The sequence below is a fragment of the Arthrobacter sp. CJL-S3 genome (assembly GCF_056711635.1).
In genome coordinates, this window is record NZ_CM160046.1 from 283,634 (window position 1) to 509,273 (window position 225,640).

Annotated in this window: 205 protein-coding genes, 4 tRNA genes and 2 pseudogenes (1 of these 211 only partly in view); 114 read left to right on the forward strand and 97 right to left on the reverse strand. The window is 68.4% G+C overall.

What is annotated here, in order from left to right; all coding sequences use genetic code 11:
* Window positions 1-129: 129 nt before the first annotated feature.
* The 6 genes from AC06G6_RS01355 to AC06G6_RS01380 form a co-directional block, all read right to left on the reverse strand.
* Window positions 130-765, reverse strand: coding sequence for a class I SAM-dependent methyltransferase (locus tag AC06G6_RS01355; protein ID WP_479825638.1), 636 nt, complete (start codon window positions 763-765; stop codon window positions 130-132).
* A 16-nt stretch (window positions 766-781) separates the two neighbouring features.
* Complete coding sequence (locus AC06G6_RS01360) at window positions 782-2,908, reverse strand: heavy metal translocating P-type ATPase (protein ID WP_479825640.1); 2,127 nt, start codon at window positions 2,906-2,908, stop codon at window positions 782-784.
* Window positions 2,909-2,998: 90 nt separating this feature from the next.
* Window positions 2,999-4,495 (reverse strand): multicopper oxidase family protein, encoded by a 1,497-nt coding sequence (locus AC06G6_RS01365; protein WP_479825642.1) that lies wholly within the window; start codon window positions 4,493-4,495, stop codon window positions 2,999-3,001.
* Window positions 4,495-4,803, reverse strand: a complete 309-nt coding sequence (locus tag AC06G6_RS01370; RefSeq protein WP_479825644.1) for an SHOCT domain-containing protein — start codon at window positions 4,801-4,803, stop codon at window positions 4,495-4,497. Before AC06G6_RS01370 ends, AC06G6_RS01365 begins: the two co-directional genes overlap by 1 nt.
* Window positions 4,804-5,230: 427 nt before the next feature.
* Window positions 5,231-6,379 carry a Gfo/Idh/MocA family protein gene (locus AC06G6_RS01375; RefSeq protein ID WP_479825646.1) on the reverse strand — a complete coding sequence of 383 codons (1,149 nt, stop codon included), beginning with the start codon at window positions 6,377-6,379 and terminating at the stop codon, window positions 5,231-5,233.
* A 91-nt stretch (window positions 6,380-6,470) separates the two neighbouring features.
* The gene (locus AC06G6_RS01380) at window positions 6,471-7,514 is read right to left on the reverse strand and encodes a substrate-binding domain-containing protein (protein WP_479825648.1); all 1,044 of its coding nucleotides are present in this window, start codon (window positions 7,512-7,514) and stop codon (window positions 6,471-6,473) included.
* A 154-nt stretch (window positions 7,515-7,668) separates the two neighbouring features.
* On the opposite strand from AC06G6_RS01380, the gene AC06G6_RS01385 reads away from it, so the two are divergent.
* From AC06G6_RS01385 to AC06G6_RS01400, 4 genes are all read left to right on the forward strand, one after another.
* Window positions 7,669-9,189 carry a sugar ABC transporter ATP-binding protein gene (locus AC06G6_RS01385; protein WP_479825650.1) on the forward strand — a complete coding sequence of 507 codons (1,521 nt, stop codon included), beginning with the start codon at window positions 7,669-7,671 and terminating at the stop codon, window positions 9,187-9,189.
* Complete coding sequence (locus tag AC06G6_RS01390; protein WP_479825652.1) at window positions 9,186-10,238, forward strand: ABC transporter permease; 1,053 nt, start codon at window positions 9,186-9,188, stop codon at window positions 10,236-10,238. Before AC06G6_RS01385 ends, AC06G6_RS01390 begins: the two co-directional genes overlap by 4 nt.
* A gap of 73 nt (window positions 10,239-10,311) precedes the next feature.
* Window positions 10,312-11,394, forward strand: coding sequence for a polyprenyl synthetase family protein (locus AC06G6_RS01395; protein ID WP_479825654.1), 1,083 nt, complete (start codon window positions 10,312-10,314; stop codon window positions 11,392-11,394).
* Window positions 11,395-11,596: 202 nt separating this feature from the next.
* Window positions 11,597-12,868, forward strand: coding sequence for an ROK family transcriptional regulator (locus tag AC06G6_RS01400; RefSeq protein ID WP_479825656.1), 1,272 nt, complete (start codon window positions 11,597-11,599; stop codon window positions 12,866-12,868).
* 124 nt (window positions 12,869-12,992) lie between these two features.
* Here AC06G6_RS01400 and AC06G6_RS01405 read toward each other — a convergent pair whose 3' ends face one another.
* The 7 genes from AC06G6_RS01405 to AC06G6_RS01435 all read right to left on the reverse strand — a co-directional run bounded on the left by AC06G6_RS01405 (window position 12,993) and on the right by AC06G6_RS01435 (window position 22,562).
* A complete protein-coding gene (locus AC06G6_RS01405; protein WP_479825658.1) occupies window positions 12,993-15,113 on the reverse strand; it encodes a PQQ-dependent sugar dehydrogenase in 2,121 nt (706 codons plus the stop codon).
* 367 nt (window positions 15,114-15,480) lie between these two features.
* Window positions 15,481-16,881 (reverse strand): alkaline phosphatase family protein, encoded by a 1,401-nt coding sequence (locus AC06G6_RS01410; RefSeq protein WP_479825659.1) that lies wholly within the window; start codon window positions 16,879-16,881, stop codon window positions 15,481-15,483.
* A 38-nt stretch (window positions 16,882-16,919) separates the two neighbouring features.
* Window positions 16,920-18,053 carry a metabolite traffic protein EboE gene (eboE, locus tag AC06G6_RS01415; protein ID WP_479825661.1) on the reverse strand — a complete coding sequence of 378 codons (1,134 nt, stop codon included), beginning with the start codon at window positions 18,051-18,053 and terminating at the stop codon, window positions 16,920-16,922.
* Window positions 18,053-18,931: a TatD family hydrolase gene (locus tag AC06G6_RS01420; RefSeq protein ID WP_479825663.1), complete on the reverse strand. Its 879-nt coding sequence runs from the start codon at window positions 18,929-18,931 to the stop codon at window positions 18,053-18,055. The genes eboE and AC06G6_RS01420 overlap by 1 nt, the downstream gene beginning before the upstream one ends.
* A 51-nt stretch (window positions 18,932-18,982) precedes the next feature.
* A complete protein-coding gene (locus AC06G6_RS01425; RefSeq protein ID WP_479825665.1) occupies window positions 18,983-20,476 on the reverse strand; it encodes an EboA domain-containing protein in 1,494 nt (497 codons plus the stop codon).
* Window positions 20,473-21,339: an SCO3242 family prenyltransferase gene (locus AC06G6_RS01430; protein ID WP_479828812.1), complete on the reverse strand. Its 867-nt coding sequence runs from the start codon at window positions 21,337-21,339 to the stop codon at window positions 20,473-20,475. The genes AC06G6_RS01425 and AC06G6_RS01430 overlap by 4 nt, the downstream gene beginning before the upstream one ends.
* 5 nt (window positions 21,340-21,344) lie before the next feature.
* Window positions 21,345-22,562: an inositol-3-phosphate synthase gene (locus AC06G6_RS01435; RefSeq protein WP_479825667.1), complete on the reverse strand. Its 1,218-nt coding sequence runs from the start codon at window positions 22,560-22,562 to the stop codon at window positions 21,345-21,347.
* A gap of 721 nt (window positions 22,563-23,283) precedes the next feature.
* On the opposite strand from AC06G6_RS01435, the gene AC06G6_RS01440 reads away from it, so the two are divergent.
* The 4 genes from AC06G6_RS01440 (at window position 23,284) to AC06G6_RS01455 (ending at window position 27,975) form a co-directional block, all read left to right on the forward strand.
* Window positions 23,284-24,492 (forward strand): ROK family transcriptional regulator, encoded by a 1,209-nt coding sequence (locus tag AC06G6_RS01440; protein ID WP_479825669.1) that lies wholly within the window; start codon window positions 23,284-23,286, stop codon window positions 24,490-24,492.
* Window positions 24,493-24,948: 456 nt separating this feature from the next.
* Window positions 24,949-25,914 carry a sugar phosphate isomerase/epimerase family protein gene (locus AC06G6_RS01445; RefSeq protein WP_479825671.1) on the forward strand — a complete coding sequence of 322 codons (966 nt, stop codon included), beginning with the start codon at window positions 24,949-24,951 and terminating at the stop codon, window positions 25,912-25,914.
* A 448-nt stretch (window positions 25,915-26,362) separates the two neighbouring features.
* The gene (idi, locus tag AC06G6_RS01450; RefSeq protein WP_479825673.1) at window positions 26,363-26,887 is read left to right on the forward strand and encodes an isopentenyl-diphosphate Delta-isomerase; all 525 of its coding nucleotides are present in this window, start codon (window positions 26,363-26,365) and stop codon (window positions 26,885-26,887) included.
* An 86-nt stretch (window positions 26,888-26,973) separates the two neighbouring features.
* Window positions 26,974-27,975, forward strand: a complete 1,002-nt coding sequence (locus AC06G6_RS01455) for a sugar phosphate isomerase/epimerase family protein (protein WP_479825675.1) — start codon at window positions 26,974-26,976, stop codon at window positions 27,973-27,975.
* Window positions 27,976-28,078: 103 nt separating this feature from the next.
* On the opposite strand, the gene radA is transcribed toward AC06G6_RS01455, so the two are convergent.
* The gene (gene radA, locus AC06G6_RS01460) at window positions 28,079-29,452 is read right to left on the reverse strand and encodes a DNA repair protein RadA (RefSeq protein WP_307457884.1); all 1,374 of its coding nucleotides are present in this window, start codon (window positions 29,450-29,452) and stop codon (window positions 28,079-28,081) included.
* Window positions 29,453-29,515: 63 nt separating this feature from the next.
* Complete coding sequence (locus AC06G6_RS01465) at window positions 29,516-30,643, reverse strand: FUSC family protein (RefSeq protein ID WP_479825678.1); 1,128 nt, start codon at window positions 30,641-30,643, stop codon at window positions 29,516-29,518.
* Window positions 30,644-30,897: 254 nt separating this feature from the next.
* On the opposite strand from AC06G6_RS01465, the gene pstS reads away from it, so the two are divergent.
* The 4 genes from pstS (at window position 30,898) to pstB (ending at window position 35,036) form a co-directional block, all read left to right on the forward strand.
* The gene (gene pstS, locus AC06G6_RS01470; protein ID WP_479825680.1) at window positions 30,898-32,016 is read left to right on the forward strand and encodes a phosphate ABC transporter substrate-binding protein PstS; all 1,119 of its coding nucleotides are present in this window, start codon (window positions 30,898-30,900) and stop codon (window positions 32,014-32,016) included.
* Between the two features lie 142 nt (window positions 32,017-32,158).
* Window positions 32,159-33,091 carry a phosphate ABC transporter permease subunit PstC gene (pstC, locus tag AC06G6_RS01475; RefSeq protein WP_479825682.1) on the forward strand — a complete coding sequence of 311 codons (933 nt, stop codon included), beginning with the start codon at window positions 32,159-32,161 and terminating at the stop codon, window positions 33,089-33,091.
* The gene (gene pstA, locus AC06G6_RS01480) at window positions 33,092-34,201 is read left to right on the forward strand and encodes a phosphate ABC transporter permease PstA (protein WP_479825684.1); all 1,110 of its coding nucleotides are present in this window, start codon (window positions 33,092-33,094) and stop codon (window positions 34,199-34,201) included. It begins immediately after the preceding gene.
* A gap of 55 nt (window positions 34,202-34,256) precedes the next feature.
* The gene (gene pstB / locus AC06G6_RS01485) at window positions 34,257-35,036 is read left to right on the forward strand and encodes a phosphate ABC transporter ATP-binding protein PstB (RefSeq protein ID WP_307457891.1); all 780 of its coding nucleotides are present in this window, start codon (window positions 34,257-34,259) and stop codon (window positions 35,034-35,036) included.
* 71 nt (window positions 35,037-35,107) lie between these two features.
* Here the strand turns inward: pstB and AC06G6_RS01490 are convergent, their stop codons facing one another.
* The 3 genes from AC06G6_RS01490 to AC06G6_RS01500 all read right to left on the reverse strand — a co-directional run bounded on the left by AC06G6_RS01490 (window position 35,108) and on the right by AC06G6_RS01500 (window position 37,586).
* The gene (locus AC06G6_RS01490) at window positions 35,108-36,124 is read right to left on the reverse strand and encodes an inorganic phosphate transporter (protein ID WP_479825686.1); all 1,017 of its coding nucleotides are present in this window, start codon (window positions 36,122-36,124) and stop codon (window positions 35,108-35,110) included.
* Between the two features lies 1 nt (window position 36,125).
* Complete coding sequence (locus tag AC06G6_RS01495) at window positions 36,126-36,743, reverse strand: DUF47 domain-containing protein (RefSeq protein WP_479825688.1); 618 nt, start codon at window positions 36,741-36,743, stop codon at window positions 36,126-36,128.
* Between the two features lie 99 nt (window positions 36,744-36,842).
* Entirely contained in the window at window positions 36,843-37,586 is a 744-nt protein-coding gene (locus AC06G6_RS01500) for an aquaporin (protein WP_479825690.1), read from the reverse strand.
* A gap of 45 nt (window positions 37,587-37,631) precedes the next feature.
* Between AC06G6_RS01500 and AC06G6_RS01505 the strand changes: the two genes are divergently transcribed.
* Genes AC06G6_RS01505 through AC06G6_RS01520 form a run of 4 tightly spaced genes read left to right on the forward strand, consistent with a single transcriptional unit; the run spans window position 37,632 to window position 39,885 of the window.
* Window positions 37,632-38,306 (forward strand): arsenate reductase/protein-tyrosine-phosphatase family protein, encoded by a 675-nt coding sequence (locus tag AC06G6_RS01505; RefSeq protein ID WP_479825692.1) that lies wholly within the window; start codon window positions 37,632-37,634, stop codon window positions 38,304-38,306.
* Window positions 38,307-38,360: 54 nt separating this feature from the next.
* Complete coding sequence (locus AC06G6_RS01510; RefSeq protein WP_479825694.1) at window positions 38,361-38,777, forward strand: arsenate reductase ArsC; 417 nt, start codon at window positions 38,361-38,363, stop codon at window positions 38,775-38,777.
* On the forward strand, window positions 38,777-39,466 hold the full coding sequence (locus tag AC06G6_RS01515) for an arsenate reductase ArsC (protein WP_479825696.1): 690 nt from the start codon (window positions 38,777-38,779) through the stop codon (window positions 39,464-39,466). Before AC06G6_RS01510 ends, AC06G6_RS01515 begins: the two co-directional genes overlap by 1 nt.
* Window positions 39,463-39,885 (forward strand): arsenate-mycothiol transferase ArsC, encoded by a 423-nt coding sequence (locus tag AC06G6_RS01520; protein ID WP_479825698.1) that lies wholly within the window; start codon window positions 39,463-39,465, stop codon window positions 39,883-39,885. Before AC06G6_RS01515 ends, AC06G6_RS01520 begins: the two co-directional genes overlap by 4 nt.
* Window positions 39,886-40,076: 191 nt before the next feature.
* On the opposite strand, the gene AC06G6_RS01525 is transcribed toward AC06G6_RS01520, so the two are convergent.
* Window positions 40,077-40,733 carry a hypothetical protein gene (locus tag AC06G6_RS01525; protein WP_307457915.1) on the reverse strand — a complete coding sequence of 219 codons (657 nt, stop codon included), beginning with the start codon at window positions 40,731-40,733 and terminating at the stop codon, window positions 40,077-40,079.
* 214 nt (window positions 40,734-40,947) lie between these two features.
* Here AC06G6_RS01525 and AC06G6_RS01530 point away from each other — a divergent pair.
* Window positions 40,948-41,020 (forward strand) — tRNA-Lys (locus AC06G6_RS01530).
* Window positions 41,021-41,092: 72 nt separating this feature from the next.
* Here the strand turns inward: AC06G6_RS01530 and AC06G6_RS01535 are convergent.
* The 3 genes from AC06G6_RS01535 to AC06G6_RS01545 are packed head-to-tail and all read right to left on the reverse strand — an operon-like array spanning window position 41,093 to window position 45,316.
* Window positions 41,093-42,622 (reverse strand): carboxyl transferase domain-containing protein, encoded by a 1,530-nt coding sequence (locus tag AC06G6_RS01535; RefSeq protein ID WP_479828813.1) that lies wholly within the window; start codon window positions 42,620-42,622, stop codon window positions 41,093-41,095.
* Between the two features lie 2 nt (window positions 42,623-42,624).
* The gene (locus AC06G6_RS01540) at window positions 42,625-43,857 is read right to left on the reverse strand and encodes a CaiB/BaiF CoA transferase family protein (protein ID WP_479825701.1); all 1,233 of its coding nucleotides are present in this window, start codon (window positions 43,855-43,857) and stop codon (window positions 42,625-42,627) included.
* 46 nt (window positions 43,858-43,903) lie between these two features.
* Entirely contained in the window at window positions 43,904-45,316 is a 1,413-nt protein-coding gene (locus AC06G6_RS01545; RefSeq protein ID WP_479825703.1) for an SLC13 family permease, read from the reverse strand.
* Between the two features lie 123 nt (window positions 45,317-45,439).
* Between AC06G6_RS01545 and AC06G6_RS01550 the strand changes: the two genes are divergently transcribed.
* Window positions 45,440-46,147, forward strand: a complete 708-nt coding sequence (locus tag AC06G6_RS01550; protein WP_479825705.1) for a FadR/GntR family transcriptional regulator — start codon at window positions 45,440-45,442, stop codon at window positions 46,145-46,147.
* Window positions 46,148-46,195: 48 nt separating this feature from the next.
* Here AC06G6_RS01550 and AC06G6_RS01555 read toward each other — a convergent pair whose 3' ends face one another.
* Window positions 46,196-47,608, reverse strand: a complete 1,413-nt coding sequence (locus tag AC06G6_RS01555) for an MFS transporter (protein ID WP_479825707.1) — start codon at window positions 47,606-47,608, stop codon at window positions 46,196-46,198.
* Between the two features lie 150 nt (window positions 47,609-47,758).
* Between AC06G6_RS01555 and AC06G6_RS01560 the strand changes: the two genes are divergently transcribed.
* The gene (locus tag AC06G6_RS01560) at window positions 47,759-48,268 is read left to right on the forward strand and encodes a MarR family winged helix-turn-helix transcriptional regulator (RefSeq protein ID WP_479825711.1); all 510 of its coding nucleotides are present in this window, start codon (window positions 47,759-47,761) and stop codon (window positions 48,266-48,268) included.
* A gap of 57 nt (window positions 48,269-48,325) precedes the next feature.
* Window positions 48,326-48,577 carry a hypothetical protein gene (locus AC06G6_RS01565; RefSeq protein ID WP_479825713.1) on the forward strand — a complete coding sequence of 84 codons (252 nt, stop codon included), beginning with the start codon at window positions 48,326-48,328 and terminating at the stop codon, window positions 48,575-48,577.
* A 24-nt stretch (window positions 48,578-48,601) separates the two neighbouring features.
* Here AC06G6_RS01565 and AC06G6_RS01570 read toward each other — a convergent pair whose 3' ends face one another.
* Window positions 48,602-49,429 (reverse strand): GGDEF domain-containing protein, encoded by an 828-nt coding sequence (locus tag AC06G6_RS01570; protein ID WP_479825715.1) that lies wholly within the window; start codon window positions 49,427-49,429, stop codon window positions 48,602-48,604.
* Window positions 49,393-49,773, reverse strand: coding sequence for a hypothetical protein (locus tag AC06G6_RS01575; RefSeq protein ID WP_479825717.1), 381 nt, complete (start codon window positions 49,771-49,773; stop codon window positions 49,393-49,395). The genes AC06G6_RS01570 and AC06G6_RS01575 overlap by 37 nt, the downstream gene beginning before the upstream one ends.
* Before the next feature lie 180 nt (window positions 49,774-49,953).
* Between AC06G6_RS01575 and AC06G6_RS01580 the strand changes: the two genes are divergently transcribed.
* Window positions 49,954-50,973, forward strand: coding sequence for a PHP domain-containing protein (locus tag AC06G6_RS01580; RefSeq protein WP_479825719.1), 1,020 nt, complete (start codon window positions 49,954-49,956; stop codon window positions 50,971-50,973).
* 287 nt (window positions 50,974-51,260) lie between these two features.
* Here the strand turns inward: AC06G6_RS01580 and AC06G6_RS01585 are convergent, their stop codons facing one another.
* Together AC06G6_RS01585 and AC06G6_RS01590 are read right to left on the reverse strand one after the other, a co-directional pair.
* Window positions 51,261-54,278: an alpha-amylase family glycosyl hydrolase gene (locus tag AC06G6_RS01585; protein WP_479828815.1), complete on the reverse strand. Its 3,018-nt coding sequence runs from the start codon at window positions 54,276-54,278 to the stop codon at window positions 51,261-51,263.
* Between the two features lie 394 nt (window positions 54,279-54,672).
* On the reverse strand, window positions 54,673-55,779 hold the full coding sequence (locus AC06G6_RS01590; protein ID WP_479825721.1) for a lactonase family protein: 1,107 nt from the start codon (window positions 55,777-55,779) through the stop codon (window positions 54,673-54,675).
* Window positions 55,780-55,838: 59 nt separating this feature from the next.
* Between AC06G6_RS01590 and AC06G6_RS01595 the strand changes: the two genes are divergently transcribed.
* Window positions 55,839-56,672: a putative protein N(5)-glutamine methyltransferase gene (locus AC06G6_RS01595; RefSeq protein ID WP_479825723.1), complete on the forward strand. Its 834-nt coding sequence runs from the start codon at window positions 55,839-55,841 to the stop codon at window positions 56,670-56,672.
* On the opposite strand, the gene AC06G6_RS01600 is transcribed toward AC06G6_RS01595, so the two are convergent.
* From AC06G6_RS01600 to AC06G6_RS01620, 5 genes are all read right to left on the reverse strand, one after another.
* Complete coding sequence (locus AC06G6_RS01600) at window positions 56,673-57,206, reverse strand: hypothetical protein (RefSeq protein WP_479825725.1); 534 nt, start codon at window positions 57,204-57,206, stop codon at window positions 56,673-56,675.
* 93 nt (window positions 57,207-57,299) lie between these two features.
* The gene (locus tag AC06G6_RS01605) at window positions 57,300-57,563 is read right to left on the reverse strand and encodes a GlsB/YeaQ/YmgE family stress response membrane protein (protein ID WP_307457956.1); all 264 of its coding nucleotides are present in this window, start codon (window positions 57,561-57,563) and stop codon (window positions 57,300-57,302) included.
* A gap of 188 nt (window positions 57,564-57,751) precedes the next feature.
* A complete protein-coding gene (locus AC06G6_RS01610) occupies window positions 57,752-58,723 on the reverse strand; it encodes an aldo/keto reductase (RefSeq protein ID WP_479825727.1) in 972 nt (323 codons plus the stop codon).
* A gap of 18 nt (window positions 58,724-58,741) precedes the next feature.
* Window positions 58,742-58,951, reverse strand: a complete 210-nt coding sequence (locus AC06G6_RS01615) for a dodecin (RefSeq protein WP_479825729.1) — start codon at window positions 58,949-58,951, stop codon at window positions 58,742-58,744.
* Window positions 58,952-59,047: 96 nt separating this feature from the next.
* A complete protein-coding gene (locus AC06G6_RS01620) occupies window positions 59,048-59,791 on the reverse strand; it encodes an SGNH/GDSL hydrolase family protein (protein ID WP_479828816.1) in 744 nt (247 codons plus the stop codon).
* Window positions 59,792-60,072: 281 nt separating this feature from the next.
* Here AC06G6_RS01620 and AC06G6_RS01625 point away from each other — a divergent pair, with 281 nt between their 5' ends.
* Complete coding sequence (locus AC06G6_RS01625; protein ID WP_018774886.1) at window positions 60,073-60,330, forward strand: metal-sensitive transcriptional regulator; 258 nt, start codon at window positions 60,073-60,075, stop codon at window positions 60,328-60,330.
* 114 nt (window positions 60,331-60,444) lie between these two features.
* Here the strand turns inward: AC06G6_RS01625 and AC06G6_RS01630 are convergent, their stop codons facing one another.
* A complete protein-coding gene (locus AC06G6_RS01630; RefSeq protein WP_479825732.1) occupies window positions 60,445-61,155 on the reverse strand; it encodes a FadR/GntR family transcriptional regulator in 711 nt (236 codons plus the stop codon).
* Window positions 61,156-61,301: 146 nt separating this feature from the next.
* On the opposite strand from AC06G6_RS01630, the gene AC06G6_RS01635 reads away from it, so the two are divergent.
* The 8 genes from AC06G6_RS01635 to AC06G6_RS01670 all read left to right on the forward strand — a co-directional run bounded on the left by AC06G6_RS01635 (window position 61,302) and on the right by AC06G6_RS01670 (window position 69,589).
* Complete coding sequence (locus tag AC06G6_RS01635) at window positions 61,302-62,825, forward strand: four-carbon acid sugar kinase family protein (RefSeq protein WP_479825734.1); 1,524 nt, start codon at window positions 61,302-61,304, stop codon at window positions 62,823-62,825.
* Window positions 62,826-62,844: 19 nt separating this feature from the next.
* Window positions 62,845-63,750, forward strand: a complete 906-nt coding sequence (locus AC06G6_RS01640; RefSeq protein WP_479825736.1) for an NAD(P)-dependent oxidoreductase — start codon at window positions 62,845-62,847, stop codon at window positions 63,748-63,750.
* A 116-nt stretch (window positions 63,751-63,866) separates the two neighbouring features.
* The gene (locus AC06G6_RS01645) at window positions 63,867-65,282 is read left to right on the forward strand and encodes a GntP family transporter (protein WP_479825738.1); all 1,416 of its coding nucleotides are present in this window, start codon (window positions 63,867-63,869) and stop codon (window positions 65,280-65,282) included.
* Window positions 65,282-66,175 carry a class II fructose-bisphosphate aldolase gene (locus AC06G6_RS01650; RefSeq protein WP_479825740.1) on the forward strand — a complete coding sequence of 298 codons (894 nt, stop codon included), beginning with the start codon at window positions 65,282-65,284 and terminating at the stop codon, window positions 66,173-66,175. The genes AC06G6_RS01645 and AC06G6_RS01650 overlap by 1 nt, the downstream gene beginning before the upstream one ends.
* A 159-nt stretch (window positions 66,176-66,334) precedes the next feature.
* Entirely contained in the window at window positions 66,335-67,672 is a 1,338-nt protein-coding gene (locus AC06G6_RS01655; RefSeq protein WP_479825742.1) for an acyltransferase family protein, read from the forward strand.
* Complete coding sequence (locus AC06G6_RS01660; RefSeq protein ID WP_307457982.1) at window positions 67,669-68,013, forward strand: GNAT family N-acetyltransferase; 345 nt, start codon at window positions 67,669-67,671, stop codon at window positions 68,011-68,013. The genes AC06G6_RS01655 and AC06G6_RS01660 overlap by 4 nt, the downstream gene beginning before the upstream one ends.
* 116 nt (window positions 68,014-68,129) lie before the next feature.
* Window positions 68,130-68,777: a hypothetical protein gene (locus AC06G6_RS01665; RefSeq protein WP_479825744.1), complete on the forward strand. Its 648-nt coding sequence runs from the start codon at window positions 68,130-68,132 to the stop codon at window positions 68,775-68,777.
* A 29-nt stretch (window positions 68,778-68,806) separates the two neighbouring features.
* Window positions 68,807-69,589: an SDR family NAD(P)-dependent oxidoreductase gene (locus AC06G6_RS01670; protein ID WP_479825746.1), complete on the forward strand. Its 783-nt coding sequence runs from the start codon at window positions 68,807-68,809 to the stop codon at window positions 69,587-69,589.
* Between the two features lie 10 nt (window positions 69,590-69,599).
* On the opposite strand, the gene AC06G6_RS01675 is transcribed toward AC06G6_RS01670, so the two are convergent.
* A complete protein-coding gene (locus tag AC06G6_RS01675; RefSeq protein ID WP_479825748.1) occupies window positions 69,600-71,090 on the reverse strand; it encodes a helix-turn-helix domain-containing protein in 1,491 nt (496 codons plus the stop codon).
* A gap of 121 nt (window positions 71,091-71,211) precedes the next feature.
* On the opposite strand from AC06G6_RS01675, the gene pxpA reads away from it, so the two are divergent.
* The 6 genes from pxpA to AC06G6_RS01705 all read left to right on the forward strand — a co-directional run bounded on the left by pxpA (window position 71,212) and on the right by AC06G6_RS01705 (window position 76,888).
* Window positions 71,212-71,967 (forward strand): 5-oxoprolinase subunit PxpA, encoded by a 756-nt coding sequence (gene pxpA / locus AC06G6_RS01680; RefSeq protein WP_479825750.1) that lies wholly within the window; start codon window positions 71,212-71,214, stop codon window positions 71,965-71,967.
* A 43-nt stretch (window positions 71,968-72,010) separates the two neighbouring features.
* A complete protein-coding gene (locus AC06G6_RS01685; protein WP_307457994.1) occupies window positions 72,011-72,256 on the forward strand; it encodes an acetyl-CoA carboxylase in 246 nt (81 codons plus the stop codon).
* Window positions 72,253-73,608 (forward strand): acetyl-CoA carboxylase biotin carboxylase subunit, encoded by a 1,356-nt coding sequence (locus tag AC06G6_RS01690; RefSeq protein ID WP_479825753.1) that lies wholly within the window; start codon window positions 72,253-72,255, stop codon window positions 73,606-73,608. Before AC06G6_RS01685 ends, AC06G6_RS01690 begins: the two co-directional genes overlap by 4 nt.
* Window positions 73,605-74,516: a 5-oxoprolinase subunit B family protein gene (locus AC06G6_RS01695; RefSeq protein ID WP_479825755.1), complete on the forward strand. Its 912-nt coding sequence runs from the start codon at window positions 73,605-73,607 to the stop codon at window positions 74,514-74,516. The genes AC06G6_RS01690 and AC06G6_RS01695 overlap by 4 nt, the downstream gene beginning before the upstream one ends.
* Window positions 74,506-75,465: a 5-oxoprolinase subunit C family protein gene (locus AC06G6_RS01700; RefSeq protein WP_479825757.1), complete on the forward strand. Its 960-nt coding sequence runs from the start codon at window positions 74,506-74,508 to the stop codon at window positions 75,463-75,465. The genes AC06G6_RS01695 and AC06G6_RS01700 overlap by 11 nt, the downstream gene beginning before the upstream one ends.
* A 91-nt stretch (window positions 75,466-75,556) precedes the next feature.
* Window positions 75,557-76,888 carry a purine-cytosine permease family protein gene (locus tag AC06G6_RS01705; protein WP_479825759.1) on the forward strand — a complete coding sequence of 444 codons (1,332 nt, stop codon included), beginning with the start codon at window positions 75,557-75,559 and terminating at the stop codon, window positions 76,886-76,888.
* A gap of 159 nt (window positions 76,889-77,047) precedes the next feature.
* Here the strand turns inward: AC06G6_RS01705 and AC06G6_RS01710 are convergent, their stop codons facing one another.
* On the reverse strand, window positions 77,048-78,661 hold the full coding sequence (locus AC06G6_RS01710; protein ID WP_479825761.1) for an MFS transporter: 1,614 nt from the start codon (window positions 78,659-78,661) through the stop codon (window positions 77,048-77,050).
* A 400-nt stretch (window positions 78,662-79,061) separates the two neighbouring features.
* Between AC06G6_RS01710 and AC06G6_RS01715 the strand changes: the two genes are divergently transcribed.
* Window positions 79,062-79,289, forward strand: coding sequence for a hypothetical protein (locus AC06G6_RS01715; RefSeq protein WP_479825763.1), 228 nt, complete (start codon window positions 79,062-79,064; stop codon window positions 79,287-79,289).
* Between the two features lie 109 nt (window positions 79,290-79,398).
* Window positions 79,399-79,656, forward strand: a complete 258-nt coding sequence (locus tag AC06G6_RS01720) for a hypothetical protein (protein WP_479825765.1) — start codon at window positions 79,399-79,401, stop codon at window positions 79,654-79,656.
* A 76-nt stretch (window positions 79,657-79,732) separates the two neighbouring features.
* On the opposite strand, the gene AC06G6_RS01725 is transcribed toward AC06G6_RS01720, so the two are convergent.
* Window positions 79,733-82,234 (reverse strand): ATP-dependent DNA ligase, encoded by a 2,502-nt coding sequence (locus tag AC06G6_RS01725; RefSeq protein ID WP_479828818.1) that lies wholly within the window; start codon window positions 82,232-82,234, stop codon window positions 79,733-79,735.
* Between the two features lie 124 nt (window positions 82,235-82,358).
* Between AC06G6_RS01725 and ku the strand changes: the two genes are divergently transcribed.
* The gene (gene ku / locus AC06G6_RS01730; protein ID WP_479825767.1) at window positions 82,359-83,375 is read left to right on the forward strand and encodes a non-homologous end joining protein Ku; all 1,017 of its coding nucleotides are present in this window, start codon (window positions 82,359-82,361) and stop codon (window positions 83,373-83,375) included.
* A 32-nt stretch (window positions 83,376-83,407) separates the two neighbouring features.
* Here the strand turns inward: ku and AC06G6_RS01735 are convergent, their stop codons facing one another.
* The 6 genes from AC06G6_RS01735 to AC06G6_RS01760 form a co-directional block, all read right to left on the reverse strand.
* Window positions 83,408-83,695: a DUF7218 family protein gene (locus AC06G6_RS01735; protein WP_479825769.1), complete on the reverse strand. Its 288-nt coding sequence runs from the start codon at window positions 83,693-83,695 to the stop codon at window positions 83,408-83,410.
* A 217-nt stretch (window positions 83,696-83,912) separates the two neighbouring features.
* Window positions 83,913-84,191 carry an HPr family phosphocarrier protein gene (locus AC06G6_RS01740; RefSeq protein WP_056428072.1) on the reverse strand — a complete coding sequence of 93 codons (279 nt, stop codon included), beginning with the start codon at window positions 84,189-84,191 and terminating at the stop codon, window positions 83,913-83,915.
* Window positions 84,192-84,248: 57 nt separating this feature from the next.
* Window positions 84,249-86,318, reverse strand: a complete 2,070-nt coding sequence (locus tag AC06G6_RS01745; RefSeq protein WP_479825771.1) for a PTS fructose transporter subunit IIABC — start codon at window positions 86,316-86,318, stop codon at window positions 84,249-84,251.
* A gap of 2 nt (window positions 86,319-86,320) precedes the next feature.
* Entirely contained in the window at window positions 86,321-87,307 is a 987-nt protein-coding gene (locus tag AC06G6_RS01750; protein ID WP_479825773.1) for a 1-phosphofructokinase family hexose kinase, read from the reverse strand.
* Window positions 87,304-88,107 carry a DeoR/GlpR family DNA-binding transcription regulator gene (locus AC06G6_RS01755; RefSeq protein WP_307458058.1) on the reverse strand — a complete coding sequence of 268 codons (804 nt, stop codon included), beginning with the start codon at window positions 88,105-88,107 and terminating at the stop codon, window positions 87,304-87,306. Before AC06G6_RS01755 ends, AC06G6_RS01750 begins: the two co-directional genes overlap by 4 nt.
* A gap of 569 nt (window positions 88,108-88,676) precedes the next feature.
* Window positions 88,677-88,940 (reverse strand): DUF6458 family protein, encoded by a 264-nt coding sequence (locus tag AC06G6_RS01760; RefSeq protein WP_024366023.1) that lies wholly within the window; start codon window positions 88,938-88,940, stop codon window positions 88,677-88,679.
* Between the two features lie 389 nt (window positions 88,941-89,329).
* On the opposite strand from AC06G6_RS01760, the gene AC06G6_RS01765 reads away from it, so the two are divergent.
* The 5 genes from AC06G6_RS01765 to AC06G6_RS01785 all read left to right on the forward strand — a co-directional run bounded on the left by AC06G6_RS01765 (window position 89,330) and on the right by AC06G6_RS01785 (window position 95,691).
* Complete coding sequence (locus AC06G6_RS01765) at window positions 89,330-90,550, forward strand: beta-ketoacyl-[acyl-carrier-protein] synthase family protein (protein WP_307458064.1); 1,221 nt, start codon at window positions 89,330-89,332, stop codon at window positions 90,548-90,550.
* A gap of 9 nt (window positions 90,551-90,559) precedes the next feature.
* Entirely contained in the window at window positions 90,560-91,204 is a 645-nt protein-coding gene (locus AC06G6_RS01770) for an alpha/beta hydrolase (protein ID WP_479825775.1), read from the forward strand.
* Between the two features lie 139 nt (window positions 91,205-91,343).
* Complete coding sequence (locus AC06G6_RS01775; protein WP_479825777.1) at window positions 91,344-92,378, forward strand: LacI family DNA-binding transcriptional regulator; 1,035 nt, start codon at window positions 91,344-91,346, stop codon at window positions 92,376-92,378.
* A gap of 134 nt (window positions 92,379-92,512) precedes the next feature.
* Entirely contained in the window at window positions 92,513-93,250 is a 738-nt protein-coding gene (locus AC06G6_RS01780; protein ID WP_479825779.1) for an HAD family hydrolase, read from the forward strand.
* 110 nt (window positions 93,251-93,360) lie between these two features.
* Window positions 93,361-95,691 carry a glycoside hydrolase family 65 protein gene (locus AC06G6_RS01785; protein ID WP_479825781.1) on the forward strand — a complete coding sequence of 777 codons (2,331 nt, stop codon included), beginning with the start codon at window positions 93,361-93,363 and terminating at the stop codon, window positions 95,689-95,691.
* Here AC06G6_RS01785 and AC06G6_RS01790 read toward each other — a convergent pair.
* The gene (locus AC06G6_RS01790) at window positions 95,662-97,056 is read right to left on the reverse strand and encodes an MFS transporter (protein ID WP_479825783.1); all 1,395 of its coding nucleotides are present in this window, start codon (window positions 97,054-97,056) and stop codon (window positions 95,662-95,664) included. The genes AC06G6_RS01785 and AC06G6_RS01790 overlap by 30 nt on opposite strands.
* Window positions 97,057-97,159: 103 nt before the next feature.
* Between AC06G6_RS01790 and AC06G6_RS01795 the strand changes: the two genes are divergently transcribed.
* The 8 genes from AC06G6_RS01795 to AC06G6_RS01830 all read left to right on the forward strand — a co-directional run bounded on the left by AC06G6_RS01795 (window position 97,160) and on the right by AC06G6_RS01830 (window position 107,726).
* On the forward strand, window positions 97,160-97,759 hold the full coding sequence (locus tag AC06G6_RS01795; RefSeq protein WP_479825785.1) for a hypothetical protein: 600 nt from the start codon (window positions 97,160-97,162) through the stop codon (window positions 97,757-97,759).
* 113 nt (window positions 97,760-97,872) lie between these two features.
* The gene (locus tag AC06G6_RS01800; protein ID WP_479825787.1) at window positions 97,873-98,706 is read left to right on the forward strand and encodes a hypothetical protein; all 834 of its coding nucleotides are present in this window, start codon (window positions 97,873-97,875) and stop codon (window positions 98,704-98,706) included.
* Window positions 98,697-99,446: a LamB/YcsF family protein gene (locus AC06G6_RS01805; RefSeq protein ID WP_479825789.1), complete on the forward strand. Its 750-nt coding sequence runs from the start codon at window positions 98,697-98,699 to the stop codon at window positions 99,444-99,446. The genes AC06G6_RS01800 and AC06G6_RS01805 overlap by 10 nt, the downstream gene beginning before the upstream one ends.
* Before the next feature lie 100 nt (window positions 99,447-99,546).
* On the forward strand, window positions 99,547-103,257 hold the full coding sequence (locus tag AC06G6_RS01810; protein ID WP_479825791.1) for a nitrate reductase subunit alpha: 3,711 nt from the start codon (window positions 99,547-99,549) through the stop codon (window positions 103,255-103,257).
* Window positions 103,257-105,002: a nitrate reductase subunit beta gene (gene narH / locus AC06G6_RS01815; protein ID WP_479825793.1), complete on the forward strand. Its 1,746-nt coding sequence runs from the start codon at window positions 103,257-103,259 to the stop codon at window positions 105,000-105,002. The genes AC06G6_RS01810 and narH overlap by 1 nt, the downstream gene beginning before the upstream one ends.
* Window positions 104,999-105,619 carry a nitrate reductase molybdenum cofactor assembly chaperone gene (gene narJ / locus AC06G6_RS01820; protein WP_479825795.1) on the forward strand — a complete coding sequence of 207 codons (621 nt, stop codon included), beginning with the start codon at window positions 104,999-105,001 and terminating at the stop codon, window positions 105,617-105,619. The genes narH and narJ overlap by 4 nt, the downstream gene beginning before the upstream one ends.
* Window positions 105,620-105,621: 2 nt before the next feature.
* Window positions 105,622-106,455, forward strand: coding sequence for a respiratory nitrate reductase subunit gamma (gene narI / locus AC06G6_RS01825; RefSeq protein ID WP_479825797.1), 834 nt, complete (start codon window positions 105,622-105,624; stop codon window positions 106,453-106,455).
* 50 nt (window positions 106,456-106,505) lie between these two features.
* Window positions 106,506-107,726, forward strand: coding sequence for an MFS transporter (locus AC06G6_RS01830; RefSeq protein WP_479825799.1), 1,221 nt, complete (start codon window positions 106,506-106,508; stop codon window positions 107,724-107,726).
* A 17-nt stretch (window positions 107,727-107,743) separates the two neighbouring features.
* On the opposite strand, the gene AC06G6_RS01835 is transcribed toward AC06G6_RS01830, so the two are convergent.
* The gene (locus AC06G6_RS01835; protein WP_479825801.1) at window positions 107,744-109,081 is read right to left on the reverse strand and encodes a DUF445 domain-containing protein; all 1,338 of its coding nucleotides are present in this window, start codon (window positions 109,079-109,081) and stop codon (window positions 107,744-107,746) included.
* Between the two features lie 50 nt (window positions 109,082-109,131).
* Here AC06G6_RS01835 and AC06G6_RS01840 point away from each other — a divergent pair, with 50 nt between their 5' ends.
* From AC06G6_RS01840 to AC06G6_RS01865, 6 genes are all read left to right on the forward strand, one after another.
* Window positions 109,132-110,031, forward strand: coding sequence for a glycerophosphodiester phosphodiesterase (locus AC06G6_RS01840; RefSeq protein ID WP_479825803.1), 900 nt, complete (start codon window positions 109,132-109,134; stop codon window positions 110,029-110,031).
* A 65-nt stretch (window positions 110,032-110,096) separates the two neighbouring features.
* On the forward strand, window positions 110,097-110,540 hold the full coding sequence (locus AC06G6_RS01845) for a DoxX family protein (RefSeq protein ID WP_479825805.1): 444 nt from the start codon (window positions 110,097-110,099) through the stop codon (window positions 110,538-110,540).
* Complete coding sequence (locus tag AC06G6_RS01850; protein WP_479825807.1) at window positions 110,537-111,283, forward strand: AzlC family ABC transporter permease; 747 nt, start codon at window positions 110,537-110,539, stop codon at window positions 111,281-111,283. Before AC06G6_RS01845 ends, AC06G6_RS01850 begins: the two co-directional genes overlap by 4 nt.
* A complete protein-coding gene (locus AC06G6_RS01855; protein ID WP_479825809.1) occupies window positions 111,280-111,591 on the forward strand; it encodes an AzlD domain-containing protein in 312 nt (103 codons plus the stop codon). The genes AC06G6_RS01850 and AC06G6_RS01855 overlap by 4 nt, the downstream gene beginning before the upstream one ends.
* 83 nt (window positions 111,592-111,674) lie before the next feature.
* Window positions 111,675-111,866, forward strand: coding sequence for a hypothetical protein (locus AC06G6_RS01860; RefSeq protein ID WP_479825811.1), 192 nt, complete (start codon window positions 111,675-111,677; stop codon window positions 111,864-111,866).
* Window positions 111,866-112,591 (forward strand): ANTAR domain-containing protein, encoded by a 726-nt coding sequence (locus tag AC06G6_RS01865; protein ID WP_479825813.1) that lies wholly within the window; start codon window positions 111,866-111,868, stop codon window positions 112,589-112,591. Before AC06G6_RS01860 ends, AC06G6_RS01865 begins: the two co-directional genes overlap by 1 nt.
* On the opposite strand, the gene AC06G6_RS01870 is transcribed toward AC06G6_RS01865, so the two are convergent.
* Both AC06G6_RS01870 and AC06G6_RS01875 read right to left on the reverse strand, forming a co-directional pair.
* Window positions 112,588-113,013 (reverse strand): YkvA family protein, encoded by a 426-nt coding sequence (locus tag AC06G6_RS01870; RefSeq protein WP_479825817.1) that lies wholly within the window; start codon window positions 113,011-113,013, stop codon window positions 112,588-112,590. The two genes, AC06G6_RS01865 and AC06G6_RS01870, sit on opposite strands and share 4 nt — an antisense overlap.
* A gap of 5 nt (window positions 113,014-113,018) precedes the next feature.
* A complete protein-coding gene (locus tag AC06G6_RS01875; RefSeq protein ID WP_307458143.1) occupies window positions 113,019-113,651 on the reverse strand; it encodes a TetR/AcrR family transcriptional regulator in 633 nt (210 codons plus the stop codon).
* A 167-nt stretch (window positions 113,652-113,818) separates the two neighbouring features.
* Between AC06G6_RS01875 and AC06G6_RS01880 the strand changes: the two genes are divergently transcribed.
* From AC06G6_RS01880 to AC06G6_RS01900, 5 genes are all read left to right on the forward strand, one after another.
* Window positions 113,819-114,166: a thiamine-binding protein gene (locus tag AC06G6_RS01880; protein ID WP_479825819.1), complete on the forward strand. Its 348-nt coding sequence runs from the start codon at window positions 113,819-113,821 to the stop codon at window positions 114,164-114,166.
* A 94-nt stretch (window positions 114,167-114,260) separates the two neighbouring features.
* The gene (locus tag AC06G6_RS01885; RefSeq protein ID WP_479825821.1) at window positions 114,261-114,938 is read left to right on the forward strand and encodes an O-methyltransferase; all 678 of its coding nucleotides are present in this window, start codon (window positions 114,261-114,263) and stop codon (window positions 114,936-114,938) included.
* Between the two features lie 164 nt (window positions 114,939-115,102).
* A complete protein-coding gene (locus AC06G6_RS01890) occupies window positions 115,103-116,209 on the forward strand; it encodes an acyl-CoA dehydrogenase family protein (RefSeq protein WP_479825823.1) in 1,107 nt (368 codons plus the stop codon).
* Window positions 116,203-117,624 (forward strand): PIG-L family deacetylase, encoded by a 1,422-nt coding sequence (locus tag AC06G6_RS01895; protein WP_479825825.1) that lies wholly within the window; start codon window positions 116,203-116,205, stop codon window positions 117,622-117,624. Before AC06G6_RS01890 ends, AC06G6_RS01895 begins: the two co-directional genes overlap by 7 nt.
* A gap of 5 nt (window positions 117,625-117,629) precedes the next feature.
* Window positions 117,630-118,445 (forward strand): glycosyltransferase family 2 protein, encoded by an 816-nt coding sequence (locus tag AC06G6_RS01900; RefSeq protein ID WP_479825827.1) that lies wholly within the window; start codon window positions 117,630-117,632, stop codon window positions 118,443-118,445.
* Window positions 118,446-118,562: 117 nt separating this feature from the next.
* Here the strand turns inward: AC06G6_RS01900 and AC06G6_RS01905 are convergent, their stop codons facing one another.
* Both AC06G6_RS01905 and AC06G6_RS01910 read right to left on the reverse strand, forming a co-directional pair.
* On the reverse strand, window positions 118,563-118,718 hold the full coding sequence (locus tag AC06G6_RS01905) for a hypothetical protein (protein ID WP_156135027.1): 156 nt from the start codon (window positions 118,716-118,718) through the stop codon (window positions 118,563-118,565).
* Window position 118,719: 1 nt separating this feature from the next.
* The gene (locus AC06G6_RS01910) at window positions 118,720-119,199 is read right to left on the reverse strand and encodes a DUF6325 family protein (protein WP_479825829.1); all 480 of its coding nucleotides are present in this window, start codon (window positions 119,197-119,199) and stop codon (window positions 118,720-118,722) included.
* A 190-nt stretch (window positions 119,200-119,389) separates the two neighbouring features.
* Here AC06G6_RS01910 and AC06G6_RS01915 point away from each other — a divergent pair, with 190 nt between their 5' ends.
* From AC06G6_RS01915 to ppsA, 3 genes are all read left to right on the forward strand, one after another.
* Entirely contained in the window at window positions 119,390-119,791 is a 402-nt protein-coding gene (locus AC06G6_RS01915; RefSeq protein ID WP_479825831.1) for a VOC family protein, read from the forward strand.
* Between the two features lie 224 nt (window positions 119,792-120,015).
* A complete protein-coding gene (locus AC06G6_RS01920) occupies window positions 120,016-122,646 on the forward strand; it encodes a cation-translocating P-type ATPase (protein ID WP_479825833.1) in 2,631 nt (876 codons plus the stop codon).
* Window positions 122,647-122,678: 32 nt separating this feature from the next.
* Window positions 122,679-125,069 carry a phosphoenolpyruvate synthase gene (ppsA, locus tag AC06G6_RS01925; RefSeq protein ID WP_479825835.1) on the forward strand — a complete coding sequence of 797 codons (2,391 nt, stop codon included), beginning with the start codon at window positions 122,679-122,681 and terminating at the stop codon, window positions 125,067-125,069.
* Here ppsA and AC06G6_RS01930 read toward each other — a convergent pair.
* Window positions 125,017-126,955, reverse strand: a pseudogene (locus AC06G6_RS01930) (heavy metal translocating P-type ATPase). The gene ppsA and the pseudogene AC06G6_RS01930 overlap by 53 nt on opposite strands.
* A 231-nt stretch (window positions 126,956-127,186) precedes the next feature.
* Between AC06G6_RS01930 and AC06G6_RS01935 the strand changes: the two are divergent.
* From AC06G6_RS01935 to AC06G6_RS01945, 3 genes are read left to right on the forward strand one after another with little or no spacing between them, the layout of a single operon-like run.
* The gene (locus AC06G6_RS01935) at window positions 127,187-128,302 is read left to right on the forward strand and encodes an SDR family oxidoreductase (protein WP_479825837.1); all 1,116 of its coding nucleotides are present in this window, start codon (window positions 127,187-127,189) and stop codon (window positions 128,300-128,302) included.
* A gap of 32 nt (window positions 128,303-128,334) precedes the next feature.
* Window positions 128,335-129,324 (forward strand): polysaccharide deacetylase family protein, encoded by a 990-nt coding sequence (locus AC06G6_RS01940; protein ID WP_479825839.1) that lies wholly within the window; start codon window positions 128,335-128,337, stop codon window positions 129,322-129,324.
* Complete coding sequence (locus AC06G6_RS01945; RefSeq protein ID WP_479825842.1) at window positions 129,321-132,503, forward strand: HAD family hydrolase; 3,183 nt, start codon at window positions 129,321-129,323, stop codon at window positions 132,501-132,503. The genes AC06G6_RS01940 and AC06G6_RS01945 overlap by 4 nt, the downstream gene beginning before the upstream one ends.
* A gap of 40 nt (window positions 132,504-132,543) precedes the next feature.
* On the opposite strand, the gene AC06G6_RS01950 is transcribed toward AC06G6_RS01945, so the two are convergent.
* From AC06G6_RS01950 to AC06G6_RS01975, 6 genes are all read right to left on the reverse strand, one after another.
* A complete protein-coding gene (locus AC06G6_RS01950; RefSeq protein WP_479825845.1) occupies window positions 132,544-133,518 on the reverse strand; it encodes a zinc-dependent alcohol dehydrogenase family protein in 975 nt (324 codons plus the stop codon).
* A gap of 96 nt (window positions 133,519-133,614) precedes the next feature.
* Window positions 133,615-134,595: a universal stress protein gene (locus AC06G6_RS01955; RefSeq protein WP_479825847.1), complete on the reverse strand. Its 981-nt coding sequence runs from the start codon at window positions 134,593-134,595 to the stop codon at window positions 133,615-133,617.
* A 74-nt stretch (window positions 134,596-134,669) separates the two neighbouring features.
* A complete protein-coding gene (locus tag AC06G6_RS01960; protein WP_479825849.1) occupies window positions 134,670-135,836 on the reverse strand; it encodes a YihY/virulence factor BrkB family protein in 1,167 nt (388 codons plus the stop codon).
* 84 nt (window positions 135,837-135,920) lie between these two features.
* Window positions 135,921-136,529, reverse strand: a complete 609-nt coding sequence (locus tag AC06G6_RS01965; RefSeq protein ID WP_479825853.1) for a DUF3618 domain-containing protein — start codon at window positions 136,527-136,529, stop codon at window positions 135,921-135,923.
* 18 nt (window positions 136,530-136,547) lie between these two features.
* Window positions 136,548-136,961, reverse strand: a complete 414-nt coding sequence (locus tag AC06G6_RS01970; protein WP_479825855.1) for a phage holin family protein — start codon at window positions 136,959-136,961, stop codon at window positions 136,548-136,550.
* Window positions 136,958-137,827 (reverse strand): hypothetical protein, encoded by an 870-nt coding sequence (locus AC06G6_RS01975; RefSeq protein ID WP_479825857.1) that lies wholly within the window; start codon window positions 137,825-137,827, stop codon window positions 136,958-136,960. The genes AC06G6_RS01970 and AC06G6_RS01975 overlap by 4 nt, the downstream gene beginning before the upstream one ends.
* 206 nt (window positions 137,828-138,033) lie before the next feature.
* On the opposite strand from AC06G6_RS01975, the gene AC06G6_RS01980 reads away from it, so the two are divergent.
* Complete coding sequence (locus AC06G6_RS01980; protein WP_479825859.1) at window positions 138,034-138,954, forward strand: spermidine synthase; 921 nt, start codon at window positions 138,034-138,036, stop codon at window positions 138,952-138,954.
* A 28-nt stretch (window positions 138,955-138,982) separates the two neighbouring features.
* Here the strand turns inward: AC06G6_RS01980 and AC06G6_RS01985 are convergent, their stop codons facing one another.
* Window positions 138,983-139,900 carry a LysR family transcriptional regulator gene (locus tag AC06G6_RS01985; protein ID WP_479825861.1) on the reverse strand — a complete coding sequence of 306 codons (918 nt, stop codon included), beginning with the start codon at window positions 139,898-139,900 and terminating at the stop codon, window positions 138,983-138,985.
* 142 nt (window positions 139,901-140,042) lie between these two features.
* Here AC06G6_RS01985 and AC06G6_RS01990 point away from each other — a divergent pair, with 142 nt between their 5' ends.
* A complete protein-coding gene (locus tag AC06G6_RS01990) occupies window positions 140,043-140,792 on the forward strand; it encodes a 3-hydroxybutyrate dehydrogenase (RefSeq protein WP_479825863.1) in 750 nt (249 codons plus the stop codon).
* Window positions 140,793-140,848: 56 nt separating this feature from the next.
* Here the strand turns inward: AC06G6_RS01990 and AC06G6_RS01995 are convergent, their stop codons facing one another.
* From AC06G6_RS01995 to AC06G6_RS02005, 3 genes are all read right to left on the reverse strand, one after another.
* Window positions 140,849-141,109 carry a helix-turn-helix domain-containing protein gene (locus tag AC06G6_RS01995; RefSeq protein WP_479825865.1) on the reverse strand — a complete coding sequence of 87 codons (261 nt, stop codon included), beginning with the start codon at window positions 141,107-141,109 and terminating at the stop codon, window positions 140,849-140,851.
* Between the two features lie 17 nt (window positions 141,110-141,126).
* Window positions 141,127-141,273 (reverse strand): hypothetical protein, encoded by a 147-nt coding sequence (locus AC06G6_RS02000; protein WP_479825867.1) that lies wholly within the window; start codon window positions 141,271-141,273, stop codon window positions 141,127-141,129.
* 322 nt (window positions 141,274-141,595) lie between these two features.
* Window positions 141,596-142,249, reverse strand: a complete 654-nt coding sequence (locus AC06G6_RS02005) for a LysE family translocator (protein WP_479825869.1) — start codon at window positions 142,247-142,249, stop codon at window positions 141,596-141,598.
* A gap of 194 nt (window positions 142,250-142,443) precedes the next feature.
* Between AC06G6_RS02005 and AC06G6_RS02010 the strand changes: the two genes are divergently transcribed.
* Complete coding sequence (locus tag AC06G6_RS02010; RefSeq protein WP_479825871.1) at window positions 142,444-143,412, forward strand: NAD(P)-dependent alcohol dehydrogenase; 969 nt, start codon at window positions 142,444-142,446, stop codon at window positions 143,410-143,412.
* Between the two features lie 11 nt (window positions 143,413-143,423).
* Here the strand turns inward: AC06G6_RS02010 and AC06G6_RS02015 are convergent, their stop codons facing one another.
* Window positions 143,424-143,759, reverse strand: coding sequence for a hypothetical protein (locus tag AC06G6_RS02015; protein ID WP_479825873.1), 336 nt, complete (start codon window positions 143,757-143,759; stop codon window positions 143,424-143,426).
* 228 nt (window positions 143,760-143,987) lie between these two features.
* Here AC06G6_RS02015 and AC06G6_RS02020 point away from each other — a divergent pair, with 228 nt between their 5' ends.
* The 5 genes from AC06G6_RS02020 to AC06G6_RS02040 all read left to right on the forward strand — a co-directional run bounded on the left by AC06G6_RS02020 (window position 143,988) and on the right by AC06G6_RS02040 (window position 150,289).
* Window positions 143,988-144,830 (forward strand): IclR family transcriptional regulator, encoded by an 843-nt coding sequence (locus AC06G6_RS02020; protein ID WP_479825875.1) that lies wholly within the window; start codon window positions 143,988-143,990, stop codon window positions 144,828-144,830.
* 255 nt (window positions 144,831-145,085) lie between these two features.
* Window positions 145,086-146,786 carry a urocanate hydratase gene (locus AC06G6_RS02025; RefSeq protein ID WP_479825877.1) on the forward strand — a complete coding sequence of 567 codons (1,701 nt, stop codon included), beginning with the start codon at window positions 145,086-145,088 and terminating at the stop codon, window positions 146,784-146,786.
* A gap of 107 nt (window positions 146,787-146,893) precedes the next feature.
* The gene (gene hutH, locus AC06G6_RS02030; protein ID WP_479825879.1) at window positions 146,894-148,486 is read left to right on the forward strand and encodes a histidine ammonia-lyase; all 1,593 of its coding nucleotides are present in this window, start codon (window positions 146,894-146,896) and stop codon (window positions 148,484-148,486) included.
* A gap of 150 nt (window positions 148,487-148,636) precedes the next feature.
* Complete coding sequence (locus tag AC06G6_RS02035; RefSeq protein ID WP_479825881.1) at window positions 148,637-148,873, forward strand: hypothetical protein; 237 nt, start codon at window positions 148,637-148,639, stop codon at window positions 148,871-148,873.
* Window positions 148,874-148,984: 111 nt separating this feature from the next.
* Complete coding sequence (locus tag AC06G6_RS02040; protein WP_479825883.1) at window positions 148,985-150,289, forward strand: cation:proton antiporter; 1,305 nt, start codon at window positions 148,985-148,987, stop codon at window positions 150,287-150,289.
* On the opposite strand, the gene hutG is transcribed toward AC06G6_RS02040, so the two are convergent.
* Window positions 150,204-151,274, reverse strand: a complete 1,071-nt coding sequence (hutG, locus tag AC06G6_RS02045; RefSeq protein WP_479825885.1) for a formimidoylglutamase — start codon at window positions 151,272-151,274, stop codon at window positions 150,204-150,206. The genes AC06G6_RS02040 and hutG overlap by 86 nt on opposite strands.
* Before the next feature lie 188 nt (window positions 151,275-151,462).
* Window positions 151,463-152,905 carry an NCS2 family permease gene (locus AC06G6_RS02050; protein ID WP_479828819.1) on the reverse strand — a complete coding sequence of 481 codons (1,443 nt, stop codon included), beginning with the start codon at window positions 152,903-152,905 and terminating at the stop codon, window positions 151,463-151,465.
* 119 nt (window positions 152,906-153,024) lie between these two features.
* Between AC06G6_RS02050 and AC06G6_RS02055 the strand changes: the two genes are divergently transcribed.
* Window positions 153,025-153,618: a copper resistance CopC family protein gene (locus AC06G6_RS02055; protein WP_479825887.1), complete on the forward strand. Its 594-nt coding sequence runs from the start codon at window positions 153,025-153,027 to the stop codon at window positions 153,616-153,618.
* A gap of 64 nt (window positions 153,619-153,682) precedes the next feature.
* On the opposite strand, the gene AC06G6_RS02060 is transcribed toward AC06G6_RS02055, so the two are convergent.
* Window positions 153,683-154,309, reverse strand: coding sequence for an FAD-binding protein (locus tag AC06G6_RS02060; protein WP_479828821.1), 627 nt, complete (start codon window positions 154,307-154,309; stop codon window positions 153,683-153,685).
* 481 nt (window positions 154,310-154,790) lie between these two features.
* On the opposite strand from AC06G6_RS02060, the gene AC06G6_RS02065 reads away from it, so the two are divergent.
* The 5 genes and pseudogenes from AC06G6_RS02065 to AC06G6_RS02085 all read left to right on the forward strand — a co-directional run bounded on the left by AC06G6_RS02065 (window position 154,791) and on the right by AC06G6_RS02085 (window position 161,739).
* Entirely contained in the window at window positions 154,791-155,828 is a 1,038-nt protein-coding gene (locus tag AC06G6_RS02065; RefSeq protein ID WP_479825889.1) for a universal stress protein, read from the forward strand.
* An 87-nt stretch (window positions 155,829-155,915) separates the two neighbouring features.
* Window positions 155,916-158,673 (forward strand): annotated as a pseudogene (locus AC06G6_RS02070) (PEP/pyruvate-binding domain-containing protein).
* A gap of 25 nt (window positions 158,674-158,698) precedes the next feature.
* Window positions 158,699-159,865: a LolA family protein gene (locus AC06G6_RS02075; RefSeq protein ID WP_479825891.1), complete on the forward strand. Its 1,167-nt coding sequence runs from the start codon at window positions 158,699-158,701 to the stop codon at window positions 159,863-159,865.
* Between the two features lie 43 nt (window positions 159,866-159,908).
* Entirely contained in the window at window positions 159,909-160,898 is a 990-nt protein-coding gene (locus AC06G6_RS02080; protein WP_479825893.1) for an ABC transporter ATP-binding protein, read from the forward strand.
* 13 nt (window positions 160,899-160,911) lie between these two features.
* Window positions 160,912-161,739 carry an ABC transporter permease gene (locus tag AC06G6_RS02085; RefSeq protein ID WP_479825895.1) on the forward strand — a complete coding sequence of 276 codons (828 nt, stop codon included), beginning with the start codon at window positions 160,912-160,914 and terminating at the stop codon, window positions 161,737-161,739.
* A 34-nt stretch (window positions 161,740-161,773) separates the two neighbouring features.
* Here AC06G6_RS02085 and AC06G6_RS02090 read toward each other — a convergent pair whose 3' ends face one another.
* The 4 genes from AC06G6_RS02090 to AC06G6_RS02105 all read right to left on the reverse strand — a co-directional run bounded on the left by AC06G6_RS02090 (window position 161,774) and on the right by AC06G6_RS02105 (window position 165,180).
* Window positions 161,774-162,694 carry a cation diffusion facilitator family transporter gene (locus AC06G6_RS02090; RefSeq protein ID WP_479825897.1) on the reverse strand — a complete coding sequence of 307 codons (921 nt, stop codon included), beginning with the start codon at window positions 162,692-162,694 and terminating at the stop codon, window positions 161,774-161,776.
* A 10-nt stretch (window positions 162,695-162,704) separates the two neighbouring features.
* Complete coding sequence (locus tag AC06G6_RS02095) at window positions 162,705-163,064, reverse strand: metallopeptidase family protein (RefSeq protein ID WP_479828822.1); 360 nt, start codon at window positions 163,062-163,064, stop codon at window positions 162,705-162,707.
* Between the two features lie 144 nt (window positions 163,065-163,208).
* Entirely contained in the window at window positions 163,209-164,201 is a 993-nt protein-coding gene (locus AC06G6_RS02100; protein ID WP_479825899.1) for a DMT family transporter, read from the reverse strand.
* Between the two features lie 97 nt (window positions 164,202-164,298).
* On the reverse strand, window positions 164,299-165,180 hold the full coding sequence (locus AC06G6_RS02105) for an ArgP/LysG family DNA-binding transcriptional regulator (RefSeq protein ID WP_479825902.1): 882 nt from the start codon (window positions 165,178-165,180) through the stop codon (window positions 164,299-164,301).
* A gap of 69 nt (window positions 165,181-165,249) precedes the next feature.
* Between AC06G6_RS02105 and AC06G6_RS02110 the strand changes: the two genes are divergently transcribed.
* The 6 genes from AC06G6_RS02110 (at window position 165,250) to AC06G6_RS02135 (ending at window position 169,312) form a co-directional block, all read left to right on the forward strand.
* The gene (locus AC06G6_RS02110) at window positions 165,250-165,852 is read left to right on the forward strand and encodes a LysE/ArgO family amino acid transporter (RefSeq protein ID WP_479825904.1); all 603 of its coding nucleotides are present in this window, start codon (window positions 165,250-165,252) and stop codon (window positions 165,850-165,852) included.
* 52 nt (window positions 165,853-165,904) lie between these two features.
* On the forward strand, window positions 165,905-166,543 hold the full coding sequence (locus AC06G6_RS02115; RefSeq protein WP_479825907.1) for an FMN-binding negative transcriptional regulator: 639 nt from the start codon (window positions 165,905-165,907) through the stop codon (window positions 166,541-166,543).
* Window positions 166,544-166,700: 157 nt separating this feature from the next.
* Window positions 166,701-166,773: transfer RNA gene (locus AC06G6_RS02120), tRNA-Glu, on the forward strand.
* A 96-nt stretch (window positions 166,774-166,869) separates the two neighbouring features.
* A tRNA-Asp gene (locus AC06G6_RS02125) sits at window positions 166,870-166,943 on the forward strand.
* 48 nt (window positions 166,944-166,991) lie between these two features.
* A tRNA-Phe gene (locus AC06G6_RS02130) sits at window positions 166,992-167,067 on the forward strand.
* Between the two features lie 790 nt (window positions 167,068-167,857).
* Window positions 167,858-169,312: an FG-GAP-like repeat-containing protein gene (locus tag AC06G6_RS02135; RefSeq protein ID WP_479825910.1), complete on the forward strand. Its 1,455-nt coding sequence runs from the start codon at window positions 167,858-167,860 to the stop codon at window positions 169,310-169,312.
* A gap of 363 nt (window positions 169,313-169,675) precedes the next feature.
* Here the strand turns inward: AC06G6_RS02135 and AC06G6_RS02140 are convergent, their stop codons facing one another.
* Both AC06G6_RS02140 and AC06G6_RS02145 read right to left on the reverse strand, forming a co-directional pair.
* Complete coding sequence (locus tag AC06G6_RS02140; RefSeq protein ID WP_479825912.1) at window positions 169,676-170,353, reverse strand: hypothetical protein; 678 nt, start codon at window positions 170,351-170,353, stop codon at window positions 169,676-169,678.
* A 107-nt stretch (window positions 170,354-170,460) separates the two neighbouring features.
* Window positions 170,461-170,892, reverse strand: a complete 432-nt coding sequence (locus AC06G6_RS02145; RefSeq protein ID WP_479825913.1) for a hypothetical protein — start codon at window positions 170,890-170,892, stop codon at window positions 170,461-170,463.
* 809 nt (window positions 170,893-171,701) lie between these two features.
* On the opposite strand from AC06G6_RS02145, the gene AC06G6_RS02150 reads away from it, so the two are divergent.
* The 10 genes from AC06G6_RS02150 to AC06G6_RS02195 all read left to right on the forward strand — a co-directional run bounded on the left by AC06G6_RS02150 (window position 171,702) and on the right by AC06G6_RS02195 (window position 178,988).
* Window positions 171,702-172,166: an Asp23/Gls24 family envelope stress response protein gene (locus AC06G6_RS02150; RefSeq protein ID WP_479825915.1), complete on the forward strand. Its 465-nt coding sequence runs from the start codon at window positions 171,702-171,704 to the stop codon at window positions 172,164-172,166.
* On the forward strand, window positions 172,163-172,354 hold the full coding sequence (locus tag AC06G6_RS02155; protein WP_479825917.1) for a hypothetical protein: 192 nt from the start codon (window positions 172,163-172,165) through the stop codon (window positions 172,352-172,354). The genes AC06G6_RS02150 and AC06G6_RS02155 overlap by 4 nt, the downstream gene beginning before the upstream one ends.
* Window positions 172,351-172,731, forward strand: a complete 381-nt coding sequence (locus tag AC06G6_RS02160) for a hypothetical protein (protein ID WP_479825919.1) — start codon at window positions 172,351-172,353, stop codon at window positions 172,729-172,731. Before AC06G6_RS02155 ends, AC06G6_RS02160 begins: the two co-directional genes overlap by 4 nt.
* Window positions 172,732-172,838: 107 nt before the next feature.
* Window positions 172,839-173,402 carry a hypothetical protein gene (locus AC06G6_RS02165; protein WP_479828824.1) on the forward strand — a complete coding sequence of 188 codons (564 nt, stop codon included), beginning with the start codon at window positions 172,839-172,841 and terminating at the stop codon, window positions 173,400-173,402.
* Window positions 173,399-174,010 carry a hypothetical protein gene (locus AC06G6_RS02170; protein WP_479825921.1) on the forward strand — a complete coding sequence of 204 codons (612 nt, stop codon included), beginning with the start codon at window positions 173,399-173,401 and terminating at the stop codon, window positions 174,008-174,010. The genes AC06G6_RS02165 and AC06G6_RS02170 overlap by 4 nt, the downstream gene beginning before the upstream one ends.
* A gap of 232 nt (window positions 174,011-174,242) precedes the next feature.
* On the forward strand, window positions 174,243-175,526 hold the full coding sequence (locus tag AC06G6_RS02175) for an ABC transporter substrate-binding protein (protein WP_479825923.1): 1,284 nt from the start codon (window positions 174,243-174,245) through the stop codon (window positions 175,524-175,526).
* Between the two features lie 6 nt (window positions 175,527-175,532).
* Complete coding sequence (locus AC06G6_RS02180; protein ID WP_479825925.1) at window positions 175,533-176,570, forward strand: carbohydrate ABC transporter permease; 1,038 nt, start codon at window positions 175,533-175,535, stop codon at window positions 176,568-176,570.
* Window positions 176,567-177,454: a carbohydrate ABC transporter permease gene (locus AC06G6_RS02185; RefSeq protein ID WP_479825927.1), complete on the forward strand. Its 888-nt coding sequence runs from the start codon at window positions 176,567-176,569 to the stop codon at window positions 177,452-177,454. The genes AC06G6_RS02180 and AC06G6_RS02185 overlap by 4 nt, the downstream gene beginning before the upstream one ends.
* Before the next feature lie 10 nt (window positions 177,455-177,464).
* On the forward strand, window positions 177,465-177,719 hold the full coding sequence (locus AC06G6_RS02190; RefSeq protein WP_479825929.1) for a hypothetical protein: 255 nt from the start codon (window positions 177,465-177,467) through the stop codon (window positions 177,717-177,719).
* Window positions 177,720-177,875: 156 nt separating this feature from the next.
* Window positions 177,876-178,988, forward strand: coding sequence for a LacI family DNA-binding transcriptional regulator (locus AC06G6_RS02195; protein WP_479825931.1), 1,113 nt, complete (start codon window positions 177,876-177,878; stop codon window positions 178,986-178,988).
* A 51-nt stretch (window positions 178,989-179,039) separates the two neighbouring features.
* Here the strand turns inward: AC06G6_RS02195 and AC06G6_RS02200 are convergent, their stop codons facing one another.
* A complete protein-coding gene (locus AC06G6_RS02200; protein ID WP_479825933.1) occupies window positions 179,040-179,993 on the reverse strand; it encodes a DUF8083 family protein in 954 nt (317 codons plus the stop codon).
* Window positions 179,994-180,024: 31 nt separating this feature from the next.
* Window positions 180,025-180,831: an exodeoxyribonuclease III gene (locus AC06G6_RS02205; protein WP_479825935.1), complete on the reverse strand. Its 807-nt coding sequence runs from the start codon at window positions 180,829-180,831 to the stop codon at window positions 180,025-180,027.
* A 164-nt stretch (window positions 180,832-180,995) separates the two neighbouring features.
* On the opposite strand from AC06G6_RS02205, the gene AC06G6_RS02210 reads away from it, so the two are divergent.
* The 4 genes from AC06G6_RS02210 to AC06G6_RS02225 all read left to right on the forward strand — a co-directional run bounded on the left by AC06G6_RS02210 (window position 180,996) and on the right by AC06G6_RS02225 (window position 185,392).
* The gene (locus AC06G6_RS02210) at window positions 180,996-182,495 is read left to right on the forward strand and encodes a CoA-acylating methylmalonate-semialdehyde dehydrogenase (RefSeq protein ID WP_479825937.1); all 1,500 of its coding nucleotides are present in this window, start codon (window positions 180,996-180,998) and stop codon (window positions 182,493-182,495) included.
* The gene (locus AC06G6_RS02215) at window positions 182,495-183,568 is read left to right on the forward strand and encodes an enoyl-CoA hydratase/isomerase family protein (protein WP_479825939.1); all 1,074 of its coding nucleotides are present in this window, start codon (window positions 182,495-182,497) and stop codon (window positions 183,566-183,568) included. The genes AC06G6_RS02210 and AC06G6_RS02215 overlap by 1 nt, the downstream gene beginning before the upstream one ends.
* 85 nt (window positions 183,569-183,653) lie before the next feature.
* A complete protein-coding gene (gene mmsB / locus AC06G6_RS02220) occupies window positions 183,654-184,553 on the forward strand; it encodes a 3-hydroxyisobutyrate dehydrogenase (protein WP_479828826.1) in 900 nt (299 codons plus the stop codon).
* 59 nt (window positions 184,554-184,612) lie between these two features.
* Window positions 184,613-185,392 (forward strand): enoyl-CoA hydratase, encoded by a 780-nt coding sequence (locus tag AC06G6_RS02225; RefSeq protein ID WP_479825941.1) that lies wholly within the window; start codon window positions 184,613-184,615, stop codon window positions 185,390-185,392.
* 158 nt (window positions 185,393-185,550) lie between these two features.
* Here the strand turns inward: AC06G6_RS02225 and AC06G6_RS02230 are convergent, their stop codons facing one another.
* Window positions 185,551-185,979 carry a DUF1761 domain-containing protein gene (locus AC06G6_RS02230; RefSeq protein WP_479825943.1) on the reverse strand — a complete coding sequence of 143 codons (429 nt, stop codon included), beginning with the start codon at window positions 185,977-185,979 and terminating at the stop codon, window positions 185,551-185,553.
* A 173-nt stretch (window positions 185,980-186,152) separates the two neighbouring features.
* On the opposite strand from AC06G6_RS02230, the gene AC06G6_RS02235 reads away from it, so the two are divergent.
* Window positions 186,153-187,550, forward strand: a complete 1,398-nt coding sequence (locus AC06G6_RS02235) for an MFS transporter (protein WP_479825945.1) — start codon at window positions 186,153-186,155, stop codon at window positions 187,548-187,550.
* A 120-nt stretch (window positions 187,551-187,670) separates the two neighbouring features.
* Here AC06G6_RS02235 and AC06G6_RS02240 read toward each other — a convergent pair whose 3' ends face one another.
* From AC06G6_RS02240 to AC06G6_RS02250, 3 genes are all read right to left on the reverse strand, one after another.
* Complete coding sequence (locus tag AC06G6_RS02240) at window positions 187,671-188,525, reverse strand: helix-turn-helix transcriptional regulator (protein WP_479825947.1); 855 nt, start codon at window positions 188,523-188,525, stop codon at window positions 187,671-187,673.
* Between the two features lie 78 nt (window positions 188,526-188,603).
* A complete protein-coding gene (locus AC06G6_RS02245) occupies window positions 188,604-189,110 on the reverse strand; it encodes a MarR family winged helix-turn-helix transcriptional regulator (protein WP_354349404.1) in 507 nt (168 codons plus the stop codon).
* Between the two features lie 36 nt (window positions 189,111-189,146).
* Window positions 189,147-190,886, reverse strand: a complete 1,740-nt coding sequence (locus AC06G6_RS02250; protein ID WP_479825949.1) for an AMP-binding protein — start codon at window positions 190,884-190,886, stop codon at window positions 189,147-189,149.
* A gap of 262 nt (window positions 190,887-191,148) precedes the next feature.
* Between AC06G6_RS02250 and AC06G6_RS02255 the strand changes: the two genes are divergently transcribed.
* Window positions 191,149-192,315, forward strand: coding sequence for an acyl-CoA dehydrogenase family protein (locus AC06G6_RS02255; protein WP_479828827.1), 1,167 nt, complete (start codon window positions 191,149-191,151; stop codon window positions 192,313-192,315).
* A gap of 34 nt (window positions 192,316-192,349) precedes the next feature.
* Here the strand turns inward: AC06G6_RS02255 and AC06G6_RS02260 are convergent, their stop codons facing one another.
* Together AC06G6_RS02260 and AC06G6_RS02265 are read right to left on the reverse strand one after the other, a co-directional pair.
* On the reverse strand, window positions 192,350-193,024 hold the full coding sequence (locus AC06G6_RS02260) for a response regulator (RefSeq protein WP_479825951.1): 675 nt from the start codon (window positions 193,022-193,024) through the stop codon (window positions 192,350-192,352).
* Entirely contained in the window at window positions 193,021-195,723 is a 2,703-nt protein-coding gene (locus AC06G6_RS02265) for a DUF4118 domain-containing protein (RefSeq protein ID WP_479825953.1), read from the reverse strand. The genes AC06G6_RS02260 and AC06G6_RS02265 overlap by 4 nt, the downstream gene beginning before the upstream one ends.
* 165 nt (window positions 195,724-195,888) lie before the next feature.
* Here AC06G6_RS02265 and AC06G6_RS02270 point away from each other — a divergent pair, with 165 nt between their 5' ends.
* Window positions 195,889-197,865 (forward strand): APC family permease, encoded by a 1,977-nt coding sequence (locus AC06G6_RS02270; RefSeq protein WP_479825955.1) that lies wholly within the window; start codon window positions 195,889-195,891, stop codon window positions 197,863-197,865.
* A gap of 112 nt (window positions 197,866-197,977) precedes the next feature.
* Here AC06G6_RS02270 and AC06G6_RS02275 read toward each other — a convergent pair whose 3' ends face one another.
* Window positions 197,978-198,181 (reverse strand): cold-shock protein, encoded by a 204-nt coding sequence (locus AC06G6_RS02275; protein WP_013599688.1) that lies wholly within the window; start codon window positions 198,179-198,181, stop codon window positions 197,978-197,980.
* Window positions 198,182-198,339: 158 nt separating this feature from the next.
* On the opposite strand from AC06G6_RS02275, the gene AC06G6_RS02280 reads away from it, so the two are divergent.
* Entirely contained in the window at window positions 198,340-199,083 is a 744-nt protein-coding gene (locus AC06G6_RS02280) for a glycosyltransferase family 2 protein (protein ID WP_479825957.1), read from the forward strand.
* Window positions 199,084-199,092: 9 nt separating this feature from the next.
* Here the strand turns inward: AC06G6_RS02280 and AC06G6_RS02285 are convergent, their stop codons facing one another.
* The 6 genes from AC06G6_RS02285 to AC06G6_RS02310 all read right to left on the reverse strand — a co-directional run bounded on the left by AC06G6_RS02285 (window position 199,093) and on the right by AC06G6_RS02310 (window position 205,738).
* Entirely contained in the window at window positions 199,093-199,260 is a 168-nt protein-coding gene (locus AC06G6_RS02285; protein ID WP_479825959.1) for a hypothetical protein, read from the reverse strand.
* 92 nt (window positions 199,261-199,352) lie between these two features.
* Window positions 199,353-200,291 (reverse strand): alpha/beta fold hydrolase, encoded by a 939-nt coding sequence (locus AC06G6_RS02290; RefSeq protein WP_479825961.1) that lies wholly within the window; start codon window positions 200,289-200,291, stop codon window positions 199,353-199,355.
* Between the two features lie 60 nt (window positions 200,292-200,351).
* On the reverse strand, window positions 200,352-201,494 hold the full coding sequence (locus AC06G6_RS02295) for an alpha/beta hydrolase (protein ID WP_479825963.1): 1,143 nt from the start codon (window positions 201,492-201,494) through the stop codon (window positions 200,352-200,354).
* Between the two features lie 55 nt (window positions 201,495-201,549).
* Window positions 201,550-204,255: a PEP/pyruvate-binding domain-containing protein gene (locus AC06G6_RS02300; RefSeq protein ID WP_479825966.1), complete on the reverse strand. Its 2,706-nt coding sequence runs from the start codon at window positions 204,253-204,255 to the stop codon at window positions 201,550-201,552.
* Between the two features lie 9 nt (window positions 204,256-204,264).
* Complete coding sequence (locus tag AC06G6_RS02305; protein ID WP_479825968.1) at window positions 204,265-204,582, reverse strand: hypothetical protein; 318 nt, start codon at window positions 204,580-204,582, stop codon at window positions 204,265-204,267.
* Window positions 204,583-204,682: 100 nt separating this feature from the next.
* The gene (locus tag AC06G6_RS02310; protein WP_479825971.1) at window positions 204,683-205,738 is read right to left on the reverse strand and encodes a zinc-dependent alcohol dehydrogenase family protein; all 1,056 of its coding nucleotides are present in this window, start codon (window positions 205,736-205,738) and stop codon (window positions 204,683-204,685) included.
* A 163-nt stretch (window positions 205,739-205,901) separates the two neighbouring features.
* Here AC06G6_RS02310 and AC06G6_RS02315 point away from each other — a divergent pair, with 163 nt between their 5' ends.
* Window positions 205,902-206,762 (forward strand): 3-hydroxyacyl-CoA dehydrogenase family protein, encoded by an 861-nt coding sequence (locus AC06G6_RS02315; RefSeq protein ID WP_479825974.1) that lies wholly within the window; start codon window positions 205,902-205,904, stop codon window positions 206,760-206,762.
* A 47-nt stretch (window positions 206,763-206,809) separates the two neighbouring features.
* Here the strand turns inward: AC06G6_RS02315 and AC06G6_RS02320 are convergent, their stop codons facing one another.
* The 7 genes from AC06G6_RS02320 to AC06G6_RS02350 all read right to left on the reverse strand — a co-directional run bounded on the left by AC06G6_RS02320 (window position 206,810) and on the right by AC06G6_RS02350 (window position 214,562).
* A complete protein-coding gene (locus AC06G6_RS02320; RefSeq protein WP_479825976.1) occupies window positions 206,810-207,613 on the reverse strand; it encodes an SDR family NAD(P)-dependent oxidoreductase in 804 nt (267 codons plus the stop codon).
* A gap of 10 nt (window positions 207,614-207,623) precedes the next feature.
* Window positions 207,624-209,186, reverse strand: a complete 1,563-nt coding sequence (locus AC06G6_RS02325) for a class I adenylate-forming enzyme family protein (RefSeq protein WP_479825978.1) — start codon at window positions 209,184-209,186, stop codon at window positions 207,624-207,626.
* The gene (locus AC06G6_RS02330) at window positions 209,183-210,484 is read right to left on the reverse strand and encodes an MFS transporter (protein ID WP_479825981.1); all 1,302 of its coding nucleotides are present in this window, start codon (window positions 210,482-210,484) and stop codon (window positions 209,183-209,185) included. Before AC06G6_RS02330 ends, AC06G6_RS02325 begins: the two co-directional genes overlap by 4 nt.
* 168 nt (window positions 210,485-210,652) lie before the next feature.
* Window positions 210,653-211,798, reverse strand: coding sequence for a PucR family transcriptional regulator (locus AC06G6_RS02335; protein ID WP_479825982.1), 1,146 nt, complete (start codon window positions 211,796-211,798; stop codon window positions 210,653-210,655).
* Between the two features lie 89 nt (window positions 211,799-211,887).
* A complete protein-coding gene (locus AC06G6_RS02340) occupies window positions 211,888-213,072 on the reverse strand; it encodes an acetyl-CoA acetyltransferase (protein ID WP_479825984.1) in 1,185 nt (394 codons plus the stop codon).
* A complete protein-coding gene (locus AC06G6_RS02345) occupies window positions 213,069-213,782 on the reverse strand; it encodes a CoA transferase subunit B (RefSeq protein ID WP_479825986.1) in 714 nt (237 codons plus the stop codon). The genes AC06G6_RS02340 and AC06G6_RS02345 overlap by 4 nt, the downstream gene beginning before the upstream one ends.
* A 33-nt stretch (window positions 213,783-213,815) precedes the next feature.
* Window positions 213,816-214,562 carry a CoA transferase subunit A gene (locus AC06G6_RS02350; protein ID WP_479825988.1) on the reverse strand — a complete coding sequence of 249 codons (747 nt, stop codon included), beginning with the start codon at window positions 214,560-214,562 and terminating at the stop codon, window positions 213,816-213,818.
* Window positions 214,563-214,762: 200 nt separating this feature from the next.
* On the opposite strand from AC06G6_RS02350, the gene AC06G6_RS02355 reads away from it, so the two are divergent.
* The gene (locus AC06G6_RS02355) at window positions 214,763-215,566 is read left to right on the forward strand and encodes an IclR family transcriptional regulator (RefSeq protein ID WP_479828828.1); all 804 of its coding nucleotides are present in this window, start codon (window positions 214,763-214,765) and stop codon (window positions 215,564-215,566) included.
* Window positions 215,567-215,580: 14 nt separating this feature from the next.
* Here AC06G6_RS02355 and nadE read toward each other — a convergent pair whose 3' ends face one another.
* A complete protein-coding gene (gene nadE / locus AC06G6_RS02360) occupies window positions 215,581-216,402 on the reverse strand; it encodes an ammonia-dependent NAD(+) synthetase (RefSeq protein WP_479825990.1) in 822 nt (273 codons plus the stop codon).
* Window positions 216,403-216,579: 177 nt separating this feature from the next.
* Here nadE and AC06G6_RS02365 point away from each other — a divergent pair, with 177 nt between their 5' ends.
* Together AC06G6_RS02365 and AC06G6_RS02370 are read left to right on the forward strand one after the other, a co-directional pair.
* The gene (locus AC06G6_RS02365; protein WP_479825992.1) at window positions 216,580-217,734 is read left to right on the forward strand and encodes an FAD-dependent oxidoreductase; all 1,155 of its coding nucleotides are present in this window, start codon (window positions 216,580-216,582) and stop codon (window positions 217,732-217,734) included.
* Window positions 217,735-217,839: 105 nt separating this feature from the next.
* On the forward strand, window positions 217,840-218,427 hold the full coding sequence (locus AC06G6_RS02370; RefSeq protein WP_479825994.1) for a dihydrofolate reductase family protein: 588 nt from the start codon (window positions 217,840-217,842) through the stop codon (window positions 218,425-218,427).
* Window positions 218,428-218,448: 21 nt separating this feature from the next.
* On the opposite strand, the gene AC06G6_RS02375 is transcribed toward AC06G6_RS02370, so the two are convergent.
* From AC06G6_RS02375 to acsA, 5 genes are read right to left on the reverse strand one after another with little or no spacing between them, the layout of a single operon-like run.
* On the reverse strand, window positions 218,449-218,691 hold the full coding sequence (locus AC06G6_RS02375) for an acyl carrier protein (protein WP_479825996.1): 243 nt from the start codon (window positions 218,689-218,691) through the stop codon (window positions 218,449-218,451).
* 13 nt (window positions 218,692-218,704) lie between these two features.
* A complete protein-coding gene (locus AC06G6_RS02380) occupies window positions 218,705-220,168 on the reverse strand; it encodes a dihydrolipoamide acetyltransferase family protein (protein WP_479825998.1) in 1,464 nt (487 codons plus the stop codon).
* Window positions 220,161-221,141, reverse strand: a complete 981-nt coding sequence (locus tag AC06G6_RS02385; protein ID WP_479826000.1) for an alpha-ketoacid dehydrogenase subunit beta — start codon at window positions 221,139-221,141, stop codon at window positions 220,161-220,163. Before AC06G6_RS02385 ends, AC06G6_RS02380 begins: the two co-directional genes overlap by 8 nt.
* Window positions 221,138-222,178 carry a pyruvate dehydrogenase (acetyl-transferring) E1 component subunit alpha gene (gene pdhA, locus AC06G6_RS02390; protein WP_479826002.1) on the reverse strand — a complete coding sequence of 347 codons (1,041 nt, stop codon included), beginning with the start codon at window positions 222,176-222,178 and terminating at the stop codon, window positions 221,138-221,140. The genes AC06G6_RS02385 and pdhA overlap by 4 nt, the downstream gene beginning before the upstream one ends.
* Window positions 222,175-224,052, reverse strand: a complete 1,878-nt coding sequence (gene acsA, locus AC06G6_RS02395) for an acetate--CoA ligase (RefSeq protein WP_479826004.1) — start codon at window positions 224,050-224,052, stop codon at window positions 222,175-222,177. Before acsA ends, pdhA begins: the two co-directional genes overlap by 4 nt.
* Window positions 224,053-224,193: 141 nt before the next feature.
* Here acsA and pyrE point away from each other — a divergent pair, with 141 nt between their 5' ends.
* Window positions 224,194-224,778, forward strand: coding sequence for an orotate phosphoribosyltransferase (gene pyrE / locus AC06G6_RS02400; protein ID WP_307461824.1), 585 nt, complete (start codon window positions 224,194-224,196; stop codon window positions 224,776-224,778).
* Window positions 224,779-224,870: 92 nt separating this feature from the next.
* Window positions 224,871-225,640, forward strand: the 5' portion of a protein-coding gene (locus AC06G6_RS02405; protein ID WP_479826007.1) for a GAF and ANTAR domain-containing protein. It continues 4 nt past the right edge of the window; only the first 770 of its 774 coding nucleotides appear in the window; its start codon is at window positions 224,871-224,873; its stop codon lies off the right edge, out of view.

Below are 225,640 nucleotides of genomic sequence, written 5' to 3' on the forward strand. Positions count from 1 at the left end.
ACGAACGTCGGCGGCCCCGGCGGCGGCTCCTAGCCACCGCCATCACGGGACCGGCGGTCCCGATCGCTCTTTTTCAGAGCTTCAATGCAGCGGGGCCTGCGGCGAATACACGGAAGGCGTCACGGGCACTCAGGGTTTGCAGGCCACACCCAGCACGTGGGCCAGCCGCGGGTTGCCGGGGAGGACCGAGAAGCCGAAGCGCTCCACACCCCGCACCGTCAGGCCGGCGCCGGCGATCGAGGCGGCGGTGTCCCGGTTCGGATGACACCCGCCCGCCACCCGGCTCCACAGCGGCGTGACCAAGTCTTCGGCGGCCGCCAGTAGGCGGTGCTCCGAACGGACATGCTCATAGAACAGCAGCAGGCCGCCCGGCCGCAGGACCCGCACCACCTCCGCCAGGGCAACGGACTGGTCCGCCACGCTGCACAGCACCAGGCTGGAGACCACGACGTCGACCGAGGCGTCCGCCGCCGGCAGCGACTCCGCCACCCCGTCCACCACGGTGACCGGCACCGGTGCACGGGCCGCGGCGGCCCGGGCCAGCTCCCGGAGTGTGGGGTCCGGTTCGAGCGCCAGCACGCCCGTCACCTCGGCAGGGTAGAACGGGAAGGTGGCCCCGTAACCTGCCCCGATTTCGACGACGGCGCCGTGCGCGGCCTCCACCAGGCGGCGGCGGTGGTCCGCGGCCCCGCGGGCGTCCATCCGCGGCCCCGCGCGGGCGAAGGATCGCCCGAAGGGCGGATAGCGGGGGTTGGTCTCCGGCATGGGGGCCACTGTCCGGTTAGCCGACTTTGGCCGGATTGAGTTTCAGCCGCCGAAGCAGCTGGGCGTTGAGGGCCACCACAATCGTGGACGCGGACATCAGCACCGCGCCGGCGGCCGGCGAGAGGACCACCCCGGCGAAGGCCAGGACGCCGGCGGCCAGCGGCACCGCAATGATGTTGTAGCCCGTGGCCCAGACGAGGTTCTGCCACATCTTCCGGTAGCTGGCCCGGGACAGGTCCACCATGGACAGCACCGCCCGGGGGTCGTTCCCGGCCAGCACCACACCGGCGGACTCCACCGCGACGTCGGTCCCGCCGCCGATCGCGATTCCCACCTCGGCCCGGGCCAGGGCGGGGGAGTCGTTCACGCCGTCGCCCACCATGGCCACCCTGAGGCCGCGGGACTGGAGTTCGGCGACTTTCTTGTCCTTGTCGGCCGGGAGGACCTCGGCGAAGACCTCGTCGATGTTCAGCTCGGCGGCCACGGCCTGGGCCACCTGTCGGGCGTCGCCGGTGATCATGGCGACCTTGATTCCGCGGTGTTGCAGGGCCGCGACCGCCTGGCGGGATTCCGGGCGAACAGCGTCCTCAAGGCTCACGGCGCCCAGGACGGTGTTGCCGTCCACCACGTGGAGCACCGCCGCGCCCCGGTCCCGCCAGGCAGCGGTGGTGGCGGCCAGCGCAGGGGGTTCCTCCGCGCCCACTTCCCGGAGCAGGGCCGGGCCGCCCACCAGGACCGTCCTGCCGTCAACCGTCGCGCGGACGCCGCGGCCGGTCAGGGAAGTGAAACCGCCCGCCTGCGGGACCGGGAGCCCGCGCTCGCGGGTGGCCGCCACGATCGCGCGGGCCAGGGGGTGTTCGCTGTCGGACTCCGCCGCGGCGGCCAGTGTGAGCACGGCGTCCCGGTCGCTCCCGTCGGCGGCGGCAATGTCCTTGAGCTCCGGCTCGCCCTTGGTCAGGGTCCCCGTTTTGTCGAACAGCACGACGTCGACCGTCCGCATCCGCTCGAGGGCCATCCGGTTCTTGATCAGCACCCCGGCCCGGGCGGCCCGTTCCGTGGAGATCGCGATGACCAGCGGGATGGCGAGGCCCAGGGCATGCGGGCAGGCGATCACCAGCACCGTCACGGTGCGTTCCACGGCGTCGGGCATGCTGCCCAGCAGGGTCCAGGCGATAAAGGTGATGACGCCCGCCCCGGCGGCGAAGTAGAACAGGAAGGCGGCGGCGCGGTCGGCGAGGGCCTGGGCCCGCGAGGAGGAGGCCTGGGCCTCGGCCACGAGCCGCTGGATGCCGGCGAGGGCCGTGTCGTCGCCGATGGCTGTCACCCGGACGCGCAGGCTGTTGTCGGTGGCGATGGTTCCCGCGACCACGGGGTCGCCGGGGGAACGGAGGACGGTCTTGGACTCGCCGGTGATCATCGATTCGTCGAATTCGGCCTGCCCCTCGATCACGGTTCCGTCCGCCGGCATCCGGGCGCCGGAACGGACCAGGATGGTGTCGCCGCTCCGGAGTTCGGACACCCTGACGGTTTCGGTCCCGGACTCGGTGAGGCGTTCCGCCTCGTCCGGCAGCAGCGCCGCGAGGGCATCCAGGGCGCCCTGGGCCGAGCCGAGGGCGCGCATTTCGATCCAGTGCCCCAGCAGCATGATGTCCACAAGCAGGGCCAGTTCCCACCAGAAGTCGAGGTCGAAGCCGCCGATCCCCAGGGTGGTGACCCACGAGGCCGTGAAGGCGACGGTGATGGCCATGGCGATCAGCAGCATCATCCCCGGTTTGCGTCTTTTCAGCTCATTCAGGCCGCCCTTGAGGAACGGCTGGCCGCCGTAGAAGAAGATGACAGTTCCCAGCACCGGCGGAATCCAGGCGGAGCCGGGGAACACAGGCGCCTGGTAGCCGAGCAGATGCCCGAACATGGGGCTGAAAAAGACCACGGGCACAGCCAGGGCCAGGGTCACCCAGAACCTGTTCTTGAACATCGCCACGCTGTGCCCGGCATGTTGGCCGTGGCTGTGGACCATGTGCTCGTCGTCCTGCCGGGGGCCGTTCTGGGACATTGCCCCGTGGGGCTGGTGGGTGCTGTGTCCCGCCTGCGGGTGGCTGACTTGCCGGCCGCCGACGGCCTGGCTGCTGTGCCGGTGTTCCATGATGCGCGCTCCTAGGGGAGGTTCCTCGCGAATTCGAATTCAGCTAAACCATACCCCTGGGGGGTATGCGTGACAAGAGGTTTTCCCGGCTCAGCGGACTTCGATCACGCCCATCATGCCCAGGTCCTCGTGGTCCAGGATGTGGCAGTGGTACACCGAGCGGCCGCTGAAGTCGCGGAACGCGATCCTGACAGTGGCGCGGCCGTTTGCGCGCACGTTGACCACGTCCCGCATCACCACGGGACCGGCCGCCCGGCCGTTGTCGTTGATGAGCTGCATCGGCCACACGTGCAGATGGAAGGGGTGGTCCATTGGGCTTGTGTTGACCAGCGTCCATTCCTCCACGGTTCCGGCCGCGACAGTCGTGTCCGTGCGGGCGTCGCTGTATTCACGGCCGTTGATGGTGAAACGCATCATGCCGGCCATCCCGCCGCCCCGCATTCCCTGTCCCGCGCCCATCGACAGAACCACCTGCCGGCGCGCGGCGACGGCGGCAGTCCTCAGGTCCTCCTGGGCAGGCCGGGACGTGACGGTGCCGGGCGGGCTTGCGGAGGCGCCGCTGACCCGGAAGGTCGCCAAGGCGCCCGCCCCGCTGACCGGGAACGGCCCCTGCCCCATCATCCCGGGCATGGCACCGCGGTCATAGGGGAGGGCCTGCAACACGGCTTCGCCGGCGGTGGCGGTCACCAGCAGGTCTGCCCGGTTGCCCGGTGCCAGTAGGAGTTCGTCGACGGTTTCGGGTTCGGGGGACCGGCCCGAGTCCATGCCGAGCAGCTGCAGCTGCTGGCCGTCGAGCCGGAACCGGAGATAGCGGGCCACGCAGGTGTTGATGATCCGCCACCGCTCCCGGGCGCCCGGCTGGGCCGTGAGCAGCGGGTTGCTCTGCCCGTTGAGCAGGAGCAGCTCACCCTCCCGTCCCGCCATGCGCTCCATCGGGGACACGGCCGCGATGTTCCCGGCGCTGTCCAGGGTGGTGTCCGAGACCAGCAGCACCCGCTCCGTGCTCACCGGGATGGCCTCGGGGTCTTCGACGATGATCGCCCCGAAGAGCCCGGCGAAGATCTGGTCTGCGACCATGCCGTGGTGATGCGGGTGGTACCAGTACACACCCGGCGGGTGGTCCGGCGGCAGCCGGTAGCGGTAGTCAAAGCCCTGTCCGGGCAGGACCGCCCTGAACACATTGTCCCCGTCTGCCTGCGGGGACACATGGAGGCCGTGGACGTGCAGGTTCGTCGGTTCATTGAAGCCGTTCTCCAGCCTGACCTTGAGCTCATCACCCGGCCTCAGACGCAGCGTGGGGCCCGGGACGGTGCCGTTGTAGCAGAGGGCACGGGCCTGGCGGCCGCCGAGTTCCACCCGTCCGGGGGCGGCGCCGAGCGTGAGCTCCAGCCGGCCGTCCGTGCTGCGGAGTTCGGCCGGACCGCGCAGCTCGGCACCCTGCACGGGGGCTGCGCCGCCGCCGACACCGCCGCCGGGCGGCTCCTGCGCGGAAGTCAGGGACCACCAGAGTCCGGCGGCGCCCGCCACGGTGGCCGCCGTGCCCAGCCCGCCCACAATCAGGGCGTCGCGGCGGCTGATCGGCCGCATTACGGCTCCTCGCCGAGTACTTTCAGATTCTCGCGGTACTGTTCCGCGGTGAGCTCGCCCCGTGCGAAGCGTTCATCGAGGATCAGGCGCGCCTGGCTCTTGCCGCCCGGGAAGCCGGGGCCGCCCGGGGGACCCCCCGGCTGGCCGTAGGGCGGGGCGCCGTATGGTCCGTAGTGTGCCGGACCGCTGCGGCTGGTTCCGCCGGTGAAGAGGCGGACGGCGAGCAGCACCAGCACCGCGATCCCGACCAGCAACAGCAGACCCCAGAGCCACATCCAGCCGAAGCCGTTGCCGTAGTAACCCATCATGGCCTGATCCCTTCGCCCGTGACCGTTCCTGCCCCGCTGCCCCCATTTTCCGCCGGGCACCGGGGGCGGGCTAGGGTCCTAGGGCATGTCTCCCAATTGCCGGCGGCCCACGTCGAGGCTCGCACCGACCGCCGTGAAGCTTGCTGACTGCCTCTGACTACTGAAACGACAAGCCCGCGGGTCAAAAAGTGGCGAGAGCGCTATAAAACGCGCGCAGCACAGCCGCTGGCTGTCCGGAGGCTTCGGGGAGTTGGACGCAGGGCTGAGGGGCCACCGCTTTGCGCGGACGCGGGATCCAGCCTTCCGGCCAGTACCTCCTCCAGCTCGGCCTCGAAGGCCTCGAAGGCCTCGCGGACTGTATAGAGCTGTGCTGAGAAGGTGGGGTGGGCATGCCTAATCCTTCGCTGGCGCAGGCCCGGGGCCTGCCTTAGATGGTCTTAGTCCAGATGCTGTCGGCTTGCGCACTGCGTTCCACACCCTGAAGTACCTTTTGCACCTGCAGTCCGTCGGCGAAGGACGGCTCCGGGCGACGGCCCTCGGCGATGGCTTCGACGAAGTCCTTAACCTGGTGGGCGAAGGCGTGCTCGTAGCCCAATGCGTGTCCCGCAGGCCACCAGGCGGACAAGTAGGGGTGAGCGGGTTCGGTGACCATGATGTTGGTGAATCCCTGGCGTGTGTCGGGTGCCGTGGCATCGTAAAAGCCCAGGGAGTTCATGTTCTCCAGGTCGAAGGAGATGGCGCCGGCGGAGCCGGCCACTTCAATACGCAGCGCGTTTTTGCGGCCGGTGGACATCCGGGTGGCTTCGAACGAACCAACCGCGCCGCCGTCGAAACGGCCGCTGAACAGGGCGAGATCATCCACGCTGACGTTGCCGCGCTCTGATGCGCGGCCGGGCAGCGGGCGTTCGTGGACGAATGTGTTCAGGATGCCGCTGACGCCGGTGATCTTCTGGCCTGTGATGAACTGGGAGAGATCGACCGCGTGTGCGCCGAGGTCTCCGAGTGCCCCGGAACCGGCCTGGTCTTTCTGCAGGCGCCACGTCAGCGGGGCCTCAGCGTCGACCAGCCAGTCCTGCAGGTACGCGGCACGCACCTGGCGAACTTCGCCGATCGCACCGGACTGGACCAGGTCCCTCGCGAAGGCTGCAGCGGGAACGCGGCGGTAGGTGAAGCCGACCATGGCGAAGACGTCCTTGCCGGCGCGGTCCGCGGCGGCATTCATTGCTTCAGCTTCTTCAAGGGTGTTTGCGAGGGGCTTCTCGCACAGTACGTGCTTGCCCGCCTCAAGCGCAGCGATTGCGATCTCGGCATGAGAGCCGCCGGGAGTCACAATGTCTATCACGTCAATGTCGTCACGGGCGATGGCGGCCCGCCAGTCGGTCTCGGTCTGTTCCCAACCCCATTTCCTCGCCGCTGCCTCCACACCGCGTGCATTGCGTCCCACAAGCAGTGTCATTTCCGGCTGGGCTGGCAGGTCATAGAATCGCGGCGCAACCCGCCATCCCTGCGAATGGGCGGCCCCCATAAATCCGTGGCCAATCAGGGCAACCCTCAGGGGTGGTACGGCGTTCAGCATGTGTCCTCTTTATCCGGCGGCGGTGATTGCAAAAGCAGTTGGATCGAGGCGGGGCGCCCTGCCGGCGGCAGGGCGCCCCGCTCTAACGGTCCTACGATTCGAAGCCCGTCGGCAGGTACTTCTCAACGTTCTTGCCGTCGACAACCGGCGCATTCAGAACGACGCGCTTCGGGACTTCCACTTCCACGAGATCGCTCATGGCCTTGTTCTGGGCGATCAAGCGAGCCAGACGGATGCCGTCTGCAGCCTGGGTGGAAGGGTAGATGACCGTGGCTTTCAGGACGCCCTCGCCGGACTGGATCGCCCGCATTGCGTTGGCCGAGCCGGCGCCTCCAACCATGAAGAACTCTTTGCGGCTTGCGTTGTCGATCGCAGCCAGGACCCCGATGCCCTGATCGTCATCGTGGTTCCAGAGGGCGTCGATCTTCGGGGCTGCTGACAACAGCTGGGATGTCGCCGCTTCGCCGCCCTGGACGGTGAAGTCGGCCGCCACGCGGTTGTCCACGTTAAGGCCGCAGGATTCCAGCGCGTCCGCGAAGCCCCGGCTGCGTTCCTGGGTCAGGGGCAAGGAGTCGATGCCGGCGATCTCGGCGACGACTGCATCTTTGTTGTTGGCGAGCTCCCCGCAGACGTAGGTGCCGGCGCTGACGCCCATTCCGTAGTTATCGCCCAAGATTGTGGTGCGAGCCGCAAAGGGACTCGAGAATTCCCGGTCGACGTTGATGACGGGGATGCCGGCTTCCATCGCCTGGATGGCAACCGGGGTAAGGGCGGCGCCGTCGGTCGGCAACAGCACGATGGCATCTACGCGGTCGTTGATGAACTGCTCTACCTGGCTGATCTGAAGGTTCGCGTCGTTGGTCCCCTCAGCCACCCGCAGGTCAATGTCCCCGTACTTCTTCGCCTCGGCAACAGCTGCGGAGTTGATCGCGCCCAGCCAGCCGTGGTCTGCCGCGGGGCCGGAGAAGCCGATGACGACGGTGTCGCCGCTGGCCTGGTTCCCTTCAACGGATGCGTTGGTCGGCTGGGTGTTGGTCTGGCCCGTCCCTGCCGTGCACCCGGTAACAAGGGCGCCGACAGCAAGAAGGGCGCCGGTGGTGACGAGCATCTTCCGGCCCGTGCGAACTGCAAGCATGTGTATCTCCTCAGTGAGTTATATGCGTCTTCGCCTGGTGCAGCATGCTCTTTTCATGCCCGCTACTTTGCGTGACTGCTATCACAGTAACAGAAGGTTAAAGGAAATCGACGACTTTATATTCATCGTCGACATAATGTGTTAGGTTCGTCGCATGTTCGAAGAAGATCAGACACGGCCGTTGCTCGAAGTCCGGGGACTAACCAAGCATTTTGCTGGCGTTCAGGCGCTAAAAGGCGTCGATCTGCAGGTCCTTCCGGGAGAAGTTCACTGCGTTATGGGTCAGAACGGAGCCGGCAAATCCACCCTTATCAAGACACTCTCGGGCGTCCATCAGCCTGATAGCGGAGAAATCCACTGGGAGGGGAAGCAGATCACGCTCCCCGGTCCCACGGCAGCGCTCGACCTCGGTATCGCCACCATGTATCAGGAGCTCGACGTCGTCGACGGCCTATCCGTCGCCGAGAACATCTTCCTTGGGCATGAAAAGGCGAGCGGAGGGGTGCTGCACGTCAAAAAGGCCAATGCCATTGCGCGTACCCTCCTGAAGCGGCTCGGACACGGCAGCCTTTCGCCGTCCACGGAAGTAGGCACGCTCTCAGCCGCCAACAAGCAGATCGTGAGCATGGCGCGAGCCCTCTCCCGGGATACCAAGCTGATCATCATGGATGAACCGAGTGCCATCCTCGACTCCGGAGAGGTCGCCAACCTGTTCCGCGTGGTTCGCGAACTCACCGCCCAGGGAATCGCCGTGGTCTACATCTCCCACCGCCTCGAGGAAATCCGGCAGATCGGCGACCGCATCTCGGTGATCAAGGACGGCCGCAGCACGGCGAACGGCCTCAGCGTCACGGATACACCGAAGGCGGAACTGATCCGGCTCATGACAGGCAGGGATGTTGACAACGTCTTCCCCGCCAGGCGTCCCATTCCTGCTGACGCCCCGGTAGTACTTAACGTGGAAGGCCTGGAGCTTTTCGGGCACTTCGACAAGGTCAGCCTCACCGTGCGGGCCGGGGAGATCCTCGGTTTCGCCGGGTTGGTGGGATCGAAGCGCTCCGAGATCCTCGAGACCATTTACGGCGCGCGCAAGGCATCGGCGGGCAGCGTTTCAGTGAACGGCAAGACCCTCCGGCCGGGATCGGTCACCTCGGCCGTCAACGCCGGAATCGGTCTTTCGCCAGAGGAACGGAAAAGCCAGGGGCTAATCCTGGACGAGCCGCTGTTCAAGAACATCACCCTCTCGACCTTCGAACGCTTCGCCCGAGCGGGATTCTTGAACGAGCGCGCCGAGCGGGATGCAGCTCGTGAGCAGATCGCCGCGTTGGAGTTGCGCCCGGCTGATCCGGACCGGCCAGCACGGACGCTGTCCGGCGGAAACCAGCAGAAAATTCTTCTTGCCCGCTGGCTGGTGCACGGAACTCCGGTGCTGCTGCTGGACGAACCCACCCGCGGCGTTGACGTCGGCGCCCGTGCCGAGATCTACACGCTCATTCATAAACTCGCCGCCGCCGGGACGGCGATCATCGTCGTTTCGAGCGAAATCGAGGAAGTTCTGGGCCTCGCCGACACCGTCCTCGTCATCGACGACGGCAAGGTCCTCACCCATACCAAAGCAAGCGACATAGACGAGCACGGAGTGCTCGACCTCGTCATGAAGGGAAGTGCCGCGTGAGCGAGCAGAACACCAAGGTGGCCGAACCGCGTATCATCGCGCCGGACGGCCACAGCACCCCCCAGGCCAACCCTCTGCAGAACTTCCTGAGGGGCCCCGCGGGCCGCAGCCTGGGGCTGGTCATCGCTCTCGCGCTGCTTTTCGTGGTCGGTGCCGCCACCAGCGGTGACCGGTTCCTCAACCTCGAAAACATCCTGACCATCCTGCGGTACGCGTCCATTATTGGTGTGATCAGCATCGGCGTCACGTTTGTCATCACCGCGGGCGGCATCGACCTCTCCGTTGGTTCGGTCATGGGCCTGACCACGGTTGTTGCGAGTCTGGCCAGCGTGCAGCTGGCCGCAACGCAGTCCTCGTGGCTCCTCATTGTTCTCGTGTCGCTGGCCGTCGGCGTCGGCGCGGGCCTGATCAACGGACTCGTGATCGCCTACGGCAACGTGGTGGCCTTCATTGCCACCCTGGCCGTGCTGGTCGGCGCGCGCGGTCTGGCCGAACTCATTTCGGGCCGCCGCACCCAGATTGTAACCAACCGTGACTTCCTGCAAGTCATGCGCGCTGAGGTGCTCGGCATCCCCATCCTGATCTGGATTTTCGTCATTGTGGCCGTGGCCGGCTGGTTCCTCCTCAACCGCACCACGTTCGGTCGCCGGACGATCGCCATCGGCGGAAACCTCGAAGCATCCCGGCTGGCCGGGATCAAGGTGAAGCGCCACCTCGTCTACCTGTACATCCTCGCCGGGCTCGCGGCAGGTATCGCCGGCGTGATGATGCTCGGCCGCACCACCGCAGGAACCTCGACCCACGGCCTGCTCTATGAGCTGGATGCAATCGCCGCCGTCGTTGTCGGCGGGACGCTGCTCATCGGTGGGCGCGGCACGATCATGGGCACCGTCCTGGGGGTGCTGATCTTCAGCACCCTGACCAACGTCTTTACCCAAAACAACCTGGACACTTCCGTGCAGGCACTCGCCAAGGGCCTGATCATCGTCGTTGCGGTTCTTCTGCAGCAGCGCTTCGCCGCACGCGGTCCGCGCAGAGGGAAAAGCTAGCTGCGCCGGAGGACGGCGTAAGGGGCTCCCGGGCCATACCGGGAACCAGGACGAGGAACCGGAGGGCAGGGCAGTGAACTTACTGAAAATGGACTCCGCGGTGCACGGCAAAGGTGACCTCGAATTGGTCGAGGATGCGCTCCAGCGATTCTTCGTGGACGCAAAGCTGCGCGCCGTTTCCGTCAATGCGGCTTATCTCAGCCTCTGGGAAGCACTTGAAAGAGCAACCGCGGGCGGGAAGCGCTCCCGCCCGCGGTTGGTCATGCTGGCCTACCGCGAGCTTGGCGGCACCGATTTCTCCAGCGCCGCGGAGCTCGCCGCCTCGTACGAGCTCCTGCATAGCGGGCTCATCATCCACGACGACGTCATTGACCGCGATTTCGTCCGGCGCGGCATCCCCAATGTCTCCGGTCACTACCGAAGCCGGGCCCTGGGCGCCGGGTTGACCCCCGCAGCGGCTGACCACGCCGGAGTCTCGACAGGGCTTCTTGCCGGGGATCTGGCTCTGTCCAGCGCCTACCGCCTGCTGAGGGCCATTGAGGCGCCGGAAGCCGTGCGGCAGCGGCTGCACGGCATTCTCGATGACGCCATCTTCTCCTCCGTCGGCGGCGAGATCCTCGACATCGAGTTCAGCCGGACCCCGGTGATGCCCTCACTCGAAGACATCACCAAGACGGCACACCAAAAAACTTCGGTCTACTCGTTCGAGGCGCCGCTCCAGGCAGGCGCTGTGCTGGCGACGGCACCAGAACCGGTCGTGGCCGCGTTGACCGCCTTCGGACGTTACGCCGGAATCGCGTATCAGATCGCCGACGACGTGCTGGGCGTCTTCGGCAAGGAAAGCCGAACCGGGAAAACCAGTTGGGGGGACCTCAGGGAAGGCAAGCGGACGGCCCTGCTCTCCTACGCAGCCACACGGCCGGAATGGAGCAAGATCGCGTCACTCATCGGGTCCCAGGACATGACTGCCGCGGACGCCGAGCACGTTCGGTCTGTGCTGGTGAGCTGCGGTGCAAAGGACTATGCCATCAGGCTGGCCACCGAAAATGCCAACCTCGCAGTGATGCACCTGCAGTCCGACGGAGTGCCCGGTGCCGTGCACAAAAGCCTTGAACGCATGCTGTTTTCCGTCATTTCCGGCGTGAGCCCGCAGTAGCCGCACCCTGGCCGTTCCCACCTCGCAGGTACCGCAGTTGTGCCGTTATCATGAAAGGACAAATCCGGCGCCGAGGCGATCTGTCAGGAAGGACCTGAACCGGGGTGGAAGGGAAGACGTCGGTGCTGATCGTTGTGCTCTCCCTCCGCCGTGCAGCACCAGGTCGGTCTGCCGGAGGCGCAGCCGGACAAGTTGCTGCGAGATGACAACCGCATCGCACGATGAACGCATCCGGCGCACGGTCGCCGGCACCAACCTTGGCAACAACCGCGATTCCACCCGGCAGCACAACCTTTCCACCGTGCTGGGCCTGGTGCACTCCATGGACGGCGTCTCCCGCGCACAGCTCACCCGTGCCACCGGACTTAACCGATCAACGATCGCCGCGCTCGTGGGGGAACTCGTCCAGCTCGGCCTCGTCCTGGAGAGCGACCTCGACCAGGCACAGCAGCACGGTCGCCCCAGCATCATGATTGAGCCGAGTCCCGCCGCGCTGGCCCTGTCGGTCAACCCGGATATCGACGTCGTCAGCGTCGCGCTTGTCTCTCTGGGCGGGCACATTGTGAACCCTGTCCGCTTCCACACCGTCCGTGCGCCGTCGGTAGCCGAAGTCGTGAACATAGTGACGGCGATCTACACGGGGATGCGCACCTCGTTACCCGCCCGGCACCGGATCATCGGCGTGGGCCTCGCCATACCGGGGCTGGTGGATCCCGTGGACGGCACCGTGATCGAAGCGCCGCATCTTGGCTGGCGCGACCAGCCGCTCGCCACGCTCCTCGGCGATGCCCTGAACCTTCCGGTGATCGCAGCAAACGACGCCGTTGCGGGCGCGCGTGCGCAGGCGACATTCGGTGCGGGCCGCGACGTTTCGGACCTGGTCTACCTCTACGGGGGAGCGAGCGGCATCGGCGGAGGAGTCATCAGCGGAGGCCGCCTCATACGCGGTGCCACCGGATTCGCCGGGCAGCTGGGGCACACCCACGTGCGCTCGGGCGGCGCGGAATGCACATGCGGATCCTTCGGCTGCCTCGAAGCCGAGATCACTCGGGAAGAGCTGATCGCTGCGGTCGGACTCCCGGCCGGTCAAACGGACAACCTCGAAGAAGCCGTCCTGGAGATGCTGCAGGACGAGTCAGGGTCCCAGGAGTTGCGGGCGGTCGTCGACCGGCAGGTCCAGCTGCTGGCGATCGGGCTGAAGAGTGTGGTCAACCTGCTAAATCCGTCGCTGATTGTGTTGGGCGGCTTCCTGCGCATCCTCGTCCGGGCCGCACCGGGCGTCCTCAGCGAGGCGCTGCGCACTCCCGGAATGCGCGGTCCCCGGCAGAGCGTAGCCATTGAACTGGCCCCCCTCGGCGAAGATCCCATCCTGGTCGGTGCCGCGGAACTCGCGTTCGAACCCCTCATCCGGGATCCGGCCGGTTTCCTGCGCCCGCATGACGACCCCACCGGCCCGCCGTTTCCGGCCGGGTAACTTTTCCCCGGCCAACTTTCAACCAACAGAGAAGCGGACCCCGCCCCAGCCTTGGCTGGGACAGGGTCCGCTTCTTTGTCATGGCCGGTGGCCTTCAGAGTGAATCACCGGTACTCGGGGAGCGTCAGTTGGTCGCCATAAGAACTACCTCAGCGGTTCCGGTCAGCGGCGCCGAGGAGGCGTCGCCGGCGTCGGTGTAGCTTGCGCTGAAGACCGCCGAGAGGTCATCGACGGCGGGGTCGTGGCCTTCGGGGACGGTAGTGGTGATGGTGCCGGAACAGCCCGAGGCGGTGGTCTGCGGGTGTCCGTGCGTGTGGTGGCCGAGGACGTAGGTCACCTCAACCAACGAACAGTCAACCGGCTGGTCATCGGTGACCCGGACTTCGTAGCTGACGGTGTCGCCGAAGCTGAATTCCTGGCCTGAATCGGGGCTGATGAACTCAATGACCGGTGCCTGGTTACCCACCTCGATAGCCACCTCGGCGGAGGAGTGGCGTCCGCGGTGCTTGCCGCCCAGATCCGTGACCTTCAGGCTCGCCGTGTAGGTTCCGTTTTCCTCGTAGGTCCAGGTGCTGTTTGCTTCCTCGGAGTCCACGACGCCGTCGGCGTTGAAGTCCCACTCGTAGCGGAGCTTGTCGCCGTCGGCGTCGGAGGTGCCTTCGCTGGAGAACTGCACGGTCAGCGGTGATGCGCCCGCGGTCGGCGTACCGGAGGCTACAGCCACGGGGCTGTGGTTGCCGTTTGCGCCGATGTAGTCGATCCGGGACAGCTGCGCGTCAGGATTTTCCCCGAAGTAGCCGTCGCCGTATTCAAGAACGTAGAGAGCGCCGTTGGGACCGAACTCCATGTCAATGGGGTTATCGACCACGAGGGAGTCCACGACGTTCTCGATCGAGGCGAGTTCGCCGTTCTCCAGGGACATGCCCTTGATGTAGTCGCGGGTCCACTCGTAGAAGAAGGACATGCCGTCGTAGTGGGACGGCCAGGCAACAGGGGCCTGGCCCTTGGTTGCCCGCTCGTCGAACTCATAGGCAGGGCCGGCCATGGGGCCGATTCCGCCGGTTTCCAGCTCCGGGAACTCGGCCGATGCGCCGTAGGAGTACCAGACCTCCGGCTGGGCTACCGGGGGCAGCTCGCGGAGACCGGTGTTGTTCGGCGAATCGTTCACGGGAGCAGCGCAGTTGAATGCTTCACCGGAGATCCCGGTGGCGAAGTCATAGTCCACGTACGGCAGCTCTGCGGTGGCGCAATAGGGCCAGCCGTAGTTGGAAGGCTCGTTGACTACTGCCCACTTGCCGGTGCCCGCAGGGCCGCGGAGGGGGTTGGCGGCACGCGCGTCGGGCGAGTAGTCGGCGATATAGAGATCGCCGGTGCGCTGGCTGAGTTCGATGCGGAAGGGGTTGCGCAAGCCCATCACGTAGATCTCAGGCCGGGTCTGGGGAGTGCCGGGCTGGAACAGGTTGCCTGCGGGGACGGTGTAACCGCCGCCGGCGCTGGGCGTGATGCGCAGGACCTTGCCGCGGAGGTCGTTGGTGTTTGCAGAGGTCCGCTGCGCATCGAGCGCGGGATTGCTGGTGGGGCGCTCATCCAGCGGGGTGAAGCCGCCGGACTGGAACGGGTTGGTGTCGTCACCGGTGGAGAGGTACAAATCGCCCTCAGCGTCGAAGAGGATGTCGCCGCCGACGTGGCAGCAGATCCCGCGGTCCACAGGTACTTCGATGATCTCCTGCTCGCTGGCGAGGTCGATGGTCTGACCGTCGAACTGGAAACGCGACAGCACGAGGGATCCCTTGAACGCCTCGAAGTCGGCAGCCGTGCCGCTGTAGGGCGCGTCGCCCTCGTTGACGCCGGTGGTTGCGGGATCATCCACGGGGGTGTTCTGCGGCGGTGAATAGTAGAGGTAGACCCAGTTGTTGCCCTTGGTCCCGAACTTCGGGTCAAGCGCAATGCTCTGAAGGCCCTCCTCGTCGTGCTGGTAGACGTCCAGTGTTGCGGCCAAGGTGTTGAGGCCGGTCTTTGCGTCATTCCGCCAGACTTCGCCGCCGCGGGTGGTGTGCAGAACATCATTGTTGGGGAGTACTGCCAGGTCCACGGGCTCGCCCGGGCCGTCGTTGAGGGTCACTTTCTGGAAGTTGGCATCGGACGGCGCTGCTTCGGGAGTGGCGCCGCCGCCCGGCTGGGCCTGAGCCGGTGCGATGGCGAAGGAGGTTGCCATCAGGGCTGCCATCGCCAGGCCGGCACCCACTTGAGATGATCGCCTTTTGAAAAGGCCGGCGGCATCGGTTGGATGCCCGGAAGCTTTCGCTATCCCGTGTCGATTGAATGTCATCGTTCACTTTCTTCTCGTCATTGAGGACCCCCGGACCAGCCGGACCTGGGTCCCTTGAACGCTAGTAGACGGGTTCCGAATTAGCTAGTGGTTTCAGAAAACAAAGTCCGCTTATTTTTCCTGATTAGTGACACAGTTATTGTGCAAACCGAAAAACAAGGGAAATTCTCTCCACTCTAGTTTGTTGTTTTAGGCGCAAAAGTGAACAGAGAAACGCGAGCCGTTCCCAGTAGTTGGGATCTGCGGCGGACCTCAGGGGCCGATTTAACCGACGGAAACCGCCCTAGCCGCTGATCCCCTGGGTCTGCAGCACAAGTTCCTTCACCGCAGCGGCCGGCACCTGTCGGCCGCTGTTCAGGAGGGCCTCCACCGAGGAGGGGATCCGGTCCTCCGAACCAATAATCAGCGGCGTGCCGTTCGGCGAATCAGGAAGCCGTCCATGGGTGCCGCGCACATGCGTCGGGTCGAGGGGCACGGTGCTCATGGCGTACCGCAAGCCCACCTTCTTTTTGACCAGGTTGAGTCCTGCTTTTGCTTTCGCGAGCTTGTCTGCCGGGTTGAAGAAGAGCTCCGCGGGGTCATAGCCCGGTTTTCGATGGATGTCCACGCCGCGGGCGTACTCAGGTGCCCGGTCGTCGTCGAGCCAGAAGTAGTAAGTGAACCAGGCGCCCGGCTCCGCTACAACAACGAGCTCCCCGGATCTTTGGTGATCGAGCCCGTAGCGTCCCTGCGCTTCCCGGGCGAAGACCTCGTCCACTCCGTCGGTCTCGCGAAGGATCGCGGCAACCCGCTCCACGTCCGACGGGTCGGAGACGTACACATGGGCAACCTGGTGGTCAGCTACGGCAAATGCCCGGGAGGTCCACGGATCGAGTTGCTCCCTGCCGTCCTGCACGTAGACCTCCAACAGGCCCTCCCTCCGCAGGACGCGGTTGATATCCACCGGTTTGCGGGCTTCTTCGATCCCGTACTCGGCCACCGCAATGACCGCGTAACCCAGCGTCTCGGCCTCATCCAGCAGCGGCCCCAGCGCGCGGTCGAGGTCGGCAGCCGCTCGGGCGGCCTGCGGCGAGTCGGGTCCAAACCGCTGGAGGTCGTAGTCCAGGTGCGGGAGGTAGGCCATCAGCAGATTCGGCGCCTGGTTTCGCATGACATGCCTGGTGGAGTTGACGATCCATTCGCTCGACCGGATGGCCGCCGTCGGACCCCAGTATTGGAAGAGCGGGAAGTCACCGTACTGGCCCACCAGTTCATCGTGCAGTTCCGCCGGTCGAATGTAGGCATCGGGCGACTTGCGGCCGTCCGCGTGGTAGACCGGCCGGGGCGTCACCGTCAGGTCAGTGGACATCCCCATGGCGTACCACCAACAGATGTTTCCTGCGCGGTACCCGGGATGCTGACGGCGCGCGGTCTCCCAGATGTTCTCGCCGCTGACCAGCCCGTTGTGCTGGCGCCACAGGAAAACTTCGCCGAGTTCCCGGAAGTACCAGCCGTTCCCCACGATTCCGTGCTGCGCCGGCGCCAGGCCCGTCAGCATCGTCGACTGAACAGTGCAGGTCACCGCCGGCAGTACCGTCGCTAGTTCCGAGGACCATCCCTGCGCGGCAAGCCGCGTCAGGCGAGGCATCTGGCTCAGGGCCTTGGCGGTCAGACCAACGACATTCAGGAGCAGTACTGGTTTCACGGTTCTTCCTTGCTTAGGGTTGTCAGTGGCGCGCGGCGTTACGGGTTCTGGGAAGCGGATGCGGCGGCGAGCAGGTTCGACTCCGCCCACCCGATCTCCGCGGCTATCCCCTCGGTGATTCCCACGGACGCGCCGGGCAGCACGCTCCAGGTATAGGTCTCGATGTCGAGGTGGACCTCAGACGCGTACGGCAGCCGGCCAACTTCGGCGACGGTCCGCTGCAGCACGTCCACGGTGGTCTCCAGCGGGGCCGCGGGCACGTGATGGAGCGGGATGTGGAAATGGACCCGCCAGGGCCCTTCGCGCGGCAGGTCACTGAGGGCTTCGGCGAGATCGTCGGCTGGAACAATATCGTCCGGTTGCGACTCCCGTACCTGGTGCAGATATCGCGGTTCAACAAACCCCGCCAGGGCCTCCCGGGCTTCCGGGTCGGACGGGTCCGTTACATGCAGGGCCGCTGACGCCTGTACCTTCACTATCCGCAGGCCTGCTGCGTCAATCTCTTTGACAGCGGCGGCCGGGTCCGCGAACGAGACAGCGAGGTGGCAGGTGTCCACGCACAAGCCCACGAACTCTGGATCGACACCGCGTTCAATGCGAGCTCCCAGCCAGCCGACGACATCGGCGACCGTATCGAGCACGCATCCCGGTTCTGGTTCGACGGCGACGCGGACGGTCTTTCCCGTACGCTCCCGAAGGTCCCGCAGGCGGAAGCTCAGCTCGGCAAACGCGGAGGTGGCGTCGTCATCGTCGTCCTGTGTCCATGGCTCCCGCCAGGCCAGGGGGAGGGTCGAGATCGAGCCGGCTGTGCCCTCGGGGAGAAAGGCCGCCAGCACCTCCGCACAGTCCAGCGTGTACTCCAGTCGCTCACGCTCGGCCCACGTCGGCTTGTAGACGTCGAGCTTAACGACCTCGTTGTGGAAGCCGCCGTAGGGAAAGGCGTTGATGGTGTGCAGCTGCAGCCCTTCAGCGTCGAGGACCTCGCGGAGGAGGGCGCGGTCCTCCGCACTGCCGGCCAGTTGACGGGCCAGTCCGGCGGGGAGCCACAGCCCGACGCCGAGGATGTCCCGGCCCGCCGTGCGGCGGATCGGGCCGGCGTAGTCGCGGAGCTGCCGGATCACGCCGTCGAAATCCTCAGCCGGGTGGACGTTGGTGCAATAGGAAAGAAGCATCAGACCCGGGCCCCCCGCAGGACTGAGTTGCCCTCGAACCCCGCTGCCGCGTCCGGCGGTTCAGCCGCATCGAACCCGGGGATCGGATCGAGGATCAGCTGGCCGCTCTGGCCGTAGAACTCCACCGGATTGCGCCAGAGCACCTTGTCGACGTCGTCGGTGGTGAAGCCGGCCGCGAGCATTGCGTTGGCGGTGCTGAGGGTTTTAAGCGGGTCCGACCTACCCCAGTCCGCCGCGGAGTTGACCAGCACCCGTTCGGTTCCGTAGCTGCGGAGGATAGCGACCATGCGCTGCTCGTCCATTTTGGTGTCCGGGTAGATGGAGAAGCCCATCCATGCTCCGGCGTCCTTCACCATCTCGACATTCGTCTCATTGAGGTGGTCAACAACGACCATGCCGGGTGCGACACCGGACTCGCGGACGACATCGAGCGTCCTCCGGGTGCCGGTGAGCTTCTCCCGGTGCGGGGTGTGCACCATCGCCGGCAGTGAATACTCGCGCGCGAGTTCCAGCTGGCGGCTGAACGCCTCGTCCTCGGCGGGGGTTATCGAGTCGTACCCGATCTCGCCGATGGCCACCACCCCCTCCTTAACCAGGTATCGGGGGATCTCATCCAGAACGGGAACGCACCGGGGGTCGTTCGCCTCCTTGGGGTTGAGGGCGATCGTGGCATGATGCCTGATGCCGAATTGGGCGGCGCGGAACCGCTCCCAGCCCAGCAGGGAGTCGAAGTAGTCGATGAAGGAGCCAACGTTGGTGCGGGGCTGGCCCGACCAGAACGCGGGTTCCACGAGGGCGCGGACTCCGCTGGCGTAAAGGGCCTCGTAGTCATTGGTAGTGCGGCTTGTCATGTGGATGTGGGGATCGAAAATGCGCATGGCTGGGTTCCTTCTAAGACGGGGAGGAATAGCTGTTTAAGACGGGGTGGATTAGCTGGATGAGGACCGCAGGAGCAGGTGGACATCATCCGGGATCGAGCGCCCTGCGGCGCTGCGTTCCGCGGCGAAATCGCCTGCCATCCTGGCGAGCTCGTCGTCCGCCCTTTCCCGGAGATCGGTGACGGCGCTGACGCTGATGCCCATGAAAACCAGCTTCAGCACGGCATGGCGCCAGTTGTGCTGGTCGAGATAGGCGGCCGCGAAGGGACCGACGGCGGCCGCAACAATGCCGCTCTCGCTGGTTCTCAGGGCCTCCGTTGTCAGGCGCAGTCCTGCGGTGACGACGGCGACCGCAAGATTCGGTGAGCTTGTGGCCAACGCTCCTAGTCCCTTCAGCACGCCCCGGCGTTCCGCTGAGTCACCGCCGTTGTAGAGGGTCAGCAGGGCTTCAGCCAGGTCATCCGGTGGGAGAAGCTCCCCAAGCCGGCCGATCAGCTGGCCCCGGGCATTGTCGCTGGCGGTCCCGAACAGAACACCGGTGGGATCGGCGTCCGGACGAAGAGGGCTGCGTCCCACACGGCGGCCCGCGGTGGCGAAGATTTTGTTAAGGGTGCCGGGGTCGGCAACGACCGCCGCCGTGCCCTCCCGCAGCCAGCGTTCAGATTCCCTCATAGTTCCTGATTCCTCCCAGCCAGCGCGGAGCGCATCAATACTGCGCGCCGCCAGCCCCGGAGCGTCATGGGAGTGCCGCGGCAGCTCTACGGCGGCGACACCGCGGTATCCCAGTTCGGCCAGGGTCGCGAGTGCGAGGGGCAGATCGACGGTGCCTTCGCCGAACGGCAGGTGCTCGTGGAGATGTGGGCGCATGTCGTCCAGCTGGACGTTGGCCAGCAGCGGACCTGCCTGCAGGAGGGCCCCCCGCACACCGGCCGGCTCGACCACTACACAGTGGCCGATATCCACGGTTACCCGCAGATTGGCCGGATCGCCCAGTTCTGCGCGGAGTCGCAGCACATCGGAGACCGTCTCCACCAGCATGCCCGGTTCAGGTTCGATGGCAACAAGGACGTTCTTGCCGCGGGCATACTCAACGATGTCCGCGACCCGGGAGGTAAGCCGCTGCCATCCCGTTTCGGGCGTGGTGTCCGCCGGAAGCACGCCGGAGAAGAATGAGACGCATTCTGCCTGCAAGGTCGCTGCGATGTCGACGGCCCGGCGCAGGAAGGTGACCCGGGCAGCGGCCTCTTCGTCCACCAGCGCCGGTCGGTGCTTGTGACGCGGGTCGAGCAGGAACCGGGTGCCCGTTTCTATGACGACGCGAAGCCCCAGCTCATCGAGCCGGCTTCGCAGTGACTGCAGTTGCGCGTCGAGGTCCTCAGCAAAGGGATCCAGGTGCGGATGGCCCAGGGTCAGTGCCACAGCGTCGTACCCCTGCTCAGCAAGAAGTTCGAGCACGACGGGAAGGGGATGGTCGGCGAAACCGTTGGTGCCGTATCCCAGGCTGAACGGCATCAGGGATGCTGATGCGGATGTGGTGACTGTCATGACTCGCTTATCCTCAATGTCCGGGACCGCAGGATCTTGCCGAGGAGATCCACCGACGCAAGCACTCCGGCGGCGGCCACGTTTCCCTGGCGGAGTGTGAGTGCTGCCTGCAGGGGGACCATCGCTCGGATGCCGGCCTTGGTGGCCTCAAGTGCGTTCCTCGCCACAGGGCTGCGGGCGGCGCGCACCTGGGCCGGGGCGCACCGGGCCGTATAGGCGACGGTCGCGGCGAGCACAGCAAGGCCCTGGTTGCGGGATCCCGCAGAACCGGCCAGCACGGCACCGGCAAGCAGGCCGGTGCAGGCGGCGACGCCGGATGCGGTCGCCGTCGTCGTCCCTTCGACTTCACCGCGGGAAAGCAGGGTGACAGCCGCCGTGTGAACGCCCATGATGCCCGCAGCGCCGAGCGCGGGGCGTAGGTGCCCGGAGCCGGCGCCCATGAGGACGTCGAGGGCCCGGCAGGTACCCATGGTGAGCGCGCCGGACACCGCCTGGTGTTTGGCCAGCAGGTCATAGGTCCAGATTGCGGCGGCGAGCGGGAGTCCCACTGCGAACGCCCGCCGGCCTCCACCGGCGGCGCTGAGGCCGAGCCCCGCCACGGTGAGGGCTGCTGCCGCGGTGAGGGCGTTGTCGGCGCTGATCCTCCCCGACGGGATCGGCCGTTCCGGGCGATCGCGTGAATCGGTCCCGCGGTCGGCGTAGTCATTCAGAGCCATGCCGCCGGCGTAGAGGCAGGCACTCGCAAGCGGGAGAACGATCCGGCGGCCGCTGAGTGTGTGCCCGGCGGCGGACCCGCCCGCGAGCGTATCGCCGAGGACGGTAAGGACGGCAGGCGCGCGGACCAGTTCGAGGTAGTCGTTCATGCGGCTCACTGCTGATCGAGGCTCCCGGCAGTAGTCGCCAGTCTGGCGCTTGCCGCCTGTGCCCATTCCACGAGGTTGTGGGTCTGGTTGGCGAAGGAGTGTTCATCGCTGCCCCAGGGATCCTTGAAGAAGAATCCGAGTGCGGCGACATGTCCTTCTTCTCCGGCGGCGTGGGCCAGGGCCATCAGCCGCGAGAGGTCAAGCACCATGGGGGCGGCCAGCATGGAGTCGTAGGCGCTCCAGGTGGTCTGCAGAGTGAGGCGGGAGCCGAGGAAGCCTTCAACGTTAATGTGGTCCCAGGCCACCTTCGTTTCGCCGAGGTCCTGGACGTTGTCAATGTGCAGCGGCGTGACCGCACCTTTAGTCAGCTCCTGAAGCCCGCGGTTCTTGGACTGCAGCTTCCCCGAAACGGCCCGCGGGTCAGCAAGTGTGGCCCCGTCACCGCCGCCGAGAAGGTTTGTTCCGGCCCAGGACAGGACACGGAGCCCGCGTGCGGCAAAGGCCGGGGCCAGCACGGACCGCAGCCAGGTCTGGCCCGTCTTGCCGTCCTGACCGGCGGTTGGAACATGGTGCCGGGCGGCCAATTCGCCCAGTGCAGGCACGTTCAGAGCGGTGGAGGGTGTGAAACACACGTACGGAGAACCGGCCAGGACGGCGGCGTAGGCGCTGACGGAGCTGGGCGGCAGCACCGAGCGTGCTGGGTCCTCCAGTGCGGCCAGCAGCAGGTCCGCGTCCGTGAACTCAGGAATCGTGTCAACCGGCGGTTCGGTGGAAGCGACATCGAGAACAATGACGCGGGTCAGGCCGTTGGAGTGCTTGAAATCCGAGATGTCCTGGGCGAGCCGGCGCGCCACCTCCGCCTGCGACTCCGATTTCTGCGCGGTATCGTAGCCGGGCCGCACGCGGCGGTCGGTGGCCACCAGCTGGGGGCGGACTGATTCCAACAGGTGTGGCGGAAGCATCCCCGATTCAACGAGTGCCTCGGCACGCTTCGACATGCAGACGTCGCTGATGTCATGGCCGCCCACGACAAGGTCCGCGAAGTCGGGAAGCCCGACCTCGCCGAAGGGCTCCTGCTCCGTGACGCATCCGGTGGGGTTCGCAAGGCCGGCGGAGATGGCGGCCAGGCCCACCGCGGCTGTAGTGGCCACGGACCCGCGCGCGCCGATGAGCCAGATGCCCGTCTTGCCGTAGGCGTGGGGGTTCGGTTCTGCGTTCGTCACGCCCGGTGTCCCTTCAGCTGATGTAACCAATGTGATGTCCTTTCGCGGTGCGGTGGTGCAAGCCTGTCCGGGCGGGCTCCGTGGAGCCGATCGGAGAGCTCACGCGTCAGTAGGAGTGGAGGACGGCGTCGGGCTCATCCCGCGCGGCAGGCGCCGGGGCTGCCTGACTCATCCGTCCGGTTCCGGTAGCTGGGCAGCCGCGGACCTTGCTGGCTGGAAGGCTTTCGCCTGGGCAATTGGATGCCGCGTGGCGCTGGCGGAGGCGGGAGCCGCGGCAGGCGGACCGGCCAGTGAGGCAACTGCCGCAGTTCTGCGCGCAGCCACCCGCTATGCGGGGGCGCTGCCTGGGCTGGATGTGCCTGATCAAATCTTCCTCCTTGAAGTGATGCTGCATCTGACCGAGCCGGTCCGTCACGCCCCGGGAAGCGGGGGTGTGGGATGAGGCGCCGATCACAAAGAACCTAACATGACTAATGACGACAAACAATGAATGTGCTGTCTCTGTCGATATATAAGCGCCGGATTGATGCATAGTTAGGGCGAAATTGTGCGAGGTTATATGGATTCTTGCGCGGCTCTGGTGCGCGGTCTCCGCGCCCCCTGCGTCTCTCGTTCCGCACCACAAGCCACCACCATTCCCGCGAAAGCCCGCGCCCGTCGGGGGAGGGCGGTGCAGCTTTTCGGGCGCCCGTTTTGTCGAAAGGTGTGGTGTAATTAGTCGATGAGTGACATAAGTAGCTTCAACGGCTTAGCTGCGTCCGGAGCGAGCGAGCTGTTTCAGATCCTGAGGGACGGACGGCCGCGTACGCGGACCGAGTTGGCGGAGCAGATGGGCCTGGCCCGTTCCACCATCACGCTACGTATCGAGGCGCTCATGGAACTGGGGCTGGTCGGCTTCGTGGACGATGCCGTCTCGACCGGCGGGCGCCCGTCCTCGCGCATTGCGTTAAAGGCCGGCAGCAAAGTTGTCCTCGGTGTGGATATCGGGGCATCGCACCTGCGGGTGGCCGTAACTGACCTCACCGGTCACCGCCTGCGCGAGGCTGAGCGCACCATCGAAGTGACCCAGGGTCCCGACGTCGTACTCCAGGCCGTGGTTGAACTGGGTACCGAACTGCTCCAAGACTCCGGGCGGGCAATGACGGACCTCCTGGCCGTCGGCGTTGGCCTGCCGGGGCCGGTGGAGCACAGGACCGGCAGGCCCATCAATCCCCCGATCATGCCTGGCTGGAACGGTTTCGACGTTCCTGGCCACCTGCAGGTCCACTTCCACGTTCCGGTCCTCGTGGACAACGACGTGAACATCATGGCGCTGGGGGAGCGGAATGTTGCCTGGCCCAACGTAGACAATCTGATTTTCGTGAAAGTCGCCACCGGCATTGGCTCGGGCATTGTCTCCAGCGGAATGCTGCAGCGGGGCGCGGACGGGGTTGCCGGGGATATCGGACACATCAGGGTGCACAGCGGGGCGGGCGTTCCCTGCCACTGCGGGAACAAGGACTGCCTCGAAGCCGTCGCGTCGGGGCCGGCCGTCGCGTCAAAATTGCGCGCGCTCGGCCTGGAGGCCAACACCAGTGAAGACGTCGTGCGGCTGGTCAGCGCCGGCAGCACGGAAGCCGTCCACGCGGTGCGGCAGGCCGGCAGGGACGTCGGCGAGGTTCTCTCTGCCTGCGTGAGTCTGATCAACCCGTCCGTCATCGTCATTGGCGGCTCCATGGCCATGACGGGCGAGCATTTCATCGCAGGCATCCGCGAGGTGGTTTACTCGCGCACCATTCCGCTGGCGACCCAGCATCTCCAGATCGTCCAATCCAGTTCGGGCATCGACGCCGGCGTCCTCGGCGCCAGCATGCTGGCCATCCACCATGCCATGTCGCCCCAGCGCATTGACGCCATGGTTTTGGGCCTCTCCGGCTCCACGGCCGGATAGGCAAGCGAACTTCTCCTAACTTTCCGCCGACTTTTGCTTGACAGGCAACAAAACCCCGGACTAGTCTCAAACCACAAAGTCCGGTCGACGGCGGCGCTACTCCGAGTACGAGGCGCCGACGACCGGTCAGGCTGAAAGCCACACTTTCTGCCTGGATTTCAGGCGCGGATAAAGCGCGTGAAGTCGGGGAGTTCATGCCTGCGAACGCCTGCACCACGTCTGCACCCATGATTTCCTGCCCCCATTGCGTCTGTTACTGACCGACGGCAACGGCGGAGCGCTAAGCACACGGCGAGGACGCCGTGCGTGAGGCGACCAACCGTGGGCGGCGTTGCCGCCCGGCTGCGGTCCGTGTCTGGCGCGAGCCCCCTCAACAACCCGCTGCGCTGCAGCTTCGCATGCTTCCCTTCGCCAACGCCGGTGGAGGAACGCATTTACTGCCAGGAAAGGCAACACATGTGCTTCGGATTCAATGCCCCCGGCGCCCTTCGTCGTTCGTTGGAAGAGAAGGGGGTCGATCGGCGCAACTTCCTGAGGGGAGCGGCAGCGGCCGGCGTGAGCGTCGGGCTCGCGGGTGTCGGCCTCGCCAGTTTCGGCGGGACCGCTGCGGTGGCGGCTCCGGCTGCCCAGGCCGCCCGGGCTGCAGGACGGGCGGTTCCGCCCGGACTCATCAGCATCCAGCTGTACACGCTGCGTTCGATCATGCGCGGCGACGGCGTGGACGCCACGCTGGCGAGCCTGGCCGGAAAGGGCTACACCAAAGTTGAGCTCGCCGGCCTGTACGGCCGCACCGCAGAAGCGATGCGCTCGACCCTTGATTCACTCGGCATTACCCCCTCCTCGAGCCACGACGGCATCAGTGCCACTCCGGCCGCGCTGGAGACGAAGATCGCCAACGCTGTAACTCTCGGCCAGACCCACATCAACGTGCCGTACCTGGTTTCCGCATCCGGAGATGACTGGCGCCGCTGGGCTGACCAGATGAACGCGGAGGCCGCTGTTGCCCGCCAGGCCGGCCTGAAGTACGGCTACCACAACCACGCGCACGAGTTCACCACCGACCTCGGCGGCGGGCTGACCCCGTGGGACATCTTCACCAGTCGCCTCGATCCGAAACTGGTCCACCTCGAAGTGGACCTCTACTGGGCGGTGACCGCCGGCGTGGGGGTAGGAGCGGAAGACCCTATCCAGTTCGCGATCGACACCATCCAGCAGGCTCCGCAAAAGACCCTGCAGTACCACGTGAAGGACCGCGACGCCGCGGGTGATTTCGCAGACCTCGGAACCGGAGCCATCGACTTCGCACGCATCTTCCAGGCGCACACCCCGAAGGAATACATCGTCGAGAACGACCGGCCTGACGTCACGCCGCTGCAGACGGCCGACGTGGGCTACGACTACCTGCGGGCGCTCCGCTTCTAGCACGACGCGCTCGCATGTGAGGTGAAAGCCGGGTCCGCCCCCCACCGGGGAGCCGGCCCGGCTTTCGCCACTCAGGCCGGTACCTGACCAGCGTCGCAGCTCGCAGCCTGAAAGGAAGTGCCCCGTGAATAGTACAGACCCTGTTTGCGCCGAAGGGAAAAGTCTTGGGCTGCTGGACGAACGTCCCGTCCGGCCGGGCCCCAATGTGAATGAAACCTGGTCCAACCTCATAGGCAGGACCATCGAACTCCGGATCAATGGGGTGCTCATACGGCGGGGTGAAGTGGAAGACGCTACAGCCGATTCATCGGTGGTATGGCTCCGCCTTGAGGGCAACGACCGTCGACAAATGGTGAGCAGAACCGACCCCTACGAAATCACGGTGTCGGATGTCTAAACTAGTCGGGGGAAGTCAGAAAGCGTGGGGCGAATGCCGCGTCCGGTGGGCATGACAGATCAGGAGCTGGTGGTACTCCTGGATGCAAACGGCCGGCCCTGCGGGACGGCACCGAAGCAGGATATCCATGATCACGAGACCCCGCTTCATCTGGCGTTTTCCTGCTACGTCTTCGATCGGATGGGCAGGACGCTCGTTACCCGGCGCGCTCTCGCAAAAACTGCCTGGCCCGGAGTGTGGACGAATTCCTTCTGCGGACACCCCGCTCCGGGCGAAAATATGATGGATGCGATCCGTCGAAGGGGCCAATGGGAACTCGGACTCGAACTCTTCGAGGTGGAGGAGCGCCTGCCCGACTTTAGGTACAGGGCCGTTGATTCGAATGGCATTGTCGAGAATGAGTTATGCCCTGTCTTTACAGCCCTAACGAACGATCCCATAAAACCGAGACAGTCAGAGGTGTGCGAGTACCAGTGGGTATCCATCTCCAGCCTGGTCGCGGCAACCGAGTCGGCGCCGTGGGCCTTCAGCCCGTGGCTCGTCCTGCAACTCAAGGAGCTGAGCCCCAGTCTCTAAGGGGCTTCTGAATTCCACCATTCCAGATTCCACTATTCATGGGGTGGGCACCGTGCCCGCCCCCGCCGCTTTCGAAGGAGCCTGACATGGCCCGCCCGTACACCCTGTTCACCGGCCAGTGGGCCGACCTGCCCTTCGAGGAAGTCGCACGCCTGGCCTCCGGCTGGGGCTACGACGGCCTGGAAATCGCCGTCTCCGGGGACCACCTGGACGCCTGGCGCTGGGATGAACCCGGCTACGTCGAGGCCAAACTCGCCGTCCTGGAAAAGTACAACCTCAAGGTCTGGGCCATTTCCAACCACCTCAAGGGCCAGGCCGTGTGCGATGACCCGATCGACTTCCGCCACGAGGCCATCGTCGGGGCCAGGGTCTGGGGCGACGGCGACCCCGAAGGCGTCCGCACCCGCGCCGCCGAGGAAATGCAGCACACCGCCCGGCTCGCCCGCGCCCTCGGCGTCGACACCGTCGTCGGGTTCACCGGCTCCTCCATCTGGCAGTACGTCGCGATGTTCCCGCCCGTCCCCGAGAAAGTCATCGAGGCCGGCTACCAGGACTTCGCCGACCGCTGGAACCCCATCCTGGACGTCTTCGACGAATGCGGCGTCCGCTTCGCCCACGAAGTCCACCCCTCCGAGATCGCCTACGACTACTGGACCACCGTCCGCACCCTCGAAGCGATCGGCCACCGGACGGCCTTCGGACTGAACTGGGACCCCTCCCACTTCATGTGGCAGGGCATCGACCCCGTCTCGTTCATCTGGGACTTCAAGGACCGGATCTACCACGTGGACTGCAAGGACACGAAGCTGCGCCCCACCGGCCGGAACACCGTCATGGGCTCCCACCTGCCCTGGGGCGACCCGCGCCGGGGCTGGGACTTCGTCTCCGCCGGCCGCGGCGACGTGCCCTGGGAATCATCCTTCCGCGCCCTCGCCGCGATCGGCTACACCGGCCCCATCTCCGTCGAATGGGAGGACGCCGGCATGGACCGCCTCCACGGCGCCCCCGAAGCCCTCGCGGCGCTGAAGAAGTACGACTTCCCGCCGTCGAACACCTCCTTCGACGCCGCCTTCAGCACCAGGAGCTGACCCTTCCCACCGGGAGTTTGCGGCACAAATTCGGTTCGGAAGTCCGCGCTGCCCGGCCGCCCGCAGCCGGGCAGCGCACCGGACTCAGGGGCAGCGGGCAGCCTCAGCTGATGAGCAGGCTCAGCGCTTCGGTCAGGTGCCCGACTTCCCGCACGGAGAAGCCGGCCGGCACCGGGCCCGGGCCGTTCGGGCTCGCGGGCACCACGGCGTGGGTGAACCCCAGCCGGTGGGCTTCGTGGATCCGCTGGTTGATCCCGGGCACGGGACGGACCTCGCCGGCCAGACCCACTTCGCCAAAGGCGATCAGCCGCTCCGGCAGGGGTTTCCTGGCCTTCGCCGAGGCCACGGCCAGGGCGACGGCCAGGTCCGTGGCGGGCTCGCTGAGCTTCACGCCGCCCACGGTCGCCACGTAGGAATCGTCCTTGTTCAGCAGGCAGCCGGCCCGCTGCTGGAGCACCGCCAGCAGCATCGCCACCCGGGAACTGTCCAGCCCGCTCGTGGCACGGCGCGGCTGTGAGCTGGAACTTTCGGCCAGCAGGGACTGCACCTCGGCCAGCAGCGGGCGGCGCCCCTCCAGTGTCACGGTGATGCAGGTGCCGGAGACCGGTTCCTTGGTCCGGGAGACAAACAGCCCGCTCGGATCGGCCAGGCCCACAATCCCGTCCTCGTTCAGGTCGAAGCAGCCGACATCGTCGGTGGGGCCGTAGCGGTTCTTGACCGCCCGCAGCAGCCGCAGCCGGGAGTGGCGCTCGCCTTCGAACTGGCACACCACATCCACCAGGTGCTCGAGCAGCCGGGGGCCGGCGATGGAGCCGTCCTTGGTCACGTGCCCCACCAGCAGGGTGGTCATGTTGCGGCGTTTGGCCGCGGCGATCAGGGAGGCGGCGACCTCCCGGACCTGCGAGACGCCGCCGGCGCTGCCTTCGACGTCGGCGCTGCTCAGCGTCTGCACGGAGTCCACGATCAGCAGGCGCGGTTCGAGCTTTTCCACCTGGCCCAGGGCCTGGCCGAGGTCCGTTTCGGCGGAGAGGTACAGGGATTCGGCGACGGCGTCGATCCGGTCCGCGCGGAGTTTGACCTGCGCGGCGGATTCCTCGCCCGTGATGTACAGGACGTCCTGCGCGGTGCGGGCAAATTTGGCCGCGACGTCCAGCAGCAGGGTGGACTTGCCGACCCCGGGTTCGCCCGCCAGCAGGATCACGGCGCCCGGGACCAGCCCGCCGCCGAGCACACGGTCCAGTTCGTCCACGCCCGTGGGCAGGAACGCCGCGGTGGTGGCGTCGACCTCGGCGATCCGGCGGGCCGGCTCCAGCACGGTGGTGGCCGCCGTCGTGCGCGCCACGGCACCGCCGGTTTCCTCCACGCTGCCCCAGGCCTGGCACTCGCCGCAGCGGCCCACCCACTTTGCCGTGGTCCAGCCGCATTCGGCGCATTTGTAGCCCGGCGCCTTGGTAGCCCGGGAAGTCTTGGTAGCCATCGCTCCACCCTATCCGCGCCTGGCGACAAGAACAGCGACAAGAACGCTCCCGCGCCGCGGCAGCTACAGCGGCGGCAGGATGTCCCGGGCTTCCCGGGAGTCGACGCCGGCCGCTTCCAGCAGGTCCACCATCAGCGGGCGGAACAGCATGACCACCGTTTCGCCCTCCAGCCGCTGCACGTCCAGCAGCCGCGGGTGCAGCCGGCCGGCGATTTCGCGCAGCTCCGTCCGGGCCGTCCGCAGGTGCGCGCGGCGGACGCCGTCGTGCACTTCCGCCAGGCCCAGGGAGAGTTCGTCGACGGCGTCGGCCGTGTCCTGCAGGACATCGGCGATGTTCTGGGTGGCCTCGTCGGACAGCGCCGCATGGTTGATCGCGCTGGTCAGGCGGCGGGCAAAGACGCGGCTATTCCGCAGGGCAAGGTCGATGTAGTCCAGCGACTGCTCCATCCGGTCCAGCTCGTCCCGGTGCCGGCGGTAGGCCGGCGCCAGCGTGGCCACCTCGCCGGAGGCGCGCAGTGACTGGCGCATCGCATCGATGAGGGGCTGGCAGTTCCGTCCGCGGATCAGCGCGTGCCAGGCCTGGGTGGAGTCGCTGTAGCTCAGCGCGGAGGCGCATTCGCGCAGGACCTCGGCGAGCTCGTGCAGGAGCTTCTTGACGTCGTTGCGGGGTTCCCGCCGCGGGTCCTTCGGGATCAGGACCGTCACCAGCAGGGCGAACACGCCGCCCACGATGGCGTCGATACTGCGCGTGAACGGGCCCCCGGCCGGCGCCGGCAGCAGCACCACCAGCAGGGACTGCAGCCCCAGCTGCGTGGTGAAAATGGTGCCGCTGTCCAGGAACCGGGCCAGCAGGATCGAGAACAGCAGCACGACGGCGGCCTGCCACATCCCGGCGCCCAGCCAGTGCAGCAGCAGGTCCCCGACCACAATGCCGATGGTGCAGCCCAGGCCGACCTCGATCACGCGGCGCAGCCGGGGGTCCCGGGAAAAACCCAGGGAGATGAGGGAGGACGTGGCGGCAAAAAGCGGGCCGCTGTGGCCGAGCACGTACTCGGCAAACGCGTAGGCCCCGACGGCGCAGCCGGTCATCTGGATGGCCGGCACCAGGGAATTCCGGCTGCGGACCAGGCCCGTGCGGACGCGGCCGCGCAGGAAGCGGGCGCTTGCGGAAAGTCCAATAGCAGGGGCCATGCGCTCCAGTCTATGGGCCGCCGGGCCGGCGGACCCGATAGCGCGAACCCCTATGGCTGTGACGTACCTGACGCAACGGCGCCCGGCCGATGTAAGCCAATGTCCCGGCGTCGTTAACCCTTCGTTCATCTTGGTCAGACATTGTCTTCATCTGGGGCACCTAGATTCAATGAAGGTACAAACCGTACGCATCCCTGCCCGGTCTTCTCCGGCCCGGCACGCATTCAGAAAATCCCTGGAAGGGGTACATCTAAGTGAAGGCACTCCGCTTCGGCCGCAACGCGGCTATCGCTGTCATCTCAGCCGGCGCTCTCGCACTGACCGCCTGCGGCTCGGACAACGCAACCGGGACCGCTCCCGCCACCCCCGCCGCTTCCGGCGCCCAGGTTTCGGGCACGCTGACTGGCATCGGCTCCTCCGCGCAGGGTGCCGCCATGGACGTTTGGAAGACCAACTTCGCCTCCGCGAACCAGGGCGCAACTGTCCAGTACTCCCCGGATGGCTCCGGCGCAGGCCGCAAGGCGCTCCTGGACGGATCCGCCCAGTTCGGCGGCTCTGACGCTTACCTCAAGGACGACGAGTACGCCAGCTCCACCACCCAGTGTGGTCCCGACGGCGCCCTCAACATCCCCGTCTACATCTCCCCGATCGCCGTGGCCTTCAACCTGCCCGAGATCAAGGAACTGAACCTCGACGCCGTCACCGTCGCCAAGATCTTCCGCGGCGAGATCGCCACGTGGAATGACCCCGCGATCGCCGCCCAGAACCCGGACGCCACGCTCCCGGACCTCAAGGTCACCCCGGTGAACCGCTCGGATGACTCCGGCACCACGTCCAACTTCACCGACTACCTGGCCGCCGCAGCCCCCGAGGTGTGGACCGACAAGTCCTCCGGCGTTTGGCCGGCCGCCCTCCAGGGCGAGAACGCCAAGGGCACCTCCGGTGTGGTCAAGACCGTCACCGACACCCCCGGAGCAGTCACCTACGCCGATGACTCCGCCGTGAGCGGCAAGCTCGGCGTCGCGCTGATCAAGGTGGGCGAGTCCTACACGAAGATCTCCGCCGAGGCAGCAGCCAAGGCAGTCGACGCCGGCAAGCCGGTTGAAGGCCGCAACGCCAACGACCTCTCCATCAAGCTGGACCGTGCGACCACCATCGAAGGCGCCTACCCGATCGTGCTGGTTTCCTTCCACGTCGTCTGCAGCGCTTACGCTGACCAGAAGACCGTCGACCTCGTGAAGGCCTTCGAGGCCTACGTCGTCTCCGACGCCGGCCAGACCGCAGCGGCCGATGCCGCCAAGTCCGCGCCGCTGTCCAAGGACCTGCAGGACAAGACCCTCAAGTCCATCGAGTCCATCAAGGTCAAATCCTAGGGATCCCTAGCGCTGGCAGGCATAGTGGAAACACAAGCCTGCAACTGGTTCCCTGTCCCGGTCCGGCTGTCACCGACGGCCACACCGGGGCAGGGAACCAGCGTGTTTGTCCGAAGTACACAAAGATCTGAAGGATCGTGAAGTGACCACCACCTCCCTGACCACGTCCCGGGGCGCAGGCCGCGCCGGAGACAAGGTCTTTTCCGCAGCCACCTTGGCCGCTGGGTGCCTGATCCTGGCCGTGCTCTTCGGAGTAGCGCTATTTCTCCTCATCCAGGCATTCCCCGCCCTTGTGGCCTCCCCGGACGAGATCCAGGGCGGCAAAGGCTTCTTGTCCTACATCTGGCCGATCGTCATTGGCACCCTGATCGCGGCCGTCATCGCCCTCGCGATCGCCACCCCGGTCGCGATCGGCGTCGCGCTGTTCATCTCGCATTTCGCCCCGCGCAAGCTCGCCTCCGGACTGGGCTACGTGATCGACCTGCTGGCCGCCATCCCCTCCGTCGTCTACGGCGCCTGGGGCGCCGCGTTCCTGGCCAAGGAAATCTCACCGGCCTACAACTGGCTGGCCAACAACATGGGCTGGCTGCCGATCTTCCAGGGCCCAGCCTCGGCCACGGGCAAGACCATCCTGACCGCGGGCATCGTGCTGTCCGTCATGATCCTGCCCATCATCACGTCGCTGAGCCGCGAAATCTTCCTGCAGACCCCCAAGTTGCACGAGGAAGCCGCCCTGGCGCTCGGCGCCACCCGCTGGGAAATGATCCGGATGGCCGTGCTGCCGTTCGGCCGCCCCGGAGTCATCAGCGCCGTGATGCTGGGCCTGGGCCGTGCCCTCGGCGAGACCATGGCCGTCGCGCTCGTGCTGTCCTCCGGCGCGCTGACCGCTAGCCTCATCCAGTCCGGCAACCAGACCATCGCCGCCGAAATCGCGCTGAACTTCCCCGAGGCCAGCGGCCTGAAGGTTAACACGCTGATTGCCGCCGGCCTGGTCCTGTTTGTTATTACCCTCGGCGTGAACATGATCGCGCGCTGGATTATCAGCCGGCACAAAGAATTCTCGGGAGCCAACTAAATGACCGCCACCCTGACCCCCGTCAAGAAGCGCTCGGCCCTCACCAAGGGCCAACTCCCGAAGTGGGCCCCCTACCTGGTTCTCGGCATCGCACTGGTCCTCGGCGCGGCGATCCTAGCCCTGATCGGCTTTAACGCCCTCGGCTGGGGACTCGTCTCGGCAATCATCTTCGCCATCGGCCTCGTCGGCTGGAGCGGCGCCGTGGAAGGCTCCCGCCGCGCCAAGGACAAACTGGCCACCTGCCTCGTGGTCGGTGCGTTCCTCATTGCGCTGCTGCCCCTGTTCTCCGTGATCTGGACGGTCCTGGTCAACGGCCTCCCGGGGCTCACGGACCCCGGCTTCCTCAGCACCTCGATGAACGGCGTCACCGGAGCCTTCGACAACAAGACCGTCGAGGAAGGCGCCCCGGTGGTCGGCGGCATCTTCCACGCCCTGATCGGCACGCTGCTGATCACGGCGATGGCGACCATCATCTCGGTGCCGGTGGGCCTGCTCACCGCCGTCTACCTCGTGGAATACGGCAACGACCGCCCGCTGGCCCGCGCCATCACCTTCTTCGTGGACGTCATGACCGGCATCCCCTCGATCGTGGCCGGCCTCTTCGCGGCGGCGTTCTTCTTCGCCGTCGTCGGACCGGGCACCAAAACCGGTGCCGTCGCCGCCGTCGGGCTCTCCGTGCTGATGATCCCCGTGGTGGTCCGCTCCAGCGAGGAAATGCTCAAAATCGTCCCGAACGAACTCCGCGAGGCGGCGTACGCCCTGGGCGTCCGCAAATGGCGGACCATCCTCAAAGTGGTCATCCCGACGGCGATCTCCGGCATCGCCTCGGGCATCACCCTCGCGATCGCCCGGGTGATCGGCGAAACCGCCCCGATCCTGGTCACCGCGGGCTTCGCCACCTCGATCAACTACAACGTGTTCAGCGGCTGGATGGCCTCCCTGCCCACATTCATCTACACGCAGATCCTCAACCCGACCTCGCCGTCGAACCCGGATCCGTCCTCGCAGCGCGCCTGGGGAGCCGCCTTGGTCCTCATCATCCTCGTGATGGTGCTCAACCTCGGCGCCCGCCTCATCGCGCGCATGTTCGCCCCCAAGACCGGCCGCTAGCCCGGCCCGGGGACCCAAATCTTCAGCCCGCACCTCCAGCAAGTGAAGGAACATCATGTCTAAGCGCATCGACGTCAAAGACCTGAACGTCTACTACGGCAAATTCCTGGCCGTCGAAGACGTCAACATCAACATCGAGGCCAAGTCCGTCACGGCCTTCATCGGCCCCTCCGGCTGCGGCAAGTCCACCTTCCTGCGCACCCTGAACCGGATGCATGAAGTGATCCCCGGCGCCCGGGTCGAGGGTGAGGTGCTGCTCGACGGCGACAACCTGTACGGCCCCGGCGTCGACCCGGTCACGGTCCGCTCGCAGATCGGCATGGTCTTCCAGCGGCCCAACCCGTTCCCCACGATGTCCATCCGCGACAACGTGCTGGCCGGCGTGAAGCTCAACAACCAGAAGATGTCCAAGGGCGAGGCCGACGTGCTGGTGGAACGCTCCCTGCAGGGCGCCAACCTCTGGAACGAGGTCAAGGACCGGCTGGCCAAGCCGGGCTCCGGGCTGTCCGGCGGCCAGCAGCAGCGGCTCTGCATCGCCCGGGCCATCGCCGTGGAACCGCAGGTCATCCTGATGGACGAGCCGTGCTCCGCGCTGGACCCGATCTCCACGCTAGCCATTGAGGACCTCATCAACGAGCTCAAGGACCAGTACACGGTTGTGATCGTGACCCACAACATGCAGCAGGCCGCCCGGGTGTCGAACAAAACGGCGTTCTTCAACATCGCCGGCACCGGCAAGCCGGGCCGGCTGATCGAATACGGTGACACCCACACCATGTTCAGCAACCCGACCCAGAAGGCCACGGAGGACTACGTCTCCGGCCGCTTCGGATAACCCCCATCGACTGCTCCACAGGTGCCGTTTTGAACCCTCAAAAGGGCACCTGTGGAGCAGTCGACGGGTCTTCAGAGCGCCGCGAGCGGTGACAGGGACAGGCCCAGCACAAACGCGACTGCCGCGGTGACCGCCGGCGTGATCAGCCAGAACAGCAGCACCCGGATCACGACCTTGCGGTTCGTGGCCGGAAACCCCTGGTTGGCGCCGGCGCCCAGCACGGCTGATGTGACCGTGTGGGTGGTGGAGATGGGCCAGTGCAGGCCGACGGCGCCCACCAGCAGGATGGCCGAGCTGAACAGCTGTGCCACGGAGCCGCGCAGGGGATCCATCCGGATCATCCGGTAGCCGATGGTGTAGGAGATCCGCCAGCCGCCCGCCAGGGTCCCGGCGGTCAGCAGGACCGCGGTGAACAGCGCCACCCAGATGGGCATCTCGCTGCCGTCTGAGAGCCCCGACGCCAGCAGCGCCAGGAGCAGGACAGCGCTGGTGCGCTGGCCGTCCTGCAGGCCGTGGGCCAGCGCCACGGCGCCCACGGCAATGCTCTGGGCCCTCCGGGAACGGGAGTTAACAACGTTCGGCGGCGTATACCGCGCGGCCCAGGTGGCGGGCCAGACCAGCAGGTAGGCGCCCGCGAAGGCAAGCAGCGGCGAGAGCAGCAGCGGAAGCACGACCTGGAAGAGCAAGGACGTGTCAACGCCCCCGACGCCGTTCCCGCCGACAACCACGCTCGCGACGCCGGCGCCGGCCAGCCCGCCAACGAGGGCATGCGTCGAGGACGACGGGATGCCCCGCCACCATGTGTAGATTCCCCACAGCACGGCACTGACCAGGCCCGCCAGCAGGATGGTGAGCCCGTTCTCGCCCGCGGGCAGCTGCACCCAGGCCTGGCTGACCGTGAGGGCCAGGGCGGCGCTGAGCCCGGCGCCGATGAAGTTGAAGAACCCGGCCAGCAGCACTGCGACGGTGGGGGTGAGGGCCCGGGTCCGGACGGCCAGTGCCACCGCCGCGGAGGCGTCCCGGAAGCCGTTGAGGAAGGCGAATGCCCCGGCGAAGACCACCACCAGGGCAAACAGGAAGATGATCACGTCAGGATTCCTTGACGATGATGCTGCCCACCTGTGTCGCGACCTTCCGCAGGTCCCTGGTGACGTCGACCAGCTGCTCGGCGATGTCCCGGGTGCGTGCGTACCGCGTCGACTTCATCTCGTTGAGCATGTCCGCCACCCAGACCCGATGGGAGCGTTCAGCGCGCTTGGACAGGCGGAGGACCTCGATCCAGTAGTCCTCGAGATCGTCCAGGTTGTCCAGCCGCCGCATGGCGTCCACGGTCAGCTCGGCCTGCCTGCTGATGATTTCCAGCTGGTCCGCGGCGCGTTTGGGCAGCCGGTCCAGTTTGTACAGCGACACCATGTCCGCGGCGGCGTCGAGTTTTTCCATCGCCTCGTTGAGGTACCGCGAGAGGGCATACATGTCCTCGCGGGGGAGCGGGTTCACAAACGAGGTCCGCATGTGGGTCAGCAGGGCGAAGTGCAGCTCCGCGGACTTGGCCTCATGGTTGTGCATGTCCTCCACCAGCCGGGCATTCTCAGTGGCCGGGGCGCCGAGGATCTCCGACAGGGTGCCCGTGGCGAGCACAATCTGGCTTGCCAGCTGGGCGAGGAGATTCAGCCCGGCGGGCTCCTGGGGGAAAAGGCGCAGCTTCACGTGTGATTACCGGTCTTCGGGAGGGAGGTGCACGGGCGGTGGCGGCCGGGCATCTGTGCTGGGGGTGACCCGCGCCTGAGAATTACTTTACCGCCAGCGTCACCTCGAACTGGTGCTTTCGGCACTGTGCGGCAGGACGACGTCGTCTGCGGCCCGGGCCGCCGAGGGGAACAGGATGAGGAGGAGGCCAAGGCCCACTGCCGCGCCGACCAGCTGGGCGACGACGAATCCCGGAACGGAGGCCGGTGCGATGCCCGCGAAGGTGTCACTGAAGATGCGCCCGACCGTCACGGCCGGGTTCGCGAACGACGTCGAGGACGTGAACCAGTATGCGGCCCCGATATAGGCGCCCACCGCCGGTGCGGCGAGGGCGCCACGCTTGGTGGCTGCGAGGGCGAAGATCAGCAGGACCAGCCCGGCGGTCGCGATGACCTCGCCCAGCAGGTGCCCCGTGGTTGCCCGCTCCTTGGTGGAGATGGACGTGCCCACCTCAAACATGGCGTTCGCGACCACGCTGCCGCTGACCGCGCCCACGGTCTGGGCGGCCGCATAGGCGCCCAGCTCCGGCAGGGTCAGGCCGGTGCCGCTGCGCCGGCCCAGGATCCAGTCTGCAATGGACACGACGGGGTTGAAATGCGCGCCGCTCACCGGTCCGAGCACCAGGATCAGGACCGTCAGGCCCAGCACGGTGGCGGTGCTGTTCTGGAGCAGCTGCAGGCCAACGTCATTGGGGGAGAGCTGCTGCGCGGCGATCCCGGAGCCGACGACGATGGTCACGAGCACGCTGGTGCCGAGCAGTTCGGCGATGGCACGGCGCCACAACGGCGGCTGGTTGGAAGTCATGGCTACAGCTTGACCGAAAGAATTAACTCAGTCAAAATTGAATCAATGAATATTGAGACAGCGGCGGGCTTTCGGGCGCGGGTGGCCAAGCATGCGGCCCTCGCCGATCCTGCGCGGCTGCGCATGGTTGATCTGCTGACCCTTGGGGACTACTCCCCAACGGAGCTGCAGGCGGAGCTGGGGATGCCGTCGAATCTGCTTTCCCACCATCTGCGCTCGCTGGAAGAGGCGGGACTGGTGATCCGCCACCGCTCCGAAGCGGACAGGCGCCGCAGCTATATCCGGCTTGCTGCCGGCGCCCTGGAGGGCCTGGTGCCGGGGGCCGAACACGCGGCCCGCCGTGTTCTGTTCGTCTGCACGCGGAACAGTGCACGCTCCCAGCTGGCCGCCGCGCTCTGGCAGCAGGTCAGCGAAATCCCCTCGACGTCGGCGGGAACGCATCCCGCGGACCGCATCGCCCCAGGTGCCATTGAGGTCGCCCGCCGCCACGGCGTGGACCTCGCGGACCTTGCTCCGCGAAGGCTGGACCGGTTGCCGGGGGAGGGGGACCTGGTGGTGACCGTCTGCGACAACGCGCATGAGGAACTGGGCGGACTGGGCGGCGTGCACTGGTCGGTGCGGGATCCGCTGCGCCTGGGTACCGAGGAAGCCTTCGAGGAGGCCTTCGAAGACATCACCCACCGGATCCATGACCTCGCGCCCCGCGTGCTCGCTGCCTGACTGATCCACACTGTCCGCCATGACCCGTCACCCAACTGTTTCCAGGAGACCCGAATGACCGCCGAAACCGCCAAGAAGCCATCCGTACTGTTCGTCTGCGTCCACAATGCCGGCCGGTCCCAGATGGCCGCCGCGTTCCTCACCACCCTGTCCCGGGGCGCCATCGAGGTCCGCTCCGCCGGCTCCCAGCCCGCCGAGAAGGTCAACCCGGCCGCCGTCGAGGCCATGGCAGAAATCGGCATCGACATGTCCGCCGAGATTCCCAAGGTCCTCACCACCGAGGCCGTCAAGGAGTCCGACGTCGTCATCACCATGGGCTGCGGCGATACCTGTCCGATTTTCCCGGGCAAGCGCTACGAGGACTGGGAACTTGAGGACCCGGCCGGCCAGGGCGTCGAGTCCGTCCGCCCGATCCGCGACGACATCAAGACCCGCATCGAGGCCCTGATCGCGTCCCTGGGGGAGCTGTGATGACTGAACCACACGACCCCCGCTACGAATCCAGTCGCGGGCTGCAGGAGCCTACCGCGCTGCTGCACCGCATCAGCAGCCGGCTGACCGCCAAGTTCGCCGGCATCTTTGCCGCCGAAACCGTCGAACGCTACGTCTTCGAGACGTACACGGCCATGGCCCGGACCGCGAAGATCACTGCCCACCTTCCGGCCACCACTGAGCACTTTGCCAATGACCGCCTTACCGCGCTGGCGAAATCCAAGGGGGCTGTCGCCTCCGAGGTCCCTGAGGTGCTCTTTGTCTGCGTGCAGAACGCCGGCCGGTCGCAGATGGCCGCCGCGCTGTTGACCGTCGAGGCCAAGGGCAGGATCCGCGTCCGGTCCGCCGGCTCGCTGCCGGCGGCCGAACTGGATCCCGCGGTCGTCGCGGCGATGTCCGAAATGGGTCTGGACCTGACCAGGGATTACCCCAAGCCGCTCACGGACGATGTCGTGCGCGCCTCGGATGTGGTGATCACGATGGGCTGCGGCGATTCCTGCCCGATCTACCCGGGCAAACGCTACGAGGACTGGGAACTGGCGGACCCGGCCGGCCTGCCCGTCGCTGCCGTGCGGATCATCCGCGACGAGATCCACGACCGGGTCAAAGCGCTCGCAGCCTCACTGCTTAACAACCCCCACCCAGATAAGGAAGAAGCCAACGCATGACCGAGACCACGAGAACGCCCAGCGTCCTGTTCGTCTGCAGCAAGAATGGCGGAAAATCCCAGCTCGCCGCCGGGCTGATGAACAAGCTCGCTCACGGAACCGTCACGGTGCACTCCGCCGGGACCAAACCCGGCCAGTCGCTGAACCCCCAATCCGTGGATGCGCTGGCCGAACTCGGCATCGACATCACCGGCGAACACCCGAAACCAGTCACCGACGAAGTCCTGGACGCGGTCGACGTCGTGATCGTCCTGGGCACCGAGGCGAAGGTCCACGCCCCCGCGGGCAAGCGGCTTGAGGTCTGGGATACCGACGAGCCGTCCGAACGGGGCATCGAAGGCATGGAACGCATGCGGCTGGTCCGGGATGACATCGGGGCCAGGGTCCGAACGCTGCATGCGGAGCTCACCGGCAACTGACCGCAGGGCATGAAAATGGTGCCGAACCGGAGACGCCTCTCGGCGGTAGGCCGCTCTAGGCGGCTAGATGTTGAAGCCCGGGGGTTTCGCGGTTCGGCACCGCCTTTAGTTTTCTACGTGACCGGGGACAAGTCAACATTGACAGTCCGCGGGCGGCGTGCCTGCCGGGGTCCGGCGGCACGCGGGGGACCTCAGTCCAGTTCGCCCAAGCGCCAGGCGTTGGCGGCGTGCTCGAGGTCCTCGGCGGTTTTGACGAGGAGGTGCGAATTGCGCGTGAGCTTGCTCGCGTGGCTCTCGTTGCTGTGCTCGGCGCCGTCGGCCAGGGTGGCCTGGCCCAGCGCCACCACGCGGCAGAACGCGGCGGAACGTTCCAGCGCGACGTCGAACTCGCCGTCGAACGCTCCGGACAGGATGGCGTCCGCCATCGACTTCATCTCGTCCGCCCCGGGCGGCTCGGCGGCGCCGGCGACCACATGGGATACCTGCGCGGTGTCCTTGCCGGCCTTGAAGTAGACGGAGATCCGTTCCGGGTCCTGGATGGTGGCTGCGCGAATGGCGTACAGGCGCCAGAGGGCCCCCGGGAGCGAGCGTGCCGGGCTTTCGGCCCACATCTCGGCGATGGCTTCCAGGCCCTGTTCATCGGCGAGCTTCACGAGCCGTTTGGTCACTACGGGGTCGTCGCTGTCGCGTCCGCGGCGCACGAGGGCCTGGGCGGCGAGGTGGGCGGCCTCGGAGATGCGGGCAGGATCGGCCCCGCCCGCGAAGGGCTCAAAGTCAATCGGGGCGAAGGGCTTCGGCTTGTGGTGCCGGTGCGGTCCTGGGGCGCTGGATCCTGCTTGCTCGCTCATGCCACCACGCTACTCCAGTGCTGTCGGGGAATCGAGCGTGCGGACCGGCGGCGCCGGGCCTGTTCGGGGCCCTGGTCCCCGCGCACGACGGCGGCGTCCGCGCCGCGTGCGCAAAACAGGCCCCGGTCTGGGGTACAGTATTAACGTCCAGAAATGGACTGGGCTGATCAGCCCTTGAACAGCGGATTTATCCGTTGTTTCGGGGCCTCGGCTGGGGCCTTTAGCTCAGTTGGTAGAGCATCGGACTTTTAATCCGTGGGTCGTGGGTTCGATCCCCACAGGGCCCACCCGCGGAGCAGGCCAGAGGCATTTTGCCTCTGGCCTGCTTCTTTTTAAGCGCTTCCGGGGTCGAGAACCCCCTAGAAGACGCCGCTGCTGACGACAAGGCCGCCAAGGTGCCGGTATTTGTGCAGCCGCCTGGGCAGCAGTTCGGTCACGGGAGCCGACGAGAGGGTGGAGAGTTCGTACTCGATGGCCTGCCCGAGGCGCTGGCAGAACGCCTTGGCCTCGAGCGCGGCGTCGCTGCGTTCGTCCACGACGTGGTCAACGAGTCCGTTGGTGTAGAGCGACGCCACGTTGACGCCCTGGGCATCGGACATGGCGGGGGCAAAGTCGGTGCTCCGGTGAACGATGGCGCTGGCGCCTTCCGGCGGCAGCGGGGAGAGCCAGGCATGCTGGGCCGCGATGGTCCGGTCGGCCGGTAGGAGGGCGAGGGCGCCGCCGCCGGCTCCCTGGCCGAGCAGCACCGACACCGTGGGCGTTTGCAGCCCAATCAGGTCGTGCAGGGACCTGGCGATTTCACCAGCCAGCCCGCCTTCCTCGGCTTCCTTTGACAGGGCTGCTCCTCCGGTGTCGATGACGGTGAGCAGCGGCAGGCCGAGTTCCTCGGCGAGCCGCATCCCCCGCCGTGCCTCCCGGAGCGACGCCGGTCCCATGGCCGTCTGCCGGGAGGGCCGGGGCCTGGTGTGCCCGATGACCACGCAGGACTTCTGGCCGAAGCGGGCCAGTGCCAGCAGCAGGCCCGGATCCTTTTCCCCCTGGCCGGTGCCGTTGAGCGGGAGCACGTCGCGTGCGCCGTGGGCGAGCAGTTGGCGCAGGTCGGGGCGTTGCGGGTTCCGGGAGATCCCGATGGACTCCCAGGCGCTGGCACCGGACGGTTTCACCGCGAGGGTGCGCGGCGGGACGGCGTGGGCGTTCGGGCCGGTGACCAGGATGCTGAGCGCGCGGTCGACGACGTCGGACAGCTGCCCGGGCGGAACCACCGCGTCGATGAGCCCCTTGTCGAAGAGGTTTTCGGCCACCTGGACGTTCTCCGGAAACGGCGTGCCGTGGAGGGCCTCATAGACACGGGGCCCGAGGAAGCCCAGCAGGGCGCCGGGTTCGGCCACGGTGATGTGCCCGAGGGATCCCCACGACGCCATGACGCCGCCGGTGGTGGGGTGCCGTAGATAGACGAGGTACGGCAGCCCGGCCTGCCGGTGGGCGCGGACGGCCGCGGTGATCTTGACCATGGAGAGGAACGCCAGGGTCCCTTCCTGCATGCGGGTGCCCCCGGAAGCGGGACCCGCCAGCAGCGGGAGCCCTTCGGCCGTGGCCCGTTCGACGGCGCTGGCGATGCGTTCGGCCGCCGCCAGCCCGATGGAACCGGCGAGGAAGCGGAACTCGCTGACGATCACGGCAACACGGCGGCCGCGGATGAGGCCTTCCCCGGTCAGGACGGACTCGTCGAGGCCCGTCTTTTCGCGGGCGGCCGCCAGTTCCGCGCGGTACTCCGGACCCGGGTCAGGGTCCGCTACCGGAACATCCCAGCTCCGGTAGGAGCCGGGGTCCAACACGGCGGCGATGAGTTCGGTTGCGTCCAGGTGCCGGGCCTTCTGTTCGGCACGCACGGTCACTGGCCCTCCTGGTCCGGGGAGGCGCCCCGGGTGGGTGAAAGCCCGAGCCACTGCCGGATATTGTCCCCGTCCTGGTTCAGCAGGGGCGGTGCGAGGTGCGTTTTGAGTGTGGTTTCTGCGGTGTCGGCCGCGGTGAAGAACCGCAGCGGCGGGCCGGGAAGGCTCACGGTGCCCAGGATTTTGTGCTCGACGTCGATCACGAGCCCCTGGGAATGGACCTGTTCCCACTCGTAGACCTCGTCCAGGGTGCGGACTTTGCCGGCCGGGATGCCGGCGTCGTTGAGTTTGGCCAGCAGGGGTTCGGCCTCGAAATCGGAGAACGCCTGCTCGATCTCTTCGATGACCTTCTCGCGGTTGCGCACCCGGTCCGCATTGCTGGCGAATTCCGGCCGCGCGGCGTCGATTCCAAAGGTGGAGGCGAAGGTGTTCCAGAGCTTTTCGCTGCCCACACTGATTTGCACCCGGCCCTGCCGGCAGTGGAACAACCCGTAGGGGGCGATGGAGGGGTGGTGGTTTCCCTGGGCCCGGGGGACCTCACCGGCGACCGTGGCCCTGGTGCCCTGAAAGGCGTGGACCCCGATCAGCGCCGCCAGCAGGGACGTGCGGACGATCTGGCCCTGCCCGGTCCGCTCACGCTCGAGCAGTGCTGCCAGGGTTCCGAACGCCCCGTACATGCCGGACAGCAGGTCGGCGATGGGAACGCCCACCCGCTGGGGGTCGTCCGGGCCGGACCCGGTCAGCGACATCAGCCCGGCCTCGCCCTGCAGGATCTGGTCGTAGCCGCTGCGCCGGGATTCCGGGCCGTCGTGCCCGAAGCCGGTGATGGACAGCACGACCAGGGCCGGGTTCAGCGCGTGCATTTGCGCGGCGGAGAAGCCCAGCCGGTCCAGCACGCCGGGGCGGAAGTTCTCGATGACGACGTCGGCGCGTCCCAGCAGTTCGCGCAGGACGGTCCTCCCGTCATCGCTCTTCAAATCCAGGGCGATGGATTCCTTGTTGCGGTTGCAGGACAGGAAGTACGTGGCCTGCGGATCGTCCTCGGGCCCGACGAACGGCGGCCCCCAGCCGCGGGTATCGTCCCCCGTGCCGGGATTCTCGACCTTGATCACGCGGGCGCCGAGGTCGGCCAGCATCATGCCGGCGTGCGGCCCGGCGAGGGCGCGGCTCAGGTCCACGACAAGGTAGCCGGACAGGGGACCTTCGGTGCGGGAAGTTGGTTCAGTGCTCATAGTGGCAGTCCTCTGTTGTGCGGGGCAGGGCGGGCTGAAGGGTCGGCTACATCCAGCCCGGCACCACCATGACCAGCCAGGCGATGGCGGGTCCGACAGCGACGACGATCCCGCTGTAAGCCAGAATCTGCTTGTAGAACTTCTCCTTGTCCACGTCTTCGGGGGCGTTGGCGAGCACCAGGGCGCCGTTGGTGGAGAACGGGGACACATCGACGATCGTGGAGGCCACGGCCAGGGCGGCGATGACCCCGACGGCGCCGATATCGCCGGTGGCCAGGAACGGCACGGCCAGCGGGATCAGGGCCGCAAGGATGGCGGTGGAGGACGCGAAGGCGGACACCACGGCTCCGACGTAGCAGATCAGCAGGGCCGCCAACAGCGGCATGCCCAGTTGGGCCACGCCGTCGGACACGAACTTGATGGTGCCGGCTTCTTCCAGGACGCCCACGAAGGTGAGCATGCCGCAGATCAGCAGCACCGTGGACCAGCTGATCTTATTGACGGCACCCTTCTGGGCCGCCGGGGAAACGAGGGCCAGGATGATGGCGATGGTGATGGAGACGAAGCCGACGTCCACTTTGAAACCGAGGGAGATGACGGCCAGGGCGATCAGCCCCAAAATGGTGACCAGCTGCGGGACGGAAGCGCGGGAACCGTCGGCTGCCTGTGGTGCAGCCGGGGAGGAGCCGGTTGCCGATATCTCCCCGGAGCCGCCCGAGGTGCCCCTCGACGAAACGCTGGTCGCGGAAATGTCCGATCCGGAGCCCTGCAGCGTGACGCCGGCCACGCGGGCACCGATGCTGACGGACATGCGCTTTTCAGCGGCCTGCTCCACGAGGCGGCCGCCGGTGCTGGACAGCAGTTTGTTTCCGCCAAGGACGATGAACAGAACGAGGGCTATGGCGAGGTTGAAGATAAAGCTGGCCAGGAAGATCGCCATCGGGTTGGCGTCCAGCTCGGTCTTGGCGATGATGCCGTTGACGGTGACGCCGTAGACGGCGATGGGGGAGAACCCGCCTGCCTGCGCGCCGTGGATCACCATCATGCCCATCATGAGCGGGTTAATTTTGTGCTTGGCGGCGAAGCTCAGTGCGATGGGCGCGATGATGGCGACGGCGGCGGGGGAAAGTGCGCCGACCGCGGTTATCACCGCGGTGATGGCGAACATGACCCACGGGATGAGGGCCACCCTGCTGCCCACCATCCGCACCGCGCCGCGGACCAACAGGTCAATCGTGCCGTTGTTCTGGGCAATCGCGAACAGGTATGTCACGCCGACGATGGTGAGGAACAGGCCGCCGGGGAAGTTGGCGAGGATGTCGTTGGTGGACATCCCGAGGACGACCGAACCGAGCAGGAAGGCCCCCACGAAGGCGAGGGCGCCCATGTTGAGGGGGAGCACCGTGGCCAGGAGGAACATCACCGCCAGGATGATGATGGACAGGACGGGAGCGGACATCTTTGTTCCTCCGGATAGAAGTCGTTGTGAAGTGGATCACTGGCCTAGCCTCCTAGACACTAGGTGTCCTTGTCAATAGTTCTCCGGTAGTCTAGGAGTCAAGCCCTTGCCGAAAGGAAGCCCATGGCGAAGATGCCAGCACCGCACCAAATTTCCAGGGTTTCGCGCCCGCGGCTCTATGAGCAGCTGGTGGAACAGATCATGGACTACATCGAGGCTGCGCAGATGGGTCCCGGCGATACCCTGCCCCCTGAGCGTGAACTGGCCGAGCGGCTCGGCGTTTCGCGGGCAACGCTGGCCCAGGCCCTCGTGGCACTGGAAGTGCTCGGCGTGATCGACGTCCAGCACGGCACGGGCGCGGTGCTGGTGTACCGTCCGAATGTTCCGTCTGTGATCAAGGGCCTGCGTGAGCACCGAAGCCGGCTGCCGGAGATCGTTGAGGCCCGGAGCACGCTCGAGGTGAAGCTTGCCGAGCTTGCCGCCGCGAGGCGGAGCAAGGACGACATGAAGGCCATCGACCAGGCGCTCGATGCGATGGCGGAAGAGGTGGCCTCCGGCGCCAAGGGTGCGCGGGGCGACGAGCTCTTTCACCAGGCCGTGACCGCCGCGGCGCACTCGGCCGTGCTGGCCCAGCTGATGAGCTTCATTGCGGGCATGATCCTGGAGACGCGCCTCGAATCACTCGGGCAGCCAGGCCGTCCGGAGCAGTCGCTGGCCTCGCACCGCAAGATCGCCGACGCGATCCGCGCCCAGGATTCCGCGGCTGCCGCTGCGGCAATGCTGGAGCACATCGATCTGGTTTCCGACGTCGCCCTTTTGAAGAACGGCTGAATCCGGCACGGTGCTGCTCGCTGCTACGGCCGCGGCCGTCGCACAGGCTCAGCTGGGGGACGAGGAGGCGGTGTTCGCCGTCTCCGACGCCGCTGCTGCCGTCTCGGCATACGTCGCCGAGACCCGGCGGTACACAGGGGTCAGGAAGGCCAGCAGCGCGGCGGCGATCATGATGATCCCGGCGATCAGGAACACCAGGGCGATGCCGCGGGAGGTCCCCTCGCCCAGCAGCGGGGCCAGCTGGGCGGCGCCCTCGGCGGACCGCGCGTACGGAATGATCCAGATCTGGGCGATCGGCGCGACGAGGAACGCGGTGATCGGCGCTGCCGCGGACTCGAAGGCCATGGCGAACCCGAACACCCGGCCCTGCCGCTGCAGAGGCACCACCAGCTGGATGATCGTCTGCTCGGCGGCCTCCACGAAGGGCACCAGGACCAGATACAGCCAGATCCCGGCGATGTACAGCCATCCCCACTCCCGCACTGTGAACACCGCGCCGAGGACCCCCATCATGATCACCGCCAGGAGCATGGTGCGCAGCGGGTTGGACCCGAGTCCGAACTTGCCGATCAGCGCGCCGCCCACGATGAACCCGGTGGCGCCGAGCGCGAAGTAGGTTCCCCACAGCTCCACGGGGAACAGCTCCAGACCGTAGGGGTCCATCAGCGCCAGGTAGACGCCGCCGATGAAGTTGTTGAACGTGGAGAAGAGGATCAGTGCGAACAGTCCGGAAATGGCCATGACGGCTGCGAGGGAGCCGCGCAGGTCGAAGCCGCCGTGCGCGTCCGTGGCGGCCGCGCGCACCTCCTCGGGCATGCGCAGCGTGAGCAGGTGCGCGAACGCCAGCGCCGTGAGCACGATGGCCACGGCGATCGTCCAGCCCATCCCCAGCAGCCCGACCGACAGCCCCGAGAGCACCGAGGTGACGATGAACATCAGTCCCTGCACCATGCCCACCAGCCCGTTGGCGTTCGCGCGCCGGTCCGGTTCGATAAGGATGGTGACCGTGGTGGAGAGAGCGATGTTGCGCATGTTTTCCACCACCGCGCCGACCAGGATGATCAGGGTGAAGACCCAGAACCACGGCTGTGTCAGGTCCAGCAGTGCGGCGGGGGGTGTCAGCAGGAACATAACCCCGGACAACACGAACATCACCAGGGTGAAGCCGGCGGCGAAGCGCATCACCGCCAGCTTGCGGTAGCGGTCCACGAACGTGCCGAAGCTGATGCTGGAAACGGCGATCAGCAGCATGTACGCGCCGCCGATAACGCCTGTGGCGATCACATTGCGCGTCTGCAGGTACACCCAGAACGTCAGGGCGAACCACAGGTAGCTGGTCGTGATGTTGGCCAAGGCGGTGTTCACCAGGATCCCGGCGAAGGTGCGGAACCGCTGCGCCGGACTCCGCAGGGACGTGTCGATGGAATCGACCCTGGGCAGGGCCGGGTCCTGCTCGGTCATGCGTCCCAGTTTACTGAGAACTGACCGGAGCGGACATGGGGTCGCGGCATGAAGAGGCCGCGGATCGGGTCCGGTCCCGGGGTTCATTCGCCGCCCGGCCAGACGGAGAACACACGATGGACTAGTTATCAGTTCCGCTAGGATTGCCGGATGAACGCGCACAGCCCCTCCGGTTCCGGGTACTGGTACGGACCCGACGACAGGCTCGACCCGCCCGGCGCCGTCCTGCAGGCGCTTCGCGAATACCGCAACGCGGAGGTCGCCCGGCGGCGCTCCACGCGGGATTCCATGGGGATGGGCGAGACGGACCTGCTGGCGCTGAGGTACCTGCTCCGCGCCCAGGCCGGGGGCGAGCGGGTGGGGCCGAAGGACCTCAGCCGCGTCCTGGGCATCACCACAGCCTCCACCACCTCCCTGATCGACCGCCTCGTCGGCAGCGGGCATGTCCGGCGCGAGCCCCACCCCACGGACCGGCGCTCGCTGGTGATCGTTCCGACGGCGGCCACGGATGCGGAGGTGCGGGCCACGCTGGGGGACATGCACCGCCGGATGATGGCCGTCGCGGAGGAGCTGAGCGCGGAGGAGGCGCGGACCGTGGTCAGTTTCCTGCGGCGGATGAGTGCAGCCGTCGCGGAGCCCCCGCACCACGCCACGGGCTAGCGCCTGAAAACTCGCTAGCCTGACTAGTTATATGTATGCTTACTAACTATGTCTGATATGTGCTTTTCCGGCGGCGCCGTGACTGAACTGGCCCCCGCCTCCGTGCCTTCCCTGCAGTCCCTGGCCGCGCCGGTGCACTGCGGGATGCCAATGGAGTGGAAGACGCCTGCGTCGGCCAGTATGTCCGTGTACTCCTTCGCGCCGGCGGATGCCGCGGCCGAGCTGCCGCCGCTCTGGCGCTGCGGCTGCGGCTTTCAGCTGGACGGAATCATCCGCCCGTCCGGGATCCTGTCCGGGCTCAGCCGGTGACCCCGACTTCCGCGGCCGGACAGCTCAGCTGGCCGGGGTCCCCGCACCGCTGAACCCGACCACCGCCCGGTTGCGCCCTTCGGCCTTGGCGTCGTACAGGGCCCGGTCGGCTTCCCGGAGGAGGCGCTGCAGCCCCGCCGTCCGGTCACGAGTGCCCACGACGCCGAAGCTCGCCGTCGGCCTGTCCACGCCGGCGGGCAGGGACGGGTGTTCGGCCAGGGAGGCATTGATCCGGCCCGCGATCCGGACGCCCTCGTCGGCGTCGACGCCGTCGAGCAGCAGCGCGAATTCCTCCCCGCCGTAGCGGCCCACCAGGTCCGCGTCCCGCACGGCGGAACGGCAGGCGTCGGCGAAAGCCCGGATGACGCCGTCGCCCGCGTCATGCCCGAATCGGTCATTGATGGCTTTGAAGCGGTCCAGGTCCGCCATCACAATCACGGTGTCGACGCCGGCCGCGAAGTTGGCCCGGAGCCTGCGCTGGGCCTGGTGCATGAACTCCCCGCGGTTCAGCAGCCCGGTCAGCCCGTCACGGTAGGCCAGCTCCCGCAGGTCCTCGGTCCGGCGGGCGTAGTTCAGCGAGGTGATGCTGGACGAGACAACCACCAGCAGGACCATGGCCATCAGCAGCGTTACCCCGGTGCCGAACAGCACCTGGAACAGCGGATCCTCCGGACCCAGCACCGCCAGTCCCACCATCCGGCTCAGGTAATACCCGGCGCAGACAGCCGTTGCGACGGCGAGGGACCGGACCAGGTGCCAGGAATCCGCGCGCTCACGCCACAGCTCCACGGACGCGAGGCCGATCGCGGCCCCCATCAGTGCCAGGAGGGCAATGCTGCCGAACCGCGCCATGTCTGAGTAGCGGACGGCGGCGTCGATGGCGTAGGCGGCCGTGGCCGGGACCCCCAGCAGCCAGGGCCGGACCCGCCGCCGGCCAGCGAGCGGGTCCCGGCCCAGACGCAGCCGGAGCCCAGCACCATCACACCGTTGCCCACGCTGGTAGCCCAGGTCACGTCCCGGGCCTCGCCCATGAAGTAGAACGCGGCGGCCAGGAAGAACGAGGCGACAGCACCGCACCACCAGCCGGCAAAGGGAGCCCGGCTCTGGCGGTAGGTGTCGAAGTAGAAAAGGACCAGCATCGTCAGCGTCATCACAGCGAAGACCACCATGAGCGTTGACCGGTCGAGAAGCACCATAACTTGAAGATTCCCTGCTGCCGGAGCGGCCCTCCCCGTGGACCGACGGCGTAGTTCCCCGCCGGATCAGGCCCCGGCCGGGACAAGTCTCTCAGAACGCCGCCCCCGCCGCCCGCAGCGGCGCGACATCGGGGCGGCGCCGGGGTCCCCCAGCGGGCGCCCGGGGTGCAAGATGGTCCCATGGATGCCGTCGACGCCCTCAACGAGATTGCCTTCTGGCTCGAACGCGAGCTCGCCCCGACCTTCAAGATCCAGGCGTTCCGCAAGGCCGCCGGAATCATCGCCGGCCTGGGGCCGGAGGAACTGGCGGCCCGGGCCGCGGACGGCCGGCTCAGGAGGACCAAGGGGATCGGCGACCGCACGTACCAGGTCATCAGGGAGGCGCTCGACGGCGGCGTCCCGGAGTACCTGGACGGACTGCGAAACCGGGGAGCCAGGCCGCTGGTGCCGGGAGGACACGAGCTGCTGGCCTCGCTGCGCGGCGACCTGCACAGCCACAGCGACTGGTCCGACGGCGGATCTCCGATCCAGGCCATGGTGGACGCGGCCAGGCTGCTGGGCCGCGAGTACCTCGCACTGACCGACCACTCGCCCAACCTCAAGATCGCCAACGGGCTGAGCGCCGAGCGGCTGGCCGAGCAGCTCGGCGCCGTCGCGGAGATCAATGACCGCACCGACGGCGGGTTCCGGCTCCTGCGGGGCATTGAGGCCGACATCCTTGAGGACGGCAGCCTGGACCAGACACCGGAGATGCTGGACCGGCTGGATATCGTGGTCGCGAGCGTGCACTCGAAGCTTCGCGCGGACAAACGCACCATGACCCGGCGGATGCTCGGCGCGATCGCGGACCCGCACATGAACGTGCTGGGCCACTGCACGGGCCGGCTCATCCAGGGCGGACGCGGAACCCGTCCGGCGTCGGAGTTCGACGCCCGCGAGGTCTTCGCCGCCTGCGCGGAGCACAACGTCGCCGTCGAAATCAACGCCCGGCCCGAACGCCAGGACCCGCCGGGCGCCCTCATCGAGGTCGCGCTCGACGCCGACTGCCTGTTCAGCATCGACAGCGACGCCCACGCCCCGGGACAGCTCGATTTCCTGCAGTACGGCGCCGAGCGCGCGGAACGCAACGGCGTGCCGGCGGAGCGGATCATCACCAGCTGGCCCCTGGAGCGCCTGCTGGCATGGGCGGCGAAGCGCTGACCTCATCCGGGGGACATGCCCTCCGTGTTCGGGGAGGGGTGGACATGGTGCCCTTATGTCCAGCGTGCGGCGCGCGGACTGGGCATGTCCCGCGGCCCGTCCGGATGCGCGCGGGGGACATGCCCTCCGTGTTCGGGGAGGGGTGGACATGGTGCCCCTATGTCCAGTGTGCGGCGCGGGGACTGGGCATGTCCCGCGGCGCGGACCCAGTCCACCCCTGGCCGCGAGCCTTAACCGCAAACGGCCGGAACGCACCGAGGGTGCGTCCCGGCCTCGGCGGCCGCGACCTAGTCGGCGCGGATGATGCGGCTGGCGTGGTCATAGCGGAAGGTGATCTGCCCGCCGTCGTGCGTGATGTTGACGTTCCCGCCGCCGGGCGCGCCTCCGGCGCCGTAGTTCTCCGTCCACGAGCGGTTGAGGGCCGCCTTGAACCCGTAGCTGCCGGCCGGAAGGGTGGTGGTCAGCTTCCAGACCAGGTCCCTGGGATCCAGCGTCAGCTGCGCCAGGTCACAGTCCGGCATCCAGTCACCCGTGCAGCCGAGTTCCGAGTTCATGTCGCCCGCTGCCGCCACAGCCCCCGGCTGCTGGGAGGCGTAGCCGGCGCTGAGCAGGTGCGTGCTGTTGTCATAGCGGAAGGTGACCGGGCCGCCGGGATGGTTCAGCGTGATGTTGTTGCCGTTCAGCGCTCCGCCGGCACCGTAGTTCTCGGTCCACGATCCGTTGAGGGCGGCTTTGAACTCGTAGCTGCCGGCGGGCAGGTCCGCGGTCAGCCGCCAGATCCTGTCTGCCGGATCCAGGGTCATGAACGCGCTCTCACAGTCGGGCAGCCAGTCACCCGGGCAGTCCATTTCCGAGTTCAGGCTGCCGGCGACGGTGACCGAAGCCGGCTGCGGAAGCTCCCCGGCCACGACCGTGCGGGTCTCGCTGACCACCTCGTCTGCGCCCGGGACGCTCATCAGCGCCCGGTAGCGGAGCTGGGTGCCGTCCGGCACGGCGAGTGCGCCCAGATCGTCGACGACGGTGTAGGCGGGGGACGTGCTGTCCTCACCGATGTTCGACCATTCGCCGCCGCTGATGCTGCGCTCGAAGCGGACGACGTAGTCTGCCTTTTCCGGGCCGGCGACCGCACTGACCTCCACCTTGCCCTGGACGCTGCTGCCCTCTTTGGGGGACACCAGGCTCAGGACCGGGGCGGGGACGGCACCCGTGCGGGACTGGCTCACGGAAGTGTGTCCGCCGTTGTCGAGCACCACCGCCCGGTACTCCAGGGCGGTTCCGGCGTTCAGTCCGGCGACGTCGTGGAAGACCTGGTACGGGGCGGTGTCATCGGTGCCGATGGACGCCCAGGCGCCGCCGGCGGTGCGTGCCTGGAACGTCACCTCGTAGAACGAACTGCCGCCGACGTCGGCTCCAATCCGCAGGCGGCCGTTGTCCCCGGCGGCCGGTGCCGGGTCCTGGAGGGCGACGGCGGGGGCTGCTTTGGAGCGCGGGATGCGGCCGGAGGATTCGTATACGACGGCGGAGAGCGGCGGCACCGTCACGGTGAGGTTGCCGCCCGCGTCGGTCCTGGATTCCGCTGCGGCATCCCCGTAGATCCGGCTGAACGTCCGCTTGCCGACATAGGTCGGCACGGCGGCTGTCTGGGGCTGTTCGCTGTTGTTGACCGACACCACGTACTCGCGCTGGTCCCGGGCGTCGATCCTGGAGAAGGCGTAAATGCCGGACTTGTCGGAGGCGTAGCGGTTTTGGTGGGCGCCGTTCCGCAGTGCCGGGTGCTCCGCCGTCAGCGCGGCGAGGGCGCTGATGCCGGCATACAGGGGATGGGCCGGGTCGAAGTTGTTCGCCGCGTGGGTGGCGTCGGTGCCGAGCAGATCGTCGTCGAGATAGTCCGCAACCCGGCTCGCGAAGAGCGTCTGGCGCGCATCCTGGTCCCCGCCCGGGCCGGTGAATCCCTGTTCGTCGCCGTAGTAGATGACGGGGTTGCCGCGGGAGAAGTACATCAGCTCATGGGCGAGCCGGTCACGGGCGACGCGTTCGGCGTCGTCCGCCTGGGGGTTGTCCGCGGTGATGAAGCTGCCGATCCGGCCCATGTCGTGGTTCCCGAGGAAGGTGGGCAGCTGGTAGACGTTGGAGTCCGCGTCGGTGTACCAGTCGTCCCCGGCGAAGAAAGTCTCCAGGCCCCCCGCGGCCTGGCCCCGGGAGGCGAAGTTGCGGGCGGCGTCCTGGAACGGGAAATCCAGCACGGCCTGCATCTTGTTGCGGGTCGTGAACTGCGAGGTGAAGCTCTTGGACGTGTCGAAGACCTCGCCGAACATAAAGAACTCGTCCTTGCCGTGGGCCCTGGCGTAGTCGAGGACTTCCGGGCCGAACTTCTGCCAGAACTCGTCGTTGACGTGCTTCATCGTGTCGATCCGGAAGCCGTCCACACCGAAATCCCGGATCCAGTCCTTGTAGATCTCGCTCATGCCGTCGACCACGGTCGGGTGCTCGGTGAACAGGTCATCGAGGCCGAAGAAGTCCCCGTAGAAGGAGTTCTCGCCTTCAAAGGTGGTGTCGCCGCGGTTGTGATAGAGCGTCGGGTCGTTGAGCCATTCCGGGACCTTGAGTGTCTCTTCCCCGGGCGCCAGTACCGGCTCGTAAGGGAAGGACGTCGCCTCGTCCAGGGCCGGGAAGTCGTCCGTGCCGGCGTAGTCGCGGTCGTCGAAGGGGACTCCGGCGGCGGTCAGGTAGGGGTCGGCGTCCTTGGAGACGTAGGCGGCGCGGTCCTTGGCCTCGCCGTCATCCATGTAGCCGATGACGTCCGCGGTGTGGTTGGTGATGATGTCGAAATAGACCTTCATACCGCGGGAGTGGGCCTCGTCGATGAGCGCCTTCAGCTCCTCGTTGGTGCCAAGGTGCGGATCGATCTGGGTGAAGTCGGTGATCCAGTAGCCGTGGTAGCCGGCCGACTTGTCCTCCGGCTGGACCGCCTTGTTCTTGAAACTCGGGGTCAGCCAGATCGACGTGGTTCCGAGGCCCTGGATGTAGTCGATCTTCTCCCGCAGGCCTTTGAGGTCCCCGCCGTTGTAGAAGCCCTTGCTGGTCGGGTCGAAGCCGGAGACCATCGGGTCCGGGCCGAGGCCGCCGTCGTCGTTGGCGGTGCTGCCGTTGTTGAAGCGGTCCGCCATCACGAAATAGAAGCGCTCGTCCGTCACCGGGCCGCGCAGTGAGTGGATGCCCGAAGCGCCGTCAGGGTCCGGCGCGGCCTGGGCTGCCGGTATCGGGGCGACGACGGCGGCTGCCGCGGTCACGAGCGCCGCCGTCATGACGGCCCCGCTGCGGAGGAATACGGTATGCCACGCCCGGTGGCTGGGCGCGGGCGTTGTGCCCGTGCTGGTACTGCGGATGAACACGATGGAGACCTTCCGGTAAGCGGCGTTGCCTCTGCGAAGGGCGATACGGAGAGAGACTCCTGAGAGCCAAGTCACAACTGTAAGCGCTTGCATGGAGGTTATTCCAGCGAATGGTCAGAAATTTTTCGGGCCTGGACCGCGGGACATGCCCTCCGGGTGCGGGGACGAGCGGACATGGTGCCCCTATGTCCGGTGTGCGGCGCGGGGACTGGGCATGTCCCGCGGCCGGCGTTGCTGCGCGGGCCCGTCCGGGCGCGCCCAGGGGGGACATGTCCTCCGGGTGCGGGGAGGGCTGGACAGAGTGCCCTTATGCCCGGCGTTCGGTGCGGGGACTGGGCATGTCCCGTGCGGGGACCAGCGCCGTGGGCGAAGCCAGGTCGACCCGGCCCACGGCTTCGCCGGGGAGCCCGGTCTCCGGATCCAGCCGGTACGTCACCACGTCCCCGGAGCGTTCGTGCGCCACGTGCAGCCAGCCGTTGCGGACCAGATGATGCCGCGGCCAGTCGCCGCCGCTGGGAATATCGGCCACGGGCCCGACGATGCCGCCGCCCGCGTCCACCGCCAGCACGCCGATCCGGTTGGAGCCGCGGACCCCGACGTAGGCGTGCCTCCCGTCGGCGGCGAGGGCAATCTCGGCGGCGGAGTCACCGGCAAGGGCACCCGCCGCGGTCGCCGGGACCACTCCGGCCAGGCTGAACGTCCCGGACCCGGCGGACCGCTGCACCACGGCGACCTCAACCGAATACTCCGTCACCACCAGCACGCTGCCGCCGGGATGCTGGACCAGATGCCGCGGGCCGCTGTCCCGGGGAAGGGCCAGTTCGTGGTCCAGCCGCAGCCCCTGGCCGGGCACGTAGTTCCAGACCCGCAGGAGGTCGTGCCCGAGGTCGGTGGTCATCACCCGGCCGTCGTCGAGCATCAGGCTGGCGTGGGCGCGGCTGGGCCGTCCGGCCGGCGTCGAGGCGGCCGCCGCGAACCGTGCCGAGATGCCGCCGTCGTCGTCCAGCTCGTACAGCAGGACCTGGCCGTCGCCCCAGCAGGCCACCACGAGGAAGCGGCCCTGCGGGTCGACGGCGACATGGCAGGCGGCGTCTCCGGCCGGCCAGTGAGGGCCGGCGGGTTCCAGGCCGAAGTCGCCGGACCGGCGGTACGCCGTGACGGTCCGGGCCGCCTCGCCCACGGCATAGACCACGTCAAGGGCGGGGTGTACGGCGAGGAACGACGGCGAGTGCGCCGCAGCGGCGACCCCCAGCCGGCGCAGCGTCCCGTCAGCGCCGGCCCGCAGCGCCCCGATTCCGGTCCCGCGGCCGCCGCCATCCGCGGTGTAGCAGCCGGTCCAGAGCAGCTCATGCGCGGGGACGGCGCCCGGCGGGACGTGAAGGGAGGACGCGTCGGCGGTTCGTGGGGTGGCCATGGTGCCATCCTGCCACTTCGATAGCATGGGATTCCGGCATCATCAGCGGACGGGGGCGCATGAGAGGTTGTCCTGCGCCCCGGCCTTCGGTCATCACGCGGCTGCGGGCGGCCGGCTGCGTGTTCGCCGAGGACGAAGCCCGGCTGCTGGGCGCCGCCGCCGCGACACCGGACGAGCTTGATGCCCTCGTGGAGCGGCGGGTTTCCGGACTGCCGCTTGAGCACATCCTCGGCTGGGTGGAGTTCTGCGGGCTGCGGGTCGAAGTGGACGCGGGGGTCTTTGTGCCCCGCCGCCGCACCGGGTTTCTGGTCCAGCAGGCCGCGCGGCTCCTGGCCGGAACCGGCCGTCCGCGGCGCGCGCCCGTCGTCGTCGACCTGTGCTGCGGCTCGGGGGCGGTTGGTGCCGCGCTGGCCGCGCTGGCCGGCCCGCTGGAACTCCACGCCGCGGACATCGACACCGCCGCGGTGCGCTGCGCGGTCCGCAACATCGTTCCGCTCGGCGGTGCGGTGCACGAAGGGGACCTTTACGAGCCTCTCCCGGCGCGGCTGCGCGGGCGCATCGACGTCCTGGCGGTCAACGCCCCGTACGTTCCCACCGCGGAAATCGGCACCCTTCCGCAGGAAGCCCGCCTGCACGAGCCGCGGGTTTCCCTCGACGGCGGCACAGACGGGCTGCAGGTCCAGCAGCGGGTGGCCGCCGCGGCGCTTCAATGGCTGGCGCCGGGCGGCCACCTGCTGGTCGAGACGAGCCGGCGGCAGGCGTCGCGGACGGTCGAGCTCTTCATCCGCAACGGACTCGCTGCGCGGGTGTCCAGCTCCGGAGCGCTGGACGCCACGGTGGTGATCGGAACAGCCGCGAGTGGTGCAACCGCCGGGCCGGCGGACCCGGCCTAGCTAGGAGATCTTGTCGGGATCGACGTTGGTCGCGGCTCCGGCCGGGGTGGCGCCTCCTTCGTCGGACCAGTCCTGCCCGTGCTGGTCGCTCAGCGCCGGGTCGGACTCGACGTCGGCGGCGGCTGAAGCGGCAGAAGGAGCGGACGCGGACGAGGTCCCCAGGTTCACGGTCTCCGGATGCGTGCTGTGCGCGGGGAAGCCGCCGACTGCGGCGTCGCCGTCCGGCTTACCGCCGCCCTGTGTCTCCGTGGGGGTCTGGTCACGGCGGACGGCTGAACCGATGACTGTCCCGGCGCGCCGGGCAGCCTCGCCGAGCTGTTCAGAGACCTCGGGGGCTTTTTCCTTCACTGCTGCAGTCGCCGCGGTCACCTTTTCCTGGACCGGCTCGCTTTCCCAAAGGGCCGCCGCGCGGGCCTTGAGCTTTTCGTAGGCTTCCCGCCCGGACCGTGATCCAAGAATGTAGCCTGCGGCGATTCCGGCTCCAAAAAGAACTTTGCCTTTCATGCTGTACTCCTGCTCCTCGGTGCTGCTCAAAAAAATATGGTGGTCTATTAAATCGTGGTGAGGCCGTGTGCCAAAAAACCGGCCCCGGGAAGAATCCCGGGACCGGCTTCGGTCGCGTCAGCTTTAGCGGGCTGAGCGCTTGGTGATCATGCCGTAAACGAGCAGGACGATGATCGCACCGCCGATGGCCAGGAGCCAGGTCGACAGCGAGAAGAACTCGTTGATGCCAGTGCCGAACAGCAGTCCGCCAATCCAGCCGCCCAGGATGGCGCCGACGACGCCGAGGAGCAAGGTGATGAAAATGCCACCGCCCTGCTTGCCCGGGAGGATTGCCTTAGCGATTGCTCCGGCGATAAGGCCCAGAATCAGAAATGCAAAAAAACCCATTTTTGTTGTTCCTTCTTCTTTCATTGAGGAGACACCCGGGTTGCCGAGTGCGCTTCATCCTTCTGCCCTAATACTAATCATGCTTAGCATAAAAGAGCCACTCCGGGACCGGATACTTTGGGCGGGGCGACTCATTGTGGGCCTCCCGGACGAGTCGGGGCAGGTGGAATGCGCGCCCGGCGGACAAATCACCACGCATAATCCTCCGGTGCGGTCCGGTACCCCGGGAAGATGCCGTCCAGCCGCTGGAGCGCCCCGGCATCGAGGACCAGGTCCAGGGCGCGGAGGGCCGACTCCAGTTGCTCCCGGGTGCGGGGACCCACAATCGGTGCGGTCACGGCGGGCTGGTGCAGCAGCCAGGCCAGCGCGACGTCCCCCGGTTCCCGGGCCAGCTCGCCGGCGAAATCCTCGAACTGGCGGATCTGTTCGCGGTGTTTCTCGAGGGTCGCGAGGGACCGGCCCTCGGTGCGGCGCGCGCCGTCGTGCCCTTTCTTCAGCACCCCGCCCAGCAGGCCACCCTGCAGGGGTGACCAGGGGATCAGCCCCAGCCCGTAGTGCTGTGCGGCCGGGATGACCTCCAGTTCCGCGTTGCGGGTCAGCAGGTTGTAGATGGACTGTTCGCTGACGAGCCCGTAGCTGTGCCGGCGTACGGCAGCCTCCTGCGCCTGGGCGATATGCCAGCCGGCGAAGTTGCTGCTGCCCGAATACAGGATCTTGCCCTGCTGAACCGCGACGTCGATCGCCTGCCAGATTTCATCCCACGGAGTCAGCCGGTCCACGTGGTGGAACTGGTAGAGGTCGATGTAGTCCGTCTGCAGCCTTTTCAGGCTCGCGTCCAGGGCACGGCGGATGCTCAGTGCCGAGAGCCTGGACTCGTTGGGCCGGTCCGTCATGGTGCCATAGAGCTTGGTGGCCAGCACGGTCCGCTCCCGGCGCTCGCCGCCCGTGGCGAACCAGCGGCCCAGGATTTCCTCGGTGCGGCCCCGGTGGCCGGCGCCGCCGTAGACGTTCGCGGTGTCGAAGAAATTGATGCCCGACTCCAGCGCTGAGTCCATGATGGAGCGGGCATCGGATTCCTCGGTCTGCGGTCCGAAGTTCATGGTTCCCAGGCAGAGCCGGGAGACTTTCAGGCCGGAGCGGCCGAGCTGCGTGTACTGCACGCGGTGGTCCTTCGCGGCTTAGCGCTCCAGCCGGAACCCGAGCTTGATGGTTACCTGCCAGTCGGCGATCGCGCCGTTTTCGAGGTGGCCGCGGATTTCCTTGACTTCGAACCAGTCGAGGTGCCGCAGGGTCTTGGCCGCCTCGGCGATGCCGTTGCGGACGGCGGCGTCAACACCCTCGTTCGACGTTCCGACAATTTCAGAAATGCTGTAAGTGTGATTAGACAACTTCGCTCCTCGTGATCGCCATCGATACCCGGCGGTGGGCCGTTCCTGCAGATTAGCCGACAGATCGCAGCGGGACTAGGGGCCGGAGGCCATGCCTCAGGATCCGGAGACCGGCCCCGGCTCGGGACGCTTGGGCGCCATCGGCGGGGCGTCGGCGCGCTTCCGGACCCGCTTGACCATCCAGGGAAGCAGGTAGTTGGTGAACCAGGCGAGGTCTCCGGCCTTGCTTTCGCGCCAGCTTCCGGCCGGCATGGGCTTGGGCTCCAGCGGACTCAGGCTGTGCGGGACGCTCAGGGATTCCAGCACCATCGCCGCGATGGTGTGGTGCCCCATCGGGGAGAAGTGCAGGCGGTCCGGGTCCCACATCCGCGGGTCCGAGAGCTGCCGCAGGGCCCAGAGATCGGCGATCACCCCGTGATGGCGCATGGCGATGGTCCGGATGTTCTCGTTGTAGACGGCGACCCTGCCGCGGTTGTGTCCCAGCAGCGGCGTGTCGCCCCAGTCGGGGCCGGTGAATAGCACGATGGTGGCGCCGGTGGCGCTGAGCTTGCCCACCGCGGCGTCGAGGGTGGCAGCGAGCCGGTCGGGATCGCTGCGGCGGAAGACAATGTCGTTGCCGCCGGCCGACAGCGTGACCAGGTCCGGCTGCAGCGCAATCGCGGGTCCGAGCTGCCGGTCCAGGATCTCGCGCAGGAGCAGTCCGCTGACGGCGAGGTTCGCGTACCGGAAATCAGGCCTTCCCTCGCTGAGTTCCTCGGCGATCCGGTCCGCCCAGCCCCTCATGCCGCCGGGGCTCAGGGGCTCCGGGTCCCCGATGCCCGAGGTGAAGGAATCTCCCATCGCGACATAGCGGCTCCACAGCCCCGCGTTCCAGGACCCGGTGCCAGCGCCCGCATTCCGGTCCGGGCCCCGTCGCGGGGCGGGGCCGCCGGCGCCGGCCTGGCCGGCGCCGGAATCCAGGAAACCGGCGGCGTTCACACTCCCAGAAATACGCCGAAATTGCGGGCTTCACTAGGTACTTAGGTCCCTAGCAGAGCGAGGGAGATCATACCCTGCGGGGCATCACTGATACGCAGGGGGGTATATCATGGAATGTAGCCCCGTTGATCCTGGAGGAACAGATGGAACTCGATCCCACCGACATGAAGCCCGTCATCAACCGACTTCGCCGTGCCCAGGGGCAGCTTGCCGCCGTCACGCGGATGATTGAGGAAGGTCGTGACTGCAAGAGCGTTGTCACCCAGCTGGCCGCGGTGTCCAGCGCGCTGGACAAGGCCGGATTCTCGATCATTGCCACCGGCCTGCAGCAGTGCATGCAGCAGGAGGACCCCAGCCTGGACCGGGCCGAACTCGAGAAGCTCTTCCTCTCGCTCGCCTGAGCCCCGCCCGCGCACGGTTGACCGCCCGCGCACGGCTGACTGCTGCTCGGCTGCGCCTTCTGCGTGCCGGCCGCGCGTTCCGCCGGCCTACCAGGCCGGAGTCCGGCCGGATGGTCAGGCCGGACGCTCCGCCAGGACGTAGGTCTTGAGGTCGTCCAGCGTCTGCTGCATGTGCGCGTCCATGGCGTCCCGGGCCTGGTGCGGATCCCGCGTCGCCAGCGCATCCGCGATCTTCCGGTGATGGCCGATCGCGTGCGCTTGGATTTCGCGCACCTTGGAGGTCTCGGTCCGCCGCTTTTCCAGCACCCGGTGCAGCGGCGCGAACAGCACGGCCACAAAAACATTCTCCGAGGCGCGCAGGATGAGGTCGTGGAAGGCAAGGTCCGCCGCCACGAACGCGGCGACATCGTGCTTCTCGTGCGCCTCGCGCATCGATTCCAGCTCCCCGTAGAGGGTCTTGAGGTCCGCGTCGCTGATCCGGCCCGCGGCGAGCTCGCAGGCGCCCGACTCCAGCATCCGGCGCAGCTCAATCAACTGAACGGCGGCCGCCGCGTCGTTCTTCCCCTCTGAGGCTGCCCGGAGGACGGCCTCCAGCGAGGCCCAGCGGCTCAGCGGGTTCACGAAGGTCCCGCGGCCGCGCTCGACGCTGAGGATCTGCTGGGCCTCCAGGGTCTTCATCGCCTCGCGGACCGTCATGCGGCTCACCTCATGGCGGGCGCTCAGCTCCAGCTCGCCGGGGACGGATGCCCCGGGCGGGAACTCGCCGGCAATGATCCGGTCCAGCAGTTCGTCCGCCACGACGCCGACCAGCGATTTCCTAGCCAATTTTCCCCATTCGCTGTCTCCGACCTGCCTGATGGACCAGTCTACTTGCGCGTCTTTGTGCCGTGTGCCACACTAGCATTCAAATGTTAGATGTCAGACATCTTACAAATCCCTTCCGCAGCTGAGTTCACCACAATGGAGTGCACGTGCCTTTTGAATCAGAGCTTTTCGAAGCCGAAGTGCTGGCCGCCTTCCCGGCGGAGGTCAGGATCCCGGCCCGGACCGTCGCCGACGCCCTCGCAGCCTCGTCGGTGCCGTCCCCCCGCATCCTGGTGGTGCTCGACGACGACCCGACCGGCACACAATCCGTCGCGGACCTGCCGGTCCTCACCCGCTGGGAAGTCGCCGACTTCACCTGGGCCTTCAACCACCGCATCAACGGCCGCCGCCAGGACGCCGTCTATGTCCTGACCAACACGCGGAGCCTGGACCCCGCCGAGGCTGCCGCCCGCAACGAAGAGGTGGTCCGGAACGCCCTCGCGGCCGCCGCCCTCGAAACCGACGGTGCCGGTTCGAAGCTGCGCCTTGGGTTCGTGAGCCGCAGCGACTCCACCCTCCGCGGCCACTACCCGCTGGAGCCGGACACGATCGCGGCAACCATCGCCGCCGTCAGCGGCGAGCCGACGGACGGCGTCGTGATCGTCCCGGCGTTTCCCGACGCGGGCCGCGTGACGATCGGCGGCGTGCACTACATGCGCGGCACCGGCGACGACGCCGGCAAGCTCATCCCGGTGGCCGACACCGAATTCGCCCGGGACGCCAGCTTCGGCTTCGCGAACTCGGAACTGGCCAAGTACGTCGAAGAGAAGTCCCAGGGCCGCTTCCCGGCAGACTCGGTGATCGTGCTGACCCTGGACGTGATCCGCGCCGCGGGCCGCGACGGCGACCCCCAGATCTCCGCGAGGGCCATCGCGGACGCCATCGACTCCGCCACGGACTCCACCCCGATCGTGGCCGACATCGTGACCGAAAACGATTTCCGGGCACTCGCCCTGGGCCTCGAGGAAGCCGAACGCCGCGGCAAGAAGCTGCTCTACCGCGTGGGCCCGCCGTTCGTCCGGGGCCGCATCGGCCAGGAAATCCGCACCGAACTCAGCGGCGAGGAGGCCTACGCCGGCAACACGCCCTCCGATGCCGGCGGCCTCATCGTGGTGGGCTCGCACGTCGGTGTCACGACCCGCCAGCTCAAGGCCCTCGTCGAACAGCACAGCGCCGCGCGCATCGTGGAGATCGACGTCGAAAAGCTGCTCGGCGGAGACTCCGAGGGCTACCTGGGCGACATCGTCCGGGACGTCGTGGAGTTCCTGCACAGCGACGACGTCATCCTCCACACCAGCCGGCTGCTCATCAAGGCCGACGACGCCGCCGAGAGCCTCCGGATTGCCCGCACCGTGTCCGCCGCCGTCGTCGCGGTGGTGAACCGGACCCTGAAGACGTTCCCGCCGCGCTTCGTCATCGCCAAGGGAGGCATCACCTCCTCGGACGTGGCCGCCCACGGCCTGGAAATCCGCCACGCGATCGTCCGCGGCCCCATGCTGCCGGGCATCGTCAGCCTGTGGGAGCCGGTGGACGGGCCCGCGAAGGGCATCCCGTACATCGTTTTCGCCGGCAACGTGGGCGATGACGAGTCCCTGGCCCAGGTCACCCGCAAGCTCAGCAACACCTTCTGACCCTCCCAACCACATTTCAATGGAGAAAACCATGAACTACAAAGTCACCGTCCTCGGCCTGGGCGCCATGGGACTGCCCATGGCCACCCGGCTGGCAACCCAGCTGACCGTCCACGGCTTCGACATCGCCGAGCCCCGCCTGGCGCTCGCCGAGGCCGCCGGCGTGCGAACGTTCGCCACCGCCCGTGAAGCGGCCGAGGGCGCCGACGCGCTGCTGCTGGCCGTGCGCAACGGCGAGCAGCTGGACGACGTCCTCTTCGGCGAGAACGGCGTCGCCTCGGCGCTGTTGCCGGGCGCCGTCGTGATCCTCGGCAGCACCGTGGGCACCGAAGCGATTCCCGCCACCGTTGCCCGGCTCGCGGAATTCGGCGTCGCCCTCGTGGACGCACCGCTCTCCGGCGGACCGAAGCGCGCCGGCGAGGGAGACCTGCTGATCGTCGTCGGCGCCGAACCGCAGGCGCTGGAAGCGGCCCGCCCGGTCCTGGAACTGCTGGCCTCCACCCTGACCGTCGTGGGGGACAAGCCCGGCGACGGACAGGCACTCAAGACCGTCAACCAGCTGCTCTGCGGGATCCACATCGCCGCGGCAGCCGAGGCCATGGCCCTCGCGGACGCCCTCGGTCTGGACCAGGCCAAGACCCTCGCGGCCCTGGAAGCCGGCGCCGCCGGGTCCTTCATGCTCTCCAACCGCGGCCCCCGCATCCTCGAGGCCTACACGGAAAACGGCGCGGAGGTCCTCAGCCGACTGGATATCTTCGTCAAGGACATGGGCATCGTCGGCAAGGCCACCCGAGCCGCCGGCCTCGCCGCGCCGGTGGCCGCCGCCGCCGAGCAGCTCTACCTCCTCGGCCAGGCCCAGGGCCTCGCCGCCGCCGACGATTCCGCCGTCATCAAGGTCCTCGCACCCACCAAGCGCACCGCCTAACAGGCCACCGCACCCCCAGATTCGCCAAGCCCGACGACGGCGGATCCCCCCTTTCCGCCGTCGTCGTACCAACCCTCCGGCCCTTCCCGGGACCGGTCCGTCAAAGGAGACACCCGATGAGCGCTCTCGCTCTCCTGGCCATAGCCGCAGCAGGCGTCGCCCTGCTGCTCGTGGCCGTCATCAAATTCAAGATCCCGGCCTTCCTGGCGCTGCTGGTTGTCAGCGTCGCCGTGGCCCTGGTCGCGGGCATCCCGCTGCCGGACATCGTCAAGACCGTCACCGAAGGCATGGGCGGCACGCTGGGCTCCGTCGCCATCCTCGTCGGCCTCGGCGCCATGCTCGGAAAGATGATTGAAGTTTCCGGCGGCGCCCAGGCGCTGGCCGGCAAGTTCACCGAGATGCTCGGACCCCGGCGCGTCATCGCCGCCCTGACGTCCGCGGCCTTCCTGCTGGCCATCCCCGTCTTCTTCGACGTCGGATTCATCATCCTGATCCCCATCATCTACGGCTTCTCCAAGGCCGCAGGGGTCAACCCGGTCAAGATCGGACTGCCGGTCGGCGCGATCATGCTGGCCATCCACGTGGTTGTTCCGCCGCACCCCGGCGTTGTTGGCGGCGCCGGCATCCTCAATGCGGACATCGGCTGGACCACCATCATCGGGCTCCTGATCTGCATCCCCGTCGGTGTGCTCGGCTACTTCGTTGCCAAGCGGCTCAACCGTCGCGACTACGCCATGCTCCCCGGCACCGCGGAGCAGTTCCGCCTCTTCGGCACCGGCAAATCAGAGGTCGAGCAGGACGCGCCCCCGTCCGGCGGCGTAGCCGTCAAGACCGCCGTCAAGACCGCCCCCAGCCCTGCCATGATCATCACCCTGATTGTCCTGCCGATCCTGATGATCATGGTCGGAACGGTCGGCGCCGTGCTGCTGCCCAAGGGCAGCCCGGCCGCCGACATCGCAGCCTTCGTCGGTTCACCCCTCATGGCCCTCCTGACCGCTCTCGGCATGGCCTACTACTTCCTCGGGATCCGCCGCGGCTGGTCCTCGCAGCACACCGGTGAGGTCATGGATTCCGCCCTTGCACCGACCGCCATCGTGATCCTGGTGACCGGCGCCGGCGGCGTCTTCGGAAAAGTCCTCACCGTCTCGGGCATCGGCAAGGCACTTGCCGAGGGGCTGCAGAGCGTGGGGCTCCCGCTGATCCTGATGGCGTTCGTGCTGGCCGCCGTGCTCCGCGCCTCCCAGGGTTCGGCCACCGTGGCCATCATCACCACCGCGGGCCTGCTGGCGACCTCCGTTGCCGACGGCGGATACTCGCCGGTGCAGACGGCGCTGATCCTGGTGGCCACCGGCTTCGGTGCGTTCGGCCTCAGCCACATCAACGACTCCGGCTTCTGGATCGTCACCCGGTACCTAGGACTGTCGGTTGCCGACGGGCTGCGCACCTGGACGGTCCTCACGACCATCCTGGGTGTGGCCGGCTTCGCCCTGACCTTCGTGGCCTGGATCCTGGTCGGAGGCCTGAGCGCCTGATGCGTGTCCGTCTCGACCAGTTAGTGGTCTCAGCCCTCCAGCAGGGATCGGCCGTCCCGGCCTTCACCTGCTACGACTTCACGACGGCGCTCGCCGTGGTGGGGGCAGCGGAGGAGGCCGGCCGCGGCGCCATCCTGCTCGTCTCGCCCAGCACGGCGGCCACCGCGAACGGCCACCGGCTGATCGCGGCGCTGCGCGGCCTGGCCGACGGCGCTGGGGTTCCGGTCGCCGTGCAGCTCGACCACGCCTCGGACCTCCGGGTGATTGCCGACGCCGTGGCAGCCGGGGCGGACTCCGTCCTGGTGGACGGATCATCGCTGGACTACGAGGACAACATTGCCCTGGTCCGGTCGGCACGCGCCGCCCTGGACGTGCTGGCGTCTGGTGGCGCGGGCGTCGGCCCGGAGATCGTGATCGAGGCCGAACTCGGCGGCCTTGCCGGCGACGAGGACCGGGCGTTCGGATCCGACGCCGCAGGCAACGCCCCGGCGGCCGGCACCGCCGGGCTCACCGACTCCGCCCAGGTGGAGGACTTCGTGGCACGGACCGGCGCCCAGCTGCTGGCCGTGGCCGTCGGCAACGTCCACGGCAAGTACAAGGGCGAGCCGGAGTTGCGCTGGGACGTTCTGCAGGACATCGCAGTGCGGACCCGCATTCCCCTGGTGCTGCACGGGGCCTCCGGAATCCCCGCCGCCGAGCTCGTCAAGGCGGCCGCCATGAACGTGGGCAAGGTCAATTTCAACACCGAGCTGCGTACCGGCGTCCTTGAGACCCTCGAGGCACGCACTGCGGCGCACCGGACCGACGGCGAGAACCTCCAGGGGCTGCTGGCCGACTGGGACGCCGCGGCCGGGACGTTTGCGGCCACGGCGCTGGCGACGCTCTCGCGCTGACCGCCGTCGGGCCGGCAGCCGGACGTCCGGGCCGGCATCAGAGTCCGGGACCGACGGCACTGGCCGCAGGCCCGGACAGGGCCGACAATGGGGGCAAACACAGCGGCGTCGACGCCCAATCAGCCAGGCGGGCGCGTCGGCAGGTCCCGAGGGGGCTCCATGGTTCGAGGGCAGCATGCAGGGGGCGGCCCAACCCCGAATCCGGACCGCGACCTGGTGATTGATCTCGCCAGATTCTTCTGCCTTGCGCTCGTGGTGGTGGCGCACACCATGATGGTCAGCCCGGTGCTGCACCCGGACGGCACCGTGACCTCCTACAACACGCTCGGCAACGAGAAGTGGTTCGAACCGGTGGTCTGGGTCCTGCAGGTCATGCCGCTCTTTTTCGTCGCAGGGGGAATGACCGGGCTGCAGTCCTGGCGCCGCCTGCGCGCCCGGGGCGGCAATACGTTCGACTTCATGCAGGCGCGGATGCTGCGGCTCCTGCGCCCTGCCGCCGTCCTGCTCGCGATGATGTTCACCGGTCTCTGGGCGGCGCGGCTGGGCGGGGTGGACCCCCAGGTCGTCGAGCTGCTGGTTTCCGGAGCGGGCATGCCGCTGTGGTTCCTGGCCGCCTATCTCGCGGCGCAGCTGAATCTTCCGCTGCTCGCTCGCCTGCACGCCCGGGCGCCCTGGCTGACCCTGGCGGGCCTTACGTCGCTGGTGGTGGCGGTGGACTGCCTGCGCGGGACGATGCCGGCGCTGGCGTACCTGAACATGGTCTTCCTGTGGTGCGCCGTGCAGCAGCTGGGTTTCTTCCTCGCCGACGGCGGACCGCTGGCACTCGGGCGCCCCGCACTGGTGGCCATCATCGCGGGCAGCAACCTGGTCCTGGGCCTGCTCGTATGGTTGGGACTGTACTCCGGGAACATGCTGGTGAACCTCAATCCGCCCAACCTGACCCTGTTCCTCCTGGGGGTCTCGCAGGCCGCCACCCTGCAGCTTCTCCGGCCCCTGCTTTTCGGCCTCGCGTCCGGGCGGCGGGTGCGGCGGTTCATTGGAGTCGCCGGACGGCGGTCGATGACCGTCTACCTCTGGCATCTGCCCCTGCTCGCCGCGATGTCCGGGCTCCTGCTGCTGACCGACTTTCCGCAGCCTGCCGGCGGTACCGCCGGATGGTGGTGGGGGCGCCCGCTCGTGCTGCTGGCGTTGATTGGGCTGCTGCTGCCCGTGCTGGCGCTCTTCGGCCGGCTGGAGGAACGCCCGACGGCGCCCGTCACGGCCCGGTCCCGCCCGGCGGCTGCCGTGCTGATGGCCGCCGTCGTCGTCTATGTTCCGGTAGCCGACGCCGCACTGAACGGACTGACGCTGGGACTGCTCGGCGGGGGCGCGGCCTGCTTCGCGCTCGCCGTCCTGCTGCTGGGGCGGATCCCGGCCCGGTTCCTGTCCGATCCGGGCTCCGGCGGATCGGGCCCGCCATTGCCACGCCCGCCATTAAGTGCCAATGTCGAACCATGACGGAGAACTCGGCAGCCACTGAAGACACGTTCAGCCCGAACGTATCCACCACCCGGAATGATGAGCTGCACCGCTACGAGCTCCACGTCGGCGAGAAACTGGCTGTCCAGATCCGCTTTATCGACGAGCCCGGCCATATCGACTTCATTCACACCGATACGGCGGAACAGTTCCAGGGCCAGGGGCTCGCCAAGGTGCTGGCCCACTTCGCGCTCGACGACGTCGTGGCGTCCGGCAAGAGGATCATTCCGAACTGCCCCTTTATGTACCGTTACCTGCGCCGGCACGACTCCTACACCCAGTACATCGACTGGCCGGAGCAGCCCCCGGCCGGAGCCTGAACCCCGGTCACAAGCGGGCCCGGCCGCCGGGACCGCTTGTGACCGGGGCGACAACCTCGTAAAGTTTTAGCAGAGTTATGCAGTTGGCTCTCGGACGTGTCCCTTTGGAGAACCCCGTGAACCATAAACTGCGTGTGCTTGTCCGTGTGGATGTCGATCCCGGACTCGTGACCCTCGAAGTCACCGGCTGCCTGACCCAATCAGATTTTCCCTCCCTGCTGCACATCATGCGGCGGGCCGGACGTCTCGGTGCAGGGACCGACGTCCTCGTCGACCTTCACGGTTCGTCCCACCTGGACCCGGAAATCCTCCTGCAGCTGAGGTCCATCGCGGACGGCGGCGTGTCCGCCGGGCCCGGCGGTGTGGCCCGGGACGTGACTGCTGGCGAAGAACAGCCCTTCCGCGTCACGCTGGCGGAGCCCGCGGACCTGCCGATCTGCCTGCTGCACGTGGGCCCGGAGGGTGAAGTCCTCGCCGGGCTGGAATCGGCCTGCAGCCCGATTCCCGCCGAGCTCAACACCATTAACGGCCTGGAGCTCGCCGAATACTTCGAGGGAACCCTGGACCCTGCCGCCACCGTCCGGGCACTGTCCGACACGGCCCTGTGCCAGCTCGCCGATGCCCTGTACCGGCACCTCGACACGAACAGCCCGTCCTTCGGCGCGCACACCTGGTATGAGCTGGCCACCGAAGAACTGCAGAACCGCCACCTGGGCGCCGCGCCCGATCCCGCGGAGGATGAACTGGCCGCGGGCCTGGCCTGACGACGGGGGAGCGGGGCTAAGCTGGCGCCATGACTGAACAAGCCGCGACGCCGGCTGCCACGACGGCCCTGATCACTGGAGCAAGCGCCGGGATCGGTGCGGAATTCGCCCGCCAGCTCGCCGAGCAGGGCCACGACGTGGTCCTCGTGGCCCGCGACGCCGCCCGGCTGCAGGCAACGGCCCGGGACCTGGAGAACCGGTACAGCGTACGCGCCGAAGTCCTGGCCGCCGATCTCGCGGACGACGCCGGAGTGGCGGCCGTCGTCGCCCGGCTGACGGATCCGGCCCGTCCGGTGGACATCCTCGTCAACAACGCCGGGATGGGCCTGCTGCACTCCTTCGAGGAGAACGACATGGCGGAGGAAACCCGGCACCTGAAGCTGCACGTCCAGACAGCCATGGAGCTGACCCATGCCGCCCTGCAGGGCATGCTCAGCCGGCGCTCCGGCAGGATCATCAATGTCGCCAGCGTGGCTGCGTTCCTTCCCCGGGGGAGCTACTCCGCGGCGAAGGCGTGGCTGGTCAGCTTCTCCCGCTGGGCCAACCTTGCCTATTCCAAACAGGGCGTGAACGTGACCGCGGTCTGCCCAGGATTCACCCACACCGAATTCCACGACCGGATGGGCATGGACAAGACGGTGACCCCGCGCTGGCTGTGGCTCCAGGCCGAGCGGGTGGTGCGTGAAGGCCTCGCTGACAACGCAAAGGGCAAAGCCGTCTCCATCCCGACCAAACGCTACAAGGTGCTGACCGCGGCAGCCCGCGTCCTCCCCGACCGGCTCGTGACAGGGCCAGCCCGCCGCGCGAAATAGGCGCCGGGCATCAAAGCGTATCCTCGGTGATCCGGACCGCCAGCATGCAGGTGGTCAGCCCGTCCAGGGTGTCGAGACGGACGTTCAATAGCCGCGACATCAGGGCCAGCCGCTTGCTCAAAGTGTTCCGGTGGATGTACAGCGCCTGGCAGACCCGGGACGGCTGGGCGTCGTGCTCCAAGTAGGCCCGGAGCGTGGGCAGCAGCTGGCCGTTGCTTGCCCGGTCGTAGTGGACGAGCGGAGCGAGCAGGTTCTCCGCGGCGGCGTGGGCGCCGCTGCCCGCGGTCGCCACCACCAGGGATCCGATGCTCATCGGGGCCGCGATGGAGGGGCCCTTGACCTCCCGTACCAGGCGCTGGACATGGGCCAGGCCAAGCCGCACCTCATCCACGCTGCGCAGCGGCCCCTTGATCACCAGGGGAAGCCCGGGGACCACCCGCCCGAGCGAGTCCAGCAGCCGGTCCGGGATCACGTCCCAGTCCGCGGCGGTATCGGTCCGGGCCTGCGCGAGGGCATAAAACGCGCCGCGATAGGTGAAGACGTGGGCATTGTTCAGGTGTTCCTGCACTGCCAGCCGAATCCGCCAGGCGCGCGGCAGCTGGCTCTTGTCCGGCTCGGCCACCACCAGGAAGGTGGGTGCGTGCGGGTCCAGGCCCGTGGCCCGGAACGTCCGGGTCAGCTCCTTCAGGGCCACGCCCTGCCAGTCCTCCAGCTGGTCCATCAGCCGCTCAAGCTTGGCCTGGTGCGGGACGCTGGCTTTAAAGGCGCTGTTGAGCTGCATGGCAAGAATGGACGACGCCGGCCCGATCAGGGTAGCGAGCGGCTCCCCGGCGATCCCGCCCCGGACCACCAGCTGGAAGTGGTCCGTACCGCCGGTGGGGAGCGCGAAGCTGGACCCGGCGGTGCCGCGCCCGTCGGTGCGGAGGTCCTCTGCCGTCCAGCGTGAACTGGCCGGCCAGCAGCTGATCAGCGCGCCGGTGGTGTCAAAGACCGCGCAGTGGCCTCCTGCCGCGGCGCCCACCTCCGCCAGCACGGCCTTGAGCGATCCGCCGGACCGCGCGGCCTTTGCGCACAGGTCGGCCAGCTCCCACGACTGCCGGGTGAGGGCAAAGCGCTCGGCCTCGAGGACGCTCGTGACGAAGCGCTGCAGTTGCAGGGCCGGAACCACGCTGGGAACCTCCAGCAAGGGAATCCCATGGGCCTTGGCCGCCTCCACCAGCGGGGTGGGAATCAGCCGGTGAGCCACGCCCGTGACGAACGCGATGGCACAGACGGGGACGCCGGCCAGCCGTTCGACGTAGGCGTCCCAGGTCCGCTGGTCGAAGAAGTTGAAGCCGATTCCGTGGGTGATGAGCAGGCAGTTGGCGCCCAGGAAGGGCGTGGGGTCCAGGAACTCCGCCGGGGCGGTGTAGCTGATGGACGTGGCCAGGCTCTTCGCCGTGGAGGGGGTGTGCAGCCTGAGCTGAAGCGAGTCCTCCGCCAACAGATCCTGCACTCTCATGATGCCCTCCCGGTGCGCCGTCGACGTCAGAAAAACGGTGTGCAGACTGCACACTTGCTTACAAAGTTAGTGGACATTTGCCCACTATGTAAGGCGGGGGGCAATCCCTAATGTTGAATGCATGAAGAATGTTAATGTGGCGAATGTCACAGCCGAAATCGAGATAAATTCGGACATGGGCGAAGCGTTCGGGCTGCACAGCTTCGGCAACGATCTGGCGCTGATGGAAATCATTGATGTCGCCAACGTGGCTTGTGGTTTCCACGCAGGGGACCCGGACACCATGGAAGAAACCGTCGCGGCAGCCAAGGCGCACGGCGTGCGGATCGGTGCGCACCCGGGCCTGCCGGACCTGACCGGATTCGGGCGCCGGGAAATGAAACTGACCCCGGCGGAGGTCGAGTCCATCATCCTGTACCAGACGGGTGCCCTCGTGGGCTTCCTGAAGAAGGCCGGGCTGGAACTCAACCACATCAAACCCCACGGCTCCCTGTACGGGATGCTCTCGCGGGACCCCGAGCTGATGCGGGCCGCCGCGAACGTCGCCGCGCTCTATGGAGTCCCGATGTTCGGGCTCGCCGGAACAGCGCACGAAAGCGTCTGCGCGGAAATGGGCGTGCCGTTCGTCGGGGAACTCTACGTGGACCTGAACTACAACCCCGCCGGCCAGCTCATCATCCAGCGCCGGCCCGAGGCCACGGATCCTGCCAGGGCCGCCGAGCGCGTGCGCCGGGTCCTCAAGGACGGACTCGTGGAAACCTCCGACGGCTCCACTGTAAGCATCGACTTCACCAGCATCTGCGTCCACTCCGATGCCCCCGGTTCGCCGGCCGTGGCACGGGCCGTACGGGAGGCCCTGGACGCCGGCAGCCGATGATCTGCCATGCACTGCCCCACCCACCGCAACTGAAAGGCACCCCATGTCACACCAAGTCACCTCGCCGCTTCCCGGAGTGTTCTACCGCAAGCCCGGCCCGGACAAGGATCCCTACGTGCAGGAAGGCGACCGCGTCGAGGCGGGCCAGACCATCGGCGTCGTCGAAATCATGAAGCAGTTCAGCGAAGTCAAGACGGAAGTGGCCGGGAACCTGGTCAAGTTCGAGGTGTCGGATTCGGGCACGGTCAACCCGGGTGACGTCATTGCAGTGATAGAGGAAAAACCATGAAGAAACTGCTTATAGCCAACCGCGGGGAGATCGCGGTACGGATTATCCGCACAGCCCGGGAACTGGGGATCCGCACGGTGGTGGTGGCCAGCGAACCCGATGTCGACGGACTGGCGGCCCGGCTTGCGGACGAACACGCGGTCATTGGCCCCGCCCCGGCCAGCCAGAGTTACCTGGACCATGCCGCAGTCCTGAAAGCGGCAGCGGACTTCGGCTGCGACGCGGTGCACCCCGGTTACGGGTTCCTGTCCGAGAACGCCGTGTTCGCCCGGGCGGTCATCGACGCGGGGCTCATCTGGGTGGGCCCGTCGCCGGAAGCCATCGAGCTGATGGGGGACAAGGCGCAGGCCCGGCAGGCGGCCGAGGCGGCGGGAGTCCCCACCCTGCGCGGAACCCACGGCGAGGCCCCGACCGGCGACGCGCTGCTGGAAATCGCGGCCGAAATCGGCTACCCCCTGGTGGTCAAGGCGGCCGCCGGCGGCGGCGGTCGCGGAATCCGGCTCGTGACACGGGCGGAGGACCTGGCCTCGACCGTCGAAGTGGCGCAGGCCGAGGCGGCCGCCGCGTTTGGCAGCGCTGCCGTCTACCTGGAGAAGTTCGTGGAACGCGCACGGCACGTTGAGGTCCAGGTTCTCGGCGACGGCACCAACGTGGTCCATCTCGGGGACCGGGACTGCTCCATGCAGCGGCGACAGCAGAAAATCCTGGAGGAAGCACCCGCCCCGGACCTGCCGGACGCCGTCCGGCAGCACATGCTGGAGTCCTCCGTGGAACTCGCCCGGCAGTGCCACTACAAGGGGCTGGGCACCGTCGAATTCCTGTACGACGCGGTCAACCACGAGGTGTCCTTCATCGAGATGAACACCCGTCTGCAGGTGGAGCACCCCGTCACGGAAATGGTCACCGGCCTGGACCTGGTCCGGGAACAGCTGCTGATTGCCGCCGGGGAGCCGCTACGGATGCGGCAGGAAGACGTCGTCTTCCGCGGCCACGCCTTCGAATTCCGGCTCAACGCCGAAGACCCGTCCAAGGGCTTCATGCCCAGCCCCGGGCTGCTGGAGCGCCTCGACTGGCCGGGCGGGCCCGGTGTCCGCATCGACTCCGGCTTCGTCGCCGGATCCACGGTCATGCCTTTCTACGACTCGCTGCTGGCGAAGATCATCGTCTGGGACGAGACCCGGGACGAGGCCATCGGCCGGTCCATCCGTGCCCTGGACGAGATCACGATCGAGGGCGTCTCCACCACGATTCCGCTGCTGAGCGCCGTGCTGCACCGGCCGGAACTGAAAACCGTGGAACACCACACCAAGTTCATCGAAACCTGCCCGGAGATCCTGGGGGACCTGTCATGAGCGATACCCTGAGCGCCGACTCGCTGAAGGGCACGGCACGCTACACCTGGGGCGGCGACGAGTTCCTCTTTGTGGAAATCTCCGAGGCGATGAGCCTGGCCGCGAACTTCAAATCCAACTCGATGGCCACCCGGCTCGGCGGCCGGGCGCTGCCGGGAGTGACCGAAATCTGCCCCGCCAACGCGTCCCTGCTGGTCCGCTTCGACCCCGACGTGCTGGGCGCCGCGGAACTGGAAGCTGCAACCCGGGAGATCGAAGTCGAGGTGGACAACACCGCGCACCCGGTGCTGAACACCCGGCTGATCGAAGTGCCGGTCTGGTATGACGACCCGTACACGAGGGAAACCGCGGCACGCTTCCGCAGCGGCCACCAGCGGCCCGAGGGGACCGACCTGGACTTTGCGGCCGAGGTCAACAACCTCTCCGGTGCCGCGGAGTTCATCCGGCGCCATCACAGCAGCCCCTGGCTGGTTTCGATGGTCGGGTTTGTCGCCGGTCTGCCGTTTATGTTCCAGATGGTGCCCCGCGAGCAGCAGCTGGAGGTGCCGAAGTACCTCAGCCCGCGCACCGACACGCCACCGCTCACCGTCGGCCACGGCGGGTGCTTCGCCTGCATCTACTCCGTCCGCGGCGCCGGCGGCTACCAGATGTTCGGCATCGCGGCGGCGCCGATCTTCGACCCTGCGCAGTCCCTGGCGGACTTCAGGGACTTTATGGTCTTCTTCAAACCCGGCGACATCGTCAAGTTCCGGCCCATCGATGAGGACGAATACAAGGTCATCAAGGGTCAGGTGGAGGCGGGCACCTTCGTCTACAAGCAGGTGCCGGTCACGTTCGACCTGGCCGAGGCCCTCGGCGACCCCGAGAGCTACAACACCAAGCTATTGGAGAACCTCAATGACTCTTGAGATCTTGGAACCCGGCCTGTCAACGACGGTCCAGGACCGGGGACGATTCGGCCACTACAACGTGGGAATCCCGCAGGGCGGCTCCATGGACCAGCTCTCCGCGGAGATCGTGAATGCCCTGGTGGGCAACAGCCTTGAGGAAGCGGTGCTGGAGTGCACCTACCTTGGCCCGAAGTTCCGCACCTCCGAACCCGCGGTCGTCGCCGTGGGCGGGGCCCCGGTGGACGTGAAAGTCAACGGGGCCACCGCCCCGCAATGGGAAGCCATCGAGCTGGCCGCCGGCGACGAGGTGTCCTTTGGCTTCCTCCAGGGCGGCACCCGCTATTACGTGGCAATTCGCGGCGGCATCGACGTGCCCCTGGTGCTTGGCAGCCGCTCCACCTACGCGCTCGGCGCCCTGGGCGGCTATCAGGGGCGCAAGCTCGCCGCCGGGGACGAGGTCCCGGTCGGTGACTCGGCCTCCGGGGACGTCCTGGCCGGCATCGCCCCGGAGCTGCGGCCGGCGTTTCCGGCCGAAACGGAGATCAGGGTCCTGTTGGGCCTCTACGACCACCGGCTGACCGCCTCAGGGCTCGCGACCCTGCTGGATTCGACCTGGACCCTCACCCCGGTGGCCGACAGGACCGGCCTGCGGTACAGCGGGCCGCAGATCGAATGGAAGGCGCGGGAGCAGCCCTTCGGCGCCGGATCCGATCCCTCCAACATCGTCGACGCCGGCTACGCGGTGGGTTCCATCCAGATCCCCGGCGGCAACGAACCGATCGTCCTGCACCGCGACGCGGTGTCCGGGGGAGGCTACGCCATGGTCGCCACCGTCATCAGCGCCGACATGGACCAGCTCGCCCGCAGCGCCCCCGGCACCAAGACCCGGTTCGTCGCCGTGACCATGGAGGAAGCCGTCGCGGCCCGGGCGGAAGGCAAAGCCCTCCGCCGCTCCATCTGGGGATAACCACCCCATCGCCCCGTGGTTCCCGCCACCGGCTCCATAAATGCATCACTACAACACCAGAGGTGTCGCTTTGTCGTACTCAAATCTCGTTATGCCCGCGGATCAGCGGGTCGGCAAATGGTCGCTGACCATGGCTTGGTGGGCCCTGTTCTCGGCCATGTTCTGGATCTACGTGGCTGTCGCCTCGGCCGGTGCCGTGGGTGTGCCGAACACCCTCATCGGCATGGTCCTCACCATCGCCACCTACGGGATCATCAACCTGGTGCTTTCCCGCTACGCTGCCCGGACCGGCCTGACGGTGAGTGTTTTCTCCCGGACCCTGTTCGGGCTGCTGGGCTCGGCGCTCGCGTCGCTGATCTTCGCGGCCACGGCGATCTACTACGCCGTCTTTGAAGGCTCCATCATCGCCGTCGCGTTCCACGAGTATTTCGGCGGCGACATCCTGATCTGGTACGCCGCCGTCGTGATCTACGCCGTGCCGCTGGCGGTCGGTGGCGTCCAGCACTGGCTGGACCGGCTCAACGGCTTCCTGCTCCCGTTCTATTTCGCGGGGCTCATTGCCGTCGTCATCGCGGCGACCGTCATCCGCGGGGTCCCCACCGACTGGATCGGTGAGGCCGCGGCCGGCTCCGCACTGCCCGGCTGGCTGACGTCCTACCTGATCTACATGGGCGTCTACATCATGATGATGTACACCTTCGACTACGCCCGGATGGGCAAACGCGAGGACCGGAGATTCCTTGGCACCCTCACCTTCGGCTGGGTGTTCTACGCCTTCACGTTCGGGCTGAACGGCCTGGTCGGCATCTACATCATGAGCGCCTGGGGGCTGGAGGCGTCCGAGACGGGCGTGGTCACGGCCTTCATTTCTTCGCTGGGAATCTGGGGTGTGCTGGTCATCTTCATCTCGCAGACCCGCATCAACACGGCCAACTACTTCCTCGCCTCGACGAATCTCTCGGCCTTCGCCCACCGCGCGTTCGGCCTCAACCTGCCCAGGTATGTCTGGGTGATCGTCTCCGGCGCGCTGGCCTACCTGCTGATGCTCACGGACGTGCTGAGCTACCTGCTCAAGGCGCTCGCCTGGCAGGGAGTCTTTGTCACGGCCTGGGTGGCGATCGCGCTGACGTACATTGCCATCAACTGGAAAGAGCAGCGGTATCTCCCGGAAGTCCGGCCGGGCCGGCTGAAGCCGGTCACCGCCGGAGCCGTCGCGTGGCTGATCGCCTCCGCCACCGGCATCCTGCTGACCGAGCAGACGGCGCTGCCCGTGGTCTCGCAGCTCACGCCACTGATCACCATGGCACTGGCCGCCGGCCTGTACTACGCCGCGTACAAGCTGTCCCCGCCGCCGGTCATGGACGGGCAGAAGGACCTCACGCCGGAGGAACACGCCGAACTCCTGGCTGCAGAACCGCAGTAACCGGCGCCGCGGGCGCCGGACACGCCTAAGGCCTGCCCTGCGTGCTTCCCCCAACGGGTAATCACGCAAGGCAGGCCTCAATGGGCGGGACTTCGCTACAGAATCCGGATTAGCCGGCTGGGCTCAGGATGAACCCGGCCGGGCTGCCAGAGGGCAAGCTCAGGCTCCGGCGGGAACCTTTTCGTTGTCTCGGGCCGCCGTCGAACCGGCAACTGAATCCGCCGGCCCCGTGGTGAACGGCATGTCCATTTCCACCAGGTCGATCAGCGGGTTCTCGTCTTGGTTTGCAACGAGTTCCTTGGCCTCGGCCTGGGAGTCCACGCTGGGCATGGAGCCCGGCAGGGGTCGGTTGGCCGATTCCTTGAGGAAGTAAATCGCAACGGCACCGATCGCCGAGGTGGCCATCAGGTAGTAGGCCGGCATCATGTCATCTCCGGTGGCGCCGATGAGGGCGGCAACGATGAAGGGAGTGGTGCCGCCGAAGATGGCCACGGAGAAGTTGTACGCGATGCCCATGGCGCCGTAACGGCTCGCCGTCGGGAACTGTGCCGGCAGGGCCGAGGCCAGGTTGGCCACGTAGAACGTGACCGGGAAGGCGACGAGGGCGAGACCCAGGAGGGTCGACCAGATTTCTCCGACGCCGATCAGCATAAACGCGGGGACGACCAGCACAATGGTGCTGCCGGCGCCGATCCACAGCACGGGGCGGCGGCCGATCCGGTCGGACAGCTTGCCGGTCAGCGGGATGCACAGGCTCATGATGACCAGCACGGGGATGGTCAGCAGGGTGCCGTGCACGGGATCGTAACCCTTGGACTCGGTGAGGTACGTCGGCATGTAGGACGTCAGGGCGTAGCCTGCGGTGTTCGCGGCTGCGACCAGAATCATGGCGACGATGAGTGAACGCCAGTAGGCCTTGACGATGCCGACGGGGCCCTTGGAGGCGGTGACGTCGGCGGACGTGGCGTCCTTCGCGTTCGCCTCCTGGGCGTCCAGGGTGGCCTGGAACTGCGGGGATTCCTCGATCCTGTTACGGAAGTAGACCGCGATCAGGCCCAGCGGGCCGGCAATGAGGAACGGGATCCGCCAGCCCCACTCCTCCATGGCGCTCTGGCCGAGAGTCAGCTGCAGGACGGAGACGAGGGCGGCGCCGAGGGCGAAGCCGAGGTAGCTGCCCATGTCCAGGAAGCTGGCGAAGAAGCCGCGGCGCTTGTCCGGGGAATATTCACTCACGAAAGTGGTGGCACCGGCGTACTCGCCGCCGGTGGAGAAGCCCTGGACGACCTTGAGCAGCACCAGCAGGGCAGCAGCCCACATGCCGATCTGCGCGTAGCCGGGCAGCAGGCCGACGGCGAACGTGCTCGCGGCCATCAGCATCAGGGTCCAGGCGAGGACCTTCTGGCGTCCCACCTTGTCGCCGAGCCAGCCGAAGATGACTCCGCCCAGCGGGCGGGCAATGAAGGTGGCGGCGAACGTGCCCAGCAGGAACAGGGTCTGCACGGACTTGTCCGCCTCGGGCAGGAACACCGGCCCCATGGTGGTGATCAGGTAGCCGAACACGCCGACGTCGTACCATTCCATGGTGTTACCCACGATGGTGCCGCCGAGGGCTTTTTTGAGCATCGGCTTGTTGACGACGTTGACGTCGGACTCTTTGAGTCGACGGCGCGTCCGTAGCCTTGGTTTCTTCGCACCCGTGGGTGCGACTGGGTAGGTTCCGCTGGCGTTCATAACGCCTGCTGAAGAGTCGGTCGTGCTTCGGTCTTTGGGCATTTGGGCCGCTCCTAGGGAGGTCATTTGCTTGCGACTTGTAGCTGCCCCGCTCTGGGCAGACCTTCAATTTTACGCGATTTCCATGGTGTTTCCGAGTTTGGTGCCGTATGATCCGGTGTTTCGGCCCGGATCGGGGTCCCGTTGGCGGTTTTCTTTTCCGCGGTTTCACCGCGCCGTTGCTGGGAAACCCCGGCCCGCGCCGGGTGCTGCGGAAACTTTTTCGCCGCGGGACCGCCGGAGGGCGGAAATCCGGGCCAAATGGCACTGTTGCGGCCCGCATGATCTGCCCTTCGACGGGCCCCGCCGCACCGCAAAAAAGGGGGTACCCAAGGGATCGGGAATGCGCTTAGGGTTGACATCAGCGCAGTGCTGACCACGAGCCACCCAAGGAGAACAGTCCATGACTGGCAAAGAGACCAAGAAGAGCGACAACAGCGGGGCCGAGGGCGACGAGAAGTCCCAGGCCAAGCAAGGGAAGGGCATCAAGTCGCGCCTCACGGACGCCCAGCGGGAGATGCTCGAGAGCAAGTCCCGGGGCGGCGCCGCCTCACAGAGTGTGGGCCACAGCCACAAGCCCACGCACGTCAGCGGCAAGCAGGGCCCGGCGGAGAAGAAAGTCCGCTGGTAGCCCTAGAGACATCGCACACCGGCCGACCTACGATGGTTGGACACTTCGTCTCACAGCTTATTTCGACGACGTAAGTCGACAGCGTAAATCAAGAGCGGAAGGAAGAGCAATGGCGGAACATCAGTTCGGAGACGACATCGATCCTGAGGTTGCCAGTCATTTGGCGGAGTCCATGGACGAGGCGCCCGGTCCGGAAACGAAACGCCCCGCCCCGCCCACCGCCGCCGACGGGAAACAGTGGCCGGACGGCAGCGGCAAACACCGCCATCCCAAGGAGCACGACGTCCAGCACGGCCGGCTGGGGCACGAGGCCGCCGTTAACGCGGTCCACCGGATCACCCCGCCGGACACCCCGCACTCCTCCTGACCCACGCCGGGCGCCTTGCGCCGGCGGCAACGAGCCCGGGACGGCCCGCAACGGCCGCCCGGGCTTTTCACTGCCTTCAGTCCGATTCCACCACCACGTCAGCAGGGCTCTTGTCCAGCCGCCAGCCGCGCCAGACGGGGTGCCGGAGCTTGCCGCTGCCGGTCCATTCCCCGTAGGTGACCTCCCCGACAAGCTTGGCGCTCACCCAGTGCGCGTCTGAGGCGTCGGCCGCCGGCACGTCCTCGAACGGTGAGGTCTTCCGGGTCAGGGCATCGAGCTGCTGGCGCAGTTCCGTGAGCTCCCCGGCGCTGAAACCGCTGCCGACCCGCCCGACGTAGCGCAGCTTGGATCCGGCCGGGATCCCCAGCAGGAGTGAGCCGACGGATTGCCCCCGCTCGCCCTTGCCCGGCCTCCAGCCCCCGACCACCACCTCCTGGGTGCGTTCGAACTTGAGCTTGAGCCAGGACCTGCTGCGCTGTCCGACGTAGCGGCCGTCCGTGCGCTTGGCCATCACGCCCTCCAGCCCCAGTTCCTCGGCGCTTTCCAGGATGTGCCGGACGTCGGCGTCGATCAGCGGGGACAGTTCCACCGGGCAGCCCGACGTGGTGAAAAAGGCTTCGAGCCGGGCCCGCCGCTTGCGGAGCGGAAGCCGGCGCAGGTCGGTGCCGCTCTCGGACAGGAGATCGAAGAGCATCAGCCGCACGGGCGTCGCCGACTGCGCCTTCGCGACGTCGGCGGCCTTGGTGAGCTTCATCCGGCCCTGCAGCAGCCCGAAGTCGGGCCGGCCGGAGGGCCCGACGGCGATGATCTCGCCGTCGGCGACGAAAGGCCGGTCCGGCCAGCAGGAGCGGTCCGTCAGTTCCGGATAGGCAGCCGACATGTCGTTGCCGTTCCGGCTGATCAGGCGGATCCTCGCCGAGTCCGCGACGATCAGGGCCCGCACCCCGTCCCATTTGAGTTCAAACTGCCAGTCCTTGTCCGGCAGGTCCGCGGCGGTCCCGGAGCTGGCGAGCATCGGCGTGAACGCCGCGCTGTCCGGGGCGGCCGGCGGTTCACTGTCCGGCGCTGCGCCACCGGATTTCTGCGCCTGTTCCTGGGCCCGTGCCGACGCCGGTTCCGGCTCCTCCGGCGCGGGCTCCTCCGCCGGCGGCCGGGGCGCCCGGCCCTTCTTTGCGCCCGGCGGGTCCATCAGGTGGATGAGCCACTGGTCGTCGCTCCGGCCGGTGTGGATCAGCGCGAACCGGCGGGCGCCGCCCAGGCCGCCGTCGTCCTGGCCGGTGAGGGTGGCGATGACCTCTTTTCCGGCAATCCACTTCTCGCACTCGTAGTAGCCGCGGTCCCAGATGCTGATGGTCCCCGCGCCGTACTGGCCTTTGGGGATGGTGCCCTCGAAGTCCGCGTAGTCCATCGGGTGGTCCTCGGTCTGGACCGCGAGGTGGTTCTGTGTCTTGCTGGTGGGGACACCCTTGGGCAGCGCCCAGGACACCAGCACGCCGTCGCGCTCCAGCCGGAAGTCGTAGTGCAGCCGGCTGGCGTGGTGTTCCTGGATGACGAACTTCTCCCGGAGGGTGCCGCCTGCTGTCTCCGCGCTTTCCGTCCCCGCAGTTCCTATCCCCGCGCGGTGGTGTTCCGCCGTAAACGGCTCCGGCGTCGAGGCCGCGTCCCGCTTGGCCCGGTACTTCTCCAGCCGCGGGTCGGTGTCGCCGCCGTCGCCGCGCCCCTCCCCGGCTGCGCCGCCCGGAAGGGCGTCCGGCCGGCCCCTGCCGGAGATGACCGCGAAAGGATCCTTGCCGGACTTCACCCGTTTCAGGACCTCCTCATAGTCGAGCTGGTGAAGGGACGGGGAGCTGAGTTCGCGCCAGGTCCGGGGCGCCGCCACGGTGGGCCGGAGCCGGCCGCGCAGGGAATAGGGGACGATGGTGGTTTTTGCGGCGCTGTTCTGGCTCCAGTCCACCAGGACCTTCCCGGTGCGCAGGGTTTTCTTCATGTCGCTCACGGCCAGCTCCGGGTGATCGGCCTCCAGCGACCGGGCCAGTTCGTGGGCGAACTCGGAGATCTGCTCGGAGCTCTGCGTGCCATCGAGCGCGGCGTACAGATGGATGCCCTTGCTGCCGCTGGTCACGGGCACGGGATCCAGGCCCACGTCCTGCAGGATGGTGCGGGCGAGCTTGGCGACCTCCACGCACTCGGCCAGCCCCGCCCCCTCGCCGGGATCCAGGTCCAGCACCAGCCGGTCCGGCGGCAGGGCGTTGCCGTGCGAGTCGACGCGCCATTGCGGCACATGGATCTCCAGGGCCGCGATCTGCGCGAGCCAGGCCAGCGTGGCCGGGTCGTTGACCAGCGGGTACTGGATGGTGCGTTCCTTGTGCGTGATGGACGCCCGCGGCACCCACCCCGGCGTCGAATGGTCCAGGTTCTTCTGGAAGAACATCTCGCCGGGGGCATCGGCCGTCCCGACGCCGTGCACCCAGCGTTTCCGGGTGGCCGGGCGGTTCGCGGCGGCCGGGATCAGGACGGGCGCCACGGCAGCGTAGTACGCCAGCACATCGGCTTTGGTGGTGCCGGTCTCCGGATACATCACCTTGTCCAGGCTGGTGACCACCAGTTCGCGGCCCCCGACCCGGACCCGTTCCCTCTTGCTGCCGGATGCCCTTTCAGCCAAGGGGCTTCACCTCCACGCAACTGTGATGTTCACTTGATCCATGAGAGCCATCTGGAAAGGCGCGATAGCGTTCGGGCTGGTCAACGTGCCCGTCAAGGTCTACAGCGCGACCGAGGACCACGACATCAGCCTGCACCAGGTCCACAATGCCGACGGCGGACGGATCCGCTACCAGCGCCGCTGCGAGGTCTGCAGCAAGATCGTGGACTACGAGGACATCGACAAGGCGTACGAGGACGACGGCCGCACCGTGGTCCTCAGCCGGGAGGAACTGAAGTCCATTCCGGCCGAGAACAGCCACGAGATCGACGTCGTGCAGTTTGTGCCGGCCGAGCAGCTCGACCCCATGATGTTCGAGAAGAGCTACTACCTGGAGCCTGACTCCAAGTCGCCCAAGGCCTATGTCCTGCTGCGCCGGGCGCTCGAGGACACCGACCGGGTGGCCATCGTCCAGTTCGCCCTGCGGGACAAGACCCGGCTGGGCGCCCTGCGGATCCGCGGTGACGTGCTGGTGCTGCAGGCCCTGTTGTGGGCCGACGAGGTGCGGGAGGCCAGCTTCCCGTCGCTCGAAACGACGATCCGGATCTCCGCGCAGGAGCGTGAGATGTCCGCCGCGCTGGTCGATTCGATGGCGGCGGACTTCGAACCGGACCAGTTCACCGACGACTACCAGCTCCAGCTCCGCCAGCTCATCGAGGCGAAGCTGGAAAAGGGCGAATCCCTGGACACCGAGGAGACCTTTGGCGTCCCGGCGGCCGAGGCCGGCAGCGGCGAGGTGATCGACCTGATGGAGGCACTCAAACGGAGCCTGGAGAAGAAGCGCGGCGGAGGGGCAGCGTCCGCGGACGAACCCGCCAAGCCCGCCGCCAAGTCCGCTGCCACGTCGGCTGCCAAGTCGGCGGCGGCCAAGGCCGCGCCCAGGACAGGTACGCGGACCGCCGCCAAGACGCCGGCCAAGACTGCCGGCAAGACGCCGGCCAAGACCGCCGCTGCGAAGACCGCATCGTCGAAGACGTCCGCCCCGACGGCCGCCCGGAGCGCGCGGAAGGAGGCCTGAGCGGTCGGCTGTCCGGCCCGTGGCCACCGGGATCAGGAGTTCCGGAGCGCGGAAATGAGCTCGCTTTTCCTCTTGCCCGAGTAGCCCTTGAGCCCGATTTCCTTGGCGCGTTTCTTGAGCTGGGGGACCGTCCAGTCCTCGTAATCGCCGGCCTTCCCGCCCTTGCGGCCCACGGCTGACCGGCCTTCCTTGGCTGCGGCATTGGCGATGCGGGCGGCTTTCTGCTTCGACGCACCGTCCTTCAGCAGCTCTTCGTAGAGCTCCGGATCCTTGATGCTGGGGCTCTCGGAGCCCCGCGGGGCGTTCTTCTTCGTCGGCATGGCTACCTCGGCTGCTGGTGGTAAATCCTCCTGCGGCGGGCCACGGTGAGTGGTGCCGCGGATTCCAAACTAACGGCGCCGCCGGGCCCTGACAAGCACTTACTAAGTTTGCTGAGGGATTTCCCGGGGAGCCAGGGAACGCAGAGGCCCGGCCGCACCCCCTGTTCGGGGTGCGGCCGGGCCTCTGAACCGGTGGCGGTGCCGCCGGACGGTGACGCTATTCGGCGTCGTGGTCCGTTTCGAGGATCTGGACCAGGCGTTCCAGGGCGGCGTCGGCGCCGTCGCCCTCGGCGCGCAGGACCACAACTTCGCCGTGGGACGCGCCCAGGCTCATGAGGGACAGGATGCTGGCGGCATCCATGGCCTCGTCAACGGGTTCGCCCAGGCGGGCAATGGTGATTTCGAGATCGAACTCGCCTGCAGCCTCGGCAAAGATGGCGGCCGGGCGGGCGTGCAGCCCTACACGGCTGGCAATGGTGGCGTTACGTTCGGTCATTTTTGCTCCTTGGTTTCAGCTTGGGGAATATCAGCTAGGACGGTTCTTCTGGACGGCTCAGGCGGCTACGGCAACCTGTTCCACCGTATCAACCGGCTTCTTTACTGCGTAGCGCTTGAGGCCGATGATCGCGAAAGCGGTGACAACGGTGCCGGCCGCGATGGCGACGACAAACATCAGGAAATTGTCGATGGCGAAGAAGACGAAGATGCCGCCGTGCGGGGCCTTCGACCCCACGCCGGCTGCCATCGAGATGGCACCGGTCACAGCGCCGCCGAGCATGCTGGCGGGGATGACGCGCAGCGGGTCCGCCGCCGCGAAGGGGATGGCGCCTTCGGAGATGAAGGAGGCTCCCAGCAGCCAGGCGGCCTTGCCGTTTTCCTGCTCCGCGAGGCTAAAGAGCCTCTTGTTCAGCACGGTGGAGGCGAGAGCCATGGCCAGCGGCGGGACCATGCCTGCGGCCATGACGGCCGCCATGATCTGCCACGGGGCCTGGTTCTCGATGGATGCTGCGCCGAGGCCGGCGACGGCGAAGGCGTAGGCAACCTTGTTGACCGGTCCGCCGAGGTCGAAGCACATCATCAGGCCGAGGATGACGCCGAGGGCGATGGCGCTGGCGCCGGTGAGGCTGTTCAGCCAGTCGTTGAGGCCGACGGTGATCGCGGCGATCGGGCCGCCCAGGACCAGGAACATCAGGCCGGACGCTACGAGGGATGCCACCAACGGAATGATAACCACCGGCATCAGTCCGCGCAGCCAGCGGGGGACGCTGATCTGGCCGATGGCATGTGCCGTGTAGCCTGCCAGCAGGCCGCCGACGATGCCGCCGAGGAAGCCCGCTCCCATGAAGCCGGCAACGGCACCGGTGACGAAGCCGGGGGCGATGCCCGGCCGGTCAGCCAGGGCGAAAGCGATGTAGCCGGACAGCGCCGGGACGAGGAAGCCGAGGGACAGGGCGCCGATCTTGAACATCACGGCACCCAGGAAGGCGCCCAGCGGGCCCCAGGCCAGTTCCGGGTACTCGGTGGGCAGGTTGGTGAGCGTGTTCTCCGCCAGGATCTTGTCGGCGTACGCGGTGATGTCGTAGCCGCCCAACAGGAAGCCGAGGGCGATCAGCAGACCGCCGCCTGCCACGAACGGGATCATGTAGCTGACACCCGTGAGCAGCGCCTTCTTCAGCCTGGTGCCGAAGTGCTCGCCCTTCTCCTCGGCCTCCTGCTGCGCCAGATCCTCACCGAAGTGCGGGACGCGGCGGGCGTTGGGGTTGTCCGCGGCCGCGAGGGCTTCCTGGACCATCTTGTCCGGCTCGTCGATGCCGCGCTTGACCGGGGCGTTGATGACCGGCATGCCGGCGAACCGCTCCTTGCCGCGCACATCCACGTCCACGGCGAAGATCACGGCGTCGGCCGCTGCGATCACGGCCGGGTCCAGCGCCTTGGCGCCGGAGGACCCCTGCGTCTCCACCTGCAGGTCGACGCCGGCTTCCTTGGCCGCGGCCACCAGCGAATCGGCGGCCATGTAGGTGTGGGCGATGCCGGTGGGGCAGGCGGTCACAGCGACGAGGCGCTTGGGGCGCGGTGCTCCGGCCGTTGCAGGCTCGGCGGCTGACCCGGCTTCGGCTGAGCCTGCCGCGGTGGCAGCGGCTGCTCCCGCTGCCGGGGCTGCGGCGGCGGGCTTGTCCGCGAGGGCGCCCTCGACGAGCTCGACGACCTCGGCCTCCGAGCCGGCGGCACGCAGGGAAGCGGTGAAGTCCTTTTTGATCAGGGAACGGGCCAGCCGGGAGAGCAGCTTGAGGTGCTCCTGGTCCGCGCCTTCGGGGGCGGCGATGAAGAAGATCAGGTCCGCGGGGCCGTCCTTGGCGCCGAAGTCGACCGGCTGGGAGAGCCGGGCCATGACCAGCGTCGGTTCGGTGACCGCCGTCGAACGGCAGTGCGGGATGGCGATGCCGCCGGGGACGCCGGTGGCGGTCTTCTGTTCCCGGGCGAAGGCGTCGGCGAAGAGGCCTTCCACTTCGGTGGCGCGTCCGTTGGCGGCAACTTTGCCTGCCATGTGCCGGATCACGTCCTCGGGCGTGCTGCCCAGGTTCTGGTCGAGCTCGACCAGTTCGGTCGTAATGAGCTGAGTCACTGTCAATCCTTCCGGAGGGCCGTGATGGTTACGGCGTCAGGGGTGGTTTGGTGGACTGCCGGGACTGTGGAGCCCGGCAGCGAAGCGGCGGCGGCACCATGGGCCACAGCCTGACGGAGGCAATCGGCCGGGGCGGCGCCCTGGCTGGAGGCGAGCAGGTAGCCGGCCAGTGAGGAATCACCGGCACCCACCGTGCTCACCGCAGTGACCGGCGGGTGCGTGGCCAGCCACGCGCCGTCGGCCGTCACAAGTACCGCACCCTTGGAACCGAGTGTTGCGAGCACGGCACCCACGCCGGAGCGCACGACGGCGGAGGCGGCCACCGCGGCGGCCTCCGGATCCGCTTCGAGTTCCTCCGCGGACTTGTGCGTGGCGAACCCGGCTGCGGCTGCCAGCTCCACCAGTTCCTCGGCGTTGGGTTTCAGGAGGTCCGGTTTCCCCAGCGCGTCGCCGGAGATCGCGGCGGCGAGCGGTTCGCCGGAGGAGTCCACGGCGATGAGGGGGGCCTCGTTGCCGTGATCCATGGAACGCAGCCGCCGGGTGACGGTGGCGTAGAAGTCGGCCGGCACCCCGGGTGGGAGCGATCCGGCCAGCACCACCCAGCTGGCTCCGCGGGCGCGGTCCAGGAGCAGCCCGATCAGGGCCTCCTGCTGGTCCGCACTCAGCACCGGGCCGGGTTCGTTGATCTTTGTAGTGACGCCGCCCGGTTCGGTGAGTGCCACGTTGCTGCGCAGCGGCTCGCCGATCGGGAGTGCGGCGAACGGGACGTCGCCGTCCCGGAGGCCGGCGAGGACGGGGTCCGCCTCGGCTCCGGGCAGCACCGCGACCGTCGTCAGGCCGGAGGCGACGAGGGCGCGGGAGACGTTGACTCCCTTGCCGCCGGATTCCTGCCGGACGGAGACGGCCCGCTGGACCTCGCCGCGGAGCAGGGGGCCCGGCAGCGCCACGGTGCGGTCCAGGCTCGGGTTGGCGGTCAGGGTGACAATCACGCGACCACCACCTCCACTCCGGCGTCCGCGAGGGCGTCAGCCAGGTCCTGGCTGGGTTTCGTGTCAGTGATCAAGGTGTCCAGATCTTTCAACGAGGCGAACTGGACCAGGGTTTCGGTATCCAGCTTGGAGGCATCAGCCAGCACCACAATGCGGCGCGCTGATTGGACGAAGGCAGCCTTGACAGCGGCTTCTTCAGGATCGGGAGTGCTCAGCCCGAAGGCTGCGTGGATGCCGTTGGTGCCGATGAAGGCGATGTCCGGGCGGAGCCGGCGGGCGGCTTCCACGGTGGACTGGCCAACGGCGGCCTGCGTGATTCCGCGGACCTTTCCGCCCAGCAGGTGCAGGGCGATGCCGGGTTCTCCGGACAACTTTGCCGCGACGGGCAGCGAGTGGGTGATGACCACGAGTTCCGCGGCGGGCTCCGAGATGGCAGTGGTTGCTGCCGTCCGGGCGGCCAGGAGTTCCGCGAGGGCCTCGGTGGTGGATCCGGCGTCGATCAGGATGCTGCCGGTGCGGTCCTGCGGGATGAGCGCCAGGGCGGCCTCGGCGATCCGGGTCTTTTCAGGCTGCCGCTGGTCGGTGCGGACCAGGATGCTTTCCTCGTTGGTGCTGAAGCGGTCCGGGGACACCGCGCCGCCGTGGACCCGGCGCACACTGCCAGCGGCTTCGAGGGCGGCAAGGTCGCGGCGGACCGTCTCGGTGGTGATGCTGAAGCGCTCGGCAAGGTCCGTGACGCTGGCGCGGCCGCTGGCAGTAATGAGCCCAACGATCAGCTGTTGGCGTTCTTCGGCGAACACTGGCTCTCCCTTGCGTCAGTACTGCGGACCCTCCCGCCACTTCAGTGATAGCCATCACAGGTAGTGGAGTTGATTGACTTTATCTTTGAATCTGTGGCTTTGTCAATGGAAAACAACATGAACGCAGAATTCTCACCCCGCCTCCGGGGGACAAGCCCAGTTTCCGCGCCGATGAGTGAGCATATGGGCACTATGTCCGCTCTTGGCCGCGCAGGGCGGGCATGCGCCGTCCGGGGGTTGGTGAGCCGGGGGACATGTCCAGTCTTTATGCCCAGGCTTGGGCACAGTGCGACTATGTCCGCCGCTGGCTCCGCAGGCTGGGCATGCCCAAGCTGGGGGTTGGTAAGCCAGGGAAGCATCCGGACGCTGGAGGCGCTCGGGCCGGGGGGCATGTCCAGTGTTCGCGCCAGGGCGTAGGCATATTGGCACCCTGTCCACAGGTGGCTCTGAAGGCTGGGCATGTCCCGCGGGGGTGCCCGGAAACGCAGGACGCCGGGCCAGACCTGAGGTCCGGCCCGGCGTGCGGGTCGTTCATGCGGCGCACCGCGGTGCACAGTGGCGCCCGGGGACTAGATGCCGGCGTCGCGGCTCTCATTGCGGGTGATGGTCTCGCCGGTGTTGGGGTCGACGACGGAGCGGGTTTCGCTGACCCGGCGGGTGCGGCTGCGGCCCGGGGACGCCAGCACCAGGGAGGCGATCAGCCCGATGACACCCACCGCCATCAGGATGTAGCCGATCATGGTCTGGTCGACGTTGGGGATCAGTCCGGGGGTGATGGCCCAGGCCAGGATGGCGCCGAGGGCAATGAGGAAGATGGAGGAACCGATTCTCATGACTTGCTCCTTGTGTCCGGTGGGACGGATAGGTACTGCTAAGCATGCTGTCCAGCGTCAGGCTACAGTCCGGTGAGTGCTGTTTCAACGAACCGCGCGGCGCCACTCCGGCCAGATTTCGCGCGGCCTCGTGCCTGCCCCGGCGGCTCCGGACCGCGGCGGCTGGGTGGGTGTGCGGTTGATGTGCGGTTGTCCGATTCCGTAACGGACCGGCGGCCGGCGAAACCGGGGCGGCCCTGGGCGGCGGATCGCACGTACTCTTAAAGAGTGCATCGCGGCATCCCCGTGCCTGCCGCCCCCGTTTGACCCTGCCTGACCCCGCTACGCCCGCCCACCTGCCCCGCACTGCCGCGGGTCCCATGGTGGGCCTCACAGAAATGCCGGTACCCATGCCTGAAGCTTCCCCCAGAGTTGTTGTCACCGGACTGGGCGCCGTGACCCCTGTAGGCGGGACCGCCGCCGAGACCCGGGCCGCGCTGCTGGCCGGGCGCTCCGGAATCACGGCGCTTGAGGAGGACTGGGCGCAGGCGCTGCCCGTCCGCATGGCCGGCCAGGTGAAGATTGACGTCGCCGCGCTGCTCACCAGGCCCGAATACAAGAGGATGGACCGGTGCGGGCACCTGGCGCTGATCGCCGCCCGGGAAGCCTGGGAGCAGGCCGGCCGCCCGGAGGCTGATCCGGAGCGACTCGCGGTGGTGATCGGGTCCGGCTACGGCGGCCTGGACACCACGCTGGAGCAGACCCGGACCCTGGATTCCAGCGGCCCGCGCAGGGTTTCCCCGCATACCCTCACCCGGATCATGACCAACGCCCCCGCGGCGTGGGTCTCCATCGACGTCGGTGCCAAAGGAGGGGCGCGCACTCCGGTGAGCGCCTGCGCCTCCGGGGCGGAGGCCATCGCCCAGGCCGCCGACATGATCCGGGCCGGTGCGGCGGACGTGGTGATCGCGGGCGGCGTGGATGCCTGCATCAACGGCCTGATCATCAGCGGCTTCGCGCAAATCCGCGCCCTGTCCACCCGCAACGGGGACCCGCAGTCCGCGTCGCGGCCCTTCGACCGGGACCGGGACGGATTCGTGATGGCCGAAGGCGCCGCGATCCTGGTCCTGGAACGTGAGGACCACGCCCGGGCCCGCGGGGCGGAGATCCTGGGTGTCGTGGCCGGAACCGCGGTCACGTCCGACGCCGTCGACATCGTTGCCGCCGATCCGGCCATGCAGCGCCGGGTGATGGAAAAGGCAATCGCGGCCGCCGGCCTTGGCGCCGGGGACATCGGCCTCGTCCACGCCCACGCGACGTCCACACCGGTCGGCGACCGCCTGGAAGCCGGGGCGATCAGGGCCGTGCTCGGAAACCAGGTTCCCGTCACGTCCACGAAATCCCTCACCGGTCACCTCCTCGGCGGGGCAGGCGCGCTCGGAGCCATTGTGATGATCCAGGCCCTGAAGACCGGGGAATTCCCCGGCACCGGCAACCTGGACCAGCCCGATGACGGGATCGACCTCCACCTCCTCCGCGAAACCGTGGCGGGCCAGCCGGCCAGGGCGGGCATCGCCAACGCGTTTGGATTCGGCGGGCACAGCACCGCGCTGGTGATCACCGAAAGCTAGGCTGTTCCGATGGAGACAGTCGTCTGGTCCAAGCCGGAACACGAACGCGCCGGCACACCGCTGCTGGTGATGCTGCACGGCTACGGCCGGGACGAATCCCGGATGGTGAAGCTCTTTGAAAGCCTTCCGTCCGGGTTCACCTGCGCCGCGCTGCGCGGCCCCAAGGAGATCGGGGACGGCTACGGCTGGTTCCTACTGGACTACTTCCTGACCCATGACTTCGCCGACGTCATCTCCTCCACCAATGCCGTCTTCGGCTGGATCGAATCCGTCAAGGCCCAGCACAGCAGCATCAGCCTGTTCGGCTACTCGCAGGGCATGGCCATGGCCACCACCCTGCTGCGGCTGCGGCCCGAGCAGTTCCGGGCCGTCGTCGGGCTGTCCGGTTTTGTCCTGGAGAACGAGCTTCTGGCCATGAGCGAATCGTTCGACGCCCGCCCGCCCTTCTTCTGGGGCCGGGACCGGGACGACGTGGTGATAAACGACGACGCCACGGAGCACACCGAGGCATGGCTCCACGAGCACACGCAGCTGACGGCGCGGACGTACCCCGGAATGGGCCACTCGATTTCGGCGGCGGAACTCGTGGACGTCAGTGCGTTCCTTCGCCACTATGTGCTGCGCCCGGACGGCCGGGCGCAGGGCGCCGCGTAGCCCGCCGGGCGCCGGGCGCAACAGGACCAAACGACCTTCATTCATTTATCCACTTGCGCGCCAATTTTGTAAGCGTTTACACTCAACCTTGGCCATGTTCACGGCCCACTTACTTCGGGGGAAGAAAGGGCTGAGCCCCGTGCAGCAGGCCAAGACGCCGCGCGTCACCATCCAGGACGTCGCCGCCCTCTCGGGGCTGTCCATCTGCACCGTTTCCCGGGCCCTCCGGAATCTCCCCAACGTCTCCGTCCACGCCCGGGCCAAAGTCGACGACGCCGCCGCCAAGCTGGGATACAAAGCCTCACCGGCAGCCTCCCGGCTGGCGGGCGGAAGCACCGGTTCCGTGGCCATCATCGTCCCCACCGCCACCGCCTGGTTCTTCGCGCAGGCCGTCGAAGCGGCGGAGGAGATCTTTGCCGACAGCGGCTACGACACCGTCCTGATCAGCCTCCGCAGCCGGCCCAGCGTGCAGCACCAACTGTTCGCCGACCTCGCAGGGCTGTCCCAGCGTGTCGACGGCGTCCTGCTTCTCAATATCGCCCTCAGCGAAGCCGAACTGGCAGCCCTCGCCGGCTCGGGACTGGCCGTGGCCAGCGTGGGCATGCACGACGTGCCCTGGGACAACGTCGGGATCGACAACGAGGCCGCGGCGCGAACCGCCACCGAACACTTGCTGAGCCTGGGCCACTGGGACCTGGCCATGCTTTCCGGCAGCGAGGCGGGCGAAACCTCCCCGGTGACCGCCAACGAGCGGCTGCGGGGATTCGAACACGCCCTCGGCGCCCACCACCTGACGGTCGATCCGGACCTGGTCCTTGCGGCGGGATACAGCATTGAAGGCGGCCGGCTGGCCATGATCGAGCTGATCGAGAACCGCCGGATGCCCTCCGCGATCCTGGCCGGCTGCGACGAAACAGCCTTCGGCGCCCTCATGGCCCTGAGGGATCTCGGTTTGTCTGCACCGAAAAACGTGTCCATTATAGGAATAGACGATCACCAGATGAGCTGGTTCCTGGGGTTGAGCACGATCTCCCAGCCGGTAGCGGATCAGGGCGCGTTCGCGGCCAGCCTGCTGATTGACAGACTCCACCGGGCCGGGTTGCCGAACCCCCCGGCCAGCCACGTGCTGGAAACCAAACTGATAGCGCGCAAGAGCACCCGCCGCCGGCGCTGACCGGCGCTGAGCTCCGCGATTGGCTCCTCCAGCGTTTGCCCTCCAGAGATTCCCGCCATGCGCCGTGCCTGCCCACCCGCCGCATGGCGTGCCCACCGATTTTGTTTACCGCCGTCTGAAAGGACAACCGATCCATGACTGAGCTTTCCAACAGCACCCCTTCGAGCTGGACCGGGGCCTCCGCCATCCTCTTTGACCTCGACGGCGTCCTGACCCCCACCGCGATCGTGCACGAACGCGCCTGGCAGGAACTCTTCGACGGCTTCCTCAAGACCGTGCCCGAGGCCCCCGCCTACCGTGAAAGCGACTACTTCGACCACATCGACGGCAAGCCGCGCTTCGACGGCGTCCGCGACTTCCTGGCCTCCCGCAACATCGTCCTGCCCGAAGGCCCGCTGGATGACGACCCGGCGCACAATACCGTCCACGGGCTGGGCAACCGCAAGAACAAGGTCTTCAACGACATCGTCGAGGCCGGCGGCGTCAAGCCCTACGAAGGCTCGGTGCGCTTCATTGACGCAGCGCTGGCCCGCGGGCTCAAGGTCGCCGTCGTCTCCTCCTCCCGCAACGCCCCGGCAGTGCTCAAGGCCGCCGGACTCTCCGACTACTTCCCGGTGGTGGTCGACGGCGTCGTCGCCGTCGCCGAAGGCCTGCCCGGCAAGCCCAGCCCGGCGACTTACGAGTACGCCGCCCGGCTGCTGGGCCTGCCCAGCGAGGAGTGCGTCGTCGTCGAGGACGCCGTCTCCGGGGTCCAGGCCGGAAGCGCCGGGAACTTCCACTCGGTGATCGGCGTGGACCGCGGTGCCGGCCGGCAGACCCTGCTGGCTGCCGGCGCCACCCTTGTGGTCAACGACCTCGACAAGCTCCTCTAGCCTCCGTTTCCGCACGCCCTTTCCGCACGCCCTTTCCGCCCTCCGTTTCCGCCCGCAGGGTCCCGCACCGACTTTCGCCACCTGACTCTTTACCGCCTGAAGGAAAATCCATGGCCCTCATCACTTCGGACCGCGCACGGTTCCCCAACGACCCCTGGCAGCTGGTGGAGACCGTCCACCTCCCCGGCAACGCCGGGACGCTGGAGACGCTCTTCAGCCTGGGCAACGGCCACCTCGGCATCCGCGGCGCCCACTGGTCAGCCCCGGACGCCGACCTGCCGGGCAGCTTCATCAACGGCTTCCACGAGACCTGGGACATCAAGCACGCCGAGAACGCCTACGGCTTCGCCCGCACCGGCCAGCGGATCCTGTACATCCCGGACGCCAACAACTTCACCGTGGTCATCGACGGCGAAACCCTGAGCCTGGAAGAGTCCACCGTGCTGGACTACCGGCGCAGCGTCGACTTCGCCACCGGCGTCTACGACTGCCGGATCACCTGGCAGTGCCGCTCCGGCGCCACCGTGACCACCACCGAACGCCGCGCCGTCGGCTACGAGTCCCGCGGCGCGCTCGGCATCTCGCTGGAACTGGCCGCGGACCGGGACATCTCCGCGGACGTGACCTCCTCGGTGATCAACCGCCAGGACCAGCCGGTCGAGGACCACTCGTCCCACGACCCGCGCCGCGCCGGGCGGCACGCCGGGCGCGTGCTGCTTCCCGTGCGGCTCGACGGCGGCGACGGCTCGCTGCGCCTGTCCTGGGAGACCGCGGAATCCAAACAGCGCATCGGCCTGGCCGTGGACCACTGGACAAATGCCGGGGTGCAGCCCTTCGACACCCAGGTGCACGAGGACGACAGCAGCGTGCGTTACGTCCTGGCCGTCGGCGCCGACGCGCCGTTCGTCCTGGAAAAGAGCGTCAGCTACGCCGTCGGGCAGGCCTCCGAGGACCTGGCCGACGACGCGGAGGCGGGCCTCCGGACGCTCGCGGAGATCTTCGCCGAGAGCGCCGCGCACTACCGCGAGTACTGGACCACCAGCGACATCGTCCTCGCCGGCCAGACCGAACTCCAGCAGGCCGTCCGCTGGAACCTCTTCCAGCTGGCCCAGGCCACGGCCTGCGCCGACGTCGCCGGCATCCCGGCCAAGGGCGTCAGCGGGTCCGGCTACGACGGCCACTACTTCTGGGACCAGGAGGTGTACCTCATGCCGTACCTGACCTACACCAGCCCGGGCAACGCCCGCCAGGTCCTCGAGTTCCGCCACAACATGCTCCCCGAGGCCAAGATCCGCGCCAAGGAGCTCAGCGTGGACGGTGCCCTCTTCCCGTGGCGCACCATCAACGGGCTCGAGGCGAGCGCCTACTACGCCGCCGGCACGGCCCAGTTCCACATCGCCGCCGCCATCGCCTTCGCCACCAACCGCTACATCTGGGCCAGCGGTGACCAGGCGTTCCAGGAAAGCCTCGGCTCGGAGCTGCTGATCGAGACCGCCCGGATGTGGGTCTCCCTGGGCTTCTTCGGCAAGGACGGGCTCTTCCACATCCACGGCGTCACGGGCCCGGACGAGTACACCGCCGTCGTCAATGACAACCTGTACACCAATGTCATGGCCCGGTTTAACCTGCGCGCCGCGGCGGCGCTGGACCACGCGGAGATCGACGACGCCGAACGCCAGCTCTGGGAACAGGCCGCCAACCGGATGCAGCTGCCCTACGACGAGGACCTCCAGGTGCACTCGCAGGACAACGACTTCATGACCCTGGAGCCGTGGGACTGGTCCACGCCCCGGGCCAAGTACCCGCTGCTGCTGCACTTCCACCCGCTGGTGATCTACCGCCACCAGGTCCTCAAGCAGGCGGACAGCGTGCTGGCGATGTTCCTGCAGTGGCAGGACTTCACCGCCGAGGAGAAGCGCCGCGCCTTCGACTTCTACGACCCGATCACCACCGGGGACTCCACCCTGTCCGCCTGCGTGCAGGGCATCATGGCGGCCGAGGTCGGCTACGCCGACGCGGCGCTCGAGCACTTCACGCACGCGCTGTTCATCGACCTGGATGACACCCACGGCAACACGATCGACGGGGTGCACATCGCCTCGACCGGCGGGGTGTGGAGCTCGCTGGTCAGCGGCTTCGCGGGCCTCCGCGACCAGGGCGACGTGCCGTACTTCGACCCGCGGCTGCCTGCCGAATGGGACGGGCTGTCCTTCCACCTGAAGCTCCAGGGCCGGCTGCTGCGGCTCGAACTGGGACAGGGCTCCATCAGCCTGACCGTGCGCGAGGGCGCACCGCTGGAGGTCGAGGTGCGCGGCGAGCGGCTCACGGTCGACGGCGACACGGTGCGGGTTCCGCTGTCCCCGGTCGCGGTTCCGGAGCCCACGATCTTCCCGAGCGGACTCCCGACGGCGTCAATCCCGATCGTGCGCGCGGCGGTCTAGGTCCGGTCCGGAGGCGTCGGCCCGGGCCGTGGCGTCGGCGAGGCCGTCTGCCTCGCGGTCGTCCGGCTCGCGGCCGTCCAGCGGGTGGGCGAGTTCGTCGGCCGGCATCCGGGCCACAGCCATGGCGACGGCGGCCATCACCGGGCACACCGTCCCGGCGACCAGGAAGATCAGCCAGATCGGCAGCACCTCCGCGGCGGGCCCGGCGAGGGCCATCGAGACCGGCATCAGGGCCAGCGAGACGAAGAAATCCAGGCTGGACACGCGGCCCAGCAGGTGCGGCGGCACCCGGCGCTGCAGCAGCGTCCCCCAGATGACCATGCCCATGCCGCCGGTGGCGCCAAAGATGAACAGCGCGGCGGCCAGCGCCCAGAAACTGTCCATGACGCCCACGGCTGCCAGCGGCAGGCTGCCCGCACCCCAGCCCACCATCATGACGGTGAGATAGCGGCGCGGCAGCGGGAACGACGCCGTGGCCAGCGACGCTGCCGCGCCGCCCACGCCCGCGATCGCGAGCAGGAAGCCGAACATACGCGAGTCGCCGCCGAGCTGGTCGCGGACCACGAACGGCAGAAGCACTTCAATCGGTCCGATCAGGAACAGCACAGAGATGCAGGCCCACAGCAGGGTCCACAGCAGCCAGGGCGTGCGGACGGTATAGCTGACCCCCTCGCGGAGGTCGTGCAGCACGGACGTCCGGGCGGGTTCGCAGGACCCCGACCCGGACCCGGCATCGGCGCGACCCTGCCCGGCCGCGCCCTCCGCCCCCGGCCGGGGCTGGCGGTGGAGCAGGTTGAGGATGGAAAAGGCCAGCAGGTGGCACACCGCCACCCCCGTCACGGCGTGCGCGGGGGACAGGGCGGCGACCAGGATGCCCGCGACGGCGGGACCGGCGGCCTGCTGCAGCATCGGCCGCATGGTCCCCTCCATGCCGTTGGCCGCCAGCAGGTCCTCCGGCGGCAGGATCCGGGGGAGGATGGCGGAGTAGGCGGGAAAGAAGAACGCGGCCCCGACGCCCAGCACAAACCCGCCGAGCGCGAGATGCCAGAGCTGCAGCCAGCCCAGCAGGGCCAGCCCGCTGATGACGGCGATGACGGCAAGGTTGGCACCCTCCACAGCGATGATCAGGAGCCGCTGCGGGAACCGGTCCGCCGCGATGCCGCCCGCGAGGACAAACGCGACGAGTCCCACGCTCCCCGCCGCCGCCACAAGGGAGAGCTCCAGCGGGCCGCCGCCCAGATGGATCACCTCATAGACCATCGCCACCGCCCACATTCCGGAGCCGAAAATGGAGATGGCCAGGGCCGCAATCAGCACACGGTATTCCCGGTGCGCAAACGGGCGGAGGGCCCTCAGTGAACGCATGGCTCCAGTCTAGAGGCCCGGTCCCGACCCGTCCCAGCCCATCCGGGGACGCGTCGGCGGGGCGCGCCCGCGCCGCAGGGCCACCCCCGGCTAGGCTCCTGTCATGAACATATCGGCCGGCTCGGCCACAGCAACTTCGCGGCGCAGCCTGGCCCTCATCGGCACCAACGCGGGACTTGCCCTGCACCCGGTGGACGCCGGTGGAACCCTGCTGCCGGGCGAGCCGGCGAGCTGCTTCGCGTCGTTCTGGATGGTCGACTGGTCCCGCTGGGGCGCCGGCAATGCCCTGCTGGTCGCCACCCTCCAGGGCTGGCGGAGCTACGGCACCAGCGCGTTCTTCGCCGCGACCCTGGCCACCGAACTGACCCGCCATTTCCCGGAAGCTGCCCGGTTCCCGCTGGACGCCATCACCCACACCGACGACGAGTTCGACGTCGGCCTCGACGCCGGGCGAGGACTCCGCGCCACCGGACGGAAGGCCGAGCTGGAGATCAGCGGGATCCTGGACCGCCGGCAGTTCGCCGCTCCCGACTTTCAGCTCGGAGACTCCAGCGCCTCGCTCAGCAACGTGTACCTGCCGTGCGGCACCGGCCGGCTCGTGGAATTCGGGGTGGAATGGCCCGGCGCCGCCAGTATGTACCCCGGTCCGCTGGGCCCGGCGTCGTCGGCGTTCGTGGCCGTCGCCGAATCGTGGGCGCTCTAGCCGCCTCGCCCGGGCGGTCGCTGAGGCGGGCGGGGGCGCGGACGGCGCGGCCCGTGGCCTAGTGTTAACACCAGACGAAACTCAGCACCCTTACAGTTCACGGAGAGGCGACGATGGCCAAGCGCAGCAACCCGGCAATGAAGATTGCCCAGAAGTCAGCACACAGCGCGATGTTCGACGCCCAGGGCAAGCCCAAGCCGGGCGTCCACAACGTGCTCCTGCGGGCCGTGGAAGTCCAGCGCCCGCTGGTGCTGGCGAATATCCGCCGGCTCCAGCGGAGGAATCCGCAGGCCACCGCGGCGCAGCTCGCCGCGACCCTGGAACGGGACTACCTCATCGCCGTCACCGGCGGCGGCGCCCTGGTGGGCGGCGCGGCCGTGATTCCCGGCGTCGGGACGGCCGCCGCCCTGGGCCTCTCGGCCGCCGCGACCATCGGTTTCCTCGAAGCCACCGCACTGTTCTCCACCTCCCTCGCCGAACTCCACGGCGTCCGGCTGGTGGACCCGGAGAAGGCCAGCACCCTGGTAATGGCCATCATGCTGGGCGAGGAGGGCACCGCACTCTTGAGCTCGCTGAGCGGTCAGGCGGCGGGACAGGGCAAGGGCCCCACCCAGGCCTGGGGTTCCCTCTTCTCCCGCCGGGTTCCGCTGTCCGGCTTCGGAACGGTGCGGGAGCGGATCCAGACGATGTTCCTACGGACCCTGCTCAAACAGCAGGGCACGGCCCTGCTGGGACGGGCGTTGCCCTTCGGCATCGGCGCCGTCGTCGGCGGCGTGGGCAACCGCATCATGGGCCGCGCCGTCGTCGCGAATGCCAAGGAAGCGTTCGGCCCGATGCCGCTCGTCATCCCCGGCGAACTGGGCGGCCCCGCGGCACCCGCCAGCCCGGCCGCCGTGCCGGGCAGCAAGGACAAGGCAGCGCAGGAAGGCGGCACGTTTTGGATCTGAACGCTGACCTGGGGGAGTCCTTCGGGACCTGGACCATGGGCGACGACGCCGCGATGTTCCCGCTGGTCACCAGCGCCAGCGTCGCCTGCGGCCTGCACGCCGGGGACCCGGTGACCATGCTGGACACCTGCCGGGCCGCCTACGAGCTCGACGTCCGGGTCGGCGCGCACCTCGGCTACCCGGACCTCGCCGGCTTCGGTCTCCGGTCCATGGACATCACCTTCGATGACCTCTTCGGCGCCGTGCTGTACCAGCTCGGCGCCCTGGACGGGGTGGCCCACGCCGTCGGCGCCTCGGTGGACTACGTCAAACTGCACGGGGCGCTCTACGACCGGACAGTGCGCGACGCCGAGCAGGCCTCCGCCGTGGTCGCCGCGATCCAGGCCTACGATCCGGGACTTCCCGTCCTGGGCTTCCCGGGCTCCGCCCTGCTCGGCATCGCCCGGGAAGGCGGCCACCCCGTCTTCGCCGAGGCATTCGCCGACCGCGCCTACTTGCCGGACGGGACCCTCGTGCCGCGCTCGCAGGACGGGGCCCTGCTGGACGACGTCGACCGGATCACCGAACGCGCGGTGCGCCTCGCCACGAAGGGCGAGATCGAGGCCGTTGACGGCACTGTGCTCCGGATCGAACCGCAGTCGCTGTGCATCCACGGCGACACCCCCGGTTCCCTCGCCACAGCCAGTGCGATCCGCGCGGCCCTGGAAGGCGCCGGCGTCGAACTGGAGAGTTTCGCCTGAGCGCTGGCTGACGGATCCCGCCGCCCGCCCCTCACCGGCGGGATCTGCACAGTGCCGTAAGGCCCTATCCGGGCCCTAAACGGCAACCTAGCTTGGGGTCATGACTGCCGGAGGCTCCGCGGGGTTAGACGGACCCGCCTCGGACGCAATGTTGAAGCTGGGCCGATTTTTCACGAAATGGGACCAGACCGACGACGGCAGGGCGGTGTTCCGCGAAGGCGGCCGCAAGGGGGACATCTTCTACCGGGACCGGTGGAGCCACGACAAGGTGGTCCGCTCCACGCACGGGGTGAACTGCACCGGCTCGTGTTCCTGGAAGGTGTACGTCAAGGACGGCATCATCACCTGGGAATCCCAGCAGACCGACTACCCCTCCGTGGGTCCTGACAGCCCGGAATACGAGCCGCGCGGATGCCCGCGCGGCGCGGCCTTCTCCTGGTACACCTACTCGCCCACCCGCGTCCGGTTCCCCTACGCCCGGGGCGTCCTCGTCGAGATGTACCGCGAGGCGAAGGCCCGGCTGGGCGACCCGGTGCTGGCCTTTGCCGACGTCGTGGGGGACCCGGAGCGGCGCCGCCGCTACCAGCTGGCCCGCGGCAAGGGCGGCCTGGTCCGGGTCTCCTGGCAGGAGGCGATCGAAATCGCGGCCGCCGCCCACGTGAACACGATCAAGACCTACGGGCCGGACCGCTGCGCGGGCTTCTCGCCGATCCCCGCGATGTCGATGGTCTCGCACGCGGTCGGAACCCGCTTCATCCAGCTGATCGGCGGGGTGATGACGTCCTTCTACGACTGGTACGCGGACCTGCCCGTGGCCAGCCCGCAGGTCTTCGGGGACCAGACCGACGTCCCGGAATCCGGCGACTGGTGGGACGCGGGCTACCTCATGATGTGGGGCTCCAACGTGCCCGTCACCCGCACGCCGGACGCGCACTGGATGGCCGAGGTGCGGTACCGCGGCACCAAGGTGGTCACGGTCAGCCCGGACTATGCGGACAACACGAAGTTCGCCGACGAATGGCTCCCCGCCCAGGCCGGAACCGACGCGGCCCTGGCCATGGCGATGGGCCACGTCATGCTGAAGGAATTCTTCGTTGAGCGGGAGGTCCCGTTCTTCTCCGACTACGTCCGCCAGTACACGGACCTGCCGTTCCTGGTCCGGCTCGAACGGCGCGACGACGGCACCCTCACCCCGTCGAAGTTCCTCACCGCCAGGGACATCCCGGCCGAGTCCCTGGCCGAGGACGCGGCGTTCCGCACCGTGCTTTTCGACAAGAAGACCGGACGCCCCGCCGTCCCCAACGGCTCCATGGGGTTCCGCTACTCCGGCAGCGGCGAGGGCAAATGGAACCTGGACCTGGAGGGGATCGACCCGGCGCTGTCGCTGCGCGAAGTCTCCTCGGCGAGCGCCGAGATCCTGCTGCCCTGCTTCGAGGAGGCCGACGGCACCGGCAGTGTGCTCCGCCGCGGGGTTCCCGTCATCGAGGTGGAGGGCCAGCTGGTCACCACCGTGTTCGACCTGATGCTGGCCCAGTACGGCGTGGGCCGCGAAGGCCTGCCGGGGGAGTGGGCCGCCGGATACGACGACGCCGCGACGCCCTACACCCCGGCCTGGCAGGAGGAGATCACGTCCGTCCCCGCGCAGGCCTGCATCCGGGTGGCGCGCGAATTCGCCCGGAACGCCGAACAGTCCAAGGGCCGGTCCATGATCATCATGGGCGCCGGGATCTGCCAGTGGTTCCACGGCGACACCACCTACCGGGCGGTGCTGGCGCTCGTGATGCTGACCGGCTGTATGGGCCGCAACGGCGGCGGCTGGGCGCACTACGTGGGACAGGAAAAGACCCGGCCGGTCACCGGCTGGCTGTCGCTCGCCAACGCCCTGGACTGGTCACGCCCGCCCCGGACCATGATCGGCACCGGCTACTGGTACATGCACACGGACCAGTGGCGGCAGGACGGCTACTCCGCGGACGCGCTGAAGTCCCCGCTGTCCACCGGGGCCATGGACGGCATGCACACCGCCGACGCGCTGGCCCAGTCCGCCCGGCTCGGCTGGATGCCCTTCTACCCGCAGTTCGACCGCAACCCGCTGGACCTCGCGGACGAGGCGGAGGCCGCCGTCGCCGCCGGCACGGCGGCGGACACCCCCAGCTACATCGCGGACGCGCTCAAGAACCGCACCCTGAACCCGGCGATCGAGGACGTCGACGCCCCGGAGAACTGGCCGCGGACGCTCGTGCTGTGGCGCTCCAACCTGTTCGGCTCCTCCGCCAAGGGCAACGAGTACTTCCTGCGGAACCTGCTGGGAACGCACAACAACGTTCTCGGCAAGGACCACGCCGAAGGCCTCAAACCCCGGGACGTGAAATGGCACGACCAGGCGCCCGAAGGGAAACTGGACCTGCTGGTCTCCGCGGACTTCCGGATGACCTCCACCACGCTGCTGTCCGACGTCGTGTTCCCGGCGGCCACCTGGTACGAGAAGCATGACCTGTCCTCCACCGACATGCACCCGTTCGTGCACGCCTTCACCCCGGCGATCGACCCGCCGTGGGAAACCAAAACGGACTTCGACATGTTCCACCTGCTGGCCCAGGAGTTCTCCCGGCAGGCCAGGACCCACCTGGGCGTGCGCCGGGACCTGGTCAGCGTGCCGCTGCAGCACGACACCCCGGGCCAGCTCGCCCAGCCCGGCGGGATCGTCCGGGACTGGCGGGACACGTCCATCCCCGCGGTCCCCGGGCAGAACATGCCCGTCTTTTCCGTCGTGGAGCGGGACTACACCGCCATCGCGGACAAGCTGGCCGCCGTCGGGCCGCTGGCCGACAAACTGGGCTTCACGGTCAAGAACGTCACCTACAAACTCGCCGGACCCCTGGACCGGCTCAGCCGCTCCAACGGCGTCATGCTCGGCGGCGCCGCGGACGGCCGCCCCGCGATCGACACCGACGCGAAAATGGCCGAGGCCATCCTGGCCTTCTCCGGGACCACCAACGGGGCGCTGTCCGTGCAGGGCTTCAAGGACCTGGAACTCCGCACGGGTAAGAAACTGGCGGACCTGTCCGAGGGGTCCGAGGAGAAATTCATCACCTTCGCCCAGACCCAGGCCGGCCCGGTCCCGGTGATCACCTCCCCGGAATGGTCCGGCTCCGAAACGGGCGGCCGCCGCTACGCCCCGTTCACCATCAACATCGAACGGCTCAAGCCCTTCCACACCCTGACCGGCCGGATGCACTTCTTCCTCGACCACGACTGGATGATCGACATCGGCGAGGCCCTGCCGATCTACCGGCCGCCGCTGGACATGCACAAGCTCTTCGGCGAACCCAAGCTCGGCCGGGACGGGGCCATGGAGGTGGTGGTCCGCTACCTGACACCGCACTCCAAGTGGTCCATCCACTCCGAATACCAGGACAACCTGCTGATGCTCTCGCTCTCCCGCGGCGGGCCGACGGTCTGGATGAGCCCCGCCGACGCGGACGCCATCCAGGTCAAGGACAACGACTGGGTGGAGTGCCTGAACATCAACGGCGTCCTGGTGGCCCGGGCCATCGTCAGCCACCGGATGCCGGCCGGTGTCGTTTACGTCCACCACGCACAGGAACGCACCATCGACGTGCCCAAGTCCGAGGCCACCGGGCGCCGCGGCGGCATCCACAATTCCGTGACCCGGCTGCTGGTCAAACCCTCGCACCTGATCGGCGGGTACGCCCAGCAGGCCTACGCGTTCAACTACCTTGGCCCCACCGGGAACCAGCGCGACATGGTTGCCACCGTCCGTCGTCGTTCCCAGGAGGTGCAGTACTGATGCGTGTAATGGCTCAAATGGGCATGGTCATGAACCTGGACAAGTGCATCGGCTGCCACACCTGCTCCGTGACCTGCAAGCAGGCCTGGACCAACCGTGCGGGCACCGAATACGTCTGGTTCAACAACGTCGAAACCCGCCCCGGCCAGGGGTATCCGCGCCGCTACGAGGACCAGGACAAGTGGCAGGGCGGCTGGGTGCTGAACAAGCGCGGCAAACTCGTCCTCAAGGCCGGCGGCCGGGTCAAGAAGCTCTTCGGGATCTTCGCCAGCCCGGTCCAGCCCGAGCTCAAGGACTACTACGAGCCGTGGACCTACGACTACAAGACCCTCGTGGACGCGCCCCTGGGCGACGATTTCCCGGTGGCCCGGCCCAAGTCCCTGATCACCGGGAAGGACACCAAGATCACCTGGTCGGCGAACTGGGACGACGACCTCGGCGGATCCACCGAGTACGGGCACCTGGACCCGATCGTGGAAAAGGTCCGGCGGGAATCCGAGGACAAGATCAAGTTCGCGTACGAGCAGACCTTCATGTTCTACCTGCCGCGGATCTGCGAACACTGCCTGAACCCCTCCTGCATGGCCTCCTGCCCCTCCGGCGCGATCTACAAGCGCGTGGAGGACGGGATCGTCCTGGTGGACCAGGACAAATGCCGCGGCTGGCGGCAGTGCGTCACCGGCTGCCCGTACAAGAAGATCTACTTCAACCACAAGACCGGCAAGGCCGAGAAGTGCACCTTCTGCTACCCGAGGGTGGAGGTGGGGCTGCCGACGGTCTGCTCGGAGACCTGCGTGGGCCGGCTGCGGTACCTGGGGCTGTTCCTGTACGACGCCGACGCCGTCACGGCCGCGGCGTCCGTCACGGACCCCAAGGAACTCTATGACGCCCAGATGGACGTGCTGCTGGACCCGAACGACCCCGCCGTCCAGGCCGAAGCCCGGGCGCAGGGCATCCCGGAGGACTGGATTGACGCCGCGCGGCGCTCGCCGGTCTACGCCCTGGCCAAGGTCTACAAGGTGGCCCTGCCGCTGCACCCCGAATACCGGACGATGCCGATGGTCTGGTACGTGCCGCCGCTCTCGCCCGTGGTGGACCTGCTGCGCGACCAGGGGCACGACGGCGAGGACGCCGGCAACCTCTTCGGCGCCATCGACGCGCTGCGCATCCCGGTGGAATACCTCGCGGAACTCTTCACCGCCGGCGACGCGGACCGGGTCACCGCGGTGCTGAAGAAACTCGCGGCCATGCGCTCCTTCATGCGCGGCATCAGCCTCGGCAACGACCCGGACGACTCCATCCCCGAGTCCGTGGGCATGGACAGCCAGACCATGTACGAGATGTACCGGCTGATGGCGATCGCGAAATACGAGGAGCGGTACGTCATCCCCAAGGCGCACGTGGAACAGGCCCATGACCTGGAGGAGATGGGTTGCTCGCTGGACTTCGAGGGCGGACCGGGCATGCAGGATTCCGCCCCGTTCGGCGAAGCCAGCGGCCGGCCCGTCCCGGTGGCGGTGGAAACCTTCAACGCCCTGCGCGACCGGCAGACCTCCGACACGGCCCCCGGCGAAACCACCCTGCGCGGCCGGGTGAACCTGCTCAACTGGGACGGGACGGGGGCGCCCTCCGGGCTCTTTCCGGCAAAGGCGTTGTTTCCGGAAAAGGCGCTGGTCCCGGAGAAGCCGCCCGCGCCTGCGCCTGAACCCGGACCCGGCGCCCCGGCGGACGGGGAGCGGCTGTGAGCCGCCGCGAGCAGGTGGTCTACCTCGCGGCGTCCTGGTGCCTGTCCTACCCGGACGAGGACCTCATCGGCAAGGTGCCGCTCATGCGGGCCGCGCTGGCCGAGTTCCGCGGCGCCGCCGTCGATTTCCAGGAGGTGCTGGATTCGCTGGAATCCACCCCGCCGATGGAGAGCCAGGCCGAGTACGTGCGCGAGTTCGACCTCGGCAAGCGCCACGCCCTGCACCTGTCCTATTGGACGGACGGGGACACCCGGCGCCGCGGCGAAGTCCTGGGCAACTTCAAGAAAACCTACCGGCAAAGCGACATCCTGGTGGACACCCACGGGGAACTGCCCGACTACCTGCCGATGGTGCTGGAATACGCCGCGCTCGTGGACCTCGCCGCGGGCCGTGAGCTGCTGACCCGCTTCCGGGCCAGCCTGGAGATGCTCCGGTTCGGGCTGCTCCGGGACGAGCTTCCGCACGCGCGGATCCTGCAGGCCATCTGCGCCACGCTGCCCGGGAAGTCGCCGGCCGACGAGCAGGCCGTCATGCGGATGGCCGGCTACGGTCCGCCCACCGAAGCGGTGGGCCTGGACCCGTACGATCCGCGCCTGCTGCCCGTGAAGGGGGCCTAACCATGCTGGTGTCCGAAACCGAGCCCGGGTCCGCCGTCGAACTCTCCGCCCTGGACATCGTGCTCTGGGGCGTCCTGCCCTACATCATGGTCGTCGTGCTGGTCGGCGGCCTTGTCTGGCGCTACAAGTACGACCAGTTCGGCTGGACCACCCGGTCGTCGCAGCTCTACGAATCGCGGCTGCTGCGGATCGCCTCACCCCTGTTCCACTTCGGCCTGCTCGCCGTGATCGCCGGCCACTTCTTTGGCCTGGTCATCCCGATGGCCTGGACCCAGGCCGTGGGAATGAGCCAGGACTTCTACCACTTCAATGCCCTGTTCGTGGGCGGCGTCGCGGGGGTGGGCACCCTGGGCGGGATCCTCCTGCTGATCTACCGCCGCCGCACCACGGGGCCGGTCTTTATGGCCACCACCAGGAACGACAAGACCATGTACGTGGTGCTGACCGCGGCCATCGTGTTCGGCCTGTGGACCACCCTGGCCAGTGTTTTCGAGGGCGGGCACGGCCACAACTACCGCGAGACGGTGGCCCCGTGGTTCCGCTCCCTGTTCGTCTTCCAGCCGGACCTGGCGGCCATGGCGGCCGCGCCGTTCTCCTTCCACCTGCACACCCTGGTGGGCATGGCGCTGTTTATGATCTGGCCCTTCACCCGGCTGGTCCACGCCTTTACCGCCCCGTTCCACTACCTTTTCCGCCCCTACATCGTCTACCGCTCCCGGGACCGGGACCGGGACGGCGGCAAAGCGGGCGCCCCGGCCGCGCGGGCCTCCAACGTCGCGGCCCGCCGCGGCTGGTCCGCCGTCGGAACCCGCGACCGGGACACCGGCAACCGCTGAGCCGGGTCGCAGCCCGGCCCACCACCGATGTCGAACTGAGAGGACCACCAGTGGCCGGATCCGAGCCCCTTCCGTCGGCCGCCCCCGCCGGGCGGACCCTGAACCTCGTGCTCGCCACCTCGGCGTCGGTGGTCGGTTTCTGGGCCTGGAACTCGGTGGCCACCCTCGGCGCCTTCTACACCCAGACCCTCCAGCTCACCCCGGCCGCCACCGGCGTGCTCGTGGCCATGCCCGTGTTCGTCGGCGCGCTGGGCCGGATCGTCGTCGGCACCCTCACGGACCGGTACGGCGGCCGGGCCATGTTCACCTTCGTGCTGCTGGCCTCCATCCTCCCGATCCTGCTTGTGGCGGTCGGCGGGCTCCTCGGATCCTTCGCCCTGGTGCTGGGGGCCGGGCTGCTGCTGGGCGTCGCCGGAACGGTCTTCGCCGTCGGGATCCCCTTCGTCAGCGCCTGGTACGAACCCTCCCGGCGCGGCTTCGCCACCGGCGTCTTCGGCGCCGGGATGGGCGGCACGGCGCTGGCCGCCTTCCTGAACCCGCGGCTGGTCGCCGGGATCGGCTACTTCCCCACGCACCTGCTGATCGCCGGGATCCTCGCGGTCATGGCGGCCCTGGTCTGGTTCCTGATGAAGGAAGCCCCGGGCTGGACCGGCAACAACCTCCCCGTCCTGCCCAAGCTGATCGACGCCGCGAAGACCCCGATCACCTGGAAGATGTGCTTCCTCTACGCCGTGGTCTTCGGCGGCTTCGTCTCCTTCGCCACCTACCTGCCCACCTACCTCCGCGACGTCTACAGCTTCGATCCCAGCGGCGCCGGGGCCCGCACCGCCGGCTTCGCGCTGGCGGCCGTGCTGGCACGGCCGGTGGGCGGCGTGCTCGCGGACAAGTTCGGGCCCAAGCCCGTGGTGATCACCTCACTGGCAGGTGTCGCGGTCCTCGGCTGGGTGGTGAACCTGCAGCCCGACGGCGAGGTCCCCGCCGGCCTGACATTCGTCGCCATGGCGGCGGCGCTCGGACTCGGGACGGGCGGGGTCTTCGCCTGGGTGGGCGTGCTCGCCCCGCCGGGGAAAGTCGGCAGCATCAGCGGGGTGGTCAGCGCCGCCGGCGGCCTCGGCGGCTACTTCCCGCCGCTGATCATGGGAGCGACGTACGACCCCGCGACGCACAGCTACTCGATCGGGCTGCTGCTGCTGGTGTTCACGGCCCTCGCCGCGCTGGCCTTCACGATCTTCGCCATCCCGGGCCGGGCCAAGGCGAAGGTCGCCGCCTAGACCGGCGCACCGCGGTGTCAGCCGAAGGCCAGATGCGCCACCGTGAAGATCGCGAGCCCGGCGAGGGCGCCCACCACGGTGCCGTTGATCCGGATGAACTGCAGGTCCTTGCCGATCTGGAGTTCGATCTTCTGCGAGGTCTCCTCGGCATCCCAGCGGGCCACGGTATCGGTGATCACGCCCGCGATGTCCGAGCGGTACGTCTTCACGAGGTACCCGGCGGCGTCCCCGATCCACTTGTTCACCTTGCCGGCCAGTTCGGGGTCAACGACCAGCCGCGTGCCGAAGTCGTGCACGGCGGCTTTGAACCGCACGGTCAGCTCGCTGTGCGGATCGTCGACGGCGGAGAGCAGCGCGGCCTTGATGGTCCCCCAGGTGCGGGAGGCGAGTTCCCGGATCTCGGGATCGCCCAGGACCTGGGCCTTGATGCCTTCGGCCCGGGCAATCATCACCGGATCATGCTGGAGGTCCTGCGCGAGGTCCTTGAGGTACTTGTCGATCGACAGGCGTACCTGGTGCTGGGGGTCGGACTGCACGGCGCGGGTGAACTTCAGGATCTCCACGTAGACCTTGTCGCCCACGAGCCCGTCCACGAACGAGGGCACCCACGTCGGGGAACGGTCGGTCACCAGCCGGTTGACGGTTTCCTGGTTGTCCCGCACCCAGTCCACGGTGCGGTCCACGAGCACGTCCACCAGCGCGTGGTGGTGGCCGTCCTCGAAGATCCGCTGGGCGACCCGGCCCACCGGCGGACCCCACGGCGGGGCGAGCAGATGCCGGCGGACCATTCCCTCGATCACGGCCTGGACGTCGTCGTCGTTGAGCACGGTAAAGGCGCCGCGGATGACGGCGGCGCCTTCCTTGGCCACGCGTTCGGCGCCGCCGGGCCCGGAGAGCCAGGCCCCGGCCTTCCGGGCGATGTCGACGGAGGCCAGCTTTTCCTGGACCACCTGCTCGGAGAGGAAGTTGGTCTCCACGAACTCGCCCAGCGAGGCGCCGATCTGGTCCTTGCGCTGCGGAATGATGGCCGTGTGCGGGATTTTGAGGCCCATCGGGTACTTGAACAGCGCCGTCACCGCGAACCAGTCCGCGAGGGCGCCGACCATGCCCCCTTCGGCCGCGGCCCGGACGTATTCGAGCCAGGGGTATTGTTTCTGCAGGGCGAAGGCGACCACAAAGATGATCGCCATCAGGACCAGCAGCGAGAGCGCCAGCAGCTTCATCTTCCGCAGCGCGGAGGCCTTCTCGGCGTCGCCGGCGGACACGGTGTGGCGGCGGGCGGCACCGCCGGCCGCGGCAGCTCCGGCGTCGCCGTGTCCTTCCGGACGGGTACTTGGCTCAGTATTCACCTGCATGTGCCCAGCCTAGCCCCGCTCGGGCAGCGGCTGTCGGCTAACGTGGCAGCATGACGACTGACGAGACCGCCGCAGCCCGTCCGCTGGTCTACGCCCACCGCGGTTCAAGCGGCGCGTTCGCCGAGCACACCCGGGCCGCCTACCTGCAGGCGATCGCCGACGGCGCCGACGGCGTGGAGTGCGACATCCACCTCACCCGGGACCAGCACGCGGTGCTACTGCACGACGCCAACTTGGACCGCACCTCCGACGGGACCGGACCGGTGGCGGACCGGACCCTCAACGAGCTCCGGCAGCTGGACTTTTCCTCCTGGAAGGGCGTCAGGATCCCGGACGAATACGGTGCCAAGTCCACCCAGCTGCTGACGCTTCCGGAGCTGCTGGTCCTGCTGCAGGCCGCCGGCCGGGAGATCGGCCTGGCGATTGAGCTTAAACACCCCAGCCCCTTCCAGCTCAAGCTGGAGGACCGGGTCCTGGAGGTCCTCCGGTCCCAGGGCTGGGACCCGGCGACCTCACGGCTCGGCAACATCACGGTGTCCTTTATGAGCTTCAGCCCGGATTCGGTGAAGCACCTGCTGAAATCAGTTCCGGCCGCCGCCGTGTGCCAGCTCGTGGACGACGTCAACGTCCTGGAGATCCGGGAGGAGCTTGGCCTCGGGGCGATCACCGGCGGGGCCCTCGCGAACTTGATGAAGGCAGCCCAAACCGAAGCCGAGCGGATCCTGGACGACTGCGAGACCGGGCTCGCCGGACCGGGCATCGACTACGTCCGCGGGCATTCCCGGACCATCCGGCGCTGGCTGAACTCCGGCCGCCGCTTCCGGGTGTGGACCGTGGACTCGGAAAACGATGTCGCGCTCTGCCAGGAGCTGGGGATTCACGAGATCACCACGAACCGGCCCGCGCAGGTCCTCGCCCAGCTGTCGGCCGGCACCCAGAGCCGCCGCTAAGGTCCCCGTTCCTGGGGCGGAGGCCGCGGTTAGCGGGCGCCCCGTGGCTGTGATTGAGTTGTTCCATGCCATCTCGCTGGTCCGGCCGGGACACCCAGACGCTTTCCGCCGCGGCGCTGAGCGCCCTGCTGCTGGCCAGCGCCGCGAAGCACTTCGACGATCCCGGTTTCTTCGCCCCGGTGGTCCCGGACTTCCTCTGCCGCGACGACACCGGTGAACGCCCCAACAGCCCCCTGGCCGTGCTGTCCCGGGAGGAGTGGGTCGCGCTCAGCGGCCTGCTCGAGGCGGGCGCCGCCGTCGGGCTCCTGATCCCGGCGACCCGCCGTGCCGCCGCCGGCTGCGTCGCGGCCATGTTCACCGCCTTCCTCGCCGGACACCTCGATGCCCTCCGCAGGGCGTACGGCCCGGACGGGACGCCCGGGCAGCGCCGCGCGCACACCCTGCGGCTGCCGCTGCAGGCGCCGCTGATCGCCTGGGCCTGGAGTCTGCGCAACCCGGTCCGGCGGTGAGGCTCCTGCAGTCCCCGGCCGTCCGGGTCGGGCTGTCCATCAGCATCGCCACCGGTCTCTATGGCGTGTCCTTCGGCGCGCTGTCCGTCACCTCCGGGCTCGACTTCTGGCAGACGATGGCATTGAGCCTGCTGCTGTTCAGCGGCGGCTCGCAGTTCGCCTTCATCGGCGTGGTGGCCGGGGGCGGCTCCGGCGTCGCCGCGATGGGCGCGGCCACCCTGCTGGGCATGCGCAACGGGATCTACGGCATGCAGATCAACGCGCTGCTGCGGCCCCGCGGCTGGCTGCGGTTCGCCGCCGCCCACGTCACCATCGACGAGTCCACCGCCACGAGCACGGGCCAGACCGACCCGCTCGAGCAGAAGCGCGGCTTCTGGACCGCGGGGCTGGGCATCTTCGTCCTCTGGAACCTGTTCACCGCCGTGGGCGCGCTGGCCGGGGCGTCGCTGGGGGATCCCAAGCAGTGGGGCCTGGACGGAGCCGCCGTCGCGGCATTCCTGGGCCTGCTCTGGCCGCGGCTCAAGGGCCGGGAGCCGGTGGCGATCGCCGTCGTCTGCGCCCTGGCCACCGTGCTGGCCGTCCCGTGGGTGCCCGCCGGGGTGCCGATCCTGGTGGCCGCGGTGGTGGCCGCAGCCATCGGCTGGTTCAGCCACGGCCGCAGCGACGAAGGACTGGAACCGGACATGGACCCCTACGCCGATCAACCGCACCCGCACGGGCGCCCCTCCGGGGACGCCGCATGAGCCTGTGGATGTGGCTGCTGCTCTCGTGCCTGCTGGCCTACGCCTGGAAACTGCTGGGCTATCTCGTCCCGGCCAGCGTGCTGCGCGACCCCCGGATGTCCCGGATTGCCGGGACCATGACCATCGGGCTGCTGGCATCCCTGACGATCGTGAACACCGTGGCCTCCGGCCAGACCCTGGCGCTGGATGCCCGCCTCGGGGCGCTGGCCGCGGCCGGCGTCGCCCTGCTGCTCCGGGCCCCGTTCCTGGTGGTCGTCCTCGCCGGGGCCGGCGCGGCAGCCGGACTCAGACTGCTGGGCTGGGGCTAGCGTCTGCGTTACCTCCTGCCGGACCGCTCCGTAACGGTCTTTGGTCCCTACTTGCTGCCAAGGCCCCATGGGAGCATTCGGATATGAGCGACAACGAGGATCCGGATACCCCTGCGCCCGGCAAGGGCCAGCATTCCAAGCCGCACGAGCCGTTCGTTCCGCCGGGAGCCGAGTCCACCCGGGAACTGCGGGAAATGGCCCGGCGCCGGCGGGAGGCTGAGGAGAAGCTGCAGCACCATCTGCAGGAGGCCAAAGAGAAGCCGGCGGACGACTGATGCTCCGAGCCCGGCTCTCCGAGCGGCTGCAGGACCTCCTGCTCGACAACGAGGCGCTGGAGGATTTCCTCCGTCAGTTATCCGCCTTGGCCGCCGAGTTCGCCGCCGCCGAAACGGGCCGCCCGGTGCTGTGCTCGGTGCGGCTCGCCCGGCGCCGCCAGCCCACGGTCCTGGCCGGCAGCAGCCGGGAGGCGCTGGCACTGGACAGCCTGCAGGACGCCCTGGCGGAGGGCCCGGGACTGGAGGCCCGGGAGACCGGGCTGGCAGTGCTGGTCCCGGACACCACGATGGATCCCCGGTGGAGGCGCTACCAGCGGGCCGCCGCCCAGCGCGGGAACCGCAGTGTCCTCGCGGTAACCCTGCTGGCGGACCGGGACGCAACGGCCATCCTGACCTTCTCGTCGACAGCCCCCGAGGCGTTCGACGACGGCGCCGTGGCAGCCTGCGGGGCGCTCGCGGTCCGCGCCGCCAAGGTGATGCGGCTGGCTGTCCGGCTGGACGCCGCCAAAGGCCTGAACCGGGACCTGCTGCAGGCCATGCGGTCGCGGACCGTGATCAACCTCGCCACCGGAATCCTCATGGCGCAGAGCCGCTGCTCGCAGACCGAGGCGTTCGAGCTGCTGGCCAAGGTTTCCAACACCAGGAACGTCAAGCTCCGGGTCATCGCCGAGGAGATCCTCCGCAGGTTCGACAACGGTCCGGCCGGAACGGCCTTCATCGCCTAAGCTCTCACCGCGGGGCTCCGAGGCCGGCGAGCCTGAGGATGAGCTGCAGCCCCTCGGGCGTTCCCGGCCAGTGCCAGGCGCACCGCAGCCTCGCCCGCCCGCGCGATCACCGAGCGCAGCACGAGGGCCACAATAATCACGTCGTCCGCGTACCCGATCACGGGCACGAAATCCGGCACCAGGTCAATCGGCGAGAGCAGATAGGCCAGGAGCAGGGCCAGCCGAATCCGCACCCCCGCGCCCAGGGTCCTGTCAGCGAGCAGCCGCCGCAGGAGCCGCAGCAGGTCCGGCAGCAGCCGCAGTGCATCCTTCATCGCGACCGTTTCCGGGTGCCGGCGCGCATAACCCCACAGGAGGAGCAGCAGTACGGCGTAAACCAGCAGCACGCCGCCAACGGCGCCCGCCACGGTTTCCCATGACACCGGTGCTAGCCGAGGACAGAGTCGAACGCGGTGCCCGGCAGCGGCGCCTGCGGCGGCAGCGGCCGGTTCGGGCGCTCCGTGCGGATGGCGTCCTCGACCAGGGCAACAGGACGGCGCCAGGCATCCGAACCTGCTTCCATCGTGTCCACAACGCCGATCAGCATGGCCAGCAGGCGGATCAGGTCCGTCATCGAAATGTCGCTGCGCAGGGTTCCCTGGCCCTGTCCGCGGCCCAGGAGCACGGCCACGGATTCGATCAGGTCGCCCGTGATGCCGGTGAGGAGTCCGCGCCGGCCGGCGACGGCCCCCAGCAGGTTGGCTTCCTCGCTGGCAACGCCCATCAGCGCGTCAATGACGCGGAAGAGCCCGTCCGCGGCGTCCGGTCCGGCGAGAGCCTCCTCGATGACCGGGTCGACCAGCAGGCCGAGCTGCCGGTGCAGGGCTGCGAGGACCAGCTCTTCCTTGTCGGCAAAGTTCCTGAAAAGCGTGGCCGGACCGACGCCGGCCGTCACGGCGATGGTCTGCAGCGGCACCTCGGGGCCGTGCTCCCGGAAGCACTGGCGGGCGGCGGTGATGATCTTGTCCACGTTCCGCGCGGCATCGGCGCGGAGCGGCCTGCGGTCTGCTACCCGGTTCATTTGCTTAGGTTAGCAACGCAGGGCCGGGCCGGGGAGGTTACTTCCGGGTATTGATTTATGTGACGGGGCCCGCAGCGGACTCCGGGCCCGGGCCCGGTCCCCGAGCGGGGCATCGTCGGGCTCCATCCGGGCCGTCACGGCGTTCAAGGGCGTGAAAGACTGGTGCCATGTTGCTTGCATTCTCTGTCGCACCCTCAGGCCGTCCAGCGCGCACCGCCGATGACTCGCCCGCCGGTTCCGCGGCCCTCCCGGCGGACGAGGCGTCCGTCCACGACGCCGTCGCCGAAGCGGTGCGGATCGTCCGGGAGTCCGGCCTGCCGAACCACACCGACTCGATGTTCACCACGATCGAGGGCGAGTGGGATGAAGTCTTCGACGTCGTGAAGCGGGCGACCGAGGCCGTGGGCCGTTACGGCAGCAGGGTCTCGCTCGTCATCAAAGCGGACATCCGCCCGGGCTTCACCGGCGAACTGACCGGAAAACTGGACCGCCTGGAGCAGGCGCTCGGCGACTAGCAGGACGGTGCCGCGTCGGTCAGTGCCGCCCGGCAGTCCGGGCTGGACCCGCGGCGGCCTACCGCCCGGACGGGCCAGCTGGAAGACTGGGGGCATGTTCGAGCATCAGCCCACCGCCCGCTGGATCGCCGTCGAGGACTTCCTGTCCGAGCTTGTGGTCCGTCCGGACAACTCCCTGAAGCGCGCGGTCACCTCCGCCCTGGAGGCGGGCCTGCCGCCCATCGAAGTCGCCCCCACCGCCGGCAAGCTGCTCAAACTGCTGGTGCAGCTCTCCGGGGCCCGCCGCGTCCTGGAGATCGGGACGCTGGCCGGCTTCAGCACCATCTGGATGGCCCAGGGGCTGCCCGACGGCGGCCGGCTGCTCACGTGCGAATACCTCCCCAAGCACGCCGACGTCGCCCGCGCCAACCTGGATGCCGCCGGGCTGGGCCACCTCGTCGAGATCCGGGTCGGGGCGGCACTGGACACGCTGCAGGCCCTCGCCGACGAGGGCGCCGAGCCCTTCGACTTCGTCTTCATCGACGCGGACAAGGAAAACAACCCGCACTACCTCGACTGGGCCGTCCGCCTCGGCCGGCCCGGCACCGCCGTTGTGATGGACAACGTGGTCTGGGAAGGCGCCGTGCTGGAACCCGCGATGGACGCCGTCAACGCCCCGGGCATCATCAGCGCCCTGCATATGCTGGGCGAAGACCCGCGGCTGGACGGCACCGTCATCCAGACGGTGGGCTCCAAAGGCTGGGACGGCTTCGCCCTCGCGCGGGTGCTGTAGCGGCGGTGGAGCCGAGCCGCGGCGCCGGGACGCCGACCGGAATTCCCCAAGTGCTAAGTGTGCTTAGATTTACTGAGCAGCCTGAATTTACTGAGCAGTAGCCCGGCCGACAGGCGTGGACGCCGGGAGCACCAGACGCACGTCGAAAGGGAACAGGCCACCGAATGAACCGGACTCCCGATTCGCAGCGGCCGGTCGCCGTGAGGATCAGTTCCGCGCCGGAACAGCTGGCCGGCCTCACCCCCCTGCTGGAGGCGGCCCGGTCGGCCGCCGGCGACGTCCCGGCGCTGCTGGAGCTGGCCAAAGCCGCGGCAGCCGCCGCCCCGCTGCCGGGCGGGGGCCGGACGGCGTTCCTCTGGGAGATCCTGGCCTCCGTCACGGCCGTGGACGTCGCCGCCGGACGGGCCATTGAACCCCACCTGGACGCCTCGGCGATCCTCGCCCAGGCCGCGGGCCAGCCGGCGCCGGACGGCCGGGACTGCCCGGACCCGGGCGGCGAGGACTCCGACGGCGCCTGGGGTGTGTTTGCCGCCGAAGCCCCCGGGCTGCGGCTGGAGGCGAAGCCGGCGGCCGGCTGTTTCCTGCTGCACGGCGCCAAGCCATGGTGCTCCCTGGCCGCCCAGCTGGACCACGCCGTCGTGACCGCCCATCTGGACGACGGCGGCCGGGCGGCGTTCGCCGTCGACCTCCATGCCCCCGGCGTCAGCTTCGAGGATCCGCAGTGGACCAGCCTGGGACTCCGGGAAATCCCCAGCGGCACCGTGCACTTCGACGCCGTCCCGGCCGTGCCGCTGGGCGATGCCGGTTGGTACTACCTCCGGCCCGGCTTCGCCTGGGGCGGCATGGGCGTGGCGGCCTGCTGGCTGGGCGGCGCCGTCGCGGTGGCCCGGGGCTTCAAGTCGTCCCTGCTCAAGGCGGCCGACGGCGGCCGCGCCCCGGACCAGCTCGCGCTTGCCCATCTCGGCGAGATCGACCGCACGCTCACCGCCCTGACCGGCTACCTCGCCCGGACCGCCGGGCGGATCGATGCCGGGGAACTCACGGACACCGGCGCCTGGAGCGAGGCCCTCCGCGTCCGCGGCAACGTCGCGACCGCCGTCGAACGCATCCAGACGCTGGTCAGCCAGAACCTCGGGCCCGCACCGCTGGCCTTCGACGAGGCCTACGGAAAGCGCATGGCCGACCTCTCGCTCTATATCCGCCAGCACCACGCCATGCGCGACGACGCCCAGCTTGGTGCCCTCACGCTCAAGGGGGACCACCCATGGTGAGCTTCACCCACCGGGACGCCGGAACCGGCGAGGACGCCTGGGCGGCCAGCGGACTCGCGGCGCTCCCGGAGCTGCCGCTGGACGCCGGCGAGCTCGCCGGGCAGGCGTTCATCGTCCTGGCCGCGCACCCGGATGACGAATCTCTGGGCGCCGGCGGGCTGATGGCCCGGCTCCGGGTGCTCGGCGCCCGCGTCACGGTGCTGCTGTGCACGGCGGGGGAGGCCTCCCACCCGGACTCGCCCACCACGACGCCGGAACAGCTCGCCGCCGTGCGGCTCCAGGAATTCGGCGGTGCGCTCAACCACCTGTTGCCGGATCCCGACTGGCGGTTCCTTGCCCTGCCGGACGGCAGGCTCGCCGGTCACCTGCCGGAGGTGCACACCGCGCTGCAGCGCGCCATCGCTGACGCCACCGCAGCGGGACTGCCCGCGGAGCGCATCATCCTCGTGGCCCCGTACCGGCACGACGGCCACACCGACCACGAAGCACTGGGCTCCGCCGCGGCCGAGGCTGCCGGCGCCGGCGGCCACGGGCTGCTGGAATACCCCATCTGGTACTGGCTCTGGGCGGACGCCTCGGACCACACCTGGCAGTCCTGGCTGCGCCTGCCGCTGGACCCCGCCGAACGGCGGGCCAAGGCGGCGGCGATGGCCTCCCACACCTCGCAGGTCCGTCCGCTGTCCGGCCGGCCCGGGGACGAGGTGCTGCTCCCGCCGGCGTTCCTGGAGCACTTCGAACGTCCGTTCGAGACGTTCGCGTGGCAGCGTCCGGCCGCCAGGGGCGGCTCCTACGCCGCCGCCGACGCGGAAGGCGTCTTCGACGCCGTCCACACCGGAACCGACGACCCCTGGCAGTACACCACCAGCTGGTACGAACACCGCAAACGCGCCCTCACCCTCGCGGCGCTGCCGGGCCCGACCTACGCGGCAGGACTTGAAATCGGCTGCTCGATCGGGACGCTCAGCGTGGACCTCGCGGAGCGCTGCGCCAGCTTCACCGCCGTCGACGCGAGCAGCGCCGCACTGGCCCACGCCACCCGGCGGCTCGCACACCTGCCCGCCGCCCGGACCCGCCACCTCACCGTCCCGCAGGACTGGCCGGACGGCCGGTTCGACCTGATCGTGGTCTCCGAGGTCGGCTACTACCTCGCGCCCGGGGAGCTGGCCGAGCTGTTCGCACGGGTCCAGACCACGCTGCTGCCCGGCGGCACCCTGGCCCTGTGCCACTGGCGCCACCCCATCTCCGGCTGGGAGCTCGACGGCGACTCCGTCCACGCCGCCGCGCGCCGCCACCTCGGCTGGGCCGACGCCGGACTCTACCGGGAACGCGACTTCATCCTCGAGGTCCTGATCGCGCCGGAGGCCGGCGGGGAACTCCTGCCCGCAGCGGCCGCCGTGCCCGGACCGGAAGGCTAGGCGGCATGGCCGCCCATGCCCTGCCGCTGCCCCGCGGCCACAGCATCGACCGGATCGCCGTGGTGATGCCCGCCCACAATGAGGACGAGCACCTGGGGCGCGCCCTGCTGGCCGTGCAGCGCGCCGCCGACGCCCTGCACCGGGTCCGGCCCGACGTCGACGTCCGGGTGACCGTGGTGCTGGACAGCTGCACCGACGGCTCCGCCGGCATCGCCGCCCGCTACGCCGCCGCGGACCGCCGCTTCAGCTTCCTGGCAGTAACCTTCCGCAACGCCGGAGCCAGCCGCGGTGCCGGCATCCGGGCCGCCGGCATCGGCACAGCCCGGCGGCGGGCGCCCGGCAAACGGTGGACACCCCCGCCGTGGGCTGGCCGGACCTGGCTGGCCAACACGGACGCGGACTCGCAGGTTCCCGAATGCTGGCTCGTCCGGCAGCTGGAGTTCGCCGACGCGGGCGCCGACGCCGTGCTGGGCTCGGTGGAACCAGACCCGGACGGGATGGACCCGGAGCTGCTCCGGCGCTGGCTGGAACGCCATCCCTTCGAGGAGGACCACCCGCACATCTACGGAGCCAACTTCGGGGTCAGGGCCTCGGCCTATCTGGCCGCCGGCGGCTTCCCGAAGCTCTCCTCGCACGAGGACCGGACCCTGGTGCAGAGCCTCCGCAACCGCGCCTTCACCGTGACGGCGACGGACAGCATGCGCGTGCTGACCTCGGGCCGCGTCCACGCCCGGGCGCCGCACGGCTTCGGCGCGTACCTGCGGACGCTGGGGCGGCACCGGCCGGCTGCGGTCGAGCAAGGCGGACCGGGCCCGGGCTAAGCCGTCATCTCGATTGTGAACCAGAGTGGCATACACAGGGGGTGCGCATGACCCGGAAGGGTCATGCGCACCCCCTGTGGGAACCGGGAACCGGCCCCGTGGTGTCAGTCGAGGGTGTCAGTCGCGGCGGTCGCGGCGGTCCTCGCGGCGGTCGCCGCGGTCGTCCCTCCGGTCCTCACGGCGGTCACCGCGCCGGTTAATCCCGTGGGCGACGACAATGGCCCCGCCGACGGCGGCGGCGGTCCTGCGTCTGCGTCGTGCTGCCAGTGGCATGTCAGGCTCCTTCCTTCATTCCTTCGGACGATGGGGCTTCGGCTTCGGCGTCGGCCTGGAACGCGGCGATGACTGCCTGGGTCGGGATCCGGCCGCTGGCCACGAGCTGCCCGCCGGCCTTGCGGACGGCCGCGCCGAACGGTGCAGCCCACTGGTTCTCCCAGACCAGCACCGCGGCGGAGTGGCCGGGCTGGATCGTCTCGGCCAGGTCCATGACGTCCTGCTCGGAAAGCACCATGGCCAGGTCGGCCTCGGCCATGCGCACCTCGCCGAGTTCGCTCGCGTCGAGGTCGGAAATCTCCGCCGTCTCGAGCGTGCCGTCCTCGGTCTTCCGCAGGAACACCATGTCGAGCACCCTGATGAGCTCACGGTTGACCAGGTCCTCCAGGAACGGGGCGATCTGGCCGTTCCCGAAGTTGGGCCCGGGGAACTCCACGACGAGCCAGTCCACCGGCCCTAGTTCATCCAATGTCTCAGCCATGCTGATGACCTCCGTTTCTCATGGGGTTCCGGCGATCCGACGGACCGCCGCAGTCTTATCCTGTGCCCCCGGTGCGGCGTGGCGCCTCATCCGCACCGGGTGACCTCACGCATCCGGCACGAGTGTTGTGTATCAGGTCTTGCGACGGTGGGGCCGCAGAGACGATGGGCGGTGTCTGTATGCTGTGCACATGGCGGCCCCACAGCTATATGTCAGTTTCCCCGGCACGGCGCGTGAAGCACTCGGCTTTTACGCAGGTGTTTTCGGCGGAGAGCTTTCCTTGTACACCTATGAGGACTTCGGCCGCAGCGACGGCCCCCCGGATGCCATAGCTCACGGAGTGCTCGACGGCATGGTTGCCATGGCGGGATCGGATGCAGCAGCAGGCCAAAAAAGTGTCCGGCTCGAAGGTGTCATGCTCTCCCTGCTGGGGACCGCCGAACCGTCAGTTCTCCATGAGTGGTTCGACAAGCTCGCTGTCGGCGGTCGGGTCGTGGACCCTCTCGCCGCGAAACCCTGGGGCGCTTCGGACGGTCAAGTCATAGACCGGCACGGACTTCACTGGCTCATCGGATACGAACCCGAGCTCTGAGCGCCGCGCAGCTGCCTATAGATGCCGGGTCACCGGTCGCCTCTGCGGCGCAGGGCAGGTGACCGGCGCCGCGCCGTGACCTTTGGCCCTAACGGGCCGCACCTCCGCGGCGCACCCTCAGTCCATGAGCTACCTGACCCGGGCCGGTCTGCGGTGTTGCGCCTGAGTAGCCCCGGCCGGCCGTGACCCGGGCGGCTCCCTCCGGGGGGCGAAGCGCCGGGGCATTGCCGGGCCTTTCCGGCCTGAGCTCCGCCGAGGCGGCCCGGAGACTCACCCAATTCGGGGCGAACAAGCTGCCGGAGGCCGGCACCATCCCCGGCTGGCGCAAACTGCTGGGCGAGCTGACCCACTTCTTCGCCATCCTGCTGTGGTGCGCCTCCGTGCTGGCCTATCTGGCGGGCATGCCGCAGCTGGCCGTCGCAATCGTCGTGGTGATCCTGGTCAACGGGATCTTCGCCTACATCCAGCAGGAGCGGGCCCAGCACGCCGCCTCCAAGCTCCGCGACTTGCTCCCGGCGATGGTTTCGGTCCGCCGGGACAACCGCCTCATCAAGGTCCACACCACCGAACTGGTGCCGGACGACGCCGTCGTGCTGGTGGCCGGCGACCGCGTCCCGGCGGACCTCCGGCTGGTGCTGGCGGCCGGCTGCTCGGTGGACGAGTCGATGCTCACCGGTGAAAGCGAGGCGCTCGCCAAGGTCCCCGGCGACACCGTCTATGGCGGGACCTTCCTGGTCAACGGCCAGGCCGAAGGCGTGGTCGCGGGAACGGGCGGGAAGACCCGGCTGGCCGAAATCGCTGCCCTGACCGGCAAGGTGGCCGCGCCGCCGAGCCCGCTGGCGCGGGAACTGCAACGCATCGTCCGCATCACCGCCACCATGGCCCTGGGCATCGGCGTGCTGTTCTTCGTGCTCTCCCTACTGGTCGGCATCTCTTGGCGGGACGCCTTTCTGTTTGCCATCGGCGTGATGGTGGCGCTGGTGCCCGAGGGCCTGCTGCCCACGGTGACGCTGTCCCTGGCCGTCGGGGCGCAGCGGATGGCGCAACGCAACGCGCTGGTCCGCAACCTGGAAGCGGTGGAAACCCTCGGCTCCACCACCTTCATTTGCACGGACAAGACCGGCACGCTGACCCAGAACCGGATGAACGCCGTCGAAGTCTGGACCCCGGCCGGCGTGCTCAGTATCATCGGCGCGGGGTACGGGCCGGAGGCCGAGGTCACCGGGACGGGAGCCGGGGAGGCGCGGCACCTCAGCTTTGCCGCGCTGGCCGCCTCCGAGGGCCGGGCGGTGCTCCACGAGGGCAAGTGGGTGGCGGAGGGCGACCCGATGGAGGCCGCCATCGCCGCGCTGGCCGCCCGGCTGGCCCGTCCCGGGCCGGATCCCTGGTCGGGTCCGGCCGAACCGGTGGTGTCGCACCGCTTCGCCTTCGATCCCCGGCGGCTCCGGGAGTCGGCGATCGTTGGCACGACGCTTTACGTCAAAGGCGCGCCGGAATCCGTGATTCCGCTGTGCGTGCACGGCGGCGGCGACGCCGGCGAGGCCGCGGGCGCCGCCCGGGCGCGGGAGATGGTTGACCGGATGGCCTCCCACGGGCTACGGGTGCTGGCCGTGGCCGAACGGGCCCTGCCCGGCCCGCCCGGCGCCGGCTTCAAACTGGAGGAGGTGGAGAGCGAACTGACGCTGCTGGGGCTGATCGGCCTGCACGACCCGCCCCGGGCCGAGGTCCGTGTGGCTCTCGAGGCGGCCCGCGAGGCCGGCATCAAGGTCGCTATGGTCACCGGCGACCATGCCTTCACGGCGGCCGCCATCGCCCGGGAAACCGGACTGATCGGATCCCCCGAGCTGGTGCTGGAGGGCCACAACCTGCCCGAGGACGACGCCGTCCTGGCCGCGCTGCTGGACCGCGACGGGGTGGTGGTCAGCCGGGTCACCCCGGAACAGAAACTCCGGGTGGCCCGCCTGCTTCAGCGCCGCGGCCACGTCGTGGCGATGACCGGCGACGGCGTCAACGACGGCCCGGCCCTGCAGCAGGCCGACATCGGCGTGGCCATGGGGCTCAGCGGCACGGACGTGGCCCGCGAGGCAGCGGACCTCGTGCTCCTGGATGACGACTTCGCCACCATCATCGCGGCGGTGGAGCAGGGCCGTGCCACGTACGCGAACATCCGCCGCTTCCTGACCTATCACCTGACGGACAACGTCGCCGAGCTCACCCCCTTCGTGATCTGGGCACTCTCCGGCGGGCGGTTCCCGCTGGCGCTGAGCGTGCTGCAGATCCTCGCCCTCGACATCGGCACCGACCTGCTCCCCGCACTGGCGCTGGGCAGCGAGGCCCCGAGCAAGGGAACCCTGAAACGCCCGCCCGAGCGCAGGCACCTGATGGACCGGGCACTGATGTTCCGGGTGTTCGGACTGCTGGGCCCGGTCGAGGCACTCTTCGAAATGACGGCGTACACGGCGGTCCTGCTCGGGGCCGGCTGGACCCCGGGGGCGGAGCTGCCGGCGGCGGACGTGCTGATGGCCGCCTCCGGCGCCGCGTTCACCACCGTCGTCCTGGCGCAGCTCGCCAACGCCTTCGCCTGCCGCAGCGCCTCCGTCCCGCCCTGGCGGCTCGGCTGGTTCACCAACCGGCTGCTGGTCTGGGCCGTGCTCGCCGAACTGGGCCTGCTGGCGGTGTTCCTGTTCCTCGGGCCGCTGGCCACCCTGCTGGGCCACGCGCCGCCGTCGCCCGGCGGACTGGCCGTGGCGCTCGCCGCCATTCCCGCGGTGCTGCTCGCGGACTGGCTCTACAAGATCGCCCGCCACCGCCGGGCCGCGAAGGCCGAACCGGCCACCAAGGTCCAAAGACTCTGACCCCGCACGGCCCGCCGCCACAGGATGGGTCCATGACTGACTCCCCGGTGCTGTGGTTTGACGAGATCGGCATGGGCGATGTCCCGCAGGTGGGCGGCAAAAACGCCTCCCTCGGCGAACTCATCCAGTCCCTGAAAGCCAAGGGCGTGCGCGTGCCCGACGGCTTCGCCACCACCGCCGGCGCCTACCGCCGCTTCCTTGGGGCCAACGGGATCGAGGCCGCGATGCGCTCGCGGATCAAGGCCTACCGCTCCGGCGAAACCTCCCTGCGCGCCACCGGGGAGGCCATCCGGGAACTGTTCCTGGACAGTGAGTTCCCGGCGGACATCAGCGAATCCATCCGCTCTCACTACCGCGAACTGGGCGGGCGCGCCGGACTGGACCGGCTCTCGGTCGCGGTCCGCAGCAGCGCCACCGCCGAGGACCTGCCGGACGCGAGCTTCGCCGGGCAGCAGGAGACGTTCCTGAACATCGCCGGGGAACGGGAACTCCTCGACGCCTGCCGCCGCTGCTACGCCTCCCTCTTCACCGACCGGGCCATCAGCTACCGCGAGGTCAAGGGCTTTGACCACCTCGACGTCGCGCTTTCGATCGGCGTGCAGCGGATGGTGCGCTCCGACGTCGGCGCCTCCGGCGTGATGTTCTCCATCGACACGGATTCCGGCTTCCCCCGCGTGGCCGTGGTCAGCGCCGCCTGGGGCCTGGGCGAAACCGTGGTCCAGGGCACCATCAACCCGGACAAGTACCTCGTGTTCAAGCCGCTCCTGGCCCAACCGGAATTCGCGCCGATCATCGAGAAGACCCTCGGCTCCAAGGCCCGGAAGATGGTTTACAGCCGCGGCGGCCACGCACGCACCAAAATGGTGGACACCTCGGAAGCCGAACGCCGCGCCTTTGTCCTGGCCGACGCCGAGATCCTCGCCCTGGCGCGCTGGGCCGTGAGCGTGGAGGAGCACTACGCCCGGCCGATGGACATGGAATGGGCCCGGGACGGCGTGACCGGGGAGCTGTTCATGGTCCAGGCCCGGCCGGAGACGGTCCAGTCGCAGAAGACCGGCTCCCGGTTCACCCTCCACCACCTGCTGGAATCCGGCACCGTGCTGGCGCGCGGCGCCGCGATCGGCGATTCCATCGCGCAGGGCACCGCGTGCGTGATCAGGAGCGCGGCGGACATCGAAAACTTCCGCGACGGCGCCATCCTCGTCACCGAGATGACCGACCCGGACTGGGTTCCGATCATGAAGCGGGCGGCCGGCATCGTGACCGACCACGGCGGCCCCACCAGCCACGCGGCGATCGTGAGCCGCGAACTCGGGGTCCCCGCCGTCGTCGGCACCGGCAACGCGACCACCGCCCTGGCGGAGGGCCTCGCCGTGACCATCTCCTGCGCCGAGGGTGATGAGGGCCGCGTCTACCGGGGCAGCCTTGCGTTTGAAACCGAGGAGGTGGACCTCGGGGAGCTGCCGGAGACGCACACGAAAGTTATGGTCAACATCGCCAGCCCCGCGGCCGCGTTCCAGTGGTGGCGGCTGCCGGCCGACGGCGTCGGGCTGGCCCGGATGGAATTCATCATCAGCAGCCTGATCCGCGTGCACCCGATGGCGCTGGTCCACCCCGAGCGGGTCACCGACCCCGGCGAGGCCGAGCAGATCCGCGCCCTGGCCAGCGGCTATCCGGACCCGAAGGACTACTTCGTGGACGCCCTGGCCCTGGGCATCGCCAAGATCGCCGCGCCCTACCATCCCCGGCCTGTCATCGTCCGGCTCAGCGACTTCAAAACGAACGAGTACGCGCACCTGATCGGCGGCTCCGCCTTCGAGGAGCCGGAGGAGAACCCCATGCTCGGCTTCCGCGGCGCCTCCCGCTACTACGACGAGCGCTACCGGGAGGGGTTCGCGCTGGAGTGTGTGGCCCTCAAGCGGGTCCGGGAGCAGCTCGGGTTCGGCAACATCATCGTGATGATCCCGTTCTGCCGGACCCCGCAGGAAGCGGACCGGGTGCTGGCTGTGATGGCGGAGAACGGCCTGGTCCGGGGCAGGAACGGCCTTGAGGTCTACATGATGTGCGAGATCCCGTCCAACGTTGTCCTCGCCGAAAAGTTCGCCACCCGCTTCGACGGCTTCTCCATCGGCTCCAATGACCTCACCCAGCTGGTCCTGGGCGTGGACCGGGATTCGGCGCAGCTGGCCGCACTCTTCGATGAGCGGGACGAGGCCGTCATGGCGATGATCAGCGAGGCCATCCGCAAGGCCCACGCCGCCGGGATCAAGATCGGCATCTGCGGCCAGGGCCCCAGCAACCACCCCGAGTTCGCGGCGTTCCTGGTCAGCGAGGGCATTGATTCCATCTCGCTGAACCCGGACAGCTACCTCAGGACCGTTCCGCGGATCGCGGAAGCCGAGAAACAGGCAGCGGCCCGGTAGCGCCGGCGGCTTTCTGCCCCGGAAGCTTTGCTCCGGCCGCCTTCCTGCCGGGGCTCAGTGCGCGCAGCGCATTGAGGATCGTGGCCAGGTCCACGAGTTCCTGGGTCAGGGCGCCGGCGATGGCCGGGATGTAGCCGGCTGCCGCCGCGATCATCAGCGCCACGCTCAGCCCGATTCCGATCCAGATGCTCTGCAGCGCCACCTTGACGGTGCGCTGCCCGATCCGCACGGCGGAGGCCGCCTTGGACAGGTCATCGAGGATGATCACGACGTCGGCCGACTCACCGGCCGCCGTCGAGCCGCGCGCGCCCATCGCGATCCCGACGTCGGCGACGGCCAGGACGGGGGCGTCGTTGACGCCGTCGCCGACCATCATGACCGGGCGGAGGGGCAGGGACCGGACGGCTTCGACCTTGTCCGGCGGCAGGCACTCGGCGCGGACATCGGTGAGCCCCGCCTCGGCCGCGATGTGCTCGGCGGTGGCGAGCGCATCGCCGGTCAGCATCACCGTCCGGGTGACGCCGAGTTCCTTGAGCTCGGCCAGGGTGCGGCGTGTTTCCCGGCGGATCGGGTCGCTCATCACGAGGGACCCGGCGAATTCCCCGGCCACGCCCACGTAGATGGCGAGTTCGCCGCTGGCGAGCTCCGTTGCCACGACGCCGGGGGCCGATTCGGCCACGAAGTTGGGCTTGCCGACCACCACGTCGCGGCCGTCGAAGCGGGCCCGGACGCCGTGCGTGGCGAATTCGGTGGCCTCCGTGGCGGTTTCAAACGCCAGCCCGCGGGTGTGCGCGGCATCCATCACCGAGGCGGCGAGCACATGGGAGGAATACTGTTCGGCGGAGGCCGCCAGCCCGAGGACCTCGTCCTCGGTGAAGGATCCCGCGGTCCGGACAGCGACCAGGGCCGCGGCCGTACGTGAGGGTGCCGGTCTTGTCGAAGGCGACCGTCTTGATCCGGCTCAGTTGCTCCAAAACACCGGCGTATTTGACGATGATGCCGCCGCGCGCGGCGCGGCTCATGCCCCCCAGGAACGCCACCGGGGCGGCGATCAGCAGCGGGCACGGGGTCGCCACCACCAGCACCTCCGCGAAGCGGACCGGGCTGCCACTGACGATCCAGCCGATCGCGCCAATGACGTAGGCGAGGGCAGTGAACGGCACGGCATACCGGTCCGCGAGCCGCACCATGGGCGCCTTGCTGTCCGCGGCTTCCTTGACCAGTGCCACGATGCGGCTGTACTGCGAATCCTCCATCCGGGCCGTGACCTGCATCCGGACCGCGGCTTCGCCGTTGAGGGAGCCGCTCATCAGCCCCTCGCCGGCAACCCGCTCCACCGGAAGGCTCTCCCCGGTGAGCGAGGACTCGTCGAAGCTGCCGGACTCGGAGAGCAGGATGCCGTCCAGCGGCACCACCTCACCCGGCCGCACCAGCAGGATGTCACCGACCTCGACGTCCGTGGCGGCGACATCCTCCTGCTGGCCGTTCGTAAGGGTCCCGGCGGCGGAGGTGCTGCCCCCGCGTTCCCGGTGGGCCGTCTGCGGGACGCGCTCCAGCAGGGACGTGAGTTCTTTCTTGGCCCGGCCGGCCGCATAGTCCTCCAGGGCGGTCCCGCCGGCCATCATGAGGACGATGATCATGGACGCGATGTACTCGCCCACGAGCACCGTGCTGACGATCGCGGTGACCGCCAGGATGTCGATGCCCCACTGGCCGCCGATCAGCCGGCGGACCATGCCGACGGCCAGGTAGGCCGCCACGGCCAGGGCGTAGACGCTGGCTGAGATCTGCGCAATCAGCGGCTGCCCGGACAGGAGCAGTACTAGCACCGCGAGCAGGGCAGCTATTGTGCCCGCAACAAGCGGATACCGGAGCAAGAGTTTCACGGATATCCTGCCTTCGCTTTCGCGTTTCTTCACGCGTCTTCCACTATTTGCATCCTACTGCGGACCCCCTCCGTGGAGGTCCGTGCGGGCACAGGTTACGAAGCGCCGGCAGGCGGTCCCCTCACGGGCATGAGACGCTGGAGCGGGGCGGGGGAGGACCCGTCCCGGCCGAACCGGCCCGCGGCCAGGGGCCCAGTGACGGTCCGGCGGGTCAGTACCAGGAGGAATGGCATGCGCAACAGCTCAGACACCGTTGAGACCAAAACTGCCCTGGTGGTGGGAGCCAGCGGGATTGCCGGGTCCGCCCTGGTCGACAGGCTCGCGGAGGAGGGCTGGGACGTTGTGGCACTCTCCCGCAGCCCGCTCGGGCGCAGTGATGTCCGCCATGTGAGTGCGGACCTGAATTCGGTGGAAAGCCTGCAGGAAGCGCTGGCCGGCGAACAGGCGAGCCATGTGTTCTACACCGCCTGGTCACGGAGGAACACGGAACAGGAAAACATCGAGACCAACGCGGCCATGCTGCGGAACCTGCTGGCCAGCCTCAGCGGCCATCCGGTGAAGCATGTGGCCCTTATGACCGGGCTGAAGCATTATCTGGGCCCGTTTGAGGCGTACGCGGCGGGGGAGATGCCGGACACTCCCTTCCGCGAAAGCGAGCCAAGGCTGCCGACGCCCAACTTCTACTACGCCCAGGAGGACGAGTTGTGGGCCGCCGCCGGGACGCAGGGCTTCGGCTGGTCCGTGCACCGGGCGCATACGGTGATCGGGCATGCGGTCGGCAATGCCATGAACATGGGCCTCACCCTCGCCGTCCAGGCCTCCATCTGCCGGGAGCTCGGCGAGCCGTTCATCTTCCCGGGCTCCGAAACGCAGTGGAACAGCCTCACGGACATGACGGATGCCGGGCTGCTGGCGGACCACATGATCTGGGCGGCCACCGCCGACGGGGTGGGCGACGAGGCGTACAACATCGTCAACGGCGACATCTTCCGCTGGCGCCGCATGTGGCCTGCGCTCGCCGCCTACTTCGGCGTCGAACCCGTCGGATACGCCGGCCAGCCCCGCCCGCTGGAACAACAGATGCTCGGCAAGGAGGGCCTCTGGGCAGACCTCGCCGCCCGCCACGGGCTCGCCGAACCCGATCTCGCGCGGCTCGCCTCCTGGTGGCACACGGACGGCGATCTGGGCCGGAACCTCGAAGTCGTCACCGATATGAGCAAGAGCCGCCTGGCCGGCTTCACCGGGTACCGCCGCACGGAAGACTCCTTCACCCGGTTGTTCGACCGGCTCCGGGCCGACCGCCTGATACCGGCAGCGTCCGGCACCCCGGGGGCCTTTCAGCCCTAGTTCGGCTGTGGCCGGTGGTGCCACCGTGAAGCATGTGGTCGTTCCTGTCCGAGCGGCGCCGGTGGCTTGTGGCCGTGGCCGCGGTGCTTCTGCTGTCCGCCGCGGTGGTCCTGGCCGCCGCCCTGACGGCGGTCCCGCCGTCGGCCGGCCCGTCCCCCTCCGAGTCGTCACCGCAGCCCACCGTGCCGCCTTCACCGACGATTCCGGTCACGGCGGACCCCTCGGACAGCGCGACGCCGGGGCCGTCGCCGTCGGACGTTCCGGTCCCCGCCCCCAGCGAAACGGCTCCCGCCGGGCCCGCGCCGCTGCCCACCACCCCCGCTCCGCCCCCGCCCGCACCGCCGGCGCCTGAGCCCCCGGCCCCGCCCGCACCGGCGGCACCGTTTCCCGCCGCGCTCGCCGGCCGTGACCTCGAGGTGATCCCGGGCGCCGGGACGGTGGTGGCGCTGACGTTCGACGCCGGCGCCAACTCGGCCGGGCTGCCCGGCATCCTGCAGACCCTCGCCGCCACCGGCGTGCGCGGCACGTTCTTCCTCACCGGCAACTGGGCCGCCGCGAACCCGGCGGGAGTCGCGGCCATCGTGGCGGGCGGCCACCGGCTGGGCAACCATTCGATGACCCATCCGGGCTTCACCGGGCTCCCCGACGCCGCGATCGGGGACCAGCTGTCGGGAGCCGAGCAGGCCATCCGCGCCGGCGGCGGGGACCCGCGGCCGTTGTTCCGGTTCCCGTTCGGCGAACGCGACGCCCGCACCATCGCCGCGGTCAACGCCTACGGGTACCTGCCCGTCCGCTGGACCGTGGACACCCTGGGCTGGAAGGGCAGCAGCGGAGGAATCACGGCCCAGATCGTGGCGGACCGGGTGCTCGCCGGGCTCCGGCCCGGGGAGATCGTGCTGATGCACATCGGCTCCAACCCCAACGACGGGACCACCCTCGACGCCGACGCCCTGCCCGGGATGATCGAGCGGATCCGGGCGGCGGGCTACGGCTTTACCACCCTCGATGCGCTGCTGGTATGACGGAGTCGCCCACCCTCGCCGCCGCTCTGGCGCCCGTCGACGCCGTGATTTTTGACCTCGACGGCGTGGTCACGGACACCGCGGAGCTCCGCACGGCCGCGTGGAAGCAGCTCTTCGACGGCGTCCTCCAGGACCCGCGGTTGCCCGCCGGGACGCGCCGGGACCCGTTCAGCACCGATGACTACCTGGACCTCGTGGCGGGACGGACCTGGGAGGATGCGGTCACCACCGTCCTTCGCTCCCGCGGCGGGGCCATCCCGGACGGCACACCCGCGGACGGCCCCGCGGAGTGGACCGCCTTCGGCCTCGCAGCACGCCAGAACGAACTGTTCGACAAACTGCTCGGCACCAACCCGGTCCGGGCCTTTCCCGGCACCGCGGACCTGCTCGGCAGGTTGAAGGCCGGCCGGGTCCCCGTAGTGCTCGCCACCTCCGCCAGGAACGCCGGCGCGCTGCTGGCCGCCGCAGGGCTCGCGGACGTCTTCGACCACGTCATCGACGGGCAGACGGCCCTGGACCGCGACGTCGCGGGAAAACCGGCCCCGGCGCTGCCGCTGGAGGCGGTCCGCCGGCTGGAGATCCCGCCCGCCCGGGCGATGGTGATCGAGGAATCCGTCACCGGGGTGGAGGCCGGCCGGCGCGGCGGATTCGGGCTGGTGGTCGGCATCGACCGGGACGGGCGCCGGGATCGGCTGGAAGCCGCGGGCGCCGACGTCGTCGTCGAGGATGTCAGCCAGCTGGACATCGGCCTCGTCATCACCCACCCGTGGCTGCTGGTCTACGAGGGCTTCGACCCGGCGCACGAGGGCCACCGCGAGGCCCTCACCACCCTCGGCAACGGGTACCTGGCCACCCGGGGAGCCGCCCCGGAGCACCGGGCCGGGGCCGTGCACTATCCCGGCAGCTATCTCGCCGGGGTCTACAACAGCCTGCACAGTGTGGTCCTGGACCAGGAATCCGACGACGAGCACATGGTCAACATCCCCGACTGGCTGCCCCTGGATCTCCGGATCGGCGACGGCGACTGGTGGTCCGAGGGCGGGCTCTCGCTCCGCAGCGAGCGGCGTACCCTGGACCTGAAGCGGGCCGTGCTGAGCCGGGAGGCGCTCCTGGAGGACGACGCCGGCCGGCAGCTGAGGCTGCTGCAGCGCCGCCTCGTGTCCATGGCCACACCGAACCTCGCCGCGCTGGAAACCGTCATCACGGCCGTCGGCTGGAGCGGGGGCGTCAGCGTCCGCAGCGGCTGCGACACGGACGTGACCAACTCCAATGTCCCCGAGGACGCGTCACTGTCCAGCCGGCATCTGGGGTCCGTCCAGGCGGCCGCCTCCGCGCCCGGCCCGGGCGTCGCCGGCCTCACGGTGGAAGTCCGGACCGTCACCAGCGGGATCGGGATCGCCCTGGCGCTCCGGACCGACGTGTCCGGTGCCGGCGGGCCGGCCGGGTCCGGGATTCCCGAACAGCTGGGCGGGCTGCACACGCACCGCTTCGAGCTTTCCGTGAACGCGGGGGAGCCGCTGACCGTGCTCAAGACCGTGGCCGTGGCGTCCTCCCGCGACCACGCCATCGCCTCGCCGCTGACGGCCGCCCGCGCCGCGCTGAACCGCGCACCGGAAGGTTTCGCTGCCCTGCTGGCCGAGCACGAGGCCGCCTGGGAGATCCTGCTCAAGCCGTTCATCATTGAATTCGACGCGAGCTCGCAGGCGCAGCTCATCCTGAACCTGCACGTCTTCCACCTGCTGCAGACGCTCACCACCCACACCGCAGAACTCGACGCCGGCGTACCGGCCCGCGGACTGCACGGCGAGGGCTACCGGGGGCACATCTTTTGGGATGAACTCTTCGTCCTGCCGGTGCTGAACTCGCGGCTGCCGTCCCTCGCGCGGGAGCTGGTCGATTACCGGTGGCGGCGGCTCGGCGCCGCCCGGGACGCGGCGCGGGCGGCGGGGCTGAAGGGGGCGCTGTTCCCGTGGCAAAGCGGCAGCGACGGCACGGAACAGACGCCGAAGCTGCTGTTCAACCGGCGCTCCGGGCACTGGATGCCGGACTACTCCCGGCTTCAGCGCCATGTCGGCCTCGCCGTCGCCTACAACGCGTGGCAGTACTTCGAGGCGACCCAGGACCGCGGCTGGCTGACCGAGCACGGGGCGGAAATCATCGTCGACGTCGCCCGGCTGTTCGCGTCGATGGCGGAGTCCGACCCGGCGGACGACCGCTTCCACCTCCGGGGCGTCATGGGCCCGGATGAGTACCACACCGGGAACCCCGGCGACCCGGGCGGCGGACTGAACGACAACGCGTACACCAACGTCATGGCCGCCTGGGTGTTCGACCAGGCCGTCTGGATCATGCATTCGGTCCGGGGGTTCGACATGGAGGAGCTGCGCGCCCGGCTGCTGGTCACCGCCGCCGAGATCGAGGCCTGGGAACACCTCAGCCGGCGCATGTTCGTTCCGTTCCACGACGACGGCGTCATCAGCCAGTTCGACGGCTACAGTGCGCTGCGGGAACTGGACTGGAAGCACTACCGCCGCAGCTACGGTCTCATCGAGCGGCTGGACCTGATCCTGGAGGCGGAAGGGGACAGCACCAACCACTACCGGCTGGCCAAACAGGCCGACGTGCTGATGCTGCTGTACGTCCTGGGCGAGGACCAGCTCATCCGGTTCCTGGCCCGGATGGGCTACGCCGTCACCTCCGCGCAGATGGCCGCCACGGTGGACTTCTACCTCGCCAGGACGGCGCACGGATCCACGCTCAGCCGGGTGGCCCACGCCTCGGTGCTGGCCCAGCGGGACCCCGAGCGGGCGTGGGCGGTGTTCCGGGAGGCCCTGGACGCGGACCTGGACGACACCCAGGGCGGAACCACCAGCTCCGGCATCCACCTGGGCGCCATGGCCGGGACGATCGACGTCGTCCAGCGCAGCTTTGCCGGGCTGCGGATCACCCGCGACGCCCTCGATTTCGCGCCCCGGCTGCCCGTCGAGCTCAGCCGCCTGGATTTCCAGGTCCGCTACCGCGACCAGATGCTCGCCGTCCAGCTGGAACGCGACCGGCTGACGGTGTCCGCGGCCCCCGGGGACGCCGCCCCGGTGCTGGTGCGGGTGGGAACCCGGCGGGTGCTGCTCAGGGCCGGCCAGGACCACGTGTTCCTGCGCACGGAGGGCTGGCCCGGCTGACCCGGTTGACCACGCTGACCAGGCGGGCGCGCCGGGCCGGCTACGGAGCGTCCATCCGGAGCACCGCTGCTCCCGTGACCCGGTCCTCCGACAGGTCCAGCAGGGCCTTGTCCGCGGCCGAGAACGGATAGGGCACGGTGGTGGGGCGCAGCGGGATCTCCGCGGCGACGCGGAAGAACTCCTCGCCGTCGGCCCGGGTGTTGGCCGTGACGCTGCGCAGCTGGCGTTCCTGGAACAGCTCCGCGGCGTAGTGCAGCGGCGGAATGTCACTCAGGTGGATGCCGGCGACGGCGAGCGTGCCGCCCCGGTCCAGGGCACGCAGGGCCACCGGAACCAGGCTGCCGGCCGGGGCGAAGAGGATGGCGGAATCCAGCGGATCCGGCGGCTGCTCGTCGGCGCCGCCGGCAAAGGTCGCCCCCAGCTCGAGGGCCAGCGCGCGTGCCTCCTCGGACCGTGTCATCACGTACACACGGGCGCCCTGGAAGAGGGCCATCTGGGCCGCCAGATGGGCGGATCCGCCGAAGCCGTAGATCCCCAGCCGTCCGCCGATGGGCAGGTCGGCGCGGCAGAGGGCGCGGTAGCCGATGATTCCCGCGCAGAGCAGAGGTGCGGCCTCCTCGTCCGAGAAGCTTGGCGGGAGGCGGTAGGCAAAGTTTTCGGCCACCGTGATGAGTTCGGCGTAGCCGCCGTCGCGGTCCCAGCCGGTAAACACGGGGAAGAGGCAGAGGTTCTCCGCACCGCGCAGGCAGAAGCGGCACGTGCCGCAGGTCCTGCCGAGCCAGGCGACGCCCACGCGTTCTCCGGGGGAGAAGCGCGTGGCGCGGGCCCCGCACTTGATGACTTCGCCGACGACTTCGTGTCCCGGGATGACGCCGGGGTGCCGCGGCGCGAGGTCGCCCTCGGCCAGGTGCAGGTCGGTGCGGCAGACACCGCACACCCGGACCCGCAACAGCACCTCCCCGGGGCCCGGCCGGGGGTCGGGGCACTCGTCCGCCACCAGGGGGCCGCTTCTCATCGGCCCGGGCTGTCCTACCCGCCAGGCTCGCACGGGCGTCCTCCTCTGCTAGAACCTCCAGCTCCCCTCTGAAGGCGGTGGTCCGATGGAGCGGGGTCAGCGCGTAATCAGGACATTGCAGCGCGCTTTGTTCAGGATCCGTGTGACGGTGTTGCCCGGGCCGCCCTCCCGGTTGTGGGTTCCAATGACCAGTACTTCGGCGTCTCCGGCGGCCGCCAGCAGCTCCTTGGACGCCGCGTGGCCTTCCCGCAGGACCCCGGAGACCGACAGCTCCGGAGCGAGGTTACGGGCATCTTCCACGGTGTGGTCCAGAAGTTCCTGGCCGTGCAGCGGGCCGTGCCGTCCGTGCCTTTCCCGGGCTGCGCCGCCGGACTGGTCGATGTGGACGATCTGGAGGTTGGTGCCTAGCATCCCCGCCAGCCGGACGGCGGCGGCCAGCGCCGCGGAACTCCGGGAGGTCCCGTCGATGCCAACGACGACGGGGCCGGCAGCCTGGCCGGGGCTGCGCGGCCGGCGGATGACCATCAAAGGGCAGGGGGAGGAGCCGGCCAGGTCGAGACAGACTGATCCGGCAACATGCCCCAGCACGCCGCCGAGACCGCGGCTGCTGACCACCAGGAGGCGGGCGTCACGGGCGGCGTCGCGCAGCACGGCGGCCGGGAGCCCTGCTTCCATGACACCCTCGACGCCGGAATCGGGTTCCGCGGCCGACTCCGCGGCGGGTGCCGCCCCCGCTGCACCGGCCGCTGCCCCGGGGCCCGGTGCCGGGGCGGCGGTGGGTGCTGCCGGGCCCAGGGCCGACCGGCCCGGCGCGGCGGCGACGGCCGTGCGGGCCAGCTCCACGCCTTCGGCCAGGACCACCTCGGCCGCGTGCCGCAGCCCGCTGCCCTCGACGCCCTTGACCGGTCCGAGCTTCTTGGTGAAGACGGGCCAGATCCAGGCATGCACGACGCGGAGCCGGTACCCCCCGGCGGCCGCGTATTCCGCGGCCCACCGGACGGCCGCCTGCGCCGCCTCGGACCCGTCGTAGCCCACTGCCACGGTGCTGCGTTCGTCCCCTGCGGCGGGTGCCGTCATGCGTCCTCCCGGTCAGCCAAGTCCGCCCCAGGGCGGCACTTTGCCCCCAGTAGAACTCAGGGTCCCGGAAAGGGCTAGGGGCTTTGGTCCCGCGGGTTACGGGGATCCTGGTCCCGGACGGACCGGGAGCCCGCCGCGGCCTCGGTGTCCGCGCCGCCGCTCCGTTCACGCAGTTCGCGGCCGCGCTGGACGTCCTCCTCTTCACGGGCCTGCAGCTTGTCGCTCTGCTTGGTGTCCCGGGGCGGCAGCTGGATGGTTTCCTCGGCTTCGATGCCGGCCTGGAGCTGGCGGCCGCGCTCCATTTCGGCGTCGAACTCGGCCCCGAACAGCAGCGACATGTTCAGGATCCAGAGCCAGAGCAGCGAAATGATGACGCCGCCGATCGTGCCGTAGGTCTCGTTGTAGCTGCTGAAATTGGCGACGTAGAAGCCGAAGGCCAGGGAGGCCAGCAGGAAGATCACCAGCGCGATCAGGGATCCGAGGCTCATCCAGCGGAACTTGGGCTGTTTCACATTGGGCGTGGCGTAGTAGAGGATGGCGATCGCGGCCACCACGAGGAGCACGATGAGGGGCCATTTGGCGATGTTCCAGATGGTCAGGACCGTCCCGCCCAGGCCCAGGGCGTTGCCGACGGATTCGGCGACGGGGCCGCTGAGGACCAGCATGGCGGCCAGCAGCAGCACGATCAGCACGGTGGCGATGGTCACGGCGAGCATGGTGCCGCGGAGCTTGATGAACGGCCGGCCTTCATCAACTTCGTAGATCCGGTTCATGGCCCGGCCGAACGCGCCGACGTAGCCGGAGGCGGACCACAGGGCGGTGAGGATACCGATGACCAGGGTGAGTCCGGCGGCGGAGTTACTGCTGAGCTTCTCGACCGGTTCGCGGAGGGCGTCCACGGTGTCACCGGGGGCGAAGCCCTGGACGATGTCCAGGAGCGCCCCGGTGGTTTTCCCGGGCTCCCCGAAGATGCCCAGCAGCGACACCAGGGCCAGCAGCGCCGGGAAAATGGAGAGCACCGAGTAATAGGTCAGGGCAGCGGCGAGGTCGGGGCACTGGTCCTTGGTGAATTCGCGGAAGGTTTTCTTGGCGATGTACCGCCAGGAGGGCTTGGTGACTTCCGTGGGGCTGTCCGGTTTGCGGGCATCGTCCGGTGCGGGCGCCGTGCGGGCCTTGGCGGTGCTGCTCTCCTGCGTTTCGGCGTCGGCCGGAGTTGCTGCCGCGGCGGGGTTCTTGGACATGGGGGTTCTTCCTTCAGGGGGTTAAGTGCGTCAGCCGGCCGCCCGGCGCGTGAGCGCAGGACGGCCGGCCGGGTGCCAGCGGGATCAGGCCTGCTGGACGTTGTCCTTGGCCGTGGCGGTGCGGTCCTTGACGTCGGCAACGGCGCCCTGGCCCTCGGCCTTGACGTGCTCGGTCGCGTCAGCGGCGGTGGCCTTGACGTTCTCCATCGCGGCCTGGGCAGGTTCCTTGAGCCCTTCTGCGACGTGTTTGGCGGCCTCGGTGAGTTCCGTGGTGAGCGGTTCGGCCGCGGTCTTCAGGGCATCGGCGGCTTCGCGTTCCTTCTGGCTGGCCGGGATCAGGGAGGAGACCAGCAGGCCGGCCCCGAAGGCGATCAGGCCTGCCGCGAGCGGGTTGCCCTGGGTCTTGGTCCTGACCTGTGCGGGGGCGTCCCCGATGGCCGCGCCGGCATCGCCCAGGTGCGCCCCGGCGGTCCCGGTGGCGGAGTGGACATTGCCGGCGGTGTGGTCGGCAGCTCCCATGACTTTCTCCTTCACTCCAAAGACGGCGTCCTTGACGTTTTCTTTCACTTTGTCGCTCTGGCGCTGGACGATGTTGGACGGGGTGACCTTGTCCGCGACGGCATCGACATTGGTGCCCAGCCGTGCGCGGGTTGCTTCGATATCTGCTCGGATGACATCCGGGTTTTCACTCATCGTGTTTCCTCGCTGTGTTTAGGTGGTGGGCTTGAGCGTGGGCGGGATTTCCTGCAGCGTCTCGGCGGTCTGGGGCATGCCCTTGATCGCGTTGAGTTCCTTGCGGCCCTTGGCTGCCAGGATCGCGGCGACGACTCCCCAGATGAGGGCGACGACGACACCGGACCAGCCCAGGCCCATGACGGTCCCGAGCGCCCACCAGAGCGCCAGGGACAGGAACAACAGGACGAAGTGGCCGGCGACGCCGGCGCCGGCCAGCATCCCGGCGCCCTTGCCGGCACGGGTCGCGGACTGCCTGAGTTCGACCTTCGCCAGCTCGACTTCCTGCCGCATCAGGGTGGACATGTCCCGCGTGACCTCGCCCAGCAGATCGCCCAGCGACGTCGTTTCAGCCTTGGCATGCGCGGCGGTGTGGGGCATTTCGCTGGTCATCGACGGCCGCCGTCAAAGGGATCGTCACGGAAGGGATCCTGCCGGGCCGGGTCCGTCACCACAGGTTCGGAGGCCCAGCGGTCCTGCCGGCCGCCGTCGCCGAGGGGATCGGCGTCGAGCGGATTGGGCGGGTAGGTCTCCGCGAAGCCCGCGGTCGTGGTTTCCGGGGCCGGCATCTGCACGGGCGGCGGGGGAACGGCCATGCCGGTGTCCGGGACCCTCGTGACGGGGGTCGCGGCGGTGACGGGAGTCGCAGCGGCGCCCGTTTCCGGAGCTCCGGCGCTCAGGCTGCGGCTCAGCCGCCCGGCCAGGACGCCGGCGCCGGCCGCGAGCAGCAGGAACGTGCCGGGGCGCTGGCGGGCGAAGGATTTCACCTCGGTCAGCAGCGAACCCGGGTCCCGGGCATCGAGCCAGCCGGCGACGGCGGAAGACCGCTCGGCCGCCTGGCGCACGAGGTCGCTGGCGACGCCGGGCTGATCGGAGGCCGCGGCCATGGTCTGCAATTCGGTGGAAATCGAGCGAAGGCCTTCGGCGACTTTCTGCTGCTGAGTGCCGGCCTGGTCGGTGAGGTCGGACTTGGCCTGGTACATGAGATCCCGGGCGTTCGTCTTCACTTCGGCCGCGACGTTGGCGGCTTCGGTTTTGGCGGTCTCGGTCACGGTCTGGGCGGAATCGGTGGCCTGGCGCTTCACGTCGGCTGCCTCGTCCCGCGCGGCATCGGTCTTGGAGGCCCCGTTCTCGGTGGAGGTGCCGTAGGAGCTGCCCTGCGGCGTCGGCGGGAAGGTGGTTTCGGGCCGGAGGGGAGTCTGCTGGGTGGCCGTGGGAGTGCGGTAGCTACCGTCCTGGGGCCATTGGTTCTCTGTCATCTTCGCTCTCTTTTCAAGATCGGCTGCTGATCACAACCAGCATTAACTGGAGAGATAATAGTAAGCATGATTACTAAAGAATAGTAAGTACCCTTTGCTTAATCTTTTTTTGCCGCTGCAGCACATCCTGAGGGGCCGGGGCCGCGGTGAAGCCCGCCCCGGCCGGTGAACTAGGCTTGAAACATGAGCAAAACGGTGCACGGCTGATGGCTAAGCGGGGCAGGGCTGCCGGCCGGAGCAACACCGAAAAGGCCGCCGGAGTCGTGGAGATCCCGAAGGGCAGCCGCCCTGAGGGACCCCTGGAGGGCATCTACTACATCGACACCGGTGACTGCGAACTGATCGCCGACCAGGACAACTCCAACGGCTGGCTGCTGCGGATCAACGGCGTGATGAGCTCGCACATCGACCTGGCCGATCCGCTGTTCCTCGACTTCGAATACATGCGCTGGATCTCGGCCCTGGTGGAATCGCGCTGGCCGCGGGACTCCCGGGCGAAGCTGCGCGCCCTGCACCTGGGTGGAGGAGCATGCTCCCTGGCGCGCTACTTCCACGCCGCCTACCCGGAGGCCCGCCAGGTGGTGGTCGAACTCGACGGCAAACTCGCCGAATATGTCCGGGGCTGGTTCGACCTGCCGAAGGCGCCGCTGATGCGCCTGCGGGTCGGGGAGGCCCGTGAGGTCACAGAAAGCCTCACGCCCCAGACCAGGGACCTGATCATCCGCGACGTGTTCGCGGGCTCGCTGACGCCGCGGCCGCTCACCACGCGGGAGTTCAACGAGCACGCCAAGCGTGTCCTGGCCCCCGGGGGGATCTACCTGGTGAACTCAGGCGACGCGCCGGACCTGAAAAACGCCCGGGAGGAAGCCGCGACCATCGCGGACGCCTTCAAGCACACCGTCATAATCGCGGACCCCGCCATGCTCAAGGGCAGGCGCTACGGGAACATGATCATGGCAGGCAGCGACCTGCCGTTCGACGACGACCCGGGACTGGCGCGGCGCCTGCTGGGCGGCGCGGTGCCCGCCCACATCTGGAACGACGCCAAGGTCCGGGCTTTCGCCGCCGGCGCCCCGGTCCGCCGAGACCCGAAAACCGTGGAACCTGCCCCGTCGGCTGCTCCGTAACGGCCCTTTAGCGCCCGCAAAACGGCGGTTACGGAGCAGCCGCTGCGTACCCTCCCCGCCCCAGGAGCGCCGTGCGGTGCGCCTTCGTCTGCTCGCGCAAAGCCTGCACCACCGCGGCGACGGCCGGGCGGCGCATGGAATCCGGGCGCAGCACCATCCAGTACGGCAGCAGTTCGGCGAACTCCTCCGGCAGCAGCCGGACCAGATCCGGATGCAGATCCGCCGCGAAACAGGGCAGGAAGCCGATCCCGGCGCCGGCGCGGGTCGCCTCGACATGGACGAAGACATTGGTGGAGCTCAGGCCGTCCCGCATCGTGGGAACGAGGCGCCGCGGGGCATCCAGGTCGTCCACCTGAAGCATGGAATCCACGAAGTAGACCAGCGAATGGGTGGTGAGTTCCTCGATCGTCGTGGGGGTGCCGTACTCGGCAAGGTAATCGCGGGAGGCGTACATGCCGAGCATGTACTCGCCGAGCCGGGCGGCCGCGGCCCGGTGCACCTGCGGTTCACCCACCACGACCTCGATGTCCAGCCCGGAACGCTGCTGGAGCGCCCGCCGCGTCACGGTGATGATCTCGACGCTGAGACCGGGGTGGTCGCGGCGCAGCCTGGCCACCGCGGGGGCCGCGATGTAGGCGCTGAAGCCGTCCGTCGCGGTCATCCGGACGACGCCGGTGATCGGGTCCGGCACCCGGCCGGGCTGTTCGAGGGTCCGGATCGCCGCTTCGACCCGCTCGGCCACCAGCACCGCTTCCGCGCCCAGTTCCGTGAGCTCCCAGCCGCCGGAGGCGCGGGAGAGCACCCGCCCGCCCAGGGCCTTCTCCAGCGCCGCGATCCGGCGCGACACGGTGGTGTGGTTCAGCCCCAGGGACTGAGCCGCCGTCGTGAACTTCGCGGAGCGGGACACAGCCAGAAGGACAAGCAGGTCATCCGGGTTCGCATTCATATCTGCAATTCTGCACACAAGGGGTGCTGGTTTGACCATTGAATCGCACACTTTCTGCGGCAATACTCAGTACGGCTGCTCAGCGCTGTGCATCGCACCTCCTCTGGGCCGTTGACGACCCCAAACTTGAGGAGTGCAGGACATGGAGAGCAGCTTGAACGGGCGAAAAGCCCTGGTGACCGGCGGAGCCGGCGGAATCGGCGCTGCGAGCGTCCGCGCCCTGGCGGCACGGGGTGCCAAGGTGGTGATCGCGGATATGGATGAGGCCGCGGCCACAGCCCTCGCCGATGAGGTCGGCGGCACCTCCTGGGCGGTCAACCTGCTCGACGTCGAGGCGCTGCAGTCCGTCAGCCTCGACTGCGACATCCTGGTCAACAACGCGGGCATCCAGCGCATCAGCCCGATCGAGGACTTCGACCCTGCCGACTTCCGCCGCCTCATCACGCTCATGCTGGAAGCGCCGTTCCTGCTCATCCGGGCCGCGCTGCCGCACATGTACGCCAACAACTTCGGCCGCATCATCAACCTGTCCTCGGTGCACGGGCTCCGGGCCTCGCCGTTCAAGAGTGCCTATGTCTCGGCAAAGCACGGCCTGGAAGGCCTGAGCAAGGTCACGGCGCTGGAGGGCGGCGCGCACGGCGTCACCTCCAACTGCGTCAACCCCGGCTATGTCCGGACGCCGCTGGTCGAGTCGCAGATCGCGGACCAGGCCAAGGTGCACGGGATCCCGGAAGCCGAGGTGCTCACCAAGATCATGCTGACCGAGGCCGCCGTCAAGCGTCTCGTCGAGCCGGAGGAGGTCGCCTCCCTCGTGGCGTGGCTGGCCTCCGACGACGCCGGCATGGTCACCGGCGCGAGCTACACGATGGACGGCGGCTGGTCCGCCCGGTAGCGGGCCGACTCACCCGCGTTGTTCCGGGGTCTGGTCCGACGGATGCGGGCCGACGATCAGTCCGTCGTCTTGTCGTCCTTCTGGTCGTCGGTCCGGCCGTCCTTTTTGTCGTCACCCTGGGGCGGGGTCGCAGGCTCGGTGGAGCGGCGGATGTAGTCGTTGACGGCCTCCTCGGGAACCCGGAACGAGCGGCCCACCCGCACGGCGGCGATGGCGTGTGACTTCACCAGCCGGTAGACGGTCATTTTGGACACCCTCATGGCCGCAGCGACCTCCGCGATCGTCAGGAAGTGGGAGGAAAAATTCGCTGAGCTCATGTCGTCTGGCCCGTCCACTAGTCGGGGTACCGGAGTTGCCGGTAGTCGTAGAAGGTGACGTCCCCGGCCGCGCTGCCGCCGGTCCGGAGACCCACGTAGGGGGCATCGATCACGGCCACGGTGCCCAGGTGCCGGCCGTTGAACGGATCATCGCCAATCAGCACCTGTCCCATCCGGAACGGAATGCGCGGTGCTCTGGCGCGGCTTACGGTTCCCCACAGGAAATCCGCCACCCGGCGTCGTTGGTGTGGTGGTCGTTGGTGTTGTGCCTGCGGAGATGCTGGGGACTCCATCGGAACCACTCCTTCGGAAAGCGCGCCACTCGGACTATCGGCGGCATCCCGGACCAGCTGTGGGAGGGCTCCCCAGCCCCGCGCCCCCGGCCGGTCCGTGCAGCCGTGAAGCTACTGTAGCCGTCAGCCCCATTCGTCACACGAGTAACTTCTCGCTCCGCCAGACCGCGTACCACTTGGGACGCAGCGCCGACTACTTGCCGGGCCGCGGCTCCGCCCCGTTCCCGGCCAGCGCAAGGGTTCCGCCCAGCCCGATCATCATCGCCCCGCCGGTGGTGCCCAGGGCGGCGATCCGCCGGGGCGAGCTGGCAAACCAGCGGCGGGCAGTACCGGCGATCAGCGCCCAGCCGCTGTCCGAGGCCAGGGCAATCGCGAGGAACAGCGCCCCCAGCGTCGCCAGCTGCAACGGGATGGCGCCGGCCGAGTAGTCGACGAACTGGGGCAGCACGGCGACGAAGAAGATAATCGACTTGGGGTTGGTGGCCCCGACGATGAATCCCTCCCGGAGGATCCGCAGGGTCGACGCCGGACGCGAGGGCTCCGCCGCCGTCGGGCCTCTGCCGCGGTGCCGGATGGCCTGGATGCCGAGGTAGATGAGGTAGGCCGCGCCGGCGAACTTGACCCCGCTGAAGAGCAGCACGGACTGGGCCAGCATCACGCCCACCCCCAGGGCCACCGCGGCGACCTGCAGCAGCTCCCCGGCGGCGTTGCCCAGCACACTCAGGAGCCCGCCCCGGCGGCCCAGCGCCAGCGTCCGTCCGATCACGAACAGCACGCTGGGTCCGGGCACGGCGATCAGCAGGAGGGCGGCGAGGGCGAAGGCCAGCAGGTTCGTGGCGGGGACCATGACTGATTTTAGCCCCGCGGCCCCGGCCCGCGGCGGGCGGTGCCCTACCGGAGGGGCTGCCGGCCGTGATAGAACCGATCCGGGTCGCGAATCCCTTCGTCTCCTGCGCTTTGAGCAGGGCCGTCACCCGCCCGTGCGCTCAGGGTGCCGCCGGGTGCTGCGTTCCAGCACCCCGACAGTGAAGAAGAGGCGCCATGAAAGCCATCGTCCAGGACGCGTACGGCTCTGCGGATGTTCTGGTGCTGCGCGACGTTGAAACCCCGGTACCGGGCGACGACGACGTGCTGATCAGCGTCCGCGCCGCCGGCGTCGAGCAGGGGGTCTGGCACCTCATGACCGGACTGCCGTTCCTGACCCGGGCCTTCTTTGGGTTCAAGGCGCCCAAGAACCCGATCCGTGGCAGGGAAGTCGCCGGCCGGGTCGAAGCGGTGGGGCAGAACGTCGTCGGGTTCCGTCCTGGGGATGAGGTCTTCGGCACCGCCGAGGGAACCTTCGCCGAATTCGTCTGCGCCAAGGAGGGCAAGATTGCCCTGAAACCGGTGAACGCCAGCTTCGAGCAGGCAGCGGTCGTGCCCATCTCCGCCACCACGGCACTGCAGGGACTGCGCGACAGCGGGCATCTCCAGCCCGGGCAGGAGGTCCTGATCATTGGCGCGGGCGGCGGCGTGGGCTCCTTCGCCGTCCAGCTCGCGAAGGTGCTCGGGGCGCAGGTCACCGGCGTGTGCAGCACCGCGAAGCTGGACCTGGTCCGGTCGATCGGCGCCGATCACGTCATTGACTACAAGCATGACGACTTCGCGGACGGCGCGCGGCAGTACGACCTCATTCTCGACACGGCCGGCAACCGCCCGCTGTCAGTTCTCCGCCGGGCGCTGAAACCCCGGGGAACCCTCGTGATTGTCGGAGGCGAAGGCGGGGGCCGCTGGACCGGAGGCTTCGAACGCTCCCTCCGGGCCGCCCTGATCTCCCCCTTCGTCGGGCAGAAACTGACCGGCCTGATGGCAACCGAGCGCCAGGAGGATCTCCGCTACCTGGCCCAGCTCATCGACGCCGGCACCGTCACCCCCGTCATCGACAAGAGCTATCCGCTGGGCGAGGCTCCGGGAGCAATCCGGCACATGCACGACGGCCACGCCCGCGGCAAGGTGGTCATCACGGTCTGAGGAGGCCCGCTTCAGGGCTGCTGCAGCGCGAGCACGATGATCGCGACGTTGATCCCGAGCCCGATCAGCCACCAGCGGTTGAAGGTCAGCAGCAGCAGCACGGCCGAGACCACGGCGCCCGTGACGGTGACCGGAATCCACCAGGGCGCGTCGCCGATCAGGCCCAGGCCGCCCAGCACGAGAATGACGGCGGCCGCGATGGCCAGAGCGGATGCCAGCCGGCGGACGTTGCCGGCAAAGGGCGAGTGTCCGACGTCGAACGGCGCGTTCTGGTCCGGCTTCGGCAGCCAGATGGCCAGATGGACCAGGCCGTGCGCGATCAGGAACAAACCCGCAAACCAGCGCATGGCGGACCTCCTGCATCCCAGCTGACGCGTCCATGCAAGCACCGCCGCCGGGGTGCGGCAAGGGGCGGAAGCCCCTCCCGCCGGGAGCGGCACCTCATTGCCGCGGCGGGACATGCCCGTTGGTTGTCCGGGATTCCAGACACCGCGGACGCGTCGGTCTGTCCGGGGCCCCGGCCCGGGGCGCATGCTTAAGTACGGGATACCGGACACCGCACCTGAAGAGGATCCATGCCAGCCACCAGCACCACCCCGCCTGCCGATGAGGGGGCACCCCGGGCCGCCACGGCCAAGGTGACCTCCAAGGTTCCGGCCGCGGAAAACACCCTGCGCATCCTCAAACTGCTGGCCTCCAAGCGGGGGCCGATGGCGGCGTCGAACATTGCCACCGCGCTGGGGCTGCCGCGCTCCAGCGTGTACCACCTGCTGGGCGTTATGGAGGCCAACGGCTTTGTGCTGCACCTGCACGAGGAACAGCGCTACGGGCTGGGGATCAGTGCCTTCGAGCTCAGTTCGGCGTATTCTCGGCAGGAGCCGCTCTCGCGCCTGGGCCGGCCGCTGCTCGCCGCGCTGGTGGATGTGATCGGTGAAAGCGCCCACCTCGCCGTGCTGCACGGCCGCGACGTGCTCTACATCGTGGAGGAGCGGGCCAAGAACCGCCCCTCGCTGGTGACCGACGTCGGGGTGCGGCTGCCGAGCCACCTGACCGCGAGCGGGCGCGCCATCCTCGCCGCGCTGCCCAAGTCGCAGGTCCGGGCGCTGTACCCCAACGCGGCAGCCTTCACCGCCCGGCACGAGACCGAATCGCCGATCATGAAGTACTCGGCGCTCTCCTCGCATCTGGACCAGGTCCGGCAGCGCGGCTACGCCACCGAACACGGGGAGGTCACGCCCGGCTTCGGCTCGATCGCGGCTGCCGTGACGGACCATGTGGGCTGGCCGACCGCCGCCGTCGCCGTGACCTTCCTTGAGGACAAACTCCCGCCCGAGGAGTGGCCCGCCCTCGCCGCCCGGGTGCGGAAAGCCGCGGACGATCTCTCCCTCCGCATCCACGGCCGCCCGCAGCCCGGCTGACCGGCCCGCCCTTCGCCGCCGTCGCCCCCCGCCGCCGTCGCCCCCGCCAACCTCCCGTTGCGCTATCACTTTGAGCGCTCATCCGGGCCTTTTAGGGACCGGAAGTGATAGCGCAACGCGGGGGAGGGAAGCCGGCGGTGTGTCTGGAATCCCGGACAGCACCCCTCCGCGGGCCCTGTTTCCGGGGCCGCGGACAGGCTTTAGTTGATACAGAACCTCATTCCCCCGAACCATCGAGACACGAAGGAGCCCCCAATGGCACCCGCCGATTTCACCACCGGTGCCCGCCCGGTCAAAGCAGCCCGCGGCACCGAGCTCACCGCCAAGAGCTGGCAGACGGAAGCCCCGCTGCGCATGCTCATGAACAACCTGGATCCGGAGGTCGCCGAACGCCCCGATGACCTGGTGGTCTACGGTGGCACCGGCCGCGCCGTCCGGTCCTGGGCCGCGTTCGACGCGATCACCCGCACCCTGGAATCCATGGAAAAGGACGAGACCCTGCTGGTCCAGTCCGGCAAGCCGGTCGGGGTGTTCCGCACCAACGAATGGGCGCCGCGGGTGCTGCTGGCCAACTCCAACCTCGTCGGCGACTGGGCGAACTGGCCCGAGTTCCGCCGGCTTGAGGCCGAGGGCCTGATGATGTACGGCCAGATGACCGCCGGGTCCTGGATCTACATCGGCACCCAGGGCATCCTGCAGGGGACCTTCGAGACCTTCGCCGCGATCGCCCGCAAGCTCACCGGCGACGAAAACGGCACCCTCGCCGGCACCCTGACCCTCACCGGCGGCTGCGGCGGCATGGGCGGCGCGCAGCCGCTCGCCGTCACCCTGAACGACGGCGCCTGCCTGATCGTCGACGTCGACGAAAGCCACCTGCGCCGCCGCCTCGGCAAGCGCTACCTCGACGAGGTCGAGACCGACCTCGACGCCGCGATCGCCAAGGTCCTGGCGGCCAAGGAAGAGCGCCGCGGCTGGTCCGTCGGCTATGTCGGCAACGCCGCCACCGTCTTCCCGGAGATCCTGCGCCGCCACAACGCCGGGGAACTCACCGTGGACATCGTCACGGACCAGACCTCCGCGCACGACCCGCTGAGCTACCTGCCCGAGGGCATCACGGTCGGGGAATGGCACCGCGAGGCCGCGGCCGACCCGGAGGGCTTCACCAAGAAGGCCCAGGCCTCCATGGCCAAGCACGTCCAGGCCATGGTCGAATTCCAGGACGCCGGCGCCGAGGTGTTCGACTACGGCAACTCCATCCGCGACGAGGCCCGCAAGGGCGGCTACAGCCGCGCCTTCGAGTTCCCCGGCTTCGTCCCGGCGTACATCCGGCCGCTGTTCTGCGAGGGCATGGGCCCGTTCCGCTGGGTCGCTCTCTCCGGTGACCCGGAGGACATCGCGGTCACGGACCAGGCCATCAAGGAACTCTTCCCGGAGAACAAGCACCTGCACCGCTGGATCGACGCCGCCGCCGAGCGCGTCGAGTTCGAAGGCCTCCCGGCCCGCATCTGCTGGCTGGGCTACGGCGACCGCGCCAAGGCCGGGCTGCTGTTCAACCAACTCGTCAAGGAGGGCAAGGTCAAGGCGCCCATCGTGATCGGCCGCGACCACCTCGACTCCGGCTCCGTCGCGTCCCCGTACCGCGAAACCGAGGCGATGGCTGACGGCTCGGACGCCGTGGCCGACTGGCCGCTGCTGAACGCGCTGCTCAACACCGCCTCGGGCGCCACCTGGGTCTCCATCCACCACGGCGGCGGCGTCGGCATCGGCCGCTCCATCCACGCCGGCCAGGTCTCCGTCGCGGACGGCACCGATCTGGCCGCGCAGAAGCTCGAACGCCTGCTCACCAACGATCCCGGCATGGGCGTCATCCGCCACGTCGACGCCGGCTACGACCGCGCCGTCGAAGTCGCAGCCGAACGCGGCGTCCGCATCCCCATGCTCCCCGCGAGCCACTAACCCCGCTAACCAAGCCCCAACCCACATCGATTGCTCCGCAACTGCCGTTTTGAGCCCCCAAAAGGGCACCTGCGGAGCAATCGATGGGAAATAAACAGGAACATCCCATGACTGTCACCACGCACTCACCGCTCACCGTCACCCTCGGCTCCAGCGGCGTCACCCCCGAGGACGTCGTCGCCGTCGCCCGCCACGACGCCCGGGTGACCATCGCCCAGGACGCCCTCGACGCCGTCGCCAAGGTCCGCGCCCACATCGACAGCCTGGCCCACAGCGAGGTCCCCGCGTACGGCATCTCCACCGGCTTCGGGGCGCTGGCTAACCGGCACATCCCCGCCGAACTGCGCACCCAGCTGCAGAAGTCGCTGATCCGCAGCCACGCCGCCGGCATGGGCCCGGCCGTGGAACGCGAGGTGGTCCGCGGGATCATGTTCCTGCGCGCCAAGACCCTCGCGTCCGGCCGCACCGGCGTCCGCCCCGTGGTCCTGCAGACCATGGTGGACGTCCTCAACGCCGGCATCACCCCGGTGGTCCGCGAATTCGGCTCGCTCGGCTGCTCCGGCGACCTCGCCCCGCTGTCCCACTGCGCCCTCGTCCTGATGGGCGAAGGCGAAGCCACCGGCCCCGACGGCGAACTGTACGGCAGCAGAGACGGCCGCCTTGTCGCCGAACTCCTCGCCGCGCACGGGATCGAACCGGTCACACTGGCCGAGAAAGAGGGCCTGGCGCTGGTCAACGGCACCGAGGGCATGCTGGGCATGCTGCTGATGGCCATCGCGGACATCCGCCAGCTGCTCACGACGGCGGACATCACCGCCGCGCTCAGCGTCGAGGCGCTGCTCGGCACCGACCAGGTGTTCCTGCCCGAGCTGCACGCGGCGCTGCGCCCGCACCCGGGCCAGGCCGCCTCCGCCGACAACATGCTCCGGGTCCTGTCCGGCTCCCCGATCGTGGCCTCGCACCGGATCAACGACACCAAGGTCCAGGACGCCTACTCGCTGCGCTGCGCCCCCCAGGTGGCCGGCGCCGTCCGCGACACCGTGGACCACGCCGCCATGGTCGCCTCCCGCGAACTCGCCGCCGCGATCGACAACCCGGTGGTCCTGCCCGACGGCCGGGTCAGCTCCAACGGAAACTTCCACGGCGCCCCGGTCGGCTATGTGCTGGACTTCCTGGCGATCGCCGTCGCGGACCTGAGCTCCATCGCCGAGCGCCGGACCGACCGCATGCTGGACCCGGCCCGCTCGCACGGGCTGCCGGCGTTCCTGGCGGCGGACCCCGGCGTCGATTCAGGCCTGATGATCGCCCAGTACACCCAGGCCGGGCTGGTCTCGGACAACAAGCGGCTGGCTGTCCCGGCGTCGGTGGACTCGATCCCCAGCTCCGCGATGCAGGAGGACCACGTGTCGATGGGCTGGCACGCGGCCCGCAAGCTCCGCCGCGCCGTGGAGAACCTGCGCCGCGTCCTGGCGATCGAACTGGTGACCTCGGCGCGGGCACTCGACATCCGCACCCAGCTCTCCGGCGGCGAACTCACCCCGGGCCCCGCCGGCACCGCCGTGATCGCCGCGCTGCGCGACGTCGTCGACGGTCCCGGCACCGACCGGTTCCTGTCCCCGGAGCTGGAAGCGGCGGACCGCCTCGTCGCCTCGGGCAGGGTGCGGGCCGCGGCCGAATCCGCCGTCGGAAATCTCGCCTGAAGGAAAACAAAATTCAATCCGGGTGAACAATTTCCGCCGCCCCCGAAATAGTGGGCAATACGCCCGGCGGGGGCGCGGGAACTGTAGTACAAATGGAAAGTCACACCAACGACGTTGTGACCAGGAACATATACAAAGGGGTAAAAGTTCATGAAAGCACGGGGGACGGTAATGTCCAGGCGCCTGGCATCGGTCAGCGCAGTCACCGACTGGCGGAGCCTCAAAGCGGGGGACCGGGTCGAAATCCTTAAGCACGCCCAGGTTTTGGCGGCCGGTGAGGTCGAAGAAGTCTCACTGAGCGGCAACGTTCTCTGGCTGGTCCCGGAAGTCCCGTCCGAGACCCAGCTTTTCCTGAAATCCGACGGCGTTCAGGTGCGGCGCAGCTAGCCGCACCCGGTTTAGCGCCGTTCGCGCGTATCTTGGTGAGGGGGCGCCGTTCCGCAGGGACGGCGCCTCACTCATCCCCGGGCATCCGGGCCCCGGCAGGAGGAATACGCAGTGTTTGAGGCTCCCAGTATCATTTTTGCGGCGGCAGGCCTGGCCGTCTTCGCTGCTGCCCTCCTGCCCAAGCTGCTGCGCAATGCGCCGCTGTCCATGCCGATGGTCTTCCTGGCCGCCGGCATCCTCGCCTTCACGTTCATCCCGTCGCTGCCGGACCCGGACCCGCTGCAATACGGGGAGTTCACCACCCACCTGACCGAAATCTGCGTCATCATCTCGTTGATGGGCGCCGGCCTTGCGCTGGACCGCCCCGTGGGCAGGCGCGAATGGTCCACCACGTGGCGGATGCTGGGTGTGGCCATGCCGATCTGCATCGTTGCCCTCACCCTGCTGGGTCTCGGGGTGCTGGGGCTGGGGCTCGGAGCCGCGCTGCTGGTCGCGGCGGCGCTCGCGCCGACCGACCCCGTGCTGGCCTCGGAAGTCCAGGTGGGCGAGCCCGCCGACGACGAGGACGAAACCGAACGCGGCGAAGACGAGATCCGCTTCGGCCTCACCTCCGAGGCAGGCCTGAATGACGGCCTGGCTTTCCCGTTTGTCTACCTGGCCATCGCCATCAGCCTGGTGGGCCCCTCGCCGTCGGAGTGGTTCGTTTCCTGGTTCGCCACCGACGTCGTCTGGCGGATCGGCATGGGCGTGCTCCTTGGCTGGCTGGCCGGGAAGGCCCTGAGCCGGCTGTTCTTCTCCGCCCGGGACAGCATCCGGCTGTCCGGCCACTCCGAAGGGTTCGTGGCGCTGGCGGCGACCTTCCTGGCGTACGGGGTCACGGAAATGCTGGAAGGCTACGGGTTCATCGCCGTCTTTGTGTGTGCCGTGACCATCCGGGCCGCGGAACGCACGCACGGGTTCCACCGCGTGATGCACTCCTATGTGGAGCAGCTCGAACGGCTCATGACGGTGGTCATCCTGGTGCTCCTGGGCGGCGCGATCGCCCGGGGCCTGCTGGCCGGCATCGGCTGGGCGGAGGTCCTGGTGGCGCTGGCGTTCCTGCTGGTCGTCCGTCCGCTGGCCGGCTGGATCGGCCTGGCGCGGGGCAAGACCGGCCCGCGCGAACGGATCGCCATCGCCTTCTTTGGCATCCGCGGCATCGGCTCGCTCTATTACCTCGCCTACGCGCTGAGCAAGGGCGATTTCAACGCCCAGGCCGAGCAGCTGTGGGCCTTCATCGGCCTGGTGGTGGCAATGTCCATCGTGCTGCACGGGGCGACCACGGCACCGGTCATGAACCGGCTGGACCGGCTCCGCGAACGGAAGGCCGTGCGGCAGACAGGCGACGAGGGCAAGGCGCCGAAAACACCGATCTGACTTTGCCCGCGGTGCCCGCCGGGCCGCCGGCTGACCCCAGCAGCGTATTGATCAGCCGCGCGGCCACCTTCGCGGTGCGGGCATCGACGTCGAACGCCGGGTTTAGCTCCGCGACGTCGAGGTGCAGCAGCTTTCCGCTCGCGGCCACCTGGCGGCACACCGCGCTGATCACCGGCAACGGCACGCCGTACGCGGCCGGTGCGCTCACGCCGGGCGCCACCGAGGCCGGCAGCACGTCCAGGTCGATGGTCAGATACAGGGCGTCGACCTGCGCTAGGAACGCGGCCACAAACACGCGCGCGGCCTCGGCGGAGCAGTCCTCGTCCAGCAGGTAGTCCACGCCCAGCTCCCCGGCGGTCCGGAACAGCGCCCGGGTGTTGTTCGGCTCCGAGATCCCGACGACGGCGTACCTCAGTTCGCGGCCCGCGGCGGCTTCCGCGCGGGCCATCTGCAGGAACGGTGTCCCGGAACTGGGCACGGCCTCGTCGCGGAGGTCGAAGTGCGCGTCCAGGTTCAGCACCCCCACCCGCAGGCCCTCGCGGACCGCCGCCGAACCTGCCACGCCCAGGTAGCTCGCGAACGCGGTCTCGTGCCCGCCGCCCAGCACCACGGGAAGCTGCCCGGCGTCGAGCAGGCCGGTGATGGCGAAGCCGGCCCGCGCCTGACCTGCCTCCAGGGCATCCCCGGCCACCGTGACGTCACCGGCGTCGTGCACTTCCCGGCTGAGGTGGAAGGCGAGCGGACCGAGGGCGGCGCGGATCGCGGCGGGGGCCGCGGCGGCGCCGGTGCGGCCCTTGTTCCGGCGCACCCCGGCGTCGCTGCCGAAGCCGAGAATGACGGCGGGGCGGGCGGAGTCGGTGTGGACGCGGCGCGGGGTGTAGGGCGTGACGGCCTGCCACCAGCGGCGGTGCTCGGGGCCGTCGCCGTCGAACCGTCCGGTCCAGGGCTGCGGCGGGACATCAACGGCGGGCACGGGGGAAACCATGCCCCTAGCTCACCGCAGCCCGGCCCGGAAAACCAGCCGCGCCGCCGCCGGAGTGTCCGTAATCCCGGAATCGGCGCTCAAAGACCGCCTAAACACCGCTTAAACACCGCCGAGGTGACACTTCGCGCCCATGTTCTGCACAAACATGGGCGCGAAGTGCCACCTCGGCGGAGGGGGAGTGGAGGTGCCTAGTGCATCCCCAGCGCGGCCTCGATCGGGCCGATGGCGAAGAACAGCAGGAACGCCGCAGCCACAGCCCACATCAGCGGGTGCACCTCGCGCGCGCGGCCCTGGAAGGTGCGGATCAGGACGAAGGTGATGAAGCCGGCACCCAGCCCGTTGGCGATCGAGTACGTGAACGGCATCAGCGTGAAGGTCAGGAAGGCCGGGATCGCGATGCCCAGGTCCTGCCAGTCGATCTTGCCGACCTGGGAGACCATCATGAAGCCGACGACGACCAGCGCCGGGGCGACGGCCTCGAACGGCACGAGGTTGATCAGCGGGGTGAAGAACATGGCCACGAGGAACAGCAGACCGGTGACGACCGAGGCCAGGCCGGTCCGGGCGCCTTCACCGATGCCGGCGCCGGATTCGACGTAGATCTGGTTCGAGGAGACCGAGGCGCCGCCGCCGATGATCGCGCCGAGCGCGTCCACCTGCAGCACGCGGTCCACGTTGGGGATGTTGCCGTCCTTGTCGATGCTGCCGGCCTCCGTGGCCAGGCCCACCATGGTGCCCATGGCATCGAAGAAGATGCTGAGCAGGATCACGAACGCCAGCAGGGTCGCGGCGACAAAGCCGAGGTGCTCAAAGGCGCCGAACGGGTTGGCCTGCCCGATCAGCGACAGGTCAGGGGCCGCCCATTCGGAGAACGCCGGGGCCACGAGGGACCAGCCCTGCGGGTTGTAGGTCGTGCCGTCGAAGCTGGGGCCGATGTGCAGCGTGAATTCCAGGATCACGGACAGGATCGTCGAGGCGACGATGCCGATCAGGATCGCGCCCTTGACCTTGCGGACCACGAGGGCGATGGTCAGGATCAGGCCGAAGACAAAGACCAGGGTGGGCCAGCCCAGCAGCTTGCCGTCGAAGCCCAGGCCGACCGGCACGGTGGTGCCGGCAACGTCCGGGATGCGGCGCACGAAGCCGGCATTGACCAGGCCGATCAGGGCGATGAACAGGCCGATGCCCACGACGATCGCGGTCTTCAGCCCTTCCGGGACCGCCTTGAAGACCGCGGTCCGGAAGCCGGTCAGGACCAGGATCAGCATGGTGATGCCCGAGAGCATCACCAGGCCCATCATGTCCGGCCAGGTCAGGCCGGGGTTGGTGGCCACCGTGACGGCGACGAAGGCGTTGACGCCCAGACCCGTTGCCAGCGCGAAGGGGTGCTTGGCCCACGCGCCCATCAGGATGGTCAGGATGCCGGCCACAAAGGCGGTGACGGCGGCGACGGCGGGGAAGCCGAGGGTGGCGCCGGAGGAATCGGGACCGGAGAGGATCAGCGGGTTCAGCACCACGATGTAGCTCATGGCGAAGAACGTGGCGAAGCCTCCCCGGATCTCCCGCGACAAGTTCGACCCGCGCTCGGAGATCTTGAAATACCGGTCGAGTGCAGAGCCCTGCTTGAGCATTAGATCTTGCATTAGTCCTCCGGGAGTGATGTGTGTTCTCTATCCTATTTGGCGCCCGACGGCCGACCCCGCGTTTTCGCCTAGTCTGTAAGGAAGCCAACACTAGGAGCAGCTTTTCCATGCGCCTCATCCGCCAGCTTTCAAGTGCCCTCCTGGGCGCCGTGATCCTCGCCGCCGCCCTGCTGGGCGCGGTTGCCCCGGCCTCGGCCCACGATGCCGCCGAATCCACCAGCCCGGCCTCCGGCGCCACGGTGGCGGCGCCGCCGGAGCAGGTCTCGGTCACCTTCAACAAGAATCCGCTGGCGCTGGGGTCGCAGATCCTGGTGAACGATGCCGCCGGCACCAACTGGTCCGACGGCGCCGTCGAGATCGTGGACAACGTCGCCTCGCAGAAGCTCAAGGCCGGCGCCCCGGCCGGGACCTACACGGTGGTGTGGCGCGTCGTCAGCTCGGATTCACACCCGATCGAAGGCAGCTTCACGTTCACGGCCACAGCCGGAGCGGCGGGCTCGACGGCGGCTGCCGCGGTTCCCACGATGGGAACCGCCCAGCCGGGCATCACGCCGGCGCCGTCGCAGCCGGTCAGTTCCGCCGAGCCGTTCCCCTGGAGCATTGTGATCTTTGTCGGAACGGCCATCGGCATCCTGGTGGTCCTGGGCCTGATGGCCAAGAGCCGGCTCAAACCGGACACCGGCAGCGACACAAAAAGCTGACCGGAAGCGGCACCGTTTCCCCGCAGAACTCCGACACCGCATAACTCCGGGCGGCGCGCTGCGGCTAAGCCGGCGCGGCGAGATCGTAGTAGCCCGTGAGGGCGGCGGGAAAGCCGTCGGGGTGGACCTTGGCGGAGATCGCCTGGCCCACGACCTTCGCCTGGCGCAGCACTTCCTTCGGCGTCGGTGTGATGAGTTCGCCCACGCCCACCAGGTACATCCCGACGGCGTGCATGGCCGCCATCAGGTTCTGCCCCGCGGTCATGCCGAGCTCGGAGAGCATCCGGCGCAGCTGGCTGTGGGCGCAGCGCGTCAGGACGAGGTGGTCCGCCAGGAGGACGCCGCCGGGGGTGCGGACAGCCCACTGCTGGGCCGGGCCGGTGACGCCGGCGTCGACGTGGTCCAGCTGCAGGGCCCGGATGTTGTTCCGGACATCGAGCTTATGGCTGGCGGCGTAGTTCCGCAGGTGCCGGAGGATCTCGTTGCGCTCACGGAGGCTGGCGGCGTCGGCCGCGTCGCAGCGCTGCAGGGAGGAGGTGTTGGCCGGATGCCCGGCGCCCAGCAGATCGAGCCCGTCCACAATGATGGAGTCCACACCGCGTCGCTGCAGCTCGCTGGCAACCGCCAGCCCGGACAGGCCGGTGCCGATCACGACAGCTGCGGTCCGTTCGATACCACCGGACATAGGCATGGTCGACACTGCAGGGTCCCTCCTCGAATGGTGCCAGTCGCGGGGCCGATGCCCCGGACGCTTTCCGCTGCCCGCCCGAACACGGCTCCCACCGCATCAGCAGCAGGATTCGCGTTCTGAAACACGAGTCTCGGTTCAGCAACGCCTCGAAGACTACCTAACATTTCCGGGCTTGGATAGAGCAGCCGCCACATTGGCTTATCCGGGAATTTCCGGGCTTTTCGGGCGGCGCCGAGGGCCTTTTCCCGCGCCCTCCGGGGCCGCCGGCAGCCCTGTAAACACTGGGTAAAACCTGCGTGACGATCGCCGGTTCGGAGGCCCGACAGCGCGCTTGCTAGTTCCCCGAAATCCGAGAATAGTTGTAAGGACCAGGGGTTCTAGCCCGCGGATTATACGGGCGCGTCGCCGGTGGACGTTGCACGCGGACACGTCTGGCAGAATAGCCGCAACATCAGGCAAGAATCGCGAGGAGGCGGACCCCATGGGCCGAGAACAGGTGCATCCGGATCCGGCAGGGGACACCCCCGGCGGGTCCGCGGCTCCCCGGGGGATCGTGGTCGGCGTCGACGGTTCAGACCACAGCAAGTGCGCCCTGGTCTGGGCCGCCCGCGAAGCCGAGCGCCGCAATCGTCCGCTGCACATCGTGACTGCCTATTCCGTTCCGATCTTCGCGGCGTCAGGGCTTGACGGCGGTTATGCCACCGTTGATGATTCGGTGATCCGCGAAGGCGCTGAGGCCATCCTGAAGCAGGCCGTGAACAAGGTGGCCGGGTACCTGATCGACGTCGACGCCTCCGTCGAGAACGGCGATGCCTCCGGCGTCCTGCTGGAGATGTCCGAAACCGCCGAGCTGCTGGTCTTCGGCACCCGCGGCCGGGGCGGTTTCGTCGGCCGGCTGCTGGGCTCCGTCAGCAGCGCACTCCCCGCGCACTCCAAATGCCCCACGGTCACCGTTCCCCTAATCTGCGCCGACCGCCTGGGCGAGACCACCGACGACAAGCATGTCCTCGCGGAGCGGGCGAAGTCCGGCCACGTCCCCGTCGAAAACGTGGTGGTGGTAGGGGTCGACGGCTCCGAGCAGGCCCGCGTGGCGGTGTTGGAGGCAGCAGCGCAGGCCGAGCGGCTCTCGGCACCGCTGCGGGTGGTGTGCGCCGTCCCGCAGTACACCGGTTCCCTTGCCTGGGTTCCCGCGCCGATGGACCGTGACGCGCTCTTCGCCGACATCAGGACCCAGCTCGAGGCCGGCCGCGCCTGGATCAGGAGCCATTTTCCCCACCTCACAGTGGAGACGCAGCTCGTTGATGGCTCGCCCGTGGAGATCCTCGTCGAGGCCAGCCGGCATGTGGAACTGGTGGTCGTCGGCACCCGCGGACGCGGCGGCTTCGCCGGGATGCTGCTCGGGTCCACCTCGGACGGGATCCTGCACCACGCCAAGGGCCCCGTCATGGTGGTCCCGGACCGGGACGATCCCCGGCTGGCGGACCGGGTGAATTTCGGACCCGTCCTCGGCGATTCATAGCCCTGACTGGCCCGGTCCGGGCCGGCCAGAGACGGGCCCGGACCCGGCCGGGACGGAAGGCTTCCTCGCTGAAGGGAGGGCCGGCAGGTGACGCAGCTGGTGCTCGCACTGGAACTGGCCGGCGCGGAGCTGCTGCCCGACGTCGGCGGCAAGGCGGCCAACCTCGGTGAGCTGCGGCGGGCCGGGCTGCCGGTTCCGGCCGGTTTCTGCCTCACCACGCAGGCCTACCGGCGGGCCACGGCGCCCGCCGGGCTCGAGACCATCCACGCCGGACTGGCCGCGACGGCCCCGGAGGACCTTCCGGGGCTCGCCCGGCTGGCAACCGCCGCCCGGGCCCTGGTCCTGGCCGCTGACATCCCCGCTGACATTGCCGCGGCCGTCCGGGCCGCCTACACGGCACTGGGACCGGACGCGCCCGTGGCGGTGCGGTCCTCCGCGACCGCCGAGGACCTGCCGTTCGCCAGCTTCGCCGGCCAGCAGGACACCTACCTGAACGTCGTGGGCGCCGACGCCGTCCTGGCCGCAGTCCGGCAGTGCTGGGCGTCGCTCTGGACGGACCGCGCCGTGAGCTACCGCGCCACCCACGGGATCAGCCCCGCAGCGGTGTCGCTCGCCGTCGTGGTCCAGCAGATGGTGGACGCGGCCGTGGCCGGTGTCCTGTTTACCGCGAATCCGGTGACCGGACGGCGGCATGAGGCGGTCATCGACGCCAGCCCCGGGCTGGGCGAGGCCGTGGTGTCCGGGGCGGTCAACCCGGACCACTTCGTTGTCGACAGCGCCACGCGGCGGATCCTCGAGCGCCGGACCGGGAGCAAACGGGTGGCCGTCCGGCCGCTGCCGGGCGGCGGAACCGAACGGATCGAGCAGACCGGTTCCGGGTCCCGGCCCTGCCTGGACGATGCCCAGCTCCTGGCGCTGGAGCGGCTTGGCCGGCGCGCGGAGGTGCACTTTGGCGCGCCGCAGGACCTCGAATGGGCCATTGACGGCGGCGGAGCCGCGTGGCTGACACAGTCGCGGCCCATCACCACGCTCTACCCGCTGCCGGAGCCGCGTCGAGTCCGGGACGGGACACGCGTGTACCTGTGCTTCAGCCTGGCCCAGGGCCTGACCCGCCCGCTGACCCCGATGGGGCTGGCCGGCTTCCGGCTGATTGCCTCGTCCGTGGCACGGGCCGCGGGGTTCAATGTCCCCGTGCCGCACGACGGGCCGCCGCCCTACGTCCAGGCCGGCCAACGCCTCTTCTTCGATCTGACCCCGGCGGTGCGCAGCGCCGTGGGACGGGCCGTCGTGCCGCGGGTGTTCGACATTATGGAGGCCCGCTCCGCGGCCGTGCTGCGGCGGCTGTTCGCTGATCCCCGCTTGTCCGTCACCAGCAGGTCCCCCTGGCGGGTGCTGCGGCACGTCGGCCCGGTGGCGGCGCGGGCCCGAGTCCCGGAGTCCCTGCTCCGTGCGCTGTTCCGGCCCGAGGCCGCGCTGCGCCGGGCGGAACGGTTCGGCGAACGGTTCAGGGCCGCCCTCGTCGTGCCGGCCGGGTCCACCCCGGTGCAGCGGCTGGACCACGTGGAACGCATCCTCGGGCAGGAGCTCTTTCCGGTGGTGCCCAACATCCTGCCGCTGCCCGCCCTGGGCTTCGCGCTCCTGGCGGCCGCCGGCCGGCTGCTGGGACCCGCGGCCGGCCCGGGAGCGCTGCAGCCGGTGCTGCGGGGGCTCCCCAACAACGTGACCACCGAAATGGACCTGGCGCTCTGGCAGCTTGCCTCGGCCATCCGGGCGGACGCCGGATCCGCGGCCGTGTTCGGGGGTGCTGTGTTCGATGAAACCGGGGTTCCGGAGCTTGTCCGCCGCTACCGGGCCCGCGAGCTGCCCGCCGTCGTGCAGTCCGGGCTCGCCGGGTTCCTGGGCCGCTACGGGCACCGTGCCGTGGCGGAAATTGACCTCGGGATGCCGCGCTGGTCCGACGACCCGGCCCATATCCTCGGCGTCCTGGCCAACTACCTGCGGCTGGACGATCCCGGCCAGGCCCCGGACCGGCTGTTCAGCAAAGCGGCACGCGACGCCGAGACCCAGGTGGAGCGGCTTGCCGCCGCCGCGGGGGAGCGGGGCAGGCTGCGCGCAGCGCTGGTGCGGGCGGCGTTGAAACGCACCAGGATGTTTGCCGGGCTGCGGGAACTGCCGAAATACCACATCGTCGAGGCCCTGGCCGCGGTGCGCGGGCAGCTCCAGGCCATCGGGACCGAGCTCGCGTCCGCCGGCAGCATCACTGCAGCGGACGACGTCTTCTTCCTGGACCTGCCCGAGGTCCGCGAGGGCCTCGCGGGCAGGGAACTGCACTACGTCGTGGCGCAGCGCCGCGCAGCGTATGCCCAGGAACTGGGCCGCCCGGCACATCCCGCGGGTCCTGCTCTCGGACGGGACGGAACCTGAGGCGCTGCAGGCCTCCGCCGCAGGGACGGAGGCCGGACCCGCAGGCCTGCTGACCGGCACCCCGGCGTCGGCGGGCACGGTCACCGCCCCGGCCCGCGTCATCCTGGAGCCGCAGGGCTCGCACCTGGAGCCGGGCGAGATCCTCGTGGCGCCGTCCACGGACCCGGGCTGGACGCCGCTGTTCCTGACCGCCGGCGGACTGGTAATGGAAATGGGCGGCCCCAACTCGCACGGCGCCGTCGTCGCCCGCGAGTACGGGATCCCGGCAGTGGTCGGGGTTCCGGACGCCACCTCGCTGATCGCCACCGGGCACAGCGTCACGGTCGACGGCGCCGCCGGCACCGTCAAACAGGGCCGCCCGGACCAATCCGCCGGGGAAGGGGTGAAACGGGGCAATCCCGGGCGTAGTGTTGAATCATGAACTGCAAGGTTGGAGCGCGGTTACGATGACGCGCAAGTGGCTGCGTTGGATGCCCGCCGCGGTGGTGCCCGCCGTGATCGCGGCCGGTGTCCTGTCCGGAACCCTTCCCGCGAGCGCAGGAGACCCGCTGCCGGAGAAGACCCCGCAGCAGGTGCTGCTGATGGTCGCCCAGCACGGCGAGAAATCCCTGTCCGGGACGCTGGAACAAACCTCCGAGATGGGCCTGCCGGCACTTCCGAAGGCCGGTGCCGGATCCCCGGAGACCGCCTGGCTGGAACTGCTGACAGGACCGCACACGGCCCGCGTCTACCTGGACGGGCCGGAGAAGGCCCGGGTGCAGGTCATGGACCGGATGGCGGAACGGAACGCGGTCCGGAACGGTGACGAGTTCTGGTTCTACAACTCCAAGGACAACACGGCCGCCCACGCCCAGCTGCCCGCCGATGCTGACGGCCGCCACGAATCGCGTCCCGGAACCGTGGCCACCCCCGAGGAACTGGCCGACAAACTGCTCGCCAAGCTCGACGCGAGCACCGACGTGACCGTCGGACCGGACGTCCAGGTCGCCGGACGGGCAGCCTACAATCTCCTGCTGACCCCGACGTCGGAGGCCACCCTGGTGGAATCCGTCGCCATCGCGGTCGACGGTGAAAGCGGACTTCCGCTCGGCGTGGAAGTGAAGGCGCGGGGACAGGCCGAGCCGGCCTTCAGCGTCGCCTACACGAGCCTCACCCTTGAGGCCCCGGATGCCGCCATCTTCAACTTCACCCCGCCGCCCGGGGCCACCGTGGAGGAAATCCCGGTGCCGGACCACAAGGCTGCCGCCGCCCTGCCGCCGTCGGACGCCGCCGCGGCGAAGGCTGCGAAGGCTGCGAAGCGGCCGACCGTCACCGGCACGGGCTGGGCCTCGGTGCTTGAATTCCCGGCCGGGGCCGTGGCGCTGCCGGGCCCGGCACAGCTTCAGGACGGAACCCCGGATCCTGCGGCCGCCAACCCGCTGCAGCCTGCAACCCCGGACCAGGAGGAAAACGGGTCCGGCGCGGCCGCCCTGCTGGAACAGGCCGCAGTCGCCGTCCCCGGCGGGCGGCTCGTCTCGACGTCGCTGCTGAATGTGCTGATCCTCGACGACGGGCGCATCCTCGCCGGTTCCGTGCCGTTGGAGCGGCTCCAGGCCGCCGCGACGCCGCGGTGAACGACTTGGTGAACAACCCGTTGAACCGCCCGGTGTCCGCCGCGTGACCGCCGCCGCGCCGGCGACGGACCTGAGCATCGAGACGACCGGTCTCAGCAAGCGCTTCGGCCACCAGCTGGCGGTCGACAGCGTTGACCTGGCCGTGCCCAAGGGGTCCGTCTTCGGCTTCCTGGGTCCCAATGGCTCGGGAAAGACCACCACGATCCGGCTCATGCTCGGTCTCGCCGCACCCACGGGTGGCTCGGTCCGGCTCCTCGGCGAGGAAATGCCGCGGCAACTGCACGGCGTGCTGCCCCGCGTGGGTGCCCTGGTCGAGGGACCGGCGTTCTATCCTTTCCTCTCCGGCGCGGCCAACCTGCACCGGTTCGACGCCGCCGACCCGCATGTTCCCGCGGCCACGCGGAAGGCGCGGGTCCAGTCGGCGCTGGAGCGGGTGGGGCTGACGCATGCCGCGGACAAAAAGGTCCGCGCCTATTCGCTGGGCATGAAGCAGAGGCTCGGCATCGCCAATGCCCTGCTCGCCCCCCGGGACCTGTTGATTCTGGACGAACCCACGAACGGGCTGGATCCGCAGGGCACCCGGGAAGTCCGCAGCCTGGTCCGCTCGCTCGCGGCCGACGGCGCCACCGTGTTTGTCTCCAGCCACCTGCTGGCCGAGGTGGAACAGATCTGCACCCACGCCGCCATCATGAGCGCGGGCCGGCTGGTGGCGCAGGGAACCCTGGAGGAACTGCGCCAGGGCGGGCAGGCACGGATCCGGGTCCTGACGCCCGACGCGGGGACCGCGGCCGACGTGCTGGCCCGGCTGGGCCTGAGCGCGGCCACAGGTTCCGGCAGCGCAGTGCACGGCGGCGGAGAGGTGCTCTACGCGCCGCTCCCCGAGGCGGCAGGGAACGGAGCCGTGGCACCGGAAGCGGTGGTGGCCGCCCTGGTGGCGGCCGGCGTCCGGGTCCGGGGCTTCGCCACCGAGCAGGTCAGCCTGGAGGACCGCTTCGTGGCGCTGACGGGGGAGGGCTTTGACGTTGTCCAGTAAAGAATCCGCGTCCATGCCGCGGGGGCAGTGGGGCCGCGGTCTGCTCGCGTCCGAGCTGGGGGTGCTCTTCCGCCGCCGCAGGACCTGGGCGATGATGTGCGCCCTGGCGGCCATCCCGATCCTGATCGCCGTGGCGGTGCGGCTGTCCTCCGCCGTGCCGCCGGGCCGGGGACCGGCGTTCCTGGACCGCATTACGCAGAACGGCTTGTTCGTGGGCGTGACCGCCATGCTGGTTTCCGTCCCGCTGTTCCTGCCGCTGACCGTGGGGGTGGTGGCCGGCGACACCGTGGCCGGCGAAGCCGGGCTGGGGACGCTGCGGTACCTGCTCGTGGCGCCCGCGGGCCGGATCCGGCTGCTGCTCGTGAAATACGCCGGGGCCGTGGCCTTCGCCGTCGCGGCGCCGCTCGTGGTGGCGCTGGTCGGGGCCAGCATCGGTGCGGCGCTCTTCCCCGTGGGGCCGGTCACGCTGCTGTCCGGGGATTCGATCGGGGCAGCGGAGGCGCTGCAGCGGCTGCTGCTGATTGCCGCCTATCTTGCCGTGTCGCTGACGGGACTCTCGGCGATCGGGCTCTTTATGTCCACCCTCACGGACGTCCCCGTGGGCGCGATGGCGTCCACGGTGGTGCTCTCGGTGGTCTCGCAGGTCCTCGACGCGCTGCCGCAGCTGGAATGGCTGCACCCGTGGCTGTTCAGCCACTACTGGCTGGACTTCGGCGACCTGCTCCGCCAGCCCGTTGCGTGGGATTCCTTCCTCACCAATGCACTCCTGCAGGGCGGCTACGTCGCCGTGTTCGGGGCCCTCGCCTACGGCCGGTTCGTCACCAAGGACGTGCTCTCCTGACAGGGGACTCCGGCCGGTAATGCGGGGCCGGGGCTCAGGCGTGCTGGTGGGACTCGTGCTCCGCGTGGGAGACCGGTTCCAGCTGGAACGTGCAGTGCTCGGTGTCGAAATGCGAGCCCAGGCAGCTCACGAGCTTGTCCAGGATCTGGTCGGCGCCGCGGGCACCGAGGGCCGAATCCTCCACCACCACGTGGGCGGAAAACACGGGCACACCGGAGGTGATGGTCCAGATGTGAATGTCGTGCACGGACACCACACCCTCCACCGCAAGGATGTGCTCACGGATCATCTGCACTTCCACGCCCTTGGGGGTCGCCTCGAGCAGCACGTCCACCACATCGCGGAGCAGGTGCCAGGCCCGCGGCAGGATCATCAGCGCGATGACGATCGAGGCGATGGTGTCCGCCGTCTGGAAGCCGGTAACCATGATGACCACGGCGGCGGCGATGACGGCGAAGGAGCCGAGCAGGTCGCCGAGGACCTCAAGGTAGGCGCCGCGGACGTTCAGGCTCTCCTTCTGGGCGCCGCGGAGGATCAGCAGGGACACGAGGTTGGCGACGGCGCCGAGGACGGCCGCGGCAAGCATGACGTCGGTCTGCACCTCGGGGGCGGAGCCGAGCCGGCGGATCGCCTCCGTGAAGATGACCACCGAGATCACAATCAGGACCAGGGCGTTGGCCAGGGCGGCCAGCACCTCGGCGCGCTGGTAGCCGTAGGTGCGCTGCTCGCTCGCCGGCCGGGCGGCGATCCAGGCGGCCAGCAGGGCGATGAAGACCCCTGCCGCGTCGGACAGCATGTGGCCGGCGTCGGCCAGCAGGGCCAGGGAGCCGGAAATCAGCGCGCCGACAATCTGGATCAGGACGACGGCGAGGGTGATGGCCAGGACGGCGACCAGGCGCTTCCGGTGCTTGGCCGTGCCGGTCAGGCCGTGTGCGTGGCTGTGGTCGTGTCCCATGCCTACAAGGCTAGCCCCAGCCGAGCTCATGCAGGCGATCGTCGCTGATGCCGAAGTGGTGTGCGATCTCGTGGACCACGGTGACCGTCACCTCGTCGATGACGTCCTCGCGTGTTTCGCAGATGTCCAGGATCGGCTGGCGGTAGATGGTGATGCGGTCCGGCAGCGAGCCGGCGTCCCACCATGAGTCCCGTTCGGTCAGGGGGACGCCCTCGTAGAGGCCCAGCAGCACGGTGTCCGGATCCTCGCCGGGCTGGGGGGTGTAGTCGTCCTCGATGAAGATGGCCACGTTGTTCATGGTCTTGGCGAGGTCCGGCGGGATCCGGTCCAGGGCGTCGCTCACCGCGGCCTCGAAGTCGGTCTCGGACATCGGGAACGGCACGTGGTCGTGGCCGCCGCCGTTCCCGCCGTGGCCGTTCCCGCCGTGGCCGTTCCCGCCGTCGTCCGGGGTGTCCGGGATGATCGGGAGGCCTGGCGGCAGGGAGGCGGGCATAGCTGAAACTCTAGCGCCGAATCAGCGGGACCGGCGCCGCGTCAGCCCCACTCCCACGAGGCAGATCGCGCCGCCGACGAGGCCCCAGACTGTGGGGATCTCGCCGAGCACCAGCCAGGAGATCAGGATCGTGGTGCCGGGCACCAGATAGGTGGTCGCGGCGAGCCGGCCGGCGTCGATCAGCGACAGGGCATAGGCCCAGGTGGTGAAGGCGATCGCGGTGGGGAAAACGCCGAGGTAGACGAGGCCCAGGGTGGCCGGCAGCGGGGCCGCCTGCAGTTCGGAGATCAGCTGGCCGCTGAAGGGCAGGCAGCAGATGGCACCGACCATGATGCCGAACCAGGTGGCCTGGGCGGCGGGGAACTTCCGCAGCACCGGCTTCTGCACGATCACACTCACCGCGGCGAGGGCCGCCGCCAGCAGGCACAGCAGCACCCCGGCGACGTCCGCCGTCGACCGCTGGCCGGAACCCAGGGCGATGACCGCGACCCCGCCGAATGCGACGAGGCTGCCGATGATCAGCCAGCGCGGGAACCCCTCCTTGAGGATCACGCCGGCCATGATGGCGACCAGGATCGGGTTGACGTTGATGAGCAGGGCGGCCGTGCCGGCGTCGAGGAGGTGCTCCGCCGCGTTCAGCGCCACGTTGTAGCCGCCGAACCACATGACGCCGTAGGCCAGGATGGGCCACCATTCACGGCCCCGGGGGAGGTTGCGGGTCTTCAGGAGCTGCGGGAGCACCACCAGCCCCAGCACGACGGCGGCAATCGCCAGCCGGCCCAGGGTCAGGGAACCGGGGGAGAAGCTCGGTCCCACGGCGCGGATGCCCACAAAGGCGGACGCCCACAGCACCACGGTGACCACAACGGCGGCGAGGCCCAGCCGGCTGATCTGGCCCGGCTGCAGGGTCTTGGACGGGGGAGCGGGGGCGGGAGCGCGCGGCGGCACTTCGTGGGTGCCGTCCTGGTGCGTGCTGTCCGGCTGGGGGGAGCCTGTCTGGGCGGTTGTGGCCATGCTGCCAATCTAGTCCGCGCGGCGGCCCCGGGGCTGGCGGAAATCGGCCATGTCTAGTCGAGTTCCTGCCAACCGGGACGCCGCGGCACGGTCCGGTTCACCGGAGGGGGCGGGCGGCGGCCTGGATTGCCGCTGCGACGTCCTCGAGGGCCGCCGACCCGTGCCGCCACTGCTGCCAGTGGAGCGGCACGTCGACGTGCGCGGCGGGGTCCAGGGAGACCAGCGTGCGGCGCCTCAGTTCCTCCGACACTTCGATCTCGGGAAGCAGCCCCCAGCCCATCCCCCAGCGGATCGCTTCGCCGAACTCGTGGGCCGCCGGGACATAGTGCCGCGGCGGCTGCAGTGCCTGGCGGCTCACTGACCGCAGGTACCGGTCCTGCAGGTCGTCCTTGCGGTCGAAGATGATGACGGGGGCGGCGGCGAGGGTTTCCGGCGCTGCCCCCGCGGGGAACCACCGGGCGGCGAAGTCCGGGGTGCAGACCGGCAGGTAGCGCATGACGCCCAGACGCCGCGAGGAACAGCCCGGCGCCGCCTTGGCCGTGGTGGTGATGGCAGCGGCTGCGGCGCCGCTGCGGAGGAGCTCCAGCGAGTAGTCCTGGTCCTCGCGCAGAATCTCCAGCTGGACCCTGTCCGCCACGGCCGCCAGCCCGGGCAGCGCCCAGGTGTGCAGGGAATCGCTGTTGATGACCAGGGTCAGCCGGACGCTGGCGGGCTGTGCGCCGGGCTGCAGCTCTTCGGCCAGATCGGCGGAGAGCATGTCCAGCTGCCGGGCGAAGCGCACCACCGCGTGGCCGGAGGAGGTGAGTTCGACGGGGCGGGTCCGTTTCAGCACCGGCCGGCCGACGGCCACTTCGAGGGCGCGGACGCGCTGGCTCACCGCCGACGCCGTGACCCGGAGGTGGCTGGCGGCGGCCTCGAAGCTCCCGTGGGCCACAATGGCCGCGAGTGTCCGGGCCTGGTCCGGATGGATGTCAATCATTAGCCCATCTTATGTTGGCCAAGAATTATTAACTGGTTTCATGTTCCCGGGCGCTCTAGCGTGTAACCCGTGATCCTCTCTCTCCTTTCTGGCCTGGCAAGCGGGCTGTCCCTCATCGTCGCCATCGGTGCGCAGAACGCCTTCGTGCTTCGCCAGGGCGTCCAGCGCTCGCACGTGCTGCTGGTTGTTGCCGTGTGCGCCCTCTCCGACGTCCTGCTGATCGTGCTGGGCGTGGCCGGCATGGGCGTCCTCATCGAGCAGGCGCCCGGCGTTCTCGACGTCGTGCGCTGGGCCGGAGCCGCCTTCCTCCTGGCCTACGGCGGCATGGCCGCAGTGCGGGCAGTCCGCGGAACGCAGGGGTCCCAGCCGGTGATCGCGCAGCAGGGAACCTGGGCGGCCGCGCTGGGGACCTGCCTCGCGCTGACCTGGCTGAACCCCCACGTCTACCTGGACACCGTCCTGCTGCTGGGGTCCTTGGCCGGCACCCACGGCCCGGACGGGCGGTGGTGGTTTGCCGGCGGGGCTGGTCTGGGGAGCATCGCGTGGTTCGCGGCCCTCGGCGCCGGTGCCCGGTTCCTCGCGCCGGTGTTCGCCCGGCCGGGCAGCTGGCGCGTGCTCGACGGCGGCATCGCCCTGGTTATGGTCACCCTGGCTGTCATGCTCGTAGTCTGAGCTGATCAGCCGCCCCGCACCACACAACACCATTCGACAAAGGAAGCCCCCCATGTACGTCCCCACGCACTTCGCCGCCGACCAGGACGCCATCAATGAACTGCTCTCGAACCCGGGCGCAGCCAACCTGGTGACCTCAACGGAGCGCGGGCTGCTCGCGACGCTGCTGCCGTTCGTCTATGACCCGGAGGCCGGCGACCACGGGGCACTGCTGGGCCACCTCGCCCGGAACAACGACCAGTGGCTGATGCCGGCGCTGGGCGAATCCCTGGTCATCATCCAGCGCCACGATGCGTACATCTCCCCGTCGTGGTACGCGTCCAAGGCCGAACACGGGCGGGTGGTGCCCACGTGGAACTACACCACGGCGCACGTGTACGGCCGGCTGGTCATCCATGACGACCCGGCCTGGGTGGAAGACCTGGTCCGGCGGCTGACCACACTGCACGAAGCGTCGTCCGCAAAGCCCTGGACCGTGGACGATGCGCCCGCGCGCTACGTCGCCGGGCAGCTCCGGGCGATTGTCGGCGTCGAACTTGTCATCACGAGGGTGGAGGCGAAGCGGAAGCTGAGCCAGAACCGGCCGACGGCCGATGTGGACGGCGTCATCGCGGGACTGCGGGCCAAGGGCGACCTGGAGTCGGCCGGTGACGTGGAGCGGGCGCAGCAGGAGTTGGGCCGGCGGGACTGAGCGCCCGGAGGGCGGCGACCTCCGATTTTGGATAATCCGGGGGTCTGCCCTTATAGTTTTATAGTCCAGTTCGGAGGAACCCGAAAGGACAAAAACTAACGGCTTCGGCCCTTAATTTTTGTCTTTGTTTCAGTGGGGTCAACCGAATGGCGTTCTGGCCCCCATCGTCTAGCGGCCTAGGACACCGCCCTTTCACGGCGGCGGCACGGGTTCGAATCCCGTTGGGGGTACGCAAGGAACTGGTCCAACCGGGTGTGAAAGTCTGGTAGGCTAAAGGCCTTGAAAATTTGCAGTAGCGATACTGCAGAGAAGCAAGAAAATAGCAAGGCCCTGTAGCGCAGTTGGTTAGCGCGCCGCCCTGTCACGGCGGAGGTCGCGGGTTCAAGTCCCGTCAGGGTCGCTCTGATTGCCAGAAGAAATTCCGGCTCTCATGGTGACATGTCACCTAGGCTCTGTAGCTCAGTTGGTAGAGCGTTCGACTGAAAATCGAAAGGTCACCGGATCGACGCCGGTCGGAGCCACCAGCTAGAACCCCGCAGTTTCCAGTGTTTACACGGGAACGGCGGGGTTTTTTCGTTGTGCGGGGAAGCCGGCGATTCAGTCTGAATCAGGGCGAATCAGCCAAGATCGGGAACAGACCTCTGGTATCCCCTTGGTAGGACCCTTGCTGTCGTGAGGCCACCCGCGCCGACATGCCAGGGGCTCCGGCCCATTGCATGCCGAGGCATGGCCCCCTCGAAGGAGCGCGCCCAGGCTACGCATGCCAGGACAGCGGCTCTCGTCGCATATCACCCTTGATCGAAGCGTCCTCTGACGACCGTGAAGGCGAGCTGGACATGCGGTTGGTGGATTCCGTCATGACTCCAGCGGGCGTGACCAAGGTCAGCGCGCGGCTGAGCTGCTGGCCAACTAGGACGGCATCTGCGGCGGCCCGGTGACACGGGAGCCGGACCGGGTACGCGGTGGGAGCCCTCAGACACTGCATCAGGGAGCGCGAAGGCGCGGCCCGCCGTGGGCTCGCGCCGCGCCTTCGAGCTGCTCCGGGACACCCTGGACTTGTTTTGTTTGGCGCTGTCCACGCTTCGGCGACTTGACCTTGATCCGGCTTGCTCCGAATTGTGATAGTCCTCAGTACATTTCCAAATATGGTGGCCCCGTCCGGGGTGGTTGAATAAGTGGTTCAGATGGTTGGTGGGCGAGGTCTCGGCAAACGGAGCCAGTTCTCGTAATTAGAAATCGACGCGGCCAGGAATACGGATTCCACCTGTAGGATCCTGCCTAAGATTCTAGTTACTAACGCAATTTGGGGGTTCGGTGAGCAGGTTTGCTCGTTTTCTGGGTTTGGCATTGGCAGTTTTCCTCGCCGTTAGCGGTGCCGCACTCCCCGCGGCGGCCGCCGATAGCGCAGATACGACACCCCCCGTTCTCACCTACGTCGAATTGATGACACCGACGACGGTTGGGCCTGGACAGTATCCGCGGATTAAGTGGATCGCCACCGACGACAACCGCGTCGGTAGCATAATATTTTGGGTTCGTTGCCCTGATGGCAAGTACAAACTGTTCAGCACGTCGGGCTCGAGTACGGTCGGGAGGGAGTCATTCGGTGAAACCTGGGGGTCTGGGATGGTCAGCAAAAATGCTGGCTGGCCGGCAGGAGAATACGTTGTCGAATCCGCGTGGTTTAGTGACTCGGCCGGAAACGTCGCTAATACCGCAGACGACGCCAGCACCCTCGGCCCCGGTGTCAATCTGGAATCTCTGAATTTCACAGTCGAGTACCCGCTGGAGGAAGTTACGCCTTCGGCGGTGACGTTCCCGAACAACACATACACAGTTCCGGTTACCAACGGTGTTGACTATTTCGTCGGCGGCGACATTATTCCCCCAGGAACGTATTCGGCCTGGAGCACAGTCACGGTGACTGCAAGAGCTCAGGACGGTTACGTCTTGGCTCCGGGCGCCACCTCGAGTTGGACGACGATATTCCCTTCGCCTGTGCCAGGTTCGTCGATGCGGTTGAACGATTTCACCAACGACAAGAAGACGGACGTAATCGCCCGGGACGCCTCGGGTCAGTTGTGGCTCTACCCCGGAACAGGGGCCGGCGACTGGTTCAAACGGATCGACCTCGGCAGCGGCTGGAACGTCATGACCTCCATTGTCAGCGCCGGAGACTTCAACGGCGACGACAAGGCAGATGTCATCGCCCGTGACACCGCCGGCGAATTGTGGTTCTACCCGGGCACCGGCAACGGCGACTGGTCCACACGCCAAAACATGGGCGGCGGATGGAACGTCATGACCTCCATCGTCGCCCCCGGTGACTTCAACGCCGACGGCCGACCCGACCTGATCGCCAGAGACAGCAGCGGCGAACTGTGGCTGTACCGGAGCAACGGAGAAGGTGACTGGCACAAGCGCGTGGACCTCGGCGGCGGGTGGAACACTATGAACTCCATCGTGGCGCCCGGGGATTTCAACTCCGACGGCAGGGTGGACTTGGTCGCCCGCGACACCAACGGCCGAGTCTGGGTCTATCCGGGTAATGGGTCGAACGAATGGTTCAAACGTGTGGATCTCGGCGCCGGCTGGAACACCATGAACGCCATCACCGCTCCCGGGGACATGAACGGCGACGGCCGGCCCGACGTCATCGCCCGTGACGCCACCGGTGAACTCTGGCTCTACCCGAACAACGGTAAAGGTGACTGGTTCAAGCGCATCGACCTCGGTCCGGGCTGGAACCCCATGACCGCGATTCTGTAAACGTACGCTCCGGCAGAAGAGCCCCGCATCCGCATCGGATGAGGGGCTCTTTTCTCATGGGTCATGATCATACAGATGGCGACGCCTCGGATTCAGCCCCCGACGCCACCGGCCCCACGTTCAATGCGCTGTTCAACGGGCCAATCTGGACAGAAGCCGGTAAGCGTCACTCGCGGTCGCGGGATCGGTCGGACTGAGGAAGCGCGGCGTCCCCGCTCGAGGTCGGGTTCAAGCGTTGGCCTAAGGTTTTGGAGCAGAGCATTCTGTGGGGCGACTAAATAACCTCCGGGCTGCCGACGGTATGCCCGATCGGCAGTGGCCGTCACGAAATCAAACTTTCTGCAGTTGACTGCGCCGGCGGCGTCAGTCGCTCGTCTGTGACGATTCCGACCAATACCGTGTGAATGAGGTGGGGTAGGGCCGTCGCTTCGTTCGTGGAGCGAAGTCCGTGTCCATGGCGTCGACTATTTTTAGCTGTCCGCGCGCATCAACCAGCTTCGCAAGGTCGGACTCTCTCAACTGCTCGATCAACCTTTGCCGGACTGGCTCTATCACCTCGAAGAGGAGATCGTCCATCACTTCGATGAGTTCCCGGAAACGCTCAACTAGCGGAGGAGGCAGTGTCTGCGACGCGGTCGCTGCCGTAACATCCCGCAAGCGAAGCGTTGCGGTATCGAGGAAAGCCACCGGGAAGGTCGTCGCGAGGTTCGACTGAGAGTGGGCAACTGTGGTGTTCCTGAATGCCCCAACCAGCCCGTGTATGTCTGAGTGCTGGTCGGGGATGGCGATGTGCTCGGTCAGTGGCTTTCTCACGTTCGAGGGGAAATACGTGCGACAGTATGCGACGACGGCGAAGGCGATAAGGTAAGCCCGCGCGTCCTCCAACTCCGATCCATCGCCTCGGGACCCAGCCGCGAGATCAAGGGCATGGCGAGCCTCAGCCAGATCAGCTCCGTAGCTCGACAACTCGACGAACAACCGCGCATCTTCGGAGTCCGGTATCGTTACGATCTTGAAAACTGGGTCCTCAGCATTGTCCACCGAATTATCATCGCCTGAATCGATCAGCTGGGCGATCGATTCGAGAGTGTCGGATCGTGGCGGGGCTCGAAAACAGCCAGCATTCCCGGCGTGGGCGAAACCCCAGGCTAGACGTAGCGGATACTGGTCAGCATTGTTTTGAGCTGGCCGTATTGCTGGCTTGTCATCCATGCTTTTGCACTCTCCAGGGAGTTGAATGCAGGTGTGCCAAATTCAACATATGCCTCGGATGCACCATTTCCTGCAATGCGGACATAGCTGCCGGAAGTGCCCTCACCGTTAGTGACAAGCTCTGCGCTCATGTTGCCCATGCGGTAGTGGACTGATTGGTCAACGGGATGCTCATATTTAATGAAGGCAAAAACGGTGTCACTATCCCTGGCAGTGAAATTCGGGACGGGCTGGGAATCCAGAACTGTCAGCAATGATGCTCCTGCTGCGCCACCACCGTATCCACCGCTGGTGATGACTGAAACCTTGTTGCCTTTGTCATCGTAAATGTGGGCTTCTACTGACTTTGCCTTGTCTGTTTCATTCACATAGTCAAGGTACGGACCCTGCCGGGTTTTGATGGTCCAGTTGGCAGGGTGTTCAAAGGAGATGTGACCGTCTGGGAAAGTGAAGGTTGCGAGTGTCGGTGCGCCCGGCTCAGGGGCAGGAGCCACAGGAACCACCGGAGCCACTGTTGGCTCTACGGGTGTAAGGCTGGGTGTCGGCGCTGCGGATACGGTAGGGGCTGCTGTGGCCGTCGCAGCAACAGTCTCAGTCGCGGTGACCGAGGTGTCGGGGGATGCTGACGGCGCTGATTCCGTATCGGCAGGGGCGCAGGCAGAAAGAGTAAGACTTAACGCAAGTGCAGTGAGAATTGCGTTTCTGACAGAGCTGGCCCGGTAGTTCATGGTTAATGTGTCCCCTATAGATTCTACGAAGGCATGTGTAGCCGTTCATGCTGGTAGTTTCCGGGACGCCCGCTTTGGTTACATGAGACATGAAAAACATATTTCCATTTTCCCGTCAGTGATTCATGCCCGGCAGGAAGCGCAGGGTTGTGGCACGGCTACAGCCACAATGCCGATCATGGTCGCAAGGAGACTTTTCCGTCGGACGTTAATGGCAGTCCTGGGAGGAGACGCCGGCCGTGGTCTTTGGGTCCTGCCCCTGGTCTTAGGATCGGCGGCAATAGTCTCGATCGATTGCTCCGCAACGGCCCTTCTGGCGGGGTAAAAGGGCCGTTACGGAGCAATCGATGGAGGGTTGACGGCGGCGACGGCGGCCAATCCCGTCCCCAAGCGGCCACCTTGTCGGTGGCAGGTACTAGGGTGGTCACAAAGAGAAGGGGGAGTGCCTTATGGAATACCAGAATTCCCAGCCCGCAGCGGCCCCGGTGCCCGGGCTGGCCGCCGACCTGCCGCTGCCCGGTGCCGGCCGCACCGTCATTTCCGAAACCGCCGTCGCGAAGGTCGCGGGCATCGCCGCCCGCTCCGTCCCCGGCGTGTACTCCCTGGGGTCCGGCCCGTCCCGCGCGCTCGGCGCCTTCCGCGACGCCGTCGGCAGCTCGGATCACGCCGCCGGAGTCCGCGCCGAGGTCGGTGAAACCCAGGTCGCCGTCGACATTGACCTGGTGGCGCTGTACGGCACACCCCTGCATGCCCTGGCGGACCAGATCCGCGCTGCCGTGTACGCGGCCGTCGAGGAACTCGTCGGGCTGCAGGTCATCGAAGTGAACATCGAGATCAACGACGTCTACGTGCCCGGCCCGGCGAAGCCCGGCACCCCCGCCGAGACCCGGCCACCAAGGGAGGCAATCCAGTGAATATGACGGTTGTGGGCATCGCAATGGGCGCCTTCGTCGCGTTCATGTCCTTCCAGTTCGGCGTATGGGGTTTCCTCGGTGCCCTGCTGTTCATGGGAATCGGAGCCCTGCTGGGCCGCGCCGCGGAAGGGAAACTGGACCTGCGCAGCGTGCTTGACGCCCTCACAGGCCGGCGTTCCTCCTCATGAGCGCGACAGCTGGTGCGGTCCACGCCGCCGCGATGGCTGGACACACCAGGATCAGCACCCAGGCGCTCACCAGCGTGGCCCAGGCCGCCGCGGCAGAAGCCCTCGGCGTCACGCCGCATGAGGTGCGGGCCGAGTGGTCCGACGACGACGGGCTGCTGGCGTTGTCTCTCGTCTCACCCATCACCCTCCCGCCGCTGGCCGTAGTCCTTCGCGAGCCCGGACGTGTCGCCGGCTCCGGCGGCTCCGTCTGGGACCGGGCCGTGGCCGCCAAGGCCGACATCCTGCGCCGCGTGACGGAGCTGAGCGGTGCCCGGCTGAGCCGGGTCGACATCCGGATCAGCGGCGCCAGCGTGAGAGAAGGAGGGCGGGTCCATTGAGCCACGCCACCGACCGTCATTCCAGCGGCGGACGCCACGTCCCGCCCGCTCCCAGCGCCGCACCGTCCGCCGGCAACCCGTCAGCAGCCGGAGCGGGCGTCGAGGGAATGGACCAGATCCTCAGACGCGAAACCCACTCCTCCAGGGCTACGGCCTCGATCATCGCCGCCGTGCTCGTCATTGCCCTGTGCGTCTACGCCCTGCTGGAAACCGCGGTCCGGGCCGTCGGCCAGCCGCCCTGGCTCGTGGATCCGCAGACCGCTGCGGAGAACGTTGTGGCGCTCCCGAGCGGGGTCCCGCCGCTCCTGCTCGGCGTCGTTGGCGCCGTGCTGGTCATGGCCGGGTTGTTCTTCTTCCTGAACGCGGTACTGCCCGGACGCCGTGCCCGCCACGTCCTGCTCGACCGCCGCGCCGCCGTCGTGGTGGATGACGAGGTGATCGCTTCCGCGCTGGCGCGGCGGGCGCGGCTGGCCGCCAACGTGAGCCAGGAACAGGTGATGGTGACGGTGTCCCGGCAGCAGGTCGAGGTCAGCGTCCGTCCCACCTCCGGTGTCCCGTTGAGCCGGAGTGCCGTGCTCACCGCCGTCCAGGACGAGCTCCGCGAGATGGGATTGACTCCGACTCCGGAAGCCCGGATCAATGTCGCCTCGACCGGGGTGGTCGGCGCATGAACGGCACCCCCAGAACCCTCAACCGGATCCTGATCGGCGTCCTCGGCTTCAAGCTGCTCGCCATCGGCGTGCTGCTCATCCTGCTGGCGACCGTGCCGGCGGTCGCCGCCTGGTGGCAGGGCTGGGCCGCCGGCGTCTGGAGCCTCTGGCGGGATCTCTTCGAGCGCACGCGCTTCCCCGGCCGGACGGAGAGCTGGCTCTGGATCGTGGCGGTCCTGTTGCTGCTCCTGGTGATCGGCGCCATGGTGGCCTGGGTTGCCCAGCAGGGCAAGGGCCGGGCCAACACGCTCGTGTCCGAAGAAGATCCCGGTGAGGTGCCCGGAAACGTCAGGATCGGCAGCGGGGTGGCCGAGCAGGCGCTCCGCGCCGCCCTGGCAGACCGTCCGGATCTGGCCGGCACGACGGTTGCCACCTACGAATTCCGCGGCGAACCGGCCCTGCGAATCAGGATCCAGCCCCGCCATGGCGTGGCCCCGCACCGGCTCGCCGCCGAGGTGTCCGCCCTTGTGGAGGCACTGGACGTCGCGCTCGGAAAACGCACCCTGGTGCTCATTCATCTCGCGTCGGGGGCCCGGTCACGGTTTGGCCGGGCCGAACGGGTCCGCTGACCGGTGTGAGCTTTCGGCAACATCTTTTCCGGGCATGCTGCAGGCTCCCCGTGGCCGGATTCCGGTGAACCGGCGCGGCCTCACCCACAGAAAAATCTCCGGCACAAGGGTCTCCTTTCTGTAAAGGTTCTATGTAAACGCTTGCATTCCTCACCGGGTGTTGATTATCGTGATGGGCACCACACGAACGCACCGCCGTTTTTTGTCCGGTACTCAGCGAGGAGCCCCCAGTATGAAAACACCGAAGTTCTTACTTCCCGTCGCCGCAGCAGGCGTTCTAGCCTTGACTCTCTCCGCCTGTGGCGGCGGAGGAGGAGGCAGCACCACCGCCGGTGGCGACGCCGAGCAAGGCCTCGATGGCCGCGGTCCCATCACGTATGTCCAGGGCAAGGACAACAGCAACGTTGTCCGCCCGCTGATCGAGAAGTGGAATGCGGCCCACCCGAATGAGAAGGTCACGTTCAAGGAACAGACCGACCAGGCCGACCAGCAGCACGATGACCTCGTCCAGAACTACCAGGCCAAGAACCCCAACTACGATGTCGCGAGTGTCGACGTCGTGTGGACGGCGGAGTTCGCCGCCAAGGGCTGGCTGCAGCCGTTGAAAGACAAGATGGCAGTGGACACGGCGGGAATGCTGAAGCCCACCATCGATGCCGGCTCCTACAAGGGGACGCTCTACGCGGCCCCGGTGTCGTCCGACGGCGGCATTCTCTACTACCGCTCGGACCTCGTCCCCACGCCTCCCAAGACCTGGGACGAGATGATGGGCATGTGCTCCATCGCCGAGGCGAACGGCATCGGCTGCTTCGCCGGCCAGTACGCCAAGTACGAGGGCCTGACGGTGAACACCTCCGAGGCGATCAACTCCGCCGGCGGTTCCGTGCTCGACGCGGACGGCAAGCCGAGCCTGAACACCCCCGAGGCCAAGGAAGGCCTCGAAAACCTCGCCGCGGCCTACGCCGACGGCAGCATCCCCAAGGAGGGCATCACCTTCCAGGAGGAACAGGGCCGCCAGGCCTTCCAGGACGGCAAGCTCCTGTTCCACCGCAACTGGCCTTACGTCTACAACCTGGCCGCAACGGAAGGTTCCTCCAAGGTCAAGGACGTCCTCGGCATGACGGCACTCCCCGGCAAAGACGGCCCCGGCGCCTCGACACTGGGCGGACACAGCGCGGCCATCAGCGTCTACTCCAAGAACAAGGCCACGGCCCTGGACTTCGTAAAGTTCCTCGTCAACGAGGAGAACCAGAAGTTCTTCGCCACCCAGGGCTCACTGGCCCCGGTCCTCGAGGCCCTGTACGACGACCAGGAACTCGTAGCCAAGCTGCCGTACCTCCCGGTCCTGAAGACCTCGATCGAGAACGCCGTGCCGCGTCCTGTCACCCCGTTCTACCCGGCCGTCACCAAGGCCATCCAGGAAAATGCCTACTCGGCCATCAAGGGCGAGAAGACCGTGGACGCCGCTTTGTCCGATATGCAGAAGTCCATCGAGTCCGCTAGCGCGGGACAGTAGCCAGCCATGGCAACCGAATTGGGCCCGACGCCGGTCAAGGAACCGGCGTCGGGCGGTACCCCGATCCACCACGGGCCCAAGGGCGTCGGGGAGGATAACGCGATTGCGAGCCAGGGCAAGTGGGCCGCATGGCTCCTGGCTCCAACCATCGTCGCACTGGCCATTGTGATCGTTTACCCGATCATCAGCGCCATCGTGATGTCTTTCCAGAAGGACGCCGGTCTTGACCCCGTCACGGGGCTCTTCACCGAAGGCGGCCCGGCTGGTCTGTCGAATTACACGAACTGGATTTTCCAGCAGTGCGCCGCCCCGGGCGGCGGAACCGTGGCCTGCCCGCCGGGAACCCTCGGCGCCCAGTTCTGGTCCGCCACCGGTACGACCTTCTACTTCACCATCATCACCGTGACGCTGGAGACGATCCTCGGCTTCTGGATGGCCATCATCATGGCGCGCACGTTCCGCGGACGCAGCCTGGTCCGCGCAGCCGTGCTGGTGCCGTGGGCCATTCCCACCGCCGTCACCGCCCAGCTGTGGCTGTTCATCTTCGCCTTTGAGGGCATCGGCAACAAGCTGTTCAACACCACGATCCTGTGGACGGGCAGCGAAATCCCGGCCCGGTGGGCGGTCATCATCGCCGACACCTGGAAAACGACGCCGTTCATGGCGCTGCTGATCCTGGCCGGGCTGCAGATGATTCCGGCCGAAGTCTACGAAGCGGCCAAGGTCGACGGGGCCTCCGCCTGGCAGCGGTTCCGGATGATCACCCTGCCGCTGGTCAAGCCGGCGCTCATGGTCGCGATCCTCTTCCGGACCCTGGATGCCCTGCGGATGTTCGACCTTCCGTACATCCTGACGGAAGGCTCCAACAACACCACCACGCTCTCCATCCTGGTGGTCAACCAAATCAGGCAAGGCTTCAACTCCGCCGCCGCCTTGTCCACCATTACGTTCATCATCATCTTTATGGTGGCCTTCATCTTCGTCCGCTTCCTCGGAGCAAACGTCGTGGAGCAGCAGACCGGCACAGGTAAGGGGAAGAAATGACCGCCGCGACCGAACTACGGGCCCGGCAGGACCGTGGCCGCAAAGTAGCCCAGAACCGCGAGAAGTGGGCGAGCGTCCGCACGTACGTCAGTGCAGCCGTCATCCTGTTCTGGTGCCTCGCACCGGCATACTGGATGGTGGTTACGGCATTCCGCGACGTGGGCTACACCTACGACACCTCGCTCCTGCCCACCCACGTGACGCTCGACAACTTCAGAACAGCCTTCGACACTTCGTTCGGCAACAGGTTCGGCCAGGCGCTGCTGAACAGTGTGTTCATCGGCGTAACGGTGACCGTGATCTCGCTGGTGGTCGGCGTTTTCGCAGCCTATGCGCTGGCCCGGCTGAACTTCCGGTTCAAGTACCTGGTGCTGGGCTTCATCCTGGGGGCCTCCATGTTCCCCGGGGTCGCCCTCATCACCCCGCTGTTCCAGCTGTTCACCAATATCGGCTGGATCGGCACCTACCAGGCGCTGATCATTCCGAACATCTCCTTCGTCCTCCCGCTGACGGTCTACACCATGACGTCGTTCTTCCGGGAAATGCCGTGGGAGCTTGAGGAAGCGGCCCGGGTCGACGGCTGCACCCAGGGGCAGGCGTTCCGGCGGGTGATCATGCCGCTGGCGGCACCGGCCATCTTCACGACGGCGATCCTGGCGTTCATCTCCTCCTGGAATGAGTTCCTGATTGCCAGCCAGCTCTCCAACGATGCGACCCAGCCGGTGACGGTGGCCATTGCCAACTTCGCCGGGGCCCAGCCGCAGCAGATCCCCTACACGGCCATCATGGCCGCCGGAACGATCGTCACAATTCCGCTGGTGATCCTGGTGCTGGTCTTCCAGCGTAAGATCGTCGCGGGCCTCACCGCCGGCGCCGTGAAGTGACGGCTTGGCGATGAACAACAAGCCGAGCCGCGGGCTGGTGCGCAGCCAATACCGCCACGTCCGCTCCGGGGAGGATTTCGACATCATCATCGGGCTCCTCGGCTTCTGGGGACTGGTGCTGCTGGTGATCACCGTCTGGATGGAGGTGACCGGCCAGCCCGCGCTGGGCTGGGCCCTGGGCCTGCTGGCCATGGTGTTGGCCCTCTACGGATTGATCCGGCTGCGCCGGCGCCTGCCCGAAAGGACGGCGTCCCGGCGGAAGTGAACGCGGGGTCACCTGGCGCCCATCCCCACGGGGGTTATGGGCGCAAAGTGACCCCGCGTTGCTTGGACGGGGCATTTGTTGCCGCGGGGGAGGCAGGCTAATGGAGTGCTTCGGAGGCCGCGGGTTGCCTCAGGAGCCAGTCGACAAGGGGACACGGTGGCAAGGACGACAGACAGGGCACAGCGCGGAGGCCACTCCGGTGTCAGCATCGAAGATGTGGCCGCCGCCGCCGGAGTGTCCACCGCCACCGTGTCCCGCGCCGTCCGCGGTTTGCCCAGAGTTTCGCCGGCCACCCGGGAGAAAATCCTGGGCATCGCCGCAGACCTGGGCTACGTCGCCTCCTCCTCGGCGTCCGGGCTGGCCACCGGGCGTACCAAGACGATCGGCGTGCTGGCCCCCTTCGTCAGCCGCTGGTTCTTCTCCAAGGCCATCGAGGGCGCCGACCGTGAACTGCACGCCCGCCAGTACAACCTCTCGCTCTTCAACCTGGGCGGCCACGGCAGCAACCGCGAACGGCTCTTCAGCAAGACCATGGTTTACAAACAGATCGACGCGCTGCTGGTGCTGTGTATGGCACTGACCCATGAGGAAATCGAACACCTGCAGAAGATCGACATCCCGCTGGTCGTCGTCGGCGGCCACGTCGAGGAATGCCCCTACATCGGGATCGACGACTACGCCGCCGCCGCCACGGCTGTGCGGCACCTGATCGGCCTTGGCCACACGGAGATCGCCCTGCTGCACGGCGACGACGAAACCGACCTCAACTTCGACGTCCCCCGGGTCAGGATCCAGGGCTTTCAGGACGTCATGGCCGAAGCAGGCCTGAACGCCCGGAAGGAATGGGACGAATGGGGGGATTTTACGGTCCGCAGCGGCCAGGACGCCTTCCACCGGCTCTGGGACAGGCCCGGACCCAAGCCCACGGCAATCTTCTGCGCCTCGGATGAGATGGCCATGGGGATCATCTTTGAGGCCACCCGGGCTGGGGTGAAGATCCCTGAGGACCTCTCCGTCATCGGGATCGACGACCACGACTTCTCCGAGGCCATGGGGCTCACCACGGTCCGGCAGCGCCCGGACGAGCAGGCCGAACTGGCCACAAAAATGCTGCTGGACGAGCTCGACGGGATCGCCGGGTCAGTGCGCTCCACGGTGGCCCCGCACCAGTTGATTGTCCGCAACACGACGGCGCCGCCCGGGGGCGCGCAGGCGGCCCGGAAGGGCGCCGCGCCGGGGACTCTCACCCCTCGGGCCGGCAGCGCATAGCGCCAGCCCTCTGCGGGCCGCCGGACGCGGCCGGAGCGGCCGGCGACCCCGTCAGGACGCGCGGGCCAGCTGCCGGATCGGGATCCAGCGGGACGCCAGCCGGCGGTAGGCGGCGGCGGCCCCGGTCATGTCCCCTTCGGCCAGGCACTCGATGCCCAGCCGGACATCCATGGGCGAATCATCCGGGTAGACCTTGTCCGCCACGGCGCCGTAGTCCAGTTCCACCATGGACTCCGGGTGGAAGAGCTCCAGCCATTCGGTGAGCTGGGTCAGGTCCTCGAGCATGTCCAGGTCCGGGGCGGCCAGGGCCAGATGTGCCACGGCGTAGCGGACCCGCTCCAGGGACTCGCCGATCGTCGCGCGGATGCGCACGGTGACGATCCGCCCCTCGGATTCCACCACGTCCGTGGGGTCGGATTCCTTGAACAGGCAGAACCAGCTGAAGGGGATGCCCCAGGTGGACGCCCGGGTGTGCACGCGGCCCAGTCCGGAATGCGCCCGCACTTCATCGATGCGCTCCTGGTGCCGGTCGCGCTGTTCCTCCGGGATGAGCAGCTGGGCCAGCGGCCCGTGGATGCCCTCCATCAGGGCGTTGGCCGCGAGCCCGGCCCGCAGCACCAGCTGGCTGGGACAGTACAGCAGTCGCTCCGGCGGGACGGCGTCCGGAGCAGCGGCGTCCGGGGTCCCGGCGTCCGGGCTTCCGGCGTCGGGCGGCCCCGCCTCCGGGGCAGTGCCGCCGGGGGCGGTGCCGTCGGTCCGCGGGACGGCAAGGATCCTGACCAGATCCGTCGCACCGGTGGGGAACGGGTCCCCGCCCGGGCGGGTGATGCGGCCGAGGGAGGCCAGCAGCTCGGCGTTTTCAACGGCGGCCCGGGAAACGCTCCGGGCCCCCGCCGCGCGCAGGGCGCCCTGCTGCTCCTCCGGGAACGCCTCCAGGGGTTCGTAGACCCGCAGCGCTGAGGAGAACGGCAGCCCGGCCTGGCCGCGGTAGAGGTTTCCCGTCATTGCACCACGTCGCTTCCCTGGGCTGCGCCCATCAGTCGCTCAGCTCCACGATCACGGGGGCGTGGTCCGAGGCGCCCTTGCCCTTGCGTTCCTCACGGTCGATGGCGGCGCCGGTGACCCGGGCCGCGAGGGCGGGGGAGGCCAGGACGAAGTCGATCCGCATGCCTTCCTTTTTCGGGAAGCGCAGCTGGGTGTAGTCCCAGTACGTGTAGACGCCGGGGCCGGGGGTGTGCGGGCGGACAACGTCCTGAAAGCCGGCGTCCTCAAAAGCGTGGAAGGCTGCGCGTTCCGGGTCGCTCACGTGGGTGAGGCGTTCGGCGCGGAAGTAGTCGATGTCCCAGACGTCATCGTCCTGCGGGGCGATGTTCCAGTCGCCCATCAGGGCGATCTGCGCTGCGGGGTCCTCACGGAGCCAGCCCTCGGCATGGGTCCGCAGAGTGTCCAGCCAGCTGAGCTTGTACGGCATGTGTTCATCGTCGAGGGCCCGGCCATTGGGAACGTAGAGGCTCCAGACCCTGATCCCGCCGCAGGTGGCGCCGATGGCGCGGGCCTCCTGCACGGCATCCTTGCCGGCCTTGCCGAAGACGGGCTGGTCCAGGAAGGTGCGTTCGACGTCGTCGAGCCCCACCCGGGAGGCGATCGCCACGCCGTTCCACTGGCTCACGCCGAAGTGCGCCACCTCGTAGCCCAGGCTTTCGAACAGTTCCCAGGGGAAGTTGTCGTCCTTGCACTTGGTTTCCTGGATGGCCAGGACATCACAGTCGGTGCGCTGAAGCCAGGCTTCGACACGGTCGGCACGGGCGCGGAGCGAGTTCACATTCCAGGTAGCTATCTTCACAATCCCTAACTTACCGAACTTGGCTGCCGGACGAAGCGGTGGTCCGGCCACGCCCCCCTGGAATTTAGTAGGAAGTCCGAGTATATTCGGGAGCAGAAGATGGCGTGGGTCACACGGCCCGGCCGTCACTTCGGCAATCACACGGTGCAAAGGAGCATTCCATCATGGTTCGCGAACTATCCCATTACATTGACGGACAGCACGTTGAGGGCACCTCGGGGCGCTTTAGCGATGTCTACGATCCGTGCACCGGCGAGGTCCAGGCCAGGGTCCCGCTGGCCAGTACCGAGGAAGTCCGCAACGTGGTTTCCAACGCGGAAAAGGGCCAGCTCGAATGGGCGGCCATGAACCCGCAGCGCCGCGGGCGGATCCTGCTCAAGTTTGTCGATCTGGTCAACCAGAACGTCGACGAACTCGCCACCCTGCTGTCCTCGGAGCACGGCAAGACCTTCCTCGACGCGAAGGGCGACATCCAGCGCGGCATCGAGGTTGTGGAATTCGCCGCAGGCGCCCCGCACCTGCTCAAAGGCGAATTCTCGGACAACGCCGGAACCGGCATCGACGTCCACTCGCTGCGCCAGCCGCTCGGCGTCGTCGCCGGGATCACGCCGTTCAACTTCCCGGCCATGATTCCGCTCTGGAAGTCCGGCCCGGCGCTCGCCGCGGGCAACTCCTTTATTCTCAAGCCGTCCGAGCGGGACCCCTCCGTGCCGCTGCGCCTCGCGGAGCTCTTCACCGAGGCCGGCCTGCCCGCCGGTGTCTTCAACGTCGTCAACGGCGACAAGGAAGCGGTCGACGCGCTGCTGGAGGATCCCCGGGTCCAGGCCATCGGCTTCGTCGGCTCCACGCCGATCGCGCAGTACATCTACGCCACCGCCGCCGCCAACGGCAAGCGCGCCCAGTGCTTCGGCGGGGCCAAGAACCACATGGTGATCATGCCGGATGCGGACCTGGACATGGCCGCGGACGCCCTGATGGGCGCCGGCTTCGGCTCCGCCGGCGAACGCTGCATGGCGATCTCGGTGGCCGTGCCGGTCGGCAAGGCCACAGCCGACGCGCTCGTCGCCAAGCTGGAGGAGCGGATCGCGGACCTCAAGGTCGGCCACAGCCTCGCCAAGGACTCGGACTTCGGCCCGGTCGTGGCGGCCTCCGCCAAGGAACGGATCGAAGGCTACATCCAGGCCGGCGTCGACGAGGGCGCCACCCTGCTCACCGACGGCCGCGGCCTCAAGGTCGAGGGCTACGAAGGTGGCTTCTGGGTCGGCCCCACCCTCTTCGACAACGTCACCAAGGACATGACGATCTACAAGGAAGAGATCTTCGGCCCGGTGCTGAGTGTGCTCCGCGCGGAGGACTACGACGAGGCCCTGCGCCTGTGCAGCGAGCACGAATTCGGCAACGGCGTGGCCATCTTCACCCGCGACGGCGACTCCGCCCGCGACTTCGCCAGCCGGGTCCAGGTGGGCATGGTGGGCATCAACGTCCCCATCCCGGTGCCGATCGCCTACTACACCTTCGGCGGCTGGAAGGCCTCCGGCTTCGGCGACCTGAACCAGCACGGCGCGGACGCCTTCCGCTTCTACACCAAGACCAAAACGGTCACCACCCGCTGGCCCTCCGGCATCCGCACCGGTGCCAGCTTCGTGATGCCGGAAGGCAGCTGATGGCGGGGAAGCATGCCTCCGACGCCGCGTCGGCGGAGGTGCTGTTCGAACGGCGCGGCCGGCTGGGCGTGGTCACGCTGAACCGGCCCCAGGCCGTCAACGCGCTCACCGCGGGCATGGCCTCGGCCATGCTCGAGCAGCTCACCCTCTGGGCGGACGACGACGCCGTGGCGGCGGTGTTGGTCCACGGTGCCGGTGACCGGGGCCTGTGCGCCGGCGGCGACATCGTGGCCATCTACCGGGACATGCTCGACGGCGGCGACGCCACGGCAGACTTCTGGGCCGAGGAATACCGGATGAACGCGCTCATCTCGGGCTACCCGAAGCCGTATGTGGCGTTCATGGACGGCCTGGTCCTCGGCGGCGGAGTGGGGATCTCCGCCCACGGCTCGGTCCGGATCGTCACCGAACGCACCCGGATGGGCATGCCCGAGACCACCATCGGGTTCGTGCCCGACGTCGGCGGCACCCTGCTGCTCTCCCGCTCACCGGGGGAGTCCGGCACCCATGCGGCCCTCACCGGCGCGCACCTGAGCGGCGCCGACGCCCTGTTCCTGGGGCTCGCGGACCACTTCGTTCCGTCCGCGAAGCTCGCGGAACTTGCCGGGGCGCTGGAGAGCGAGGCGGCGGACGACGCCGTCGCGCGCTTCGCCGAGGAGGCCCCGCCCTCCGTGCTCGCAGCGCAGCAGGAATGGATTGACGCCTGCTATTCAAGCGACGACGCCGGGGAGATCGTGCGCCGGCTGCGGGCCGTGGGCGGGGAAGCCGCCGACGCCGCCGACACCATCGAGGCCAAGTCGCCGACCGCCGTGAAAGTGGCGCTGGAATCCCTCCGCCGGGTCAGGGGACTGGGCCTCGAGGAAGCCCTGGCACAGGAGTACCGGGTGGGGCTGCGGTTCCTCGCCGGGCCCGACTTCCGCGAAGGCATCCGCGCCCAGGTTGTGGACAAGGACCGTAACCCGCACTGGCAGCCCGCCACCCTGGCGGAGGTCAGCCGCGGCGACGTCGAATCCTATTTTGCGCCGCTGGGCGACCGTGAACTGATGCTATCGAAGGAGCGCGACAATGTCTGAAGCATCGACGCCTGAACCATCGGCGCCTGAACCCGGACGGCCCGGGGTGCAGGCCGGCCCGGTCGCTTTCCTTGGCCTGGGCCACATGGGCGGGCCGATGGCCATCAACCTGGTCAAGGCCGGCTACACCGTGACCGGCTTCGACGTGGTGCCGGCCGCGCTGGAGACTGCCCGGGCGCACGGCATCGCCACCGCGGACACGGCGGCCGAGGCCGTGGCCGGTGCCGCCGTCGTCCTCACCATGCTGCCCAGCGGCAAACACCTGCTGGATGCCTACCGCGGCACCCCGGGACAGCCGGGACAGCAGAGCCAGGCCGGCCAGCCCGGTCTGCTCGCCACCGCAGCCCCCGGCACCCTGTTCCTGGACTGCTCCACGATCAACGTGGATGAGGCCCGGGAGGCTGCCGAGCTCGCCGTGGCGGCCGGGCACCGCGCCGTGGACGCGCCGGTTTCCGGCGGTGTCGTGGGCGCCGAGGCGGGCACCCTGACGTTTATGGTCGGGGCGCTTCCGGAGGACTTCGAGGCGGTCAGGCCGATGCTCGAGGTGATGGGCAAGCGGGTGGTTCACTGCGGGGAACATGGTGCCGGACAGGCCGCGAAGATCTGCAACAACATGATCCTCGGCGTCTCGATGATCGCGGTCAGTGAGGCCTTTGTGCTCGGCGAGAAGCTGGGCCTGACCCACCAGGCGCTGTTCGACGTCGCCTCGGCGGCCTCGGGCCAGTGCTGGGCGCTCACCACCAACTGCCCCGTGCCGGGGCCGGTGCCCACGAGCCCCGCCAACCGCGACTACCAGCCCGGTTTTGCCGGAGCCCTGATGGCGAAGGACCTCAAGCTGGCACTCAACGCGCTCCAAAGCACCGGCGTCGCCGCGCGGCTGGGTCCGCTCGCTTCCGAAATCTACGATAGCTTTGCCGCGGAAGGCGGGGCGGGCCGGGACTTCTCCGGCATCATCACCGACATCCGGGACAAATCCGCACACTAGCCGGGTCTGAACACCGACCAGCCGAACACCAAACTTTTTGAACAGCTGAGGGGACAGGCATGAGAGAGCAGTACACAAACATTCTGGTGGAGCGCCGTGGCCGCGTGGGGCTCGTGACGCTCAACCGGCCCGAGGCGCTAAATGCCCTCAACAAGGCCACCATGGACGAACTCGTGGCCGCCGTGTCGGCCATGGACGCAGACCCCGAGGTGGGGGCGGTCGTGCTGACCGGTTCCGCCAAGGCCTTCGCGGCGGGGGCGGACATCAAGGAAATGCAGTCCAAGGGCTACATGGACATGTATGCGGCGGACTGGTTCCGCGGCTGGGAGGACTTCACCCGGCTGCGCATCCCGGTGGTCGCGGCCGTGTCCGGCTTCGCCCTGGGCGGCGGCTGTGAACTCGCGATGATGTGCGACTTCATCATTGCCGGGGACAACGCCAAGTTCGGCCAGCCGGAAATCAACCTGGGCGTGCTCCCCGGCATGGGCGGCTCGCAGCGCCTCACCCGGGCGGTGGGCAAATCCAAAGCGATGGACATGATCCTGACCGGACGCTTCATGGACGCCGAGGAAGCCGAACGGGCCGGCCTCGTGTCCCGTGTGGTGCCGGCCGCGGACGTCGTGGACGAGGCCCTGAAGGCCGCCGCGGTGATTGCCTCCAAGTCCAAGCCGGTGGCGATGGTGGCCAAGGAGGCCGTCAACACCGCATTCGAAACCGGGCTGGCCCAGGGGGTGCTGTTTGAACGGCGGGTGTTCCACTCGCTGTTCGCCACCGAGGACCAGAAGGAAGGCATGGCGGCCTTCGCAGAGAAGCGCCAGCCGGACTTCACGCACCGCTAGCAAGGGACCCGCGGACCCTCCTGCGACGCGGGAACCGATCTGCGACGCGGGAACCGTTCTGCGACGCGGGAACCGTTCCATGATGCGCAAGAGCCCTGACGCTGCCGTATTCCGGTAGCGTCGGGGCTCTTGCGCGTCGCCAGGCCGGAGGTGCGTCGTCAGGCCGCGCTGATGCCGAACAGTCCGATAATGAGGGCCATCACCATGAGGGTCACGAGTTCGTGCGCGCAGTTCAGGACCGTCAGTCCGGCCGGGCGGCCCTCGAAGGCATCGTGGGTGATGAAGCGCGCGGCCGTGAACCCCGCCCACAGGATCAGGGCCGTGACCAGGGTGTTGACCAGGAAATCCCCGCCGTAGAAGTGCTGCGAGATGGCGGCGGCCCCGGCCAGCACCAGCGCGCTGACGAAGCTGACCACGAGGGTGATCAGGATCGGTTTGACGGCGTCCTTGGCGTCCCCGCTCGGGGTGACCTTGGCGACGCGCATCCAGTAGTTGCCGAACACCTTCGGCGTGTACCAGACGGACCCCACCACCATGCTGGACAGGGTGGCCAGCAGTACCGCCCAGATGTTGATCTCCGGGATCATGACGCTCCTCAGGGTTCAGAATTGGTTTCTTCCCGAAGTCTAGGGGACCGCCCGGGAGGTCCCGCGCTTTTCGGAACTACCTCTTTTGGGAGGTAGTTGGATGTCCATGCTTTTCGTTACGGTGAGCTAAGTCACAAAGCCGCGCATCGAGGCGGACATCAAAGGAGATTGCCATGACTTCAGTTTCACCGACTTCGCCGGCCGGGCTGCAAGCGCCGCCCAGCAAGAAGACGCTGCGCAAGGTTGCCTTCGCCAGCGCCGCCGGAACCACCATCGAGTTCTACGACTTCTTCATCTACGGCACCGCCGCCGCCCTGGTGTTCCCGGTCGTGTTCTTCCCGGCCCTGGGCGCCGCCGCCGGCACGATTGCCTCCTTCGGCACATTCGCCGTCGCCTTCTTCGCCCGTCCCGTCGGCGCCATCATCTTCGGCCACTTCGGAGACCGGATCGGCCGGAAGAAAACCCTCATCACCACGCTGCTCATGATGGGTATCGCCACCGTGATGATCGGCCTGATTCCGGACGCCAGCACCATCGGTGTTGCCGCCCCCATCCTGCTGGTGGTACTCCGCTTCGTGCAGGGCCTCGCCGTTGGCGGTGAATGGGCCGGCGCCACACTTCTGGTGGCCGAATATGCCCCCGTGGGAAAGCGCGGGCTGTTCGGCTCCTTCCCGCAACTCGGCCCGTCGGTTGCCTTCGCCCTGGCCAGCGGCACGTTCCTCCTCACCAACCTGACGCTGGGGGACAAGTCCGAGGCCTTCATCACCATCGGCTGGCGGGTACCGTTCATCCTCAGCGCAGTACTGGTTCTCGTGGGCCTGTGGGTCCGGCTGAGCATCGAGGAGACCCCGGTCTTCAAGAACGCCGCCAAGGTAACCCATACCAGCACCAAGCTGCCCATCCTCGAATCCGTCAAGCGCCAGCCGCGCGAAATCCTCCTCGCCGGCGGCTCCCTGACGCTCCTGTTCGCCTTCTTCTACGTTGGCACCGCCTACCTCACCAGCTTTGCCACGAGCCCCACAGGAATGGGACTGAGCCGGGTGGAAGTGCTGAGCACCGGCATGATCTCCTCCCTGTTTGTCGCCGCCGCCACCCTGGCCTCCGGCGTCCTCTCGGACCGCTTCGGCCGCAAAAAGGTCATCGCCACCTCCTGCATCCTCGCCGTGCCGTGGTCGCTCATGCTGTTCCCGATCCTCAGCGCGAACACCGTCTTCGCCTTTGGTCTGGGCCTCACCGTCACCCTGGTGATTTTCGCCATCGCCTACGGCCCTGCCGGGGCACTGCTGCCGGAGCTCTTTGAGACCCGTTACCGCTACACCGGCGCCGGCATGGGCTACAACCTGGCCGGCGTCGTCGGCGGAGGCATTGTCCCGCTCGTGGCGGCGCAACTCGCCGTTACGTCCGGTGCGTGGTCCATCGGGATCCTGCTCGCCGGGATCGGCGTGTTCAGCGTGCTCTGCACCCTGGCTCTGCCCAACCGCGAAAAGCAGGCGCTGGAAGACGGCGGTCCGCACACCTCCTCGAAGCATGTGGACGACGCAGCATTTATCGAGCCCGTCGCCGGTCCCTAGGGGTCTGAGCCGAGGCAACTAAGACAGCGGATTCTGGATTTGGGGGATCCGCAGTGGGGAGCGGGGCTGCCGGCAAACACCGGCAGCCCCCTCTGCGGGAGCAGGCACCGGCGGCCCCGCCTACGGGATGAGTCCCAGCCGGCGAGCCGCGGACACGGCCTCAAGCCGGTTGTGCGCGGACAACTTGGACATCGCGTTCTGCAGGTAGCTCTTGACCGTCACCGCTTTCAGGCCGAGGCGCTCAGCGGTTTCCTGGTACGAACAACCCAGTGCCACCTGCGCCAGCACATCGAGCTCACGGCGGGCCAGCCGGGCCGTCGGATGGATGCCGACAGCGGACGGCGGCGCCAGATGGCTGCCGATGATGTCCAGCTGCCGCGCCAGGTGCGGATCGGACACCGTGCCGGCGAGGGACCGCAGCTCGGCGTGGGCTTCCCGGACGTGCTCCAGCCAACTGCGGTCCTGGACCAGGGCGGGCGCGGCCCTGGCAGTATCGATGATCGACACCCGGCGGTCCACCTCGTCCCGGATCCGCAGTTCGGCGGCGATCTCGGCGGCCGCCTCCATCGCCTCGCACAGGGCGTTCTCGCCCAGCGGGGCGCTGTCCCTGCTGGCGATGTACAGCACCGCGCGCGACTGGCCGCGGACCACCACGGGGACGGCCGCCATGGACGTCAGGCGCTCCCGCCGGACGGCGAGATCGTATTCATGGGTGATTCCCTCGGAGGCAATATAGTCCTCGACCAGGAACGGCCGCCGCTGCGTGAAGACGCGGCCGCCGAGCCCCGTGCCCGGAACCACCTGCATCTGGTGCAGGCTGGACGTGGCGGTGCCCAGAAAATCCGTCAGCTGCAGCAGCTCGCCGCTGGCCAGTCCGGCGAAGAGCACAGCGGGCCGGAACCTGCCGGAGAGCAGGCGCAGGGAGGCGCGGAGCAGCTCCCGGTCATCGGGGCGGGAATAGGCGTTCGGCTGCATGAGTCGTCTCCTGGTGCCGCGGACCCCGCCACTGCGTTGTGACGGGACGTCAGTTCTGTTGAGGCCCTCCGGCCGGGGTTATTCGCTGAAATCGCCGGCGTTGCGGCGGAACGTGCCCAGGATCCGGATCAGCTGGTCGACATCCTGCTCCGCGAAGCCGGACTGGGCGAAGACCTCGGAGTTCAGTGCCGCCGTCGCCCTTTTAGCCAGCGTACGCCCTTCCTGGGTGAGTTCAATCAGGGTGGTGCGCCCGTCCGTGGGGTGCGGCGAGCGGATCACCAGCCCCGCGCCCTGCAGCCGGTCGACGGCGTTCGTCACCGAGGTGGGATGGACCTGCAGCAGCGCGCTCGCCTTGTTCATGGGCAGCGCGCCGCTGCGGGCAAAGCTCAGCAGGGCGAGCAGCTCGTAGCGGGCGAACGTCAGCCCGAACGGCTTCAGGATGCCCTCGATCCGGGCCAGCAGGATCTGCTGGGTCCGCATGATGGCGGTGATGGCCGCCATCGGTGCGGCGACGTCGGACCAGCCGTGCCGTTCCCAGTTCAGCCGGGCGTCGGCGATCGGATCACGCGGCAGCGGCGTTGCCACGGCACCCCCAGCGTCTCGTCCTGAATCTCATACGGTTCAGCCTAGCTTTTCGGCGGGGCTTTTCAGGCCGGGGAAGTCGGCTTCGGAGTACTCCGTGCCGAGCCCGGCCGGGACCGTCCCGCCGCCGTGGCGCAGTTCTTCGCTGTGCCGCAGCTCCACACGCCGGATTTTGCCCGAGATCGTCTTGGGCAGTTCGGCGAATTCCAGCCGGCGGATCCGCTTGAACGGGGCCAGGTGGTCGCGGCAGTAGCGCAGGATGTCCTCGGCGAGTTCCGGTCCGGCCTCGTGCCCGGCGGCCAGGACCACAAACGCCTTGGGCACCGAGAGCTTGAGCGGGTCCGGGGAGGGGACGACGGCGGCCTCGGCCACCGCCGGGTGCTCGATCAGCACGCTCTCGAGCTCGAACGGGGACAGCCGGTAATCGGAGGACTTGAAGACGTCGTCGCCGCGGCCCACATAGGTGATGATGCCGCGCTCGTCCCGGCTCGCCATGTCACCGGTGTGGTAGTAGCCGTCGCGGAATGCCTCCGCCGTCTTTTCGGGATCACCGTAGTACGCCTTCATCAGCCCGACGGGGCGGGGGTCGAGGCGCAGGCAGAGCTCGCCGTCGTCGCCCTCGTCACCCGTCGCCGGATCCACGAGCACGACGTCGTAGCCGGGCAGCGGCTTGCCCATGGCGCCGATCTTGATCGGCTGGCCGGGGGTGTTGGCGATCTGCACGGTGGATTCGGTCTGGCCGAAGCCGTCGCGGATGGTCTGTCCCCAGGCGCGCTGGACCTGGTCGATCACCTCGGCGTTGAGCGGCTCGCCGGCCGAGACCACCTTGGTGGGCGGGTTCTTCAGCAGGGTCAGGTCGGCCTGGATGAGCATGCGCCAGACCGTGGGCGGGGCGCAGAAGCTGGTCACGGACTCGCGGTCCATCTGCTCCATGAGTGCCTTGGCGTCGAAGCGTTCGTAGTTGTAGATGAACACGCAGGCTTCGGCGATCCAGGGTGTGAAGACGTTGGACCAGGCGTGCTTGGCCCAGCCGGGCGAGGCCACGTTGAGGTGCACATCGCCGGGTTCCATCCCGATCCAGAACATGGTGGACAGATGGCCCACCGGGTACGAGGTGTGCGTGTGCTCGACCAGCTTGGCCTTGGAGGTGGTGCCGGAGGTGAAGTAGAGCAGCAGGGTCTCGTCGGCCAGAGTGGGGGCGTCCGGGGTGAAGGCCTCGTCCGCGCCGGCGGATGCGGTGTACTGCAGGGCGGCTGTGTTTATGCCGGCGTCGCCGCCGATTTCGATCAGGGTGTAGTCGCCCGGGACCTCGGCGAACTTGGCGATATTGGCGCTCCCGACGGCGGCCCAGTTCGCGCCGCCGCGCTCCACCCGGTCCTTGAGGTCCGCGGGCCCCATCAGGGTGGTGGTGGGGATCATGACGATGCCGAGCTTGATGCCGGCGAGCATCAGTTCCCAGAGTTCCACCTGGTTGCCGAGCATGATGATCATCCGGTCACCGCGCCGCACACCCTGGCTGCGCAGCCAGTTGGCAACCTGGGCCGAGCGCCGGGACAGATCCGCGTAGCTGCGCCGCGTGGCCGAGCCGTCCTGCTCGACGATGACGAGGGCCGGGTTGTTCGCCTTGGCCGGGTCCGCCGCGATCTGGTCGAACCAGTCGAGGGCGAAATTGAAGTGCTCAAAGCGCGGCCACTGGAATTCCCTGCGCGCCGCCTCGTAGTCCGTGCGGAGGTCAAGCATGCGGTCGCGTGCTGCGCGGAATTCCTCAGTGACTGTCATGGTGCACCTTTCGAAGTCTGGTGGCGCAGCCGTTTCAAGCCCGGCGCCGTTGCCAGGTGATCACGAGTTGCCTAGTGATCACCATCACTATGCAATATACTAGGACATCCAAGGGTTTGGAAGAGCCGACCCGGTTCATGACCGGATCACTACGAAGGGATACATGCCCGTGCAGCCACAAGGACGTGCCAGCGGAGCGACCCTCACAGCGGAGACCACGCAGCGGCAGCCCGCCGCGTCAGCGGCGGAGGGCCCGGCCGGCATGGCGGCACCCCCGTTCCCGGACGCCGACCTGATGTACATCGTCGACCTGCTTCCCACGGAGGAACAGTTCCGCTACCAGGAAGTCCGTGACTTCCTCCAGTCCCGGATCCGGGCGGCCTCGATCGACTACTGGAACCGTGAGGAATTCCCCTTCGGGCTGGTCGCCGAGCTCGGCAAGTACGGCCTGGGCGGCCTGCAGACGGACGGAACGTCCAAGCTGTTCAAGGGCCTGATGTACGTCGAGGTGGCCCGCGCCGATGTGTCCCTCTCGGCCCTGGTGGGGATCCACAATGAGCTGATCGTCGGGATAATCGACCAGCTCGGCTCCGAGGAACAGAAAGCGCGCTGGCTGCCGGGACTTACCGCCCTGACGCAGATCGGCGCCTTTGCCCTGACCGAGCCGGAGCACGGCTCGGACATCGCGGGCGGCCTGGCCACCACGGCACGGCTGGACGGCGGGGAATGGGTCATCAACGGCGCCAAGCGCTGGATCGGCGCCGGCACCATCGCGGACTTCGCCGTCGTGTGGGCCCGGGACGTCGCGGACCAGCAGATCAAGGGCTTCATCGTGGAGACGGACCGCCCCGGCTACACCGCCACCAAGATCGCGAACAAAATCGGGCTGCGGATCATGCAGAACGCCGATATCGTGCTCGACGAGGTCCGCATCCCGAAGTCCAACCTGCTCCCAGGGGCCACGGACTTCTCCAGGGCCAATGAGCTGCTGCGCGATTCGCGCGCCTGGGTGGGCTGGCAGGCCGCCGGCATCCAGCTGGCCGCGTTCGACGTCGCGCGGTCCTATTCGCTGCAGCGGAAGCAGTTCGGCAAGGAACTGGCGCGCTTCCAGCTGATCCAGCAGCAGCTGGCCGAGATTCTGGGCAACGCCTCCGCGTCGCTGTCGCTGATGGCGCAGCTGGCCAGGATCCAGGAGGACGGCAAGCTTGAAATGGTCCAGTCCGCGATGGCCAAGTCCACCACCACCCGGCTGGCCCGGGCGTCGGTGGCGATGGGGCGTTCCCTGATGGGCGGCAACGGGATCAGCAGCGACTACGAGATGGGCAAGCTCTTTGGTGATGCCGAGATCCTGTACACGTATGAGGGCAGCTACGAGATCAACTCACTGATCGTGGCAAGGGCCGTGACGGGCAAGTCCGCGTTCGTGTAGGGAGGGCCCGGTCCCGGGGGACCTGCGGGGCCGGTCAGGGCATGAATCGGTAGCCGATCCCGGCCTCGGTGATCAGGTGCCGCGGCGGTGCGGCCTCGGGTTCCAGCTTGCGCCGGAGCTGGGCCATGTAGACCCGCAGATAGTTGGTTTCTTTGGCGTAGGCCGGACCCCACACCTCGGACAGCAGCTGCTGTTGGGTGACGAGCTTCTCCGGATTCCGGACCAGCACCTCCAGCATTTTCCATTCGGTCGGAGTGAGCCGGACGTCCTGGCCGTCGCGGAGAACGCGGCGTTTACCCAGATCCACAGTGAATGCTTCGGTAGTGATGAGCGGCGGAGGCTCCGCCTCAGCGCTGCGGCGCAGGAGGGCGCGCAGCCGGGCCAGGAGTTCGTCCAGCCCGAACGGTTTGGTGAGGTAATCGTCGGCGCCGGCGTCCAGCGCTTGAACCTTGTCCTCGGAACCATGACGGGCGGACAGGACCAGAATCGGCGCGGGGCTCCAGCCGCGGAGCTTCCGGATCACCGCCGCTCCGTCCATGTCGGGAAGCCCCAGGTCCAGGATCACGAGGGCGGGCGGCTGTTGCTGCGCAGCGTGCAGCGCCGAACGGCCGTCCGACGCCGTCGCGACGTTGTAGCCGTGGGCCTGCAGGGTGATCCGCAGGGCCCGGAGCAGGTAGGTGTCGTCGTCGACTACCAGCACGGCGGTCATACCGGGTCCGTCCCGGAGGCGAGGATAGGCGGTGCATGGTGGCGGCCGATGATCGCTGATTGCGGTTCCAGCGGCGCCTGCTCCGGCTCGGCGTGGAAAGGGGTGCCAGCTGACAGCGGAAGGCTGATCACCATGGTCAGGCCGCCGCCCGGCGTCGCTTCGGCGGTGAGTCTGCCGCCCATCGCTTCGGTGAATCCCTTCGCCACGGCCAAGCCGAGTCCCACCCCGGTTGCCTGCGTGGCATCGTCGAGGCGTTGGAAGGGGCGGAACATGTCCACGACCCGGTCCGCCGGGATGCCCGTTCCGTGGTCGATGATGCGCAGTTCACCGGCCGGGCGGCCGCTCACGGGTGCCGGGCCCAACAAGCCTGCTGATCCGGTCAGGACAATGTCGGATTCGGGGGCGTACTTGACGGCGTTTTCGACAATATTGGCCAGGACACGTTCAAGCATGCCCGGGTCCGCCTCGACCTCGGGCATGTTGGCCGGGAGCTCGACGCGCACCCGGCCCGGATCGATCCCGTGCAGACCGCCGGGTATGACCTCGTACCACCGCACCGGCCGCAACAGCGGCTTGATCGAGTCCGATGTGAGCCGGGACATGTCCAGCAGGTTTCCGACCAACACTTCCAGCCGGTCCGAACAGTCTTCGATGGTTGCCAGCAACTCCTGCTCCTCCTCCGGGGTGTAGCGGACGCCCTCCTGCCGAAGGCCTCCCACCGCGAGCTTGATGCCGGCCAGCGGAGTTCGAAGGTCGTGCGAGACGGCGCGCAGGATCGAAGTCCGCATGGTGTTGCCTTCAGCGAGCTTGAGGACTTCGGATCGGCTGGCCAGCAGTTGCTGGCGTTCCAGCTGAGCCATCAGATGGACAGCAAAGGCGCCGAGCAGGCGTCGGTCGCTGGCCGGCAGCACCCGGCCGGTCAGGACCAGGCAGGTGGTGTCATCGATCCGTTCCAAGGTGTCGCCGCGGATAGCTGCTGTTCCGGGGCTGTCCCCGGCGCCGCCGGAACCGACGTCCGGAGCTTCGCCGGCGCTGGCGATAAGCCGCCAGCTTCCACCCGGGCGGGTCACGGTTCCGGCGCCAGCCGGGAAAACGACGTCGTCCTGGCGGCTCAGAAGGGCCGCGCCCCGGACCTGGAAGACGTCCAGGGCTTGCTCCAGCAATCCCACAACCGTATCCTCCGAACCGGCTGCCCCGCGCGAGAGGTCCGCGAGGGTGGCGGCCTCCGCCCTGGCGAGTGCCGCTTCCTTGGAACGCCGTGCGGAGAGGTCCACCACGGTGGCGACTGCTGCGGACACCCCGACAAACACCAGGAGGGCCAGCACGTTCTCTGAATCGCTGATGGTCAGGGTCCCTACCGGCGGGGTGGAGAAGTAGTTCACCAGCAAGCTGCTCCAGAGCGCCGCGAGGACGGCGGGCCACAGTCCGCCGACCAGCGCTACCGCGACGGAGCCGGTGAGCTGGACCAGGACGGTGGTCGCCAGATTCTTGTCCGGGTTGACCGCCAGCAGGAGCTGCAGCAGGGCGGGAAGCAGGACGGCCATGACAAAACCTGTTGTGACGCGGGTGCGGCCCAGATTCCGCCGCCGGGGCACGTCCGGGCTTCCGCCCTCGGACGGCTGGGACACTATGTGAACGTCGATGGCACCAGCGCCGCGGACCACCCTGGCGCCGGTGCGGCCGCCGCGAAGGCCAGCCAGTAGTCCGGCCAGCCTGCCGCGGCGTGAGATTCCGACGACGATCTGGGTGGCGTTGACACTGCGGGCGAAGTCCAGCAGCGCTGCGGCCGGATCTTCCCCGGCCACCAGATGATAGCTGCCGCCAAGATCCTGGACCAGGCGCCGCTGTGTCTCGAGTTCCTGGGGAGATTCTGCCGCCGCACTTTCCGCCGCGCGTACGTGCACCGCCAGGAGGTCGCCCGCGTTGACCCGGTTGAGGATGCGCGCGCCGCGGCGGATCAGTGTTTGACCCTCGGGGCCGCCGGGCAACCCGACGACGACGCGCTCGCGGGCCGGCCAGCTGGCTTCGATGCCGTTCCCCGTCCGGTACCTTGCAAGTCCCTCGTCCACCCGGTCCGCCAACCACAGCAGGGCCAGCTCACGTAGGGCTGCCAGGTTGCCCGGACGGTAGAAGTTCGTGAGCGCAGCGTCGATCCGGTCTGCGGCGACGATTTTGCGGTCCGCAACGCGCTGCCGCAGGAGTTCCGGGGAGATATCAACGAGCTGAATCTGCCCGGCGCGCCGGGCGACTTCATCGGGCACCGTCTCCGCCGGCCGGACGTCGGTAATGGCGCTGACAACGTCGCGGAGGGATTCGAGATGCTGGATGTCTAGGGTGGACAGGACGTTGATCCCCGCCTCCAGAAGTTCATCAACATCCTGCCACCGGTGGCCGTTCCGGCTGCCCGGGGGGTTGGTGTGGGCGTAATCGTCGACAATCGCCGTGGCCGGGCCGCGTCGGAGGACTGCGTTCAGGTCCAGCTCCTCGAGGAAGACCCCGCGGTACAGGACCCGATTGGCCGGAATCAGCTCGAGCCCTGCCAACAGGGCGCGGGTGTCGCGTCGCCCCCGGTCCCGGGCGAACGCGACGACGACGTCCTCCCCGCCGTCGTGCAGCCGGTGCCCCTCACGGAGCATCGCGTAGGTCTTCCCGACGCCAGGTGCTGACCCCAGGAAGATGCGCAGCGTTCCACGTGCCATGGGGCCATTCTTCCATTTCACGCAGCCTTGGGCGGGGCAGCCCGGCGTCAAGGATTCGTCAAGATCCCCGTCCCGCCAGGGGCGGCGCGGGCGGCCGCTGCTAGTTTCGCATCTGAGAGCTGTGCGGCGCACCGCCATCTGAAACCGCGCCGTGAGGGAGGAAACATGACCACGCTGAGCAGGCCGCCGGCAGACCCGTCAGCCGCACGCCCCCGTGCCAGGACCACGGTGAAGAACTGGCTGCTGTTCGGGCTGCAGGACAGCAAGGGCACCCACCTGGGCCCGGGCGGGGTGCCCACGGCCCACGAGAGGAAGCACACCTGGTGGCAGGTGATGTGCCTGACCGGCGTCGACTACTTCTCCACCTTGGGATACCAGCCGGCGATCGCAGCGCTCGCCGCGGGCGTGATTTCGCCGCTCGCGACCCTCGTGCTCGTCGCCATCACGTTGCTGGGCGCCCTGCCCGTCTACCGGCGGGTGGCGGGCGAGAGCCACCGGGGCGAGGGCTCCATTGCAATGCTCGAGCGGCTCATGCCGCGCTGGGGCGGAAAGCTGTTCGTCCTGGTGCTGCTGGGCTTCGCCGCGACGGACTTCATGATCACCATGACGCTGTCGGCGGCAGACGCCACGGCGCACCTGATCCAGAATCCGGTAGCCCCCGGCTGGCTGCACGGACAGGACGTGCCGGTCACCCTGTTCCTGCTGGCGATGCTGGGCGCGGTCTTCCTCCGCGGCTTCAAGGAGGCCATCGGTGTCGCGGTCCTCATCGTCGCCGTCTACCTGGGACTGAACGTCGCAGTGCTGGCCGTTTCGGTCTTTGAGGTGTTCACGCACCCCCTTGCGGTGGACAACTGGTGGCAGGCAATCTCCACCTCGCACGGAAACCCGCTGCTGGCCGTCGGCTTTGCCCTGCTCGTCTTCCCGAAACTCGCACTCGGCCTGTCGGGGTTCGAGACCGGGGTCGCCGTCATGCCGCAGATCCGGGGGCACGCAGGCGATACCGAGGACCATCCCGCCGGCCGCATCCAGGGTGCCCGGAAACTGTTGACGACGGCGGCGCTCATCATGAGCAGCTTCCTGATTGTCAGCAGCTTCACCACCGTGGTGCTCATCCCTGAGCAGGAATTCCAGCCCGGCGGTGAGGCGAACGGCCGTGCGCTGGCGTTCCTGGCGCACGAGTACCTGGGTGTGGGATTCGGCAGCGTCTATGACATCAGCACCATCGCGATTCTCTGGTTCGCCGGGGCCTCCGCCATGGCCGGGTTGCTGAACCTGGTGCCCCGTTACCTGCCCCGCTACGGCATGGCCCCTGGGTGGGCCCGGGCCGTCCGGCCGCTGGTGCTGGTGTTCACGCTGGTCGGGTTCCTGATCACCTGGCTGTTCGACGCCGACGTCGACGCCCAGGGCGGCGCCTACGCCACCGGCGTGCTGGTGCTGATGACGTCCGCGGCGGTGGCCGTGACCCTCTCGACCCGACGTCAGCGGCAGCGCAAACGCACGGTCGGGTTCGGTGTTATTACCGTGGTGTTCATCTACACCACCGTCGCGAACATCATCGAACGTCCTGAAGGCATCCGGATCGCGTCGGTCTTCATCCTGGGGATCATAGTGATATCGCTGCTGTCGCGGGTCGGGCGTTCCTTTGAGCTGCACGCCACCCGCGTCCATCTGGACAGTTCGGCGCTGGAGTTCATGTCCGACGAACTCGACGGACCCATACGGATCATCGCGCATGAACCGCTCCGGCTCAGCCCTGAGGCGTACCAGCAGAAACTGGAGTCCGCCACAGAGGTCAGCCACCTGCCGCTGGACTACCGAGCACTGTTCCTTGAGGTGGTTGTGGACGATTCGTCCGACTTCGAAACGGAACTCGTCGTCCGCGGCATCACCCGGCACGGCTATCGGATCCTGGAAGTCCACGGACCCGTCGTCGCGAACACGATCGCGTCAGTCCTGCTCCACATCCGCGATGTGACAGGCCTGATGCCGCACATCTACTTCCGCTGGACCGAAGGCAACCCCATCACCAACCTCCTGCGCTTCCTGGCCTTCGGCGAGGGGGAAATTGCGCCAGTGACCCGCGAAGTGCTGCGGGAGGCGGAGCCGGACGTGACCAGGCGGCCGTGGGTCCACGTCGGCTGACACCACGGCGCCCACAACGACAGGCGCCCCGTCCGAGGAATCCTCGGGCGGGGCGCCTGTGGTCTTGGGGAAAGCATGGCGGCCGGATGGCCGGTGCTGCTATCCGGAGTATTTAGAGCGGGCGGATGTTCTCGGCCTGCGGGCCCTTCGGACCCTGGGTGACGTCGAACTCGACCTTCTGGTTCTCGTCCAGCGAGCGGTAGCCGCTGCTGGCGATTGCCGAGTAGTGGGCGAAAACGTCGGCTGACCCGTCATCCGGGGCAATGAAGCCAAAACCCTTTTCGGCGTTGAACCATTTAACTGTGCCTGTAGCCATGCCATATCCTTCTGAAATGCTGCTGATCTCCGGCGGCCCGGAGGCCAACGGCTGCGGAGACATTCGTCCGCTGTTGCTCAACCTACGGGGCCGGGGGCCGAGGTGCAAGGGTCCAACGGGGGTATTTCGTCCCGTTCCCGGACTATAGTCGGGGCAATATGACAACAATCTCGGTGGTTATCCCAACCCGGAACGACGCTGACATGCTCGCCGTCTGCCTTGCGGCACTCGCCCGGCAGACACGTCCGGCCGATGAAATCGTCGTTATAGACAACGCCAGCACGGACAAGACCGCGGAGGTCTGCGCCGCCGCAGGGGCCCGGCGGGTCGCCGTCGAACTCCCGGGAATCGCCGCGTCCACCGCATACGGATTCGACGAGGCACGCTGCGAGCTGATTGCCCGGCTGGACACTGACTCGATCCCGCCCGCGGACTGGCTCGAACGGGTTGAATCCATTCTGGAAAAGGCGGGCCCGCTGTCCGCCGTGTCCGGCCCCGGCGACTTCTACGGCGAAACCCGGTTCGCCCGGTGGGTGGGTACGAGCGTCTACATTCCCGGGTATTTCTGGGCCATCGGGTGGCTGCTGGGTCATCCTCCGCTGTTCGGCTCGAACTTCGCCCTGCGCTCGGACGTCTGGGACCGGATCCGGAACTCCGTCCATCGTGGCCTTCCGGCCGTGCACGATGACCTGGACATTTCCTACCAGATCCCGCCCGAAGTGACGGTGATCGCCGACCCCACCCTGCGCGTGCAGGTCTCCGCGCGGCCGCTGGCCAACTGGCACTCCGTCGGGCGCAGGCTTTCGATGGCGTGGACCACTTTCGGTATCGAGTTCAGGCAGGAGGGCCCGTTCCGGCGGCGGCGCAGCCGTCGTCAATGGGAACGCGAGCACCCGCGTTAGGGTGACAGCCTAGCCCCCGGCCGGACCTGCCCAGACACCAAAGGAACCGGCCCCGCCGCCTCCGCGGTCGTCGTCTTTGCCGCAACGTTTGCAGCGTTTATATAAAGCGCCGTCGTCGGCGTGTTCGATATGCCACTCGTGCCGGAGGTTCAGCTTGCACAGCCAGGTCTTGAGCATGGTCTTCTCCGATCGAATCGAGCGCCGGCGGAGGTCCCTACTCTCATCATGGCCTTCGTGCCGCCGCCGCAAAAGACCGAAAAGCTGGATTCCTAAGCCGACCCGTAGAGCGCGATCAGGTCCCGACTCATCTGATGCGGCGACGTTTCACTGGGGCTGTGTCCGCCCCGGTACACGGCGATCCGCGCGCCGATGGACTGCGCGAAGCGGCGGTGCAGCGCCAGCGGCCAGAGGTCGTGTTCCCCGACGGCAACGAACTTCGGCAGCGACGCCGCCGCCAGCACCGCCCTCAGATCCGGCGCGTGCTGCATCAGTCCGACGATGTCGCGCACCGAACTCCGGCGCGTGAAACGGAACCGGTGATTCACAAACCAAATCCGGTTGGGCGGGACACGCACGACGTTGACACGGATGCCCCAGATCATCAGCGCGGCCCCGACCCTCGGGCTGACCCAGCGACTGAACCATCCGATGCGCTGAACGCCGCGGAAGCTCTGGCCGGGTTCGGGCGGGCAGCTGAGCAGGGTGAGGCTGCGGAATTTTTCCGGCCGCCGGGAAAAGGCCACCTGGGCGATGATCGCGGCGAAGGAATACCCGACGACGTGTGCGGCCCCCTCGTCGGCGTCTAGCATGGCGAGCAGGTCGTCGGTAAACAACCCATAGTCGTAGTGCGCGCGGGGAGGCACGAGGTTCTCCGGCCCCGCCGCGGCGGATTCGTACTGGCCGGCGATATCGCAGCTCAGGACGAAATACCCGGCAGCGGCGAGCTCGGGCAGCATCAGGACAAAGTCTTCCTTGGACCCCGTGGCCCCGGGGATCAGGAGCACCCGCGGATTGCCTGGGGTGCCCATGGCGAGGGTGGCAAGCGGGCCGCTGGGGGCCTCGAAGATGCCCCGCACCGCACCCTCGGGCAGGACGGTCCAGTCCACGTCGCCCAGGGCGGCGTCCCGGCGGGCGGCCTCGTCAACCAGCGCCGATCCGAATCCCTCAGGATCCCGGTCGCCCCTTGCGTTGCTGTCGGCAGACACCATGGACTAAACATAGCCCGGGGCGGCGGCGGACGGGACCCGGTCGGGGCGGAGCAGCCGTCCTCAGGCCACTTTTCGCACGAAGGCGTGCAGCCGGCGGTACACTTCCTGCGACTCCGGGTAGCGGAAGTCCTGCTGCCAGGTGTGCTCGGTGTTGGAGTTGTCCCAGTCGTAGATGAGGCTGTCCACGGGGACGGAATGTTCGCGCAGCCGGGCAATGAAGTTCATGTTGGCGGCGTAGAAGAAGTCCCGTTCGGAGGTGGTCACGAACACCGGCGGAAAGCGCGAATCCAGCCATTCGATCGGGGAGAGGAAGCCTGCGCCCTTGCGGAGGGCCTCGAGCCGGCTGGGACCGGAGCCGGCAAACCTGCTGCCAAAGCCGCCACGCATCCCCCCGCCGATGCCGCGGCTCCGGCCGCCGGATCGGAGGCCGGGAAGCAGCATGCGGACGAAGTTCAGGCTGAGCACGAAGCCCTTTTCGAAGAAGACGGAGAAGTCCACCACGCTGCAGTGCTGGACGAGCCCCTTGAAATCGGACGCCGGAACTGCAGGAGTGAGGCCGTGGTGCCGCGCCAGTTCCGGCCGGAAACTGGCGGCGGTCAGGAGGGCCGCGATCTGGCCGCCGGCGGAGTCGCCGCCCAGCACAATCCGCGATCCGTCCCCGCCATCGCCGGCGATGTTTTCCCGAACCCAGGCCAGCGCGGCGTTGGCGTCCGCCAGGACGTGGGCCATCTGGAAACGCGGAGCCTTCCGGTAGTTCACGTTGACCACCACCATGCCGCCCTCGGCCTGGCTGGCGCAGTATTTGGTCAGCGAGGCCTTATCCCCGGAGGTCCAGCCGCCGCCGTGGAAGTACACGTAGACGGGCAACGCCCCCGGCGGGCCGGCTGGTGTGGTGCCGGCTGCCGTGGTGCCGGCGGGCAGGTGGGGGGTGATGACGTCGAGGCGGTGCGCCCGGATGCCGTCGCCCACGAAGTCGATGTCGTGGACGTAGTCGACGCCGGTGATCGGGTCGACGTTGAAGCGGGAGTTCTCGCTGGCCTTCACCGAGTGCATCAGCACCCGCCAGGTCCACACCGGAACCCGCCGCAGGACGTTTCTCGCCTTGCGGGCCAGGGCGAAGGAGCTGCCGGATGGTTGCGGCCGGTGCCGGGACAGCTGCAAGGGCGACTCGTGGTGCGTTGGCTGGTGGGCCGGTGTGATCATCACCCAATTCTATCTGGCACGCCTGTGCTACAGCTGTGAGGGCAGCCTGCCCTGGTCACGGCTCCTCGCTGATGGTGCCCGCCGCGCCGTCGACGGTGACGGTCTGGCCGTTCCGCAGCCGGGTGGTGGCGTCCGGGACGCCGACGACGGCCGGGATGCCGTACTCGCGGGCCACCACGGCCCCGTGGGAGATGACCCCGCCCATTTCCATGACGAGCGCGCCGGCCGTCAGGAACAGCGGCGTCCAGCCGGGGTCCGTCGAGGGGGCGACCAGGATGTCGCCTGGTTCCAGATGGGCGCCCACCGGGTCCATGATCACCCTGACCCGTCCGGTGGCGGTGCCGGCCGAGGCCGGTGTCCCGCTCAGGGCCCCGGACGGCGGAGACTTCGCCATCATGGCGGCCTCGACGTCGGTGCCGTCGGAGAGCAGCAGCCGCGGGATGCGCCGGCGTCGCAGTTCAATGTCGTACAGCCGGCGGCGGTCCGCGACCATGCCGGTCAGGTCCGCGCCGCGCAGGCCCACGCGGATCTCGTCGAAGTCGAGGAAGAACACGTCCTCGGCGGCGGAGATCGTGCCGGCGGAGGCCATGTCCGCGCCGATCCGCAGCAGCTGGCGGTGCATCTCGCCGAGCACAAGCACGATGTAGAACTTGGGCAGTTCCCGCAGCCCCGCCAGTTGCCGCACGCGGCGCAGACAGAGCTCCACACCCCGGGCGCGCCAGGAGCTCTGGACCCGCGCCCGCTCCACCAGGCTGCGGATCCGGTCCTCCGCATGCTCCGCGGCCCGGGCAAACTGCCGGTCGGGAGCCTGCTCCGGATCCTCGACGCGGAGGTAGTTGGAGATCATGCCGAGGATGTGGTCGGGCTCCTCGGACCAGCGGGGCATGCCGAGGTCTATCTCCGCCACGGCGCGGTGGCCGTAGCGGGCGAGGAAACCGCGCACCCCGGCCTGGGCTTGGGGTGGCAGCGTGCCGGCGAGATATTCGGCGGACAGCTCCTCGGGGCTTTTCGCCAGGAATTCCCCGCGCGACACCGGGTCGTCGCCGATGGAGACGGCGAGCTTCCAGAGCTCCAGATCCATTTCGGTCGTGACGTTGTGGGGGAGGCCGCGCAGGACAGCTTCCAGCTCACGGGGTGGGGCGATGCCGCGCAGCAGCCGCCGGGCCACGGCCAGGAAGATGTAGCCAACGGACGGGCCCGGCAGGGTGGCCCGGATCAGCCCGTCAATCGTCCGGCCCAGGATCTGCTCGGTGAATTCGAGCCGCTGGGCGGAAGTGGCGGGTTCGGCCAGCCGGAGCTCGGCCTCGAGCCCCCTGCCGTAGTTCTTGGCCCTCCGTAGCTCAGCGGCGGGCCGCAACGCGGACCGGATCATGGCAGGAATGAGCCCCAGGATGAGGCCGAGGCTGGCCGATTTCTCGGTGCTGCCGGTGCGTCGCGGTGGTGGGGGGACGCGCCGCGCAGGCCCGCCCCTGCGCAGGCGTGCCCGGAACGGATGCTCGATGAGGCTGAACCTCGGGTCCTCCAGCAGGGCCGGCATCACGGCACCGGATCTGCCGTCCGCCAGGGGGAGCACCCGCAGCAGGTAGGCGCGGCCGGACTTGTTGCGGGCCACCGCCGTGAGGTCCACGTACATCCGCAAGCCCGGATTGACGTACCGCCAGGGCCCCTTGCTGTTGCGCATCAGCTCAAGGACGGCCAGCCCCATCGGCGTGATCGGCCGGGTCAGCCCCTGGAACAGGGTGCCGCACAGGTACACCCGGGTGGGCGCCGCGGCGCCGGCGGCGACGTCTTCGGGCGCGGGCTCCGGCAGCGGATACAGCGCGGTGATCGGACGTGACTGGGTGAGCCAGATCCTGCCGGCGGTGTCGACCGCCCATTCGATATCCTGGGGCGCCCCGAGGAGGCGCTGGACGCGGTCTCCCAACGCCGTGAGTTCCTGCAGCCGGGGCTCGCCCAGGGCCGGGCCGCGCCCAGGGTCCGTCCCTCCAGGCGTTCGAAGCCTGACCGCGCCGGAGGCCGTGTCCAGCACGAACTGGTCCGGGTTGACCGCTCCCGAGACCACGGCCTGCCCCGAGCCTGGGCTCGCGTTGATGACCGTCTCCGTCCGGGTCCCGGTGACGGGGTTGGCGGTGAACAGCACTCCGGCCGTGGCGGCGTCGACCATGGCCTGGACGACGACGGCGAGTCCCACGTCGCGGTTGCTAATTCCGTTGGCGGACCGGTACGCCACGGCCCGGTCGCTCCAGAGGGACGCCCAGCAGCGCCGGACCGCCTCGACCACGGCGTCGGCGCCGACGACGTCGAGGTAGGAGTCCTGCTGCCCGGCGAAACTCGCGAAGGGCAGGTCCTCGGCGGTGGCAGAGGACCGGACGGCCACCGGCAGGGTTCCGCCCAGGTCCGCGTAGGCGCTGCGGACGGCGGCATCCACCGCGGGCGGGATCGGCGCTTCCTCGATCAGTGCCCTGGCCCGCCCGGCGACCGTGACGGGCGCTGCCCCGGACGCTGCCGTTTCCGCCGCCGTTCGCGGCACGTCGAGTTCGGCTGCGAGGGCTGCGAGACCGGGTGGTTCCGCCAGTTCGTAGGCGGCGGTCGTCAGGCAGAATCCGCGTGGAACCGGCAGGCCGGCCGCCAGGAGTTTGCCGAGGTTCAGGGCCTTGCCGCCCACCAGCTTGAGGGGCGCCGTGCCGGTCCCGCCGAGGTCCAGCACGAGGGGGCCTGCGGGGGAACTGCTGGTCGACGGGTCAGGACGTGCAGTATCCATGGCGGGCCCCTACTCAAGGTCCGTTGGACTGCCGGTGTCCTCCCACATCACGTCCAGGTTCCGGAACACCGGCGGCCCATCGCAAAGGGCCGCCATCCGTGCGGCGAAGTCGGAGGTCTCGGGCCGCGCTGAGTTCTCCATCGCCGAGTCGTAGGAATCGAATTCGACCAGGGTGAGATAGGTTCCGGGACGGTCGCGGTCCGCGGTGGCCAGGATCCGGCGGAACGTGGGCGGAGTGCTTCCGTCGGTTCTCGACGGCCGGCCCAGCGCCTCAATTTCCTCGATGCGGGAGGTCTGGAATTCGATGATCTGCACAAACCTGGCCATGACGGCTCCTCGACAGCGGCGGATGCTGATGCGCTCACGGTAGACCCGGTCCACTCGGAAGAACAAGGGCCAGAACAAGAGCCGGCCAGAGGGTGATCCCCTAGGGGGTCAGCAGGACCTTGATGGCCCGCCGTTCGTCCATCGCGCGGTAGGCCTCCGCGGCCTCCTCCAACGGCATAACGACGTCGAAGACGCGGCCCGGGTTGATCGTGCCGGCGAGGACGTCCGCGAGCAGTTCCGGGATGTAGGTGCGTGCCGGGGCCATGCCGCCGCCGATGGAGATGTTCGTGTCGAAGAGGTAGCGCAGCGGGATCTCGCTGCCGCCGGTGGGGACCCCGACAAAGCCCAGAGCCCCGCCCGGGCGGGTGCTGTGCAGTGCCTGGTCCATGGATTCCTTGGTCCCGACGCACTCAAGCACGGAGTCGGCCAGCACTCCGCCGAGGAGTTCACGAACCTTGGCGACGCCGTCGTCCCCGCGCTCCTCGACGATGTCGGTGGCCCCGAACTCGCGGGCGATCGCCTGGCGGTCGGCGTGGCGCGACATCGCGATGATCCGTTCCGCCCCGAGCCGCTTGGCGGCCAGCACGCCGCAGAGTCCGACGGCGCCGTCGCCCACCACCACCACGGTCCGGCCCGGACCGGCTTTCGCGGCGAGGGCCGCGTGGTGGCCGGTGGCCATCACGTCGGACAGCGTGAGCAGGCTGTTCCGGAGGGCGTCATCCGGTTCGGTGATGCCGGGCACCTTGACCAGGGTGGAGTCGGCCAGCGGGACGCGGACCGCCTGGCCCTGGCCGCCGTCGACGCTCAAGCCCGTGTCGTCCTTGCCGCCCCAGCCGGCCAGATGGTCACAGGCCACGGTGACGCCGTTGAGGCACTGGGGGCAGGACCCGCAGCTGATCACGAACGGAGCGATCACGAGATCGCCGACGGCCAGGCCGGTGATCCCGGAGCCGATGCTCTCCACGGTGCCGATGAACTCGTGGCCGATCGCGGTGGGCCGGCGGGTGGGCCGCACGCCCCGGTAGGGCCACAAGTCCGAGCCGCACACGCAGGACGCGGTGACCTTCACGACGGCGTCGGTGGGCAACTGGACCGTGGGATAGTCGCGGTCTTCAACCCGGATGTCGCCGGGGGCGTGGATGATCGTGGCGCGCATGGAGGCTCCTCGCATGGGGTGGGCGGGCGTGGTCCGAGTTTAGTCCTGCCCGCGGGCCCTTGTGTTGGCCGCTGTCCCTGCCCTTGTATTGACGCCAAGGGCACCAGCACGAACCGCATCCATCTGGCCGCCGCATCGGTGCCAGCCGCTGAAAGGAATTGGCATGACCTACACGCTCCCCGCCAACATCGCGGACCGGCCCATTACCGTCGTCGGCGGCGGAACCCGGGGTCGGCGTATCGCCTTGATGCTGTCGCTCCAGGGCGCGGAAGTGCGCGTCTTCGACACCAGCCTCGCCGTGGCCAGGGCCGCGCTCGAGTACGTCGCCACGCAGCGCCACCGCACCGTCGAAGAGCTCGGGGGCAGCCCGGCGGTCCGGCTCGCGGCGCGGGACAACCTCGCGGACGCCCTGCGGGATTCGTGGCTCGTGGTCGAGGCGGTGCCCGAAAAGCTGGGCCTCAAGCAGGCAATCTTCGCTGACCTTGACCAGCTGACTGCCCCGGACGCCGTGCTGGCCAGCAGCTCTTCCGCGTTCGCCTCCTCCGAATTCATCGGCGGCGTGAACAACCCGGAGCGGGTCCTGAACATGCACTTCTACATGCCGCCGGAAGTGCGTTCGGTGGAGCTGATGTCCAGCGGCCACACCGACCCGCGGATCATCGAACTGCTCATGGCCGAGCTGCCCAAGTACGCCCTGGTCCCGCATCGGGTGCGCAAGCAGAGCACCGGTTTCATCTTCAACCGGATCTGGGCGGCGATCAAGCGCGAATCACTGCTGGTCGTGGCCGAGGGGGTGGCGGAGCCGCGGGACGTGGACGCTCTGTTCGCCGACCTCTTCAAGTCCGAGATCACCCCGTTCCGCTTCATGGACGAGGTGGGCCTGGACGTGGTCCTGGACATCGAGAACCACTACTGCGAGGTGGCCGGAGTCGAGAACAAATCCGCCCCCATGCTGCAGGAGTACATCGCCAAGGGCTGGCTGGGGGTCAAAAGCGGCCGCGGCTTCTACAACGACTACGCCTGACCCAGCCTCCGCCGCACCCGCCCCCGTACCGAACAAGCGATCCGGGGTCAGATCCCCAGCGAAATCCCGCCGTCCACGCGCAGTTCGATGCCCGTGACGTACGCGGACTCGTCGCTGGCCAGGAAGACGGCGGCGTTGGCCACGTCCCAGGCGGTCCCCATGTGGCCCATTGGGACCTGGGCGTGCCGCTTCCTGAGCATTTCCTCGCGATGCCCGTCCGCGTAGGCTCCGGCGAGTTCAGCAGATTCCGTGACCATGGGGGTTTCCATGAGGCCGGGGAGGATCGCGTTGACGCGGACGTGCTTGGAGGCGTACTCGGCGGCGGTGGTGCGGCTCAGGTGGTTGAGGGCCGCCTTGGAGGAGTAGTAGGTGGCGTACGGGACCCCGGTCCAGCGGATGCCTGCCAGCGAGGAGATGTTGATGATGGAGCCCCCGCCCTGGGCCACCATGTGCGGGATGACGTGCTTCATGGTCAGGAAGGGGCCCTTGAGGTTGATGGCGTGGACCCGGTCCCACTCGGATTCGTCCAGTTCCACGACGCCGCCCACCTTGGCGATGCCGACGTTGTTGTCGAGGACGTCGATCCGGCCGAATTCGTCGATAACGCCGGCGACGGCGCGGCCGACCGCGGCGGAGTCGGTGACATCGAAGGCGAGGTGCCGTGCGCGGCCGCCTTCGTCCAGGATCAGCCGCTCCGTCTCCTTGGCGGCCGCCTCGTTGACGTCCGTGCACACCACCGTGGCGCCTTCGCGGGCAAAGGCGATGGCGGTGGCCTTTCCGTTGCCCATCCCGGGTGCGCTGGACCCGGCACCCACGACGAGGGCGATTTTTCCTTCTAGTCTCTTCGGCATCGCTGTTCTCCTAGATCTTGGTTTTCTCGTCGCGCCAAAAGGCTTCGCGAATGGTTTTCTTGAGGACTTTCCCGTTGACGCTGCGGGGCAGGGCGGGGACAAGGTGCACGGCTTTGGGCGCCCGGATGCTGCCCAGCTCCTGTTTGCAGAGGGCGATGAGCTCCTGTTCGGTGACGGAGCAGTTTTCGTTGAGCTCGACGACGGCCGTCACCGCCTCGCCCCAGTCCGGGTGCGGTGACCCGATCACTGCGCAATCACGGACCGCCGGGTGGCCCCAGATGACCTGCTCCACCTCGCTCGGGTAGACGTTGAACCCGCCGGAAATGATGAGGTCGCGCCTCCGGTCCGTGAGGTGCAGGTAGCCCTCGTCGTCGAAGAGCCCGATGTCGCCGGTGTGCAGCCAGCCGTCCCGGATTGCCAGCCGGGTCTGTTCGGGATTCTTGTAGTAGCCCTGCATGACCAGGTCGCCCCGGACGCAGATCTCGCCGGGGGTTCCGGGCGGAAGTGCCAGCCCGTCGTCGTCGCGCACCTCGACCTGGACCAGCGGGTAAGGCCGCCCGCAGGAGGACAACCGGGAGTCGGGAGCGATGGCGCCGTCGACGAAGTGCTCGTCGGGCCGGAGGAAGGTGACGGCGGCGGGCGCTTCCATCTGCCCGTACAGCTCCATCATCACGGGGCCGATGGCGGTGAGCGCCTGCCGCAGTTTCTCCACGGACATCGGCGCCGCCCCGTAGATCAGGTACCGCAGCGAGGACAGTTCCCTCGGCGTTTCCTGCAGCACCTCCAGAAGCCGGTAGATGACGGTGGGGGGCAGGAACAGATCGGTCACCCCGTACTGCTCGATGGCGTCGAGCACGGCGCCCGGATTCGCTTTGGGGAGCACGACGACGGTGCCGCCCCGGGCGGTCGCGGCCAGGCTGAGCAGCCCGGCGGTGTGCGTCATCGGGGCGGCGGCGAGGTTCACGATAGCGTCCTCGGAACCGTAGTGCGCAGCCATCATCAGGTGGGTCGCGAAGGCCGACAGGCTTCTGTTGGTGTTCATCACGCCCTTCGGCAGGCCCGTCGTTCCGCCGGTCGGGGCCAGCGAGACGACGTCGTCCGGGGCGGAGCGGACGGCCGGCCTGGTGGCCGGGTGCGGGGCGATCCACCCGGTGAACGGGGTGTCCGCCGGCCCGGCGTCGTCGGACCCGAACTGGACCCATTGCCTGACGGCGGGGAGGGCGCCCCGGAGGTGCCGGGCGTCCTCGGCCAGGCTGGAGTGGAAGATCACCAGCTCCGCGTCGAACGATTCGAGCAGCTGCGCGGTTTCGCCGCCCGGGCTCGCCGGGTTCGCCGGAATCCAGGTGTACCCGGAGCGCCAGATGCCCAGGACGCAGATCCAGGCCAGCGGATCGTTGGGGGCGAGGACAGCAATCTTCGCCCCGGACGAGAGCCCGGAGGCCAGCAGCGCGTTGGCGATCCGGCAGGACAGTTCGCCGGCCTCGGTGAAGGTGTAGGAGGTGGCGCCCTGGACGTACGCAACGCCGTCGGGGTTGGACCGCCAGCCGCGGTCAAAGAATCCGATGATGCTCACTGCGGCAGTCCCGTCTTGTAGCTTTCCTTCAGCCTTAGGAAGACGGCGGTTGTGATCGCGGCGAGGATGGTCAGGTACCAGCCGAAGACGTCGATCATCTTGGCATCGGCCAGCCAGGTGGCGATGTACGGTCCGGTGCCGCCGACCAGGGCAACACCGAGCGCGTAGGGCAGGCCGATGCCGGCGGCCCGGATACGGGCGGGGAAGAGCTCGCACATCACGGCGGACGTGATGGACGTGTAGCAGGCCAGCAGCGTCAGGGCCGCCATCTGGACCAGCAGCAGGCTCAGGAAGCTGTTCTGGAGGGAGTTCAGCAGCGGAAGGGTCAGCAGGGTGAAACCGATCCCGAAGGTCAGCAGCAGCGGTTTGCGGCCGATCCGGTCCGAGAGGATGCCCATGACGGGCTGCAGGACCGCGAAGTAGGACAAGGAGATGAGCCCCACCAGCAGGCCGTTCTTCATGTCAAAGCCGACCGTGATGTGCGCATACGTCGGCAGGTAGGACGTGAACACGTAGAAGAACAGGGTGGGGGCGGCGTTGATCGCGAAGACCAGGACGCACTCCTTCGGGTGGGTGCGCATGAATTCGAAGACGGAGGGCTTCGCCGCGGGGGCTGCGCCCGGTCCGGAGCCGGGGGCTGCGTCCTCGGTCACCAAGGTTTCCTCGGCGAACCGGCGGATGAACAGACCGGCCGCCGCGCCGAGGGTTCCGATCGCGAACGGCACCCGCCAGCCCCATTCGCGCATGGCCTCGTCCGGCAGGGTAGCCACGAGCAGGGCCACCGAGCTGATCGCCGCGAGGTTGCCCAGCGTCGCCCCGATGTACAGGAAGCTGGAGAAGAATCCACGGCGGCCCTCCGGCGCGGATTCCACCAGGAACGTCGAGGAGGCGGCAAATTCACCGCCGGTGGACAGCCCCTGAAGGAGCCGGGCCACCACCAGGATGATCGGCGAGAGAACCCCGACCTGGTCATAGGTGGGGGCGATGGCCACGAGGAGGCTGCCGACGCCCATCAGCATCACGGTCGAGGTGAGCGCCTTCTTCCGGCCGAAACGGTCCGCAACAATGCCGCCGAGAAAGCCGCCGAGCGGACGCATGAAGAAGCCGACGGCGAAGATCGCCATAGCACTGAGCAGCGGGACGATGGGGTCACCCGTTTTCGGGAAGAACTGGGCGGAAAAGTACAAGGCCAGCATGGAGTAGACGTACCAGTCGAACCATTCAACGATGTTTCCGACGGTGGCGGCCGCCAGTTGGCGGGCCCTGCTGACAGGTGGTGTGGCGGTGATGACGCTCATCCGGTTGCTCCCAGATCCGATGGTCCCGGACGATCAAGGGTGCGTCGTCCGGACGGTCAGGTCGCGGGTCAGCAGATCATCCGGCTGTGATGCAAACCACGTTACGGAGCGTCCGGTGCCCGGACTATGGAGCCAGATCAAAGGGAATCCGGCAGCGGTTGTGGGTTTCTACAACGCCCCCGGCGATGCCTCCTGGCAGGCCTCGAAGGCCCAGCAGAGCTCCACGATGGTGTTGGTGGCGTCCAGGCGCGCGCCGGTGGCCTGCTCGAACTTCTGCAGGCGGTAGCGGAGGGTGTTTTCGTGTACGGACAGGGCCTTGGCGGCCGCGGAAATCCGGCGGTCGTGGTCCAGGTAGCTCTGTACCGACGCCAGCACGATGCGGCCGAAGTCGGCGTCGGCGGCAAAAGGGGCCAGGTAACGCCGGCGCAGCACGGCCGTGACATCCGTGTCACCGGCGGCCGTCCGCCACGTCAGGTCCTCCAGGGAGAAGGCGCCGCCGGACGGCCGTTTCCAGGCGGCGTCGAAGACCCGGTCGGCGGCAGTCTTGGACCGGGGCAGTTCCGCGAGCGGGAGGGCCGGGCCCAGCGCGATAGTGGCGGTGTCCCCGGGCGGCTCCGGCCGTCGGGCCGTGAACCCTACGACGTCGCCCGCCCGCAGGGTCAGCACGCCGTCGCCGGTCGGCAGTTGTCCGGCCAGGACGCGCAGCAGTTCATCGGGGGAAGACCCGGGCCGGGGCCTGGCGTGCAGGGCGTGGAAGGCGCGCTGGGGGTCGATCCCGAAGTCCGAGGAGCGTGTGCGCAGCTCGCTGTCGGCGAGCGATCCCGCCAGGACGGCACGCAGATAGTCCTGCCGCAGCTCATGGTCCCGGACCGCCTGCTGGACGCTGCTTTCGCGGTACGAGTGGACGAGTGCGGCGGTGTAGGAGTCGCTGACGCCCCAGAGGACCCGGTGCGCCGCGAGGATTTCCCGGTCGCCGAGCCCCACCTCATGGGCGATGTCGAGGAAGCGGTCCTGGATCACGGCCATGGACAGCCGGTACCCCCGCATGATGTCCTCGATGCGCAGGCCCTGGTGGAAGCGGACCTGGGCCACCCGGGCCTCCACCGCGAGTTCCGACGACGCGGGCACGACCCCGGATTTCACCGCGTGGATGGCCATGCGCAGGTTCTGCTCAACGGAGGAGCTGATGTCCGTTTCCGCCACGCCGCGGTAGCCCGGGACCTCGTCGAGGCACCGCTGAACGCTGTTCGCCTTCAGGTATTGCAGGTCACGGAACAGCAGGTCCGCGACGTTTTCAATGCTTGACTCAGACACTTTTCGCCTCGCACCACAGGCAACGCGGGGTCAGAAGCGGCCCATTAGGCCGCCCGGCATCGGCCGGATCTGACCCCGCGGTGGCTTTCTCAGACGGCTTCAAGCACGCTGACGTAGTTGGCGATGCCGACCCCGCCCATGTTCTGCACGGCGCCGCGGCGCGGGTTCGCCAGCTGCATGGCGCCGGCGGTGCCGGTGAGCTGCATCGCCGCGATGACGTGCTGCGAGACGCCGGTCGCACCCACGGGGTGGCCCTTGGCCTTGAGGCCGCCGGAGACGTTGACGGGCAGCTTGCCGTCCTTGAAGACCCAGCCCTCCTCGATGGCGCGGGACCCCTGGCCCGGTTCGGTCAGTCCCATGGCCTCGTACATGAGCAGTTCGGCGATGGTGAAGCAGTCGTGCACCTCGGCGAAGTCCAGCTCATCGAGCCCGACGCCGGCCATGCCCAGCGCGCGCTGCCAGGAGGCCCGCGTCGCGGTGAAGGCGGTGGGGTCGCGGCGTTCGGTGGGGAAGAAATCGTTCGCATGGCCGAACCCGGCAAGACGGACCGGGGCGGTGGCACCCCCGGTCGGGGAAACGCTGAGGACGACGGCGGCGGCGCCGTCGGACACGGGCGAGCAGTCGGTACGGCGCAGCGGGTCGGCGACCATCGGGTTCTTGTCCGAGACGGTGCGGCAGAACTCCTCGCCAAGGTCCTTGCGGAGCTGGGCGTAGGGGTTGTCCACGCCGTTGCGGTGGTTCTTCGCCGCGATGGTGCCCAGGACGTCCGACACTGGTCCGTAGCGCTTCTCGTAATGCTTGGCGACCTCGGCGAAGAGCCCGGTGAAGCCGGTGCTGGAGGCCTTGCCGGCCATGTCGTAGTCGGCGCCGAGCAGGGCAGCCCCGACGACGTCGGCCCCGGCGTGGGTCATCTTTTCGGCGCCGATCACGAGGACGGTCTTCGCGGTTCCGGCCAGCAGCGATTTGGTGCCCTGCTGGAAGGCGGCCGACCCGGAGGCGCAGGCGTTCTCGACCCGGGTGGACGGGACGTTGGCCAGCTGCTCCGAGACCTGCAGGGCCAGCGAGGACGGGAACGCCAGCGGCATCATGCCGGAGTTGAACTGGCCGAGGTAGATCTCGTCGATCTGGCCGGGTTCGATCCCGGCGTTGCCGATCGCCTCCGTGGCGACCTGGACGATCAGGGATTCGAGGGTTTCGTCGGTGAGCTTTCCGAAGCGGCTGTGGCCCCAGCCGGTCAGCAGGACGTCTTTACCGAACTGTTCGCGCAGGCTCATGCGGTTGCTCCTTCAAGGGTGCTGGCTTCTATGGTCGGGGTGGTGTCCAGGGACGGGGCGACGTCGAACGGGGCCTCCGTCTTTCCGCGGAGTTCCTCCACGGTGACGCCCGGGGCGAGGCGGGTCAGCGTGAGCTGCCGGCCGCCGCCTGCAACGTGTTCATTCTTCACAAGGTCGAACACCGCGAGGTCGCTGATGATGCGGTCCACGCAGCTCAGCCCGGTGAGGGGCAGGGTGCATTCCTTGACGATCTTGGCGGTGCCGTCCTTGGCGTTGTGCTCGGTAAGGACCACGACGCGCGGGGTTCCGGCGACGAGGTCCATGGCCCCGCCCATGCCCTTGACCATCTTGCCGGGGATGGTCCAGTTGGCGAGGTCGCCGTCCCCGGAGACCTGCATGGCGCCCAGGATGGCGACCTTGACGTGCCCTCCGCGGATCATGCCGAAGGAGGCGGCGGAGTCGAAGATGCTGCCGCCGGGCAGGACCGTGACGGTCTGCTTGCCGGCGTTGATGAGGTCCGCGTCCTCCTCGCCCTCGTAGGGGAACGGCCCCATGCCGAGCAGGCCGTTTTCGCTCTGCAGCACGACGCGGACGCCTTCGCGCAGGTTGTTGGCGACCATCGTGGGGATGCCGATGCCGAGGTTGACGTAGTCGCCGTCGTTGAGCTCTTCGGCCGCGATGGCAGCCATTTCATTCCGGGTCCAAGCCATGATGTTTCTCCTGAAGGAAGTAGGGGCGGGCGCTTAGGCCGGGACGGAGGCGGCGGCTGCGGCGGCCGCTTCGGCCGCTTCGGCGCGGGGGCGGACCGTGCGCTGTTCGATGTCCTTGACCCGGTCGCTGGCCTGGACCAGGCGCTGGATGAAAACGCCGGGAGTGATGATGTGGTGGGGATCCAGGACGCCGGGTTCGACGATGACCTCGGCCTCCGCGACGGTCACGGCGCCGGCTGCGGCGACGACGGGGTTGAAGTTCTGCGCGGTGTAGCGGTAGATCAGGTTGCCGTCGGTGTCGGCGGTGTGGGCGTGCACCAGGGAAACGTCGGCCTTGATGGCGCGTTCCAGGACGAATGTCTCGCCGTCGAACTCCGCGAGCGGTTTGCCTTCAGCGACGAGGGTCCCGACGCCGGTCTTGGTGTAGAACGCCGGGATACCGGCGCCGCCGGCGCGGAGGCGCTCGGCCAGGGTGCCCTGCGGGGTGAACTCCACCTCCAGCTTGCCGGCGAGGTACTGCTCGGCGAAGAGCTTGTTCTCGCCCACATAGGAGGCGATGACCTTGCGGACCTGGCCGGCTTCAATCAGCACGCCGAGGCCCTTGCCGTCCACGCCCATGTTGTTGGACACCACGGTGAGGTCCTTGACGCCTGAGTCGCGCACCGCCTCGATCAGGTCAGCCGGGATGCCGCTGAGGCCAAAGCCTCCGACGGCGAGCGTCATGCCGTCCCGCAGTACGTCCTGCAGCGCGGCGGCCGCTCCGCATTTCAGCTTTGACATTGGATCTCCTCATTGAGCTCTTGACGCAATCCACGTTGTGGACTGTTCCTCTGGTGTTGGAGCCTACGGTGCCGAATTGGGGGCTGTCAATGGATGATTTTGGCGTCAAAGGTGCCGTTTTTACAGTGTGGACGGTAGGCTATAGACCATCCACAATGTGGATAGTTTGAATGGATCCAATGCAAAGTCCGAGGAAAATGATGTCTTCATTACCGGTCCAGGGCGCACAAGTCGTCAGCCGCGTGGCGTCCCTGCTGCGCATCGTCGGGCGGAAACCGGAGGGCTCCCCGCTCGTGGAACTCGTCAGGGAATCCGGGCTCACCCGCCCCACCGTGCACCGCCTGCTCAGTTCGCTGGCCGCCGAGGGGCTGCTGGACCAGGACCCGGCCAGCGGCAACTGGGTGCTGGGACCGGAAATCCTGCTGATGGGTTCGGTGGCCTCGGCGCGGTTCCCGCTGGAGGACACCGCCCGGCCCAGCCTCCGCCGGCTCGCCGAGGCGACCGGTGAAAGCGCATTCTTCTCCATCCGGCGCGGCGCCGAAACGGTGTGCCTGCTCCGGGAGGAGGGCAGCTTCCCGGTGCGGTCCTTCGTGCTGCACGAGGGCGTCCGCTTCCCGCTCGGGGTCGCCTCCGCGGGGACCGCCATCATGGCCTTCCTGCCCGAGGCGGAGCAGGAGGAACTGCTGGCAGACTGGCCCGCGCACGCGGGAAGTTTCGCGGCAGCCCACACCGAGGCGCTGGTCCGGGCCAACCTGGCCGCGACGCGGCAGGCCGGCTATTCGGTGAATCCTGGGCTCGTGCTGGAAGGCAGCTGGGGGATGGGGGCAGCGGCGTTCGACCAGCGCGGGCGCCCGGCCTGGGCGCTGTCACTGACCGGCATCGAACCGCGCTTCAAGGGGGAACGCCAAGCGATGCTGGGCCGCCTGCTGATGGACGAGGCCCACCGTATCTCCACACTGCTGCAGGGCACCACCCACGCGCAGGGGAACTACCCGGACCGCTGACTATCCGTGGCCGGCTACTTCCACCAGGTGTCGAAGATGGTGACCGGGACGGTGCGCTTGTGCCGGGTGCGGAGGTATTTCTCTTCGATCAGCTCGGCCTCGGCGTCGGGGATGTCGCGGCCCTCAAGGTAGTCATCGATCGTGTCGTAGCTGATGCCCAGTTCGTCCTCGTCCGTGCGTCCGGGCTGGCCGTCGAGGAGGTCGGCCGTGGGCACCTTCTCCCAGATCCGGGCCGGGGCGCCCAGCTCGGCCAGCAGCGCACGGTTCTGGCGCTTGTCCAGCCCGAACAGCGGCAGGATGTCCGCGCCGCCGTCGCCGTACTTGGTGAAGAAGCCGATGACCGATTCCGCGCCGTGGTCCGTGCCGATGACCAGGTAATTGTGCTCGCCGGCGAGGGCATACTGCGCGATCATGCGGGTGCGGGCCTTGGTGTTGCCCTTGTGGAAGTCGGAGATGCCGTTGCCCACGGTCTTTTCGAACTCGTCTTCAAAGCCGTCCACGGCCGCGGAGATGTTGAACGTCCACTCGGTCTTTGCCTGGATGAAGTCCAGTGCGGCCTGGGCGTCGTGCTCGTCGTGCTGCACGCCGTAGGGGAGGCGGACGGCGACAAAGTTGGCTTCCACACCTTCGGCCGTGAGCTCATCGACGGCCAGCTGGGCCAGCCGGCCGGCGAGGGAAGAGTCCAGCCCGCCGGAGATCCCGAGGACGAATCCCTTGGTGTGGGTCGCCTTCAGGTAGTCCTTGAGGAACGTGACGCGTTTACGCACCTCCCCGGCGGGGTCGATCCGGGGCAGCACGCCCATTTCTTCGATGATCTTCGCCTGGAGTTCACGCATGACTCAAAGCCTAGTCAGCGGTGTCAACCGTGCTCAACTGTGTCCGTCCGGCCGGCGCTGCGGATTGCGGGTGGCGCTACGCTTTCGGACCGGCGCTACGTGGATCTCCGCCGCGCCGGTCCGGAACCGCCGCGAAAACCCCTCCCGCGGCACCGCGCGCAGGCGTAGCGTATGGCCATGGAGAAGACCGGATGTGTGGTGGTCGGCGGCGGGCCGGCGGGCATGATGCTGGGGCTGCTGCTGGCGCGGGCCGGCGTTCAGGTCACGGTGCTGGAGAAGCACAATGATTTCTTCCGGGACTTCCGCGGCGACACCGTCCACGCCTCCACGATCCGGCTGATCGATGAGCTGGGCCTGGGCGAGGAGTTCCGCCGGCTGCCGCAAAGCCGGCTGAGCAACGTCGCCTTCCCTGTCCCCGGCGGTCCGCCCGTGACCATGGGCAACTTCGATTCGCTGCCGCCGCCCTACAACTACGTGGCCATGATGCCGCAATGGGACTTCCTGAACTTCCTGGCCGACGCCGCCGCCCAGGAACCGTCCTTCAGCCTGCGGATGGGCCACAAGGGAACCTCGCTGGTCCGCAACGGCGGCCGGGTCACGGGGGTCCGCTACCGGACCGCTGACGGGGCCGGGGGAGAGATCCGCGCGGACGTGGTGGTGGCGACCGACGGACGCCATTCCGCCCTGCGCGCCGCAGCAGGTCTGGCCACGAAAGAGTATCCCGTGCCGTTCGACGCCTGGTGGTTCCGCCTGCCGCGCTACGCCTCCGAGCCTGGCGCCGTGGCAGGAATAATTCCCGCGTTCGGCCGGGGTGAGGCCCTCGTCGCGCTCAACCGCACCGACTACTACCAGATGGGGTACCTGGCACCGAAGGGAACGGACGCCCGGATCCGCGCCGAGGGCATTGAGGGCTTCCGACGCCGGATCGCAGCGCTCCGCCCGGACCTCGCCGACCGGGTGGACGCCATCGCGTCGCTGGAGGATCTGCGCTGGCTGGACGTGCGCCTGGACCGGCTCCGCCAGTGGCACATCAACGGACTGCTCTGCATCGGCGACGCCGCCCACGCCATGTCCCCGGCGGGCGGGGTCGGGATCAACTTAGCCGTCCAGGACGCCGTGGCCGCCGCGGAGATCCTTGCCCCTGCGCTGCTCCGCGGGCAGGTGCCACGCGCCGAGCTGGCCAAGGTCCAACGGCGGCGTCAGAGGCCCACGGTGATTGTCCAGACTGTACAGCGGATCATGCACCGCCTGATTTTCGGTCCGATCATGACCGGAAAGCGGTCCGGGCGCCGGCTGTCCTGCTGTTCCTGGGCAGGCGCATACCGGCCATAGGCAGGGTGATGCCGCGCTTTATCGCATTCGGACCGCGGCCGGAACACGCCCCCGCGTTCGCCCGGCGCGCCCCGCAACGCCGGTAGCAGAGATGAGGAGCCGATCATGGGTCAACTGGTTGTCCAGGAATTCGTGACCGCCGACGGGTTCGCGGCCAACACCAACAACGAATTCAACGCCTACGAGATGCTTGAAGGCGGCACCGCGGAGTTTGACCGCAGCCAGCTGGCATGGCTCGACACCGTGGACGCCATGGTGCTCGGGGCCGCCACCTACCGGATGTTCGTGGAATTCTGGCCCACGCCGGCTTCGGACGGGGAAGTCATAGCCCCGGCGCTGAACGGTCTCCGCCGCTTCGTGTTTTCCCGCAGCCTCAGGAACGCGCCATGGGGCGACCTGCCCGCGGCAACCATCGAATCCGGCGACGCGGTCGAGGCGATCCGCCGGATCAAGCACGAGGTCGAGGGCACCATTGTGCTGTGGGGCAGCCTGACCTTGAGCGAGGCGTTCTTCGCCGCCGGCGAAGTGGACTCCGTGCGGCTCGTCGTGATGCCGATCGCGATCGGCGCAGGCCGAGGCGTGTTCCCGGCCCGCCAGGATCCGACCCTGCTGAGCCTGCGGAGCGCGAAGACCTACGACGCCGGGCTGGTCGAGCTCGACTACGCGGTCCGCGCGGTGCGCTCCGGCCCGTAGTCGCCGGCCCGGAGGTCCGGCTCAGCCGTGGGTCTCGAGGTAGCCGATCAGTCCCTTTACGGTGGCCACTGCCGGGTAGTCCCGCTCCGGGATGTCGACGCCGGTGGCCGTGTCGATCGTTTCAACCAGCCGGAGGAAATCCAGCGAATCGAGCTCGAGGTCCTGCCGGAGCCGGGCGCCCTCGTCCACCTCGGCCAGGTCCACGTCCGGCGCCACCTTGCCCAGAGCCGCCTCCACGGCCGCCCTGGCGTCCTGTTCGTTCATGGTTCCTCCCGTTTCACAGTTGCTCCGGTGCCTGCAGCAGCTCGTCGATCCGCGCCAGGTAGCGGCCGCCGCGCAGCCCGTCGCTGACCCGGTGGTCGGCGGAGAGTGTGGCGGTTACGGCGGGCCGGACGCCGAGCATCCCGTTCAGCGCCCACGGCTGTTCCAGGACCCGGCCGAAACCAACCATCGCGACCTGCGGGGGATAGATGACGCCGAAGACACTTTCCACACCGAGGTCCCCGAGGTTCGTCACCGTGATCGTGGGATCCGCCATTTCGGCGCGCTGCAGCCGTCCGGCCCGGGCACGGCCGACGAGGTCCCTCAGCTGCTCCATCAGCACATCGACCGGCAGCGTGTCCGCGTCGTGGATAGCCGGGGCCACCAGGCCGCCGCGGCGCAGGGCGACGGCGACACCAAGGTGCACGGATGCGCTGGGCCGGAACCCGCCGTCGTCGTAGAACCCGTTCACCTCCGGGACGTCCTTGGCAGCGAGCGCCGCGGCCTTGAGCAGCAGCGCGGAGGGGACCAGCCGGGCGGAGACCGGCCGCTGGGCGTTGACGGACTGCATCCAGTCGACGGCGGCGCGCAGGTCCAGGGTGGTGCTCAGGTAGTAGTGCGGGATGGTCTTCTTCGAGCGCGACATCAGGGCACCGACGGCGCGGCGCAGGCTGGCCACGCGCTCGCGGGCCTCGTCGGTCTTCCCGGAAACCGTGGCGGCGGCGGCGGCGGCGGGCACCCCGGCGGCCGGCTCGTTGGCTGTTACTCCCGCGGGAGCTCCCGGTGCGGCCTCCACCGGCGCCTCAACCAGACCGGACTCCTGACCGGCCTCCACCTGACCGGACTCCGGTGGGCCCTCCCCAGGGGCTGCCACCAGGCCGGCCTCCGGGCGGCGGGCAGCGGCCTGCTGCACATCCGCCACGGTCACGGCACCCTCCGGTCCCGTGCCGCTGACCGCGGAGAGTTCGACGCCGAGTTCGGCCGCGAGACGCCTGGCCCGCGGCGAGGACCGGACGTGGGCTTCGGATGGCCTGGCCGCCACGGCGTGTTCCACATCGGCCCGCGTGATGGCGCCGGCCTTGCCGGTGCCGTGGATCCTGGCGGTGTCGACGCCCAGCCGGTGTGCCAGATGCCGCACCGGAGGGGCGATCGGCGGGGTAAGCGGCGGCGCCTCCCCGGTCTTCGGGGCCCCGCGCCGGACCGGGGGCGGCGGCGCCTCGTGACTGGGTGCCCCCACCTCGGCCGGGGTCTGGGCGATCCGGGCCAGCGGGGTGCCCACCGGCACGGTCTGGCCGAGGTCCACGAGCAGTTCGGCGACGACCCCCTCCTGGAAGGACTCCACATCCATGACCGTCTTGTCGGTGTCCACCACCGCGACGAGGTCCCCGCGGCGCACATAGTCGCCGGGCTTCACCAGCCACTCGACGATCTTGCCGTGCTCCATGTCAGCCCCGAGGGACGGCATCAGGAAGTCACCCACCGGCCCCGACCGCCTCCCTGGCTGCGGCCACGATCCGCTCGGCGGACGGCAGGGCAGCCAGTTCCAGCTGCTTGGAGTAGGGGATCGGCACCTCGGCACTGCAGACCCGGCCCACCGGGGCGTCCAGGTCATAGAAGGCGTTTTCGGTGATCCGGGCGCTGATCTCGGCGGAGATGCTTCCGCTGCGCCATCCCTCATCCACCACCACCGCCCGGTGGGTCCTGCGCACCGAGGCGAGGATCGCGGCCTCGTCGAGCGGCCGCAGGGTGCGCAGGTCCAGCACCTCCGCGTCGATGCCCTCATCCGCGAGCTGTCCGGCGGCGTCGAGCACGGCCGGAAGCGTGCCGCCGTAGGTGATCAGCGACAGATCGTCCCCGGGGCGCCGGACCGCGGCGGTGTCGATGTCCACCGGCCCGGCGTCGTCGTCGAGTTCCCCGGTCACGTTGTACAGCGAGCCGTGCTCGAAGATCAGCACCGGGTCGGGATCCTGCAGCGCGGTCCACAGCATGCCGCGGGCGTCGGCGAGCGTGGCTGGGGCGAGGATGCGCAGGCCGGGGATGTGCGCGTACCAGCCCTCAAGGCTGTGCGAATGCTGCGCCCCGAGCTGGCGGCCGGCGCCCGTGGTCATCCGGATCACGATGGGGACATTGAACTGCCCGCCGGACATGTGCAGCAGCGAGGCGGCGTTGTTCACGATCTGGTCCAGCGCGAGCAGGCTGAAATTGACGGTCATGATCTCCACGACCGGGCGCATGCCGCCCAGGGCCGCCCCGATGCCCGCTCCGACGAAACCGGACTCCGACAAAGGCGTATCGCGGATCCGGGCGGGCCCGAATTCCTCCAGCAGGCCCAGGCTCACCGCGAAGGATCCGCCGTACGCCCCGACGTCCTCGCCCATCAGGAACACCCGCTCGTCGCGGAGCATGGCATCGCGGATGCCGGCCCGGAGTGCCTCGCGGTAGCTGGATTTCATGGCTCCAGCCCTTCACCGGTGCCGCCGCCGGTTCTCGGGCCGGCGCCGCGCTCGCTGTAGACGAAGCGGGTCAGGTCCTGCACCAGTTCGGGGGTTCCGGCTTCGGCGAATTCGACGGCGGCGGCCACTTCGGCGTCGGCGTCCGCCTCGAGCTGGTCCCAGTCCTGCGCGGAGAGCTGGCCGGCGGCCTCCATCGCGGCGCGCAGCAGGTTGATCGGGTCACGTTCGAGCCAGCGGGCGACTTCGGCCTTGTCGCGGTACCGTTCCGGGTCGAACATCGAGTGCGCCCGGAAGCGGTAGGTGCGCAGCTCCAGGAAGTGCGGGCCGCCGCCGGACCGGACGGCGTCCACCGCGCGCCGGGCCGTTTCCTCGACGGCCAGGACGTCCATGCCGTCCACAGCCCACGCCGCGATCTCGTAGGCGGCAGCCTTGAGCGCGATGTCCGTCTGCGATTCCGAGCGGCCCAGCGCCGTGCCCATGGCGTAGAGGTTGTTCTCGCAGCAGAACAGCACCGGCAGCTGCCACAGCGCGGCCAGATTGAGGCTCTCGTGGAACTCCCCTTCCGCGACGGCGCCTTCCCCGAAGAAGCACACGGTCACGCGGGAGCGCCCGGCCATCTTGTCCGCGAGGGCCAGCCCGACGGCGAGCGGCAGGCCGCCGGCGACGATCGCGTTCCCGCCGAAGAAGCGGGTGGCGGCGTCGAACAGATGCATGGACCCGCCGCGGCCGCGGCAGCAGCCCTCGACGTAGCCGTACATCTCGGCGAGGATCGCCCCGGCGGGGACACCCCGCAGGAGGGCATGGCCGTGCTCCCGGTAGGTCGCGACGACGGCGTCCTCCGGCGCCAGGGTCTCCAGCACCCCGGCCGCGACGGCTTCCTCACCGATGTAAACGTGCAGGAACCCGCGGATCTTGGCGGCGCTGTACAGCTCGACGCATTTCTCCTCCAGCCGGCGGACACGGAGCATCTGCAGCAGCAGATGCCGCCCGTGGGCGGGGTCCAGGGTGGGGGCCGGCGGGTCCAGGGGCCCGCTCATGGCTGTGGCCCCGGCCGCTGTCCGCCCGGCGCTTGCCCGCCCGGCGCTTGTCCGCCCGGTTCCGGCGCGCCGGCCGGCGTCTCGATCGTGGAGGTGTCGCCCTCCGGCAGCCCGAGTTCTCGGGCCTTGAGCAGGCGCCGGAGGATCTTGCCGCTGCGCGTCCGGGGCAGGGCCGTGGTGAAGTCCAGCAGCCGCGGCGCCACCGCCGGGCCGAGCCGCTTGCGGGCGAAGCCGATGATCTCCAGCTGCAGGTCCTCCGAGGGTTCCCAGCCGGGCCGCAGTTCCACAAACGCCTTGACCACCTCCCCGGCCACCGGGTCGGGAACCCCGATCACCCCGGCCTCGGCCACGGCCTCGTGTTCCATCAGGGAGCTCTCCACCTCGAACGGGCCGATCAGGTGCCCGGAGGACTTGATGACGTCGTCGCCGCGTCCGACGAACCAGTAGTAGCCGTCGGCGTCGCGCTTGGCGAGGTCGCCGGTGAGGTACCAGCCGCCCACAAAGCAGCGGCGGTAGCGCTCCTCCTCATGCAGGTAGCCGCGGAACATCGACGGCCAGCCCGGCCGCAGGGCCAGTTCGCCGACCGCATCCGGCGCCGTCACGAGGACCGCCTCGCCGTCGCGGACGACCGGCCTGTCCTGGGCATCCCGGGCCACGATGCCCGCCACAACGCCGGGCAGCGGCCGGCCCATCGATCCGGGGCGGATCTCGGTGGCGGCGAAATTGGAAATCATGATGCCGCCGGTTTCGGTCTGCCACCAGTTGTCGTGCACGGGCTGGCCGAAGGCCTCCTGGCCCCAGACGACGACCTCGGGGTTGAGCGGTTCGCCCACGCTGGCGACGAAGCGCAGCGCGGACAGGTCATGGCCCCGGGCGCGGTCCGCCCCGGCCTTCATCAGCATCCGCAGTGCCGTGGGGGCGGTGTACCAGACGGTGACGCGCTGTTCGGCGAGGATCCGGTACCAGCGGTCCGCGTCCATCTCCTCCTCGTCCACGATCGTCGTCACCCCGTGGGTCAGCGGCGCGATGACGCCGTACGAGGTTCCGGTGACCCAGCCGGGGTCGGCCGTGCACCAGTACACGTCCTCCGGGTGGAGGTCCAGTGCCGCGGTGCCGGTCGCGTGGTGCGCGGTGACGGCGTCGTGCACGTGGATGGCGCCCTTCGGCGTCCCGGTGGTGCCGGACGTGAAGTGCAGCAGGGCCATGTCCTCGGCCTGCGTCGCCGCGATCCCGCCGTCGGCCGGGGCTGCGCGCATCAGCGCGGCAAGGTCCAGGGTGCCCGGTTCCGGGCGGCCGTCGGCGTCGGTCAGCAGGACGTGCCGGAGTTCCGGGAGCGAGCCGCGGAGGTGGGCAATTTTCTTGCGGTAGAGGGCCCGGGTGGTGACCAGTGCCCGGCCGGATCCGAGCTGCAGCCGCTGGCGGACCGGTTCCGGGCCGAACGCGGAGAACAGCGGGCAGAAGACGCTGGCGTTCTTTAGCGTGCCCAGCACCGCAATGTACAGCGCGGGTCCGCGCCCGGTGAGCGAGAAGACGCGCTCGCCGCGACCGACGCCGAGGCTGCGCAGCACCCCGGCAAAACGGCTGGTTTGCTCCGCGAGCTCCGCGAAGGTCAGGGAGTGGCTGCTGCCGTCGGCCCGGACGAACCGCAGCGCCTCGTGCCCGGCATGCCCCCCGGCTGCGTGCCGGTCCACCGCCTCGTAGGCGATGTTGACGCCGTGGCCACCGGGCAGCCCGGCCAGTTGATGCCGGGCCTCGTCCCAGGAGAAGCCGGCACAGGCCGCGTCATAGTCCAACAGGTTCGGCCGGACCCGGAAGCTGCCGACGTCCTTGCGAATGGCGGGCCAGCGGGTCGAAGGTTCCGTTCCTGCCGTCATGGTTCCATCGCACTCCTGCCCGGCACGGGTTCCTAGAGTACAAAGACCCGCCGCCGGACCAGGGGAGCCGGCAGGAGGCGGGGCCGACATCAAAGTGGCCGGCTGGGAATCCGGTGCCGGCCAGCCACTAAACTGGGTCCCATGACTGCCAACAGTGCCCCTGCAGCTGACACCGCTGCCGCCCGTGCCCGCCTGCTTGAACTGATCAAGGAGCTGGCCGTCGTGCGCGGCAAGGTCATCCTCTCCAGCGGCGCCGAGGCCGACTACTACATCGACCTGCGCCGGATCACGCTGCACCACGAGGCCTCCAAGCTGGTCGGCCAGGTCATGCTGTCGATGCTGGATGACGCCGGCATCGACTTCGAGTGCGCTGGCGGACTCACCATGGGGGCCGACCCGGTGGGCACCGCCGTGATGCACGCCGCCGTCGACGCCGGACGCCCCGTGGACGCCTTCGTGGTCCGCAAGGCGCAGAAGTCCTACGGCATGGGCCGCCAGGTGGAGGGCCCCTCCGTCGAGGGCCGCAAGGTGCTGGTGCTGGAGGACACCTCCACGACCGGAGGCTCCGCGCTGGCGGCCGTCGAGGGCGTCCGCCGGGCCGGCGGCAACGTCGTCGCCGTCGCCGTGATCGTGGACCGCGACACCGGTGCCAAGGAAAAGATCGAGGCAGAGGCCGGAGTTCCCTACCTCTTCGCCTTCGGCAAGGACGAACTCGGCCTCAGCTAGGAGTTCACCCCTCAGCGGACGCGTGTGGACGGTGGATTGACCGTGAATTATCATTTTCAGATATCCACCCACCCCTCCGGAGATCAAGCGCCATGCTCCTACCCGAAGAAATCCTCGAATCTGAGCCCCTCAGCACCGTCGACCAGATCCAGAACCTCATCCTGGACAGCGCCGATTTTGAGGACTTCCTCAACGAACTCGCTCGTTTCTCCGCCCACCAAGTCGCCGGCACCGGCGACGACGCCCTGTGCGGCATCACCCTGCTGCGCGACCGCAAGGCCGCGACCATCGGCTGGAGCAGCGACTCCGCCCGCGAGGTGGACGAAATCCAGTACCGGCTTTCGCAGGGCCCGTGCCTGACGGCGGCCCAGGAGGAACGTGAAGTCTACGTCCCGGACCTGTTCGATGAGGACCGCTGGGGCCCGGACTATGCCAACGCCGTCGCGTCGCACGGCCTTCGTTCGGTGCTTTCCGTGCCGTTCCACCTGCAGGGCGAAGCCCAGGCGGCGCTGAACCTGTACTCCGATGTGCCGCACAAGTTCGACGGCGACGTTGCCGCCCGGGCGCGCGGCTACACCCGCCAGATCTCGCAGGCGCTCCGGCTCGCGGTCCGCTTCTCCCTGCACACCGACAGCGCCACGAACCTCCGGGCCACGCTCGAATCCCGCACCGTGATCGACATCGCCATCGGGATCGTCATGGCACAAAACCGCTGCAACCAGGAGACGGCCGTCCGGATCCTCACCGACGCGTCCAGCAACGGCAACGTCAAGCTGCGTGATATCGCCGCCTCCCTGGTCCAGTCGGTGGGCGGCACCACCTCGCGGACGCACTTCGAGGAACCCGGCCGGAGACAAACCGG

Bases quoted from the DNA above. Each gene is read 5' to 3' on its own strand.
- AC06G6_RS01355 (WP_479825638.1), bottom strand. From the start codon at position 765: ATGCCGGAGACCAACCCCCGCTATCCGCCCTTCGGGCGATCCTTCGCC.
- AC06G6_RS01360 (WP_479825640.1), bottom strand. From the start codon at position 2,908: ATGGAACACCGGCACAGCAGCCAGGCCGTCGGCGGCCGGCAAGTCAGC.
- AC06G6_RS01365 (WP_479825642.1), bottom strand. From the start codon at position 4,495: ATGCGGCCGATCAGCCGCCGCGACGCCCTGATTGTGGGCGGGCTGGGC.
- AC06G6_RS01370 (WP_479825644.1), bottom strand. From the start codon at position 4,803: ATGATGGGTTACTACGGCAACGGCTTCGGCTGGATGTGGCTCTGGGGT.
- AC06G6_RS01375 (WP_479825646.1), bottom strand. From the start codon at position 6,379: ATGCTGAACGCCGTACCACCCCTGAGGGTTGCCCTGATTGGCCACGGA.
- AC06G6_RS01380 (WP_479825648.1), bottom strand. From the start codon at position 7,514: ATGCTTGCAGTTCGCACGGGCCGGAAGATGCTCGTCACCACCGGCGCC.
- AC06G6_RS01385 (WP_479825650.1), top strand. From the start codon at position 7,669: ATGTTCGAAGAAGATCAGACACGGCCGTTGCTCGAAGTCCGGGGACTA.
- AC06G6_RS01400 (WP_479825656.1), top strand. From the start codon at position 11,597: ATGACAACCGCATCGCACGATGAACGCATCCGGCGCACGGTCGCCGGC.
- eboE (WP_479825661.1), bottom strand. From the start codon at position 18,053: ATGCTTCTTTCCTATTGCACCAACGTCCACCCGGCTGAGGATTTCGAC.
- AC06G6_RS01420 (WP_479825663.1), bottom strand. From the start codon at position 18,931: ATGCGCATTTTCGATCCCCACATCCACATGACAAGCCGCACTACCAAT.
- AC06G6_RS01425 (WP_479825665.1), bottom strand. From the start codon at position 20,476: ATGACAGTCACCACATCCGCATCAGCATCCCTGATGCCGTTCAGCCTG.
- AC06G6_RS01430 (WP_479828812.1), bottom strand. From the start codon at position 21,339: ATGAACGACTACCTCGAACTGGTCCGCGCGCCTGCCGTCCTTACCGTC.
- AC06G6_RS01440 (WP_479825669.1), top strand. From the start codon at position 23,284: ATGAGTGACATAAGTAGCTTCAACGGCTTAGCTGCGTCCGGAGCGAGC.
- AC06G6_RS01445 (WP_479825671.1), top strand. From the start codon at position 24,949: ATGTGCTTCGGATTCAATGCCCCCGGCGCCCTTCGTCGTTCGTTGGAA.
- idi (WP_479825673.1), top strand. From the start codon at position 26,363: ATGACAGATCAGGAGCTGGTGGTACTCCTGGATGCAAACGGCCGGCCC.
- AC06G6_RS01455 (WP_479825675.1), top strand. From the start codon at position 26,974: ATGGCCCGCCCGTACACCCTGTTCACCGGCCAGTGGGCCGACCTGCCC.
- radA (WP_307457884.1), bottom strand. From the start codon at position 29,452: ATGGCTACCAAGACTTCCCGGGCTACCAAGGCGCCGGGCTACAAATGC.
- AC06G6_RS01465 (WP_479825678.1), bottom strand. From the start codon at position 30,643: ATGGCCCCTGCTATTGGACTTTCCGCAAGCGCCCGCTTCCTGCGCGGC.
- pstA (WP_479825684.1), top strand. From the start codon at position 33,092: ATGACCGCCACCCTGACCCCCGTCAAGAAGCGCTCGGCCCTCACCAAG.
- pstB (WP_307457891.1), top strand. From the start codon at position 34,257: ATGTCTAAGCGCATCGACGTCAAAGACCTGAACGTCTACTACGGCAAA.
- AC06G6_RS01500 (WP_479825690.1), bottom strand. From the start codon at position 37,586: ATGACTTCCAACCAGCCGCCGTTGTGGCGCCGTGCCATCGCCGAACTG.
- AC06G6_RS01505 (WP_479825692.1), top strand. From the start codon at position 37,632: ATGAATATTGAGACAGCGGCGGGCTTTCGGGCGCGGGTGGCCAAGCAT.
- AC06G6_RS01510 (WP_479825694.1), top strand. From the start codon at position 38,361: ATGACCGCCGAAACCGCCAAGAAGCCATCCGTACTGTTCGTCTGCGTC.
- AC06G6_RS01515 (WP_479825696.1), top strand. From the start codon at position 38,777: ATGACTGAACCACACGACCCCCGCTACGAATCCAGTCGCGGGCTGCAG.
- AC06G6_RS01520 (WP_479825698.1), top strand. From the start codon at position 39,463: ATGACCGAGACCACGAGAACGCCCAGCGTCCTGTTCGTCTGCAGCAAG.
- AC06G6_RS01525 (WP_307457915.1), bottom strand. From the start codon at position 40,733: ATGAGCGAGCAAGCAGGATCCAGCGCCCCAGGACCGCACCGGCACCAC.
- AC06G6_RS01540 (WP_479825701.1), bottom strand. From the start codon at position 43,857: ATGAGCACTGAACCAACTTCCCGCACCGAAGGTCCCCTGTCCGGCTAC.
- AC06G6_RS01545 (WP_479825703.1), bottom strand. From the start codon at position 45,316: ATGTCCGCTCCCGTCCTGTCCATCATCATCCTGGCGGTGATGTTCCTC.
- AC06G6_RS01550 (WP_479825705.1), top strand. From the start codon at position 45,440: ATGGCGAAGATGCCAGCACCGCACCAAATTTCCAGGGTTTCGCGCCCG.
- AC06G6_RS01555 (WP_479825707.1), bottom strand. From the start codon at position 47,608: ATGACCGAGCAGGACCCGGCCCTGCCCAGGGTCGATTCCATCGACACG.
- AC06G6_RS01560 (WP_479825711.1), top strand. From the start codon at position 47,759: ATGAACGCGCACAGCCCCTCCGGTTCCGGGTACTGGTACGGACCCGAC.
- AC06G6_RS01565 (WP_479825713.1), top strand. From the start codon at position 48,326: ATGTGCTTTTCCGGCGGCGCCGTGACTGAACTGGCCCCCGCCTCCGTG.
- AC06G6_RS01570 (WP_479825715.1), bottom strand. From the start codon at position 49,429: ATGGCGCGGTTCGGCAGCATTGCCCTCCTGGCACTGATGGGGGCCGCG.
- AC06G6_RS01575 (WP_479825717.1), bottom strand. From the start codon at position 49,773: ATGGTGCTTCTCGACCGGTCAACGCTCATGGTGGTCTTCGCTGTGATG.
- AC06G6_RS01580 (WP_479825719.1), top strand. From the start codon at position 49,954: ATGGATGCCGTCGACGCCCTCAACGAGATTGCCTTCTGGCTCGAACGC.
- AC06G6_RS01585 (WP_479828815.1), bottom strand. From the start codon at position 54,278: ATGACGGCGGCGCTCGTGACCGCGGCAGCCGCCGTCGTCGCCCCGATA.
- AC06G6_RS01590 (WP_479825721.1), bottom strand. From the start codon at position 55,779: ATGGCCACCCCACGAACCGCCGACGCGTCCTCCCTTCACGTCCCGCCG.
- AC06G6_RS01595 (WP_479825723.1), top strand. From the start codon at position 55,839: ATGAGAGGTTGTCCTGCGCCCCGGCCTTCGGTCATCACGCGGCTGCGG.
- AC06G6_RS01605 (WP_307457956.1), bottom strand. From the start codon at position 57,563: ATGGGTTTTTTTGCATTTCTGATTCTGGGCCTTATCGCCGGAGCAATC.
- AC06G6_RS01620 (WP_479828816.1), bottom strand. From the start codon at position 59,791: ATGGGAGATTCCTTCACCTCGGGCATCGGGGACCCGGAGCCCCTGAGC.
- AC06G6_RS01625 (WP_018774886.1), top strand. From the start codon at position 60,073: ATGGAACTCGATCCCACCGACATGAAGCCCGTCATCAACCGACTTCGC.
- AC06G6_RS01640 (WP_479825736.1), top strand. From the start codon at position 62,845: ATGGAGAAAACCATGAACTACAAAGTCACCGTCCTCGGCCTGGGCGCC.
- AC06G6_RS01645 (WP_479825738.1), top strand. From the start codon at position 63,867: ATGAGCGCTCTCGCTCTCCTGGCCATAGCCGCAGCAGGCGTCGCCCTG.
- AC06G6_RS01650 (WP_479825740.1), top strand. From the start codon at position 65,282: ATGCGTGTCCGTCTCGACCAGTTAGTGGTCTCAGCCCTCCAGCAGGGA.
- AC06G6_RS01655 (WP_479825742.1), top strand. From the start codon at position 66,335: ATGGTTCGAGGGCAGCATGCAGGGGGCGGCCCAACCCCGAATCCGGAC.
- AC06G6_RS01660 (WP_307457982.1), top strand. From the start codon at position 67,669: ATGACGGAGAACTCGGCAGCCACTGAAGACACGTTCAGCCCGAACGTA.
- AC06G6_RS01670 (WP_479825746.1), top strand. From the start codon at position 68,807: ATGACTGAACAAGCCGCGACGCCGGCTGCCACGACGGCCCTGATCACT.
- AC06G6_RS01675 (WP_479825748.1), bottom strand. From the start codon at position 71,090: ATGAGAGTGCAGGATCTGTTGGCGGAGGACTCGCTTCAGCTCAGGCTG.
- pxpA (WP_479825750.1), top strand. From the start codon at position 71,212: ATGAAGAATGTTAATGTGGCGAATGTCACAGCCGAAATCGAGATAAAT.
- AC06G6_RS01685 (WP_307457994.1), top strand. From the start codon at position 72,011: ATGTCACACCAAGTCACCTCGCCGCTTCCCGGAGTGTTCTACCGCAAG.
- AC06G6_RS01690 (WP_479825753.1), top strand. From the start codon at position 72,253: ATGAAGAAACTGCTTATAGCCAACCGCGGGGAGATCGCGGTACGGATT.
- AC06G6_RS01695 (WP_479825755.1), top strand. From the start codon at position 73,605: ATGAGCGATACCCTGAGCGCCGACTCGCTGAAGGGCACGGCACGCTAC.
- AC06G6_RS01700 (WP_479825757.1), top strand. From the start codon at position 74,506: ATGACTCTTGAGATCTTGGAACCCGGCCTGTCAACGACGGTCCAGGAC.
- AC06G6_RS01705 (WP_479825759.1), top strand. From the start codon at position 75,557: ATGCCCGCGGATCAGCGGGTCGGCAAATGGTCGCTGACCATGGCTTGG.
- AC06G6_RS01710 (WP_479825761.1), bottom strand. From the start codon at position 78,661: ATGCCCAAAGACCGAAGCACGACCGACTCTTCAGCAGGCGTTATGAAC.
- AC06G6_RS01715 (WP_479825763.1), top strand. From the start codon at position 79,062: ATGACTGGCAAAGAGACCAAGAAGAGCGACAACAGCGGGGCCGAGGGC.
- AC06G6_RS01720 (WP_479825765.1), top strand. From the start codon at position 79,399: ATGGCGGAACATCAGTTCGGAGACGACATCGATCCTGAGGTTGCCAGT.
- AC06G6_RS01725 (WP_479828818.1), bottom strand. From the start codon at position 82,234: ATGTATCCGGAGACCGGCACCACCAAAGCCGATGTGCTGGCGTACTAC.
- ku (WP_479825767.1), top strand. From the start codon at position 82,359: ATGAGAGCCATCTGGAAAGGCGCGATAGCGTTCGGGCTGGTCAACGTG.
- AC06G6_RS01735 (WP_479825769.1), bottom strand. From the start codon at position 83,695: ATGCCGACGAAGAAGAACGCCCCGCGGGGCTCCGAGAGCCCCAGCATC.
- AC06G6_RS01740 (WP_056428072.1), bottom strand. From the start codon at position 84,191: ATGACCGAACGTAACGCCACCATTGCCAGCCGTGTAGGGCTGCACGCC.
- AC06G6_RS01760 (WP_024366023.1), bottom strand. From the start codon at position 88,940: ATGAGAATCGGTTCCTCCATCTTCCTCATTGCCCTCGGCGCCATCCTG.
- AC06G6_RS01765 (WP_307458064.1), top strand. From the start codon at position 89,330: ATGCCTGAAGCTTCCCCCAGAGTTGTTGTCACCGGACTGGGCGCCGTG.
- AC06G6_RS01770 (WP_479825775.1), top strand. From the start codon at position 90,560: ATGGAGACAGTCGTCTGGTCCAAGCCGGAACACGAACGCGCCGGCACA.
- AC06G6_RS01780 (WP_479825779.1), top strand. From the start codon at position 92,513: ATGACTGAGCTTTCCAACAGCACCCCTTCGAGCTGGACCGGGGCCTCC.
- AC06G6_RS01785 (WP_479825781.1), top strand. From the start codon at position 93,361: ATGGCCCTCATCACTTCGGACCGCGCACGGTTCCCCAACGACCCCTGG.
- AC06G6_RS01790 (WP_479825783.1), bottom strand. From the start codon at position 97,056: ATGCGTTCACTGAGGGCCCTCCGCCCGTTTGCGCACCGGGAATACCGT.
- AC06G6_RS01795 (WP_479825785.1), top strand. From the start codon at position 97,160: ATGAACATATCGGCCGGCTCGGCCACAGCAACTTCGCGGCGCAGCCTG.
- AC06G6_RS01800 (WP_479825787.1), top strand. From the start codon at position 97,873: ATGGCCAAGCGCAGCAACCCGGCAATGAAGATTGCCCAGAAGTCAGCA.
- AC06G6_RS01810 (WP_479825791.1), top strand. From the start codon at position 99,547: ATGACTGCCGGAGGCTCCGCGGGGTTAGACGGACCCGCCTCGGACGCA.
- narH (WP_479825793.1), top strand. From the start codon at position 103,257: ATGCGTGTAATGGCTCAAATGGGCATGGTCATGAACCTGGACAAGTGC.
- narI (WP_479825797.1), top strand. From the start codon at position 105,622: ATGCTGGTGTCCGAAACCGAGCCCGGGTCCGCCGTCGAACTCTCCGCC.
- AC06G6_RS01835 (WP_479825801.1), bottom strand. From the start codon at position 109,081: ATGCAGGTGAATACTGAGCCAAGTACCCGTCCGGAAGGACACGGCGAC.
- AC06G6_RS01840 (WP_479825803.1), top strand. From the start codon at position 109,132: ATGACGACTGACGAGACCGCCGCAGCCCGTCCGCTGGTCTACGCCCAC.
- AC06G6_RS01845 (WP_479825805.1), top strand. From the start codon at position 110,097: ATGCCATCTCGCTGGTCCGGCCGGGACACCCAGACGCTTTCCGCCGCG.
- AC06G6_RS01855 (WP_479825809.1), top strand. From the start codon at position 111,280: ATGAGCCTGTGGATGTGGCTGCTGCTCTCGTGCCTGCTGGCCTACGCC.
- AC06G6_RS01860 (WP_479825811.1), top strand. From the start codon at position 111,675: ATGAGCGACAACGAGGATCCGGATACCCCTGCGCCCGGCAAGGGCCAG.
- AC06G6_RS01865 (WP_479825813.1), top strand. From the start codon at position 111,866: ATGCTCCGAGCCCGGCTCTCCGAGCGGCTGCAGGACCTCCTGCTCGAC.
- AC06G6_RS01875 (WP_307458143.1), bottom strand. From the start codon at position 113,651: ATGAACCGGGTAGCAGACCGCAGGCCGCTCCGCGCCGATGCCGCGCGG.
- AC06G6_RS01880 (WP_479825819.1), top strand. From the start codon at position 113,819: ATGTTGCTTGCATTCTCTGTCGCACCCTCAGGCCGTCCAGCGCGCACC.
- AC06G6_RS01885 (WP_479825821.1), top strand. From the start codon at position 114,261: ATGTTCGAGCATCAGCCCACCGCCCGCTGGATCGCCGTCGAGGACTTC.
- AC06G6_RS01890 (WP_479825823.1), top strand. From the start codon at position 115,103: ATGAACCGGACTCCCGATTCGCAGCGGCCGGTCGCCGTGAGGATCAGT.
- AC06G6_RS01895 (WP_479825825.1), top strand. From the start codon at position 116,203: ATGGTGAGCTTCACCCACCGGGACGCCGGAACCGGCGAGGACGCCTGG.
- AC06G6_RS01900 (WP_479825827.1), top strand. From the start codon at position 117,630: ATGGCCGCCCATGCCCTGCCGCTGCCCCGCGGCCACAGCATCGACCGG.
- AC06G6_RS01905 (WP_156135027.1), bottom strand. From the start codon at position 118,718: ATGCCACTGGCAGCACGACGCAGACGCAGGACCGCCGCCGCCGTCGGC.
- AC06G6_RS01910 (WP_479825829.1), bottom strand. From the start codon at position 119,199: ATGGCTGAGACATTGGATGAACTAGGGCCGGTGGACTGGCTCGTCGTG.
- AC06G6_RS01915 (WP_479825831.1), top strand. From the start codon at position 119,390: ATGGCGGCCCCACAGCTATATGTCAGTTTCCCCGGCACGGCGCGTGAA.
- ppsA (WP_479825835.1), top strand. From the start codon at position 122,679: ATGACTGACTCCCCGGTGCTGTGGTTTGACGAGATCGGCATGGGCGAT.
- AC06G6_RS01935 (WP_479825837.1), top strand. From the start codon at position 127,187: ATGCGCAACAGCTCAGACACCGTTGAGACCAAAACTGCCCTGGTGGTG.
- AC06G6_RS01940 (WP_479825839.1), top strand. From the start codon at position 128,335: ATGTGGTCGTTCCTGTCCGAGCGGCGCCGGTGGCTTGTGGCCGTGGCC.
- AC06G6_RS01945 (WP_479825842.1), top strand. From the start codon at position 129,321: ATGACGGAGTCGCCCACCCTCGCCGCCGCTCTGGCGCCCGTCGACGCC.
- AC06G6_RS01950 (WP_479825845.1), bottom strand. From the start codon at position 133,518: ATGAGAAGCGGCCCCCTGGTGGCGGACGAGTGCCCCGACCCCCGGCCG.
- AC06G6_RS01955 (WP_479825847.1), bottom strand. From the start codon at position 134,595: ATGACGGCACCCGCCGCAGGGGACGAACGCAGCACCGTGGCAGTGGGC.
- AC06G6_RS01960 (WP_479825849.1), bottom strand. From the start codon at position 135,836: ATGTCCAAGAACCCCGCCGCGGCAGCAACTCCGGCCGACGCCGAAACG.
- AC06G6_RS01965 (WP_479825853.1), bottom strand. From the start codon at position 136,529: ATGAGTGAAAACCCGGATGTCATCCGAGCAGATATCGAAGCAACCCGC.
- AC06G6_RS01970 (WP_479825855.1), bottom strand. From the start codon at position 136,961: ATGACCAGCGAAATGCCCCACACCGCCGCGCATGCCAAGGCTGAAACG.
- AC06G6_RS01975 (WP_479825857.1), bottom strand. From the start codon at position 137,827: ATGACAGAGAACCAATGGCCCCAGGACGGTAGCTACCGCACTCCCACG.
- AC06G6_RS01980 (WP_479825859.1), top strand. From the start codon at position 138,034: ATGGCTAAGCGGGGCAGGGCTGCCGGCCGGAGCAACACCGAAAAGGCC.
- AC06G6_RS01985 (WP_479825861.1), bottom strand. From the start codon at position 139,900: ATGAATGCGAACCCGGATGACCTGCTTGTCCTTCTGGCTGTGTCCCGC.
- AC06G6_RS01990 (WP_479825863.1), top strand. From the start codon at position 140,043: ATGGAGAGCAGCTTGAACGGGCGAAAAGCCCTGGTGACCGGCGGAGCC.
- AC06G6_RS01995 (WP_479825865.1), bottom strand. From the start codon at position 141,109: ATGAGCTCAGCGAATTTTTCCTCCCACTTCCTGACGATCGCGGAGGTC.
- AC06G6_RS02005 (WP_479825869.1), bottom strand. From the start codon at position 142,249: ATGGTCCCCGCCACGAACCTGCTGGCCTTCGCCCTCGCCGCCCTCCTG.
- AC06G6_RS02010 (WP_479825871.1), top strand. From the start codon at position 142,444: ATGAAAGCCATCGTCCAGGACGCGTACGGCTCTGCGGATGTTCTGGTG.
- AC06G6_RS02015 (WP_479825873.1), bottom strand. From the start codon at position 143,759: ATGCGCTGGTTTGCGGGTTTGTTCCTGATCGCGCACGGCCTGGTCCAT.
- AC06G6_RS02020 (WP_479825875.1), top strand. From the start codon at position 143,988: ATGCCAGCCACCAGCACCACCCCGCCTGCCGATGAGGGGGCACCCCGG.
- AC06G6_RS02025 (WP_479825877.1), top strand. From the start codon at position 145,086: ATGGCACCCGCCGATTTCACCACCGGTGCCCGCCCGGTCAAAGCAGCC.
- hutH (WP_479825879.1), top strand. From the start codon at position 146,894: ATGACTGTCACCACGCACTCACCGCTCACCGTCACCCTCGGCTCCAGC.
- AC06G6_RS02035 (WP_479825881.1), top strand. From the start codon at position 148,637: ATGAAAGCACGGGGGACGGTAATGTCCAGGCGCCTGGCATCGGTCAGC.
- hutG (WP_479825885.1), bottom strand. From the start codon at position 151,274: ATGGTTTCCCCCGTGCCCGCCGTTGATGTCCCGCCGCAGCCCTGGACC.
- AC06G6_RS02050 (WP_479828819.1), bottom strand. From the start codon at position 152,905: ATGCTCAAGCAGGGCTCTGCACTCGACCGGTATTTCAAGATCTCCGAG.
- AC06G6_RS02055 (WP_479825887.1), top strand. From the start codon at position 153,025: ATGCGCCTCATCCGCCAGCTTTCAAGTGCCCTCCTGGGCGCCGTGATC.
- AC06G6_RS02060 (WP_479828821.1), bottom strand. From the start codon at position 154,309: ATGCCTATGTCCGGTGGTATCGAACGGACCGCAGCTGTCGTGATCGGC.
- AC06G6_RS02065 (WP_479825889.1), top strand. From the start codon at position 154,791: ATGGGCCGAGAACAGGTGCATCCGGATCCGGCAGGGGACACCCCCGGC.
- AC06G6_RS02075 (WP_479825891.1), top strand. From the start codon at position 158,699: ATGACGCGCAAGTGGCTGCGTTGGATGCCCGCCGCGGTGGTGCCCGCC.
- AC06G6_RS02085 (WP_479825895.1), top strand. From the start codon at position 160,912: ATGCCGCGGGGGCAGTGGGGCCGCGGTCTGCTCGCGTCCGAGCTGGGG.
- AC06G6_RS02090 (WP_479825897.1), bottom strand. From the start codon at position 162,694: ATGGGACACGACCACAGCCACGCACACGGCCTGACCGGCACGGCCAAG.
- AC06G6_RS02095 (WP_479828822.1), bottom strand. From the start codon at position 163,064: ATGTCCGAGACCGACTTCGAGGCCGCGGTGAGCGACGCCCTGGACCGG.
- AC06G6_RS02100 (WP_479825899.1), bottom strand. From the start codon at position 164,201: ATGGCCACAACCGCCCAGACAGGCTCCCCCCAGCCGGACAGCACGCAC.
- AC06G6_RS02105 (WP_479825902.1), bottom strand. From the start codon at position 165,180: ATGATTGACATCCATCCGGACCAGGCCCGGACACTCGCGGCCATTGTG.
- AC06G6_RS02115 (WP_479825907.1), top strand. From the start codon at position 165,905: ATGTACGTCCCCACGCACTTCGCCGCCGACCAGGACGCCATCAATGAA.
- AC06G6_RS02150 (WP_479825915.1), top strand. From the start codon at position 171,702: ATGGAATACCAGAATTCCCAGCCCGCAGCGGCCCCGGTGCCCGGGCTG.
- AC06G6_RS02160 (WP_479825919.1), top strand. From the start codon at position 172,351: ATGAGCGCGACAGCTGGTGCGGTCCACGCCGCCGCGATGGCTGGACAC.
- AC06G6_RS02165 (WP_479828824.1), top strand. From the start codon at position 172,839: ATGGACCAGATCCTCAGACGCGAAACCCACTCCTCCAGGGCTACGGCC.
- AC06G6_RS02170 (WP_479825921.1), top strand. From the start codon at position 173,399: ATGAACGGCACCCCCAGAACCCTCAACCGGATCCTGATCGGCGTCCTC.
- AC06G6_RS02175 (WP_479825923.1), top strand. From the start codon at position 174,243: ATGAAAACACCGAAGTTCTTACTTCCCGTCGCCGCAGCAGGCGTTCTA.
- AC06G6_RS02180 (WP_479825925.1), top strand. From the start codon at position 175,533: ATGGCAACCGAATTGGGCCCGACGCCGGTCAAGGAACCGGCGTCGGGC.
- AC06G6_RS02185 (WP_479825927.1), top strand. From the start codon at position 176,567: ATGACCGCCGCGACCGAACTACGGGCCCGGCAGGACCGTGGCCGCAAA.
- AC06G6_RS02190 (WP_479825929.1), top strand. From the start codon at position 177,465: ATGAACAACAAGCCGAGCCGCGGGCTGGTGCGCAGCCAATACCGCCAC.
- AC06G6_RS02200 (WP_479825933.1), bottom strand. From the start codon at position 179,993: ATGACGGGAAACCTCTACCGCGGCCAGGCCGGGCTGCCGTTCTCCTCA.
- AC06G6_RS02210 (WP_479825937.1), top strand. From the start codon at position 180,996: ATGGTTCGCGAACTATCCCATTACATTGACGGACAGCACGTTGAGGGC.
- AC06G6_RS02215 (WP_479825939.1), top strand. From the start codon at position 182,495: ATGGCGGGGAAGCATGCCTCCGACGCCGCGTCGGCGGAGGTGCTGTTC.
- mmsB (WP_479828826.1), top strand. From the start codon at position 183,654: ATGGGCGGGCCGATGGCCATCAACCTGGTCAAGGCCGGCTACACCGTG.
- AC06G6_RS02225 (WP_479825941.1), top strand. From the start codon at position 184,613: ATGAGAGAGCAGTACACAAACATTCTGGTGGAGCGCCGTGGCCGCGTG.
- AC06G6_RS02230 (WP_479825943.1), bottom strand. From the start codon at position 185,979: ATGATCCCGGAGATCAACATCTGGGCGGTACTGCTGGCCACCCTGTCC.
- AC06G6_RS02235 (WP_479825945.1), top strand. From the start codon at position 186,153: ATGACTTCAGTTTCACCGACTTCGCCGGCCGGGCTGCAAGCGCCGCCC.
- AC06G6_RS02240 (WP_479825947.1), bottom strand. From the start codon at position 188,525: ATGCAGCCGAACGCCTATTCCCGCCCCGATGACCGGGAGCTGCTCCGC.
- AC06G6_RS02250 (WP_479825949.1), bottom strand. From the start codon at position 190,886: ATGACAGTCACTGAGGAATTCCGCGCAGCACGCGACCGCATGCTTGAC.
- AC06G6_RS02255 (WP_479828827.1), top strand. From the start codon at position 191,149: ATGGCGGCACCCCCGTTCCCGGACGCCGACCTGATGTACATCGTCGAC.
- AC06G6_RS02260 (WP_479825951.1), bottom strand. From the start codon at position 193,024: ATGACCGCCGTGCTGGTAGTCGACGACGACACCTACCTGCTCCGGGCC.
- AC06G6_RS02265 (WP_479825953.1), bottom strand. From the start codon at position 195,723: ATGGCACGTGGAACGCTGCGCATCTTCCTGGGGTCAGCACCTGGCGTC.
- AC06G6_RS02270 (WP_479825955.1), top strand. From the start codon at position 195,889: ATGACCACGCTGAGCAGGCCGCCGGCAGACCCGTCAGCCGCACGCCCC.
- AC06G6_RS02275 (WP_013599688.1), bottom strand. From the start codon at position 198,181: ATGGCTACAGGCACAGTTAAATGGTTCAACGCCGAAAAGGGTTTTGGC.
- AC06G6_RS02280 (WP_479825957.1), top strand. From the start codon at position 198,340: ATGACAACAATCTCGGTGGTTATCCCAACCCGGAACGACGCTGACATG.
- AC06G6_RS02285 (WP_479825959.1), bottom strand. From the start codon at position 199,260: ATGCTCAAGACCTGGCTGTGCAAGCTGAACCTCCGGCACGAGTGGCAT.
- AC06G6_RS02290 (WP_479825961.1), bottom strand. From the start codon at position 200,291: ATGGTGTCTGCCGACAGCAACGCAAGGGGCGACCGGGATCCTGAGGGA.
- AC06G6_RS02295 (WP_479825963.1), bottom strand. From the start codon at position 201,494: ATGATCACACCGGCCCACCAGCCAACGCACCACGAGTCGCCCTTGCAG.
- AC06G6_RS02300 (WP_479825966.1), bottom strand. From the start codon at position 204,255: ATGGATACTGCACGTCCTGACCCGTCGACCAGCAGTTCCCCCGCAGGC.
- AC06G6_RS02305 (WP_479825968.1), bottom strand. From the start codon at position 204,582: ATGGCCAGGTTTGTGCAGATCATCGAATTCCAGACCTCCCGCATCGAG.
- AC06G6_RS02310 (WP_479825971.1), bottom strand. From the start codon at position 205,738: ATGCGCGCCACGATCATCCACGCCCCCGGCGACATCCGGGTTGAAGAC.
- AC06G6_RS02315 (WP_479825974.1), top strand. From the start codon at position 205,902: ATGACCTACACGCTCCCCGCCAACATCGCGGACCGGCCCATTACCGTC.
- AC06G6_RS02320 (WP_479825976.1), bottom strand. From the start codon at position 207,613: ATGCCGAAGAGACTAGAAGGAAAAATCGCCCTCGTCGTGGGTGCCGGG.
- AC06G6_RS02330 (WP_479825981.1), bottom strand. From the start codon at position 210,484: ATGAGCGTCATCACCGCCACACCACCTGTCAGCAGGGCCCGCCAACTG.
- AC06G6_RS02340 (WP_479825984.1), bottom strand. From the start codon at position 213,072: ATGAGCCTGCGCGAACAGTTCGGTAAAGACGTCCTGCTGACCGGCTGG.
- AC06G6_RS02345 (WP_479825986.1), bottom strand. From the start codon at position 213,782: ATGGCTTGGACCCGGAATGAAATGGCTGCCATCGCGGCCGAAGAGCTC.
- AC06G6_RS02350 (WP_479825988.1), bottom strand. From the start codon at position 214,562: ATGTCAAAGCTGAAATGCGGAGCGGCCGCCGCGCTGCAGGACGTACTG.
- AC06G6_RS02355 (WP_479828828.1), top strand. From the start codon at position 214,763: ATGTCTTCATTACCGGTCCAGGGCGCACAAGTCGTCAGCCGCGTGGCG.
- nadE (WP_479825990.1), bottom strand. From the start codon at position 216,402: ATGCGTGAACTCCAGGCGAAGATCATCGAAGAAATGGGCGTGCTGCCC.
- AC06G6_RS02365 (WP_479825992.1), top strand. From the start codon at position 216,580: ATGGAGAAGACCGGATGTGTGGTGGTCGGCGGCGGGCCGGCGGGCATG.
- AC06G6_RS02370 (WP_479825994.1), top strand. From the start codon at position 217,840: ATGGGTCAACTGGTTGTCCAGGAATTCGTGACCGCCGACGGGTTCGCG.
- AC06G6_RS02375 (WP_479825996.1), bottom strand. From the start codon at position 218,691: ATGAACGAACAGGACGCCAGGGCGGCCGTGGAGGCGGCTCTGGGCAAG.
- AC06G6_RS02385 (WP_479826000.1), bottom strand. From the start codon at position 221,141: ATGAAATCCAGCTACCGCGAGGCACTCCGGGCCGGCATCCGCGATGCC.
- pdhA (WP_479826002.1), bottom strand. From the start codon at position 222,178: ATGAGCGGGCCCCTGGACCCGCCGGCCCCCACCCTGGACCCCGCCCAC.
- acsA (WP_479826004.1), bottom strand. From the start codon at position 224,052: ATGACGGCAGGAACGGAACCTTCGACCCGCTGGCCCGCCATTCGCAAG.
- pyrE (WP_307461824.1), top strand. From the start codon at position 224,194: ATGACTGCCAACAGTGCCCCTGCAGCTGACACCGCTGCCGCCCGTGCC.